This is a genomic window from Pseudomonas sp. NFPP07 (assembly GCF_900115645.1).
Taxonomy (GTDB): Bacteria; Pseudomonadota; Gammaproteobacteria; order Pseudomonadales; family Pseudomonadaceae; genus Aquipseudomonas; species Aquipseudomonas chlororaphis.
Window position 1 is genome coordinate 1 of sequence record NZ_FOXG01000004.1, and the last position, 187,020, is coordinate 187,020.

Below are 187,020 nucleotides of genomic sequence, written 5' to 3' on the forward strand. Positions count from 1 at the left end.
GTAGAGGCTGCTCGCCCTAGCAGCGCGGCCATGGAACGGATCGAGTTACCTGCCACCACTGCACGCGAAATCTCTTCGCGCTCAGCCAACGTCAGAGCCAATCTGGACCTGCGGCGTACAGCGGGTCTGATACCGCCTGTTTCCGCCAAGATGCGCTGTATCGATGAATGGTTTCGATCAAATAGTTGGGCTATGTGCTGGAGAGAGTCGCCTTTCTGCCAGTGATCCCACATCAGTTTTTTCTGGCTTTCGGTGTAATAGATCCGAGGTCTCTGCTTCATCTGCAACACTCCTTCTGCTTACACAGAATTTAGTTGTGTTGCATCGACCGGTTGAATCCACAGCCGTTAGCGGTCATTCACAATCGCCCCCGTTTTTGCCCCGAGGCCAACGCCCTGAAACTCCAGAGAAAACTACCCGCCCGAAGCGCAGGGTTCCAACACCGTCACGGTCTTTCCTACTATTCAAACGTCCCTGTACGCACCTCACCACTGCGAACATAGTGGGCAATCAACACCCCACCAGAAGTACTCATCGAGTTCACCAAAGTGAAGGCTGATGCTTGTGCCTGATCGTCGAACAACCGCTTGCCGCCCCCCAATACGATGGGATGGATCATCAGCCGAAGCTCATCCACCAACCCGGCGGCCAGCAGTTGGCGCACTAGATCGCCGCTGCCTTGGGTCAGCAGGTGGGCGCCGCCCTGCTGTTTGAGGGCCTGTATGGCATCGGCAAGGTTTCCTTGCAGCGCATGGCTGTTGTGCCAATCAAGCGTATTGGGGCGGTGGGTGGCCACATGCTTGGGCACGCGGTTGAACAGGTCGGCGATGGCGCTGTTGCTTGAACCGGCCTGTATGTGCGGCCAATACCCGGCGAATATGTCGTAGGTGCGGCGCCCCAGCAGCAAATCGAACGGTTGCGAGAACAGCTCCTGCATGGCCTGGCCAAAGGCTTCGTCGGCGTAGGGTACGACCCAGCCACCGAAGCGGAATTCGCCGCTGGTATCTTCTTCAGGCCCGCCGGGCGCCTGGATAACGCCATCCAGGCTCATGAAAGCGGCAACGATAAGCTTGCGCATGGTCTTCTCCTGGTTCGTCCGCGTAAAGGTTCTCAGGTTGGGAGCGCCGACGGTCATTGCGACTCATTGGCTTCGTTCCCTGAAAGATAGTCGAACCAGACTCCGGGAAATCGACAGTGCGATGCGGGGTAACCACCATAAAAAACGCCGCTTCCCTGCCACCCAGAAACGGCGCTCTGCAACATCCCTCCACTAAACCTTCAGCTCCTCCCCTTCCCTCAAACCCAGCCCCACATCATCGATCACCGCCTTGCCCATCTCCGCCAGAAAGTGCGCGGCCCAGGCGTAACGTTCGCCCTGCTTTTCCATGGCCGCATCCAGGGCGAGTTTCTTGGCGTAGTACAGCAGGGTCGAAGCGTGTTCCAGGGCTTGGGGCAGAGGCACGTCGGCGTTGACGCGAAACAGGGTTTGCTCGCCGTCGCCGCAAGGGCCGAAGGTGACGAAGCCGAGGGTTTTGACCGGGGTGGAGGTGCTCATAGTGCACCTCCTTTTACCCCGTTGAAGCGACCACGATTGGCGGCGGTTTTGATAGCGCACATGATTGAAACTCCCATATCAAAGTGAGAGCTGCCACGTTCGCGACCAAACGAATGGGTGGCAGCCGTGCGCGGATTGGTCGACCGGAGATACAGGAACCCGGCAGGGCCGAAGCCCTTCCACGCACAGCCGCCATTGCACGGAAATGCGAGCGCAAAAAAAGCGCCTGCAATCGTCAAGGGGGCGCTGTTGCGCCTGTATCAAGTCGGGCGACCAAACCCGATCGCTGAGTTAGCAGCGACGATCAAAGGCTAGTCTCGGGCTCTATACAGGGCAACGACAAAGGCGTGGCAGTTTATGTCTAACCCCATCGTCTTGGAAATATCTGGAGTGCGGTAACTCAGTGCGGGCTGCGCTCTGCGCGGGGTATCGAGGAGGCGGCCTATCCGGCCATGGTCGCAACTGGAAACACAGTCATGCAGCCGCTCACGCGAGACTGTCAGATTCAACTCTGGAAAAACACCAGATCAATGCCTCGCCAGCCCGGTGAACCTCTTCCTTCCACCGGTCATGGCATGGGGACCAGCGCTCTGGCGTGCCTCTCGTGACCGGATGTTGGAGGCAAACAGCACGCTACCTCTGGACGCCTGGCGCCGTTCAACGCTCAAAGCGTGCGCGTGCGCAACGGAAATCCGTACGACTCGAAAAGATCCCAGACGTCCTCGCGATCGAAGAGCCGCCACCCCAGTGTGGTGAAGCGCATCAGGTCATCTTCGCTGGGAAAGGAGTAGTAGGCGCCTGCAGATGGATCCTGAGGCGCCCCCGTCATGGGCTCGCCGCGCTCCAGGCGTCTGATTGCGTCCAGGATGAGGCTCGCGCCTGGTTGATAAAGTGCAAGGATGTGCCACAGCAAGGAGCGCTCCTTTTCGACCGCCACCCGCGCCGTCTCAATGATGCGCCCCACATCAATGCCGGGACTGTCTATCCAATGGAGCGTACAGCCGATCTCCGGGTCACCATTGAGCAGCGCCCGGAACGTCGCGAGAACGCCTCGATAGTGAGGCAAGAGGCCAGAGTGAAGGTTGAGGACGCCGCGTGACGGAATGACCAACGCTTCATTGGAGAGGATTTGACCAAAGCGGATTGAGACAAACAGATCCGCTCCCGCCTCCTGCAGCATTTGCAGGCCCACCGGGTCCCTCAAGCTGGGCAATACCCGCACAGGAACCCCAAAGCGTTGCTGCAGTTCTGCAAAACCGAATCGATGCCCGCTGCCGACCTGGTCGCTCGATCCGCTCAACCCCGGAGCCAAGGCATTGAAGAGGTCCTGCTCGATCAATGCGAGTTGCCCGAGCATGCGGGGTACCTTGCTGCCCGTTCCCACTCTCTCCGAGAGGAAGATCCCCACTGTGCTCTCGTGAATCTCGGGCAACAGGAAGTTGAGCGTGAGGTTGCTCTCCACATCTCGGTTCACCAAAAAAGCGATACGCAACTTCAGACCTCCAACAGACCGACCTTGAGAGGCAGCGACGGTCAATTCAACCCAAGCGGATCGAACCCATTCCCATTGCTTTTCCACGACGCAAGGACGGGAAGCCCGATCTGCTCAATCAATTTCGGCATCAGACCTAGCATAGTTGCTCTTTGTCATCGCTACGTCCCCGGGCAGCTCCCGACCGATTCGGCGCCCCAGCAGCAAATCGAACGGCTGTGAGAACAGCTTCTGGATGGCCTGCCCGAAGGGAACGCCGACGGTCATTGCGATCCATCGGCTTCATTCCCTGAAAGATAGTCGAACCAGACTCCGGGAAATCGAGAGTGCGGTGCCGGGGTGACCGCCCTAAAAAACGCCGTTTCCCTGCCACCCAGAAACGGCGCCCTACCCGACATCTCCCTACCTGTTAAACCTGTAATACCTCCTCTTCCCTCAGCCCCAACCCCACATCATCGATCACCGCCTTGCCCATCTCCGCCAGAAAGTGCGCGGCCCAGGCGTAACGTTCGCCCTGCTCTTCCATGGCGGCATCGAGGGCGAGTTTCTTGGCGTAGTACAGCAGGGTCGAAGCGTGTTCCAAGGCCTGGTGCAGAGGTACGTCGGCGTTGACGCGGAACAGGGTTTGATCGCCGTCGCCGCAAAGACCGAAGGTGACGAAGCCGAGGGTTTTGATCGGGGTGAAGGTGCTCATAGCGCACCTCCGTTTGCTCTTAGGAAGCAGACGTAATTGAGCAGGAAAAGGAGATTAGAAAAGCCGCGATCTGCGGACGACTTGTCGGCGCACATGATTGAACTCCATATCGATGCGCCTGTATCAAAACGGGTTACCAAGCCCGATCACTGCGTTTGCAGCGACGATCAAAGGCTAGCTCTAGGCTCGATACGGGGCAACGACAAAGGCGTGGCAGTTTATGTCCGAACCTCGGGGCCTTAAAGTCCGCCTTTTTTTACATAGATCCAACACATAACCATTACTCCGCCGACCAAAAAACCACCCACGGCCAACGCAATATTCACGATATGCAACAGGATCAGCTTGCGCTTCAGGGGCGATGGAAAAGCGTCCAAGTCCGCCTGGCTGACTCCGCCGTGACGAAGATAGATTCCGGGAAATGTCATGATTCCCGCAATCGACGCCGTAAGCATGACTGTCCCCCACGGCCCGACGTGCATAAGAAACCTTCTTTGCTGTATTGCTTGGCAATTCTCAAGATGGCCCAGCATTTCCTCCATACGTGAATACCCGACATACAGAAAAACACCCATCAGGGCAAAGGCACCAACAAGTATTCCGGCAAATGTGAATGCAAGCACAACTGCCGCCAGGTTAAGCAGGCCCAATTGAAAACCTCATAAATAACGCCACTTATCACGGCCTGATCAACTTCAGAACAATAAACTCAACTATTAGACAGACCAGGAATACTAACTGCATGTTAAACATTGCAATCAGTCTCCGCTTGAGCGGCTCAGGAAAATTATCTACATCACCAGCATCCATCATCCCCTTTCTAATTTGATAGTTAGAGTATGCCAAGGCACCCGAAATCATCCCAACCATTAAAAAGCGCCCCCAAGCCCCCATATAAAGGTAATACCTTTGGTTATTTACTACTTTGCAGTTTTTTACATACCCCAAAATCTCATCCATTCGGGTGAAGCTCAGATAGAAATACACCCCTGCAGTAACTCCCCCACCCAAAAACGTGGCCACACCCAAAAAGGTAAGCACGTACTCCGCCGTACTTAACTTACTCATTGCCCGACCTCATAAATATTTTCTCCGAGGAGTTCTCCGAAGGCGCCTCCACCCTTCCCTGCCAAATAGCTCCCCGCTCCAACCACCACCAAGCCACAGACAACACCGCCCATCCCCCCTGTAGGAACAGCAACTGCAGCACAGATGGAAGTCATAGCCTGGGTTAAAACCGGGCTGGCGATTGCCCCTCCGAACACCCCACCAACAAAACTCCCCACCTCAGTAAACTTCACCTTCTCGCAAACCTCTTTATTCCCCGCAGAACAAACATCCTGAACCTTCACATAAGACGCGCCACCGCCCAAAGCCGTGCCAATCCACCCCCCATACTTGAGCACCTTGGAAGCCTTCGACACGCCCTCGATATGCGTGGCGTAACCCGGTATCTGCCCCACCGCGCCCGCTTTGGTCCAATGATGAACCAAGCTGCGGCTGGAAATTCCCAGGGCGGTTTTCAGGTCGGGGTGGTCGGGAAAGGCGATGCTCATTTTCGTGATGGCGGTGAGGTTTGCGTCCAGCCGGGCGAGTAGCGTCCGCCGTTCGGCGAAGAACTGGACGCTGCGTAGATGCCCATCCCGCAGGAAGTAGGTTTGGTGGAGGGATTCGATGGCCTGCAAGGTTCTTTTAATGCCGTCCAGATGATTGCCGGCGGCAGCGGTCGCGACCCCAAGGTTGGTTGAGCCATAAGACAGAACGGACTCGATCTGCTGCCGGTACTGGACCATAAAGGCCGCCTCCTCGGCCGTGAGGGTGTCCAACGCGGCGCTGACCTTTTGCGCTGCGTCCATCAGCAGTGCTTCTTCACGGCTGCACTGTTGGTTTTCAGAATGGCTGAGGACCACCATCTGGCCGGGTTTGGCGGTGTCCGTCAGTTGGGGGTTGAGCCGACGAAACTTCTCCAGGAGGGCCGCGTCGGGCCGACCGAAAAGCACCACTTCGAGGGCTGCACGGCTTATCGGGGACTGAACGATATAAAAGCCCGGCTCTACGCCTTGTTGCGACAACCGGGCGGGCGCTGACAGCGCCGTTTCGCTGATGGGCGCCAGCCCCTTTACCTGATCGCGCGGCAGCGAATCTGCGAATTGGTTTTGCGAATATCCCCGCCTGATCGCTTCGGCCCATTGCTGGGTGTTCGCCACAACTTGCGGCACCAAGGCGGCGGGAACAGGAACCGGTGGCTGATTATCCGAGAGGACAGAAGATTGAGTGGCGACAAGACGGTTAGAACCTACAGGGCAGCCACACTGAACGGCGCCCCCTTCTACCGCGATAGCCTGTTGGTTATCCAGCCATGTGTTATGGCCCTCCGCGATATACCCCACCGACTGGCACACCGGGCACCACACTGGGTCGGTGATGCGTGCAACTTTGCGGTACTCAACGATGGTCGTTGATGAACCTGCGATAACCTTTCCACCGGTCGTGGTCGGGTCTCCTTCCCTGATGACATAGGCCATGAGTACATCCTGAGTGTCTGAAAAATTCAGGCACCGACCCTATCAATGCAGAAAAGTCGTAAATATCAGAGCTTTCCCAAACCTCCGTACTAAAAGTCCTTATGCACCGCAGGGGGCGAATAAGAACGATCAGAACCTCCTGTTTCGCTCTTCAACGGGTCAGCAAGGGACACGGATGATGGGTGGAGCTACGCCACCACACCAATAAACATATCGAGGTGACCGGGTAAGGACTCTTTAATGGCTGCGGCTATCTGTCTGACCTGCTCCTTGGTGAGCGGCAACTCGCCACCAGCTTCGGCTGCCAAGCTCTGCCAACCCAATATTTCCATTACGGTCTGCTCACATTCAGATGAGACTTTCAGCTTGTACTGCAATGAGTCGTCGTTAGCTTCGTCAGGTAGAAAACCAGTGATGCGCAAGTACATAAAACTCCTCTTCATTTGAGTGTGGTTCTTCCCTGCGCAGAGCGCCCTACTCATAAACGTTCCTGAGCTATCACCTCAACATTGATGCCTCAACACCAATAAACATATCAAGGTCGTCAGGTAAGACTTCGTTGATGGCCGTTGCTATCTGCCTGACCTGCTCCTTGGTGAGCAGTAGCTCACCATCGGCTTCAGTTGCCAAGCTCCGCCAGCCCAATATTCCCATTACAGCCTGTTCAAACTCAGACGAGACGTCCAACTCGTACTGCAATGAACTGTCGTTAGCTTCATCAGGTAGAAAGCCAGTGATGCATAGGCACATAAAAACTCCTTTTCAGCAGGCCGTGTCCGCTTCCACATCGTCCATAAAAAAAGCCCCCATCAAGATGGGGGCAAGTTTGGTTGCAGTTGGCAACGGAACGTTACGCTAAGTGGCTACGGCCGGGGTGTAGGAAGATTCTGAAATTGCTCGGTGCTGCTGCGCTACACGACACGCTCCGGCGGACTCAACCGCCCATCCAGCGCAAAGCGCTCCTGCAACACCAGCTCATACAACCCGGTGGCCAGCAAGGGGTTGATCAGCAGGTTCCAGCTATGGCGCGACACGCTGGAGGGGATCAGCACAAAGGGATGCTGTTCCAGCAGGCTGGCGCCGAAGGCTTGTTGGCTGTGGCTGGGGGTTCCGGGGATCAGCCAGTTGGGGTTGGGGATGTCTTCGGGGCGGACGGTGTGGACCCGCGATGGGTCCAGCACCCGGGCCGCGGTCAGGGTGTGGGGCAGGCAGTCGAGGGCCTTGAAGCCCTTGTGCACCGCCACTTCCAGGATCGCGGTCGAGGCGTCCAGGCTGGCGTACACCACTTGCACCCCCTTGGGGTTCCAGCGCCCGCCGCTGCCTTCGGCGCCAATGCCGCTGTTCCAGGTCGAGGCATGCCGGGCCTGGTCGAGGCGCCAGAAATGCAAGGCCGGGGCCAGGGGGTCGGTGAGCATCAGTAGACCCCGAACTCGAGCCGGTGCAGAAAGTCCGTCACCAGTTCATAGCCCACCGGGTTGGCCAGCAGGTCGATCGGGACTTCGCCATCCAGGCCCAGCGCCGGCTGGGTCATCCAGTCTTCGGCCAGCGCCCGGGAGCCCAGCACCGCCTCGGCCTTTTCCAGCACTTGCGCGTAGTGCAAGGCGCGGGCGCTCTGTTCGGGGGTCAGGGCCTGGTCCTGGTTCTTCAGGCGCCGCGCCAGGGTGCGCTCGGAAAACCCGACGATCTTCGCCAGCACGTTGTAGCGCTTGAAGGCCTCGACCGACTCCACCAGCTCGATCACCGCACCCAGGGAGAATCCCAGCTGGGTGGCCCTGAACACCGCCATCGGGTCATCGGCGTCAGTGCCCGGCAGCAGCCCGCGCACCATGGGCGAAGGCAGCGCATAGACCGCCGCCTCTTCGCGCAGCAGGTTGGCCTTGGGGCCGCGGATGCGGCTGGCGGAGGGCTTGCGCGGTTCGACCTTGGCGATGGCCTTGGGCACACTGCCCTTGGCCTTCTCAGCCTCGGCCGAAGGTTTCACGGTGGCGGTATTCTTGGCGGCGGCGGTCATGATCATCTCCCGGCCTGATGACAGATGGCATTAACTTTAATGCCATTTGGCAAAAGAAAGAACCGCCAGCTTACCAACGGTCGTCAGGCCCCGGTGACGCTTCGCCGGCATGAGCCACGGCGCGGCTCAGCGCTGCGCCCGCTCCAGCGCCCGTTCGATATCCTCGGTAGCAACCGCAGTGCCCTCCAGCCACAGGCTGTTGTCGGCCAGGCGAATGCTCAGGCGGAGCGCCTCATGCTCTCCGGGGTACTTGCGCAACAGCAGCTCCACCGCCGCCGTCGATGGCGAGCAGGACACCAGGTCCCACGGCCCGCCACTCAGGTCCAGCACGACCCGGCCATCGCGAGCATCCACCACCCTGGGTGCGTACACCCAGTGGCTCATGCGCATTTCATGGGGCTCGACGCTGATCGTCAGGTGTTCATAACGCTTGGGGTCCATGACCGCTCCTTGGTAACTGCTCGCCGGTCGATGCTCCATAGCCGTCACGCGCAATGCAGGAATATCGCGTCATCGTTCATCGCGCGCAAGCTGCGCTCCTGCAGAAGCAGAGCCACACGCTCGTACAGGGGGACGATCCGTTGCGTGCTTCTCGTTCCCGCCCCGCGGATTCGCTACTATGTCCGCCAGTTACCTGCCTTCTGCCCAGCCACTGCGGAGCCTCAATGCCCAACCCCAAGGACATCGCCAGCGATAGCGGCGCCCCGATGATTCCCGAGCAGCGTCGCGAGCTGATCCTGCGCCAGTTGCGCAAGCACCAGGTGTTGAGCGTGCATCAGTTGATGGAGATGTTCGACTGCTCGCACATGACCGTGCGCCGCGATATCGCGCTGCTGGAGCAGGAAGGCCGGGCCTATTCGGTGACTGGCGGGGTGCGTATCGCCAGCCAGCTGCACAGCGAGCCGAGCCACCAGACCAAGGCGGTGGTCGAGCTGCCGCAGAAGCAGGCCATGGCCCGGCTGGCAGCGCGTTTGCTGCACGCGGACATGACGGTGTACCTGGACGCCGGCACCAGCACCCTGGAGATCGTGCCGTACATCAAGGCGCTGTCGGGCATGACCGTGGTGACCAATGACTTCGGCATCGTCCAGGCGCTGATGGAGGCGCCGCAGGTGACGGTGATCCACACCGGCGGCCAGCTCGACCACGACAACCACTCCTGCGTCGGCGGGCTGGCGGTGGCGACCCTGCGTCAGGTGGTGACCGACATCGCCTTCATGTCCACCAGTTCCTGGGACCTGCGCCGCGGCATCACCACGCCGTCGGCGTTGAAGGTCGAGGTCAAGCAGGTGGCGATGCAGTCGGCGTCCCAGGTGGTGCTGGTGGCCAGCAGTTCGAAGTACGGCACCTTCAGCATGTACCGCATCGCCGGGCTTGAGCAGTTCGACGTGATCATCAGCGACGACGACCTGGCCCAGGCCGCGGCGGACGGGATTCGCAAGCAAGGGGTGGAATTGCTGCTGCCGTCCGACTCGCAAGCGGTTGCAGCGAAAGACTGACAACCGCTGCGCGGGTGCCGCTCACTGGTGCTGCTTTCTGAACCACAGCACGCAGGCGATATCCCGCAGGTCTTCGCTCAAGCCGTCGAGGGCGACCCGGGTGGTGCGGCGAATGCGCCGCAGCCACTCCACCACCGCGCACAGGCTGGCGAAAAAGAACAGCAGCACGAACAGTTGCCGCAGGCCGAAGCCCTGGTCCAGCCCCTGGGCGCGGAAGTGGTTCCACAGCCAGAGGCCGCAGGCGGCGCTCAGCACCACCAGCAGCACGCTGGCGATATTGATCCACTGACCAAGAATGGTGGTGCGCCGGGCGCGGCGGTATTCGCGCTCGATGCGCTCCAGGGTCACGGTGGGGATCTGTTCCCAATGCAGATCGTGCGGACGACAAGGCGCGTCGTCCAGGCCCGACTGATCGACGAATATCGACTTTTCCATGCTCCCCGCTCCCATTGATGGCACCAGTGATGGCCCTGGCGACAGGGAGCCAATGTACCCGCAGCTGGAGAGCGAAGGCCGACACCTCCAGAAATGTTCAGATTCGCGCAGAATCACGGCTAGCGGGCGGCACGCACTGACCAGCGCCACCGCCCTGCCCGCCCCTCAGAAGGCTTTCCAGTCCCGCAGCCATTGCAACCCGGCCGAGGTATCGCCGCGCGGTCGATACTCGCAACCGACCCAGCCGTCGTAGCCCAGCTGGTCCATCAGCGCAAACAGGTAGGGGTAGTTCAACTCGCCCAGGTCCGGCTCGTGGCGGTCCGGCACGCCGGCGATCTGGATATGGCCGATGCCGGCGAAGTCGCGACGCAGCTTGGTCGCCAGGTCGCCCTCGACGATCTGGCAGTGGTAGCAGTCGAACTGCACCTTGAGGTTGCTCGCGCCGACTTCCTTGCAGATCGCCTGGGCCTGGTCCTGGCGGTTGAGGAAGAAGCCCGGCATGTCGCGGGTGTTGATCGGCTCCAGCAGCACCGTGACCCCGGCCTTGGCCGCCTGGGCGGTGGCGTAGGCCAGGTTCTCCAGGTACACCGCGTGATGGCGTTCGCGCAGGTCTTCCGAGGGCAGCAGGCCGGCCATTACATGAATCCGCGAATTGCCCAGCACCGCGGCGTATTCCAGGGCGCGCTCGAAGCCGGCGCGGAACTCCGCCTCGCGCCCCGGCAGGGTCACGGTGCCCCGCTCGCCCGCCGCCCAGTCGCCGGGCGGCGCGTTGAACAGGGCCTGGACCAGGCCGTTGTCGCTCAGGCGCTGCTTGAGCTCCTGGGGGCTGTAGTCGTAGGGGAACAGGTATTCCACCGCTTCGAAACCGTCGGCCGCCGCGGCGGCGAAACGCTCGAGAAACCCGTGTTGCGGGTAGAGCATGCTTAGGTTGGCAGCAAAACGAGGCATGTTGGCTCCTAAAAACGGCTCAGACAAAAGGCCAGATCAGCAAGGTAATACAGAAACCCAGGGTGCCGAGCAAGGTAGTGATCACGGTCCAGGTGCGCAGGCCGTCGGCGACGTTGAGCCCGGCGAGCTTGGTGAAGATCCAGTAGCCGGCGTCGTTGATATGCGACATCGCCAGCCCGCCACCGCCCATGGCCAGGCACAGCAGCGCCATGTGGTTGGGGGTCAGGTTCAGGGTGGCGATCAGCGGGCTGATGATCCCGGCGGTGGTCACCAGGGCCACGGTGGTCGACCCCTGTACCGCGCGCAGCAGCATGGTCAGCAAGAAGCCCAGGGCCAGCACCGGCAGGCCGGTGGTGCGCAGCAGGTCGGAGACCACCGCGCCGATCCCGGTGTCCACCAACACCTTGCCAAACACCCCGCCGGCCCCGGCGATCAGGATCACCATGGCCACGCCCGGCAAGGCCGAGCCGATCACGTCCGACACCTGGTTGCGGCTCCAGCCACGGCGCGAACCCAGCAGCCAGGCGCACAGCAAGGTATCGATCAGCAGCGCCACCAGCGGCGCGCCGAGCACGGTCATCACTCCACGCAGGGTGGATTCGGCCGGCAGCAGCGAAGTGGCCAGGGTGCCCAGCAGGATCAGCACGATCGGCAGCAGGATCAGGCTGACGATCAGGCCGAAACCCGGCGCGGGCGCCGGTGGCAGCTTGGCGACTATGGCGCTGGTGGATTCTTCCAGGCCCATGTGGGACGCCGCCACCGCCGCCTGTTGCGGGTTCTGCTCATGGCCGTTGCCGTTGGTCCAGGCCTGCAGGTCCTCGTTGGTCACGTGGGGGCCATAGACTTCGGCGCGGATGTCATCGGTCATCGGGTAGAAGCGCCGGGTCATGCGCCCGGCCACGCGGTAGCCGACGTAGCACAGGAAAGCGGTGATCGGCAGGCCGAACATCAGCACCCGGCCCAGGTCGGCGCCCAGCTGGCTGGCCGCGGCCACGGCGCCCGGATGGGGCGGCAGGAACGCATGCACGGTGAGCAGCGCCGCGCACATCGGCAAGGCGAACACCAGCAGCGGCTTGCGCGCCCGGCGAGCGACGCCATAGGCCAGCGGCATAAGGATGATCACCCCCACTTCGAAGAACACCGGCACGCCGATGATGAACCCGGCGATGGTCAGCGCCAGCGGCGTGCGGCGGTTGCCGAAACGCTCGATCAGGGTCTTGGCCAGCGCCTCGGCGCCGCCGGACAGCTCGATGATCCGCCCGATCATGGCGCCGAGGGCGATGATGATCGCGATATGGCCGAGGGTCTTGCCCATGCCGCCTTCGATGGTCGCCACCAGGTCGGCCGGTTTCACCCCGGCCACCAGCGCCACCAGGATGCTCACCAGCATCAGCGCGACAAAGGGTTGGAACTTGTACTTGAGCACCAAAAACAGCAGCAGCGCGATGCCCGCGCCGGCCGTCAACATCAGGATAAGCGGGCTCATTGCGCGGCCCCTCCCTCATAAGAGAAAGAAGCGCCGGTGAAGCCAAAACAGCTGCAGTCAGGGAACGTCATGCGGGGATGTCCTGTTGTTATTGTTTTTTCAGGCAAGCCGGGGCCGTCGAGAGCCTGACGACGGCTCCCGGGCAATGCTTGCAATGTCGGTTTACAGTTTCGAGTTGCAGCGGCGCGCTACCTACCAGTGCGCGCCGAAGGTCTCGCGCAGCTCATCCAGGGCTGCCTGATCCAGCGGCGCCGGCTTGGGATTGCTCATCAGCCAGAGTCGCGCGGTTTCTTCCAGTTCTTCCAGGGCGTAGCTGGCCTTGGCCACCGAGCTTTCCCAGACCACCGGCCCCAGGCGTTCGAGCATCACCCCGCGCACGCTGTTGGCCAGTTGCGCCACCTGCTCGGCGACCTTGGGCGAACCCGGGCGCTGGTAGCCGATCAGCGGGATGTGCCCGACCTTCATCACCTGGTACGGCGTCAGCGGCGGCAGGATGTCGTCCGGCCGCCATACCCCGGCCAGGGTCAGCGCCACCAGGTGGGTGGAATGGGTGTGCACCACGCCGCCGACGCCCGGGTTGCGGTCATAGACCTGGCGATGCAGGGCCAGGGTCTTGGACGGCTTGTCGCCGGACACCCACTCCCCCGCCAGGTTGACCTTGGCGATGGCCGCCGGATCGAGGCGGCCGAGGCAGACGTCGGTCGGGGTAATCAGCCAGCCGTCGTCGAGGCGCGCGCTGATGTTACCGGCGCTGCCCACGGTGTAGCCGCGCTGGTAGAGGCTGCGGCCGACGTCGCAGATCTCTTCGCGCAGGGCCTGTTCCTTATTCGCCGCGGCGCTCATTGGCCACCTCCGGCCAGTTGCCTGAGGGCCTTGGCGAAGAAGTCGCGGCTGCCGAAGTTGCCGGACTTCAAGGCCAGCGCCAACGGCTCGGCGGAAGCGCTGAGCGTGGCCGGCACGCCCGGGTCGATCTGCGCGCCGATCTGCAACAGGTTGACCCCCAGCGCCTTGACCACCGCGCCAGAGGTTTCGCCACCGGCAATCACAAAACGGCGCACGCCGTTCTGGCGCAGGCCCGCGGCGATCTCGCCCAGGGCGTTCTCCACCAGCGCGCCGGCGCGTTCGACGCCAAGCTGCTGTTGCACCGCCTTGACCTCGGCCGGGGTGCTGGTGGCGTAGATCAGTACGGTTTCGTCACTGTCGCGGGCAAAGGCCAGGGCGTTCTCCACCACCGGCTCGCCGGCGGCCAGGGCCATGGGGTCGATGCGCAGGGCCGGACGGTCGGCCTCCAGCCAGGCCGCGACCTGGCCGATGGTGGCCACCGAGGCGCTGCCGGCCAGCACCACTTCGCCACCTTCGACCGTCGGCAGCGACGCCGCGTCGAAGTCGCGCAGTTTGCCGGCGCGGCGGAAGTTGCCCGGCAGGCCCAGGGCCAGGCCGGAACCGCCGGTGAGCAGCGGCAGGTCGGCGCAGGCGCTGCCCAGGGTATAGAGGTCCTGGTCGGACAGCGCATCGGCGATGGCCATGCCGACGCCCTGCGCGCGCAGTTCGGCGATTTTCGCCCGCACCGCCTCGACGCCCCCGGCGATGCTGTCGTAGCGCAGCAGGCCGACTTTCAATTGGGTCTGGGCCTGCAGCACGCGCACCAGGTTGGCATCGGTCATCGGCGTCAGCGGGTGATGCTGCATGCCCGACTCGCTGAGCAACTGGTCCTGGACGAACAGGTGGCCACGGAAAATGGTCCGGCCGTTTTCCGGGAACGCCGGGCACGCCAGGGTGAAATCACTGTTCAGGGCCTTAAGCAGGGCCTCGCTGACCTGGCCGATATTGCCGGCGGCGGTGGAATCGAAGGTCGAGCAGTACTTGAAGAAGATCTGCTCGCAGCCCTGTTCGCGCAGCCAGCCGAGGGCGGCGAGGGATTCCTCGACCGCCTCCTTGACCGGCGTGGTGCGCGACTTGAGGGCGATGACGATGGCGTCGGCATCCAGCCCGGCCGCGACTTCGCGGCTGGGGATACCGATGCTTTGCACCGTGCGCATGCCGCCGCGCACCAGCATGTTGGCAAGGTCAGTGGCGCCGGTGAAATCGTCGGCGATGCAGCCCAGCAACGGGCGTGCGGTGGAATGGGTCATGGAGCGTTCCTCAGACAGGCTCGGGCTTGGCGGTCGGCAGGTCGATGCCCGGGAAAATCTTGATCACCGCCGAGTCGTCCTCACGGCCGAAACCGGCGCTGGAGGCCTGCATGAACATCTGGTGCGCGGTGGCCGACAGCGGCAGCGGGAATTTGCTGGCGCGGGCGGTATCCAGCACCAGGCCCAGGTCCTTGACGAAGATGTCCACCGCCGATAGTGGCGTGTAGTCGGCCTTGAGGATGTGCGGCACGCGGTTCTCGAACATCCAGGAGTTGCCGGCGCTATGGGTGATCACTTCGTACAGGGCGTCGGCGTCCACCCCTTCGCGCAGGCCCAGGGCCATGGCTTCGGCGGACGCGGCAATGTGCACCCCGGCCAGCAGCTGGTTGATGATCTTGACCTTGGAGCCCAGGCCGTGGGCGTCGCCCAGGCGATAGACTTTGCCCGCCATGCCGGCAAGGATCGCTTCGGCCTTGGCGTAGGCCGCAGCCGGGCCGGAGGTCATCATGGTCATCTCGCCGGCGGCGGCCTTGGCCGCGCCGCCGGAGATCGGCGCGTCGAGGTACAGCAGGCCCTGCTCGGCCAGGCGCTCGCCCAGCTCCACGGCGTAGGTCGGCGCCACGGTGGCGCAACCGATCACCAGGCTGCCGGCACCCAACGCCGCCACGGCGCCCTCTCCACCGAACAGCACGGTTTCGGTCTGCTCGGCGTTGACCACCACTGTGATGATCACATCGCAGGCCTCGGCCATCCGCGCCGCCGATGCGCAGGCCACTCCGCCTTCGCTGGCGAACTGTTGGGTGACCGCTTCACGCACGTCACAGGCATGCACCTTGAAACCCGCGCGCAGCAGCGAGCGGGCAATGCCCAGGCCCATCGCGCCCAGGCCGACAACACCGACATTCTTGTTATTCATGGGGTACTCCAGGGAAGACAGCGGCTTGCTCCACGCCGGCAAGGCGCGGGCGGCGGGCCGCGGGGTAAAGGGCAGCACGGGCGGCGGGGGCGACAGGGTCGCCTGGCGGGTGAATCGAGACCGTGTCGGACATCGAGGGGCCGTCCTGTGATTTGTTGTTATCAGGTGTGGCCTGATCATCCATCAATGAACGGATTATGTGAAGTATTTTTTAATACCTAACATTTATTAACATTGCCGAACATGGACGCCGGACAGCTCGTGACAGCCTTGCAGCCCGCGCAGAATCAAACGGACGAGCGGTAGCCCATTGCGACCAGCGAACTGATCTGCGTCAACCAGGCGTCTACACTCGAGACCGATGCTGTTAGGCGCAACATCACCGATCAGTGGTACCGCCCTTCATCGCCCCCTCATTGACGGTGGACACGGGACGGCGCTGTATGGTCAATCCGCAATGCTTGAACAAGGATATTCAACATGGCAAAGATCAATGTATTGGCTGGTGATTTTCTACAAGGGAATGGCGAGTACCGACAGGGCGTCTTCAAGCTGCCGACCGTGACCAACCCCTCCCCGGGCGTCGAGGTCAAAGCTTCCGCATTCAAACACCTGGAAATCGCGACACAGGACAGCATCACCAACAGGGACGCCATTGGCTACGGCATCGCCGGGGCCATGCTGCTGGGTCCGGTGGGTGCGCTTGCGGGCTACCTGATAGCCGGCAAGGAAACCGAGGTGACCTTCATCGGCACCTTCAAGGATGGCCGCAAACTGCTGGCGGCCACGGACAGCGAAACCTACCGGGATATCGAAAAACGACTGACAGCCTAGGGTCCGTCGCCTGCCCATGCCCGCAACTTCGGGCATGGGCTTCTCCCCTTCCCTACACCGATTCCGCTTCGCCCGGCCCAGCCCGGCGTTGCTGGCGCTTGCCTTCCAGCCAGATCACCAGCCCCAGCAGGCTGCCACCAGCAATCAGCAGGCTGACGAACCAGCCCAGGGTGTCCGCCAGTTGGGTGAAGAACAGCGTGTACAGCTGGATGATGAAGAAGGTCGCGCCATAGCCCACCAGCATGGAAAAGCGCAAGCGAATGCCCAGTGCCAGCAAGCCCAGGCTGAACGCTGCCCACAGCCCATTGAACAGCACCAGTTCGCCGGCCTCGGCCAGGTGCCACGGACCGTCGATCAGGTCGTAGCTGCCGAACAGCGACAGCAGCCACAACGACATCTGGGCCATGAACAGCCCGGCAGAAATCCACACCTTGGCAAAGCCGCGATAACGGGCCAGCCTCGAGGCCTCGCCCCACAGATGGACAAAGCCGAACAGCACCATGGCCAGGGCCGCGCCGAGGAAACGCAGCGGGTAGTTCATGCCGAACCAGTAGGCGCCCCACCCCGACTCATAACCGCTGCGCCCGCCGAACCAGATGAAGAACAGCACGCTGCACAGGGTCAGCAGCAAGGCGTTGTTCAGCACATAACTGAGCGCCAGCAACAGCAGCAGGTCCACCAGCAACAGCGCCGGCCAGTTGCCCGAGCCGTCGGAGTAGATCATGCCCAGCACCAGGCTCAGGCCGATCAGGGCAAACCCGCCGAGCAACTCCAGGGTCGCGCCGAGCAGCTTCAGCTGCTTGCCCAGCAGCCAGCGCCCGGCGACGAACAAGCCGACCATCAACAGGCCGAGGCCGCCCGCCAGTTTCGGCAAGGTGAACGTCAGGTGTTCATGCAGCAGGATCAGCAAGCCCGCCGCCAGGCTGATGGCGCCGAAGGTCAGGAACCAGCGCCCCAGGGAACGCCAGTCCCAGCGGGTCTGCGGATACAGCTCGGCGATCCGCGCGTGGGCCTGGGTGTCGATCAGGCCGTCGCGCAGCCATTGGTCCAGGGCGTTGTGCACCTGGCGATTACGGCGATCCGGGTTCATTGGCCAGCCTCCCCGGCGCGCAGCGCGGTGCGTTCGAACAACCAGCCCAGGAGCATGCCGAGGGCGCCGGCCACGGCAAAAAACACCGCGGCGCTCAGCTGTTCCCAGGCGTACTCATAAAAGCGCGTGTACAGGTCGATGCCGAGGAACACCACGCCAAAACCGGTGAAGCTGGGGTGCTTGAAGCGCGCGCCGAGTACCAATTGGACGATGGCGCCCAAGGTGAACAACAGGGTCCAGGTCAGGGTCTGGCGGTAAGCTTCCTCCAGGCTGAGGAACCACAGCGAACAGTTGAAGTACAACAATCCGAAGATCACATACAACCGCCCAAAGCCACTGAACCGGCGCAAGGCGTGATCCTCGGCGCGCTGGTGCCAGAGCCCCAGGAGCGCGGTCAGCGCGGCGATCACGGCCATGGAGCGCGGGTCCTGGATGCCGAAATAGTAAGTGCCGGAACCGCCATACCACTCCCACGAACCCAGGCCGTGGAAGACGCAGAGCAGGCCCAGCAGCAGCGGCCAGCGCAGGCGATAGCCATAGGCGGTGGCGATGCTCAGGGCGGCGGTGACCAGCAGCGCCAGGGGCAGGTTGCCGAAGTCGCCGGTCTCGCTGTCGGAGCTGCCCAGCAACAGGCTCGCGCCCATCAGGATCAGGCCGATGGTCAGGATCGCCACCCCGGTGACCGGCATGCGCCGCGCCGGGTCGCGGGCCAGGCGCGCGCCGATCAGCCATAGCCCGACACCGGCGGCGAAAAACAGCACCGCCCCCACCAGCACCGACTCGGCCAGCAGGCCAATGCCGCCCAGCACCGCCATGCCGATCAGCAACACCGCACCGATGCCCAGCCATTGCAGGACCGTGGACAAGCGGTGTTCGGGACGTTCGTACAGGGCGCCGAGCCGCTGCTGCGCCTCGGCATCGATCAGGCCACGGTGGCGCCAGTCGGCGATTTCGTGGAGCAACATCTGCTGGGTGGTTTTTCTCATGGCGCTCTTGGTTCAAGGTGTGGACATCGGCCGCAAACCGGCCGTCGACTCTGCAGCATAGCCGAGCCTGTGCCTGGCAAGACGCCCCGCGACGCTAACGCGGCACGCCGCGCCCATGAAAAAGGCCGCCCCGAGGGCGGCCTTGTTTTCCTGCCAGCGACATCACCTCGCCCTGGAGTAAGGGGACGCCGAGCCAGGCGCACACATGTCACCGCAAGGCCCTACTCCGCGGTCGTCGGATCGATGATCGAGGTCACCCGCGATACCCGGTCCGCCGGAAAACCGCCTAGCCTGGCGTGCTCCCTGACGAGTTCCTCGTCCGGGGAGATATAGACACAATAGATCTTGTCGCCCGTGACGTAGCTATGCAGCCACTGCACTTGCGACCCCAGCTCACTGATAACCTTGCAGGATTTTTGCGAGATCTGTTGCAGATCCTGCGGCGTAAGCGCCCCGGCTTCCGGCATCTCGCGCTCGATGACGAACTTCGGCATGACAACCTCCACTTCGTGAATGGCCGGGGCACGCCGACAAACAGCGTTACCCCGTATATTGGCCGAGGCAGACAGCCCTCGGCGGATCGCCAACGGTCTGCTTGCCCGTTACCTGCCAAGCGCTGCCGCCAATAGCGGCGCGGCCTGTTCATCGGTCAACGCCGGGTGCACTTCCATGCGCAGCAGGTCGCTCCACTCAAGCACCCATTTCTGCATCAGCGCGAGATCGCTGGTTTCCGCGATCCCAAACCCCGTCATGCCGCCGACGGCATGCCAGCGTCCCAGCATGCTCACCCCTGCGGGTGGCGCCCCACCCGTCTTGAGAAATCGCTCGATCGCACTGTTACGACGTTCGGGGCTGATTGACCAACTGACAATGAATAACATCTGCCACCTCCTGCGAAACGGGCGCCCGTTGTTCGTTGCGTGCGCCAGGCAGGCACCGTGACCACGACCACGCATCGGTATCGCCCCGCCTCTCGGCCGGCCCGAAACCATTGCCCCCTAGGGAAGGCATAGCAGCCTGCCGCTGCCGACGCATGACCGCCGATCCTGTTTCCCGGACACTCCTGCCCCAAGCGCGAACGAGCGAAGCCGCGACCAATGAATAGCTATGCTTGATCTGTTGCTGGAAGCAATCCCGCCGCCGTGCTAACGGGCTGCGCCGGGCATCCCCTCTCCGTCAACGCCCCCCAGCGCCGCGCAACACCGGCAAGGAGCGGTTCGAGATGCAACTGATCAGCGTGAACATCGACAAGCCGGAAGCCACCAACTTCATTTTCGGCCAGACCCACTTCATCAAGTCCGTCGAGGACATCCACGAAGCCCTGGTCGCCAGCGTGCCGAACATCGCCTTTGGCCTGGCCTTTTGCGAAGCCTCCGGCCAATGCCTGGTGCGCTGGTCCGGCAGCGATCCGACGATGATCGCGCTGGCGCAAAAGAACGCCCAGGCGATCGCCGCCGGCCACAGCTTTATCGTGTTTCTCGGCGACGGTTTTTATCCGTTGAACGTGCTCAACACCCTGAAGATGGTGCCTGAGGTGTGCCGCATCTTCTGCGCGACCGCCAACCCGAGCCAGGTGATTCTCGCTGAAACGGCGCAGGGCCGGGCGGTGCTGGGGGTGGTGGATGGCTTCTGCGCCAAGGGCCTGGAAGGCGACGACGACATCCTGTGGCGCAAGAACCTGCTACGGCAGATCGGCTACAAACAGTGAGGGTCGCGCAAGATTGCCCTCCGCGCCGACCGGCTACTCGGACGGCGTGGTCCGGCAACTCTTGCGCTGACGGATCTCCTGCTCCGAAGGGCGCTCCTTGACGAACTCGAAGCGCGGCTCGCCCTCGTTGTAAGTGACCAGCCAGCCCCAGTCCAGCTCGGACTCATCCTGGCCCGGTTTCGGCGGCGCGGCCCACCACGGCTCTTTGCTGACGATCTGGCGCATGCCCTCCTCCTATTGATTCGGCCTCATCAACTATAACGTGCAGGCCCTGAGGCACGCGGATTTCGGCTGACCGGCGGCTGCCCCGAGCGTCACCGCGCCAGCGCCCATTCGGCCAGCGGCCGATAACGGCCCTTATGCGACTCGTACAGGGCGAAGTGCCGGGCACTCAGCTGAAAATCCGCAGGGGTCTGGGACTCGGGAACTGGCGCCCGAAAGTCGCGCATCAAGGTCAAGTGTGGGCGAAACTCCCGCGGCGAATCGACCAACCCAAGGGGTAGCAGCGCTTCCTGCAAGGCATACACCAGCTGACGCAACGCCAGCGGCGCCTGTGCCGGCGCCAGCAACAAGACCCCGGCCCGGCGCCAGACCTCCAGGCGGTCGAGCGGGACGTGCAGCGGCTCACCGGGCGTTCGCACGCTCGCCGCCGCGGCGCAGATCCGCGGAATCTGCGCCACGGCGACCGAGCCCAGGAACATCAGGGTCAAATGAAAGTTTTCCGCCGGCACCGGCCGGCCGCTCCTGAGCCCCAGGGCGCTGCGCCACTGGCCAATGGCCCGGCGTTGGGCGGCGGTGCAGGGCAAGGCGAAGAACAGCCGCTTGAACGGCTCGCCCTGCTCGCGGGACTCATCATGCATGCCCTGTCCTCCCCATTCGGTTCGGGCGAAGTACTGTCTGTCAGGTCGCTTCCCCACCGCCCCTCTACGACTCGCCCACCGGGAATCCCGGGCCGGTTTAGCCCTTTCTTGAGTTCAGCATAAAGAAGGCAACAAGATGCCGCGTCTGTCGGCATTCGGTCATTTTTATCGGTTGTAATGCGCATTGACGTCCGCCCCACGCAAAGGAAGAGCCCGATGAGACTCGCGTCCTACAACGTTGAAAACCTGTTCAACCGCGCCAAGGCCATGAACCTGGAAGGCTGGGCCGAAGGCAAGCCGGTGCTGGAGCGTTTCGCCAAGCTCAACCAGCTGCTGGGCGAGCCCATCTACACCGACCAGGACAAGGCGCAGATGGTCAAGCTGCTGACCGAGCTGGGCCTGAGCAAGTCGGACAAGGGCCCCTTTGTGATCCTGCGGCAGAACAAAGGCAGCCTGGTCAAGCGGCCCAAGGCCGGTGGCCTGGAGATTGTCGCCAACGGCCGCACCGAGTGGGTCGGTTCGCTGGAGCTGATCGAGGCCCCGGTGGACCTGGAAGCCATGCGCAATACCGCGCGGGTGATGATCGACCTGCAAGCCGATGTGCTGGCGGTGGTCGAGGCGGAAAGCCGCCCGGCCCTGCGCGACTTCAATACCGAAATCATCGGCGCCCTGGGCGGCCCGCTGTTCCAGCATGTGATGCTGATCGACGGCAACGATACGCGGGGCATCGATGTCGGCCTGATGACCGCCGCGGGCTACCCCATCGGCCAGCTGCGCAGCCATGTCGACGACACCGCGGCCAACGGCGAGCTGATCTTTTCCCGCGATTGCGCGCAGTTCCATATCCCGCTGCCTTCTGGAAAACAAAAGGACAAGCAGTTGATCGTCCTGGTCAACCACCTCAAGAGCAAAGGCTTCGGCGGCCTTGCGGCCTCGGCGAAAAAACGCCTGGCCCAGGCCGAACGAATCAAGCTCATCTACCAAGAGTTGGTGGCCCAGGGCGAGGCCTATATCGCGGTGGTCGGCGACTTCAACGACACCCCGGACAGCGCGCCGTTGGAGCCCTTGCTCAAGGGCACCGACCTCAAGGATGCCTTTGTCCATCCGGCCTTCGATGACGGTGGTTACCCCGGCACCTTCGACACCTGCAAGGCGGCGAACAAGATTGACTACCTGCTGCTCTCCCCCGCGCTGTTCGCCACCGTCACCGCCGGCGGCGTATGGCGCAAGGGCATGTGGCCGGGCAGCCAGCCCAAGCGCTGGGAGGTCTACCCGCAGCTGGACAAGAAGGAAAACGCCGGCTCGGACCACGCGGCGGTGTGGGTCGACCTGGACCTGTGAGCCGCAGGGCCCCGTTCGGCGATGGGCCCGGAGCGCCTGCGGGTCAACGCCGTCCTTGCAACGCCTCGACCAACGCCGTCGAAGCGTTGTACAGCGGCACCCGGCCCTTGAGCAGGATCTGCGCGCTGCGCCGGTAGGCGGCCGCGTCGATGCGCATTGAGGCACCCTCCTCGCGCGCGGTGATCAAGGTGTCCAGCACCCCCGCCGGGTTTTCGATCGACACCGGGTATTCCGCTGTGGTGGCGCTCAGGGGCTTGGGTGTCTTGAGCAGTTCATGGGCCACGGTGCCTGGCGCCAGGCAGGCGGCGGCCAGGCAGCAGCCACCGGAGACGGCCAATGAAGGATGGGCGTTTTGCGGGGTGAAATAGCGGGTATTGATATCGCCCGCGCCCTGGGCCGGGCTGACGATGCAGATCTTCGGCAGGGTTTCGCTGCGCTGCAACTCATCGGCACTCATCAAGGCGCCGCTGCGATTGCGCAGTTGCATGCGCAGGCCGCCCTCGACCATCAAGCCGATCAAGCGCGCCTTGAAGTCGGCATCGGCGTCCAGCTGCGCCGGGGTTTCCAGGCCGGTCTTGCCCAAGTCCGCGGCCTGGACGATGACCATCGGCACCGCCACGTCGAGGCAGGTGGCGCGCACGCCATGGAGCAGGTCGATGCGTTGCCCGGTGGGAAACAGCTGGCCAGTCTTGGCCCCCACCGGATCGCTGAGAAACAGGTCGACCCCAGGGAACACGCCATTGACCCCGGGAATGCGCGTATCGCTCAGCAGGCGACCGTCGCGGAACGCCAGGCGCGCGAGCATGGTGGTCTGGGTATTGCTGTTGAAGATCTCGATCTGCGCGCTGTCCTCGTCCGCGCTCAGCCAGCCACGTTCCAGGGCGTACAGGGGCAAGGCCGCGGACATGTTGCCGCAGTTGACGCTCCAGTCGATCGCGCTTTTACCCGCCGCCAGCTGTGCCAGGGTACTGACCATCCGCGCCTCGCCGGGCTGGCGCTCGGCGATGAACACCTTGTTGCTGGTGGGCCCGCCACGGCCCAGGCCGGTGATCTGGTTATTGCCCGGCAGCTCGCCGCTCAACGGCACTCCCATCAGGTGACGCAGCAGTTCTTCGACCAGCAACGGGTCCTCGGGCAGGGTTTCGCGAGCCAGGATCAAACCGGTGGAGGTACCACCGCGCGCATGCCAGACAGGGAATTCAACGATGCCGGCGCGGATTTCAGGAAGGTCCAGTTCAAAAGGCATGATCGGGCTCGCAGTGAGGGACGACAGGTAGCGATCATAAACCGCGGCCTGGGTGAGCGCAGCTTTCCAGGTCCAGGGCCGCGCGCCTCCCGGAAGGCAGCCAGGCAGACGATCGAACTTGAACTAGTATGGATTTCGTAAGGCCCGTCCCATCGGACTGTCGGATGGCAGTGGCGGATCAACAGGCTTCATAAGCGCTTGCGTGCAGGCCGATGGCTTCCGGGAGGCGAATCATGCTCGATCAGATTGCGCTGGGCATGCTTATCTTTGCCGGGATAGTGCTGTTCTACGGAATCATTGTCCTGCACGACATTCCCTACGAAATTGCCGTCCATCGGAACCATCCACATCAGGACGCCATTCACGCGGCAGGCTGGGTCAGTCTGTTCACGCTCCATGCCCTGTGGCCGTTCCTGTGGATCTGGGCCATGTTGTACCGCGAGGACCGGGGCTGGGGGTTCGCGACCGACAAGGCGCGGATGCAGGCCGAAAGAGATCTGGCCCAAGAACTGGCCGAGCTGCGACAGCGGGTCGAGCGACTGGAAGGACAATCCCAGGCCGGGCCCCGCCCGGAAGGGAAGCCGTGACCCATGGACCTGTTACTGATCCTGACCTACACCGCCATCTGCGTGGCCATCTTCAAGATCTTCCGTATCCCGCTGAACAAATGGACGGTGCCCACCGCCGTGCTGGGCGGCGTGGTATTGATCGGCGCGCTGATTTTCCTGATGAACTACAACCACCCCTATTCGGAAGTGGCGCGCTCCTACTTCGTCTCGGTGCCCGTGATCCCGGTCGTCACCGGCCGGGTGATCGAGGTGCCGGTGCAGGGCAACACGCCGCTGGAGCCAGGCGATGTGCTGTTTCGCATCGACCCCGAGCCTTTCGAGAACCGCCTCAAGTCGCTCAAGGCCCAGCAGACGGCGGCGCGGGGCGACCTGTTCCGGATCAACGAGTTGATCAGGCGCAACTTCGGCACTCGCCGTGAGCAGGAAGCCGCCATTGCCCGGGTCGACGACCTGCAGGCACAGATCGCCAACGCCCAGTTCGAGCTGAACAGCACCGTGGTCCGGGCCCCGAGCAAAGGCTTCGTCACCCACGTGTCGCTGCGCCCGGGAATGATGGCGAGCAAGCTGCCGCTGCGCCCGTCGATGGTGTTCATTCCGGACGAGGGCCATTACTTCTCTGCCTGGATGCGCCAGAACAGCCTGCTGCGCCTGGTCCCGGGGGACGAGGCGGAAGTGGCGTTCGACGGTATCCCCGGCAAGGTATTCAAGGGCCGGGTGAAGAATGTCATCGCGGTGATCGGCGAAGGACAGGTCCAGCCATCCGGCACCCTGCTGAGCTACACCGGCTCACCGCCGCCGGGACGGGTGCCGGTGGTCATTGAAATCACCGACCCGGACTACCTGCCCTACGCCAAACTCATGCCCGGTGGCGCCTATGGCCAGGCGGCGCTCTATAGCCAGCACTTCCACCATGTGGCGATCATGCGCAAGATCCTCCTGCGCATGTCGGCCTGGATGAACTACATCTTCCCTTTCCATTGATGAGCAGGGATCGGGGCTGATACTGGGTGCGTTGCAAGTCCAGCTTGATTTCACTACCGGTCGGGTGGCTGCTTTCGGCCCAAGGCTGAAAGCGGGTATCGGCTACTGACAAGCAACGGGGCGCTCATGGACTCACTAAACGCAATGAGGCCCGCGTAGCCTCAAGCATTGCCAAGTGCACTCAGGCATCCTGGCTCGATGCATTCAGTAACTGAGCAATTTTTTTACGCAAATCCCCATGCGCTTTCTCTGCGTAGGGAATCGCTGTTTTCCAGTCATAAAACCATACGGGCATCTTGCGATTCTGTTCAGGTTCTGAGGAGTATCGTGGGAAAATGTGGCAATGCAGTTCTGGCTCCGAATTCCCTAGAATTTCATAGTTCATACGAAGCGCCCCGGTTGCCTGTAAAACTGCGTCACCAATACGGGCCATATCGAGCAGGTAGGTGGCTCTGGCCTCAGCATCCAGATCGTTCAGGCTCGGAACGACGGGGTCGGGCAGCAACAGGCAGTAACCCGGTAGAAATTGCACATCGCCCATGACCGCCCAACCTGATGCCATTCGGCAAATCACTTTATCGTTAGCTCCGTTACGTGCTAACTCGACACGTTGCGAGATCAGCGGCATGCATAATCCTTAATGATGTTTTAGGTGGCATCGACTAACGACTTCACATGAGTAGCAAAATCATCTTGTATCGGTTGGAACCCGCAGCGCAGGTAAAATGCGGCGCCCTCGGGTGTATCCGTGGATAGGCGCACGACACGGAATCGCTGAGCCGCATAGGCCAAAAGCTGCTGCACCAGGGCCTTACCCACATTCTGCCCCCTTGCTGCACGCACGACGTATACCCTCCGCAGCCTGCCGATGTCCGGCCCGGCATATGGATCATATGAAAGACCGCCGATGGCAATCAGTTGCCCATCGCGGAAAGCTCCCAAAAGGCATTCACCGGGTTGATCGAACCGATTCGACCCGTTCTGCCACTCTGCAACCAAGCGCGTAAGAAACCTGAAACCCTCCGTAACTGCCTCCGCTTCCAGTACCAGGATTTCCGTAGGAAGTGCTGAGATCTGACGTATCGCCGGCTCGCCCGTTGACCTAACCACTCAATATCCCCGTGCTTGTTTTGGCACCTGCCTGAGGTGGATTAATCTCGTGGCGCCGCGCTAGCGACGATAGTAGCGGTGATTGTCTTCGTAGCGGTGCCGCATGGCGCGATCGTGGTGGCGCTCCCAATCGCGATGGCGTTCAGCTTCTCGGCGGGCTTGCTCTCTACGCCACTGTTCCCTACGCCAGTCTTCTCGACGCCAGTCGTGCCGGCGCCAATCGTCTCGACGATCGTGCCAACGGCCGTCATGCCAGTATCGGTCGTCATGGGCAAGCAATGGCCCGGGCTGCTTGCCAAGCATGCTGGCCAAGGTCGGCCAAGGGTTGCCGGCGGCCTGGGCAGGAGCCTGAACGGCTGGGACTTCAGTTGCTAAAACAGGGGTTGAGGTCTTCATCTGTGTTGCTGATGCCGAGCCCAATGCCGCGAACGCGAACAGGCCGAAGAGCACCATCCGTGGGTCAGGGAATTTCATGAGCGAAGACAACCTCTGCTGGACAATCGGACGTGTGGCCATCCGGTTGCGGTAAGCCTGCGAGGCCGCGCTTACCGAGCGGATGAGCCTATCCACATAGACCGATAAATAGAGAAAAGTTCTAGGGAGCTGCGGCTTAAATAACCGCCAGCCTCAGTGTTCAGCCTCTTTGAGATTGGCTATCGAGATGTTCGCTGGTGGCCGGAAGCGGACGCTCATTTCAGACCACATTCGATTCAGCGCGGACGCGACTTAACGTTTGTAATGAACGGCGGCGACCTGTTTGCGTAGCAGAGTCCGCTTTATGGAAAGGTTAGCTATCAGCTTCAATGTGTGCGGAATGTGTTCCATACATCTGTGTCTAGCTTCATGGCCGCAAGTACTTCGAAGGCGTACAACTCAAGGTCATTGTTGACTTCGATAAAGGCCACCGTTGTTTGTCGGAGGCGCCCCTGAGCTGAAAGAAAGACTTCCTTGAATTGTTCGTCTTTCATCGCTTGATCACGCTTCATTTCGTGCGGATAGTCTTCTGCAGCCATTTTGTAGACGAGGCTTGCAGTGTTGTGCGACTCGAAATTTAAATGCTGGACGAGCCTCTTTACTACCCCTCTCGAGATACCTACATAGACCGGCTTACCTTGATCGCTGAAGACGTAGCACCCTGGGAAATCTGTGGTTCTACCCACCTTGGACAGAGCTTTTTTTGATGCGCTCTTGAAGCCAACAAAGGTTGCAGCAGGCATTGGAGTCTCCAGGGCAGCCTTTAGCCTTGCAAAATGGCTAGGCAACACCGTTGAGGCAAGCTCTTCAAATGTATGAAGACAGTTGTCGATAGGCATAAGTTTTCCTTTGTGATCCCTCACGAAGCATGGGTTCTAACCTCCATTGTTCGTTTCGGCCATGGAGCGGCTCCCGCCCCATAGGAGACGTTCAAACCAGAGGTGACAGATCCGTCTCCGCCGGGTGATTGCCCGTGAATCTAAGCGTCAGATTGTTTTTTGCCTGCCTGATGGCGGTAGTCATATGCGCTCTCGAATTTGTTGCCAATCCGTTTTCATTCGAACTCCTTTTCAATGTTGTCTTTCAGCAGCGCACGGTGAGTGTGTTTCTGTGGACAGCGTGAAAGGCAGCTTCTGGCTGTGTATTCAACCGAGCGCCCGTAGCCCCAACGATGCTTACCAACCGACTCACGCCCGCCGCGCCAACAGCAACACCGAAGCCGCCGCCGACAACAACGCCGCGCAGCAGCGGTTGAAGATTCTCTTGCCCCGTGGCTCGGCGAACCAGCGGCGCAGGTGCAGGCCCATGTAGGCGTAGGCGCTGATGGCGATCCACTCCAGGGCCAGGAACAGTGCGCCGAGCACCAGGAACTGGGCGGGAACCGGGGCTTGCGGGTCGACGAACTGCGGCAGGAAGGCGGTGAAGATCAATATCGCTTTCGGATTGCCGATAGCGATCAGGAATTCCTGCCGGGCCAAGGCCAGCAGGCCCAATGGCGCGGTCTTGTTCTCGGTCTCGACCTGGGTATCCGCCGTCCACAGCTGATACGCCAGGTACAGCAGGTAGCCAGCGCCGAGAATCTTGATCCCGTGGAACAGCAGTTCCGAAGCTTGCAGCACCACCGCCAGCCCGGCCGCCGCCAGGGCGATCATCAGTGCAAAGGCGGCCAGCCGCCCTACTCCCGCCAGGCAGGAGGCGCGAAAGCCGTAGGTGGTGGCATTGCGGATCGACAGCAGGTTGTTCGGCCCGGGCGCCATGTTGAGGGCGAAACAGGCCGGGAGAAACAGCGCCAGGGTGGCAAGGTTCATGGATAAATCCGTCGGCTGATGGCTTGAATTCCACACCCGCCAACCAGGCGGGTGCGAGGCCACAAGCCTGCCCAATCCAGCGCATGCCGTCGAGATTTTTTGTCGATGCAGGCTGCGCCTACTCCTGCAGGGCCGCCAGCCCGGGCAGCAGCTTGTCCAGGGTCAGCGGGAACTCGCGCACGCGGATGCCGGTGGCGTTGTAGACGGCATTGGCTACCGCCGCCCCGGCCCCGCACACGCCCAGCTCGCCAAGGCCCTTGATGCCCAGGGCGTTGGCCCTGGGATCGGGCTCCTCGAGGAACAGCACGTCCATCACCGCGATATCGCCATTGACCGGTATCAGGTACTCGGCCAGGTCGTGGTTGACGAAATGGCCGTGGCGGGTGTCCAGCAGGGTCTGCTCCATCAGCGCCGCGCCGACGCCCCAGGCCATGCCGCCGAGGATCTGCGAGCGCGCGGTCTTGGGGTTGAGGATGCGCCCGGCACCGATCACCGCGAGCATGCGACGCAGGCGGACTTCGCCAGTGTCGATGTCCACCGCGACTTCGACGAAGTGCGCGCCGTTGGAATGCTGGGAAAACTGCTTATAGTCCTCCCCCATAGGCCCGACGCTACCTTCGGCCTGCAACCCGGCGGGAGCCACCCGCAGCATCAGGTCAACGAGGCGCTCCGAGCGCTCGCCCGTGCTGATACGGCCGTCGGCGAAGCGCACCGGCGCTTGGTTGTAAGGCGCGCCGGCGGCCTGGATGATCCGCTGCTTCAGGGCCTGGCAAGCGACCTCCACCGCCGAGCAGGAACTGGCCGCTCCCCAGGAGCCGCCGGAGCCCGAGGTCTGCGGGAAGCGGCTGTCACCCAGTTGCACCTGCACCGCCGACATCGGCACCCCCAGGCTGTGGGCGGCGACCTGGGTCAGGATGGTGTAGGTGCCGGTGCCGATATCGGTCATGTCCAGGCGCACCAGCACCCGCCCGGTCGGGCCCAGGCTCACCTGGGCCCTGGACAGCCCCAGGTAGTTGGGGCGGATCGCCGCGGCCATGCCCATGCCGATCAACTTGCGGCCCTCGCGCATGCTGCCGGGCTTGGGCTTGCGGCGGCTCCAGCCGAAGCGTTCGGCACCGGTCTGCATGCAGGCCAGCAGGTTGCGCGAGGCGAACGGTACGCCGAGTTCGGGGTCCAGCGCCGGCTCGTTGCGCACCCGCAAATCGATGGGGTCCAGGCCCAGGCGTTCGGCCAGCTCGTCCATGGCGCTTTCGAAGGCGAGCATGCCCGGCGCCTCGCCCGGCGAGCGCATCCACTCGCCGCGATTGAGGTCCACCGGCACCAGTCGATGGCGGGTCAGGCGATTCGGCGCGGCATACAGCGAACGGGCAAACACCGCGGTCTGCTCGCAGAACTCTTCGAAGCGCGAAGTGCTCGACCAGACGTCGTGCCCCAGGGCCGTCAGCTTGCCGCTGCTGTCCGCCGCCAGCCGCACCCGGTGCTGCATGGCCGGGCGGTAACCGGCGTTGGCGAACATCTGTTGGCGGGTCAGGGCCACCTTCACCGGGAGCTTGAGCACCCGGGCGGCCAGCGCCGCCAGCACCGCGTCGGGGTGGATGATCAGCTTGGCGCCAAAGCCGCCGCCAATATAAGGACTGACGATACGCACACGCGCCGGCTCGATGCCCAGGGTGTTGGCCAGCCCGCCACGGAAGTTCGCCAGGGTTTGCGCCGAGGTGTAGAGGGTCAGCTCTTCCCCGGACCAGACGGCGATAGAGGCATGGGGCTCCATTGGCACGTGGCTTTGGTACGGGGTGCTGTAGGTGCTGTCGAGCTTGACCGGCGCATTGGCGAACCCCGATTCAAATTCGCCGATGACACTGTCGGTCTGGAAGCCGGCGTTGGTCCGCGGCGGGATGTAGGCCTGGGCCAGGCGGGAAGCAAGGTCGAAGTCGCCCTGCTCCGCCGAGTAGCGCACGCGAATCAGCCGGGCCGCCGCGCGCGCGGCCTCGAAGGTCGAGGCAACCACCAGCGCCACCGGTTCGTCGTGGTAACGCACACGATCACTGGCCAGCACCGGGCGCGCGCGGCTGAACACCTCGCCCGGGGTGGGTGTCAGCGCTGGGCCAAAGGCCGTTTGGGCCGGTGCGTTGCGGTGGGTCATGACATACAGCACACCCGGCGTGCGTTCGGCCTCGCGGCTGTCGATCTCGTCGATGCGGCCGCGGGCGATGCTCGCGCCGAGGATATAGCCATAAAGAGTGTCGCCCATGTCCCGCTGCTCGTAGGCGTAGGTCGCGCGGCCGGTGACTTTCAGCCGGCCGTCGACGCGGTCCAGCGGTTGGCCGATCGGGCCGGTTTGCATGGATGTGCTCATGTTTGCTCCTGGGCGGCCTGGGCCAGCATCTGGTACAGGGTCCGCTTGGCCAGGGGGATCTTGAAATCGTTGCCGCCCTGCCCGCGCGCACCGGCCAGGGCGGCGTCGGCAGCCTGCTCGTAAAGCGCTTGGGCCGGCGGCTGGCCGAGCAACACCTGCTCGCTCGTCGTGGCCCGCCACGGCTTGGGCGCAACGCCGCCCAAGGCCACGCGGACCGTGCGCACCTGCCCCGCGCGGACTTCGAGCACCAGCGCCACGGCGACCAAAGCAAAGGCATAGGAAGCACGATCGCGCACCTTGCGATACAGCTGCCGCCCCGGGGGTGGCGGCGGCAGCGTGATGGCCTCGATCATCTCGCCATGGGCCAGCCGGGTTTCGAGCTCGGGGGTGGTCCCGGGCAAGCGGTACAGCTCATCCAGGGCCAGGGAGCGGCGCTTGCCGTCGGGCAGGAGGGTTTCCACCCGCGCCTCCAGGGCGACCATGGCCACCGCCATGTCCGAGGGATGCACCGCGATGCACGACTCGCTGGCGCCGAGAATCGCATGCATGCGGTTGTGCCCCTGCAGGGCCGAACAGCCGCTGCCGGGCTCGCGCTTGTTGCAGGCCATGCCCGGGTCGTAGAAGTACGGGCAGCGCGTGCGTTGCAACAGGTTGCCCGCGGTCGACGCCTTGTTGCGGATCTGCCCCGAAGCGCCAGCCAGCAACGCCAGGGACAGCAGCGGGTAGCGCTCGCGCACACGGCGGTCGGCGGCCAACTCGCTGTTGCGTACCTGGGCACCGATACGCAGGCCACCCTCGGCGCTGTCCTCGATCATGGCCAGGGGCAAGCGGTTGATATCGATCAGGTGGCTGGGCCGCTCGATGCCCAGCTTCATCAGGTCGATCAGATTGGTACCACCGGCGATAAAGCGCGCCCGTGGCTGCGCGGCCATCAGGCTGACCGCCTGCTGCACATCGCTCGCACGCGCATAGCTGAAAGGCATCATGGGCTCAGACCTCCTCGGCGGCGTCGCGGATGGCGGCGACAATGTTGGGATAGGCGGCGCAGCGGCACAGGTTGCCGCTCATGCGCTCACCGATCTCCCTGTCGCTCAGGCTGACGGAATGGGACGCCACGTCTTCAGTGACATGGCTCGGCCAGCCGGCGCGCACCTCCTGGAGCATGCCGACGGCCGAGCAGATCTGCCCCGGCGTGCAGTACCCGCACTGGAAAGCGTCACGGGCGATAAAGGCGGCCTGCAGGGGGTGCAGCAGGTCGCCATTGGCCAGCCCCTCGATGGTGGTGATCTCGTCGCCGTCATGCATCACCGCCAGGCTCAGGCAGGCGTTGATCCGGCGGCCGTTCACCAGCACCGTGCAGGCGCCGCACTGGCCGTGGTCGCAACCCTTCTTCGAGCCGGTCATGCCCAGTTGATGGCGCAGCGCGTCGAGCAAGGTGGTGCGTGGGTCGAGGTCCAGCAACTGGTCGCTGGCATTGATGCGTAGGGTGATCGCCTGGGACGGCAATGGGCGGGAGGGGCTGGGCGGCGTCGGGGCGGGTTGGGCCAGCGCGCCGCTGCCCCCCACCCAAAGCAGGCTGACGGCGGCCCCGGCTTGCAGCAGCGCACGGCGCGACGGACGCGGAGAATCCAGGTCTTCCATGGTGCTCTCCTGAAATGAACGGCTGGACGCGAGTATCGCCAAGGGCGCGGCGCCGTTCTTTCAGGTATCAGGACGAGCTTGTCAGGATTCTGGACGCCTGCTGGCGGTAGCTGTTCGGGGTGGTCCCGGTGATCCGCCGGAAGGTCGAGGTGAAGTGGCTCTGGCTGGAGAACCCCAGCTCCAGCGCCATGGCGCTGATTGGCATGCTGCCGGCCCGCAGCAGGCTTTCGGCGCGGCGCACCCGGCGCTCGATCACATAGGCATAGGGCGCCATGCCGGTTTCGGCCTTGAAATGCCGGGCGAAGGTGTCCACGGGCATGCCGGCGATCCGCGCCAGTTCGGTCAGCGAGATACTGCCGTCGATTCGTGCCTCGACGTAGTCGCTCAAGCGCTTGAGCAGTTGCGGCCCCAGGCGTCCGCTGCCAGCGCTGGCGGTATCGACCCGGCCCAGGCGCAGCCCCACCAGCGCCACCAGGTGCTCTATGTAGCTGGCCTCCGGGACATGCCCGCCGGCCATCTCGGCGCTGAGGGCGGCGAGCAGCGAATGGATCACCCCATCGCCGCTGTTGATACGCATGGGCAATTCGGCCAGCCGCGGGCAGCCGGGAAAATCCAGGGCCGTGTCGATCCACAGGGCGGTGTAGATCAGGTCGGCGTCGCGAAAATAGCCCTGGCGCTCGACGCCGGCCGGCACGAAGCTGATCGACCCGGGGCGGTCGCAGCCCTCGTAATTGAGCGTTGAACTGCTGCGGATATGAGTCTTTGCCGTTGCCCCGCGCTCCGTGAGAATCACCACGTGCTGCGGCGCCGTCCAGCTGAGCTCGGCCTCGCGGCAGGCCCAGCGGCGATGATCGATGGTCACCAGGCCATCGAACAGCGACGCCGACTGCAGGACCGCGCCCTCGGCGCCGCGCGCGCGGATGCAACCCGCGCCCACCCGAGGTTGCAGCAACCGGTTTGCGGATTCCCGTAACAGGGTCATGAGCCAGGCACCTCCGGAATACAGCGAGCAGCCAGCGTACTCCAACAGCCGCGGCCGGTTCCAGGCGGATGGCGCGCTGCGCACCTTGCCTGCTTGTCGCGCCACCCTGCCCGGCCAAACCGAACTGATTTACAATGCCATTCTTTTTTTCTGGCTCAGAGGCTGGCGATTCGTGGATGCCCTGTCGCTTGTCTACAAGCACCTGACCGAGTGGGTGATCGCCCCTGTCACCGCGCAGTTTCTCGGCATTTTCAATCTGAACGGCCGCCTCGGGGTCTTGTTCCTGTGCGTGTCCTACGGCGTCGCCTATGGCCTGTTCCGTTTCCGAAAGCGCCGCGGCCTGAGCCACGCCCGGTCGTTCTGGCAATTCCTCGGCGGCGGCCGGGTGCACCTGCATTCCTCGGCGCTGCTGGATTACCGCTACTACTTCGTGCGCGCCATCCTCAAGGTCGCGCTGGTGTTGCCCATCGTCCATCTGGTCGACCCTTACATCCTGCGCTCCGGGGACTACCTGGCCTTTTTCAGCAACCTCTGGGGCGAGCGCCCGCGCCTGGGGCAGAACCTGGGGCTGGCGCTGCTCTACGGGCTGGGGGTGTTCCTGCTCAAGGACTTCATCCATTACTGGGCGCACCGGGCGTTTCACTCACGCTGGCTGTGGGCCTTCCACAAGGTCCATCACTCGGCGCCGGTGCTGGTGCCGGCGACGGCGAGCCGGGTGCACTTCGTGGAAAAGATCGTCGAGAAGCTGAGCATCAGCCTCGGCCTGGGCCTCTACGCCGGCTGCTTCTGGTACGCCTGCGGCGGCGAGATCGGCCGCTACACCCTGTTCGGCGTGACCTACCTGGTGTTCATCTTCAACAGCCTGGCGGCCAACCTGCGCCACAGCCATGTCTGGCTGTCGTTCGGCCCGCGGCTGGAGCATGTGTTGAACAGCCCGGCCCAGCACCAGATCCATCACAGTGACGCGCCCCGCCACTTCAACCGCAACTTCGGCACCAACCTGTCGCTCTGGGACTGGATGTTCGGCACGCTCTACGTCACCTCCTCGACACCCGAGCCGCTGCGCTTCGGCACCGGCGAGCAGGACCAGCGGCGTTACCTGACGGTCTACAGCCTGATCGTCACGCCCTTCGTCGACACCGCCCGCAAGCTCCTGGCGAAACGCCCGCGCGGGGTGGCGCCCGAGACGCCCTGGTCATAAGCCTGGGCGCCTGCTATTCCTCGAAGCGACTGCGGGCATCACGGTCGCGCGCGTAGCGCCTGGCGAGTGGAAACGCCGGCAACCAGGACTCGCGACGAATAGTCCAGCTTTCATAGGTGGGCTTGAGTTGGTCGGGGCGTCGAGGGCACCCAGGTTCACTTCGATTTCGTCGGCGCTGCGGGCGAACACCGACGAGCCGCAGTTCGGGCAGAAAAACCGCCCGGCGTAGTCGCGGGTTTCGCCCTCGACGGTCACCGCGTCCTCGGGGAAGATCGCCGAGGCATGGAACAGCGCGCCATGGTGCTTGCGGCAGTCGAGGCAGTGGCACAAACCGACCCGGTATGGCGGCCCCGACGCCACGAGCCGCACCTTGCCGCACAGGCAACCGCCGGTGAATCGTTGCATGCCGTACCTCCTTTTTGAGTCAAGCATTGATGGTGGCCGGCCAAGGCCGCGTCCAGTCATGGCGCCGGCTTGGCGGGCGCTGGCAGGGTGCCGGCCCGAGGCTCCTCTTTCTGCGCCTTGCGCTGCAACTGATTGCGCCAGATCCGATAAGCACGGATGCCGGCGCGTACCGAGGGGAACAACAATCCCTGCTCCAGCTCGCGCGCCAGGCCTGAACGCACCAGCATCCGCAGGAATGTCCCGTGCGGCCGGGCAATGCCCAGGATGATACCTCGGGCCAGCAGGGTGTCGCGCAGCTCCCTGAGGGCCACGATGCCGCTGACGTCGATCGAAGTCACCGCCTCGGCGACCAACAGCACGGCGCGGGGCTCGGGCTCGCGTTCGACCGCCTCCAGCAGGCGCGCCTTGAAGTAGTCGGCGTTGAAAAACAGGATCGCGTCATCGAAGCGATACACCACCAGCCCCGCCAGCGTGCGCGCCTCGGGGTATTGGCTGATATCGACCTGGCCTTCGATCCCGCGCACCCAGCCCAGCACCGCGTCGGTGGGCTGATAGATGCTTTTGAGCAACCGCAGGATCGCCAGCAGCACCGCGACGATAATGCCCGGCAGCACCCCCACGCCAATCACCCCCAGGGTGGTCAGCACACACAGCCAGAACTCGAAACGGCTGAGCTTGCGGATGACCCGCATCGCCTGGATATCGATCAGGCCCCAGCCGGCCATCAACAGCACCGCCCCCAGCGCCGCCTGGGGGATCCAGGCCATGGGCGCGGTGAAGAACAGCAGGATCAGGGCAATCACCAGGGCGGCGATGATCCCCACCAACTGGCTCTTGCCGCCCACCATGCTGTTGACCGCCGTGCGCGAATCGGCGCCGCTGATGGCGAAACCGCTGGAGACCCCGGCGGCGATATTGGACACCCCCAGCGCCAGGAACTCATGGTTGGCGTTGACCGTGTAGCCGTTCCTCGCGGCGAAGCTGCGGGCCGTCAGCATCGCGCTGCAAAAACTCACCGTGGCGATCGCCAGCGCATCGCGCAGCAGCCGTTTCAATTCGCTCAGGTCGGTCTCGGGCCAGCTCAACTGCGGCATGCCCGAAGGGATCGGCCCCAGTACGGAGACCCCGTAGCGGTCCAGGCGCAGCACCCCGACGCATAAGGTAGCGATGGCCACTGTCACCAACGCCGCCGGCAACCTGGCAAAGCGCCGCGGCAGCCAGATCAGCAGCGCCAGGGCGCCCGCCCCGATGGCCAGGGTCGATAGATGGGTTTCGCCAAGCCGCTGCAGCATATTCAGCAGGCTGAGAATGAACCCGTCGCCTTCGATCTTGTAGCCCAGCACCTTGCCCAGTTGCCCGGCCAGCAGGCTCAGGCCGATGCCGTTCAGATAACCGATCAGGATCGGCCGCGAGAAAAAGCTGGCAATAAACCCCGCCCGGGCAATGCCGGCGCCGATCAGCATCAGGCCGACCAGCACCGTGACAATCACCGCCAACTGCGCCAGGCGCTCGGGATCGCCCAGCGCCAGGGGGGCGATCGCGCCGGCGACCATGGCGCAGGTGGCCGCATCCGGCCCGACCATCAACTGCCGCGAACTGCCCACCAGGGCATAGACCATCATCGGCAAGACGCAGGCGTACAAGCCGTACTGGGGTGGCAGCCCGACGATCTGGGCGTAGGCGATGGCAATCGGGATCTGCACGGCGGCCACCGACAAACCGGCCTGCAGGTCGTACCTGAACCATTCGCGGCGGTATTGCAGGAGATTGGCCAAGCCTGGCAGCCAGCGGGCAAGCAGCATGGAGGCACCTTTGATCGAGGGCTTTGACGAAGGGTGATGGCGGGCGCGAAACCTCGGGCCCTGGATGAGAGGTAAGCAGAGTCGGTTTTCTTTTCAATAAAATAGCGGCGTATCGGGCCTCCCCTGGTTTAGCAGGCACCGCGGTTGCCTCCTGGTAAAACGCTTGCGCGGGAGGCGTCCAGCCCTCTGCGGTATCCGATGATCGGGCCTGGCAGCCGGCAGGCTCCTTTACTAGTGTCTACCCAACAGCAGCCGAACCGGTTCTAACTGGCCTGAGTTCACTGTCCATGCCGTACTCCTTCTCGAACAGTAGCGTGTTCGCCTACTCGTTCCTCCCGGTACTCAAGGAGAGAACCATCCAGGAAGTGCACGTGACACTTCTTGCCTGCCAAGGGACATTCTGAAACGTATCAGGCTTTCAGCTAGAGGGTTTTACACCCGAGCGCCGAGGTGAAAAGAGGCGCACTCATCGAAAGGAGATCGAAGATGGCTAGCATATTGAAAGTTTTGGACATTCACCTGTCACTGCTCAAGTCCAACCCACCGCAGTTGCATATATTGGCCCATGGCCTGGTGGGTTCTACCGGCTGGACCAACCCAAGATTGCAACCGCGGTTTTACATTGATTTCCCGAAAGACGGGATTCAAGACTTTGACTTCGTCGCTGACCCACCCCAGGGAATTTCCATATTCCCCATCTGCCCCATCACCGCATCTGAGTATTGGGAAAACCCACCACTGGATAAGCTCAAAGGCGTAAGGGTTCACTCTGCCAACAACTTCGTTGAAGAGTACATCCGGGTGGCCAAATCCGTAGCCTGTTAATCATTAAGAGGGATATGTGTCAGGCCTTGCCTGACACATATCAGATCGAATCCAGCCTTCAGCCATTGCCTATTTTTTGCTGTTCCTGGGGTCGTCCGCCGGATTGAGGTAGGTGATGCCCCAGGGGCCCGTGCCGTGGAGCTGGAGCACGGTTTCCTGTTTTTGCGTGGCGGCGTACATCGGCATGCCGACGGGAATGATCAGGGTGTCGCCCGGGTGATAGGCCTTGGCCTTGGCCGCATCAAAGGTGTCGCCGGTGGCGAAGTAGAAGGTGCCCGAGATCACGGTGACACGTTCGGTCACGGGGTGGGTATGCACGCCGATTTTCGTGTTGGCCGGCAGTTTCAGGCGCAGGGTGAAGGGCTCCGTGGCTTTCAGGTCGCCTTCGATCACCGCAATCATCACGCCGGGCCCGACCGAGGGCGCGGCGGCCCATTTCAGTTCGGCGGGGGTGGCGGCAATCAACCCTTGGCCCTCGGCCAGAGCGGCAGATGCCAGGAAGGTTGCGCCGAGCAGGGCCAGCGAAACAGCAACAGCTTTGTGGACGCCCATCGTGATGTCCTCGCGTTTGAGAGCGCTGTGTGAATCGCAGCAGCGGCCGACATAGCGTCAACGCAAAAGCACAGCAGCTGCGCGATCGAGTCATATAGGGTGACGATAGCCGAACGCCGATGCGCGGATATATCCATTGCGAACAGCCTTGATAGCGCACGGGCATGGACACTGGACTCCCGCTGATCTGCGCTTGCCTGGCAAAAGACAAAATTGCCATGTGTTTCCTTCGTTCTTTCATACGTCGCAGTTCTCACTGCCCGTTGCCCATGCCTGGAGTTCCCCCCGATGCCCTCGCCCCGTCCCCTGCCCGCTGCCTTGCTGGGCCTGGCCCTTGTCTGTCCGGCCCTGGCCGAAGCCCAGGGCCTGGAGCTGGGACAGGTGCTGATCGGCGCCGAGGATCGCAGTGGCGAAGACGCATCGATCGAGGAGGCCAAGGCGCGGCTGGCCCAGGTGCCCGGCGGCAGCAATGTGGTGGACCTGCGCGGCCCGCTGCAGGGCCGCGTGGCCAGCAACCAGGATGTGCTGGCGTATCAGCCGGGGGTCTATGCCCAGTCGGCGGGCAACGAAGGGGTGAAGATTTCGATCCGCGGTTCGGGCATCAACCGCGCGCCGGGCGCCCATGCCTCGGGGCTGTACACGATGCTCGACGGCCTGCCGCTGAGCGGCCCGGGCGGCACGCCCTATGAGTTGCTGGAACCGCTGTGGCTCGAGCGGGTGGAAGTGCTGCGCGGCGCCAACGGTTTCGACCGCGGCGCCCTGGCCCTGGGCGGCGCCATCGACTACATCAGCCACACCGGCTACGACGCGCCGAAGTTGCAGGTGCGCTACGCCACCGGCAGCCACGGTTATCAGCAGCGCCAGGTCAGCTCCGGGCAGGTGCTGGGCGACTTCGACTACTACCTGTCCCTGACCGACGCCCGCTCCGACGGCTACCAGGACCACAGCGCCAGCCAGAGCCAGGGGGTCATCGCCAACTTCGGCTATCGCTTCAACCCGAACCTGGAAACCCGCTTCTACATTCGCCATCGCCAGACCGACAACGACCTCGCCGGGCGGGTCACCAAAGGCTCCATCGAGCACGACCCGCGGGCGGCCAACCCGGCCTACGTGACGCGTAACGACAGCCGCGACCAGCCGGGCAGCACCTTTATCGGCAACAAGACCACCTGGTACATCGACGACGATTCAAGCATCCAGACCGGCCTGGTCTACCACGACTACCCCATGGACCTGCGCGAAGGCCCCAACCGCCTCAAGGTGGCCTACACCGACGTCAGCGGCACCTTCGACTACAAGCGCCGCGACACCCTCTGGGGCCTGGAAAGCCACAGCACCCTGGGCCTGCGGGTGACCAAGCACCTGCCCAACTCAGGGGCCAGCGAGCTGGTGCGCATCCCCGGCGGCAACACCGCCGGCTACGCGCCGGGCACCCACATGCGCAACTTCACCTACCAGGGTTCGGACAGCGTCCTGCATGTCGGCAATGACCTGGAGATCGCCGACGACCTGTGGCTGACCACCGGCCTGGCCGCCCTCTACACCCGCCGCGAAAGCGCCGTGACCTACCCCGACGGCGGTGGCAAGACCAGCCTCGGCGACTGGGACTACGCGCCGCGCCTGGGCCTGCGCTACCAGCTGAGCCCCGACCTGCAACTGTTCGGCAACCTCAGCCGCTCGGTCGAGGCGCCCCACCCCTGGTCGCTGATCTACAGCTCCAACATTCGCTTCCCGGCCGGCAGCGGCGCCGCCACCGGCACCCAGCGCGACCCGATCAAGCTACACAACCAGACCGCCACCACCCTGGAACTCGGCGGCCGGGGCGACAGCGCCATCGGCCAATGGAGCCTGGCCTGGTACTACGCCCAGGTGCGCCATGAACTGCTCTCGGTATTGCCGGACGCCAACGCCACCACCCCCTACGAGCTCAACGCCAGCCCCACCGTGCACCAGGGCGTGGAAGCCAGCCTGGACAGCAAGCTGTGGTCAGGGAAAGACGGCGGCCAGCTGAGCCTGCGCCAGAGCTACACCTTCAGCGACTTCCACTACCGCGACGATGAACGTTTCGGCGACAACCGCCTGCCGGGCCTGCCGATGCACTACTACCAGGGCGAGTTGCGCTACGACTGGCCCCTGGGCTTCTTCGCCGCGCTCAACACGCAACTGGTGTCCAAGGTGGCGGTGGACTACGCCAACAGCTATTACGCCGATCCCTACGCGCTGTTCGGCGCCACCCTGGGCTACAACGCGCCCAAGGGCGACTGGCAGACCTGGCTCGACCTGCGCAACCTGACCGACCAGCACTACGCCGCCACCGTCACCCCGGGCTATGACGACAAAGGCCTGGATGCCGCGCGCTCGACGCCGGGGGAAGGCATGGCGATGTATGTCGGGGTGTCGTGGAGCCTGCGTTAAGGCCAGGGCGGCCAGGCGTGGGCAGGCGATCCGGTTTGGCGGGCAGCCACAAGCCACCCGGAAAAGGCGCGCTATCAGCTCTCGGAGGACACCACGGACTCGGGACTGGATTCGGCAGCCAGCTTCAAGCGGTCGGCCTTGCTGATGTATTTGGGCTTGCTGCGCGGGGCCAGCTTGGCACTGGCCTTTTTCGCGTTAGCTTTTAATAGCTGATTGATTTTTTTACGACGGTTCATGGTCTTTCTACTCGGCCGGTAAGGTTTCGGATGATATCAGCTAACGATATCGGGCCGGATTCACTTCACGGGCCGCGCCCGCCACCCGCATTTCAGGCCCGTGCCGCCGTCGCCCACCTGTCAGCCTTTAACTGGCGACGCAAAACCTGCACAATCGCCGGCTTTTTTTCGACAGGAAGCGCCCATGCAACGGATTGTAATTCTGGGTAACGCCGGGAGCGGCAAGTCCACTCTCGCCCGCGCCCTCGGCAAGCACCGGAACCTGCCCGTGGTCCACCTGGACACGCTGTTCTGGGAGCCCGGCTGGGTCGAACCCGATGCCGAGCAGTTCCGCGAGCGGGTCCGCGCGGCGGTCGCACCGGCAGCCTGGGTGTGTGAGGGCAACTATGCCCGGCGCACCTTCGACCTTCGCCTGCCCCGGGCCGACCTGATCATCTGGCTCGATACGCCGCGGCTCACCTGTTTCACCCGAGTGATCATGCGCAGCGTCATGAACCGTCCCCGGCCTGACCTTCCTGCGGGCTGCACAGAAAAGCTCAACCGAGCGTTCCTGACCTTCCTGCGTTTCGTGTGGACTTTCGATCGCGGCTACCGCCCGGGCATCGAGGCGGTGCGCCTGGCCATAGGCCCGCAGATTCCCACGCTGCACTTGCGCGGCAGCCGGCAGATTGCCGCGTTTCTCGATAGCTTGCCGACGACGCCTGAAGCCTGCCTTGAGTGAATGCAAGGTAGACATCCCGGCACAAGGTCCGCTATCGGCCAGGAGCGGTCAGTCGCTCAAAACACTTAAAAACCACTGATTGCCAAAGTCATCAGGCTCCGAAAATAGCTCACTCGGTCGAAGGGATGGATGCTTTGCTGCCCAAGCGGATGAGTTCATTGGAGAAACACAGGCCGACGATGATCAGTGCCGCTCCCGCGTACAGGCTTTCGCGCGGTACTTCATTGAGCACCACAAACGCTAGCAGCGCGGCGAACAGTGGCTCGGTCAGCTCCAGCGCTTGCACTTGGGATGGCTTGAGATACTCGATGGCCTTGGTGGTGCAGAAGAACCCCAGGATTGTCGGCAGCGTGGCCAGCGCCAGCAGCGCGGCGATCGCCAGAGGCGACAGCTCGCCCATCGCGAAACCATCGGCCGCCGCCGGCATCAGCAGGTACAGGCTGCCAAAGAACAACAATTGTCGGGTGAAATGCAGCCCGCCCGACACCCCCATACGCTTCATGGCAACCGAAAAGGCCCCATAGCCGCAGCCGGCCATGGAGGCGAGCGCAGCACCTTGCAGGGTAAAGCCCTGCTGCAGGTCGCCGCCGAAGATCACCGAGATCCCAGCGATAGCCAATGCGGCGCCAACGGTAGCGTTCGCGGTGATGGCATCCTTGAGGAAAACGCGCCCCAGAATGATCGAGGAAATTGAGGCACTGGCCATCAGCACCACCACCACACCTGCCGCAGCGTAGTGTCGATAGGCGGACGTTTCGAAATGGAACAGCACAAAGATGCCAAGGAATGCGCAGATAGCCGCCTGAGTCCACTTGGTCGACGTCGCCGGGCGCTTGAGGAAAAACAGCAAGATCGACAGAAGCACGCAACCCAGTACGGTCTTGATGACAGCGACACTGCTAGCGGTAAAACCATTACTCATGAGAACTTTGCTGAGTACACCGATCGTTGCGTTCAGTGCCGCAGCGGAGAGTGCAAATATGACGCCTTTGCTGAAAGTAGATTGCATTGATGACGATCCCTGTCGCTGAATGGTCGCTCGATAGAATGCCGCCCTACATCGACGGCGCAAAGTTTGAGGATACGAAGATCCCACCAACACTTACCTTAGGAAAGTCCATTTAATCGGGACTAACGACTTTGTCGCCCCCAAGGAAGAAGTCAGAGGGCCTGGCCCTTGGCTAGGCAATATGAGTTGACGAACGTCGCAGTGTGCTGCAAGGACTGGCGTATATCCGGTTTGGCTATTCCATGCCTGTTGGCAAATTGCTCGGCCGCGACCGTATCAAAACGCGTGGTCTGGATAAAGTCCAAGGCTTCGGGTTTTGTGTTCAAAAACCGCGCGACGGGAGGAATACTCAGTAGCCACTTCAGCAAGCGGAGTGGAATGTAATGCTTGGGAGACTTTAAGCCCAGAGGTTGTGCCGCCTGTACCAGGAGTTCTCGCAAGTTGGGAGTCTGATTATCAAGCGCCAGCAGTTCCTGGCCCACCATGGCAGGATCGAAAGCACACACCGCCACCAGCTCAACCAGGTAATCCACGGTGACCAGTGGCAGCCAGTGCTCGGCGGTGCCGGGCACTGCCGTCAGCTTTCCCTGCACAAGGTTGCGTATCAGCGCCACCAGCGGCTGACCGTCAAGGATATGCCCCGTGCGGCTGTGGCCACAGACTGTCGCAGGGTGGACAACAGTAATCTCCCCGCCCTTGGCGGACATGACCTCCAGGGTCGCAAAATGCGCCTCCAGCTTGCTCCCCTCGTAACCACCGACCTGTCGGTAGACGGCAGGCCAATTCGTCAGCTGCGGATAACGAGGATCAATTCCGATGCGTTGCAGATGTTCATGATTTTTCAGCATGTAGCCGCCGATCATCACTAACCGGCTTTTTTGCTCAGCCGCCAACAGCGCCACGCGCTTTGCCCCTTCCACATTCACCGCACGAGACTGCTCCACTGAAAGCCCCCAGGCGAAGTGGGCGCCCAGGTGGAATATGACTCTGGCGTGCCTTAGCACTTCTCGGTCAGCAAGACTCAGCCCGAGGTTGTCCCGTTCCAGATCTCCAGCTACGGCAAATACCCGGGTTGCGCACCCTCCCAAATTATCGACTTGCTCGCGCAGTGCAGCCAGTCGCTCCGGGCGACGCATCAACACCCGAACTGTGTGACCTTTGGCACTCAGGTACGCCACCAGATGTTGACCGATGAAGCCGGTACCCCCGGTGACAAAACACTCCACGCTCATTTCCCTGTTCCTTGTTTAAGGTGAGAAATCGAGCGTAAACTATCGACCCAACTCTATGGTCAAGCGGTGTTTTCATGAAGATCGGCGAACTCGAAGCCCGCAGCGGCGCCAGCCGCCATACGCTGCGTTACTACGAGCAAATCGGCCTGATCTCACCGCTGCGGCAAACTAACAACTATCGCGTTTACACAATGCAAACTCTGCAGGACCTGGACTTTATCCAGCGCGCGCAAAGCATGGGGTTTTCCCTGGGGGAGATAGGCGAGATTCTGGATGCGCAGCGGAACAAGCTGATCGATTGTGCTGACGGCGCCAAGCTAATTGAAAAGAAGATGGCAGAAATCAAACAGAAAATCGCCAACTTCCAAAGCATCTATCGGTATCTGGATGAAGAGCGTGCAACCCTCGAAGCCAGTGCTGCCAAGCAACTTGAGCTTCAGCAGCTGAACAACGCTTCCAACTGAACGGTCAGCCTCTGGGAAACGGAAGTTGCAGCCTGCTTCCAGTTTCAAGCCCATCGCTTACGCATTTTCTAAAACCTTGTGGCCAGGCCCTAGACAGTAAGCGTGCGCCCAAAAGACCTTGCGTGGTTAAACGGGCGCCCATCTATGCGCCAGCAACTCGATAATCTCACTCGGCCGCTGCATCGACAGTCGCGTGAGCACGCCCTTTAAATACGCATACGGATCATGGCCGTTAAGCCGTGCCGACGGGTTCAAACTCATAATCGCAGCCGCGCGTTTGCCGCTGCGCAAGGAGCCCGCGAATAGCCAGTTCGAACGCCCGAAAGCCCATGGCCGGATTTGACTTCCACATCAGTGAATTGCTCCGGGTTTGCTAGACACATGATGGCTGCTTTGGGTCGATAGCTGCCGTTTGCGATGGGCTGCTCTCGGCCGGAAGCACGGAAGATGACTAAACGCATGAACCGGCTATCGACCCTGCACGCAATGATGGCAAGATGACTCCTCTTGGAGAAAGTAGCATTCGGCGCGAGGCGAAGCCGGATGTCATGCGCATAGGGATAAGGAATATGGCTTCGATTCAGGTGGATGGTGAGGACAAGACCGCAAAGATCAGCGACTGGGCGATTCGCTGGAGCGACAAGTACGAAGCCCTGGAACTGACCTGTCACTTCCCCTCCAAGAAAAAATACACCCGCCCGCTCAGTAACTGCCAAGTTCTACCCACCCGCGAGCTGACCAATGTATTGCTGCACAAGCCCGGCAGCACGATCTTCACGCCCATTGCCAAAGCTACGATTTATGGCGAGCGATATGCCGTCGTGCACTACCAGAGCGCCGAAAAACCCTACGTCTACAAGATGGACGGTATCGGCTTTACCGCCCCGACATCGATGAAGGAAACACCGGTCTTCCGCTATTTCACTAGCGTGGCGAATGCCCGACAGGATCACGCTGAGTCGAAGACTGATCGTGAAATTGCCGACAATGTGGTGCGCCAACTCGGAAAACTGCCCGCCATCGCTGGCACTGCCTTGCAAGCCTATTGTACGGGGCGCAACGGCACGCTGGCGCCGGGTCAGGGGCTCATCTATCCGTTCGGGCTTAACGAGAGTCAGCTTCAGGCGGTCGAGCGGGCGTTCAGCGCGCAAATCAGCGTGATCGAAGGCCCGCCAGGGACCGGCAAGACCCAGACGATCCTCAACATCCTCGCCAATATTCTGTTACGTGGGCAGACGGTAGCGGTGCTGTCCAACAACAATGCTGCCGTGGAAAACGTCTACGAAAAGCTGGAGAAATACGGCCTGGGCCACTTGGTCGCCAAGCTTGGCAACCAGGACAAACGTGAGGCCTTCTTCGCCGACCTGCCTGCGTGGCCATCAAGCGCGCCCGAGCCGGCACCGTCCCTAGATGAGATCCAGGCCTTGCTGACCCGCTTGAAGCAGCACCTGCAAGACCACAACAGGGCGGCACAACTGCAAATCGAGCTGGACGAGCTGGTCATCGAGCGGCGCTACCTGCAGCAGTGGCAGGCAGAAAGCGATGTGCAGGCCACAGGCTCGCTCGACAAGTACGGCCTGACACCGCGCAAGACTGCGGACCTCATGGCCTACCTGGCTTACCTCGGCGAGCAGCGCATTCATCTCAAAGACCGCATCGAGCTACTGTTCAAATTCAGAATCTTTCGCACCAAGCCATTCGCCGAGGGCGAGGCGCGCTTGGCCGTTTTCCATGCACTGCAGATGCATTACTACGACAAGTCGCTACGGGACAAGGAAGCGGAGCTGCGGGCGTGCCGTGAATCGTTGGCACGCGCGAATTTCACGGCCCTGCTGAAAGAACTGACAACAGCATCGATGCACCATCTGAAGCAGCACCTGCAACTTCAGGTACCGCCGTCGGACAGCTTCAATGCCAAAACTTACCGCAATCATTTCGATGCCTTCGTGCAGCGTTTCCCTATCCTGGGAAGCGGCACGCACTCCATCGTCAATTCGATCGCCCCCGGCGCGATCCTCGACTACGTGATCATCGACGAAGCCTCTCTACAGGATATCGTGCCGGGCATCCTGCCTCTGGGCTGCGCGAAGAACCTGATCGTCGTTGGCGACAACCGCCAGTTGGCACACATCCCCGTGAAGCTGGGACTGCAGGCGCCCACCGAGGCCTACGATTGCGAACGCTACAGCCTACTCGATTCGTGCATCAGCGTGTTCCAGGCCGCGCTGCCCAGAACCCTGCTGAAAGAACATTACCGCTGCCACCCCAGGATCATCCAGTTCTGCAACCAGCAGTTCTACGACAACGCACTGGTGCCTATGACCGAGGACAAGGGCGAAGCCCCCCTGCGCCTGGTGGTGACAGCCAAGGGCAACCACGCCAGGAAGAACACCAACCTTCGGGAATTGGACTCCCTGCTGAAGGTGCTTGAGGACGAGGGGCAGCCCGTCGGAATGGACGGCGAAGGCCGCGGTTACATCGCCCCGTTCCGAGCGCAAGTCAACCTTTCCAACACGCACTTGCCGACGGATTTCGTCAAGGACACCGTGCACAAGTTTCAGGGGCGCGAATGCGACGAGATCGTCTTCTCCACCGTGCTGGACAAGAAGCGCTACAACCAGGCGCGAACACGCCTGGATTTCGTCGACGACCCACGCATGATCAACGTGGCAGTTTCGCGGGCCAAACATCGCTTCACCCTGGTGACCGGCGACGAGGTGTTCACTGACAACAATGGTCACATCGCCGCGCTGATCCGCTACATCAGCTATTACGCGCAGGACGAGCAGATCGTACGCGCGCCGGTGGTGTCGGCATTCGACTTGCTGTACCGCGAGTACGACCAGTCTCTGGCACGCTTGGACGCCCGCCTGCGGCCCGAGGATTCACGCTACAAGTCCGAGCAGATCGTGGCACAGTTGCTGCGCGAAGCGCTGTCAGCCCCGGCGTGCCAGGCATTGAAGTACCACACACAGATCCAGCTGGATAAGCTTGCATCGCCGGGTAGCCTCGACTGGACGGAGCCCCAGCGGGCGTTCATGAGGCGCGCCAGTTGTGATTTCGTGATCTATTTCAAAGTGGGCAAGAAACCGATAGGGGTGATCGAGGTCGATGGCGGGTACCACGACCGACCCGTGCAGGCAGCTCGGGACGCCATGAAAAATGAGATTTTGGCTAGAAGTGGCATTCCTATTCTGCGGCTGAGGACAGTTGAGAGTGACATTGAGCGGAGAGTTGGCGACTTTATCGGGCAGTGGGCTAGTCCTACGCATGGCGCATAAGCACTGGGTCAGAGGGCGTCAGTCGCTGATGGTAGCAATCGACTGTGGATTCAACCGGTCGATGCAACAGATTGACTCAAAGCGCCCACCCAGGACCGCGCTCAAGCCAGCAACTCGCTGATCCACCGGGCCTGCCGGGCGATGTCCTGGAGCTTCTCCTCGGGCACGGCCTGCCGCGCCCGGGCGAAGTGGGCCAGGGTCTTGTGTTTCAGGCGCAGCATGCGTTGCCATTTAGCCAGGAAGGCCGGGCTGCGGGCCTGCAGTTGGAGCGGGCCGAAGTACAGTTCCTCGGCGGTGTAGCTCACGGACCCGGCGCGCTCGGCGACGATGATTTCGTAGAAAAAGCGGTTTTCCCGCAGCACTTCCTCGTCGAGGATGCGGTAGCCATGCTCCATCAGCCATTGGCGCAGGGGCTGCTCGCCGCCGTTGGGCTGCAGGATCAGGCGTTCCTGGCCATTCAGGCGCGCCTTGCCGCTGTCGAGGATGTCGCGGATGGTCTCGCCGCCCATGCCGCAAAGGCTGATTGCCGTGATTCCGTCGCCCGGCTCGATCGCCGCCAGGCCGTTGGCCAGGCGCACGCTGATGCCCGACTCTAGGGCGTTTTCGCGCACGCTGCGTTGGGCCGCGTGGAACGGCGTCACCGCCACCTCGCCGGCCACCGCCGCGGCGATAAGGCCCCGGCGCAGCAACGCCACCGGCAGGTAGCCGTGGTCCGAGCCGATATCGGCCAGGCGCGCACCCGCTGGCACATGCGCCGCCACGCGCTCCAGGCGCATGGACAATGTCTGTTGGTTCAACTGCCGCCCCTTTTCACCACGAACCTCCGGCGCCTTTGGCCGGATCGGGGCGCGATTCTGTCGGGCAATGCCGTGCATTTCAAATTTATGCGACCAGGCCCCTGGTTTCGCCCCGCCCCGTCGCTCGCGTATCGACGCCAAGGCAAGCCGGGGCAAAAGCCACTTTTGCCTCGAGCTTTGCGCAGCCCGGGAGGCGGGAATGGAACGCCCCAGCCCTTCTGCCCATCCCCTATGTATCGCAGTGTATCTACATCACCTCCCGCTACATAAGCTTGCATCCGCCCCGGGATTCGGACACAGGCCAGATACGTCGCGGCCGTCAAATGCAACCCAGGTTGAAGGGGATCGGCCAGATCCTCACCCCCGGCTTGCAATCCAATGGAGAGATCAGCATGAAGATGACACTGCGCAATCACACAATCGGCGCGTCGGTCCTGGCCCTCACCCTGTTCGGCATCCTCGGCACGGCCCAGGCGCAGACGAACACGGCGGCGCAAGCCGACGCGGGCAGCGCCGGCACCACTTATGCCGCCCCCTCGCCTTTCGGCCCGTTGAAGCATGTCAACGCCGGGCTGCTGGACGTGGCATACGCCGAAACCGGCCCGACCGATGGCCCGGTGGTGATTCTGCTGCACGGCTGGCCGTACGACATTCACAGCTTTGATGAGGTCGCGCCCTTGCTGGCCGCCAAGGGTTATCGGGTGCTGATGCCCTATGCCCGCGGCTATGGCGATACCCGTTTCCTGTCGGCGAAAACCCTGCGCAATGGCCAACCGGCCGCGCTGGCCAGTGACGTCATCGACTTCATGGATGCGCTGAAGATCAAGCAAGCAGTGCTTGGCGGTTATGACTGGGGCGCGCGTTCGGCGGATATCGTCTCGGCGCTGTGGCCGGAGCGGGTCAAGGCGCTGGTGTCGGTCAGTGGCTACCTGATCGGCAACCAGGCGGCCGGCCAGAATCCGCTGCCGCCCAAGGCGGAATTGCAGTGGTGGTACCAGTTCTATTTCGCCACCGATCGCGGTCGCGCCGGCTATGAGAAAAACACTCACGACTTCGCCAAGCTGATCTGGCAACTGGCCTCGCCGCAATGGACGTTCGACGACGCCACCTTCGAGCGCAGCGCCAAGGCCCTGGACAACCCCGATCACGTCGACATCACGGTGTTCAACTACCGCTGGCGCCTGGGGCTGGTTCAAGGCGAAAGCCGCTACGCCGCCCTGGAGCAGAAACTGGCCACGGCCCCAACCATCAGCGTGCCGACCATCACCCTCGAAGGCGATGCCAACGGCGCGCCGCACCCGAACCCCGCGGATTACGCCAAGCGCTTCACCGGCAAATACCAGTTCCGCCTGATCAGCGGCGGCATCGGCCACAACCTGCCGCAGGAAGACCCGCGGGCGTTCGCCCAGGCGGTGATCGATGCGGATCGTCTTTGACCAGGGTTCTGCTGCCAGCCCCCGCCATGAAGGGGCTGGCGTTTTGCTCTAGGCTACAGAATGCTGGACACCCTCTTGACCCACATGCCACAGCAAGGAGCGCTGCTCATGTCCGCTTTCCAGAACGCACAGACGATCGATGGTTTCACCATGAAACTGTGGCGCGGCGAACGCATGTGCCTGATCGGTTTCGATGTCGAGAGTCCTCCCGCGGACCTCGTGGGCTTTGCCATCGAATGCAGGTTCCCCCGGCACCGACGCGTTCAAGCCCCTGCTCAACCGCATCGCCTTTGCCTACGACGAGCCACCCACAGCGCGGTCGATGGCCAGCTGGTTCTAGACCCGGGGGGAAGAAAAAAACGGCGATCACCTGATCCTGATCGAGGACCAGAGAATCGCCGTGGTCTATGCCATCCAGGCCCTGCTGATATTCGATCACCTGCACTTTCGCAGCGTGATGCAAAAAGCCTTCACCAGCGCCGATGAGACCCAGGGGAGACAGCCACCGCCACTGGTGCTGAAAAAACCCACGACGATCTCGGGCCAACCCGCCTGGTTCGAGGCGTACTACGTCGCAGGCTCGCAGAAACAGGGCGACCGGCAGTTGTTCTCTCACTAAGGGCGCGAACTGTCGAAAGGCGCCAGGAAGGCCTCATGCCCTGCTGGCGCCTGTGCGGGTCAGACCGAGAAGATCATGCAGCCGATCGCGCCAGACTCATGGTAAATAGCCCGCGCATTGTGCTCTGTTGCGAATCCCCGCAAAGAGTGTTTTGCCACGTCGCTATAGGCCAGGGCAACCACCCAGCGTGCCTCGACGGGCCTAGTGTATTTGGCGATTTTCTCGATGTCCTTGCGGGTTTCCGCCAGCAGTTTGTTGCCGGCGTTGGTGGCGCTCTCGACTTTCACTTCGATGGCATATCTCTCGACACCCTGGCTGGCCAGTACATCCAGGTGCAGGGTGTCGTTCGGCGATGGGTAAGGCACTTCGCGAGCGACCCCCAGGTGGGCTGCGCGCAGCAGCATCAGAAACTCGACCTGGAACCAGACTTCCCAGGCCGCGCCGGTACTGATGGCAGCTTCGATGCGCGAGTGGTCACTGAGGATGATGTGGCTGAGTTCGGTGTTTTTCATCGGGCGTTCCCTCTAATGGTTGGTAGAGAGAGGAACGAGCCGACGGCGCCGTTGTGAATGTCGAGGGCGAATCTGGATCGACGGCATAAGCCGCCAGCCGGAAAATCCCGACTGCGCGGGAGATTGGCAGCCCCGCATCAAGCCAGGATCAGCTCGCGGAAAAAAACGCTACAAGGACGGCTCGAATACCCCCGCCTCTTCCAGCATCTCCACCAACGCTTCCGGCCAGACGATGGCCTCGGTGGCTCGCAGATCATCGGCGGACCACCAATGATGATCGGCCATCACCTGGGCCTCGGCCGAGGTCCAGCCTGCACGAGAAAGCGGCTGGTCTGGCGCGTGCACCACAAAATACTGCTCGACAGAGGTCACCCACTCGCCACAGGGCAGTTGCATGGGGAACCGGCGACTGGCCACCGGCTCTCCCACCGCGCAGACCTGAATACCGGTTTCCTCATGCAGTTCACGAATCGCCGCGACCTGGAAGGTTTCGTCCCCTTCAAGCCCGCCACCGGGCGTGGCCCAATAGTCATCCCCCGCCAGCGCCCCTTCCTTGTGCAGGAACCGGAACAGCAGGACCTTTCGCGAAGGGTTGATGACCAGCAATCTTGCCGATTTTCGTTCACGCATCGGTATCTCCCTGAAGTGTTGTTTTGTCGACGTGCCTCACAGCGGCAGCGAGCGGACCTGAATCAGCCGCTTCATCACCGGGGTCGAGGTCAGGCGCTGGACGTTGGGCAGTTTGGACAGGCGGTCATCATAAAGCAGCTGGAAGGCCGGCAGGTCACGGGTGATGAGGTGCAGCCTCGGGCAAAGGCCAGACCCGCGGCCTGGCACCGGGCCGAAGGAGCGGGAAATCCTGATGCGCCTGCTGGCCGAGGGCGACCCGACCAATGGCGCGGCGGGTGCGGGGGAATGATGGGCGTTGGGCGAACCGCACGGCGGGCTCGCCCGTATCGATGTTCGGCCCGGGCTCACTCTTGGCGGATAATATCGACCGAGATCTCCCGCGCCGGAATCGGCCCTTTGTTCTCAAGCCAGTGCGTGGTGTCCCGATCCTCGGGCCAGCCCACTCCCGGACCATAGTCCGTGTCGCCGCCCTCGCGATGGTCAGTGATGGTGCCTTCCAGTATGTAGACGACGCCAGGCCGGTCTTTATGGTTGTGGATCGGCCCGAATACGCCTCCAGGCTCGATGGTCACCAGGCGCATTCTGAGTTGGCGCCCGGCCATGCCCTCGATTTCGGGACCCAGGTCAATGGTTGCCAGTACCTGCACTGCAACCCCTTTGGTTTCCGGTGCCACCTGTTCATTGCTCATGCTGCTCTCCTCCCTGTACCTACAGGGCTTCACTAGCAGTAGACACCCCGAAAAGGCGAGCGCTGCCGACAGGCGACAAAGGGTCGGAAGCAGGCGTTCAGGATCGACATCCTGCTCTCGGCTTCAGGCCCCACACTGGCAACACACATTCCATTCCCGGCGCAGTCGGCCCCGCTATCCGCCTTTAACTGGCGATGCAAAACCTGCACAATCGCCGGCTTTTTTCGCGACAGGAAGCACCCATGCAACGGATTGTAATTCTGGGTAATGCCGGGAGCGGCAAATCCACCCTCGCCCGTGCCCTCGGCAAGCGCCGGAATCTGCCTGTGGTCCACCTGGACACGCTGTTCTGGGAGCCCGGTTGGGTCGAACCCGACGCCGAGCAGTTCCGCGAACGGGTCCGCGCAGCGGTCGCACCGGCAGCCTGGGTGTGTGAAGGCAACTATGCCCGGCGGACCTTCGACCTTCGCCTGCCCCGTGCCGACCTGATCATCTGGCTCGATACGCCACGGCTCACCTGTTTCACCCGGGTGATCATACGCAGCGTCATGAACCGTCCCCGGCCTGACCTTGCCGCAGGCTGCACGGAAAAGCTCGATCGGGCGTTCCTGACCTTCCTGAACTTCGTGTGGACTTTCGATCGCGGCTACCGCCCAGGGATCGAAGCGGTGCGCCTGGCCATAGGCCCGCAGATTCCTACCCTGCACCTGCGCGGTGCCCGGCAGATTGCCGCGTTCCTCGATAGCTTGCCGGCGACGCCTGAAGCCTGCCTTGAATGAATGCAGGGTCGCCTTCCCGGCACAACGTCCGCTTTGGGCTGGGGATTCAACCCAAAGCGAAAGTAGCGGTATCCCGATAGCAGACGTTGAGAAAGGCTGTCGACTCGACAGTGGCAAACGCGTCCGTACCTGTGCCGGACGCTCTGTTTTCGCTAGACATTGAAGGCGGTGATTCCGCCTTTTTCAGGCGAGCCGCCTAGAGGGGCCAGTGTGTTCGTAGCCTGGCTAGCTCTTGCGCTAATGCACACAACTCTTTATTGAACGCGGCCAACTCCGTAAGGCTGTATTCAAAACATTGTTGCGCGCCGGAGGGAAGTCCAATGACATTGACGATCTTGTGACGGTGTGCCTCGACGCCCCACCGACCGTGGACCATATTGTTACGCCGCTCCCGAGCGGCATGCACATGCTTAATCCAGTGTTCATAGTCAGCACGGTGTTTGGAGCCGGCCGGTAACTTCTCCGCGACTCGGGTCGATAGCGTTTTGAGTTTCGTATAGATGCTCTGCCCTTTGATCAAATTCGATAAGGTTTTCAATTTTGTGCCGTTATCCAACGACGCCAAACAGAGCCCTAAATTCAGATCGATGTTCGAGAACGCGAAGAGCATCTGTCCGAGCAACGATGCTGCCTCAGCTTGCATTGCCTCCTGACGTGCCATCAGTTGTCCAGCCGTTTCGAGCGGATCAGGCGTTGAATTAGGTTCCATGGCTTTCTCCTATTCGTAGACTGGGTAATTCAGAGTTCAGCACATCATTCCGTAGGTCTGCTCCTGGCCGACAGCCAACGCTAACAAGCAGCGGTAATCCACCAATAACAGCGGTTCGACATCCCCAGAACTGACTGCTTAAATGGGCGCCCTTTCGTTCAAGGTGCGCCCTTAAATGACCGACACCTCCCAGGGCAGCTGCCTGTGCGGCGCCGTCAAATACCAGCTCTTATCCCGCCCCAAGGCGCTTTCCCACTGCCATTGCAGCCAGTGCCGTAAAAGCCATGGGGCGGCATTCGCCAGCTATGGCAGTGTGTTGCGCAGCGATCTGCGCATCGTTCAGGGGGGCGGGAGCCTCCAGTCCTATCGATCCTCCGAATCGGTGTTGCGCCAGTTTTGCGGCCAGTGCGGTTCGTCACTGTTCTGGTCCAGGGACCAGGGTGAATACGCCGACTGGATCTCGATCGCCCTGGGCACTCTGGATACGCCCTTCACCGCGGATAAACAGAAACACATTCAGGTGGCGTTCAAGGCTTCGTGGTACGAAATCCAGGACAATTGGCCGCAAGAACCATGACTGCAATAAGGCAAACACGAATGGCAACCGACGCAAGGCACACCCAAACGCATCCACTCCGCCAGACGGCTCCAGGACCAGGCGCGATACCCTCTAAGCTGAATAGAGCAGCACTGCGAACACGCCTCTACCGTCTTGATACAGGGGAACCGGAATGACCAGAACAGCCGTACGCCACTACTCGTCATGGATCCTGTTTTCCCTGCTCGCCATCAACCTGGCGCTGATCGCGGGATGTTCAAGCAAAGCCGCCAAGTATCGTTATTCGACCGCCAGCATCGGCTCGAACTGTTACGCCAAAGCGCTGCCCACTTCCGGCGAGGGCGGCCTGGCCTGGGGCTCCACCCTGAGCATGGCGCGCCAGAAATCCCTGAATAACTGCATCCGTTATGCCGGCCGCTCCGGCGGCACGCCCGGCACCTGCAAAGTGGTGTTGGCGGAGTGCAAAAAATAGCCGTGCGAAAGAAATGACAGAGAGCCTGCGAAGCAGGCCGCTCGGTTCTCAGGGCATTCGTTTATCTGGATGCCCTACCCTCATCAGGTCGACAACATGGAGGTTGATATGGGGAACGCGGCAAACAAACGCGTCGTGGTCATTGGCGCGGGCATAGTGGGCGCGTCCCTGGCGTATCACCTGGCGGGCAGAGGCGCGAAGGTCATTCTGGTGGAGGCCGAAGACATAGCGTCTGGAGTAACGGGACGCTCATTCGCGTGGATCAACACCTCCCACGACGGGCCCGACTCCATCGCGTCATTGCGCGGTGCGGCGATCCAGGAGTACCGCCGGCTCGAAACCGAGCTGCCTGGCCTGAAAGTGCGCTGGAGCGGTGCCCTGTCTTACGGCACAAACCCGAGTGAAGCGCTGCACGCCTCGGGTCACCCGCCTTCAGCAACCCAGCTGTCGCGCTCACAGATCCTCGACCTTGAGCCAAACCTCAAGCATCCCCCGCAGCAGGCCATGTACGCCGTCGAAGAAGGCGCGCTGGACGCCGTGCAAGCAACCCAGGCGTTGATCGCCGGTGCCCAGGCTCATGGCGCGCAGGTGCTCACCCAGACGCGGGTGCTCGGCTTTACCACCCAGGGTGCGCGGGTGACGGGCGTCGAAACCGCAAGGGACCGTATCGAGGCCGACGTTGTCGTGCTGGCCGCCGGGACGGGCATCAAGCAGCTGACCGAGCTGCTGAACCTGCCCCTGCCAATAGCGGCCTCCCCAGCCATATTGATCCGCTACGCCTCACCACCCGAGCTCGTGCGCACCCTTATCTCCAGCCCGGAAATGGAAGTGCGGCAAGGCCCGGACGGCACGCTGCTGGCGGCGGAGGACTACCTGGACGACGCGCTGGAAAACCAGCCAGCCGCGATAGCGCTACGCACCGCCCAGGCCATCCGGAACGAACTCCACGGGGTTGCGTCCATCGAGCTGGAATCGGCCTGTGTCGGGCTCAGGCCCATGCCGGTCGATGGCACGCCCATCGTCGGCTATCTGCCCGATATCGGCGGCGTGTATGTGTGTGCGATGCACCCTGGCGTCACGCTGGCGGCGATAGCCGGCCGTCTGGCCAGCGAGGAAATTATCGACGGCCAGGACTTTCCTGCCCTTGCTCCCTGCCGTCCCGAGCGATTCTTCCAGGCGTAGGGACCATGACCGACCGCGAGCAACTCCATCGACAGGGTTACGTGCTGCTGCGCCAAGCGATCCCTGCCGAGTGGCTGGGTGAGCTGCGTGCCGTGTTCGACGCAGGCGTGATGCCGTCGAACCAATGGCCTGTGCCCCGTGGCATGGACTGGCGCCATTCGCTGCTGGACGCGGATTCGACGGTTCAGGCGGTGTGTCGCCTGCCGCAGGTGCTGGCGGTGGTGGGCGAGTTGATCGGGGAGCGCTTCTTCCTCTCCCAGGTGGAAGGTCGCGAGCCCCTTGCCGGGGGTGGTCAGCAACAGCTGCACCGCGACCTGTCGGCCCAGCGGCCAGGCGACATAGCCAACGCCCTGGCTTTTTTCGACGACTATGGCCCCGAGAACGGTGCCACCCGTATCGTCCCCGGCAGCCATCGCCCCGGGCCGGGAGAGCCGCCACTCGACTTCACCGACGAGTCGCGGTCCGTGCAGCTTTCAGGCTCCGCCGGGGACATCCTGGTGTTCGATGTCGATCTGCTGCACGCGGGCAGCCTGAACCCGAGCGGCGCACGCCGCCGCTCGCTCCTGATCAGCTATTTTTCCGAGCCCCTCTATGCCTCGCACCTGGAAACCCTGGGTTTGCGCAATATCCGGATGGACACCACCGAGCGCTTCGATCCGTTGGATTCGGATAGGACTGATACCAGAAACGCATAGGTAGGCTAATTGCCCCGCCCACCGCCAAACGACCATTCCTCTGCCTCAGTGGTGGTAATCACCACCATCACATCCTCGGCATCGATGCCTGGCGCCCGGCCCAGTCGCTCGACTAGAGCCTCTTCCCGCTCGCCAGCTCGAGTCGACATCCCTCCTTCATCGCTGGCGTTTTTTCTGTCATTGGGAAGTGTTTAACAACACTTATCAATGGATCCATTAAAAACGAAGGCAACAGCTATCAGTCCGATAATCGCCCATAAATCAGCCTTAAACATGGACTTTGTCGTTGACACTCAAACACCGCAGCCTCTCTAATGGATCCATTAAATAAAAACAATCACTCCCCAGGAGAGCCTTCCATGTACCCCAAGAACACTTGGTACGTTGCCTGCACCCCCGATGAAATCGCCGACAAGCCCCTGGGCCGGCAGATCTGTGGGGAGAAGATGGTGTTTTACCGTGGCCTGGAGGGCCGGGTCGCGGCGGTCGAGGACTTCTGCCCCCATCGCGGCGCACCGCTGTCGTTGGGGTATGTGGAAAACGGCAACCTGGTGTGCGGTTATCACGGGCTGGTGATGGGCTGCGATGGCAAGACCGTGGCAATGCCCGGGCAACGGGTGCGCGGCTTCCCCTGCAACAAGACCTTTGCCGTGGTCGAGCGCTACGGCTTTATCTGGGTCTGGCCCGGCGACTAGGCGCTGGCCGACCCGGCACAGATCCATCATCTGGAATGGGCGGTCAGCGATGAGTGGGCCTACGGCGGCGGGCTGTTCCATATAGCCTGCGACTACCGGCTGATGATCGACAACCTGATGGACCTGACCCACGAAACCTACGTCCACGCCTCCAGCATCGGCCAGAAGGAAATCGACGAGGCGCCGCCGACTACCACGGTCGAGGGTGATGAAGTGGTCACCGCGCGGCATATGGAAAACATCATGGCCCCGCCGTTCTGGCGCATGGCCCTGCGCGGCAACGGCCTGGCCGACGACGTGCCGGTGGACCGCTGGCAGATCTGCCGCTTCACCCCGCCCAGCCATGTGCTGATCGAAGTCGGCGTGGCCCACGCCGGCCAGGGCGGCTACAACGCGCCGCCGCACTCCAAGGCGTCGAGCATAGTGGTCGACTTCATCACCCCGCAGAGCGACACCTCGATCTGGTACTTCTGGGGCATGGCGCGCAACTTCAACCCACGGGACGAGGCGCTGACCGCGAGCATTCGCGAGGGCCAGGGCAAGATTTTCAGCGAAGACCTGGAGATGCTCGAACGCCAGCAACAGAACCTGCTGGCCCACCCCACGCGCAACCTGCTCAAGCTGAATATCGACGCCGGCGGCGTGCAGTCGCGGCGGGTTCTGGAGCGCTTGATCGCCCAGGAACACGCCGGCGAAGCGCAGCTGATCGCCACGGCCACGGCCTGAGCCCTGCCCTTTACCCAACAAAAGAAACAGAAGTGACCGCCCCGGGCGGCAGCACTCGGAGAACCGACGATGATCGATGTGGTGGTGGTATCCCGTAACGACGAAGCCCAGGACATCTGCAGCTATGAGCTGGCCAGTGCCGATGAGCGCCCGTTGCCGGCCTTCAGCGCCGGTGCGCATATCGATGTGCACCTGCCCGGCGGCTTGATCCGCCAATACTCCCTGTGCAACCACCCCGAAGAACGCCATCGCTACCTGATCGGCGTGCTCAAGGACCCGGCCTCCCGCGGCGGCTCGCTGACCATGCACGAGCAGATCCATCCCGGCACGCGGCTGCACATCAGCGAGCCGCGCAATCTGTTTCCGTTGGCCCACGAAGCTCAACGCAGCCTGCTGTTCGCCGGCGGCATCGGCATCACCCCGATCCTGTGCATGGCCGAGCGCCTGGCTCACAGCGGCGCGGATTTCGAGCTGCATTATTGCGCCCGCTCCAGCGAGCGTGCGGCCTTTGTCCAGCGTCTATGTAACTCGTCTTTTGCCGATCGGGTGTTCCTGCATTTCGACCAGGAACCCGAGACGGCGCTGGACGCGGCCAAGGTCCTGGCCACGCCGCGCAACGATGTTCATGTCTATGTGTGCGGCCCCGGCGGTTTTATGCAGCACGTGCTGGACACGGCCAAGGCCGCGGGCTGGCGGGAGGACTGCCTGCACCGCGAGTACTTCGCCGCCGCCCCCGTCGATACCCGCGCCGACGGCAGTTTCTCGATCAAGGTCGCCAGCAGCGGCCAGGTCTTCGAGGTGCCGGCGGACAAGAGCGTGGTGCAGGTCCTGGAAAGCCATGGCATCGACATTGCCATGTCCTGCGAACAAGGGATTTGCGGCACCTGCCTGACCCGGGTGCTGGAGGGCGTGCCGGAACACCGCGACCTGTTCCTCACCGAGGACGAACAGGCGCGCAACGACCAGTTCACCCCCTGCTGTTCGCGCTCGAAAACACCGCTGCTGGTGCTGGATATCTGAAGGGCGTCAGGCGGGGCGGAGGATGACCTTCATCCGCTCGTCCGCCGCCGCGCTGCTGAAGATCTCGGCATAACGCAGGGTCGCGTTGGCATGCTCGCGCATGATCGCCTCGGCCCGCGCGCCCTGGCGATTGACCAGGGCATCGAACACCGAATGGTGCTGCATATGGGCGTAGTTGAAGCGCCGGTATTCGCGGGCCATGTCCTGGCGATCCACCGCCAGCGCGGTCACCGAGGCGAACGGCAGATGATCGTTGCGCGCCAGGGCATCGGCGATCGCCGGGTTGTGGCTGCCTTCGACAATCACCTGGTGAAAACGCATGTTGAGGTCGTGATAGACCTCCAGATCGTCCTCGGTCACATAGCCCTTAGCGAACAACTGGTCGCCCTGAGCCAGGCACAACTCCAGGGCCGCCCGCGCCGCCTCCGACAAGCCGCGCTCGGCGGTCTGGCGCGCCGCCAGCCCTTCGAGCACACCCCGCACCTCGACCGCGCCGGCGATGTCCTCGGCACTCACCGAACGCACCTGGAACCCCCGCCCGCCAAACCGCACCAGCAGGCCTTCCTGCTCCAGGGTACGGAACGCCATGCGCACCGGCATCCGCGACACCCCGAACAACTCCGCGGTCGGAATCTCCATCAGCCGTTCACCGGCCGCCAGCTCGCCCGAGGCGATCATCTTGCGCAACGCGACCAGCACCAATTGACCGGGCTTACTCATCCAGGCAACTTCCAGAAAACGTGGGCGGCCATAGTACCGCAAGCCTTGCGCCGGCGGCATGCGGATAGCGGCGTGGCGACAATGGCGACCTCACGAACACCATCGCGGACAAGCCTCGCTCCCACGCAAGACACACCTCCCTGTAGCCGCTGCCGCAGGCTGCGATAAGGCCGCAGGCCTTCAGCGATCTCCAGACCTTGCGCCCCCTTCGGGGTCGATCGCAGCCTCGCAGGCTCGGCAGCGGCTACAGGAAGCCCCCCCAGGCCGGCCGGCAGGCCGCCGTCTTGCTTTGCTCTGGCTTTGGCTTTTGATCTGAACGCCCCGTTAACCACGATGGCCGAACGCAGGCATTGAGCCGTGGGTAACCCGGCAGGGATGCCGGGTTAGCCGCCCCAGGCCATGGATGGCCTGTGGCGGCGGCCCACGGATCAATGCCTGCGTTCGGGCATGCCGAGCCTAGGCGAGGCACCGAGTGGTGGGGCAAAGCGTTTTGGTTACTTTGGCGCTCTTCCAAAGTGACCCGCCGTAAGGGCGGAACCCTAAGCAGCCATTACCGCAGAAATGGATATGTACACCGTCCAAAAAAATACAGAGCCAGAGCCGACGCCATCGCAAGCAATCGAGCATCGACCGACCGCTCCCGCCCGCGACAACGCCGCAACACTCAAAACGACAACGGATAACTCACAATCACCCGAGTCTGATCAAAATCACTGTTGAAACTGCGCCGGTTAGTGGCGTTATTCACCCGCACACTAAGGTTCTTCAAACTCCCACTCTGAAAGGTATACCCCACCTCCGTATCCCGCTCCCATTCCTTGCCATTGCTCCCGACCTTGGTCGTCGCATTCTCGCCATGCCCATAGCGCACCATGGCCAACAACCCCGGCACGCCCATGGCGGCAAAGTTGTAGTCATAACGCACCTGCCAGGAACGCTCGTCGGCGTTGCTGAAGTTGCCGTTGAACATATCGTTGCCCAGGGTCCGGCCGCTGCTGCCGTACACCGACATCCACGGGCTGTCGCCACTGACCTTCTGCAAACCCAGGTACAGGGTATGGCCAGCGGTAGAGGCCGAGAGCAAGGCATAGGCGGTGCGGCTCCGGATCTCGCCGATGCGCGCCTGGCCGTCATCCTTGTCGATGAAGTAACCGAGGTTCGCCCCCAGCACCCAGTCGCCCACCGGCTGCTTGTGCAGCAGGTTGAAGTAGCTCTGCTGGTAGATGTCTTCCAGTTGCGCATGCCAGGCGCCGATCAAGGTGCGCTGCTGGTTGAAACGGTACTCGGCGCCGGCATAGGTGAAGCCATCGGAGGTCACCCCGGGCGCGGCCCAGGCCGAGAGGTCCTGCATGTCCGAGGAATTGCGCAGGCTCACCGAACGGTACTGCCCGGCCTGCAACCCCAGCCCAGCGATTTCCCGCGAATCGAGCATCGCCCCACGGAAGGTCTGCGGCAGCAGCCGGCCATCGTCGTAGCGCAGCAGCGGGATGTCCGGCAGCAACTCGCCAACCTTCAGTTCAGTGGCGGAAATGCGCATTTTCGCCGCCACGCCGGCGCGGCCGTAGTTGTCCGCCGCGCGCCCGTCGTCATGCACCGGCAGCAGCTCCGAACCACTGGTGCCGCGCCCGCTGTCGAGCTTGACGCCGAACATGACAATGCCGTCCAGGCCGAACCCGACGACGCCCGGGGTGTAGCCGGAATTGAACTTGAGGACAAAACCCTGGGCCCATTCCTCGACCCTGCTCTTGGCCGCCCCCGGGTCGCGAAAATCCCGATTGAAGTAATAATTGCGCAGCACCAAATCGGTCTTGGCATCTTCGAAAAAGCCACCGTCTTCGGCCCAGGCCGGCAGGCCCGTGCCCAGTGCCAGTGAAGCCGCGGCCAGCGAGCGCGCGAGGATGCAGTGAGGGGTGTTCATTATTATTGTTCTCCGCTTTGCATAGGCGCAGCCGTTCCCCGACAGGCCGCTCCAGGCCCGCCTTCTATCGGCTGCAAAAATGCCCGGCCTTGTTCAGGGGCCGGGCGATATCCTCAGCTCAAGGCATCAGAAGGGATAACGACGCGCCGAGTGCTGCACGCTGATCCAGTGATCGCGGGTGAACTCGTCGATCGCCCAGTCGCCGTTGAAGCGCCCGAGCCCCGAGTTCTTTTCCCCACCGAAGGGCGCGTTGGCCTCGTCGTTCACCGGGATGTCGTTGATATGGGTCATGCCCGCGCGAATCTGTCGGGCGAAGTTCACCCCGCGCTCCAGGTTGCCAGTGAACACCGCGCTGGACAGGCCGAATTCGCTGGCGTTGGCCAGCTCCAGGGCGTGGGCCTCGTCCCGCGCGCGCAGCAGCCCCACCAGCGGGCCGAAGATTTCGTTGCGCGCCAGGTCCATGTCGACTGTGACCTCGCCGTAGACATGGGGCGCCAGCAGATTGCCCTGGGCGCCGCCCTCGTAGAGCGGCTCGGCGCCTTCGCGGCGGGCCAGCTCGATCTTCTCCCGCAGGCCCTGCAATTGCCGCGTATTGATCACCGGACCGATCACCGTCTCGATCGATTGCGGATCGCCGACCTTGAGGCCCTTGACCCGTTCGACGAAGCGCGCGGCGAAGGCGTCGTAGAGACTGTCGTCGACGATGATCCGGTTGACCGCCATGCAGATCTGCCCCTGGTGCAGGAACTTGCCGAACACCGCCGCGTTCACCGCCTGTTCGAGGTCGGCGTCGGCCAGGACCACGAACGGGCTGTTGCCACCTAACTCCAGGGCCACGTGTTTGAGGTGCGCGCCGCCGCTGGCGATCCGGCCGATACCGCGGCCGACCGGGGTGGAGCCGGTGAAGGTGATCAGCGAAGGCACCGGGTGCTCGACAAAGGCATCGCCAATCTCGCTGCCCGCCCCCACCACCACGCTGAGCACGCCCGCCGGCAAGCCGGCCTCCTCGAAGATCTTCGCCAGCAGCAGACCGCCACACACCGGCGTATCGCTGGCCGGCTTGACCACCACCGCGTTGCCCAGGGCCAGCGCCGGGGCTATCGAACGCTGGGTCAGGTGCAGCGGAAAATTCCACGGGCTAATGACCCCGACCACCCCCAGGGCGCTGCGATAGACCCGACTCTCCTTGCCCGGCACATCGGACTCGACGATGCGGCCGTGGACCCGCGCCGGGAATGATGCCGACTCCAGGGCGATGGCCCGCGCCGCGCCCCACTCCAATTGCGCCTTGAGCCGGGTGCTGCCGGACTCGCGAATGATCCAGTCGACGATCTCCTCGCGGCGCCGGTCGAACACCGCCACCACCTGATGCAGCACCGCCGCCCGCGCCGACGGCCCGAGCGCCGCCCAGTGCGGCTGCACCGCGGCGGCCTTGGCATAGGCGGCATCCAGGTCGGCGCGGTTGGCCTGGGCCACTTCCAGCAACAGCGCGCCGTCGAACGGGTTACTCACCGCCAGGGTTTTGCCGGCCGCGCCGGCGCGCCATTCCCCGGCGATGGGTTGCAGGTGCAGATCGCTGTAGACAGCTGTGGACTCACTCATGACAAAACTCCTCGAAGGCAGGATTCACAGGAAAGATGGGCTCGCGACTCAGGGCGCCGAACCGGGTTTACGTGGCTATGCATGACTGCCTCCGGTGGCCGCCCGCGCCTCGATCAGGCGCAGCAGCCCCAGCAGGGTTTCGGTGTGCGGCACGGCGATGCCGGCCTGGCGCGCCCTGGCCAGGACCTCGCCATTGATCGCGCCGATTTCCGTGGGTCGGCCGGCCAGCACGTCTTGCAGCATCGACGGCTTGTGCGCCCGATGGTGGGCGATGGCATAGGCCACGCTGTCCAGGCAGCGCCGCGCATCCGTGGCCACCCCCACCGACTGCGCGACGCTGAGCACCTCCAGCACGATGGCCCGGGCCAGCGCCGGGCCTTGCGGCACGCCATCCAGTTGCCCCACCGTGCAGCCGGTGACGGCGCACAGGCTGTTCAAGGCAGCGTTGAACGCCACCTTCTCCCAGATCGAGGTCCAGACCTGCGGGTCCACCGCGCAGTGCAGCCCCGCGGCCTCCAGCACCGCGGCAACCTGAGTGCTGCCCTGGCGCTCGACCCCATCCAGCGACAGCAGCCGGACCACGCCCTGGCCATGGGAGCGGACATGGGCCGGCCCGACCATGTCGGCGGGCCAGGTGGTCATGCCGATCATCACCTGCTGCGGGGCGACGTGGCGGCACAACGCTTCGGCGTTGCCCAGGCCGTTCTGCAAGGTCAGCACCCGCGTGTGCTCGCCGATATGGCCGGCAATACTGCGCAGCGCGCTGTCGGTGTGCTGGGCCTTGGTGAAGACCAGCAACAGGTCGGGCTGGCCCGTCACCTGCTCCGGCCGGCAGGCGCTCAAGCCGCCGATGCGCCGCTCGCCGCTGTCGGTGTCCAGGCGCAAGCCCTGGCGACGGATCGCCTCCAGGTGCGTGTCGTTGATGTCCAGCAGCGTGACGCTCTGCCCGCTTTCCGCCAGCAGGCCGCCGAACAGCGAGCCCATGGCGCCGGCCCCGAGAATGCTGATGTTCATCGAACCTCCTTATGGCTGTGAGGGTTGATCGGCAAGTTGCTGCTTGTCGGCCCGGGCTGACCCAGGCACCCGCCGGGGAATATGGCGGCGCACCAGCACCAGGGCGATCAGCGCCAGCACCATCACCGTTCCCAGCAGCGTCAGATAACCGTGGGCGCCGCCCTGGGTGATCACCGTGGCGCCGACGAAGGCACTGAGGATCGCGCCCATGCGCCCGAACGCCAGGGCCGATGCGGTGCCGGTGGCGCGCACGGCGGTGGGATAGATAAAGGCGCACAGCGCATAGAGGGTGGACTGCACGGCGTTGACGAACAGACCATGCACGCCAAAGCCGAAGATCAGCAGGCTGGTGTTCTGGTTGACGTCCACGGCCTGCATGGCGAAGGCACTGGCCGCGCCACCCGCGCAGCAGATCAGCAGCGGCCAGAACGAGCCCCAGCGCGTCATCGCGACCGCGCAGAGCAGCGCGCCGATCACCCCGCCCAGGTTGTAGGCGGTGAGGCCGGAACCGGCCACTGCCAGCGACAAGCCTTCGGACAAAAGCATGGTCGGCAGCCAGCTGAAGGCGCTGTAGACCGCGGTCAGGCACATGAAGAACGCCACCCAGACCGCCACGGTGTCGCGCCCGTAGCCGGGGGCGAACAAGGCGCGAAAGCCGCCCTGCTGCTCGCTCTTCTGCTCCAGCGCATCGGTGTAGCGCACGCCCTCGGGCATCGGTCGGCCCATACGTCCCAGCAGCGCAGTCAACTCGGCCCAACGCTGCGGCCGGCGCGCCAGGAAACGCGGCGACTCAGGCAGCGTCGCCAACAGCAACAGGCCCAGCACGATGGGCAGGCTGCCGCCGATAAAGAACAGCGTGCGCCAGCCGTACAGCGGCAGTACATGGGAGGCGAACAACCCCGCCAGCATCCCGCCCAGGGGCACACAGACAATGGTCGCGGTGACCGCCAGGGTGCGGCGGCGCGCCGGAGTGAACTCGGCGGTCATGGTGGTGGCGCTGGGCAGCGCGCCACCGATGCCGAGCCCGGCGATAAAGCGCAGCGCCGCCACGGTCAACGCATCCGGCGCCAGGCCGATGGCGCAGGTCGCGGTGCCGAACAGGATCACGCTGGCGATGACCGCCATGCGCCGGCCGAAACGGTCGGCGAACAGGCCGGCGCAAGCGCTGCCTATGCCCATGCCGATCAGCCCGGCGGCCACCGCCGGGGCGAAGGCCTCGCGGGTGATCCCCCACTCCTTGATCATCAGCGGTATGGCGAAACCGATGAGTTGGCCGTCGAAACCGTCCATCACGATGGACAGCGCAGCCAGCAACACCACGATCTTCTGCATCCCGGTGTAGGGCCCGTCGTCGAGCAAGGTGCCGATGTCGGCACTGCCGGTAACCGGGCTCGACCGCTGGGGCCCAGCCTCCATCACTTCACTGACCGAAGTCGTGTTCATAGCCACCTCTTTTTATTGTTGTGGTGTACGCGCCAGGCGCGCTTGGCATTACCGGGTCTTCTGCCCGGCGCCGGGAGCCCGGACTTTGAGAATCAGGGCTCGATGGTCAGGGTCGGCACCTCGATCAATACCGGGCGATTGCCGGCCAGGGCCGCGCTGAAGGCGGCGGCGAACTCGGCGCGGGTCGCCGCATGCACCGAATGCACGCCATAACCCTGGCCGATGGCGCAAAAATCCAGACCCGGGACGTCCAGCCCCGGCGCATCGCTGACCTGCAGCACATCGGCGAACCAGCGCAGCGCGCCGTAGGTACCGTTCTTGAGGATGATGAACACCACCGGGATGCCGTACTGGGCAGCAGTCCACAGCGCGGTGATGCCGTAGTTGGCCGAGCCGTCGCCGATGATCGCCACCACCCGCCGCCCGGGCGTCGCCAATTGCACGCCGACCGCGGCCGGCAAGCCGAAACCCAGGCCGCCGGCGGCGGGAAAGAAATAACTGCCGGGCTGGCTCATCTCCACCCGCTGCCAGAACGCGCTCACCGTGGAGGTGGATTCCTTGACGTAGATCGCGTCCCGCGGCGCCAGTTGGTTGATCAGGTCGAAGACTGTTTCCGGGCGCAGCAGGCCACCCTCCTCGCGCACCGGCGCCGGCAGCGGCAAGGCGCTCGGCAGTGGCCGTTCGCTCTGTGCCAGCGCGCCGACCAGGGCTTCGAGGGTCAGGGCGATATCGCCCACCAGCGCATCGCCCATGGGCGCCCGCGCCGCCTCGCCCGGGTCGCAGGTCAGGTGCACCAGTTCGCAGTCCGCCGGCAGGTAATCGCCCGGAGCGTATTGGTGGTAACGGAACACCGGAGCGCCCACCACCAGGATCAAATCGTGCTCAGCCAGGCAGCGGCTGATCCCGGCGATGGCCGCCGGCAGCACGCCACGGAAACACGGGTGGCGGGTGGGGAACGGGCAGCGCGAAGCGGAAGGCGCGACCCAGGCCGGCATGCGCAGCTTTTCCGCCAACTGCACCGCCAGGCCGTTGCTGCCGCTGCCGTCGACATCCGGGCCTAGCACCAGCACCGGGCTACGTGCCGCCGCCAGGCGCTCGGCCAACGCTTGCAGTTGCGCCGCCGAAGGCAGGCCGGCGCTGGCCACCTGGCGCCGCGCCAGATGCTCGACCCCGGCCGGCGCCGCGCAGGCCCAGTCGTCATAGGGAATCGACACATACACCGGCCCGCGCGGCGCCAGGCTGGCCATATGGATCGCCTGGCTCAGGGTGCGCGGCAGGTCCTGGGCCGAGGCCGGCTCGTGGCTCCACTTGACCAGGGGCTTGGGCAGCTGCGCCGCATCGACATTGGCCAGCATCGCTTCCACGCCGACCATCGAGCGCACCTGCTGGCCGGCGGTGATCACCAGCGGGCTGTGGGAATACCAGGCATTGGTCAGCGCGCCCATGCCGTTGCCGGTGCCAGCGGCGGCATGCAGGTTGACGAAGGTCGGCTTGCCGGTGGCCAGGGCGTAACCGTCGGCCATGCCGACCACCGCGCCTTCGTGCAGGCCGAGGATGTAGCGGAAGTCCTCGGGAAAACCCTTGAGGAACGGCAGCTCGTTGGAGCCAGGATTGCCGAAGATGGTGGTCAGGCCTTGTTCGCGAAGAATCTCGTAGGACGCAGAGTGAACGGTTTTCATAAGGACCCTTGTTGTTAGGTTTCGGGTTACTCTTGCAGCCGCTACAAAATTGATCAAATCGATACTATCTCTATCAAAAATAAAACCTATCTATGTTCATAACGGCAGCAGAGGCGGTATGAGCCACATCGATCTGAACCTGATCCGCACCTTCGTCACCCTCTACGAAGCCCGCAGCGTGACCCTGGCGGCCGAGCGTCTGTTCGTCACCCAGCCCTCGGTCAGCTATGGCCTGGCGCGCCTGCGCGAGCTGTTCGACGACGCGCTGTTCAGCCGCACCCGCGACGGCATCCAGCCGACCTTTGTCGCCGAGCAGCTGTACGGCCCCTTGCGCGAATCCCTGACCCGCATCGAAAGCACCGTGCAGGGCTGCCGCCAGTTCGACCCGGCGAGCACCGAGCGGCGCTTTCGCATCGCCCTCTCCGACCTCGGCGAAATCGGCTTTTTGCCGCTGATCCTGGCGCGCCTGAACCAGGACGCGCCGCTGGCCGAAGTCGAGGTCCTGCCGCTGCAGGTGGACCAGGTCGGCGAGTGGCTGGCCAGCGGCAAGGTCGATGCCGCGATCTGCCGCCAGCCGGTCCCCGGTATCCGCAGCCGGGTGCTGATGCACGAGCGTTATGTGTGCCTGCTGAGCACCGGCCATCCGCGCATCGACCAGCAGTTGAGCCTCGAACAGTTCCTCGCCGAACGGCACGTCGCCGTGACCCGCACCAGCGGCCACGGCAATGTCGAAGACGTGCTGAAAAACATGAATGTGGAACGGCGTATCAGCCTGCATGTGCCGCACTTCTCGGTGCTGCCGAAAATCATTCCCGGCACCGACCTACTGGCGGTGCTGCCGGCGCAGATCGCCCGGCTGTTCATCCACGAGGGCGAGCTGAAGATGCTCGAACTGCCGTTCCCGGTGGCCGAGTTCGCCGTGTCCCTGAACTGGCACCCCAACAGCGACAGCTCCGCCGCCCTGCGCTGGTTCTGCGACACCATCGCCGACGCCATCATCAGCGGCCAGGGCCATCACTAGTGGCTAGGCCCCGACCATCGCCGGCTGCGCCCGGGTCCGGGCCGGCTTGAGCAGCAACAGGCAGCCGGCGGCGATCACGAACACGCTGGCAAACACCCCGTACAGATGCAGCGGCTGCCAGCCGCCATCCAGCAGGAAGCCGGCCACGGTCGGCGAAAGAATCGCGCCGATGCGGCCAATGCCAATGCCCCAGCCGACACCCGTGGCACGCACCGAGGCGTCGTAGACCACCGGCGACAGCGCGTAGAGGCCGGCCACGCAGCCGTTGGCAAACAGCCCGATCAGCAGGCCCAGGCCAAGCGCCGCGGCGATCGACGAGGCCGAGCCGACAAACAGCACCAGCAGGCCGGCGGTGATCAGCATGAACAGCGCCAGCACTCGGCCCAGGGGCCAGCGCGAGGCCAGGCCGCCGACCAGCGCCGCGCCGAAGATCCCGCCGACGCTGAGCAGCACCCCGCCGGTGATCCCCTGCTGCGCCGACAGCCCGGCGGCCACCAGCAGTTTCGGGGTCCAGCTCATGACGAAGTAGAAGCCGAACATCACCAGGAAAAACAGCAGCCAGATCAGCAAGGTGGTGCGGCGCATGGCCGGCGCCAGCAACTGGCCGAAACCGCTGGGCGCACCGGGCTGCCTGGGCAGCTCTGGCGGTAACTGTTCAAGCTCAGGTTGCTCCAGGCGCCGGGCCAGGCGATTGATCCGCACCAGGGCATTGCCCGGGCGGCGGGCAAGCAGAAAGTCCAGAGACTCTGGCAGCCACAGCAGCACCAGCGGAATCACCAGCCAGGTCACCGCGCCGCCGAACAGGAACACCGAGCGCCAGCCCCAATGGCTCAGCAACCACACCGCCAGCAGCCCGCCCAGGGTGGCGCCCAGGGCATAACCGGTGGATTGCAGGCTGACCGCCAGGCCGCGCCAACGCTTGCTGGAATATTCGCTGGCGATCACGTTGCTGCTGGCCAGGATGCCGCCGATACCCAGACCCGTCAGGCCGCGCAGCAGCGCCAGTTGCAGGGGTGTCTGGCTCAGGGCCGAGAGCAGCATGCCGAGCCCGGACAGCGCCAGGCAGAACAGGATCAATGGGCGCCGGCCAAACCGGTCGGCCCAGGGCGCGATAAACAGCGAACCCGCCGCCATGCCGAACAGCCCGGCGCTGAGCAGCAGGCCGACCTGCGCCCCGTTCAGCCCCCACTCGGCCGAGACCGAGGCCGCGGTGAAGGCCATCACCAGCACGTCGAAGCCATCGATCATGTTCAAGACCATGCAGATGCCGATGGCCAGGCATTGGAAGGAACTCATCGGGCCGCTGTCCACGCGGCTCTTGAGGTCGAGCGTCATGAGCGCACCTCCACACCGCCTACCGGCGACGGCGAGAGGGAAAACAGCGGCGTGCACACAGACAGACGGCGGACGGAACCCAGGCAGTTCCGCGCCCTTGATAAGCCATTCATGACGAGACCCTTCTTGTAGTTTTTATCGGGGGACGGTCGGGAGGGACCCGCCATCGCCAGGTGGCTAATCAACCATCCAATGGATCCATTAACAAGAGGTGAAATCCAGGGAGTCCATGGAAAATTGGCTGAAATACCTGGAGAAATGCTCAGGTACTTTTATTTAAAAGACGAAAATCAATGACTTAACCAAACAGCTATTGACTGATATTTGCGGGCGATTATCGACCAGACTCAAAAGGCGCAGACTGTTGAGGATCCTGTGGCCGTGAATGGCTACAGGACCCAGAAATAATGGATCCAATAAATCAAAACCCTGAAGGCAGATGCTCAGCTTTTCATCAATGGACTGACAATCCGCCTCAAGGGCTGTGACCTTATCTTTCAACGCCCTGCCCCGGGGTCAGCCGCCACATTTTGTAAAGCATCCCCGGCCACGGATTGGCGAAATGATTATTGCGCCGGTGGGACATCTGCTAAAACGCGGTTTTTATCCGTACGCGGTGCCACAGCCCATGTCCTCCTCATTCTTCTCGCGCTGGCGACCTCGCTGGTGGTCGCTGCTTGGCATGACTGCGCTGTTGATAGGCCTGCCGGTGGGCTGCCAGGTGCTGGAGCACAAGGAGCGCGAACTGGTGTTTCGCGTCGAGCCGGGCAATGCCAGTTGGTATCGCGGCCTGCCGGCCGGAGTACGCGAACTGCAGTTCAAGGGCGACAGCCTCAAGCCCGAGCAGAACATTCATGCCTGGTGGTGGCCGGCCCAGCGGGCCGATGCGCCGGCCGTCCTTTATCTGCATGGGGTGCGCTGGAACCTCACCGGGCAGCTGTTCCGCATCGAGCAACTGCACGCCCTGGGGTTCTCGGTGCTGGCCATCGACTATCGCGGCTTCGGCCAGAGCCTGGGCGAGCCACCGTCGGAAACCAGCGTCTATGAGGACGCGCGGATCGCCTGGGAGCAGTTGCAAAGGCTGCAACCCGACGCCGGCAAACGCCTGATCTACGGCCATTCCCTGGGCGGCGCGGTGGCGGTGGAACTGGCCGCGCAACTGGGGCAACAGGCGGCCAGCGACGGCTCGCCGATCCCGGCCAGTGGCTTGATCGTCGAATCCTCGTTCACCTCCCTGGCCGATATCGCCGCCGAGCTGGGCAATACCTCGCTGCCGGTGCGCTGGCTGCTGTCGCAGAAGTTCGACTCCCTGGACAAGATCGCCCATATCGGCATGCCGCTGCTGATCGTCCACGGCCTGGACGACCGCTACGTGCCGGCGCGCTTCAGCCAGCAATTGTTCGACGCCGCGCGACAGCCCAAGCAACTGCTGCTGGTTCCCGGAGCCACCCACAACAACAGCATGCGCCTGGCCGGCGAGCGCTACCGCCAGGCCCTGAACACCTTGTTGCATGCCCGGCCGGCGAAGGTCGCCAGCGCGGAACCGGCCCGCGTGCCGACCAGTTGAACCCCGAGCCGGCACTATTGCCGTTACGCCCTCCTTCATCAGCCGGATGAGCTCGTCCTTAGACAACCTGTAACAACTCCGGCTGGCCCAGGCAGCGCTTAAATGAGATGGTCTCCTGTTGATTGTTTTGGAGGCATGTCATGACTACATTTCAATTCATCGCAGGCATGGTCTTTTGTCTGGCGGGACTGGGCGTGAGGGCCTACCTGACCCTGCAGCATCCCGGGGAAGAAAAGGCCTGGCGCTCGTCCAGTGTGCGAAAGTCCGCCAAGTAAGCCTTGCCCCCGCCCCTGAATACCGCTGGTGGCCTCCCGGCCGGCCCCGCCTGGACCAGGTGGAAGTCCATGGAAAATGCCCGTATCGCGCGATACGGGCATTTTTTTCAGCCCAGGGAATCCGTCATCCCGCCTGATGCCGGCCCGCAACAATGGCAAAATAGCCGCCGCCCATACCCGAGACCGTCCCATGCCAGCCACCCCCACCCTCACCGCCCGCGAAATCTGCCAAGTGCTCAGAGAGCTGGCCCTCGGCACCCGTACCCTGGGCCCATCGAGCCAGCGCGTATTGGCGGCGGACGATAGCTGGCAGGTACGACTCGACATCGAAGGCTGGACCCTGACCCTGGTCAACCATGGCCAGACCCTGAGCCACTGCGAGCAATGCCGCTCGCCGGATGGCCGGGTCGAAACGCTCGACGCCTGGCAGCGCTACGGCACCGACCCGGTCAAACTGCTGAGCATCTGGGAACACCAGCAATTGCAGCGCCTGCTGCAGGCGTTGTGACCCACCTTCATTGCACCCGGGCCAATCCCCCGTCCGTCCGCCCAAGCCCCCGAAACCCGTGTCGTTCATCGGGATAATGGGAATCGGCCATGGCGTTTTTGCCAGGCCTCTATACTCATTTTCGACGAGGCGCGCACCGGCACTGCGGGCCTCCTGAGCGCAGTTCCGCCGTGAACATGAAGTCGCCAGCGGCAAAGGATTGCGAGGGGTGTGGCGCCATACGCGTCACCTGGCCTGATGCTGCAAGGAAGGTGCATTCATGAACACGATCCGACAGGATGTGGCAACACTCGGCTCCGGATGGGACAACAAGGTCTTGCTCAACTACGCGCTGGCCATGCGCGAGCTGGACAAACTACCGATCACCAACCGCAACAGCTGGAAGTTCCTCGGCGCCATCCACGGCTTCGATCGGCAATTGTGGGTCGAGGTGAATGTCCTGGGCGATTCCGATCCGGTTCCCAAGGACCTGACCAACTTTACCTACGGCAGCCAGTGCCAGCACGGCAGTTGGTACTTCCTGTCCTGGCACCGCGGCTACCTGGCGGCCTTCGAGGCGATTGTCGCGGCCAAGGTCAAGGAACTGACGGGCGACGACTGGGCGCTGCCGTACTGGAACTACCTCAATAGCAAAAACCCGGATGCGCGGCGGGCCCCGGAGGCGTTCCTGGCCGACACCCTGCCTGACGGCAGCCCCAACCCGCTGAAGAAATACCCTCGCCGGCAGGGCTTTACCATGCTGCGGCCGAACTCCCTCGATGCCTTCAGCCTGGCGGCGATGCAGGAGAACGATTTCCAGGTCGGCAATGACGGCAGCATCGGCTTCGGCGGCGGGGTCACCGGCAATTTCGCCCAGTTCGCCCGCTGGACCGGCGACCTGGAGAACAACCCGCACAACACCGTGCATCGCCTGATCGGCGGGGGCGAAGGCTTCATGGCCGACCCGTACCTCGCCGCCCTGGACCCGCTCTTCTGGTTGCACCATTGCAACGTCGACCGGCTCTGGGAGGCCTGGATGAACACCCCGGGCAAGACCATGGTCCGCGATCCGCGCTGGCTCGACGGTCCGGCCGACCGCCGTTTCATCATGCCCCAGGTCGGCGGCAATGACCCTGGCATGAAGTTCACCGGCCGCGACACATTGAAGGATGGCAAATTGCACCCGCGCTATGCCGACTTGAGCATCGGCACGGGCGTGAAACCAGGAGTAGAGGCCGTGACACGGGTCAAGATGGGTGCGCCGGAACAACAGAACATCGAACCGATCGGTGCCAACCGTTCGGTGGTCACGGTCGGCGGCGCGCCGGTGCGCACCCAGGTCGACCTCGACCGCCAGGCCACCAGCACCGGTATCGCCGCGATGGGCGCGACGGACCTGGGCCAGCCGGTGACCCGGCTCTACCTGGCGCTGGAATCGGTGCGCGGCTCCGCGCCCTCGCCGCAGCTTGCGGTGTACATCAACCTGCCGAAAGACAGCGATCCGCAGCAGCATCCCGAGTGCCATGCCGGCAGCCTGACGCTGTTCGGGCTGAACGTCGCCTCACGCCCAGACGGCGGCCATGGCGGCCACGGGCTCGGCTATACGATCGACATCACCGACCTGGCCCAGCGGCTGACCGATGCCGGCGATTTCGATCCCGACTATCTGCGGGTGACCCTGGTCCCAGGCGAGCAGGTATCGGCGGATAAACCGGTGACCGTGGAGCGGATCAGCGTGCTCAAGCGCAGTGGTATCGTCAGCTGAGTCACGCCTCATGCAACCCGGACCGGTCTTGCTCAGCTTCACCCGGGCGCCCTGGCCGTTGCTGTTCGCGACGGCCGGGCTGGGCCTCGCCCTGTGCCTCTACACCGCCGGGCACAGCACCCTGCCCGCCTTCTGCGGTTCCGCGCAGTCCATCGTTGCCAGTTGGCCCACCGTGCTGGAGGCCGAGCTGGCCCTGAACCCGGTGCAACAGATGCTGGCGGACTGGGCCCTGATGCTGCTGGCGATGATGCCGCCGCTGCTGGCAATGCCACTCATGCATGTCTGGCGTTCCAGCCTGCCGCGCCGGCGCATTCGCGCGGCGCTCGGTTTCCTGCTCGGCTACAGCGCCTTATGGCTCACCGCCGGACCGCTGCTGATGGTGCTCGCCTTGTTGCTGCAACTGAGCGTCGCCGACGCGGCGCTGGCCACGGCCCTGCTGGTTGCCCTGCTGTGGAGTGCCAGCCCGTGGCAACGCGCGGCTCTCAACCGCGGCCACCGCCTGCGCCGGATCGGCCTCTTCGGCTGGGCCGCCGACCGCGATTGCCTGGTCTTCGGCGCAAGCCACGGCGCCTGGTGCATCGCCTCATGCTGGGCCTGGATGCTGATGCCGCTGCTGGGCGGGGCCTGGCACATTCCGCTGATGCTGGTGGCCGGGGCCATCATGCTGGTCGAACGCCTGGCACCCGGCGATCGGCCGCGCTGGCACTGGCCGGTGATGCTCCCCCGAGTCGATCTCTGGCTCCTGACTACGCGCAAGGTGGCGCACTCCCATGACTAGACGGACCTGCCTGGCGATTGGCGTGAGCACGCTGACGCCGTTGCCAAACCAGACGCTGCGCTTCGCCTACCTGGATGGCGCCGTGCTCGCCGCCCGTTCGATCGGCGACTGGGCGCTGCGCTCGGGCTTCGGCGCCGACAACGTCAGGATCGTCGACGACGGTCCCATAGACGGCCAGGGCAATCCGGTCACCCGCGAACGGGTGCAACAAGCGGTGGATGAGCTGTTTCCCTCGGGCGCCGAAGTGGTCGAGCAATTGATCCTGGCGTTTTGCGGCCACGGCCTGACCGACGCGAATATCGGCTCGATCTCCTGGCTGTTCAGCGACTCGCTGCGCCAGAAGTACCGCGTCCTGGCCGACTCGTTCTACACCGAGCTGCTGCTGCACGGCGTGCAGCGCATCACCCTGATCACCGATGCCTGCCGCGAGGCGCCGAAGAACCTCGACCTGACGCGACTGGATGCAGTGCGCGGAATCGTCGTGCAAGGCACGCAAGTGGAAAACCCCAGGTTCGACCGCCTGGCCGCCTGCCAGGACGGGCAGCTGGGTTACATGGTGTCCGAACCGATGTCCGGCGTTCCGGGCAAATGCGTGTTCTCCGGGGTGATCGCCGATGCGCTGTGGGGCATCGAGCCGACCGCCATCAGCAATGGCCTGATCACCACCGCGACCCTCGGCATGTGCGTGCGCTCGCGCACCACCGAGCGGGCGAAAGAGTATCGCCTCAAGCTCAACCCGCAGTGCCTGGTCGATCCGGAACCGGCCGTGCTCTACAACACCGCCCAGCCGTTGCCGGGCCCCGCCGGGTTGCAACCGTGGCCGGCCGCGGGCAACGCCGCCACCATGGGCCCGTCCCCGGCGGCTGGCCCGGCGGATTCCGCCGAGCGCAACCTTGAGCGGGTACACAGCGACGCGGCCTTTCGCGAGCGCATGCTCGGTGCCGATTTCGGGCTCAAGCAGCATGACCTGGCGGTTCCCGCCGACCAGATGATCAGCATTCCCGACTCGAGCAAGGATCTGCTGCAGGATCTGGTGGTGCTCCGCCAGCAGAGCCCGCGTTTTCCCGAGAAGAAACAGAAGGTCAAGGCGCTGGTCCAGCGCCTGGAAGCGGATGCCGCCGCCGATATGCGCAAGTCCGCGGCCACCGAGGTTCGCCGCCGGATGAAGCAGATCGGCGACCCCGGCGAGGCCAACCTGATCGTCTACGGCAAGGGCGCGAAGCTCCTGTCCCGGGCCCGGATCGAGCGACTGGACAGCTCCTCGCGGTTCGAGACGTTCCGCGCCACCAGCGATCCCCAGGGAATGCCGGTCCTGGTGGAACTGGCCGATGGCACCTCCACCCCGGTGGTGCCTTATGCGGGTCAGTACGCCGTGGTGATGCCCAGCCCCCTCGGCGATATTTTCCAGGCCTATGGAATGCCCAAGGCCCCCGACAGATACCTGGCGATGCTCGGCGCGATCGACGATTTCGCCGCTGGCCGGCTACAGGCCGAAGACATCGACCGGTTCGCCGCTGGCGTGTGCCATAAAAAGCATGCCGACCCCATGCTGGGTGTGATCTGCGCCTACCTGTACCGCGCCGTTGCCGACTACGACAGCATCCGGCGCCTGGCGTATTTTTATGCCGCCCAAAGCCAGCCGGTGCCTTTCGACATCGCCTTGCTCGGGGCCATGCAGGTGACCCAGGAGGCAGACGGCACCCCACGCTTGCAGATACCGGCCGTCAAGGCGCGCGCGCTCCGGCCCAAGGCGGCCAAGGCCCCTGATTATGTCCGGCGTGCGACACCCGCGGTGCAGGCCTGGATCGGTGGGCGTTGCCCCTGGCTGGGGCTGGGTTGGGACTATGTCAACGACCCGCGGCCGGAATGGGCCGTGCTGGTCAAGGGGCTGGCCGAGCATGCCAGATTGGTGCGGCATAGCGGATCCACGGTGCTGCCGGGCAAGGTGGCGCGCAAGCTGGCAAAAGCCTGGCGTTTGCGACCATCGGAGCGCGAAGACCTGACGCGACCCGCGGTAGCCCGCCAGGCACCCGCCAAGGAAACGAACCAACCCTCGCAACGGTCTGAACAGTGATGGCATTGAGAATGGGGCCGCGCCACAACGCCCTGTCATTCACACTGGAGGTCTCGTCATGAGCGCCCTGACAATCGAAGGCTGGTGCAAGGCCGGCGATGGGCAAAAATCCACGCCGCTGGGAGAGATCCATTTCTACGTCGATGGCCCCCTGCACCTGCGCCTGGAAGAAGCCGAGGAACGCCTGCAGAAAACCCATGAACAGGACGCCATGGTCGACGTCGACATGGACACCATGGAGCTGATCATGCCCGAGGGGTACGCCCCTCTGTCCGACTGCCGGATGCGCGTCTATTTGCAGCACGGTCGCGGCCAGTTCCACCTGGTGGGGCACCGAGCCAGCGATGGCAGCCTGATCTACAGCAACGCGGTGCTGATCGACCAGTTGCTGTAGCAAAGCGGCTTTTGCGCCAGCGCCATTTCGTCCGGGCGTAATCGCTCCCGAGGCTCACCAGAGGCCGGGAACCAAGCGCCAGCGCACCCGCTGGCAATAGTCGGCATAACCGGGCAACTCGGCCTGCAACAGCGGGTCCTCCCATGACGTGCGCAGGACCAGCAGCGCAGCAGCCAGCGCGGCGGGAGCCAGCGCCAGCAGTTTTTTGTCCCAGTTTTGGGTGCCCGCCTGGAAGCGGCTGCGCGCGCAGCCCCCCTGCCCAATCCGGAACCGAGACGCGCAACTGCGCTCGGTCGCTCCCCCCTATCGGCAGCTTGGCAACGCTCTTTCACATCCGTATATTCGAATAACCATATATTCAAGCCCGTGACGCCTGTTTAACGTCATGGCTCCCCCTCTGCCCGGAAGCCCCCGATGAAAATCCTCTTCATGTGCACCGCCAACAGCTGCCGCAGCGTTCTTTCCGAAGCCCTGTTCAACCATCTGGCGCCGGCCGCTCATCAGGCGGTGAGTTCGGGCAGCTTCCCCAGCGGCACGCTCAACGCCCGCGCCCTGGCCACCCTGGAACAGGCCCGTATCAGCACCGCAGGCCTGTACAGCAAAGGTTCGGAAGTCTTCGCCGACAGCCCGCCCGATATCGTCATCACCGTCTGCGACAAAGCCAGTGGCGAGCCCTGCCCGGTGTATTTCGGCCCGGCGCTGAAAAGCCACTGGGGGCTGGAGGACCCTTCGGAGGTCCAGGGCGATGAGCAGGCAATCCAGGCCGCCTTCGAGCAGACCGTGCAGAAAATCCGCCAGCGCTGCGCCGCCTTCTTCGCCCTGGACCTCGACCACCTCTCGCCCACCGAGCTGAAAAATGCCCTCGACCGCATCGGAGCGCTGTGATGAGCGACGACCGCAAGCCCAGCGAAGAACCGCTGTCCGCCCTTGACCTTGAACTGCTGCAAGCCTTGGCGCCGGAGCATCTGGAAACCCCGGCAACAGCCGCGCACAAACCGCGCATCCTGCTGCTCTACGGCTCCACCCGCGAGCGCTCGTTCAGCCGCCTGCTGACCCGGGAAGCGGCGCGCATTCTCGAGTTCCTCGGCGCCGAAACCTACATCTTCGACCCTAGCGGCCTGCCCCTGCCGGACGATGCGCCGGTGGACCACCCCAAGGTCCGGGAACTGCGCGAACGGGTGCTGTGGTCCGAGGGCCAGGTCTGGTGCTCGCCGGAACGCCATGGCGCCATGTCGGCGGTGTTCAAGGCGCAGATCGACTGGATCCCCCTGGCCCTCGGCGCGGTACGCCCGACCCAGGGCAAGACCCTGGCGGTGATGCAGGTCTGCGGCGGCTCGCAGTCGTTCAACACGGTCAACCAGCTGCGCGTGCTGGGCCGCTGGATGCGCATGTTCACCATCCCCAACCAGTCCTCGGTGCCCAAGGCCTTTCTCGAATTCGATGACGACGACCGCATGAAGGCCTCGCCCTTCTACGACCGGGTGGTGGATGTGATGGAGGAACTGATGAAGTTCACCCTGCTCCTGCGCGGCCGCGCCGACCTGCTGGTGGACCGCTACTCGGAACGCAAGGAAAGCGCCGCGGCGCTGTCCAGCCGGGTCAATCAGCGTTCGATCTAGGTTCACGGAACTCCAGCGCAAGAGACCGAGTGCAGCGCCAGGCATTGCTGGTTAATCTCTGGCAACGCCCATGGTCCAGGACTCTCCATGCCCGATCCGTTTCTTGAGGCCCGCGCCTTTCTGGCCGGGCTCGACCCCGACTGGGCTCGTCACATCGAGGCGGTCGGTCCGTGCCTGCACCAGGCCAAGCCGGCCCGCGAGCCCTGCGAGGCGCTGGTGCGGGCGATTGCCTATCAGCAACTGCACGCTCGCGCCGGCGATGCGATTCTCGGGCGTTTCCTGGGGTTGTATGGGCAAACCTTCCCCTCCCCCGAGCAGATCCTCGCCACCGCTTTCGAGCCATTGCGCGCCTGTGGCTTTTCCGCCGGCAAGATCGCCACTATCCGCGGCATCGCCGAGGCGACCCTGAGCGGCGTGGTGCCGGATTATCAGGCGGCCCGGGCCATGGACGACGAGGCGCTGATCGAGCGCTTGACCCGCCTGCGCGGCATCGGTCGCTGGACCGTGGAGATGCTGCTGATCTACAGCCTGGAACGCCTGGACATCCTGCCCGCCGACGACTTCGGCGTGCGCGAAGGCTACCGGCGCCTGAAGGGCCTGGAACAGCAGCCGACCCGCAAGCAGATGATCGAGATCGGCCTGTCCTTGCGCCCGCATCGCACGGTGGCGGCCTGGTACCTGTGGCGGGTGCCGGCGCGCTGACGGGTGTGTTCATTGCAGGCACAGCGGATGCCAACACTTGTAGCCGCTGCCGAGCCCGCGAGGCTGCGATCGGGGCGCAGCCCCGTAAACCTGGCGATGCAGTTGGCGCGGTTCTGGCGACCGCTACGCGGTCGATCGCAGCCTCGCAGGCTCGGCAGCGGTACAGGAGGGATGAACACTACCGGCGCCTGAAGGGCCTGGAGCAGCAGCCGACGCGCAAGCAGATGATCGAGATCGGCCTGTCCTGGCGCCCGCATCGCACAGTGGCGGCCTGGTACCTGTGGCGGGTGCCGGCGCGCTGACGGGTGTGTTCATTGCAGGCACAGCGGATGCCAACACTTGTAGCCGCTGCCGAGCCCGCGAGGCTGCGATCGGGGCGCAGCCCCGTAAACCTGGCGATGCAGTTGGCGCGGGTCTGGCGACCGCTACGCGGTCGATCGCAGCCTCGCAGGCTCGGCAGCGGCTACAGGAGGGACGGATGCAGGAGGGACGGATGAACGCCGAAAAAAGCTGGCGGTTGCTCGATGCCCAGGGCAACACCTTTCTCAGCGAACAACCGGGCACCCTCGGCGGCCACCGTGGCAGCCGGATCTACGGGCGGCTGGACTGCCCGGCCGCCCTGCGCGCCATCGCCCGCGGCGGGTATGTCCGCCAGCGGGTGTTCTTTGCCGACGAGGCCAGCGCCCGCAGCGCCGGTTATCGGCCCTGCGCCCGCTGCCTGGCGCAAGCCTACGCCGCCTGGCGCGCGCTCACAGCCCCGACTTGAGGCGGCTGAAGGCGCGGATCAACGCGCGGTTGAAGGCCTTGCCGTTGTCGTTCTTGCTGTACAACGAGGCCCGCACCTCGGGGGGCGGATAGGTGCCGGGGTCGTTGCGGATCGCCGGATCGACCAGGGCATCCGCGGCGTTGATGGCGTTGGCGTAATGGATGGTGTCGGTGATCGGCGCGATCACCTGCGGGGTCATCAGGTAATCCATCAACGCCAGCCCGGCCTCCGGGTGCGGTGCATCCCTGGGAATGACCATGGCGTCGAACCAGATCAGCGTGCCCTCCCTGGGGATGCGATAGCGCAAGGTGAAGGGCTTATGCGCCGCCTCGGCCTGCCCGGCGGCGATCGCCACGTTGCCGTTCCACGACATGGCCACGCAGGTGTTGCCGTTGGCCAGGTCGCTGATGTTCAGGTCGTTGTCGAAGTAGCGGATATAGGGCCGGATCTTCGCCAGTTGCTGCTCGGCGAGTTTCAAGTCGTCGAGGTTCTGCCGGTTGATGTCCAGGCCCAGGTACTTCATTACCGCGGCGAACACCTCGTTGGGATCGTTGAGCAGGCTGACCCCGCAGTCGGCGAATTTCGCCACCACCGCCGGATCGAACAGCATCGCCCAGCTGTCCCGCGGCGCCTGCGCCAGGCGCTGGCTGACCGCCTGCTCCTGATAACCGACACCGGTGGTGCCCCAGGCATAGATCCCGGCATAACGGTTGCCCGGGTCGAACACCGCCATATGCTGGCGGAACTCCTCGCCGACCCCGGCCAGGTGCGGCAGGCGCTACTTGTCCAGGGGCTGAAGCGCGCCGCTGGCGATGGCCCGGGACAGGTGCTGGCCGGCGGTCAGCACCAGGTCGTAGCCGCTGCGCCCGGTCAGCAGCTTGGTCTCCACGGTTTCCAGGGAATCGAAGTGATCGACCACCACGCGGATGCCGGTCTGGCGCTCGAAGTTGTCCAGGGTGTCCGGGGCCAGGTACTCGCCCCAGATATACAGATTGACCGTGGGTTCGGCCTCGTCGGCCGCCTGGGCGCACAACGGCGCCAGCACCAGCAGCAACGCGCCGCCCAGCCTGTGCAGGTTCATGTTCAGCCCTCTTCGCCGGTGCGCCGGGGAGCCGCGTATTGCGGCATGGTGATGCAGGCGACGTTGCCGCCGCCGAGGAGGATTTCCCGTGAATTGTCGATGCCGACGATGCGGTGCCGGGGAAAGAGTTCGGCCAGGGTGGCCAACGCTGTTTTGTCGTTACGGTCGCCGAACAGCGGCACCACGATCGCGCTGTTGCCGGCGTAGTAGTTGATGTACGAGGCACAGATCCGCGTGCCGGCCTGGCGCGCATGGGTGCTGTCCAGCTGGTCCAGGCCTTCGGCTTCGGCGGCGGTCCATTCCAGCACGTCCGGCTGCGGCAGCTTGTGCACCACCAGCTCGCGGCCACGGCTGTCGCGGGTGCTGCGCAGGATGTCGTAGGCCTCCTGGTAGATTTCCCACTGCGGGTCGTCGCGGTTGTCGGTCCATTGCAGCACCACTTCGCCGGGGCGCACGAAGCACGCCAGATCGTCGACATGGCCGTCGGTCTCGTCGAACTTGCAGCCGCGCGGCAGCCAGATCACCTGCTCCGCGCCCAGGTAGTCGGTGAGGCGCCGAGTGACCTCGGCCTTGCCCAGGTGCTGGTTGCGATTACGGTTGAGCAGGCACTGCTCGGTGGTGAGGAGACTGCCCTGGCCATCGCTCTGGATGCCGCCCAGTTCGGCGATCAGTGGCGCGCGGTAGCGGTCGAGGTTTTCGATTTCGAGGATCTTGGCGGCGATCTGGTCGTCCTTGTCCCAGGGGTAATACAGGCCGCCGTCGAGGCCGCCATAGGCGTTGAACTCGAAGTCGACGCCGCGCACTTCGCCGCTCTGCTCGTTGACCACGAAGCACGGCCCGCTGTCGCGGAACCAAGTGTCGTTGCAGGTCATTTCCACCACCCGCACCTGCGGCGGCAACAGCCGGCGGGCATTGGCGAACTGGGCGGCGGAAGCACAGACGGTGACCGGTTCGCTCTGAGCAATCGCGGTAACGATCCGCACCCAGACCTTCTGCGCCGGCTTGGCGCCATTGCGCCAGACGTCGGTGCGCTCCGGCCAGCCGAGCCAGCAACCGGCCTTGGCTTCGAATTCGCCGGGCAGGCGGAAACCATCGTGTTTAGGAGTGGTGTCGAGCAATCGGGCCATGGGGCAAACCTCGTCGGTGCTGGGGAATGGCCATCAAACTAGCGCCGCGCCGGGTCAAGGCACCAACGATGAATATTGCACGACAGTTGAATTCAACTCATCAATCGCTCAACTGATCGCTGAACCAGTCCAGCAACTGCATCAGCGCCGGGCGCTCCAGGCGCACCCGCTCGCACACCAGGGCGTACTGTCCCAGGGCGGTCATGCTGACGGCGTTGAAGGGCCGGACCAGACGGCCATTGAGCAAGTCTTCCTGGGCCGTGAGATTGTCGCCCATGGCCACGCCCTGCCCTTGCGCCGCCGCTTCCAGCGCCAGCCCGGCGTGGGCGAGATACAACTGGCGCGCCGGGCGCAAATCGCCGGCGTGGCTGCTCAGCCAGGCGGTCCAGGTCTTGCCGTCCTGATCGTCGTGCAACAGGCAATGGCGGGCCAGGTCCCGCGGGCTTTTCAGGGTGCCCTGGTTGAACAGCCCGGGGCTGCACACAGGGAAGAACTGCAGGCTCGGCAACGGCCGCACGAAGTAGGCGCTGCTGTCCTGCGGGCCGCTGCCATAGGTGATCGCCAGGTCGATGTCTTCACCCGGCACGCTGGCGTCGATCGGCTGTTCATAGAGATGCAGGGTGATATGCGGGTAACGCGCGGAAAAGTCCGCCAGCCGGCTCATCAGCCATTTCTGCGCCAGCTCGGCGGTCACCGCCAGGCGCAGCACCGCCAGGGAAGACGGATCGCGCAGCTCATCGCAGGCTTCGCCGATCAGCTCGAAAGCCTGCTGCAGGCTCTGCATCAGCCGCCCGGCCGCCGGGGTCGGGCGGATCTGCCGGCCCTCGCGGACGAACAACGACACCCCGAGTTGCTCTTCGAGCTGGCGGATCTGATGGCTCACCGCGCTGTCGGTGACACACAGCTCGGCCGCCGCCCGACCAAAATGCGCATGCCGCGCCGCGCACTCGAAAGTCCGTAATGCCGCCAGGGAAGGCAGACGTCGCATATCCAAGCCCCCAAAATGAAGGCGTCCATGCTGCCGCGATGCTGCGCCAGCGTCCAGCGCCCTGTAGGAGCGAGCTTGCTCGCGATAAAGCCTCAAGAACGCCGCAGTGTTCGAGGGCCTCATCGCCAGCAAGCTGGCTCCTACAAGGACTGTGCAAGCTCGCTCCTACACCTACCCGTAAGGGTGGTGCGTCAGTTCATCCCCAGCCAGTTCGGCAACGCCAGGGAAATGAACGGCACGTAGGTCACCAGGATCAGGAACGCCAGCAGGATCATCAACCACGGCAAGGCCGCGCGGATGGTCTGGCCGAGTGTCAGGCCGGTCACCGCCGAGGTGACGAACAGGTTCAGGCCCACCGGCGGATGCACCAGTCCGATCTCCATGTTGACCACCATGACGATCCCCAGGTGGATCGGATCGATGCCCAGCTTCATGGCGATCGGGAAGAAGATCGGCGCCAGGATCAGCACGATGGCCGAAGGCTCCATGAAGCTGCCCGCCACCAGCAACACCACGTTGACCATCAGCAGGAAGCCGATGGGCGACAGCCCGGCGTCCATGACGAAGGTGGTGATCTGCTGCGGGATTTGCTCGGTGGTCAGTACATGGGCGAAGAGCATGGCGTTGGCGATGATGAACATCAGCATGATCGACAGCCGCCCCGACTCCACCAGCACTTTCGGGCAGTCGCGCAGGCGCATGTCCTTGTAGACGAACAGCGCGACGAAGGCCGAATACACCGCCGCCACCGCCGCCGCTTCGGTCGGGGTGAACAGGCCGCTGTAGATGCCGCCGAGGATGATCACCAGCAACAGCAGGCCCCAGAAGGCCCGGCGCGCGGTGCTCAGCCATTGGCGGAAGGACACCCGCGGTTGCGCCGGCAGCTTCTTGATCCGCGCGACGATGTAGATCACCACCATCAGGATCACGCCCAGCAGCAGCCCCGGCACCACGCCCGCCATAAACAGCTTGCCGACCGAGGTTTCGGTGGCCGCCGAATACACCACCATCACGATCGACGGCGGGATCAGGATGCCCAGGGTCCCGGCGTTGCAGATGATCCCGGCGCCGAACTCCCGTGGGTAACCGGAACGCACCATGCCGGCCACGGCGATCGAACCCACCGCCGCCACGGTCGCCGGCGACGAACCGGACAGCGCGGCGAACAGCATGCACGCCAGCACCGCGGCAATCGCCAGGCCGCCACGGATGTGGCCGACGCAGGCGTTGGCGAAATCGATCAGGCGTTGCGCCACCCCGCCGGTGGTCATGAAGGCCCCGGACAGCAGGAAGAACGGGATCGCCAGCAAGGTATAGGCCTCGGAGGTTTCGAACAGCTTGATCGCCAGGGAGCTCAGGGAGTCCGGGCTGAACAGCAGGATCGACGTGGCGCCGGCCAGCCCCAGGGAAATGGCGATCGGCACGCCGAGGAACATGAACACGAACAGCATCAGAAACAGGCAGAGAATGGCCATCAGTGCTGATCCTCATGGTGACTGGCAAGCTTGCTGGCCTCGGCCGCCTCATCGGCCAGGCCCAGGTTGATCTGCCCGCGCATGAGGATGCGCCACATGATTTCCAGGTAGCGGATCAGCACCAGGGCAAAACCGAAGGGCACGATCATCGCGATGTGCGACAGGTGGATGCCGAACTGGTCCAGGTCCTCGGCTTCGATGCCGGCCTGGATCAGCGCCATCAGCCACTTGAAGCTGGCGACCATGAACAGCCCGGCGTAGACCATGCAGCACAGGCAGGCGATCACCGCCAGCAGGCGCTGGGCCGGGCGCGAGGCCAGCTTGACCAGCGCGTCCACCCCCAGGTGCCCGGCGGTGCGCACGCCGTAGGAAATGCCGAAGAAGATCAGCCAGCCAAACAGCATCTTGGTCAGCGCCACGCTCCAGACCATTTCCTGGGCCAGCTCCATGAGGAAGTCGCCGATCCCCAGGAACAGCGCGCTGCCCCCTTCCCAGGCATCGCCGATGGCGTAGAACAGCGGGTACAGGTTGTTGAGCACCACGTAGACAAAAGTCACCAGCGTCATGGCCGCCAGCAGGAAGGCGATGAACGCCTCTTCAAAATGTTCCCAGAACCGCCTCAGCCTGTGCATTGAGGTTCTCCGCGAAAGTGCCAGTGGAGTGCAGCCCGATAGCGGCTGCCGATGGGCCGCTGCGAGCGCAGCGGCCGGGATGCAGGTGGTTATGGCGCCTGGTTGGCGGCTTCGGCGGCCTGGATCAGGTCGGCGCCGATATCGCCCTCGAACTTCTTCCACACCGGGCGCATGGCTTCGCGCCACTCGTTACGCTGCTCGGGAGTCAGGGCGACGATTTCGCTGGTCTTGGCGTCGATGATCTTCTGCCGGGACGTCTGGTTCAGGGCTTCGGCCTGCTTGTTCACTTCCACCGAGACCTCGGCCATGATTTTTTCCAGCTCGCCGCGCACATCCGCCGGCAGGCCGCTCCAGAACCTGGCGTTGGTGATCACCATGTAGTCGATCAGGCCGTGGTCGGTCTCGGTGAAGTACTTCTGCACCTCGTGGACCTTCTGGCTTTCATAGTTCGACCAGGTGTTCTCGGTGCCATTGACCACGCCGGTCTGCAGGCCCTGGTAGACCTCGGCGAAGCTCATCTTGCGCGGGTTGGCGCGCACCGCCTTGAACTGTTCCTCGAGCACGCTGGAAGCCTGCACGCGGAACTTCAGGCCGCGGGCGTCCTTGGGTTCCACCAGTTTCTTGTTGGCCGACAGCTGCTTGAGGCCGTTGTGCCAATAGGCCAGGCCGAGGATGCCTTTGTCCTGCATGGCGGTCAGCAGCTGCTTGCCCTCGGCCTGCTGGAAGCGGTCGACGGCGGCGAGGTTGTCGAACAGGAATGGCAGGTCGTAGATCTGCACCTTCTTGGTGTACTGCTCGAACTTGGCCAGGGACGGCGCGAGCAACTGCACGTCGCCCAGCAGCAGCGCCTCCATTTCCTTGCCGTCGCCGAACAGCGAGGAGTTCGGATACACCTCGACCTTGACCCGGCCCGGCAGGCGCTCCTCGGCGAGCTTCTTGAACAGCAGGGCGCCCTGGCCTTTGGGGGTGTTTTCCGCCACCACGTGGGCGAACTTGATCACGATAGGGTCGGCGGCCTGCGCAAGACCGGCGCCCAGCAATGCGGCGGCACAGAACAACGCCCGGGAGAGCTTGAACATGGACTTCACCTTCTTATTGTTGTGGTTGATCGCAGAGTGCCTAAGGGCACGCGTATTGAGAATTTTGAATTTTTGATACCTGCGTTCGCCTGGGCCGAACGCCGCGCGCTACCGGCGATAGGCGCCTGAAGTTCCATCCCCCTACGATGGAATCAGCCGCAACCGAGCCTGTTGCAGATTCCTCCTAAATCCCTGCCCCGCCATTCCCGGTACGGTTTTCAGCGACCCTTTCGCTTGAACCAGGACCCGCCATGGCCAGCAACGGACCCGGGCCAATGCCCAACCTTCTACGGCCCGCCAATCCCAACCAAAGCCCCGCTGAACGAGCCGCAGAGACCGAACAACCCAGCTACGGCGAACAGCTCTGGGCGCAGTATGAGAAATACACCAAAGAGCCTGCGCCACCGCCTGAAAAGATTCAGGTGGCGCTGCGCATCGGCGTGTTCTTCGATGGTACCGGCAACAATGCCGGCAACTCGGCGATGGGCGAGATTTGCGGGGCCCAGCATGCCATCGAGCCCAAAGACATCGATGCCAGTTGCAAGCCGTATATGAGTGATCCGCAGAGTAGTTACGGGAATGGGGTGAGCAACATAAAGCTGTTGAGAGAGCTGTACTACTTCCCTCGAAAAGCTGAAAGCGAAGGTCTGCACAAGCAAGCCTTTCGCTCAATTTATATCGAGGGCATCGGCACAAAGACACGCGAGAAAGACAGTGTGATCACCTCAGGAACCGGACGTGGAGAAAGAGGTGTCTTGGGGTGTGTACAAAGGGCATTTCGTGAAATTGAGGAACTTATACGTGAAACCCATAAAGAGAATCTCGAAAGTGAAATCACTTCACTGACCTTCGATGCCTTTGGCTTTAGCCGAGGCGCGGCAGCAGCCCGGCATTTCGCCAATGAAGTGGTGCGCTGGCTCGGACCGCTGCAACTGATTTTGCATAGCCATTGCGAGGCCCTCAGTCCCAACTTCAACCGGCAGTACGGCCACGATGTCGATATGGGGTTTATCGGCCTGTTCGATACCGTGCCGTCGGTTGCCGGATTGAGCAACCTGGGCAATGTGCGCAGCGCCATTGCTCCCGGTATCAAGCTCCACCTCGACCCCCGCTACTTTCGCTCGGTAGTGCAACTGGTCGCCCGCGACGAGTACCGGGCCAACTTCGCCCTGAGCCGGGTCAAGCCCGACCACCTCGAGATTGCCCTGCCCGGCGCGCATTCGGATATCGGCGGCGGCTATCTGGATGAGGTGCAAGAGTGTGTGCTGATCAGCCCTATGCAAGCACTGGAGGTGCCTATCAATACCGACGTGACCCGTACCTCGATTTACCGGGATGCGATCCAGGCAAGAACACGCTGGCTCGCCAAGGGTTGGCCTGCGCAATGGCTGGAAATCGTCACACCAGAGCCGCTGTTGATGCCCCAGGAGCCACAGGACCGCCTCGGACCACGAAGAAAACGGGTGTATGCCGGCCTGCAGCTCAAGAGGCCAATGAGCAACAAACTGTCGAGGGTGTATCTGCGGGTCATGTATGAATTGGCGAAGGAGAATGGCGTGCGCTTTAAGGGGATTGACGAACAGGATCCGGACTACGCCATCCCGCAAGAGCTTCAAGCTCTTTGTGACAGGTTTGTCGCCGGCGACTACAGTACGACGCCTGCTGAAGATACGATGCTCAAACTGCGCTATATCCATCTTTCGGCCCACTGGAACCACCCGCTGGGCAAACAGCATGGCGGCAGCCTTAAAGTCGTCTATATCAACGCTCCCACGGTGGATGCCGTGCGTGTGCAACATCCTCACGTACCTGACTGGACGCTTTGGTAATGAGAGTATTCATCGCCCTGCTGGGCACACTGCTGTTAAGTGGCTGTCACGCTGATCCGCTTTCTGGAAAAAACGACCCAAAAGCCCCTTGGTGGCAGCTTGGCTTTATCGAGCCGTTCTACATGGAGGTCTGGGTCGAAGACAGCGCCGTTGAAGACATCAACGGCAAGCTATTCCTTCGCACGGGTAAAGGCTCCGCTGCAGGTGGCGACCTCGGTTATGACAAAGAATGGGCCAGAGGCTGGGGGGATAAAGTTGGAGCCAGTGGATGGTCAGTGGTGGGGGCCGACCTGCCTAAGCGTATTTATGTGCGCTGGCAATCAGTTGTGGAACCCCAAACTTATCGAGCATGGATAGCTATCCCGGAAGAAGCCCGGAAAATCATGACTACCTCAACGAATCGACGCTGCCCGGAAACTCCGCACCAGACTGCCCGCTACATGGCATCGGTCTATCTGGGCCTCGCTCCTGGCGGCATCGTCCAAGTCTGGGTCAGGGACGAATGCCATCACCCGGTCAAAGTCGCCCGCGCCCAGGGTGAAATCGAGCCACTGGGCCCACACCTGGGCAAATCCAACGGCCACTATTACCCCCTGTCCGAAAACTCCAAACGCTACATAGAGCGATACGGCATTCCCTATGGCAGTTGGTAACGCGCTCCCGCGCGATTGCAGTATTCAGGAACTCAGCGCCAACAAGCGCTGGGCCCGCAGCAGCACTGGCGCGTCGACCATCTGGCCGTCGATCTGGTAGGCGCCGGCGCCGTGGCTGCCGGCGTCCACCACCCGTTGCGCCCAGGCCAGGTCTTCGGCGCTGGGGGCCAGGGCCTGGTGGATCACCGGCACCTGTTTCGGGTGGATGCACAAGGCGCCGGCAAAACCCATTTCATAGGCGTGGCGAATGGACTGGCGCAAACCCTCCGGATCGTCGATCGCCGGGTGCACGCCATCCAGCGGCGGCACCAGGCCGGCGGCGCGCGAATGCAGGATCAGCGCCAGCCGCGCCTGGTCCAGGGCGAACTGCGCCGCCGCCGAACCGCTGTACAGGTTGAGGTCCAGCGCCAGGTCCAGGCCGCCGAAGGACAGGCGCTGCACCGCAGGAGCCCGGGCGATTTCCGCCAAAGCCAAGAGCCCGCGCGCGCTTTCGATGATCGGCCAGATCTGCTTGCCGGTGGCCGCCACGGTCGCCACCTGGGCGGCGCTTTCGACCTTGGGCAGCAGGATGCCGACCACCCCGGCCTGGGCTTTGCAGAACGCCAGGTCGGCGGCATGTTCGGCATGTTCCGGGGCATTGACCCGCACCCACAGCCGCGCCTGGGGCTGGCTGTTGAGGAACTGGCCGAGGTTGTCCCGGGCCTGGCGCTTGAGCGGCTCTTCCACGGCGTCCTCGAAATCGACGATCACCGCGTCGGCGCCGCTGGCCAGGGCCTTGCCGAAACGCTCGGGACGGCTGCCCGGGACGAACAAGGCGGAGCGGACAATTGGGTTGGGCATGTTGAATTCCTTGTATGTGATGTGGGGTCCGTGGACCGTGCTGTCTCCCCCTCCCTTGTAGGAGCGAGCTTGCTCGCGATGAGGCCCTTGAAAACCGCGGCAGTCTTGAGGGTTTATCGCGAGCGAGCTCGCTCCTACAGGGGGGCCATGCAAGCCGGCAGGTCGGTTTCAGATCACGCCATTGCTTCGCAACTGCTCGATGGCATCGCTGGACAGCCCCAGTTCGGCGAGGATCGCGCCGCTGTGCTGGCCCAGCCCGGGGACGCCGTCCATGCGCGGCTCGAACGCGGCGTTGCGCGCCGGCGGCAGCAGCGACGGCAGCTTGCCGGCCGGGCTGTCGACCTCGCGCCAGCCGTCGCGGGCCTTGAGCTGCGGGTGCTGCCACACGCCCTGCATGTCGTTGACCCGGGCGCTGGCGATCTGCGCCTGCTCCAGCCGCTCGATCACCGCCTCCACCGTCAGCCGGGCGAAGCTGTCGACGATGATCTGGCGCAGCGCCTGGCGATTGGCCGAGCGCTTGAAGTTGGCCGAGAAGCGTTCGTCGCCGGCAAGCTCGGGCATCAGCAGCACCTTGTCGCAGAACGCCGCCCACTCGCGCTCGTTCTGCAGGCCGAGCATCACCGTGCCGCCATCCCCCGCCGGGAACGGCCCGTAGGGGTAGATGGTCGAGTGCGCCGCGCCGGCCCGGGGCGGTGGCGGCGCGCCGTCGAAGGCGTAGTACATCGGGTAGCCCATCCACTCCACCAGGCTTTCCAGCATGCTCACGTCGATGCGGCTGCCCTGCCCGGTCCTGCCACGCAGCAACAGCGCCGAGAGGATGCCGCTGTAGGCGTACATGCCGGCGGCGATGTCGGCGATCGAGCAGCCGGCCTTGGCCAGTTGATCGTCACCCGGGCCGCCGGTCACCGACAGGAACCCGCCCTCGCTCTGGATCAGCAGGTCGTAGGCCTTTTTCTTCTCATAGGGGCCGCCCTCGCCATAACCGGAAATGTCACAGACGATCAGCCGCGGAAAACGCTGGTGCAGCGCCTCGAACGACAGGCCCATGCGCGCCGCCGCGCCCGGCGCAAGGTTCTGCACCAGCACATCGGCCTGGGCCAGCAGGCGTTCAAGAATGTCGCCGGCGGCGTCCTGCTTGAGGTCCAGGGTCAGGCTTTCCTTGGAGCGGTTGGTCCAGACGAAATGCGAGGCCAGGCCGCGCACGCGCTCGTCGTAGCCACGGGCAAAATCGCCGCTGCCGGGGCGCTCGACCTTGATCACCCGGGCGCCCAGGTCGGCCAGTTGGCGGGTGCAGAACGGCGCGGCGATGGCGTGTTCCAGGCTGACCACGGTGATGCCGTCCAGCGGTCGGGGTTGTGCGGTATTGGGTGTCATAAGGCGTCCTCGGGGCGGGTTCAGAGCAATTCGTTCAGTCGCGCGGTGTCGCGCAGGCTCCACACCTGGCGGATCAGGGCCGCGCCCTGCTCCGGGGTGCGGGCGCCGGAGAAGCGCAGCAGGCGCTGGAACTTGTCCGCCAGCTCGGCCCGCGACAGGCCGTTGCCCGGATCGCCCTTGGGCTCGTCGATGGCACCGTGCAGGGTGCGGCCATCGTCGATGCCGACCACTACACGGCCCAGCCAACGCTGCGGATAGGCGCGATCCACCTCGGGGTCGAGGGCCATCGACACCTTGTCGCGAAACGCTGCCACCGCCGGGTCGTTCAGCGCCAGCTCCTGGAACTCCGGCAGCCCGGCCTTGCCATGCACGGCGATCAGGCCGAGCACGGTGCCCATGGAGAACTTGGCCTGGTGCACGGTCTGCGGCACCTTCACCCGCCCCAGCACATCGATGGCGCCCTGGTGCACGCGGGTTTCCACGCTGACGATCCGCTCATGGCTGAGGCCTTCGCGCTGCATCAGCGCCAGCAAGGCATCGGCGGCCGGATGGGTGTGGCGGCAGGAGGCGTGGAACTTGAACGAGGTTTCCAGCAAGGCCCAGCGACTGCCCAGACGGTCGGACAGGCGCGTCGGCTCGGCATCCCAGGACATGCCCGCGGCCATGCCCTGCTCGCCTTCGAGAATATTGCGCGCGCCGCTCAGCCCGTCGCGGGTCAGGTAGGCGGCGAGCAGCCCGTCGGCCGCGGCCTTGGCCGTGTGCAGCTGCTTGGAGTCCGCGGCGTCGCGCAAAAACTCCCAGAGCCCGGCGGCCTGGGTCCCGGCGCTGCCCAGCAGGTTGATGAACTGCGTCTGGTCGAAGTCCATCAGCTTGCCCACCGCCACGGCGGCGGCGAGGGTGCCGACGGTGGCCGTGGTGTGGAAGATCCGGTAATGGGAACGGCCCATGAACTCGCCAATGCGGATCCCCGCCTCGTAGCCGGCCACCGCCGCCAGCAGCAGCTCCTGGCCGGACTTGCCGAGGTCCTGGGCCGCCGCCAACGCGGCCGGGAACACCACGGTGGCCGGGTGCAATACCGAGCTGTTGTGCAGGTCGTCCTGCTCCACCAGGTGGGAAGACGCGGCGTTCACCAGGGCGGCGAAATAGGCCGAGCTGCCGCGGCCGTTGACCAGGATCCGCGCCGGACCATCGGCCGGGCCCATCTGCTGGGCGTAACGCTCGAACAACGGGATCGGATGCGCACCCTGGCTGGCCAGGGCCGAGCCGAGCCAGTCGAGGAACAGCTCTTCGGTGCGCGCCAGCACGCTGTCGGGCAACTGCGGGTAACTCAGGCCGGCAAGGAACCCGGCCAAGGCTTGGGTATGGCTCATGCTCGGTTCCTCAGAAGCTGCGCGGCAGTTCGAGCAGATGCTCGGCCACATAGGACAGGATCAGGTTGGTGGAGATCGGCGCCACCTGGTACAGGCGGGTCTCGCGGAACTTGCGCTCGACGTCGTATTCACAGGCGAAGCCGAAACCGCCGTGGGTCTGCAGGCAGGCGTTGGCCGCCTCCCACGAGGCCTTGGCCGCCAGGTACTTGGCCATATTGGCGCTGGCCCCGGCGTTGCCGCCGCTGTCGTACTCCTCGCAGGCGCGCCAGCGCATCAGGTCGGCGGCCTCGATCTCGACATGGGCTTCGGCGATGGGGAACTGCACGCCCTGGTTCTGCCCGATGGGCCGGCCGAACACCACGCGGTCGCGGGCGTACTGGCTGGCCTTTTCGATAAACCAGCGGCCGTCGCCGATGCACTCGGCGGCAATCAGCGTGCGCTCGGCGTTAAGGCCGTCGAGGATGTACTTGAAGCCCTTGCCCTCCTCGCCGATCAGGCTGTCGGCGGGGATTTCCAGGTTGTCGAAGAACAGCTCGTTGGTCTCGTGGTTGACCATGTTGGCGATCGGCTGCACGGTCAGGCCGTGGCCGATGGCCTCGCGCAGGTCGACCAGGAAGATCGACATGCCTTCGGACTTCTTCTTGACCTCGGCCAGCGGCGTGGTGCGCGCCAGCAGGATCATCAGGTCGGAATGCTGGATCCGCGAGATCCACACCTTCTGCCCGTTGATCACGTACTTGTCGCCACGCTTGATCGCGGTGGTCTTGATCTTGGTGGTGTCGGTGCCGGTGGTGGGCTCGGTGACGCCCATCGATTGCAGGCGCAGTTCGCCGCTGGCGAGCTTGGGCAGGTAGAAGCGCTTCTGCGCTTCGCTGCCGTGCCGCAGCAGGGTGAACATGTTGTACATCTGCCCGTGCACGGTGCCGGAGTTGCCGCCGCAGCGGTTCACCTCTTCCAGGATCACCGAGGCTTCGGCCAGGCCCAGGCCCGAGCCGCCGTATTCGGCCGGGATCATCGCCGCCAGCCAGCCGGCGTCGGTCAGGGCCTTGACGAAGCGTTCCGGGAAACCTTTTTCTTCATCGATCTTGCGCCAGTAGGCGGCATCGAATTCGGCGCACAGGGCACGCACGCCTTCACGGATGGCATTCAATTCTTCGTTGCTGTTGGGGTTCATCGAACGGCTCTCCGCCTGTGGTTATTGTGCTGGGATGGGGTCATTCCGGGATGGCGTCGAACAGCACTTCGCCGCGCTGGGCCAGGCCGGCGTCGTTGCCGGCCCAGAGCTCGGCGACGCCGGGGCGGACGATGCGCCCGCCGACCTCGAACGGCTGCGGCGCGATCAAGGGCCGCAGGCCGCGATAAGAGAAACGCCGCAGCCGGGCTCCGGGGTGGGCGCGGCAGAAAGCGCGCAGGCTGAGGGTGGCGATCAATGGGCCGTGCACCACCAGCCCCGGATAACCTTCGGTCGCGGTGACGTAGGGAAAGTCGTAGTGGATGCGATGGCCGTTGAAGGTCACGGCGCTGTAGCGAAACAGCAGGGTCGGGCTGGGCTCGACGGGTTCGCGCCAGTCGCCCTGGATCAGCGGCTCGCCGCTGGCCTGCTTGGGCGGGGTCGGTTCGCGGTAGACGATGTCCTGTTCCTCGCGAATCGCCAGGCGACCGTCCTGGGAATACTCATGGCACACCGTGACGAACAGCAGCGCGCCGGTGCGCCCGGTCTTTTCCTCGACCTGGCTGATGGTCGACACGCATTGCGCCTCGAACCCGGCGCGCAGCGGCTCGAAGAACTCCAGCCGGCCACCGGCCCACATGCGGTTGCGATTGGCCGCCGGCGGCAGGAAGCCGCCACGGGCCGGATGGCCGTCACCGCCCAGGGCGCTTTCGGTCAGGGGTTCCTGGAAAAAGCACCATTGCCACAGCGGCGGCAAGGCCTCGCCAGGGGCCGGCACGGGTTCGCCAAAGGTCGCGGCGATGCGCTTGAGCAGGTTGTCGCTGAGCAGGTCTCGGGCTTGCTGGCTACGGCCAGTCCAGGCGTTGGGGTCGGTCACGCTCATCGGGTCGGGTCCTGTGTTGCAGTGGTAGTGCGCCCGATCATGCAAGCCGCTGTGCGTTCTGAGAATTTGCATTTCAATAAACCGGCGTTCGGTTATGCTGAACGCCGCTTTGCCCCCTCTTCACTCCAGGAGCCCGCCCATGCATTTCGACCTGGCCGACCTGCGCCTGTTTATCCATATCGCCGAATCGCCGAGCCTGACCCAGGGCGCCAAGCGCGCCTTTCTCTCGCCGGCGGCGGCCAGCGCGCGGATCAAGGCCCTGGAAAGCCAGCTCGAGACCCGCCTGCTGTACCGCGACAGCCGCGGTGTCGAAGTCACCCCGGCCGGTGAGCGGCTGTTGCAGCATGCGCGGCTGATCATGCGCCAGGTGGACTACCTGAAAAGCGAGTTCACCCAGTACGGCGGCGATTCCACCGGGCATATGCGCATCTTCGCCAACACCACGGCGGTGACCGAATTCCTCCCGGAAATCCTCGCCGGCTTTCTGTCGAAACGCCCGGGGGTCACGGTGGACCTGCAGGAGCGCCTGTCCCGCGACATCGTGCGTGGCGTGCTCGACGGCACCGCCGACATGGGCATCATCGCCGGCCCGGTGGAGGCCAGCGGCCTGCAGGTCCTGCATTTCAGTACCGACCACCTGGTGCTGATCCTGCCGGTCGACCACCCGCTGGCGACGCAGCCGGCGGTGCCCCTGGAGCAGACCCTGGCCTACCAGCACATCGGCCTGCACGAAGGCAGCACCTTGCTGAGTTTTTTGCGCGAACACGTGGAGCGCACCGGCAAGCAGTTGTCGCTGCGGATCCAGGTGTCGAGCTTCGAAGCGATCTGCCGCATGGTCGAGGCCGGCGTCGGCATCGGCATCATTCCCGAATCGGCCGCGATCCGGCACAGCCACACCATGCAGCTGGTGACGGTGAAACTCGACGAGGCCTGGGCGGTGCGCGAGCGCAGCATCATAGTCCGTGAGCTGGAGGCCCTGCCCGGCACCGTGCGGGCGCTGATCGCCACCCTGATGCCCGAGGCCTGATCGCTCGGGGCCAATCTACCCCCTGGCGCAAAACCCTCTGCGACACCGCCGCCCGTTGACCTGAATCAAGGGCCCGGCGCCTGACAGGTGTGAATGTTCAGGCAATCCTCTGCACCTTCACGGAGACTTGCCCATGACCAGCACCGCCCTCCACACGCCTGCCCTGGCCGCCTTCGCCCAGTACAAAGGCGAACACTGGATAGACGCCCTCAACGACGGCAGCCCGGTGCTGATCCGCCCGTTGCGCGCCGAAGACCGCGAGCGGGAAAAGGCCTTTATCGAGAACCTCTCGCCGACCACCCGGCACCACCGCTTCCTGGGTGAAGTGAAGGAAGTCGGCGAGGCCCTGCTCAGCCAGTTGATGGACGTCGATGGCAGCCAGCGCGTGGCTTACGTGGCCCTGGTCCACGACAACGGCTCGCTGCGGGAAATCGGCATCAGCCGCTACGCCACCATCGGCGCCGACGCGGACACCTGCGAGTTCGCCGTCACCGTAGCCGACGAATGGCAGCACCAGGGCCTGGACGCCTTGCTGATGCGCCATCTGGTCGACCGGGCCAAGGGCCAGGGCTTCAAGCAGATGTACTCCCTGGATTGCCCGGCCAATCACCGCATGCGCGAACTGGCCGCGACCCTGGGTTTCCACCGCGCCATCGACCCGGACGATGCGACCCAGGTCCGTTACCACCTGGCGCTGTAGGCCGGCCTCAGCCCGCCGCCCCGCCACACTGCGCGCAAAACCGCGCGCCGGCGGCCAGCGTGCTGCCGCACTGGCGGCACGCGGCGGGCTGTGGCGAGGTCCCGCACTGCTGGCAAAAACGCGGCTAGGCTGACGGTCATAGCCCATGGATCGCCGGAGGTCGTCATGCAACTCGAAGGTTCCTGCCATTGCGGCGCTGTCCACTTCAGCCTGAACAGCGCCCACCCCTACCCCTATCAACGCTGCTACTGCTCGATCTGCCGCAAGACCCAGGGCGGCGGTGGGTATGCGATCAACCTCGGCGGCGATGCCGCCAGCCTGAAAGTCCGCGGCCGCCAGCACATCTCGATCTACCACGCGCTGCTCAGGGAACCCGGCAAACGCGCCCGGCGCAGCAGCGCCGAACGGCATTTCTGCAGCCGCTGCGGCTCCGGGTTGTGGCTGTTCAGCCCAGAGTGGCCGGAACTGATCCATCCCTTTGCCTCGGCCATCGACACGCCGTTGCCGATACCACCGGAACACACCCACCTGATGCTCGACTCCAGGGCGCCCTGGGTGGAAATCGACTGGCATCCCCACGACCTGCAATTCGCCCACTACCCCGAGGAGTCCATCGCCCAGTGGCATGAGCGCCTGGACCTGGAACGCTAAGCGCCGGGCATTCACAGTCTTTGACAGTTTTGCGACAAAGCTGCCAAAGATTGCCCGCGCCCGCGTCCCTAGCATGAGCGCATCCATTTCCCCACGGGTGCGCCATGTACGGTCGATTCTTCACGCTCTTCATTGGTGTGCTGCTCGGCGGCCTCAGCTGCCAGGGCACGCCGCCCCCGACGCCCAGCGTCGAACCGCCGCCTGAAATCGCCACGCCCCCCGAGACCGCCCTCCGCGCCAAGCCGGCCCCTGTCGCCCCGGCGCGCAAGGTCGCCCAGCGCCCGCGCGATGGCCTGGGCAGTTCCTATTCCAAAACCAACGACCACTCCCACACCCTGCTGAGTTTCTAGCCGCGATGAAGACCTCGATCCGTCCAAAAACCTTATGCCTATCCCTTGCTACGCTGCCTCTGGCTTCGCTGTGCCTGCTGACATCCAGCGGCCCGCTCTACGCCGCGGACTGGCAATACCAACTTCAAGCCGGCGTGGCCAGCCTGCCGCGCTACAGCGGCAGCGACGAACGCACAGTCGCGCCGATCCTGGGCGGCGAAATCGTCAGCCCCTACGGGGTGTTTCTCAACACCGAACAGGGCCTTGGCTGGGGCAACGAATGGGGCGACCTGGCGTTCAGCACCTGGGTCGGCCCCAGCGCGGCACGCAAGGACCGCAAGAGTGGCTACAAGGGTTCGGACCATCTCGCTGGCATGGGCTCGATCAAGTCCCGCGCGCAGTTTGGCGCTCACCTGGGCTACACCCTGGGCACCGTGGAGCTCGGGGCCACGCTGCAGCACGCGCTGAAGAAGAATGATGATCACGACACCGGCTCGGCCTACAACCACCTGCAACTGAGCATCGGCAGCATGCTGTATGAGGGCCGGTACGGGCGCCTCGAGGGCAGTCTCAACAGCCAGTTCGGCGACGGCGACTACCTGCGTACCTGGTATGGCGTCAGCGTGGCCCAGGCCGGCAGGACCCGCTTCGGCGCCTATCGGCCCAAGGGCGGTTTTCTCAGCCGGGGCGGCGACCTGACCTGGACAGTGCCGGTCAGTGAACAGATGAACGTATCGACGGTGCTGGCGCTGCAGTACCTGGGCCGGGAAGCGGCAGACAGCCCGATTGTCGAGCGGCGGCTGCAGACGTCACTGGCCACCACCCTGGAGTACAGCTTTTAAGCGGTGTTGGCCGCTCTGACGTTATCGCGCGCAAGCTGCCTGGGCTATTCGACCTGCGCCCAGGTCATGCGAAACGACGCGCCGCCCCATTGCGAATCCGTCACCTCGACCTGGCCGCCGTGGGACTGCGACACCCGCCGCACCAGCGCCAGGCCAAGGCCGAAGCCGCCGGTGCGGCGGTCGCGGCTGGCGTCGAGCCGGGAGAACGGCTCGAAGATCTTCGCCCGCCCTGCCACCGGCACGCCCGGGCCGTCGTCGTTGACCTGGACCTCATAGCCCTGCCCGAGCTGCACCAGGGACACCTCGACGCGCCGTTCGGCGTAACGAATGGCATTGCGCAACAGGTTGATCACCGCCCGCGCCATGAACCGCGGTTCGATGCTGATGTACTCGACCTCACAGGCCCGGATCGCCATCTGCACCCCCGCCGCCTCCGCCTCCAGGGCGACACTGCCGACCACGCTGTCGAGCCAGTTGCGGGCCTGGATGGTCTCGCGGTTGATCACCGTGGCGCCGTGTTCCAGGCTGGCGTAGGTCAGCAGTTCGGAAACCATTTCCTCCAGCTCGCCAAGGTCGGCGTACATGTCGGCGATCAGCTCGCGGTTCTGCTGCGGGTCGGACTGCTTGAGCTGGTCGAGCTCGAACGACAAGCGGGCGATGGGCGTGCGCAACTCATGGGACACCGCGTTGGTCAGCTCGCGCTGATTGGCGATCAGGCCTTCGATGCGGCTGGCCATCTGGTTGAAGTGCTGCGCCAGGTCGCGCACGCTGGAGCGCCGCGTCAAGCGGATGCGCGAGCCCAGGTCGTTATTGCCGAAACGCTGGGCGGCCAGGCGAATCAGTTCCAGATCGCGCCAATGCGGGCGCACCCAGAAATACAGGACCAATGCCAGGCTGGCCCCGAGGAAGGCGTACGCCCAGATGTACAGCCACTTGGGTTCTTCCGGCAGGCGGATGCTCAGCAACTGCGGGCCGCCGTCGAGGTTGGCGATGAACTCGCTGAAGTCGCCGCGCACCACCAGTTTGTTCTCGGCCAACAGCTGGCGTTCGCGTTCGGACAGGTCCAGCTCATCCGCCTGCAACAGCCTCAGGCGCATGCCGTAGTGTTGTTGCAGCTCGGCCAGCCGCTGCTCGCGCGCCGCTCCCGTGACCGGCGACAGTTGGTTGACCAGGCTGTATCCCGGCCCGCGCATGGCCTCGCGGTTGTAGGTTTCGTTGGCGTCCGGCAACAGCTCGGAAAAGGTGTAGTTGACCGCCCAGATGGCCCCCGCCAGCCCCAGGGCCAGGATGATGTACAGACGCAGAAACAGCCGCAGCATCTAGAGCTCCCACGCGAACGGATTGAACAGATAGCCCTTGCCCCAGATGGTCTTGATGCACACCGGCTCGCGGGGGTTGTCCTGGAGTTTGCCGCGCAGCTTGCTGATGTAGACATCGACGCTGCGATTGAGACCGTCGAAGGCGATGCCGCGCATACGGTTGAGGATGTCGTCGCGGGAGAGGATCTTGCCCGCCGAACTGGCCAGCAGCCACAGCAGCTCGAACTCCATGGTGGTCAGCTCGATCAGCTCGCCGGCCAGGCGCACTTCCCGGCAACTGCGGTCGAGGGTCAGGCTGCCGAATTCCAGCGCGCCGCGCACCGTCGGCTCCGGCACCTGGCGCCGTTGCAGGGCGCGCAGGCGGGCCAGCAGCACCGGCGGCTTGATCGGCTTGATCACGTAGTCGTCGGCGCCGGACTCAAGACCGAGGATATGGTCCAGGTCGTCTTCCTTGGCGGTGAGAATGACGATGGGCGTGTCCGCCACATTGCGGATCTCCCGGCACACGTGCAGGCCGCTCTGGCCCGGCAGCATCAGGTCGAGGACGACGATTTTCGGCTTGAACTCGAGAAAGGCCGCCAGCGCCACATCGCCACGATGTACCGTCAGGACCTCGAAACCGTGTTGGGACAGGAAGTGCGCGATCAGCCCGGCGAGCTTCTCGTCATCTTCCACCAGCAATACTTTGCCAAGACCCGGGTTATCCATAAATACCAGTCTGAGTGCGCACAATTGGGGCGCGCATTATAGGCGGCATCGGATAAATCTGAGACCAGGGCAGACAGCAAAAACCGGCCCAGATGGCCGGTTTTCAATGATGTTTCATGCTTTTAAGAGTTTTTTACAATTTGCCCGTAGTTTTGAACCGACTTGGGCCGTTCTACAGAGTAGGCACGCCGCTGTGGAAGCGGAACTCCACGTCCGGCGACTCGATCAGCTCGCGCTCGGCGGCGCGCACCTTCTCGATCACCTGGGCGATGTCCCTGGCGTCGCCGTACTGATAGGCCAGCTTCAGGTAACCCTGGAAGTGCCGGGCCTCGCTTTTCAGTAGGCCGAAGTAGAACTTGCCCAGCTCTTCGTCCAGGTGCGGCACCAGCGCCTCGAAACGCTCGCAGCTGCGGGCCTCGATAAAGGCGCCGACCACCAGGGTGTCCACCAGCTTCACCGGTTCGTGGCTGCGCACCACCTTGCGCAGGCCCGAGGCATAACGCCCGGCCGACAGCTGGCGCAGTTCGATCTTGCGCCGCTTCATCAGGCGCATGACCTGTTCGTGGTGCACCAGCTCTTCCCGGGCCAGGCGCGACATCATGTTGATCAGGTCGACATGGGAGTGATACTTGGCGATCAGGCTCAGGGCCGTGCTGGCCGCCTTGAACTCGCAGTTCTTGTGGTCGATCAGCAGGGTTTCCTGATCCGCCAGGGCCGCCCGGACCCAGGCATCCGGCGTGCGGCAGCCAAGGAACTCATGAATTTCTGGCAGGTTCATGGTCGTTCGTCCTTCAGGGCAGCCTTCAAGGGAATGAGCGCGCAAGGCAGGACGGTGGCGACTTCAGGGATCGATAACATGGGGCTCACGGCATAAGGGTTCACGGCGAAGGGCGCCGATTATACCGGCCGCGCCACAGACCACCAGCCGCGGCGCTTGATGTGCGTCAACAGCCACGGCGGCGCGCAGCAACTATAGTTGTGCAACATAGCCTTCATCCCTCTCTGGAGATCCCGACCATGCAAGCCATCCGCAGCATCCTGGTGGTCATCGAGCCCGAGCATTCCGAAAGCCTCGCGCTCAAGCGCGCCAAGCTGATCGCCGGGGTGACCCAGGCCCATCTGCACCTGCTGGTGTGCGACAAGAAGCACGAGCATTCGGCGCTGTTGAGCGTGCTCAAGAGCAGCCTGCTGAGCGAGGGCTACAGCGTGACCACCGAGCAAGCCTGGAACGACAGCCTGCACAACACCATCATCGACGTGCAGCAGGCCGAAGGCTGTGGCCTGGTGATCAAGCAGCACTTTGCCGACAACCCGCTGAAAAAGGCCCTGCTCACCCCCGCCGACTGGAAACTGCTGCGCTACTGCCCAAGCCCGGTGCTGCTGGTGAAAACCGTCAAGCCCTGGACCGGCGGCGTGATCCTGGCGGCCATCGATGTCGGCAACACCGACGGCGAGCACCGCACCCTGCATGCCAGCATCATCGACCATGGTTTCGACATCGCCAGCCTGGCCAAGGCGCAGTTGCATGTGATCAGCGCCCATCCGTCGCCGATGCTGTCGGCGTCCGACCCGGTGTTCCAGCTCAAGGAAACCATCGAGGCGCGCTACCGCGAGCAGTGCAAGGCGTTCCAGGCCGAATTCGACATCGACGATACCCACCTGCATATAGAGGAAGGCCCGGCGGACGTGCTGATCCCGCACACCGCCCATGAGCTGCAGGCGGCGCTGACCATCATCGGCACCGTGGCGCGCACCGGGATTTCCGGGGCGCTGATCGGCAACACCGCGGAAGTGGTGCTCGATGCCCTGGAAAGCGACGTGCTGGTGCTCAAGCCGGAGGACATCATGGAGCACCTGGAAGAGCTGGCCGGCAAGCATTGAGGGATGGGTTGACTGATAGAACGCCATCGCGAGCAAGCTCGCTCCTACAGAAACCCACCTTTGTAGGAGCAGCCGGTCGGCGCTCGATTGCTCGCGATGCTTTTTTTAGCGGTCAGGCGCCAAAGGCGTCCTTGAGGAACCCCGGGGCGATATAACGCTGGTAGTGGGCTTCCGACAGGAGGAAAAACTCCCGATCGATGGCATCGCGCAATTCCGGCAGTTCCCAGTCGCGAAACTCCGGCAGCAACACCATCCCATAGGCTTCCAGCTGGTTGATCACCCGCGCCCCGCGAGCGATCAACTGATAGGCCCAGCAATATTCCGACTGGTGCGGCACGAAGCGGATCTTGCGCTGCTCCAGTTGCTCGCGCAGCCGCTGGGGGTCGAAGACTTCCAGCTTGGCCGCCATCACCTGCACCAGCAATTGCTCGAGACGCAGCCACACCGCGTGCTTTTCTTCCTCGTTGTAGCCGTTCCAGTGGATCACTTCATGGTGGAAACGCTTGCAGCCACGGCACACCAGGTCACCGTAGACAGTGGAGCAGAGGCCGACGCAGGGGGTCTTGATCGTCTGATTGGGCATAAGTAGGCAATTGGCGGAAAAAAGCGAAACAGGCCCGCATGTTAGCCCTTTGTCTAACATTGATCACCCCTCAAACTTCGAGGCATCAGGGTCTATTGGACTTTGGTGGCGGCCGCGACGGATGCCCGCTTGGTGCAGGGCAAGGCGCGAGGAACGCAGTTTGGTTGTTCCAAATAAGTTCCGAGCAACGCAGCCCTGCACCAAGCGGGCCCCGTCCCTTCGGGTTGCGTGCCAACGTGCGCGAGGCTGCGTTGCGGGATTTGCCAAGGGAACAACCATTGGCGGCATCCCGCGCCTTGCCTCGCACACGTTGGCCCAGCAACGCGGCTCGCCACCAAAGTCCAATAGACCCTGTCTTACCTTTAAATTTTTTTTGCCGTAGAATCAGCCAGCCTTTTTAGGCGCCAATGTCCGTTAGAAGCTGTTTTCAAAGCGTCACGAGCACAGTCGTTCCTTCAGAGCGGTGTTGGCGATGGGTCTTTCCAGCGGGGAAAGCCCAGCGCCAACCCTCATCAGCTCCCGTTCTGCAGGCGTAAAACTTTGAAAGCAGCTTCTGTAAGGAATTGCCGGTAATTCTGGCTAAGCGACCCATAACGTCACGCAGCGCATGAGTACGGCAATTTCGGGATGAGCGTCCCGGACACCCATTTGGGACCACTGATGAGGGTAATACTGTGCTTGAAGCCTACCGCAAACATATCGAAGAGCGTGCAGCCCTGGGTATCGTTCCCCAGCCGCTAAACGCCGAACAAACTGCAGGCCTGGTCGAGCTGCTGAAGAATCCCCCCGCTGGCGAAGAAGCCTTCCTCGTTGACCTGATCACCAATCGCGTTCCGCCAGGAGTCGACGAAGCCGCCTATGTGAAGGCCGGTTTCCTCTCCGCGCTGGCCAAAGGCGAAGCCAAATCCCCTCTGCTGGACAAGAAGCGCGCCGTTGAACTGCTGGGCACCATGCAGGGCGGCTACAACATCGTGACCCTGGTCGAACTGCTGGACGACGCCGAGCTGGCGCCGGTCGCGGCCGCACAGCTCAAGCACACCCTGCTGATGTTCGATGCCTTCCACGACGTCGCGGAAAAAGCCAAGAACGGCAACGTTCACGCCCAGGGCGTACTGCAATCCTGGGCCGACGGCGAGTGGTTCAAGAACCGCCCGGTACTGGCCGACAAGATCAGCCTGCGCGTGTTCAAGGTGACGGGCGAAACCAACACCGACGACCTGTCCCCTGCCCCGGATGCCTGGTCCCGTCCCGACATCCCGCTGCACGCCCTGGCCATGCTGAAAATGGCCCGTGACGGCATCGTTCCGGACGAGCAAGGCAAGACCGGCCCGATGAAGCAGATCGAGGAAATGCGCGGCCAGGGCTTCCCGATCGCCTACGTCGGCGACGTGGTCGGTACCGGTTCGTCGCGTAAATCGGCGACCAACTCCGTGCTGTGGTTCTTCGGCGACGACGTTCCTTACGTGCCGAACAAGCGCGCAGGCGGCTTCTGCTTCGGCAGCAAGATCGCACCGATCTTCTACAACACCATGGAAGACGCTGGCGCCCTGCCGATCGAATTCGATGTGTCGAAGATGAACATGGGCGACGTGATCGACCTGTATCCTCACGCCGGTAAAGTCACCAAGCACAACAGCGACGAAGTCCTGGCCACCTTCGAAATGAAGACCCCGGTCCTGCTCGACGAAGTCCGTGCCGGCGGTCGTATCCCGCTGATCATCGGCCGTGGCCTGACCGAGAAGGCCCGTACCGAACTGGGCCTGCCACCTTCGGACCTGTTCAAGAAGCCGGAAGCGCCGGCCGAAAGCACCAAGGGCTTCACCCTGGCGCAGAAAATGGTCGGCAAGGCGTGCGGCGTGAAAGGCGTGCGTCCAGGCACCTACTGCGAACCGAAGATGACCACCGTCGGCTCCCAGGACACCACTGGCCCGATGACCCGTGACGAACTGAAGGACCTGGCTTGCCTGGGCTTCTCCACCGACCTGGTGATGCAGTCGTTCTGCCACACCGCGGCCTATCCGAAGCCGATCGACGTCACCACCCACCACACCCTGCCTGACTTCATCATGACCCGTGGCGGCGTGTCCCTGCGTCCGGGCGACGGCATCATCCACAGCTGGCTGAACCGCATGCTGCTGCCGGACACCGTCGGCACCGGTGGCGACTCCCACACCCGTTTCCCGATCGGCATCTCGTTCCCGGCCGGTTCCGGCCTGGTGGCCTTCGCCGCCGCCACTGGCGTCATGCCGCTGGACATGCCGGAATCGATCCTGGTCCGTTTCAAGGGCAAGCTGCAGCCTGGCGTCACCCTGCGTGACCTGGTTCATGCCATCCCTTACTACGCGATCCAGAAAGGCCTGCTGACCGTCGAGAAGAAAGGCAAGAAGAACGCCTTCTCCGGCCGCATCCTGGAGATCGAAGGTCTGGAAACCCTGACCGTCGAGCAAGCCTTCGAACTGTCCGACGCCTCGGCCGAACGTTCGGCTGCCGGTTGCACCATCAAGCTGTCCAAAGAGTCGATCGCCGAATACCTGCAATCGAACATCACCCTGCTGCGCTGGATGATCGGCGAAGGCTACGGCGATGCCCGTACCCTGGAGCGTCGCGCCCAGGCGATGGAAGCCTGGCTGGCCAACCCTGAGCTGCTGGAAGCCGACAAGGACGCCGAGTACGCCGAAGTCATCGAGATCGACCTGGCCGACGTCAAGGAGCCTGTGCTCTGCGCGCCGAACGACCCGGACGACGCTCGCCTGCTCTCCAGCGTCGCTGGCGAGAAGATCGACGAAGTGTTCATCGGTTCCTGCATGACCAACATCGGTCACTTCCGCGCTGCCGGTAAGCTGCTGGATCAGGTCAAGGGCCAGCTGCCAACCCGTCTGTGGCTGTCGCCGCCGACCAAGATGGACGCTCACCAGCTGACCGAAGAAGGCTACTACGGCATCTACGGCAAGGCTGGCGCGCGCATGGAAATGCCGGGCTGCTCGCTGTGCATGGGTAACCAGGCCCGCGTCGAGCCGAACTCCACCGTGGTTTCGACTTCGACCCGTAACTTCCCGAACCGTCTGGGTGACGGCGCGAACGTCTACCTGGCTTCGGCCGAGCTGGCGTCCGTTGCGTCCATCCTGGGTCGCCTGCCGACCGTCGAGGAGTACATGGAATACGCCGGCAAGATCGACAGCATGGCAGCGGACGTGTACCGCTACCTGAGCTTCGACCAGATCGCCGAGTTCCGTGAGGCTGCCGCGAACGCCAAGATTCCGGTGGTTCAAGCCTAAGGCTGCAAGGCAATGAAGAACGCCGCGTATCCCACGACGATACGCGGCGTTTTTTTATCCCGGCGATCCGCTCGCTAGTCGCTCTGGCGGCAGAACGCCAGGCGTCTTTACCTACCAGATCTGGTAGTTGTTAGCCCTCCCCCGCCCTTGCTAAAAATCACGCCACTGCCAACGGCGCCCGACGCTCGCCCGAATGTCGAACGCTGCCTGCTTGCCATGGCCTTGGGATGACAGCTGTCAACCCGCGCCGATCGTTCGAAGCGCTCACACGACTATAAAAACATTCCGCGCACGACAGCTGGATCTCAGCTGCCGCGGATTCTTTCGCCCCGTCAAAAGCAACAAATGGAGGTGTGCTATGTGGCGTAACCATTGTGTGATCGAGAAAGCGTTCAACGACTACCCCGGGCATGTCGAACAACCGGGCAACGACCCGCAGCGCAAGACTCATGTGCGCGATTGCCGCTTCGCGGTGGTCGAGGACTGCGGGCATTTTCTCGACCTGGAATCGAGAACCGCCGCCGATGGCGTGCATCGCGCCCTGCTCGCCCCGTTGCTGCCGAGCGCCCGGGCAGCCCGCGAGCCAACCACCGCTGTGGAACCCATCACCCGCCTGCGCTTTGCCTGAAGCTGCCCCCTGCCCCTTGGCCAGAGACGGCCAGAACACTCAAGGAAAAGAGTTATGCGCATGCTCGCCAGCGGTTTTGCCGGGGACGTCTTTTGCCCTTATCGGCCTGGCCAGTGCCTTTGCGGCACCCCGCCACACAGTGACATAGCGCCGCAGGCCAGCCTTGGCCGTGAGCCCCCTCCACGCCTACCACCGCCCGAATTGCCGGCCCCGCACCCGGGTGGCCTGGTGCAGAGCGCCAGATCAGGGCCGTTGCGGGGTTTCCTATGAATTTCATGAATATTGACAGCGTATTGCCCTGGACTAGATTCCCTGACGTGCAAGGAATCAAGGCGAACGCCATGGAGAAACGACAGGATTTCATGCACTGGTGGAACGACCTGCGCATGGAGATGCTCAAGCAACAGGAGAGCGCACAGGTATTTGCGCTGCTGGAACGGGAAGTCCGGTCCCTGGGGTTTGATTTTTACGCTTACGGAGTCAGGCATTCGATCCCCTTCACCCGCCCGAAAATCGACATCTATGGCTCTTATCCGCAAGCCTGGGTGGAGCGTTACCAGCAACAGAACTACGCCGCGATCGACCCGACGATCCTCAACGGCCTGCGCTCCACGGAAATGGTGGTCTGGAGCGACGCCTTGTTCGGCAAAGGCTCGGTGTTGTGGGGCGAGGCCCGGGAATGGGGCTTGCGGGTGGGCGCCACCTTGCCCATCCACACGCCCGACAGTGCCCTGAGCGTGTTGTCGGTGGCCCGTGAATGCACGGCGATCAGCGCCGTGGAACTGGAAGAAATCCGCCTGCGCCTGCGCTGCATCATCGAACTGGCGACCATGCGCCTCGGTGAACTCGGGCACCCCAGCAGCCAGGCCGAACAGCTGGAACTGAGCGCGCGCGAGCGGGAAATCCTGCAATGGACGGCCGACGGCAAGAGTTCCGGGGAGATTGCCCTGATCCTGGGCATCTCGGTGAATACCGTGAACTTCCACCTCAAGGTCATCCAGAAGAAATTCGGCGCGGCCAACAAGACCCTGGCCGCCGCCTACGCCGCCGTCCTGGGGCTGATCTGACGCTTCACCCGACGATAAGGATATCGCCCCATGATCACTGTGATTTCACGGCATGAAAGCCAGCTTTCACCGGCCCTGCGCGACGACCTCGGCCGCTATCGCCATGCGGTCTTCATCAAGCAATTGGGTTGGCGACTGCCCTCCAGCGCCAGCCAGTGCGGGCAGGAACTCGATCAGTTCGACCACTCAGACACCCGCTACACCCTGGCGCTGGACAGCGAGGAAAAGGTCCACGGCTGCGCCCGTTTGCTGCCGACCACCCAGCCCTATCTGCTGGCGGACGTGTTCGGCTTTCTCTGCGACCGGCCCTTGCCGCGCCAGCACGACACCTGGGAAATCTCGCGTTTCGCCGCCTCGGCGCTGGAAGGCGGCAAGCTGCCGATGCGGGTGTTCTGGCACACCCTGCACACGGCCTGGACCCTGGGCGCGAACTCGGTGGTGGCGGTGACCACGCCGGCGCTGGAGCGTTATTTCCTGCGCCATGGCGTGGCGCTGAGCCGGCTCGGCCAGCCGCAACGGGTCAACCGCGACCACTTGCTGGCCCTGGACTTTGCGGCCTACCAGAAAAACGGCCGCGCCGCGCTTTATACGCAGTCAGCGGCCGTGGCTTCGCTGAATCAGGCATTTCTGCGCGGCAACCCACCGCCAACGTGCGGTGGGCCGCCGGCGGGTCAGGCGCTCAGGGAGTAGACCAGCGCGGTGATCGCCACCAGGCCGACCAGGGTGACGAACACATTGGAGGCCTGGCCACGGTAGCGGGCCATGGCCGGCACCTTGCGGATGGCGTACATCGGCATCAGGAACAGGATGGCCGCGATGACCGGGCCGCCCAGGGTTTCGATCATCCCGAGGATGCTCGGGTTGAGCGTGGCGACTATCCAGCACACCACCAGCATGAAGGCCGCGGTCATGCGATCCAGGGCCTTGGCGCCCGGACGGCGGCCGCTTTTCACGATCAGCCCCTTGAGGCCTTCGCTGGCGCCGATGTAGTGGCCCAGGAACGACTTGGCGATGGCCACGAACGCGATCAACGGCGCGGCGAAGGCGATGGTCGGGTTGCTGAAGTGGTTGGCCAGGTACGACAGGATCGACAGGTTCTGCGCCTTGGCCTCGGCCAGTTGGGCCGGCGACAGGGTCAGCACGCAGCTGAAGACGAAGAACAGCACCATCGCCACCATCAGCAGGTGGGCGCGGGACAGGATCTGCGAGCTGCGCTCTTCGGCGTGGGCGCCATACCGGCGCTTCTGGTCCACGGCAAAGGCCGAGATGATCGGCGAGTGGTTGAACGAGAACACCATGACCGGGATCGCCAGCCACAGGGTGTGCAGGAACGCCGAAGGCTCAGGCAGGGTACTGGCGGTGCTGAGGATGCCGCCGTTCCAGTGCGGAATCAGGAACACCGCGAGGAACAGCAAGGCGACGATGAACGGGTAGACCATCAGGCTCATGGCCTTGACGATCACCTGCTCGCCGCAGCGCACCACGGCCAGCAGGCCGAGGATCAGCACCAGCGACAGCACGGCGCGCGGCGGCGGCATGATGTGCAGCTGGTGCTCCATGAAGCTGCCCACGGTGTTAGTCAGGGCCACGCTGTAGATCAGCAGGATCGGGAAGATGGCGAAGAAGTACAGCAAGGTGATCAGGGCGCCGGCCTTGATCCCGAAATGCTCTTCCACCACTTCGGTGATGTCCGCGCCGTCACGCCCGGAAAGCACGAAGCGGGTCAGGCCGCGGTGGGCGAAGAAGGTCATCGGAAAGGCCAGCAGCGCCAGGACCAGCAGCGGCCAGAAGCCGCCCAGGCCAGCGTTGATCGGCAAAAACAGGGTGCCAGCACCGATGGCGGTGCCGAACAGGCCCAGCATCCAGGTAGTGTCTTGGCGATTCCAGCTAGCTAGGGTCGCTGGGGCTGCCGCTTCAAAGCGTTGATCAACGCTGTTGGCCTGATCATTCATCCGGTGGGATCTCCACATTCCGGTCATTTGCCACTCGGCCAGGGCGCGTCGGAGTACCCGACAGACAGAGCCCTCGCCGAAACAGGGGCGCGATTGTCCGGGATTACTCACCAGAAGCAAAGACTTAGCTGAGGAACGGTTTGCCGGTGCAGATGTCTGGAGCGCGGTTTTGCGGGGTCGGGCACAAGGTTTCATTGATCTGTGGCAAGCGCTGGCCCCGGGTTTCGGCTGGCCTGCGTGCCGGGCGCGCGGATCATCATCCCCATCGGCATGCTCCTGAAGACAGCAGGTGTGCCCATCAAAAGCAGAAGCCAGGGCAAGGCCCTGGCTTCTGGTTGGTTGCAATGAGGCGGTCCGGTTCAAGGTGTGCCCGCCATTGGCAAACGCTAGGTCTGCGCTTCCTCTTCCTTCAACGCCGCCTGCACCAGGGGGTGCAGCGCCGCGCCGGGGTGTGTCACTTCCCAGGCGGTCAGCTCTCTGCGCATGGCCGGCGTCCAGAAGCTCTTCAGATGCTGGCGCACGCTACGCACTGCCTGGGCCTTGTCCGGTTCGCTGGCGAAGAACTGGGCAATCTGGTTGGCCATCTTGATCAGGCTTTCGCTGCTCATCGGCGCACCTCGGCTTTCTCGGCGTGACGACGCTCCCGCAACAGGCGCCCCTGTTCATCGCTGAACGCCTGATAACGCTTCTGCCATTCGGAAGGCTGGTTGACCCGCACCACCTCTACCGCCGTCACCTTGTATTCCGGGCAGTTGGTGGCCCAGTCGGAGTTGTCGGTGGTGATCACGTTGGCGCCCGATTCCGGGAAGTGGAAGGTGGTGTAGACCACCCCCGGCGCCACCCGCTCGCTGACCTTGGCCCGCAGCACTGTCTGCCCGGCGCGACTGCCGATGCCGACCCAATCGCCATCGACGATGCCGCGGTTCTCGGCGTCGGTCGGGTGGATTTCCAGGCGATCCTCCTCGTGCCAGGCCACGTTGTCGGTGCGCCGGGTCTGGGCGCCGACGTTGTACTGGCTGAGGATGCGCCCGGTGGTCAGCAGCAACGGGTAGCGGCTGTTGACCTTCTCCTCGGTGGGCACGTAGCCGGTGAGCATGAAGCGGCCCTTGCCGCGCACGAACTCATCGATGTGCATGGTCGGCGTGCCGTCCGGCGCGGCATCGTTGCACGGCCATTGCAGGCTGCCGTGGCGGTCCAGCTCGGCGTAGCTGACGCGGTGGAAGGTCGGCGTCAGGCGCGCGATCTCATCCATGATCTCCGATGGATGGCTGTACTGCATTTTGTAGCCCAGGGCCTCGGCCAGGGCGATGGTGGCCTCCCAGTCGGCCTTGCCGGCCAGCGGCTCCATCACCTTGCGCACCCGCGAGATACGACGCTCGGCGTTGGTGAAGGTGCCGTCCTTCTCGAGGAAGGAGCTGCCCGGCAGGAACACATGGGCGAACTTGGCCGTCTCGTTGAGGAAGATGTCCTGCACCACCACGCACTCCATGGCCGTCAGGGCGGCGGTCACGTGCTGGGTGTTGGGGTCGCTCTGGGCAATGTCCTCACCCTGGCAGTAGAGCGCCTTGAAGGTGCCGTCCAGGGCCGCCTCGAACATATTGGGAATGCGCAGGCCCGGGTCGGGTTGCAGGGTCACGCTCCAGGCCTGTTCGAACTCGGCGCGCACCGCCTCGTTGGAAATATGCCGATAGCCAGGCAGCTCGTGGGGGAAGGAACCCATGTCGCAGGAGCCCTGGACGTTGTTCTGCCCGCGCAGCGGGTTGACCCCGACACCTTCGCGGCCGATGTTGCCGGTGACCATCGCCAGGTTGGCGATGCCCATCACCGAGGTGCTGCCCTGGCTGTGCTCGGTGACGCCCAGGCCGTAGTAGATAGCCGCGTTGCCGCCGGTGGCGTAAAGCCGCGCGGCGTCGCGGATCTGCCTGGCGGGCACCCCACAAATCGGCCCCAGGACCTCGGGGGAATTCTCCGCCAGGCTGACGAAATCGCGCCAGCGGGCGAAGTCCGCCGCTTCGCAGCGCTGATCGACGAAAGGCTGGTTGACCAGGCCCTCGGTGACGATCACATGGGCCAATGCGTTGAGCATGGCCACGTTGGTGCCCGGACGCAGCTGCAAATGCAAGTCGGCACGGGCATGGGGCGAATCCACCAGGTCGATGCGCCGCGGGTCGATGACGATCAGCCGCGCGCCCTGGCGCAGGCGACGCTTGAGCTGGGAACCAAATACCGGGTGGGCGTCGGTAGGGTTGGCGCCCATCACCAGGATGACGTCGGCCTGCATCACCGAGTCGAAACTCTGGGTGCCGGCGGATTCGCCCAGCGTCTGCTTGAGGCCGTAGCCGGTGGGCGAATGGCAGACCCGGGCGCAGGTGTCGACGTTGTTGTTGCCGAAGGCGGTGCGCACCAGCTTCTGCACCAGGTAGGTCTCTTCGTTGGTGCAACGGCTGGAGGTGATACCGCCGATGGAGTCGCGTCCGTATTTCAGCTGGATGCGGCGCAACTCGCTGGCCGCGTAGGTGACCGCCTCTTCCCAGCTGACTTCTTGCCACGGATCGCTGATGTGCTTGCGGATCATCGGCTTGGTGATGCGGTCCGGGTGGGTGGCGTAGCCCCAGGCGAAGCGACCCTTGACGCAGGAATGGCCGTGGTTGGCCTGGCCGTTCTTGTCCGGGACCATGCGCACCAGTTGCTCGCCTTTCATTTCCGCGCGGAAGGAGCAGCCCACGCCGCAGTAGGCGCAGGTGGTGATGACGCTGCGCTCGGGCTGGCCGATTTCCACCACGCTCTTTTCCATCAGGGTGGCGGTCGGGCAGGCCTGCACGCAGGCGCCGCAGGACACGCACTCGGAGTCGAGGAAATTGTCGCCGCCGGCCGCCGCCACCCGGGAATCGAAGCCGCGCCCGCTGATGGTCAGGGCGAAGGTGCCCTGGGTTTCCTCACAGGCACGCACGCAGCGGTTGCAGACGATGCACTTGCTCGGGTCGTAGTCGAAATAGGGGTTGGAGACGTCCTTCTGTTCGTCCAGGTGGTTGGCGCCTTCGTAGCCGTAGCGCACTTCCCGCAGGCCCACCTGCCCCGCCACCGTCTGCAACTCGCAGTTGCCGTTGGCCGAGCAGGTCAGGCAGTCCAGCGGGTGGTCGGAGATATACAGCTCCATCACGTTGCGCCGCAGGCTGGCGAGCTTGGAAGTCTGGGTGTGGACGACCATGCCCTCGGTCACAGGCGTAGTGCAGGAGGCCGGATAACCGCGCATGCCCTCGATCTCCACCAGGCACATGCGGCAGGAGCCGAAGGCTTCCAGGCTGTCGGTGGCGCAGAGTTTGGGAATGGTGGTGCCGAGCAACGCCGCGGCGCGCATCACTGAGGTACCAGAAGCGACGCTGATTTCCCGGCCGTCGATGGTCAGGCTGACCTGTACCGCGCTTTCGCGGGCCGGGGTGCCGAGGTCGATATCACTGGTAGGGTCGAAGATATTGATCATTGGTCGGCCTCCGTGGTCGCCAGACCGAAGTCGGCGGGAAAGTGCTTGAGGGCGCTGGCGACGGGGTAGGAAGTCATCCCGCCCAGGGCACAGAGCGAGCCGTATTGCAGAGTGTCGCAGAGGTCTTGCAGCAGCAGCGCCTGCTCCTCACGGGCCGCGGCGTCGGTGCTGGCGATCAAGCGGTCCACCACCTCCACCCCACGGGTCGAGCCGATCCGGCACGGCGTGCACTTGCCGCAGGATTCCTCGGCGCAGAACTGCAAGGCGAAACGGGCCATGTGGGCCATGTCCAGGCTGTCGTCGGCGACCACCACGCCACCGTGGCCGAGCATCGCGCCCATGGCGGCGAACGCCTCATAGTCCAGCGGCGTATCGAACTGCGCGGGGGGCACCCAGGCCCCCAGCGGCCCACCCACTTGCGCCGCCTTCAATGGCCGGCCGCTGGCGGTACCGCCGCCATAACCTTCCACCAGCTCGCGCAGGCTCAGGCCGAAAGCGCGTTCCACCAGGCCCGCCTGGCGGACGTTGCCGGCCAGCTGGAACGGCATGGTGCCCAGGGAACGCCCCATACCGAAGTCGCGATAGAACGGCGCGCCCTTCTCCAGGATGATCGGCACCGAAGCCAGGGTCAGCACGTTGTGCACCAGTGTTGGCAAGCCGAACAGGCCCTGCAGCGCCGGCAGCGGCGGCTTGGCGCGAACCGTGCCGCGCTTGCCTTCGAGGGATTCCAGCAGCGCCGTTTCCTCACCGCAGATGTAGGCGCCGGCCCCCACCCGCACGTCCAGCTCGAAGGGACGGCCGCTACCGCCGACGTTCGCCCCCAGGTAACCGGCCTCGCGAGCGATGCGCAGGGCCTCGTTCAGGGTGCCGATGGCGTCCGGGTATTCCGAGCGCACGTAGATATAGCCCTTGCTGGCCCCCACCGCGATGCCGGCGATAATCATGCCTTCGATCAGCAGGAAGGGGTCGCCTTCCATCAGCATGCGGTCGGCGAAGGTGCCGGAGTCGCCTTCATCGGCGTTACAGACCACGTATTTCTGGGCACCCGCGGCTTCGCGCACGGTGCGCCACTTGATCCCCGCCGGAAAGGCCGCGCCACCGCGGCCGCGCAGGCCGGAGTCGAGCACGCTGGCGACCACCTGCGCGCCCTCCATCTGGATGGCCCGGGCCAGGCCCTGGAAACCGCCGTGGGTGCGGTAGTCGTCCAGGGACAGCGGTTGAGTGATGCCGGCCCGAGCGAACAGCAGGCGCTGCTGGCTCTGCAGATAAGGGATCTGCTCCACCGGCCCCAGGGCCAACGGATGGCTGCCGGGGTCGCCCGCCAGGGCGTCGAGCAGGCTCGGCACGTCCTCCGGGGTCAGGGGGCCGAAACCCAGGCGGCCGTCGGCGCTGTCCACTTCCAGCAGCGGCTCCAGCCAATAAAGGCCACGGGAACTGGTGCGGCACAGCTCCAACGACAATTGTCGACGTTCGGCCTCACGCACCAGAGCAACGGCCACCTTGTCCGCGCCCACGGCACGGGCCACCGAGTCGCGGGGGATATAGAGCTTCAGCATGCGCCATCCTCCAGGCAGCCACTCACCAGCTGGCGCAGGCGCTCGGGGGTGATCCGGGCGTGCAGCTCGCCGTCCAGTTCCAGGGCTGGCGAACAGGCGCAGGCCCCCAGGCAGTAGACCGGTCGCAGGTTGATACTGCCGTCGGCGGTGGTGCCATGGTCGTCCAGCAACAGTTGTTCGCGCAGCTGCGCAGCCAGGCGTTCGGCGCCCCGGCTCTGGCAGGACTCGGCCCGGCACAGGCGCAGGGTATGGCGCGCGGGCGGCGTGGTACGGAAATCGTGGTAGAAGCTGATCACGCCGTGCACTTCAGCCAGGCTGAGGTTGAGGGCATGGGCAATCTCGGGGATGGCGGTGTCGGGGATGTACCCGCAACCGTCCTGAATGGCGTGGAGAATGGGCAGCAAGGCACCGGGGGTGTCCTTTTCGCGCTCCAACACGCTGTGAATCAAAGGCAGGTGAAGCGTGTCATCAGACATAAACGTACCTCGGCATCTCGAACGACATCGCTACATAGCGGTAGCCGTCCGGAGTCTTCGGCTGCAGCGCCCGGCCACGTCACGGAGGCGTGGATTGTCGGTCGCCATTCTTGCTCTCCGGCCAAGTGTCTTGGCGCACCGGGTCCGGGGCATCCTGGAAGCTTGCCCATCGCCATGGTCCGGCGATTGCACCCAGGCGACCCATCGTGTCCTGAAAGCGACCTGCTGGTCAGGAGCGCTGACCCGCACCCGTTCAAGACACTCAAGCAAGCTCAGCGTAGTCCACAGGCCCCATCGATTACCCGCCCGGCTCGTTGATGCAGCACTGCAAAAAGCAGCACCAGGCCTTCGGCGCCCTCGCCCGACGGCTGAAAACCGCCAATGCCCGGACACTCAAACCAGCATCCTTCTCGGATTGACAGTGGGCGAACCCAGGCCCCATGATCGGCGCCATGAATCTCTTCCCGCGCCATCTCACCCGCACTACCACCACGACCGCTTCCGGCGGGTCGTGTGGTCGCTGCATGAGCTGACAACAGCGCAGTCGAACCCAAGGCCCCGCCAGCAATGGACGGGGCCTTTTGTTTCTCCGTCCAGCTGGCTCACAAGGAGAAACACCATGCCGTCACCCCAGGCCCAGCGCCCCGCCCTATTGATCGTCGACATGCAGGTCGGCCTGTTTCACGGGCCAGAGCAGCCCTTCGAGGGGCAGCGCGTGCTCGACAACATCAACCAGTTGATCCACCGCGCCCGGCAGGCCGGCGCGCCGGTGATCGCCGTGCGCCATACCGGCCCGCAAGGCTCGCCCATCGCCGCCGGCAGCGCGCCGTGGCAACTGCTGGCGCAATTGCAACTCGAGGCCGGCGACCGGCGGCTGGACAAAACCCGCCCCAATTGTTTTGTCGGCACCGGGCTGGCCGAACACCTGCGGGCGGCGCAGGTCGATGAGCTGGTGATCGTCGGCATGAAAACCCAGTACTGCATCGACGCCACCTGCCGCGCCGCCCTGGACCTGGGGTTCGCCGCCGTGCTGGCGGAGGACGCCCATACCTGCATGGACACGCCGCTGCTCTCGGCCAAAGCCATCATCGACCACCACAACGCAACCCTGGACGGCGCCTTTGTCCGACGAGTGAAAACCGCCGATATCCGTTTCTGAATGCCCTCTCTGCAGAAGCGAGGCAGAGTTGAGATTGCTTCTGCAGAAGCCAAGCTTGCTGGCGATCAGGCCCTCGAGGGCGGCGACGCTCTCCAGGCCGCGGTCGCGGGAAAAACCCGCGACCGTGCCTTGCCAAAGCGCTCTGCAATCCGCAATCTTGAGCGCTTGAGTGGTTTATCACGGTACAGCAGCTCCCTGAGCTGTACGCCGGTTGCCGTCGCTGCGCCATACGCCGTCCGTCCCTCTTCAGTCCTTCAGGAGACACGCATGCCCGCCACCGTTCTGGTCCTCGTCGAAACCATCAATGACTACCTGTGGATCCTGGAAAACCAGGGCTTCCACCTGATCCTCGCGCCAACCCCCAGCGAGCGGGCGGACGCCATCAGGGCCCATGCCGGGCAGATCAACGCGGTGCTCACCCGTGGTCCGCTGGGCCTGAGCGCCGAAGAAATCGCCGCCCTGCCGCACCTGGAAATCATCTGTGTGATCGGCGCCGGCTACGAGCAGGTCGACCTGCAGGCGGCGAGCAACCGTGGCATAGCGGTGAGCAACGGCGCCGGGGTCAACGCCTCGTCGGTGGCCGACCACGCCATGGCCCTGTTGCTGTCCCTGGTGCGTGACATCCCCCGCGCCGATGCCGCCGTGCGGCGCGGCGAATGGCCGAAAGTCATGCGCCCGTCCCTGGCCGGCAAGCGCCTGGGCGTGCTCGGCCTCGGCGCCGTCGGCCTGGCCATCGCCAAACGCTGCGCCAATGGCTTCGACATGAGCGTCAGCTACCACAACCGGCAGATCCGCAGCGACGTGCCCTACAGTTTCTGCCCGACCCCGACCGAACTGGCGCGGCATTCGGACTTCCTGGTGGTCGCCACGCCCGGCGGCATAGGCACTCGCCAGCTGATCGACAAAGCCGTGCTGCAGGCCCTGGGGCCGGAGGGTTTCCTGGTGAACATCGCCCGCGCCAGCGTGGTGAACACCGCCGACCTGCTGCAGGCCCTGGAGCAACGCAGCATCGCCGGCGCGGCCCTGGACGTGTTCGACGACGAACCGCGGGTGCCGGATGCCTTGAAGACCCTGAATAATGTGGTGCTGACGCCCCACGTCGCCGGGCTGTCGCCGGAAGCGACCCAGGCCACCGTGGAACTGGTGGGCAAGAACCTCGTCGCCCACTTCAGCGGCCAGCCGCTGTTGACCCCCATCGCCCTGCCTGCCCCGAACTGAATCAGGCGCCGCCGCCACAGACGCCACGCAGGCCATGCCCCGCGCTGGGCGCCTTCGGCGCTACGCAGAAACAGTGCCGTGCGCCGCTCCGGTCGGAATGCTCATTCAGGCCCGGCGAACTGGACTAGAGTCAAGCCGGGCCCATTCAAACGCTTGTATCAAAAGCAATGATTGCCCGGCAACACGCTCACCTATAAAGGCCTTCGGCGATTGTGGCCCTCAGGTGGGCGCATTAGATTAGCCAATAATCTCTGGCCTCCAGAATAAGCAGAAGGGATAAGCATGGCGCTTACTGACCAGTCCACCCGTACTCGCTCCGGCGAGGAACTCGATGCCAACCTGATCGATCCGTACCTCAAGGCCCATATTCCGGGCCTGACCGGCACCCCGCAGATCAGCCAGTTTCCGGGCGGCGCTTCGAACCTGACCTACCTGCTGGAATACCCGGGACAGGAATTCGTCCTGCGCCGCCCGCCCTTTGGCCACAAGGCCAAGTCGGCCCACGATATGGGCCGCGAATATCGCATCCTCAACCAGCTCAAGGACGGCTTTCCGTATTGCCCGAAAGCCTATGTGCACTGCACCGACGAATCGGTGATCGGCGCCGAGTTCTATGTGATGGAGCGGGTCAAGGGCATCATCCTGCGCTCCGACCTGCCACCGGAGCTGGGTTTCGACGCGGCCAGGACCGAAGCCCTGTGCAAGAGCTTCATCGACAAGTTCGTCGAGCTGCACCGCGTCGACTACAAGGCCTGCGGCCTGAGCGACCTGGGCAAGCCCGAAGGTTACGTGCAACGCCAGATCAAGGGCTGGAGCGACCGCTACGAGAAAGCCCTGACCCCGGATGCGCCCAAGTGGGAAGCGGTCAAGGCCTGGCTCAACGACAAGATGCCGGCCGATCACCCGACCTCCAGCATCGTGCACAACGATTACCGCTTCGACAACGTGATCCTCGACCCGGCCAACCCGATGCAGATCATCGGCGTGCTGGACTGGGAACTGACCACCCTCGGCGATCCGCTGATGGACCTGGGCAACACCCTGGCCTACTGGATCGAAGCCGGCGACCCGGCGCCGGTGCAACTGATGCGCCGCCAGCCGAGCAACGCCCCGGGCATGCTGACTCGCCAGCAGTTCGTCGACTATTACGCCGAACGCGCCGGCATCCAGATCGGCAATTTCGACTTCTACTACACCTACGGCCTGTTCCGCCTGGCCGGCATCGTGCAGCAGATCTACTACCGCTTCTTCCATGGCCAGACCCAGGACAAACGCTTCGCGCAGTTCATTCACATGAACAAGCTGCTGGAGCAGATGAGCCTGCAGGTCATCAAGAAATCCAGCCTCTGATCGTCCCGACGCGCCAGGCACACAATAAGGAAAAACCATGTCCAAGACCCAGTTGTTCGACCTCGACGGCAAGATCGCTTTCGTCTCCGGCGCCAGCCGCGGCATCGGTGAAGCCATCGCCAAGCTGCTGGCCCAGCAAGGCGCCCATGTGATCGTCTCGAGCCGCAAGCTCGAAGGCTGCCAGCATGTGGCCGATGCCATCGTCGCCGCTGGCGGCAAGGCCACCGCCATCGCCTGCCATATCGGCGAGATGGAGCAGATCAGCCAGGTGTTCGCCGGCATCCGCGAACAGTTCGGGCGCCTGGACATCCTGGTCAACAACGCTGCCACCAACCCGCAGTTCTGCAACGTGCTGGACACTGACCTCGGCGCCTTCCAGAAGACCGTCGACGTGAATATCCGCGGCTACTTCTTCATGTCGGTGGAGGCCGGCAAGCTGATGCGCGACAACGGCGGCGGCAGCATCATCAACGTGGCCTCGATCAACGGCGTGTCCCCCGGCATCTTCCAGGGCATCTACTCGGTGACCAAGGCCGCGGTGATCAACATGACCAAGGTCTTCGCCAAGGAATGCGCGCAGTTCGGCATCCGCTGCAACGCCCTGCTGCCGGGCCTGACCGACACCAAGTTCGCCTCGGCGCTGGTGAAGAACGACGCCATCCTCAAGACCGCCCTGGCGCAGATCCCCCTCAAGCGCGTGGCCGACCCGAGCGAAATGGCCGGCGCCGTGCTCTACCTGGCCAGCGACGCCTCAAGCTACACCACGGGCGTGTCGCTGAACGTGGACGGCGGTTTCCTGTCCTGATCGACCTTCGCAATACAACAAAGGCAGCCTGCGGGCTGCCTTTTTAGTGCCCGGCACCAGCACCTCGCCCCAACCTTTCTCAAACAGAAAACCAAACCTGTCACAGTTCTGGTATCAAGTTCGTAGCACTCTATAAATATTTTGTTACAAGCTCATTTGTCATGCTATAACCCTCTCGCAGTTAATTTTCTGCAACACCACTCATGCGAAAAACCATTGTTTGAAAACAGCGGAGGGCGATGTGCGCCTTAAAGAAAAACAACTTGAGGATCAACAACTGACCATTCGTTGTTTGTCGACTTCTTAATATGTACCACCTAGTGAGTATCAAGCGATACAGTAACGATAACCGCGACTGGACTCGCTATTGCTCAGTAAAAACAATAAACACACCACGTGCTTCTAAACAGCACCTTTGTTTCAACCCATCATTTACACCCTGCCTATTACAAGAGATCGAAACATCAGTTTCGACCAAGGACATATCTCAAGGAAAAGGAACATGGACGTAGCAGGTATCGATTCAGGCAAACGCAGCAACCGTTTAAAACCAGCTTCCCTGAGCCCTGTCGCAATGGCCATCGCCTTGTGGCTGGGTCAGGGCCAGATGGCTCTGGCAGATAATCCGCCCACCGGCTCGCCCTATACACCCCAGGTATTGGAGGCTGCGTTCAGGAAAGCCGCTGCGTCATTCGCGCCGGGTACCGCCGTGTATACCAACTTGCGTTTTGGTGTAGGCAATACCCTGGACCTGGCAGCCAAAGAGTTTGCCGCACAATCGACAAAGTTCGACTCGTTGCTCCAGCAGAACTACGAGTTGCAGACGGGAAACCTGTCGATCAGTGCAATGCTCGGCGATACGAGCAAGCCACTTGATTACAACAACAATCTGGATCGCTATAAAAGCCGCCTGTTCAGCAACTCCGGCCGCTATACCCAAAACATATTCGACTTCGCCAAAGCGATTATTGCCAACCTGCCGGCGGCCCAACCTTATACCTATATAGAGCCGGGTGTGGCCACGGACCTGCACAAACAACTCAATGCCGGACAGTCATGGTCCGCCGCGACCGGCAACTGGAGCAATAACGCGCAAACCTGGAAGACTCCGGAAGCCCAGGTCAACTCCGGCCTGGACCGGACCAACGCCTATTACGCCTATGCCCTGGGTATCACCGGGAAAGGGGTAAACGTCGGCGTGCTGGACTCGGGCATCCTCAGTGAACATTCGGAATTCCAGGGCAAGAACGCCGCAGGCGAAAACCGTGTGCAGGCGGTCACCTCTACCGGCGAATACTACGCAACCCATCCGCGCTATCGGCTGGAGGTGCCTGCCGGCGAGTTCCACAAAGGTGAGCACTTCAGTATTGCGGGTGAGTACGACCCGAGCTTCAACGACGGCCACGGCACGGAAATGTCCGGAGTACTGGCGGCCAGTCGCAATGGTACCGGCATGCACGGCATCGCCTTCGACGCCAATCTGTTCGTGGCCAACACCGGCGGCAGCGACAACGACCGTTATCAAGGCTCCAACGACCTCGACTACAACGCCTTCATGGCCAGCTACGACGCGCTGGCGGCGAAAAAAGTGTCGATCGTCAACCAGAGCTGGGGGCAGAACTCGCGTAATGACATAGAGAACCACTTCGGCACTGTCGGCGACAGCCCGGAGGATATCCTCAGGGACATGACCGCCGCCTACCGGCCATTCTGGGACAAGGCCCACGCGGGCCAGAAGACCTGGATGGATGCCATGGCCGACGCCGGCCGGCAGTACTCGTTCATCCAGATCATCTCCGCCGGCAACGACAGCCATGGCGCCAACCCGGACACCAACGCCAACCTCCCCTATTTCAAGCCGGACCTGGAATCCAAGTGGCTGTCCATCACCGGTTATGACGAGAGCGGCGCCCAGGTCTACAACCGCTGCGGCACCTCCAAGTGGTGGTGCGTCATGGGGGTTTCCGGCATTCCGTCCGCAGGACCGGAAGGCGAGATCATCCCCAACGCCAATGGCACCTCGGCGGCCGCCCCCAGCGTTTCCGGCGCCCTGGCCCTGGTGATCCAGCGCTTTCCCTACATGACCGCGAGCCAGGCCCGCGATGTCTTGCTGACCACCTCCACCCTGCAAACCCCGGACGGCCCCGACACCCCCGTCGGCGACCGGACGGGCGGACGCACCTACGACAACCTGCAACCGGTGCACGACGCCGCTCCCGGCACCCCGCAGGTGCCAGGCGTGGTCAACGGCTGGGGCCTGCCCAACCTGAAAAAGGCCATGCAGGGCCCGGGACAGTTCGTCGGAGCACTGGCCGTGGCGCTGCCCGCCGGCACCCGCGATATCTGGGCCAACGACATCTCCGACGAAGCGATCCGTGCCCGACGCAGCGAAGACGCCGCCGAACAGGCCACCTGGAGCGCGATCAAGCAGCACAAAGGTTGGGGCAACGGTCTACCGGCCGGGGCCTCGGCGGACGATCAATTCCAGTACGAGATCGGCATGACCCGCGAGCAGGCGACGCTGACCCGCGGCCTGGACCCGCTGACCGGCCAGACCTATGTCGGCAGCCTGATAAAGTCCGGGGATGGGGAACTGCTACTCGACGGCCAGAGCAGCTATTCGGGCAGTACCTGGGTCCGTGGCGGCAAGCTCTCGGTGGACGGCAGCTTGACCTCCAGCGTGACGGTCGATGGCAGCGCCGTGGGCACCGTCGATGCCAATAACCAGGTGGTCACCCGTATCGGCGGCACCCTGGCGGGTAACGGCAGCATCGGCACCCTGCTGGTGAACAACGGCGGTACCGTGGCCCCCGGCCATTCGGTCGGCACCCTGCACACCGGCGACGTCACGTTCAACCCGGGTTCGGTGTACGCGGTGGAAGTCGCCGCCAACGGGCAGACCGACACCATCCAGAGCACGGGCGTGGCTACTCTCAACGGCGGACAGGTCACCCTCTCCATGGAAAACAGCCCCAACCTGCTGTCTGCGGCCCAGGCCAGCAGCTACCTGGGCCAGCAGTTCAACATCCTCAGCGCCAGCCAGGGGATCAACGGCCAGTTCGCTTCCGTCGCCCCCAGCTTCTTGTTCCTCGACACCCGCCTGAACTACCAGCCGAACCAGCTGAACCTGGGCATCTACCGCAACCAGACCGCGTTCGCCAGCGTAGCCTTGACCCGTAACGAGCGTGCCGTCGCCAGCGCCATCGACACATTGAGCGCAGGTAATCCGGTGTACGAGAGCATCCTGGCCTCCGACTCGGCGGAACTGGCGCGACAAGCCTTCAACCAGCTCGATGGCCAAGTGCACTCCGACATCGCCGCTGCGCAGATCGCTGACAGCCGTTACCTGCGTGACGCAGTCAACGGCCGCCTGCAACAGGCTCAGGTCCTGGATACCGATATGGATATCCAGGCCAGCAGCAATGGTGGTTGGGTGCAATTGCTCGGTGGCCACAGGCAAGTCGACGCCGATCACAACGCCACGCGCTACAGCACTTCCACCACCGGCGTCCTGCTCGGCCTGGACACCGAGGTCGGCGATGGCTGGCGCGTCGGTGCGGCAACCGGCTACACCAGAACCGATCTGAACGGAGCCTCCAGGACTTCCGCCGACAGCGACAACTATCACCTGTCGATCTATGGCGGCAAACGTTTCGACAGCATCGCCCTGCGCCTCGGCGGAGCCAGCACCTGGCACCGCTTCGACACTTCCCGTGACGTGACGTACGGCAACCAGTCGAGCCATGAAAAAGCCAACTACAACGCGCGTACCGATCAGGTGTTCGGCGAAATCGGCTACACCCGGTGGGCGGCTTTCGAGCCCTTCGCCAACCTCAGCTACATCAACTTCCAGAACGACTCGTTCAAGGAACGCGGCGGTGCAGCAGCCTTGCATGCCAGCAAGCAAAGCCAGGACGCCACGCTCTCGACCCTTGGCCTGCGAGGTCATACGCAATTGCCGGTGAGCGCCACCCGCTCGGTGACCTTGCGTGGCGAGCTGGGCTGGGAACACCAGTACGGCGACCTGGATCGTGAAACCTCATTGAAATTTGCCGGCAGTGCGGCGGCCTTTGCGGTGAACGGCGTGCCGGTGTCTCGCGATGGCGCGGTGGTCAAGGCCGCTGCGGAAATGGCCATAAGCAAAGACACCCTGGTGTCGCTGAACTACACCGGGCTGGTGTCCGGCCATGGCGGTGGCAGCACGGTCAACCTGGGGTTCACCTTCCAGTTCTGACCCTGCTCAGGTGATCGGCCCATGGGTGCAATGACTGTTCATTGCACCCTTTTTATTGGCTATGTCTCAGGACAGGAGCGAGGAGCCGGCATAAGCCGGCGCCTCGCCGGAAGGCCGGCGCGCTCACAGCCCGCTGCGGAGCAGTTCCAGGAACCGCGGGCTCGCGTCTATCGAATTGTGCCCCGCGCCCGGGACGACCTCGAGCCTGGCCACGCCGGGGGCGAAATGCGCATAGAGCGTCTCGGTGCTCGAACGCGGGATGACTTCGTCGTGTTCGGCGGCGATCAGCAAAGTCGGCACGGCGATGCGCGGTGCGTATTTCCAGGATTCGAACTTGTCCCGCAGCAGCCACCTCACCGGAAGAAAGGGAAACTGGCTGGCGGCGAACTCCTGCAGGCTATGGAACGGCGTGATCAGCACCAGGCGCGATGCCGGACGCTGGCTGGCCAGGCGCACGGCGACAGCCGCGCCGAGGCTGCGCCCGACCACCACGATACGCGGGTGGGCGGCTTGCACCTTGTCGAACAAGGCCATGGCATCGCGCGCGATGGCCGCCTCGGAGGGCGATCCGGAACTGCCGCCATAGCCTCGGTAGTGCAGCAGGTAGAGTGCATGCTCGGGAAAGGCCCGGGCAAACTCCGGCAGGTTGAGGGACACGTCCTCGGCGTTGCCACCGAAGTAGAGCAACGCCTTCGGGCCGTCGTGGGGCCTCACGGAAACCAGCACCTCGGCGTCGGCGACCGGCAGCCTGAGCAGCGTGGCGGGGCTGTCGATGGCGCGGGGCTGGGGGAAGTAGATGAGCGAACGCTGCAACCCCCACGCCGCGACGCAGAGCGCCAGGTACAAGGCGCCGAGCAATGCCAGGAGCGAAACCATTCGTGACATGTGGCTCACCTCCGTTGGGCTACGAAGCGCTGCAAGCGACCGCCGGCGGTCGCTTGCAGCGCCCAGGATAGGCTCATATGCCGGCATTGCGCAGCGCGAAACGCCAGGACGGCGGCAGACGGCGAGCCGGGAACTATCGGAAAAGTTCCCCGCTCTTATTAATATTAATTAGAGACCCGATCCGACGGGTGACATCCGGCCCGACAGTATCGGCGATACCCCCAATCAGCGGCTGCTCACGGATTCTTTCATGGACGAACGATTACCCGAGATACCCGGCTACAGCGTGCATAGCCGGCTTGGCCAAGGCGGGATGGCCGAAGTCTACCTGGCAACCCAGGAGTCGCTGCACCGCAAGGTGGCGGTGAAGGTACTGCTCAACGCCAATGACGAGGCGTTCAGCAAGCGCTTCATCCGCGAGGGGCATATCGTCGCCTCGTTGCACCACCCCACGATCATCACCATCCACGACATCAACAGACTGGCCGATGGCCGCTACTACCTGGCCATGGAGTTCGTCGGCGGCGGCGACCTGGCCCGGCACAAGGGCGAGGTGTTCGAGCCGACGCGCGCCCTGGATATCGTCCGGCAGATCGCCACCGGCCTCGCCGTGGTGCATGAGCAGGGCCTGATCCATCGCGATATCAAGCCGGCGAACATCCTCTTCCGCAGCGACGGCACGGTGGTGATCACCGATTTCGGCATCGCCAAGGCGCTGGAGATGGACAGCGAGCTCACCGGGCTCGGCATCGCGGTCGGCAGCCCGGCCTACAGCAGCCCGGAACAGACGCAGTGCCAGCCGCTGGATATCCGCACCGACATCTACAGCCTGGGCGTGATCTTCCTGGAGATGCTCATCGGCACCAATCCGTTCCGCGGCGCCAGCTATACCCAGACCGTGATGAACCACGTGCAGATGCCGGCGCCGAGCTTGCCGGCGCACATCAGCCCGTACAAGGCGGTGCTCGAGCGGATGCTGGCGAAGGACCCCAACCAGCGCTTCGCCGACTGCCGGGCGCTGCTGCAGGCACTCGATGAGCTGGACCAGCCAGAGCAACCGGACGAACCGGACGAGCCCAGCGAGGTGGCGCTGGAATCTACCCGCTTCGCGCCGGCCCTGATCGATCCTGCGCCGCTCCAGGCCCAGGCCCAGGCCGAGCCCGAGCCCGCCCGCCGGCGCAGTCCGAACAGGCGCCTGGCTCTGTGGGCACTCGGCAGCCTGCTGCTGCTCGGCGCTGCCAGCGGCACCGGCCTGTACCTGCAGCAGCGGATCGAGATCACCGAGCTGCTGGCGCGTGGCGAACATCGCCTGGCGGCGGGCCAGCTGGTCGAGCCGGCGCAGGACAATGCCGAGTATTTCTTCAACCAGGCCTTGCAGCTCGACGAAACCAGCGCGCAGGCCCGGCAAGGACTGCAACGGGTAGCCGCGGCGCGGATCGCCGGCTACCGGCAACTGGCCGAGCAGCGCATCGCCGAAGAACACCTGCTGGAGCCCGAGGATGACAGCGCGGTGTTCTATTACCGGCAGATACTCGGCCTGGAGCCGAGCAACGCCCAGGCGCTGGCCGGGTTGAACCAGGTGGCGCTGCTCTACGCCGAGATGAGCGAAAGCGCGTATGCCAAGGGCGATCACGACCTGGCGCGGGCCTATATCAAGCATGGCTTGGAAGCCCGTCCGGACAGCCCCGAGCTACTCGCACTCCGGGACCGGCATGAGCAGCGCAAACGCAGTGGCCAAGCGCCGCGCCCGTCCGCTGCGCGGCCTTCCCCGCCGCCCCCGGCACCTCAATCGACCGGCGAGCGGACGGAACAGCCGAATGCGCTCAAGCGCCTGTGGAACAGGCTCTTTTGAGGTGACCAGGGCACGCGGAGCCGAGACCAAGACATAAAAAAGGCTATTGGGACATCGCCTTTTTACTTGCACCCTTCGCTTTTCCCGGCCGGATTGTCGAGCAGCTGCGGCGCGCCACTGAAAATTTATTCTATGGATTGCAATTAACGAATTTTTATTCCATAAATAGCCCTCCTTACAATAAAAATTCTGAAAGGTCCGGCTATGGGTGAACTTGGAATAGGCTTGATCGGCACCGGTTTCATGGGGCGGGCCCATGCGCTGGCGTTTCGTAATGTCAGTGCGGTATTCGAATTACCGGTGCGCCTGCACCTGGCGGCGCTGGCCGATGCCGACCGCCAGCGCGCCGAACATTGCGCGGCGGCCTGGGGGTTCGCCCGGGCCCACGGCGACTGGCAACGGCTGATCGACGACCCCAGGGTCGACCTGGTGGCGATCACCACGCCCAATCACCTGCACTTCCCCATGGCCATGGCCGCGCTGAAGGCCGGCAAGGCGGTGTACTGCGAGAAGCCCCTGGCGGTCAGCGTCGAACAGGCGCAGCAGATGCAGCAAGCGGCCCAGGCCGCCGGGGTGGTCACCCGGGTCGGCTACAACTACCAGCACAACCCGATGATCGTGCAGGCCAAGGCGCTGATCGACAGCGGCGAACTGGGGCAGATCGTCAGCTTCCAGGGCGAGTTCAGCGAAGACTTCATGGCCGACCCGGCCTCGCCCTTCTCCTGGCGCTGCGATCCGCAGCACGCCGGTGGCGCCCTGGCCGACCTGGGCAGCCATCTGCTGGCCATGGCGCGCTATCTGCTGGGCGAGGTCGAGGCAGTCTGCGCCGACAGCCAGACCGTGCACCACCAGCGCCCGGCCAGCGCCGGCAGCCAGGAGCAGCGCCCGATCGCCGTGGACGACCAGGCCCATGCCCTGCTGCGTTTCGCCAGCGGTGCCCGCGGGACCTTCAGCAGCAGTTGGCTCAAGCATGGCTACAAGAACCACCTGAGTTTCGAGATCAGCGGCACCCGCGGCACCCTGGCCTTCGACCAGGAACGCCTCAACGAACTGCGCCTGTACCGGGCCGGCGATAGCGGCTTCCAGCGCCTGCTGGCCGGGCCCGCCCTGCCCGGCTACGCCGCCTTCAGCCCGGCCCCGGGGCATCAACTGGGCTACAACGAGCTGAAGACCCTGGAGGTCCATGAGCTGATCATGGCGCTTAGCGGCCAGGGACAAAGCGGGACGGATTTCGCCGAGGCCTGGCAGGTCGAGCGCCTGGCGGCGGCGATCCGCCTTGCCGCCGCCGAACAGCGCTGGGTGACCCTGTAGCCGCTGCTGAGCCAAGGCGAAGCTGCGAAAAGGTCCGCAGGACCTTGCTTGGCGGCCTCAGGATCGCGGCGTCTGCTGCGCAGCCGTTCGCAGCCTGCGGCAGCGGCTACAAGGGTAATGCCGCCAGGCGTGCGGCCAGAGCCTTGGCTTGCAGGGCCACGTCGGTCACCGCGGTGCTTTCCCACCACATGCCGCGCAACGGCGGGCCCATGGCGAACAGCCGGCGGGCCACCTGCCCTTCGGCATCCACCACCGCGCCAGCGGCGTCGGCCCAAATCCCCAGGGCCAGCGGCCCCGGCGTGATCAGGCCACGGGCCAGCAATTGCTGCGGCAACGGCCGGGCGACCCGGCGCCAGTCGTATTCGATGCCGCTGGAGTTGATCAGCGCATCCCCCGCGACCCAGCGGGTTTGCGCTTCGCCACGGCGACGGATGCAAATCGCCAGGCGTCCATCCGCCGAAGGCTCCAGGCCCTTGAACGAGGCCGCCTGGATGCGCAAGCGCCCTTCCCCGTGCAAACGCGCGACCAGCTCGGCACTCAGCGGCGGCGAACGGTGGTGATGGCTTTCCCACCACGGCCGCACATGGCGCACGAACTGCCGGCGCTGCACGTCCGTGGCCTGGCTCCACAAACGCCCGATATGGGCGCGCACCGTGTCCAGCGGCGCCTGCCAGTCCACGCCATCCGCCAACGCCTGGCGACATTGCCGACGCAGCTCGCGCAGCAACTGGCGCGGGCTGCGCAGGCTGGGATCCTCGGCGAGGAAGTCGACCCAGGCCGGTGGCTGGCGCCGCACATGGGGCAACAGGCCGTGGCGCGAGAACACCTCGATCGGCCCGCGATGTCCGGCCTGCTCCAGGGACACCACGGCGTCGACCATGGTCAGCCCGGAGCCGATGATCAGCACCGTGGCCTGCGGGTCGAGCCGGCTCATGGCCGAAACGTCCCAGGGGTCCAGCGCGGCGGCATTGAGGCCGCTGGACTGGGTCTGCGGCGTGCGTGCCGCCGGGAACATGCCGGTGGCCAGCACGGCAAAGGCACCGCGTAGTTGCTGACCGTCGTCGAGGGTCAGCCAGGCACCCTCGGCGTCGGCCTGCAAGTCCACCACCTCGGCGCGCACATGCGCCACCGTCGAGCCCTGCGAGGCGCCAATCGCCTGGGCCTCTGCCAGCCGCTGCTGGACATACAGGCCGAAGATTCCGCGCGGTGGAAACAGCTCGCTGATGGGCACGGGCTGCTGCTTCGATTCCGGCCAGCCACCGGCGGCGATGTAATCGGTCAGCCATTGAGTCAGGTCGTCGGCGTTGTCCGGGTCGACGCTCATGCGCGCGGCGTTGCCGTTCAGGGTGTGGCCCAGTTCGACGGCGCTGTAGGCCTCGCCGCGCCCCAGTTCGCTGCGCGGCTCGATCACTAGCACCTGGCGCCGGCCCGGCAGGCGCAGCAGTTGGGCGGCGAGCAAGGCGCCACTCAGGCCGCCGCCGACAATCAGCACATCGGCGTCACGGGTGGCGCCGCTCGCCTGTCCGTTGGGTGTTTGGCTCATGGGGTTCTCACGGGTCAGTGCCTGCCTAGGTAGAAGTCCTGCAGATCGCCCCGGGCCAGCAGTTCATCGGTCGTGCCGGACCAGGCCACGCGCCCGGTGTCGAGCACGTAGGCCCTGGAGGCGTACTTGAGCGCCACATTAATGTTTTGTTCGGCGATCAGGAAGCTCACCCGCGCCTCGCGATTGAGTTGCGCGACGATTTCGAAAATCTCCTGGACAATGATCGGCGCCAGGCCCATGGACGGTTCGTCCAGCAGCACCAGGCGCGGCCGGGTCATCAGCGCGCGGCCGAGGGCGACCATCTGCTGCTCGCCGCCCGAGGTCAGGCCGGCGCGGGTGCCGCGCCTGGTCTTCAGGCGCGGGAACCAGGCGTAGATACGCTCCAGGTCGGCGGCCAGTTCCCGGCGGCTCAAGCCACGGACAAAACCGCCGCTGCGCAGGTTGTCCTCCACCGTCAACTGCGGGAACACATGGCGCCCCTCCAGCACATGGACCATGCCCTGGCGCACCCGCTGGCTCGGGTCGACGCCGGCGCTGTCCTGGCCGAGAAAGGCGATCGAGCCACGGCTGACCTCGGCCCGCTCGGCGCGCAGCAGCCCGGAGATCGCCTTGAGGCTGGTGCTCTTGCCGGCGCCGTTGGCCCCCAGCAAGGCGACTATGCCGCCCTCGGGCACGCTCAGGGAGACCCCGGCCACCGCGAGAATCGCACCGTCGTAGATCACCTCGATATCGCGCACCTGCAACAGGTCGTCGGCCGTAGCGGCCGGAGCGGTCTGGCTCATGCTTCATTCATCCCCGGTGCAGCTGCGTGGCGTGAGGTTCTTTTCCTTGGCGAAGGCCGCCGACTTCTCGTCGATCAGCGGCCGCAGCAAGGCGCGGTCGGCGGCGATCCAGTCGCTGATCAGGGTCCAGTGGGCGCCGTCCCACTGCTGCACCCGCGCCGAACCGCCGCCCTCGTGATCGCGGCAGGACAGCTTGAGGTTCTGCATCAACCCCAGGTACCCCATGTCCTTGAGCCGGGCGTCGTCGATGTTCAGGTGCTCCAGGCCCCAGCGGCCTTCTTCGCCATTGAGCGGGCGCTGGCCGAACTTGCCCTGGGCGGTGCGGATCGCTTCGACCGCCACCGCGGCGTTCACCAGCCCGGAGTTGTAGTACACGCTGCCGAAGTTCTTCAGGTCCTTGAGGTCACTCTTGCCCTGGTCGAGGATGTATTGCTTGAGACGCCGGTGGATGTCGAAATCGCTTCCCGCCGGATAAGGCGTCAGCGCCAGGTAGCCTTTGGCCGCCGCGCCGGCCGGCAATACGTCTTCGCTGGAGCTGGCCCAGATGTCGCCGATGATGTGGTCCACCGGGAAGCCGAAGCGCGCGGCGGTCTTCACCGCCACCGGGGTCGAGACGCCCCAGGTGCGCAGGAATACCCAGTCGGGGTTCTGCTGGCGCACCTGGCGCCATTGTGCCGACTGCTCGTTACCCGGATCGGCCACCGGAATCTGGATGTTCTCGAAGCCGTACTTCTGCGCCAGCAGCTTCAGCGGGCCGAGGGTTTCCCGGCCATAGGCCGAATCGTGGTAGACCGTGGCGATCTTCTTGCCCTTGAGCTTGTCGAAGCCGCCCTCGCGCTCGGCGATGTAGTTCACCAGGGTCGACGCCTCGCTGTAGAAGGTCAGCATCACCGGGAAGTTATAGGGAAACACCGTGCCGTCGGTGGCTTCCGTACGGCCGTAACCCAGGGTGATCAGCGGGATCTTGTCGACCTCGGCGCGCTCGCTCAGGGCATAGGCCGCCGGTGCGCCGTTGGGCTGGTAGACCGCCACCGGCGCGCCATCCAGGCCGTTCTTGAAGCGCTCGTAGCACTCGATGCCCTTCTCCGCCGTCCACTCGGTCTCGCACTCCTGCCAGACCAGCTTGACCCCGTTGATCCCGCCTTCCACCTGATTGATGTAGTTCAGGTAGTCGATCATGCCGGCCCACACCTGCACCCCGCTGGAGGCATAGGCGCCGACCCGGTAAGTGGCCAGCGGAAAGAACTGCTGGTCCGCCGCGGCCTGCGCCACGGGCGCCGCGCCGCCGAGGATCGCCAGCGCCACCGCGACGCCGGCCAGGGAACGTTTCAAGGATGCACGCATATCTTCTCTCTACTCAGGAGTGGAATTCAGAAACGCAGCGGCCAGTGCCCCAGCCGTTGACGGAGATTGCCCAACAAGCGGATCAAGCCCTCCGGCTCCTTGATCAGGAACAGGATGATCAGCACGCCGAAGATGATTTTCTGCAGGTTCTGCAACTGCCCGGCATCCACCGCACCGCCCGCCAGGGCTTGCCCGGCGTGGCTCAACAGGATCGGCAGCAGGCTGATGAAGGCCGCGCCGACGAAGTTGCCGGCCACGCTGCCCATGCCGCCGATAATGATGATGAACAGGATCTGGAACGAACGATTGATATCGAAGCTGCTGGCGCTGGCGGTGCCCAGGTAGGCGAAGGCCCACAGGGCGCCGGCGATGCCCAGGTAGAAGGAACTGACGGCGAACGCCAGGCGCTTGTAGCGCGCCACCGGAATGCCGATCACCGCCGCCGCGGTGTCCATGTCGCGAATCGCCATCCAGTTGCGCCCGACCTGACTGCGCACCAGGTTCAGCGCGACCCAGGTCAACAGCAGCACGCAGGCCAGGGTCAGCAGGTAACGCCCGACCGGGGTATTGAGGTCATGGCCGAACAGGCTCAGCCGGGGCGCCGAAATGGTCCCCGAGGAGCCGTAGTTGTAGAACCAGGGAAACTTGACGAACAGCCACTCCAGGAAGAATTGCGCCGCCAGGGTGGTGACCATCAGGTAGAAGCCCTTGATCCGCGAACTGGGCAGGCCGAACAGCCAGCCCACCGCCGCGCTGATCAAGCCGCCGCCAAGCAGCGCCAAGGGCAGGCCCAGCTCCGGCAGGCGCAGCAGCAAGCCATAGGTGGCGAAGGCCCCGACCGCCATGAAGCCGGCGGCGCCGACCGAGGTCTGGCCGGTGTAGCCGGTGAGCAGGTTGAGGCCGAGCCCGGCCAGGGACAGCACCAGGAACGGGATCAGAATGGCGTTGAGCCAATAGTCGTTGCCCACCAGGGGTACGCCGACCAGGGCCAGCAACAGCAGGCCGCCCAGGCCCCAGGGCAGGCGGCGCGGGATCAACAGCACAGGCGCGGTGGCCTGGGTCAGGGGAATGGACATGGGTTCAGACTCGCTCGATGGCGCGCTCGCCGAACAGGCCGGCGGGACGGATATAAAGGAAGGCCAGGGCCAGCACATAGGCGAACCAGGGGGTGATGCCGCCGCCGATCAGCGGGCCGATGTAGACCTCGGCCAGATTCTCCGCGGCGCCGACGATCAGCCCGCCGACTATCGCCCCACCGATCGAGGTGAAGCCGCCGATGATCAGCACCGGCAAAGCCTTGAGCACCACCAGCGACAGCGAGAACTGCACGCCCTGGCGCGCGCCCCAGAGCAGCCCGGCCACCAGCCCGACGATGCCGGCCACGGCCCAGACGATCTGCCAGATGCGGTTGAGGTTGATGCCGATCGACAGCGCGGCCGTGGTGTCGTCGGCCACCGCCCGCAGCGACACGCCGATCCGGGTCTTGTTGAACAGCAGCGCCAGCACCGTCACCAGCACCACGGCCGTGGCCGCGGCGATCAGGTCGAACTGGCTGAGCATCAGCGGCCCGAGGAACAGCGGCACGTCGTCGATGCCCAGGTCCAGCGCCCTGACCTGGGAGCCCATCAGCCCCTGGGCCAGGCCTTCGATGATGAACGACAGGCCCAGGGTGGCCATGAACAGGGTGATCTGCGAACGATTGACCAGCGGCCGCAGCACCAGCCGCTCGATCAGCCAGGCGCCGGCGATCATCACCAGCACCGTCGCCAGCAGCGCCAGGACAAAGGGCACGCCCTGGTCGTGCAGGCTGACGAAGGTCAGCGCGGCGAACAGCAACATCGCGCCCTGGGCGAAATTGAACACGCCGCTGGCCTTGTAGATCAGCACGAAGCCGATGGCCACCAGCGAATACAGGGTGCCGGCCAGCAGGCCGCCCAGCAGGGTTTCGAAAAAAAAGCTCATCAGTGCACCGCCCCCAGGTAGGCGGCGATCACCTCGGGGTCGGCCTGCACTTCGGCCGGGGTGCCGTCGCCGACCTTGCGCCCGTAGTCCAGCACCACCACATGGTCGGACAGGTCCATGACCACATTCATATCGTGCTCGATCAGCACCACCGTGGTGCCGAGGTCGCGGTTGATGTCGGCGATGAAACGCGCCATGTCCTGTTTTTCCTCGGCGTTCATCCCGGCCATGGGCTCGTCCAGCAGCAACAGGCTGGGCCCGGCGATCAGGGCCCGGCCCAGCTCGACGCGCTTTTGCAGGCCGTAGGCCAGGTTGCCCACCGGCACATCGCGCTGCGCCTGCAACTCGAGGAACTCGAGAATGCCCTGGGCCAGTTGCCGATGGGCCTCGGCCTCGCGCCGCGCCCGGGGCAGCCCCAGGGCCTGTTCGATAAAGCTGGCGCGGGTGTGCCGCGACAGGCCGCTGAGCAGGTTGTCGATCACGCTCATCTTCTTGAACAGCGCGTTGTTCTGGAAGGTCCGGCCGATGCCCCGGCGCGCGGCCTGCAAGGGGTCGATGCGCTGGAACGCCTCGCGGTCGAAGACAATCGAACCGGCGTCGAAGCGATAGACGCCATTGAGGATATTGAGCAAGGAGCTCTTGCCGGCGCCATTGGGCCCGATCAGCGCGCAGATCTCGCCGCGCGCGACCGCGAAGGACAGCTGGTTGATCGCCTTCACCCCCTTGAACGACAGGGAGATGGCATTGACTTGCAGGATGGGGTCGGCGGCGCTCATGCGATATTCCGTTTGAGTTCGGCCAGCCACACCGGCGCCGAAGGTGTCGAGGGGTTGCCGGGGGCTTGCCAGATGTAATCCAGGCGCTGGAACCCCAGGAGCCGGCGCACCCGGTTCTTCAGCAGCCGTTGCAGGGGGCGGTGCGGCTGGGCAATGGCCCAGTCGCACAGGCGGCGGCGCCAACTGCCCACGGGCGCCAGGCGGCTTTCGATGTCGTCGGCCAGGCGTTGCAGGCAAGGCCCCGAGAGCAGCAGGCCGCTGGGGACGACATCGCGGCGGTCGCGGCTGGCCGAACCGCGGCTTTCCGGGAAGGCCAGGCTATGGCCGCTGTGCAGCCACTGGTGCAGCAAGACCCTCAGGCCTTCCGGCCAGTGCGTGCCCTCCTCGCTCCACAGCTGCGCGGCATGGGCCGGATGCCGCCAGTGGTTCTGGCGCTGGGGCTTTTCCCGGCTGCCGAGCAGGTCGCTGAAGGCCAGCACCGGCTGGCGCGAACCCTGCGGCAGGCGCGGAACAGCCTGATGGGCAATCAATAATTGCGGGGCCATGCTGCTTTCGCCCGCCGCGACCCAGCGCAGCAACTGCTGGCGCGAATGCACGAAGGCATGGCTGGGGCGCAGGTTCCACAGGGCCTGGCGCAGGGCTTGCGGGTCGAGCTCGTCGCTCAGGGTCAGCACCTGGCCGCCCACCCGTTGCGCGGCCAGGGCCAGGAGCAGCAGGTTGGGCTCGAACAGGCCGCTCAACGCCAGTCGCGAGCCTTCGTCGAAACCCTGTTGGCGCAGGCCGTCGGCCAGGCGCTCGACATCCCGCGCGGCATCGATCCAGCGCCAGTTGTACCAATGGCCGTGGCGCTTGTGACGCAACGCGCTGGCCAGCGGGCTGACCTGCGCCCAGTGCTGCAACAGCTCCAGGGCCGCGGGCAGCAGCACAGTGTGTTCCGCTGTTCGCGCGTCCGCCGGGGGTGAACGCTTGAGTTCATGCACGCTCATGGACTGACCTCGATTCCTTGGGCAAAAGCGTGCGGTGGTCCGCTGGCTGTTTTTGGTTTGCACTGCACCTGTAGCCGCTGCCGCAGGCTGCGATCGACCGACAGGTCGTGACGATCACACTGACGCTGAAGGTCCTTCGGACCTATCGCAGCCTGCGGCAGCGGCTACAGGGACGGTATCCGGATGGAGGCCACCTGCTGCTCCTGGCGATGCAAGGCCGCCAGGTCGCGATAGGCGCTGCCCGGATGGTTCTGCGGCAAGCGCGGCCCGGCGCCGAACAGCTTCTCGCGCAAGGTGCCGGGGGCGTATTCGGTCTTGTACACGCCGCGCTTCTGCAACTCGGGGACCAGCAGTTCGACGGCGTCGACAAAGGTCTCGTGGGTCAACGCATAGGCCAGGTTGAAGCCGTCCACATCGGTGTCCTCGACCCACTCCTGGAGCAGATCGGCCACGGTTTCCGGGCTGCCGACGAACAGCGGGCCAAAGCCGCCGATACCGACCCAGTCCGCCAGCTCATGGGGCGTCCAGACCTTGTTCGGGTCGGCCGTGGAGAAGGCCTCCACCGCCGACTGGATGGCGTTGGTGTGCACATGCTTGAGCGGCTCATCGGGCTTGAACTGGCTGAAGTCGATACCGGTCCAGCCGGAAATCAGCGCCATGGCGCCCTCGTAGCTGACCCAGGACTTGTACTCCTCGAACTTGGCCCTGGCCTTGGCGTCGGTCTCGCCGAGGATCACCGTCTGCAGGTTGAAGATCAGGATCTGCGCCGGATCGCGCCCGGCCTCGGCGGCGCGGCGGCGGATATCGGCCACGGTCTTCTTCAGCAGCACCTTGGACGGCGCGGCGACAAACACGCACTCGGCCTGCTCGGCGGCGAACTGCTTGCCACGGCTCGACGCCCCGGCCTGGTAGAGCACCGGGGTGCGTTGCGGCGAAGGCTCGCAGAGGTGGATACCCGGCACCTGGAAGTGTGGGCCGACGTGGCGGATCTCATGGATCTTGCTCGGGTCGCTGAAGATCCGCCGTTCCCGGTCGCGCAGCACCGCGCCCTCTTCCCAGCTGCCTTCCCAGAGCTTGTAGCAGACCTGCAGGTATTCCTCGGCGTAGTCGTAGCGGGCGTCGTGCTCGGTCTGGGCTTTCTGCCCGAGGTTCTTCGCCCCGCTTTCCAGGTAGGAGGTGACGATGTTCCAGCCGGCGCGGCCGCGGGTCAGGTGGTCGAGTGTGGAAAGACGCCGGGCGAAGGGATAGGGATGCTCGAACGACAGCGACGCAGTCAGGCCGAAGCCCAGGTGCTCGGTGACCAGGGCCATGGGCGGGATCAGTTGCAGCGGGTCGTTGACCGGCACCTGGGCCGCCTGGCGGATCGCCGCCTCGCCGTTGCCCTGGTAGACGTCGTAGATGCCCAGCACATCGGCGATAAACAGGCCGTCGAACTTGCCGCGTTCGAGGATCCGCGCCAGGTCGGTCCAGTATTCGAGGTCCTTGTATTGCCAGGAGCGATCCCGGGGGTGGGCCCACAGGCCCGGCGACTGGTGGCCGACACAGTTCATGTCGAACGCGTTGAGACGGATTTCCCGGGCCATCAAACCGCACTCCTGAAACTGGGCGGCACCACGCCATTGAGGCGGTAGTTGCCGATCAACGGGTATTTCCAGCGCAAGGGTTCACCCTGCGCGGCGGGCAGCGGGCTGCGCTGGCCGGTCAGCTCGAACTCGGCGTTGCTCACCGCGAGCAAGGCCTCGCGGCTGGCGATGGCCGCCTCGGCCTGGGCCACGCCGATTTCGGCGACGTCGGGCTCCCTGGCGAGCAGGGATTGCGCCCGTTCCTGCAAGGCGGCGGCGACTTCGATGCGGATCAGCAGGTCGCCAAAGCGGCTGATCACATAAGGGTCGTCGCTGGCCCGGGCCTGGCCGCTGCCGGGCCAGGGTTTGGCCTGCTCACGGACAAACTTGAGGGTCGATTGCAGCAGTTCGCGGGCGCGGCGCAGGTCGTCCTGGCTGTGCTCGGGCTGTTCATCGGCGGGTGTTTCATGGGCGGTGGCTTGGCTCAATGCGTTCATGGGCGGTTCCTCAGTTCCAGGCGTGGCGGGCCGGCTTGACGCCGTTGAGCAGGAAGTTGCCGATCAGGTGGTATTTCCAGCGCGCCGGGTCATGCAGGGTGTGGGTCCGCGCGTTGCGCCAGTAGCGGTCGAGGTTGTACTTGCCCAGCACCGAGCGAGTGCCGGCCAGTTCGAACAGCTTGCTGCTGGCAAGCAAGGCGCTTTCCGCCGACAGCACCTTGGCTTGCGCCACCACCACCGAGGCCTGGGCCACGGTGTCTTCGTTGGGTTCGCGCAGTGCCTGGTCGATGGCCAGGCCGGCTTTTTCCAGGATCGCCTCGGTGCCGTGCACTCGCCATTCCAGGTCGCCGATGGCGGCGATGGTGAACGGGTCCTGCCAGCCATGATCCTGGCCACTGTCGATCCAGGGGCGCGACTGGCGCGCGTGGCGCTTGGCTTCTTCCAGGGCGCCGACTGCCAGGCCGGTGTCCACCGCCGCCTGGATGATCTGCGAGATCGGCCCGTCGGCGGTGGGCTCGTCGAATGCACGATGGGCCGGGATCACCGCGCTCAGCGGCACCTGCACCGCGTCGAGGGTGACCCCGCCGCTGGCGGTGGTGCGCTGGCCGAAACCGTCCCAGCTGTCGATCACGGTCAGGCCGGGGTTATCCCGTTCGATAAAGGCGATGAACGCCTTGTTCTCTTCGTCGACCGCCACCGCCGGCACGATATGGGCGAACAAGGCGCCGGTGCAGTAGAACTTCTCGCCGTCGATCCGCGCGCCGTCGGCGTTGAAACGAATGCGGGTCTCGAAGGCGCCGGCATGCTTGCTGCCGGCTTCGGAGAACGCATTGCCGAAGCGATAGCCCTGCAGCACCTTGGCGAAGTAGTAGCGCTTCTGCTCTTCGCTGGCGGTCTGCAGCAGGATGTCGAGCACACCCAGGTGGTTCTGCGGCAGCTGGCCGAGGGACGAGTCGGCGGCGGAAATGATCTTGATCACCTGCGCCACCGTCACATAGGACACCCCGGCGCCCCCGTAAGCCTTGGGAATGGTGATGCCCCACAGGCCGCTGGCGGAGAACTCATCCAGCTCGGCGAACGGCAGGCGCCGCTCGCGATCGCGCACGCTGGCCTCGACGGCGAAACGTTCGGCCAGGGTCCGGGCGACGGCAATCGCCTCGGCGTCGGAGTGGATGATGTGGGCGGTTCGGGTGGGTTGAGCAGTGGCTGTCATGGCCGACTCCAGGTCCTGTCGAATGCGGAAGATCCGTTCTGATCTGGAGATTGCAGAAGTCGTGCCGAAGACTATAAGTCTTATAAATCAGTAAGTTGATTGATATTCATAAGAAATAGCATCAATTGAAAACAGGCAAAATGTTCAAGCACTGTTGCCCAGGCAACAGTGCTCAGATCACCACGTTGCGCACGAAACGCACCGCCACCGCCCCATCGTTGCGATAGGCATGCGGCAGGTTGCTGGCGAACATGAAGAACTCGCCGCTGTCCAGGCGCCGCTCCTGCTCGCCCAGGACCAGGGTCAGGCAACCCTCGAAGACATACAGCTGCTCGCTCCAGCCTTCGGCATCCGGTTCCGACAGGTATTGCTCGCCCGGCTCCAGGCGCCATTCCCAGAGCTCCACTTCGCGGCAGGCGTTGGCCTTGGCCAGCAGCACCGCCTTGCTCCCGGGAATCAGCCCGGCCCAGGCCAGCTCGTTGATCCGACTCGGGTCGCGGGCATCGGGGGCCTGGATCAGGTCGCTGAAGGCCACGTCCAGGGCTTCGGCCACACGGTCCAGGGTGCTGAGGCTGACATTCTTCTCACCGGCCTCGATGGCCACCAGCATGCGCCGGCTGACCCCGGACTTTTCCGCCAGGGCGCTCTGGCTCAGCTCGGCGGCGTGGCGCAGGCGCCGGACGTTGTGACTGACATGCTGCAGCACGGAAGCGCGCTGCCCAGGATCTTTGTGCACTATATTGCTCACTGTATGGGTTTGCGCAGTATACTGCCCAACTTCGCGGCGCATTGTGCGGCCGCCCCGGGTAGCACGCAAGGGCATGACGTCGGTGAACTCCTGCAAATCTTCTTCCTTCTTCCTCAAACTGAGCAAAGCCGAGTGTGTGCTGGTGCTGATCACCATGGTCTGGGGCGGCACCTTTCTCACGGTGCAGCACGCCATGACCGTCAGCGGCCCGATGTTCTTCGTCGGCCTGCGGTTCGCCGCGGCGGCCTGCATCGTCGGGCTGTTCTCCCTGCGCAGCCTGCGCGGGCTGACCCTGTTCGAACTCAAGGCCGGGGTCTTCATCGGCACCGCCATCATGCTCGGCTACGGCCTGCAGACCGTGGGCCTGCAAAGCATTCCCAGCAGCCAGTCGGCCTTTATCACCGCGCTGTACGTGCCCTTCGTGCCGCTGCTGCAATGGCTGTTCATGGGCAAGCGCCCGGGGCTGATGCCGAGCATCGGCATCATGCTGGCCTTCACCGGCCTGATGCTGCTCTCCGGGCCCAGCGGCGCCGCGCTGGACTTCAGCCCGGGAGAAATCGCCACCTTGATCAGCACCGTGGCCATCGCCGCGGAAATCATCCTGATCAGCACCTATGCCGGCCAGGTCGATGTGCGCCGGGTCACCGTAGTACAACTGGCCGCGACCTCGGTGCTGTCGTTCCTGATGGTGGTACCGACCCAGGAAGCCATCCCGGACTTTTCCTGGCTGCTGCTGGCCAGCGCCCTGGGCCTGGGCGCCGCCAGCGCAGCGATCCAGGTGGCGATGAACTGGGCGCAGAAAAGCGTCTCGCCGACCCGCGCCACCCTGATCTACGCCGGCGAACCGGTGTGGGCCGGGCTGGTCGGGCGCATCGCCGGCGAACGCCTGCCGGCCCTGGCCCTGCTGGGCGGCGCGCTGATCGTCGCGGCGGTGATCGTCAGCGAGTTGAAGACCAAGGGTAAGAGCGGCGAAGTGGTCGAGGCGGATCGGCTGGATGAAACGGCGGACTCGCAACGCTGAGCTAGCGCGGCAACGATTGGAGGATGGCCGCCAGCTCCTGCCGGGACAGCTGGCCGGCCTGTACGGCGGCGACAATGTCCTCTCGCGTCATGGTCTTCTCCGGGACCTGCCCGGGATCGATATTCCACAACCACAAGGGGCTGATCCGCTCCTGCCCCGGCCAGAAGGCCTTGGGCAAGGCTTCCTGGGCGATCACGCCCTTGTGATAGAAGTACGCCAGGTAACGGCCATGGCCCTCGGCAAAGCCGGTGTCGTAATAGAGCACGGAGCCGGCGGGCAAGGCCGCCGCTGCTTGCCCCTCGATCGACAAGGGCTCCAGGGTCTTGAAGCGGCTCATGCCGGCAGTGGGCCCGGCCAGGGTCAGCCACAGCCAGACGATCCAGCCGCCGAGGGCCATCAACAGCAGGCTGGCGAGGGTTTTGCGGGTAAAGGGTCCGAGGGTCATAAAGGGACTGTCTGCTTCCTTTCAAGCGGGTCCGTTGCCGAGGGGCGCGACCATAACACCGCGCGCAGCGCTTTGTTGTCATTCACCCCGGGCAAACTGCCAGGGCTTTCGGCCAAGCCGGTTCTTATCCCCTGCCTTGACGGCTGGCCGAAGGGGTTTTGTAGGATCCTGCCACAGCTTCAAGGTTGGTGATCACAGAGTCGGCACGTATGATGCATCACAATTTCCCGCAGATTAGAAGCCTATGTCCCTGATAGTTCTACTGCTTCTGCCTTTTATCGGCAGCTGTCTGGCGGCCTTGCTGCCGCACAACGCGCGTAACACCGAGTCCCTGCTGGCAGGCCTGGTCGCCTTGGCCGGTAGCGTGGCGGTGGCCTCGATGTACCCGCAGATCGCCCATGGCGGCGTGATCCGTGAAGAGTTCAACTGGCTGCCCAGCCTCGGCCTGAACTTCGTCCTGCGCATGGACGGCTTCGCCTGGCTGTTCTCCATGCTGGTGCTGGCCATCGGTACCCTGGTGTCGCTGTACGCGCGCTACTACATGTCGCCGGAAGACCCGGTGCCGCGCTTCTTCGCGTTTTTCCTGGCCTTCATGGGCGCCATGCTCGGCCTGGTGATTTCCGGCAACCTGATCCAGATCGTGTTCTTCTGGGAACTGACCAGCCTGTTCTCCTTCCTGCTGATCGGCTACTGGCACCACCGCTCCGATGCCCGGCGCGGGGCCTACATGGCGCTGATGGTCACCGGCGCAGGGGGCTTGTGCCTGCTGGCGGGGGTCATGCTGCTCGGCCATGTGGTCGGCAGCTACGACCTGGACCAGGTCCTGGCTGCCGGAGATCTCATCCGAGCCCATGCCCTCTACCCCATTCTCCTGCCGCTGATCCTGATCGGCGCCCTCAGCAAAAGCGCGCAATTCCCCTTCCACTTCTGGCTACCCCACGCCATGGCCGCGCCGACACCGGTCTCGGCCTACCTGCACTCGGCGACCATGGTCAAGGCCGGGGTCTTCCTTCTCGCCCGCCTCTGGCCGTCGCTGTCCGGCAGCGAAGAATGGTTCTGGATCGTCGGCGGCGCCGGGGCCGCGACCCTGGTGCTGGGCGCCTACTGCGCGATGTTCCAGAACGACCTCAAGGGCCTGCTGGCGTACTCGACCATCAGCCACCTGGGCCTGATCACCCTGCTGCTGGGCCTGAACAGCCCGCTGGCCGCGGTGGCCGCGGTGTTCCACATCCTCAACCACGCCACCTTCAAGGCCTCGCTGTTCATGGCCGCCGGCATCATCGACCACGAAAGCGGCACCCGCGACATCCGCAAGCTCAACGGCCTGATCAAGCTGATGCCGTTCACCGCGACCCTGGCCATGGTCGCCAGCGCCTCCATGGCCGGCGTGCCGCTGCTCAACGGCTTCCTGTCGAAAGAGATGTTCTTCGCCGAGACGGTGTTCATCAATTCCACCGCCTGGGTCGAGACTGCCCTGCCGGTGATCGCCACCATCGCCGGGACCTTCAGCGTCGCCTATTCCCTGCGCTTCACCGTGGACGTGTTCTTCGGCAAACCGGCCGAAGACCTGCCGCACACGCCCCACGAGCCGCCGCGCTGGATGCGCGCGCCGGTGGAACTGCTGGTGTTCACCTGCCTGCTGGTGGGGATCTTCCCGGCGCAGATGGTCGGCCCGCTGCTGGCCGCGGCCGCCCAGCCGGTGGTTGGCGGCACGTTGCCGGAGTACAGCCTGGCGATCTGGCACGGCCTGAATGCGCCGATGATCATGAGCCTGATCGCCATGTCCTGCGGCATCGTGCTCTACCTGCTGTTGCGTGCCCCGCTGGTGCGCGGTGATTTCGCCTATCCGCCGCTGATCGGCCGCTTCAACGGCAAGCGCCTGTTCGAGCGCAGCCTGGTGAGCATGATGCGCCTGGCCCGGCGCCTGGAGCGGCGGATCAGCACCCAGCGCCTGCAGACCCAGCTGTTCCTGCTGGTGCTGGTGGCGGTGCTGGCCGGCCTGATCCCGATGCTCTACAGCAGCCTGAGCTGGGGCGACCGGCCGAAGATCCCGGGCTCCATCGTCTTCGTCACCCTCTGGCTGCTGGCCATCGCCTGCGCCCTGGGCGCCGCCTGGCAAGCCAAGTACCACCGCCTGGCGGCCCTGACCATGGTCAGCGTCTGCGGGCTGATGACCTGCGTGACCTTCGTCTGGTTCTCCGCGCCGGACCTGGCCCTGACCCAGCTGGTGGTGGAAGTGGTGACCACGGTGCTGATCCTGCTCGGCCTGCGCTGGCTGCCCCGGCGGATCGAGGATGTTTCGCCGCTGCCCAGCAGCCTGCCCAAGGCCCGTGCCCGCCGCCTGCGCGACCTGCTGCTGTCGATCGCCGTCGGCCTGGGCATGGCCGTGCTGTCCTACGCCATGCTGACCCGCCAGACCCCCAACGACATTTCCTCGTTCTACCTCAGCCGCGCCCTGCCGGAAGGCGGCGGCAGCAATGTGGTGAATGTGATGCTGGTGGACTTCCGCGGCTTCGATACCCTGGGCGAGATCACCGTGCTGGTGGCCGTGGCCCTGACCGTGTTCGCCCTGCTGCGACGCTTCCGCCCGCCGAAGGAAAGCATGCAGTTGCCGGCCCAGCAGCGCCTGCTGGCGCCCGACGTGGTCACCGACCTGGTCAACCCGCGCCACGCCAGCGACACCGCCCTGGGCTTCATGATGGTGCCGGCGGTGTTGGTGCGCCTGCTGCTGCCGATCGCCCTGGTGGTGTCGTTCTACCTGTTCATGCGCGGCCACAACCTGCCGGGCGGCGGTTTCGTCGCCGGCCTGGTGATGTCGGTGGCGTTCATCCTGCAATACATGGTCGCCGGCACCCAGTGGGTCGAGGCCCAGATGAGCCTGCGGCCGCTGCGCTGGATGGGCACCGGCCTGCTGTTCGCCACCCTGACCGGGCTCGGCGCCCTGGCGTTCGGCTACCCGTTCCTGACCACCCATACCCTGCACCTGGACCTGCCGCTGCTGGGCGATATCCATATCGCCAGCGCGCTGTTCTTCGACATCGGCGTGTATGCCGTGGTGGTCGGCTCGACCCTGCTGATCCTCACCGCGCTGGCGCACCAGTCGGTGCGTGCCCAAGTCAAACCCCAAGCCAAGCCAGGAGCCGCCTGATGGAAGAAGTCATTGCAATCGCCATTGGTGTGCTGGCGGCCTCCGGCGTCTGGCTGGTGCTGCGGCCACGGACCTTCCAGGTGGTGATGGGCCTGTGCCTGCTGTCCTACGGGGTCAACCTGTTCATCTTCAGCATGGGCAGCCTGTTCATCGGCAAGGAGCCGATCATCAAGGACGGCGTGCCCCAGGACCTGCTGCACTACACCGACCCGCTGCCCCAGGCGCTGGTGCTCACGGCGATCGTCATCAGCTTCGCCATGACCGCGCTGTTCCTGGTGGTGCTGCTGGCGTCCAGGGGCCTGACCGGCACCGACCATGTGGACGGCCGGGAGCCCAAGGAATGAACCTGATGCCGCACCTGATCGTCGCGCCCATCCTGCTGCCGCTGCTGACCGCCGCGGTGATGCTGATGCTCGGCGAGAAACATCGCCCGCTCAAAGCCAGGATCAACCTGTTCTCCAGCATGCTCGGCCTGGGCATTTCCGTGCTGTTGCTGTGCTGGACCCAGCAGACCGGCGTGCCCGGCTCCGTCGGCGTGTACCTGCCGGGCAACTGGCAGGTGCCGTTCGGCATCGTGCTGGTGGTCGATCGCCTGTCGGCGCTGATGCTGGTGCTCACCGGGATCATCGGCGTCAGCGCCCTGCTGTTCGCCATGGCCCGCTGGGACCGCGCCGGGGCCAGCTTCCACGCGCTGTTCCAGATCCAGCTGATGGGCCTGTACGGTGCCTTCCTGACCGCCGACCTGTTCAACCTGTTCGTGTTCTTCGAAGTGCTGCTGGCCGCCTCCTACGGCCTGATGCTGCACGGCTCGGGGCGGGCGCGGGTGTCCGCCGGCCTGCACTACGTGGCGATCAACCTGCTGGCCTCGTCGCTGTTCCTGATCGGCGCGGCGCTGATCTACGGCGTCACCGGGACCCTGAACATGGCCGACCTGGCGCTGAAGATCCCGCTGGTGCCGGAAGCCGACCGTGGCCTGCTGCACGCCGGCGCGGCGATCCTGGCCACCGCGTTCCTGGCCAAGGCCGGCATCTGGCCGCTGAACTTCTGGCTGGTGCCGGCCTACTCCGCGGCCAGCGCGCCGGTGGCGGCGATGTTCGCGATCATGACCAAGGTCGGGGTCTACACCCTGCTGCGCCTGTGGACCCTGCTGTTCTCCGGCCAGGCCGGGGCCTCGGCCTACTTCGGCGGCGACTGGCTGATCTACGGCGGCATGGCGACCATCGTCGGCGCGGCCCTGGCGATCCTCGCCGCGCAACGCCTGGAGCGCATGGCCAGCCTGAGCATCCTGGTCTCGGCCGGGATCCTCCTGGCGGCGATCGGTTTCGCCCAGCCCAGGCTGATTGCCGGCGCGCTGTTCTACCTGGTCAGCTCGACCCTGGCCCTGAGCGCGCTGTTCCTCCTGGCGGAGCTGATCGAACGCTCGCGCTCGGCCAACGAGATCCCCCTGGAGGATGAAGTCGAAACCCTGCCCCGGCCCCAGGAGTCGCTGCAACCGCCACCGGGCACCAACCTCGACGACGAGCAGAAGGCCGTGGTCGGCCAGGTGATTCCCTGGACCATGGCCTTCCTCGGCCTGAGCTTCATCGCCTGCGCGCTGCTGATCATCGGCATGCCGCCGCTGTCGGGTTTCATCGGCAAGCTGAGCCTGATCGGCGCCCTGCTCAACCCTGCCGGGCTGGGCCAGGCCACGGATGCGCCGTTGTCCGGCGCCGCCTGGGGCCTGCTGGCCTTGCTGATCCTTTCCGGCCTGGCGTCGCTGATCGCCTTTTCGCGCCTGGGCATCCAGCGCTTCTGGACCCCGGAAGAACGGCCGTCGCCGCTGCTGCGGCGCTTCGAGTGCGTGCCGATCATTGCCCTGCTCGGGCTGTGCATGCTGCTGACCGTCAAGGCCGAGCCGCTGCTGCGCTTTACCCAGGCCGCCGCCGACAGCCTCAACGATCCGCAGCAGTATGTGATGGCCGTGCTCGGCACCCGGGCGGTCCCCAGCCCCGAGGCCCAGGCGGCGTTGCAGGAGGTGCAGCCATGAAGCGCCTGTTCCCCGCTCCCTGGTTGTCGCTGGCGCTATGGCTGCTGTGGCTGGTGCTGAACCTGTCCGTCAGCCCCGGCAACCTGCTGCTCGGCGCCCTGCTGGGGTTCTGCGCGCCGCTGATGATGCGGCCGTTGCGCCCGCTGCCGATCCGCATCCGCCGCCCCGCGACCATCCTGCGCCTGCTCCTGGTGGTCGGCCGCGATGTGCTGCTGTCGAACCTGGCCGTGGCCTGGGGCGTACTCAACGCCAGGCGCCGCCCGCCGCGCTCGCGCTTCGTCAAGATCCCCCTGGAGCTGCGCGACGCCAACGGCCTGGCCGCGCTCTCGACCATCACTACGGTGGTGCCGGGCACGGTGTGGTCCGAGCTGTCCCTGGACCGCAGCATCCTGCTGCTGCATGTGTTCGACCTGGACGACGAAGCGGCTTTCATCCACCACTTCAAGACGACCTACGAGCGTCCGTTGATGGAGATCTTCGAATGAGCGCCCTGCTCGCGAATGCGATCCTGTTCAGCCTGTTCCTGTTTTCCGTGGCCATGGTCCTGACCCTGGTCCGGCTGTTCAAGGGCCCCTCGGCCCAGGACCGGGTCCTGGCTCTGGACTACCTGTACATCCTGGCGATGCTGATGATGCTGGTGCTGGGCATCCGCTACGCCAGCGACACCTACTTCGAGGCGGCGCTGCTGATCGCCCTGTTCGGCTTCGTCGGCTCCTTCGCCCTGGCCAAATTCCTCCTGCGTGGCGAGGTGATCGAATGAATGCCGTCAGTGAACTGTCGTGGTGGATCGAGATACCGGTGGCAATCCTGCTGGTGCTCAGCAGCAGCTTCGCGCTGATCGGCGCCCTGGGCATGCTGCGCATGAAGGATTACTTCCAGCGCATGCACCCGCCGGCCCTGGCCTCGACCCTGGGCGCCTGGTGCGTGGCCCTGGCGTCGATCCTGTATTTCTCGGGGATGAAGTCGGGGCCGGTGCTGCACGCCTGGCTGATCCCGATCCTGCTGTCGATCACCGTGCCGGTGACCACCCTGCTGCTGGCGCGGGCCGCGCTGTTCCGCAAGCGCATGGCCGGCGACGACGTACCGGCGGAGGTCAGCAGCCGGCGCAGCGAAAGCGGCAGCTGATCCACTGCCAGATCGCAATACATCTGTAGGAGCCAGCTTGCTGGCGATGCAGGCCCCGCGGAGTGTCAGGGGCGCCGCTATCGCGAGCAATCGAGCGTCGACCGGCTGCTCCTACAGGGTACTCAATTCCAGGCCACCACCAGCAGCCCCGCCCCCAGCACCACGCACAGCGGCGAATAGAACAGGGTGTCGAGCCGGGCGAACCGGGAGCCGCTGACCTCCTTGAAGAACCCCACCAGGTTCGAATCGCCGATGGCCCGGGCGAACATCAGCAAGGCCATCGCGCTGATCACCCATTGCAGCGCCGGGTGGCTCACCGTCGGCAGGTACAGGCCCACCCGCAGGCACACCAGCATCGCGATCAGCAGCAGGCCCACCGCCACCAGCAAGGTGGCGAACCCCGAGGGCTTGAACGCCGGCTCCAGCTCGCCCGGCCTCCTGCCCGGCACCTGGGGAATCGCCGCGTCGCTGCCGCGCTTGCCGCCGGCGGCCCAGTACAGGTGGATCAGGCTGATCAGCAGGAAGGCTCCGGCCATCCCTTGCGCGATCAAAACATTCATATGCAAACGTCCATGGCAAAAAAATGTCGCTGAAGAATGGACCCACCTGCACGTTTTTGTAAGTACGTTCGTCGCCTGCGATGGTAAAGTGCCGCCTCATGAAATTAACCCGAACCGATCGCTCGCTCGTTGCCTGGATGCTCTATTGTTGCGTCCTGTTCAACGTGTTCGCCTGCAGCATCGGCCACGGGCAAATGGTCGGCCAGCAGCTCAACGGGATCGGCGGCCAGTTCTGTACGGTGGACCCGCGCACCCAGGCGCCGGCCTCCTCCAACCCGGTCGATGAATCGCTGCCGACCCTGTCCAAGGCCTTCGGTTGCCCGCTGTGCTCCACCGGCGGCATGGGCCCGGCGTTCAACTCCAGCCTGACCCTGGCGATCCTGCCGCAGCACCACAGCCCACCGCTGGCGCCGCGCGCCACCGCCGACGTCCCCACCCGCTTCACCTGGCCCGCGGCCCACCCGCGCGCGCCGCCCGCCTTCGCCTGAGTCTTTCGCCCTTGTCATCAGCCCGCCCCGTGCCTTAACCCACGGTGGTTGTTCGTGGGCTGCTTCCTAGCCAAGCATTCAGGATCTACCGATGAAACACATTCCCCTGCTGGCCAGCCTGTGCGGCTGCCTGTCCGTCAGCGCCTGGGCGCAATCCAGCGTCGACCTGGCGCCGATCACCATCGACGGCGAGCAACCCGCCGAACCCGGCCTGGCCCTCGACCAGTCCAGCGGCATGGCCTCGCGCCTGGGCCTGAGCGTCCGCGAAACCCCGGCCTCGGTGGCGGTGGCCAACCGCAACGATATCGAGCGGCGCGGCGCGCAGAACTTCCAGGACGCCGCCAACACCCTGCCCGGGGTCAATGCCAGCGCCCCGCCGGGGTTCGGCGGCTTTGTCTCGTACCGTGGTTTCACCAACAGCCAGATCACCCAGATGTTCAACGGCATCAACGTGTCCAGCGGTCTGGCGCGACCGGTGGACGCCTGGATCTATGATCGGGTCGAACTGCTCGGCGGCCCCTCTTCGCTGGTCAACGGTGCAGGCTCCGTGGGTGGTTCGCTGAACTACGTGACCAAGCTGGCCGACCGCCAGGAGCGGGCCATCGAGGGCCGGGTCAGCTACGGCAGCTACGACACCACGCAAACCGCCTTCGGCCTCAACCACGCCCTCAGTGAGGCCGGCGACAATATGCAGCACTACGCCCGCCTCGACGTCAGCCACAACACCAGCAACGGCTACATCGACCGCCAGGAACGGGATGCCTGGAGCCTGGCGTTTTCCCTGCTCAGCGACCTGACGCCGAACCTGTCCCACACCCTGGCCGTGGAATACCAGGACGAACACGAGGACAGCCCGTACTGGGGCACCCCGGTGCTCAACCCCAAGGCCGGCGAGTTGAAGATCGACAAGCACAACCGCTTCAACAACTACAACGTCGAGGACGGCCGCTACGAGCAGCGCACGATCTGGGTGCGCTCGATCGTCGACTACCGGATCAACGACAGCACCAGCCTGCGCAACACCCTCTATCACCTGGACAGCCAGCGCGATTACCGCAACCTGGAAACCTACCAGTACAACGCCGACAACAGCGCGGTGAACCGCTCCACGGCCTATCAGGTGCGGCACCAGGGCGAGCAGAACGGCAACCAGTTCGAACTGCGCCACGACAGCTCGCTCTTCGGCCTGGACAGCGCCTGGTCCGGCGGTTTCGAATACAAGGTCAACCGCACCACCAACTCGCCACTGAACGTCAAGGCGGCCAACAGCGTCGACCCGAACAACTACCAGCCGGGGCATTTCTACGACCTGCCGGGCACCCGCCAGGGCTTTGTTGCCGACAAGACCAACGAGGTCACCACCCAGGCGCTGTTCGTCGAGAATCGCCTGGCCCTGACCGACCGGCTGACCCTGCTCAGCGGCCTGCGCTACGACCACATCGACCTGGACGTGACCAACCACCGCCAGGTGACGGCGAGCAACCCGCGGCACCTCAAGCGCAGTTGGGAGCCGGTCACCGGCCGGGTCGGCCTGACCTACCAGTTCCTGCCCGGCGCCAACGTCTACGTGCAATACAGCACTGCCGCCGAACAGCCCAACAGCGCTACCCAGGACTTCGATGTCTCCACGGGCAAGCAATGGGAAGTGGGCAGCAAGTTCGATTACCTGGACGGCCGCGGCTCGGCGACCCTGGCGGCCTACCGTATCGAGCGCAAGGACTTTGCGGTGACCGACCCGCTGGACCCGACCCTGAGCATCCCGGTGGGCCAGCAGACCTCCAGGGGTATCGAGGTGGCCAGCTCGCTGCGGGTCACCCCGAAGCTGCTGCTCGAGGGCAACTTCGCCTGGGTCGATGCGCAGTACGACGCGTTCACCGAGAAGAACGCCGCGGGCGTGGTGGTGTCTCGCAAGGGCAATACCCCGACCAACGTGCCGGACCGGGTCGGCAACCTGTGGCTGACCTATGACCTGGCGCCGCAGTGGCAGACCGGGGTGGATGCGCGTTATGTGGCCTCGGTGTACGCCGATACGGCCAACACCCTGACCGTGCCCTCCTACACCCTGTACGGCACCTTCCTGACCTACCAGCTCGACAGCCACACCTCGATCACCGGGCGGGTGCGCAACCTGACCAACGAGGTCTACGCCGAGTTCGCCCATGTGTCGCCGGCTTACTACCTGGGTACGCCGCGGGCCTTCGAGCTGGCGGTGCAGAGCCGCTTCTAAAGGCATCGCGAGCCAGCTTGCTCCTACAGTTCGCGTAACCCTGTAGGAGCGAGCTGGCTCGCGATAGCGATCTCCCCAGCCCCTCAATCCAGGCTGGCACTCACCTTGTCCGCCACATCCCCGGGCAGCCACGCCCGCCACACGTCCGGATGCGCCTTGAGGAATGCCCGCGCCGCCTCCCGGGGTGGCGTGTGCTTCTCGCTCATCTCGGCCAGGGCCTTGTTCAGCGCTTCGATCGGCAAATCGACCTTGCTAAAGAACTCGGCGATCTGCGGGTACTGCTTCTGGAACGGCGTGGACACGCCAATCGACAGCTTCGAGGCCAGCGAGCGCGTGGGGCGTGGGTTGGGGTGCTCGGCGTCGGTCAGGGTCTTCCAGGCCTCGGCATCGAACGGCGGCTCTTCCAGCTGGATCAGCTTGAAGCGGCCGAGCAGCGGGGTTGGCGACCAGTAGTAGAACAGGACCGGCTGGCCGCGACGGATCGATGAAGTGATCTCGGCGTCCAGCGCCGCGCCGGAACCGCTGCGGAAATTCACATAGCTGTCGGTCAGGCCATAAGCCTTGAGCTTCTGCTTGTTCACCACTTCCGAGGTCCAGCCGATGGGGCTGTTGAGAAAACGCCCCTTGCCCGGGCTTTCCGGGTCCTTGAACACGTCCTTGTAGCGTTTGAGGTCCGTGACGCTGCGCAGGCCCGGCGCCAGCGGCTTGATGCCCTTGGCCGGGTCGCCCTTGACCACGTATTCCGGCACCCACCAGCCTTCGGTCGCGCCCTTCACCGTGTCGCCCAGGGCCGCCACCTTGCCCTCGGCCTCGGCCTTGACCCACACCGGGCTGCGTCCGGCCCACTCTTCGCCGATGACCTGGATATCGTTATTGGCCAGCGCGGTTTCCAAGGTGATGGTGGTGCCCGGCAAGGTGTCGGTCGGCAGGCCGTAACCCTTCTCGACGATGGTGCGCAGGATATCGGTGATCAGGCTGCCGCTTTCCCAGTTCAGGTCGGCGAAGTGGATCGGCGCCTGTGCCGGCTGTACCGACGGTGCCGCCGAGGCGCCGGCGGGCGCCAGCAAAATACCCAAGCCAAGCAGCGTGCCGCCCAGCAGTGTTCGCAGTCCTTTCATGCCTGTGCCCCTTTAGCTGTTCACAGCGTTGCAGGATGGTCTCGCGATCGGGGACCGCAAGCCTCTGACTAATTGAGTCATCTGACTGTAGTAGAGGTTCCTGCTTTCGAGGGGACTTCAGTTTTCGCCCTGCTCCTGCAGGCGCTGCAACTCGCGGCGCACCATGCTGGCGTATGCCGCCGGCTGCAGGACATACAGCTGCGAGGCCACCCAGGCCAGCCAGGCGCCTTGCAGCACGGCCTTGCGTTCGAACAGGCGCTGGGCCTCGGCGCGGGCGCGCGCAAGATGCTGCTGGTGGAATTCGGCGCGGCTCACTCGCTGGCCTTGAAGCTCACCAGTTCACCCTTGCGCCATTTGGCGGCCTTGCCGGTCACGGCTTTCAGGGTCTTGGTCAGGCCTTCCTGCAACTGCTGGTTGGCGGCGAATACCGTCACCACGCTGTGGCCTTCCTTGAACAGGATGGCGTGGCCGTCGGCGGTGCTGACAAAGGCGTACTCGCCCAGGCCGTAGACGGCCAGCTTGATCTCGCGAAACCGGATTTCGAACTTGCCGCCCTCACGGCTGGGCAGGACCGCGGCGCGGAAATGGTCGCCGACCTTGAGTTCCAGGCGCGGCTTGTCGTCCACGACCAGCGCCGTCTCGGTATCGATTTCGGCGACGTAAATGCCTTCCGGCGTCTGTTCGGTGATGTAGACGAAACGGGACTGGAACTGTTTGACCAACTTTGCGCGCAAGTCGCCCAGGACGAACAACGCGTGCATATCAAGATTACTTACTGCCAAGGAAAGATCCCCGAAACTGAAAATGACTCTGCCCGCGTAAACGACGGACAGCAGAAAAAGGCGGCCGAACCGGCGCCGTGACTCCACATGAAAACAATCCGAAAAAGCACCACCCGCCAACGCGTAGGCGCAAACACCGGAGCGCCCCTCCCCAGAAAGACCGGAAGGACTACCGGACCGTTTGGCCCGCATCAAGCGCAGAAGAAGTGATTCCAGCTCGCCGAGAAAGCTGCGCACTCACTGTCGATCGGAAAACCTCACGATCCTTTCGTCACCCTTAATGGGACGGGAGTGCTGCAGGTAAACATCAATCTCTGACTGCCGGGGCAATTCTAGAGCAACTTTATGTATTCAGAGCAACCCATGCGTTAGCAAATCGCTGAAAAAACCTCTTTCACCCTGCCGGTCAGCCACTTGCGTGACTTAACTCAGCCATCGACCGGCAACAACTGCCATACTGCCGCGACCTTGAAGCCGGCCACCGGCCAGGCTTCACCAGCATAATTTCCAGGGGAAAGTCGGACGTGACGGAATTCGATATAGGCGAGTTTTTCATCCATGGCGAGGCCCGGGATGTCGAGGGCGAGTTCCAGGCCGTGATCGTGATGCGCGCCAAGCCACCGCTGCGCACCGTGCGCTGCCACCAGGTGGAAAAGGACCGCTGGTTCAAGACCGCGGAACTGGCCGAAGCCGCCGCCAAGGACGCCGCCCGCGCCCTCAAGCAGGCCGTCGACCAGGGCGCCCTGAACCTCTGAACGGCAATAAAGGATTGCCGCGCCCGACCGACATATTGGTGAGCCTTCATTTCAAGAGCACCATGATGATCGACCTCAACCCACCTGCCCGCCTGCCGTCCCTGGCCGAGTTCGCCCTGCCCGGCGCGGCGGCCAGCGAAAGCCCGGCGAGCGATCCGTTTGACCTGCGCACCGCGATCACTCGGGCGACCAACGCTGCTCCCGACGGCGTGCTCGAAGCGAAAAAGAAACGCATCAAGCTGCTGCGCAAGCAGATCGAACAACTGCAGCAAAGGCTGCGCAAGGCCAACGAGCGCCTGGCGATGGTACAAAGCGCCGCCCGGCATCGCACAACCGACGCGCACATGCAGGCATTGTCCGCCGCCCAGGCCCAGGCGCAGGCCGCCAGCAGCGCCTTGTCGATGGCCCAGGTGGCGCTGTTCCAGGCCGAAAGCGCGGTGATCGGCAGCGAGGTCTGAGCCCCCGGCAAGCCAATCGAACTCCTGGTTGCCCGGCGCCTCAGATGCAAGACAATGCCCGGATAATCCCTCAGCAAGGAGATCAACATGGACTCGCCGACCCACGACCTCAAAGGGCTGTTCGATCAACTCGGCCTGGACTCCAGCCCCAACGCCATCGACGCGTTCATCGAGCAACATTCGCCACTGCCCGCGGACGTGCGGATGATCGACGCCGACTTCTGGACGCCCCGGCAGGCGGCCTTTCTCAAGGAAGAACTGCGCGAAGACGCCGATTGGGCGCGGGTGGTCGACGAGCTCAACCTGCGCCTGCATCAGCGCCGTTAAGCCGAACGGCTGAATACTGGGTGTCCGGCCTTGTCCCGCGCCAGCTGGGCCAGCCAGGACGCCTGGCACTCCAGGGCCTCTTCCCGGCTGACGAACGGCGCGCCGCGGCGCTCGCCATTGACCAGCACGACCCAGCACACATTCAGCCCGACCGCGCGAAAGGTGGCCGGTACACCGCTACCAATCATCACTGCGACATCGACTTTGCTTTGCATGAGGACTTCTCCTGGTAACTAGTTAGCTAGCTAACAATGTCGCTCATACTAATGAGTTCCAATGCTGGGAAAAAGCCATCTCTGGCACAGCTTCGTTGCAGGGCCGGTAACAATGACCGGCCCTTTTCCAGGCTCAACCGCGCGCGGCCGCGGCGGTCTGCTCCGGTTTGTAGCCCAGGCGCAGGCCGCCCCAATGCCGGCCCTTGACCCTGATCGGCACCGACAAATCGTGCATCAGTTCGCCGGTATCGCGGGTGTAGGTTTGCAGCAACAACGGCTGCTGGTGGCTGCCGCAGCGCAGGCCGGTGCGGTCCTCGAACTTGCGCTTGGTGCGGTTGTGCAGGGTATCCACCTGCGGGTCGCCGGTCAGCGGCTGCGAGAACACCTTGTTGTGGGTCGGCACGTAGCCCTGGGGCGTGCAGGCGATGGCGAACACCAGGCCTTCGTGACGCGCCAGCAACGGCTCCTGGATCGCCGGCAGCACCTGATCGGCGTAACGGTCGAAGCGGGTCTGGTATTTCACCGGCTGGGTATTGGCGATCGGCTGGTAGCTGCGGTCGAACAGGTCGTCGAGGCTGATGCGGTTGGCCGCAAGATCCGCCTCGAACTGCTCGGCGATGCGCCGGGCGCCTTCCTGGGCCAGGTCGTAGATGCGCTGGTGGTAGTCGTCCAGGCCGACCTCGGCCAGGCGTTCGCTGATGATCTCCGCCTGCCCTTCCATCTGCGCCGCCGCCTCGGCCAGGCGGCGGGTCTGCTGGTCGCTCACCGCCAGATCGCCGCGCACCTGCTCCACGGCATGGAACAGGCTGTCCAGTTGCTGGCGGTTGGTCTCGGCGCCGCGGGCGATCTCGCCGACCTGGCTTTCCACCCCGGCCGCCAGCCGGGCGATGTTCTGCAGGTGCTGGCCGGTGGACTCGACCTGCTCGACCCCGGTGCTCAGGTCGCTGGACAGCTGGCGGATCTGTTCCACCACCTGGGCCGTGCGCTGCTGGATATCGCCGACCATCACCCCGACTTCGTCGGTGGCGGTGGCCGTGCGCCCGGCCAGGCCGCGCACTTCATCGGCCACCACGGCGAACCCGCGGCCATGCTCGCCGGCCCGCGCCGCCTCGATGGCGGCATTCAGCGCCAGCAGGTTGGTCTGGCTGGCGATCGACTGGATCACCAGCGCCACCCGCTGGATGTCTTCGCTGCGCTGACTCAGGGCTTCGATCAGTTGCCGGCTGTCGTTGGCGCTTTGGCTGAGGCGGTGCATGCGGGCGATCGACTCGCCCAGCACCGCGCTGCCTTCGGCGCTGCTGCGATGGGCTTCGCTGGCGGCGCTCAGGGCCTGCTGGCTGAGCTGCGCGGCCAGTTGCTCGGTGTGGATCATCGCCTCGGCGCTGCTGACGATGCGCGCCGCCGAGTCCAGTTGCGACTGCACCCGCCCGGCCAGTTGCCGGACCGAATAGGCCACGCCGGCGGCCGACAGCGCGTTATGGCTGGTGCTGCAGGACAGGTCGCGCGTCAGCGCGGCGATCTCGCGGTTATCGACGCTGCTCGCCGGCGCTGCGGCCTTGGCCCTGCGCAAGAGCGGCAGCCAGACGATCAGCAGCATCAGCGGCACGGCGAGATAGAAAGCAAGCAGCCCCTGGGACAGGACGTACAGCACTAGCAGCAAGGCGCCGCTTTGCAGGGCTGGAACCTGCCAGCGCCAGGTGCTTTGGACTACTGACAGCGGTTGCGCCATGGCAGCCGGCGAAGATCCGTCTTGCGTCATCTGGATTACCCCACGCTTTTCTAATTATTTGGCCTGCATTGAACGCCACTAAAAAGCCATTATCCATGGTCCATTAGTCGCAGCTTTGCAGCAGATCAATAGAAAGGCGCGGGCTTTAAAGACGCCCACAAACGACTCGCGGGCAAGCCGCCGATCCCAGGCGTCTCGACGACCTTGGGATGGGGCTTGCCCGCGAGGGGGAGAAGTCTTGGCGATCAGGCCTGACGCTGGTGCTTGTCGATCTGCTCGTGACGTTCCTGAGCTTCGATGCAGTACTTGGTGGTCGGGCTGATCAGCAGGCGTTTCAGGCCGATCGGCTCGCCGCTGTCGTCGCACCAGCCGAAGCTGTCGTCGCCGATACGGCCCAGGGCCTGCTCCAGCTGCGGCAGCATGCGCTGGTCGCGGTCGATAGCGTTGACCAGCCAGGTCCGCTCTTCCTCTACGGAAGCCGCGTCGGCAGGGTCGGCCGGGGTGTCCAGGCTCTCAATGGCGATTCGGTTCTGTTCGATGCGCTCGTGGGTTTCGACCTTCATGGCCTGCAACAGCTCAGTGAAAAAAGCCAGCTGCTCGGCGTTCATGTAGTCATCCGCCGGCATGGCCAGCAACTTTTCCTTTGTCATTGATTTCTCTATAAAAAATACGTGCATTAAGGCGAATTAAAGCTGTTTTCCGTGCCCCCTTTCGGGGCATCGGAAAGGCGCCATACATTCCAAGCGCCACCCGGCACTCAATTTACGAGGGGCGGCAGTCTAAGGCCGGTTCGAGGCGTCAGCAACTGAAATGACATCAGATTTGTCTGATAAGCCCTGAAAGCCCGCCAGGGCTGGCTTTGGCGGCGGTTATCGGAGTGCGTTTATAACAAGAAATTCCATCGGCCGGGGTCTTTTAGAAGACAAACGGCAGCGGCAGGCCCGAAAAAAGGCCTGCCGCTGCCGGGATTCTGCACGCTTCCCTGTAGGAGCGAGCTTGCTCGCGATGGGCATCAATGTACCGCGTTTCCATCAGACCCTACGCGTTATCGTTGACCGCCATCGCGAGCAAGCTCGCTCCTACAGTAAAACAGAGAGATCAGCGCTTGAGCTTGCGCTTGTTGCGGTACTGGTCGATGACCACCGCCACCACGATGATCAGGCCCTTGATGATGTCCTGGATGTAGGCATCGACGCCAACGAAGGTGAAACCGCTGGCCATCACCCCGAGGATCAGCGCGCCGATCACGGTGCCGGTGATGCGCCCCACGCCGCCGGCCAGGCTGGTGCCGCCGATCACCGCCGCGGCGATGGCGTCCAGTTCATAGGACATGCCCATGCCCGCCTGCCCGGTCGCCGCCCGCGCCGAGGCCACCACCCCGGCGAGCCCCGCCAGCAGCCCGGCGATGCTGTAGACGATCACCAGGTGGCGCTTGACGTTGATCCCCGAGGTCCGCGCCGCCTGCATGTTGCCGCCGATGGCGTAGGTGTACTTGCCGTACTTGGTGTAGCGCAGGGCGATATGGAAGATCACCGCCACCACCAGGAAGATGATCACCGGCATGGCGCCGTGGCCGATGGCCGTGTAGGAATCCGAGAGCATGCTGATCGGCTGGCCTTCGGTGTAATAACGTGCCAGGCCACGCGCCGAGACCATCATGCCGAGGGTGGCGATAAAGGGCGGAATACCGGTGATGGCGATGATGCTGCCGTTGATCGCCCCCGCCAGCAGCCCTACCCCCAGCCCGGCCACCACCGGGATCCACACCGGCAGGTCGGTCAGCGACGGAAACACCGCGCGGGTGAAGTCCGAGGTCTGCGCCAGGCTGGCGGCGATCATCGCCGACAGCGCCAACACCGAGCCAGACGACAGGTCGATGCCGGTGGTGATGATCACCTGGGTCACGCCGATGGCCAGCAGGCCGATGATCGACACCTGCAGGATCATCAGCACCAGGCGCTGGGAGTTCATCAGGAAGCTCTGGTCGCGCACGATCCAGCCGAACAGCTCGAACACCAGGCCGATGCCGATCAGCACCAGGAAGATGCTCAGCTCGGTGGGCAGGCGCCGGCGCGTTCTGGCTGGCGCCGCCGCGGGTTTGTTTTCCAGTATCGCGTTCATAAGCCTTCACCTTCTTCTTGTATGGCCGGCGGCGAACACACCTCGCCGATGGCCTTGATACGTTTGCCGGCTAGTGGACCAGGGACATCCCCGAAGCCAGTTGCATGACCTTCTCCTGGGTCGCTTCGCCGCGGTCGAGGGTGCCCATCAGCTCGCCCTCGTGCATGACCATCACCCGGTCGCTCATGCCCAGCACTTCCGGCAGCTCCGAGGAAATCATGATCACCGCCATGCCTTCGCCCGCGAGGTAGGCGATCAACCGGTAGATCTCGGCCTTGGCGCCGACGTCGATGCCGCGGGTCGGTTCGTCGAGGATCAGCACCCGCGGGTTGGTCATCAGCCAACGGGCGAGCAAGGCCTTCTGCTGGTTGCCGCCGGACAAGGTGTCGATGCACTGCTCCAGGGACGGGGTCTTGACCCGCAGCTTCTTGCACATGTCCTCGCACAGGGCGCGCAGGGCCTTCTGCTGGATGAAACCGTTGCCGGCATAGTGCGGCAGCACCGCCATCTCCATGTTTTCCAGGACCGACAGGCAGGGAAACAGGCCGCTGAGCTTGCGGTCCTCGGTCAACAGGGCAAACCCCTTCTCGATGGCCATGTGCGGATCGCTGATGCGCACCGGCTGGCCGTCGAGGCGGATCTCGCCGCCGTCGCTGGGGGTGATGCCGAAAATCGTCTCGGCCACATTGGTGCGGCCCGAGCCCATCAGCCCGGCGATGCCGAGGATCTCCCCGGCGTGCAGGTCGAAGGACACGCCCTCGAACACCCCGTCCAGGCGCAGGTCGCGCACCGACATCAGCAGCTCGCCTATGGGCTTCTCGCGCACCGGGAACAGCTGGCTCAGTTCGCGGCCGACCATCATCGAGATCAGGCTGTCGCCGTCCATGCTGTCGGCCCGTTGCAGGCCGATGTAGGCGCCGTCGCGGAACACCGCCACTTCATCGGCGATGGCGAACACTTCGTTCATCTTGTGGGTGATATAGATGATGCCCTTACCCTGGGCCTTGAGGTCGGCGATGATCGAGAACAGGTGCGCCACCTCTTTCTCGGTAATGGCCGAGGTCGGCTCGTCCATGATCAGGATGTCGGAGTCGTAGGACACCGCCTTGGCGATCTCCACCATCTGCCGCTCGGCGATGCTCAGGTTGCCCACCTGTTCCTCGGGGTCGAGGTTGATCCGCAGGCGCTCCAGCAGCAGCGCGGTGCAGCGGTGCATCTCGCGGTGATCGACCATGTGCAGGCCGTTGAGCTGCTCGCGGCCGATCCAGATGTTCTCGGCGATGCTCATGTGCGGCATCAGGTTGAGTTCCTGGTGGATCATCGCGATCCCCGCCTGCAAGGCCGCCAGCGGCGTCTCGAAATTCACCCGCTGGCCTTTGAGGCGCAGCTCGCCGGCGTCCGGCTGGTAGATCCCGGCGATGATTTTCATCAGGGTCGACTTGCCTGCGCCGTTCTCCCCCATCAGCGCCAGCACCGTGCCGGGACGCACCCGCAGCTGCACATCGGACAGGGCGACAACCCCGGGAAAACCCTTGCTGACGTTGATGACTTCCAGCAGGTAAGGCTGCTGCTCGGACACAGACTGGGCAGACTGAGCGGCGGGCTGCGCAGCCGCCGTCGGGATGCTCGAAGCAGTCGCTGAAGCGAACATGATCAGGTACTCCATCCGCGGGGCAGCTGGGCCACCCCGCCGGCTTATGGTTGTTGTGGAACGGGCGGGCTCTTTTGAACCAGGCTTATTTGAACTGGGCGACGTTTTCCGGGGTGATCAGGCGATACGGCACCCATACCGCCTGCTCCACCGGCTCGTGCCTGGCCATTTTCACCGCGGTGTCGATCGAGCCGTCGGCCTGGCCCTTGGCATCCTGGAACACCGAGACCGCCAGGTCGCCCTTCTGCACCGCGCGCAGGCCATCGGGCGTGCCGTCGACCCCGGCGATCAGCACACTGCCCTTCTCCACCCCGGCCTGTTTCAGCGCCATGGCGGCGCCGATGGCCATTTCATCGTTGTTGGCCACCACCGCATCGAACTGGCGGCCCTGGGTCAGCCAATCGTTGACCAGGGTCATGGCCTTGTCCCGCAGCCAGATCCCGGTCTGTTCCTGCTCGACCTTGATCCCCGGGTACTTGGCCAGCACTTCCTTGACGCCCTTGGTGCGGTTGGTGGTGGAGTTGTTGGCCAGGTCGCCCAGCAGGATCACCACCTCGCCCTTGCCGCCCATCTTGTCGGCCAGGTACTGCATCTGCATCTGCCCGGCTTCCAGGTCGTTGGAGGCCACGGTGACCACGCCCTTGGGCAGGTTCAGGTCGTCCGGCCGACGGTTGACGTAGACCAGCGGAATCCCGGCCTTGACCGCCGCTTCGGTGATCTTGCGGGTCGCCGCGGTGTCCACCGGGTTGACCACGATGGCGTCGACCTTCTGGCTGATAAAGCTTTCCACCTGGCTCAGTTGCTTGACCACATCGGCCCGGGCGTCCTCGAACTGCAGCGTGACGCCGTCCGGCAGCGACTTGGCTTTCTGGTCCATGGATTCACGCAGGTAGGTCAGCCAGGTGTCGTCGAACTGCGACATGCTCACGCCGATCTTCAGGTCGGCGAACGCCGTGCCGCTGCCCAGCAGCAGGGACAGGGCAAGCGTGGCGAAACGGGTCTTGGTCTTCATGAAAGGTCTTTCTCCACATTCTTGTAGGTTTTATGGATAAGGCGCAGAAACCACTCAGTGAGGCAGACGCACGATCGGCGCGCCGGGCATGCAGCACACCAGCGCGCCCTTGCGTTCGACGCAAAGCAGGCGGACCAGGGACTGGACGACAAAGGCATGCCGGGGTGTTTGGCGGGGTGTCCGACTGGACAATGGATGGCGGCGCGGCAGTGCGCGGCGAAGCAGGTGCACAACGGAACTGAAGGTTTTCATCGACGGTACCTGTTTTGTTTTTGTTGGCGGGTTTCACTCGGTTCAAGGCGGATCTGAAATCGGCCTGTGACGCTGGCGAAACCCTGCTAGTCGGCAACCTGGAAATGACTTTATTGGAAAATAATTTCTATATCAACTCATTTTAGAATTTTATTCCAAATTCATTCTGCAGCCGGAAATCCGCCATTTCCACCACCTGGCGCTGGCGCCAGCTCAGGCGCGCGGCGTCCAGCACGCGGGTGGTGGCCAGGGCCTCGGCCGCTGTCACCGGCAGCGGCCCCTGCCCTTGCAGCGCCGCCTGCCACTGTTTATAGAACTGCAACCAATCGCCCCGCTCGGAAGCCACTCGCTCGCGGATCTCGCCCTGCTCGAACCAGCCCCAGCGCCGGTGTTCCTCGACGCCCCAGCGCTCGCCCTCGGTCTGCGGCGACAGGCCGGCGACCAGCGCCTGCTCCTGGCCGTCCAGGCCCTCGACCGTATAACTGCCGGCCGAACCGCTGACCCGGAACCGTGGCCCCTGGCAGTTCTGCAGACAACTACCGGATAAATGTGAAACCACGCCGTTGGCATGGCTCAGGGCGAGAAAAAAACCGTGGTCGCAAGTCGGCGCCTGGGGGCTGTACTGCAACTCGGCGTAGACCCGGGTCACCGGGCCGAACAGCTGCAAGGCCTGGTCCACCAGATGGCTGCCGAGGTCGCGCAGAAACCCGCCGCCGCTGGTATTGCCCACGGCCTGCGGCACATAACGCTCGACCCGCGACTCGAAGCGGCTGACGCTGCCCAGGGCGCCGCTGGCGATCAGCTTGCGCAGGGTGAGGAAGTCCGAGTCCCAGCGCCGGTTCATGTACACGCTCAGCGGCACCCGACGGGTTTGCGCGGCGTCGATCAGCGCCTTGGCCTGTTCGAGGTCGCTGGCGAAGGGTTTGTCGCTGACCACCGAGACACCGCGCTCGATGGCTTCCAGCACCAGCGCCGCACGGCCCTCCAGCGGGGTGGAAATCACCAGCCCGTCGATCCCGGCCGCGACCAGTTGCTCGATGCTGTCGAAGGCCCGCACCCCGGGGTGCTCCGCCGCCAGCAGTTGTCGGCGCTCGGCCGACAGGGTGACCACGCCGACGAAGGTCGCGCCGGGCAGGCTGGCAATCAGCGGCGCGTGAAAATGTCGGCCACCATGGCCGTAACCCACCAAACCAATGCGCATCGCAAAGCCCTCCTTATATAGAACCCGTTGTACTGCTGTAGCCGCTGGCGCAGCCTGCGATCGACCACGCAGTGGTCGCAACCACGGCGCATGCGGTCTTTCAGTTCCCTGCACGTCGCCAGGTTTTGCGAGGACGTTGTCCTCGATCGCAGGCTGCGCCAGCGGCTACAGGCGGCTGCGTGTGTGTCAGCGGCACAGTTCGCTGCTGACCCGCTCCAGCATCATCCGGTTGGATTCGTCCGGGCGGTCTTCCCAGGCGAACACCGAGACCGTGGCGATGCCGTCGAACTGGATCTCGCGCAGGGTACCGAAGAACGCCGTCCAGTCCACCTCGCCCTGGCCGATGTCCAGATGCTGGTGCACGGTGGCGGTGACGCCCGGCGGGTTGACGATATAACGCAGGCTCGAAGACGCCTTGTGGTTGTAGGTGTCGGCGATGATCAGGTGGCTGAGCTTGCTGCCCGCGTACTTGAGCATCGAGGCGATGTCGCCCTTGCCGTCGTCGTAGAAAAAGGTGTGCGGCGCCGCGTACAGGTAGTTGATCCAGTCCCGGTCGAAGCCGCGGATGATGTCCACCGACTCGTTGTTGCGCTCGCAGAAATCATAGGGGTGGGCCTGGATATCGAGCTTGATGCCCTCGCGCTCGAACTCCGGGATCAACTCGTCCATGGAGCGCATGAACTGGTTCTCGCACACCAGCGGGTTGTCCGACTGGCCGGTGAATTCGCTGTTGACCAGCTCGCAGTCCATTTCCACGGCGATCTGGATCGCCCGCTTCCAGTTGCGCACCGCCGCCACGCGCAAGCCTTCGTCGGCGGCGGCCCAGTGGTACATCGGCAACAGCGAAGAGAGCTGCACGCCGCTGTCGCTGAGGGCCTTGCGAAACGCCTTGATCCGCGCCCGGTCGACCCGGGGCGCCTTGTAGAACGGCAGGAAATCCTCGCGCGGCGACAGTTCGATGTACTCATAGCCCAGTTCGGCGGCCTTGTCGGTCATCTGGCCCAGCGGCAGGTGGCGGTACATGTAGGGGTCCAGTGCGATACGCATTTTTATGTTCTCCCCGAATCTGAAGTGGTGACCTGTAGCCGCTGCCGCAGGCTGCGATAAGGCCGAAGGCCTTCAGCGATCTTGAGGCCTTGCGCGCCCTTCGGTCGCGATCGCAGCCTTCGGCAGCGGCTACAAAGTTGCTGTGTCCCCTGTAGGAGCGAAGCTTGCTCGCGATGGAGTCGGATGCGCCGCGTTGTTCCAGACAGACCGCGTCATCGTTAACGTCCATCGCGGGCAACCGGCCGCTCCTACAGAATCAGCCATAGAACGCCGGGCGCGGCGGTTGCTCGACCTTGACGATCTGCCCGCTGTTCTGCGCCTCGATGCAGGCATCGGCGGCCACCGCCGCGGCATAACCGTCCCAGGCCGAAGGGCCACCGACCTGCCCGGCCCGTACGCCGTCGATAAAGGCCTGCAGCTCGACGTCATAGGCGGCGATAAAGCGGTCTTTCCAGTCCATCAGGATCGTGTTGGACAGCTTGGCCTCGCTGCGCAGCTGCACCTGGGACGGCTCCGGCAACCGGGCGATACCGGTCTCGCCCACCACTTCGCACTGGATGTCGTAGCCATACTGGCAGTTGACGAACACCTCGACGTCGATGCGTGTGCCCTTGGCGGTTTCCAGCAGTACCACCTGCGGGTCGCGCAGGTGCGCCAACGCCTTGCTCGACTTGCGCGGGAACACCACCTGCACCGACACATAGTCGTCGGCCAGCAGCCAGCGCAGCACGTCCAGCTCATGGATCAGGGTGTCGGTGATCGCCATGTCGGTCTTGTAGTTCTCGCCGACCCGCGGGTTGCGGTGGGCGCAGTGCAGCATCAGCGGCTCGCCGATCCGACCACTGTCGATCACCGCCTTCAGCGCGCGGTAGCCGGCATCGTAGGGGCGCATAAAGCCGACCTGGACCAGGCGCTTGCCATGGGCCATCTCGGCCTCGACGATCTTGCGGCAGCCAGCGGCGGTCACCGCCAGCGGCTTCTCGCAGAACACCGGCTTGCCGGCGGCGATGGCGGCCAACACGAACTCTTCATGGCTCGGCCCCCAGGAGGTGACCAGCACCGCCTCGACTTCCGGCGCCTTGATCAACGCATGGCCGTCGGGATAAACCTCGGCGGCGATCTTCAGCTCGGCCACCACCTTCGCCGCCTGCGCAAGATTGATGTCGGTGACCGCCACCACCTGGCTGCCCAGCAGGGTCTGGCTGCAACGACGGATATGGTCCTGGCCGATGGCCCCGGTCCCGATGACACCCAGTTTCAAAGACATGGTGCTACTCCTGTTGTTGTTCGTTTGAGAGCAATCAGTACTGCCGGGCCTTGGCCAGGCGTTCATTGAGTTTTTTGGCCACTGCGTCGGTACGGGCGCTGGTGGACACCTGCGCCACCCCGACCCGCCACCAGGACAGGTACTTGTGGATCATGGTCTTGGGCAGGACCTTGATATCGATCAGGGTCGACACGCTCTGGGTCCGCGCATCGGCCAGGGCCGCCTGCAACTCTGCCACGGTCTTGACCTTGTAGGTCTTGCAGCCATAGGCCGCCGCGCTCATGGCGAAATCCACCGGCACGAAGCCGCCGTCGAGCTTGCCGGTCTCGGGGTTGCGGAAACGGAACTCGGTGCCGAAGCTGTCCATGCCGTGTTCCATCTGCAGGTTGTTGATGCAGCCGAAGGTCATGTTGTCGAGCAGCACCACATTGATCTTGCGTCGCTCCTGGATCGAGGTGGCCAGCTCCGAATGCAGCATCAGGTAGGAGCCGTCGCCCACCAGGGCATAGACCTCGCGCTGGGGCTCGGCGAGCTTGACCCCCAGGGCCGCGTTGACCTCGTAGCCCATGCAGGAATAGCCGTACTCGACGTGATAGGTGTTGACCCCTTTGCTGCGCCAGCTGCGTTGCAGGTCGCCGGGCAGGCTGCCGGCGGCAGCGACTATCACCGCGTCGTCGGCCAGGGTCTGGTTGAGCACCCCCAGCACCTGGCTCTGGGTCAGGCAGGAACCGGTCAGCTCGATAAATTCGCGCAGCACCGCCGGGTCCATATGGTCGTTAATCTCCGGAACAAAACCGTCGGCGTGGTATTCGACCTGATAGACCCGGTCCACCTCCGCGTCCAGCTGCGCCCGCGCCTGGCCGATCTGTTCGCCCCAGGCGGCCTGGTAATCGCTGCGCGCCAGGGCTTCGGCCAACCCGCTCAGGCCTTCCCGGGCATCCGCCAGCAGCTGCACGCCATCGAGCTTCAGCGCATCGCAGGGGCTGATATTGAGGTTGAGAAACTGCGCATCGGCGCGGAACAACGACTTCGAGGCGGTGGTGAAATCGCTGTAGCGGGTGCCGATGCCGATGATCAGGTCCGCCTCTTTCGCCAGCAGGTTGGCCGCCAGGCAACCGGTCTCGCCGATACCGCCGACATTCAGCGGGTGGCTGGAGACCACCGCGCTCTTGCCGGCCTGGGTCTCGGCGAAGGGAATGCCGAAGCTTTCGGCGAAGGCCAGCAGCGCCTCGTTGGCCCCGGAGTACTTGACCCCGCCGCCACAGACGATCAGCGGCTTGCGCTTGCCGGCAAAGGCCGCCACGGAATCCTCGAGCATGGCCGCGGTGGCCGGCCGGCGCTCGATGCGGTGCACGCGTTTCTGCAGGAAGTAATCCGGGTAATCGTAGGCCTCGGCCTGCACGTCCTGAGGCAAGGCCAGGGTCACCGCGCCGGTTTGCGCCGGGTCGGTAAGTACGCGCATGGCGTGGATCGCCGCGGTCATCAACTGCTCGGGGCGGTTGATGCGGTCCCAATATTTGCTCACCGCCTTGAAGGCATCGTTGGTGCTGATGCTCAGGTCGTGGAACTGCTCGATCTGTTGCAGCACCGGGTCGGGCTGGCGGCTGGCGTAGACATCGCCGGGCAGCAGCAACAAGGGAATGCGGTTGGCGGTGGCGGTCGCCGCGGCAGTCAGCATGTTCGCCGCCCCCGGGCCCACCGACGAGGTGCAGGCGTAGATCTTGCGCCGCAGGTGCTGCTTGGCGAAACCGATGGCAGCGTGGGCCATGCCCTGCTCGTTGCGGCCCTGATGCACCAGCAGCTCGCCGCTGTCCTGCTCCAGGGCCTGGCCCAGGCCGAGCACGTTGCCGTGACCGAAAATGGTGAAGATCCCGGCGACGAACTTGCTCTGCACCCCATCGATCTCGACGTACTGGTTGTCGAGGAATTTCACCAGGGCCTGGGCCATGGTCAGTCGTGTCGTAGTCATGCTTGCACCTTGATCAATACGGTGAAGGTTGATGCGCTTACCGCCCTTGCTGCTATTGCCCTTGCCGCTTTTACTGCTTTGCGCCCTTCCTGCTTTTGTAGCCGCTGCCGCAGGCTGCGATAAGGCCGGAGGCCTTCAGCGAACCCGAGGCCTTGCGCGCCCTTCGGTCGCGATCGCAGCCTTCGGCAGCGGCTACAGGAAGCGGTGTCGGGCCAGGGCCTGCTTGAGGCGACCGCCCTTGCTGTTCTTACTGCTCTTGCCTCCTGCTTGTGTAGCCGCTGCCGCAGGCTGCGATAAGGTCCGCAGGACCTTCGGCGATCTTGGAGAGCGCGCCCGCTACGCGGTCGATCGCAGCCTGCGGCAGCGGCTACAGGGAACGGTGTTATGCCAGGGCCTGCTTGAGGTGGTCGATGCTCGCGCCGATCGCCCGCTGGATATCCGCCAGCCCATGCACGCTGTCGGCGAACGGCTCGAACGACAGGTGGCCGCTGTAGCCGCGCTCGAGCAGGGCCTCGATCTGCGCCGCGTTGCCGAGGATGTCGCCCTCGCCCACCAGCACCCGGTGGCCGTCGCGGATGCTCGCCAGGGGCGCCTCGCGGTCCTCGACCCCGGAGATATGCACCAGCCCGGTCAGCTCGGGGAAGAACTCCTGCTCACCGGCCAGGTGATGGTGAAAGGTGTCGTGCACCAGGCGGAACACATCCAGCCCGCCGATGGCGCGGATCGCCTCCACCGCCGTGCGCTTACGGCGCAAGGAACATTCCTCGAAACCCAGAGGCTCGATAAAACCGAGAATCCCGTGCTCGCGCAGGATCGGCGCCAGTTCAGTCAAGGCGGTGCGCAAACCAGCGCCGCGCTCGGCGTCGCTACGCGCATCGGCGCGGTCGTTCAGCGGGCACATCACCAGGCCGCGGGCGCCGCAGTCGCGGGCATAGGCGGCAAGCTTCAGGGCCTGGGCGCGACGCTCGGCGTTCCAGACATCGAAGGGGTACAGCGCATTGATCGACAGCACCTGGATGCCGTGGGCCGCGCACAGCTGGCGCACCTGTTGCGGCGACGTGCCGTCTTCGATTTCCACGCCCGCAAGGTCATTGCGGATCTCGATGGCATCGGCTTTCAGGGTCACCGCCAGCTCGATGAACGCCGGCAGGCTCAAACGCGGGGCAACCATACGATTCAGGGCGAAACGCAGGGGCTGGCTCATTATTCTTGTTCTCCAGGGCAACGGGTTGAAGGGGGTTACTTGGCGGTCGGCATGCTGAACTCGGGGCCCTTGGCGATGCTGTCCGGCCAGCGCTGCATCACGCTCTTGTAGCGGCTGTAGAAGCGCAGGCCTTCCTCACCGTAGGCATGGTGGTCGCCGAACAGCGAACGCTTCCAGCCACCGAAGGAGTGCCAGGCCATGGGCACCGGGATCGGCACGTTGATGCCGACCATGCCGACCTTGATGCTGCGGGCGAAGGCCCGGGCCACGCCGCCGTCGCGGGTGAAGCAGGACACGCCGTTGCCGAATTCATGGGCGTTGATCAGCGCCACCGCGCTGGCGAAATCCGGCACCCGGACGATGCCCAGCACCGGGCCGAAGATTTCCTCCCGGTAGATACTCATCTCGGTCGTCACGCCATCGAACAGGGTGGCTCCGACAAAAAAGCCCTGCTCCGCCCCCGGCACCTTGAAGCCGCGGCCGTCCACCAGCAGTTGTGCGCCCTGGGCCACGCCCTGGTCGATGAAGCCTTCGACCTTGGCCTTGTGCTCGGCGGTCACCAGCGGCCCCATGTCGCTGTCGCCCTGCATGCCGTTGCCGATTTTCAGCTGGTCGATGCGCGGCCGCAGTTTCTCGATCAATCGGTCGCCCACCTCGCCCACCGCCACGGCGATGGAGATCGCCATGCAGCGTTCGCCGGCCGAGCCGTAGGCCGCGCCGATCAGCGCATCGGCGGCCTGGTCCAGATCGGCATCGGGCATCACGATCATATGGTTCTTCGCCCCGCCCAGGGCCTGCACGCGCTTGCCGCGGGACGTCGCCTGGCGGTGGATGTACTCGGCGATCGGCGTCGAGCCGACAAAGGAAATCGCTTCGATGTCCGGGTGCTGCAACAGCCCGTCCACCGCCGCCTTGTCGCCCTGGACCACGTTGAACACGCCATCGGGCAGCCCGGCCTCGCTCAGCAGGCGCGCCATCAGCAGGCTGGCGGACGGGTCACGCTCGGACGGCTTGAGGATGAAGCAGTTACCGCTGACCAGGGCCAGCGGGATCATCCACAGCGGCACCATCACCGGGAAGTTGAACGGGGTGACCCCGGCGCACACGCCCAGGGGCTGGCGCAGGTTCCAGTTGTCGATGCCGCCGCCGATGTTGTCGCTGAAGTCGGTTTTCAGCAGGCTCGGCGCGCCACAGGCGAACTCGACGATCTCGATGCCGCGGGTCACTTCGCCATGGGCGTCGGACAGCACCTTGCCATGCTCGCGGGTGATGATCTGCGCCAGCTCGCTGTGGTGCTGGTCCAGCAGTTCCTTGAACTTGAACATCACCCGCGAACGGCGCAGCGCCGACTGCTCGGACCAGGCCGGGAAGGCCTTCATCGCCGAAGCGACGGCCTCGCCCACGGTCTTCTGGCTGGCCAGGGCGACCCGGGCCTGCACGCGGCCGGTGGCCGGGTTGAACACGTTGGCGAAGCGCTCGCCGCTGTCTTGCACCTGACCGTCGATGTAATGGCCGATTACCGGGGCGTCACTCATTGTTCTTGTTCTCCGTTCGAATGTTGGAATTCAGAGGCTGGAAATCACAGATCCAGCAGCCAGCTGTGCCGCGGATCGTTATGGAACTGCCAGACCCGCTTGGGGCCGGCCATGACGTTCAGGTAATAGGACTCGTAGCCATAGGGCACGCTGACCGGGTGGTAACCCTTGGGCACCACCACCAGGTCGCCGTGCTCCACGGCCATGGCCTCGTCGAGGCTGCGATCGTCGGTGTAGACCCGCTGGAACACGAAGCCCTGGGGCGGGTTGACCTGGTGGTAATAGGTCTCTTCGAGAAAGCTCTGGTGCGGCAGGTCGTCGGTGTCGTGCTTGTGCGGCGGGTAGCTGGAGGAGTGCCCGGACGGCGTGCGCACCTCCACCACCAGCAGCGAATGGGCCGGCTCGCTGTCCGGCAGGATGTCGCAGACATAGCGGGTGTTGGCGCCCTTGCCACGCACGCTGCGCTTCATGCTCTCGGGAAGGATCAGCCGGGGGCCGAGGCCGTTGGTGGCGGAGCTTTTTGCAGTAGCGCCGGGCGCGGCGCAGACGGCGATCTGCACATCGCTCAGGGCCGTGACCTGGGCCTGGCTGCCGGGCGGCAGGTAGACGGCGAAGGGCGACTTGTCCTCGAACACCGATTGCCGGTCGCCGAGGTTGTCCCAGCCGAACGCGCCCTGCCCCGGCGCCTCGCCCTGGATGCCGATGCGCCCGCTGAGCAGCACCAGGCACAGCTCCCGGTCGCCGGCATTGACCGGCAGGCTTTCGCCGAGGCTCAGGCGGTAGGCGGCAAAGCCGACGTACTGCAATCGGCCCTCAGCCAACTGGACCATGGTCCGGCCCTTGGCCGCGCTTTTTACCAGCAGGCTCATTGTCCAGTCCTCTCATCAAGCAGCGCGCGCAAGGTGTCATAACCCTTCTTCGCGTAGACATAACTCGGTGCCACCGCCGGGTCCTGCTCGGCCTCCACCACCAGCCAGCCCTGGTAATCGGCGGCCAGCAGCTCGTCCAGCAGCGCGGCGAAATCGATGTCGCCATCCCCCGGCACGGTGAAGGTGCCGTTGATGATGCAGTCGGGGAAACTCCACAGGTGGTTGCGCGCCAGCTGCACCACCGGCTTGCGCACATCCTTGAAGTGCACGTGGCAGATGCGCCCGATGTGCTTGCGCAGCACTTGCAGCGGTTCGCCGCCGCCCATGTAGCAATGGCCCGAATCGAACAGCAGGCCGACTTCGCTGCCGGTCAGGCTCATCAGCTGGTCGATGTCCGCCGGCGATTCGACGTAGGCGCCCATATGGTGGTGGTACGCCAGGCGCACGCCCTGGGACAGGGTGAAACGCGCAAGCTCAGTGAGCTTGTCGGCGTATTCCTGCCAGGCCTGCTGGCTGTGAAAACGCGGGCGCTCCACCAGCGGAATGCGCTGGCCCTGGATCGAGTCGGCGACCTCGCCGTAGACCAGCACGCTGGCGCCGTTCTGCGCCAGCAACTGCACATGGCTGGCGATGGCGTCGATCTCCTCGGCCACCGAGCGCCGGGCCAGGCGGCTGGAATACCAGCCCGAGACCAGCGCCAGGTCATAAGGCCGCAGTACATCGCCGACGCCCTTGGCATCCTTGGGGAACTTGCCGTTGAGCTCGAAACCTTCGTAGCCGATTTCCTTGCCCTCGCTCAGCGCGGTGCTCAAAGGCGTTTCGCCGCCGAGGGACGGCAGGTCGTCGTTGCTCCAGGAAATCGGGTTGATGCCAATTCGGATTGCGGGCATGGCTGCACCTTTTATTGTTTTCTAAAGCAGTTCTGAAAAATTCCCGGCCTCGTACCTACTGCTGTAGCCGCTGTAGCCGCTGCCGAGCCTGCGAGGCTGCGATCGGTGGCGCAGCCACCGCAAGCGTTGTACCTGACACTACGCGTTGTCAGGTTTTGCGAACGCTACGCGCTCGATCGCAGCCTCGCTACGCTCGGCAGCGGCTACAGGGATTTGGTTTGCGTTTGGGGTCGGGCGGCGCGCCAGGCGTCGATCAGCTCGACGAAGGTCGCCTGCACCCGGCGGATCAGGGTTTCGTCGTCGATCTCGCTGGCCAGCCAGGCCCGGCTCGGTTCGTGGAAGATCGTGCGGCCCACGGCAAAGCCGCGGCAGGTGCGGCTGTTGCCGGCCTGGCGGAACCCCTCGGCCAGGGTCGCCGCCGGGGCGTTGAGGCCCAGCAGCACCACGCCACGGCAATAGGGGTCGCGCTCCTCGATCAGCTCGTCGAGCCGGGTCCAGTCTTCGGCGCTTTGCGCCTCGATCTTCCACCAGGCCGGGAAGATGCCCAGGTTGTACAGGCGCTTGAGGGCGCGGTAGAGCACGTCCGGGTGAGTCGAGGGATGGTCCTTGGGCGGAATGATTTCCAGCAGCAGCTCATGGCCGCTGGCCTGGGACGCCTGGTACAGGCCCTTGATCTGCGCTTCCTGCTCCAGACGCAGCAGCGGCTCGTCGTCCGGGTGGTATTGCACCAGGCACTTGATGATCTGCTCCTGGGGCCAGGCGATCAGGTTGCTGCCGATCGAACGCCCGTGTTCGAAGGCCAGCGGCCGCGAGCCCTGGACTTCCACCGGCCGTGCCACCCACCAGCCACGGCCGGTGGCGGCGTTCAGCGAGTCCTGGCCGAAACGCTGGTCGGCCAGCAGGCCGACATCGGCTTCGATGCCCTGCTTGCGCAAATCAGCCTCGACCCGCTCCACCGCCTGGATAAACAGCTGCTTGAGCTGGCCGATGGCCCTGAGCTCGCGCCCGCCCTTCTGCGCCAGTTCCACCAACTGCCCGCGATGGTCGAAGGCGAAGATGAACAGCTGCTTCCAGGCCTTGCGCGGCACGCTGACCTGATGCAGGCGCTGCAGGGTGCTGTCCTGGTCCGGCCGGGTGATGGGCACCGGGCTGTTGAACAGGTAATCCAGCTCGGCGCGGGTCGGCATCGCCGGCGCGCAGGCATGGCGCGACACCACCAGGCCGCCGCAGGCATTGGCCAGCTGGCAGCAGCGCTCATCGCTGGCGTCCTCCAGCCAGCCACTGAGGAAGCCGGACATAAAGGCATCGCCCGCCCCCAGCACATTGAGCACTTCGACCCGCACCCCGGGGTAGATCGCGCCGTCTTCCAGGCGCGCCGGGATCGCCCCGTGGATCACCGTGCAGCCCTGGGGACCGAGCTTGACCACCAGGGTCGCGGCGGTCAGCGAACGCACGGTGCGCAAGGCGCTGAGTAGATCGTCGCTGCCGCCGGCGATAAGGAACTCTTCTTCGGTGCCGACGATCAGGTCGAAGCGCGGCAGGATCTTCTGCACATGGGCGCTGACGTTCTGGTCGGCGACAAACCGGGTCTCGCCATCGGCCTTGCCCGCCAGGCCCCAGAGCACCGGGCGGTAGTCGATGTCGAGCACACGCTTGACGTCGTGCCGCTCGGCGTACTCCAGGGCCTGCAGGCTGGCCTGGTACACGCCGTCGGTGGAGAAATGGGTGCCGGTGATCAGCAAGGCCTTGCTGGAGGCGATAAAGGCTTCATTGATGTCCTCGGCGCGCAGGGCCATGTCGGCGCAGTTCTCGCGGTAGAACACCAGGGGGAAGGTTTCGCGGTCCTTGAGCCCGAGCAGGACCAGGGCGGTCAGGCGCTGCGGGTCGACCTTGATCGCGCTGACGTCGCAGCCTTCGCGGGCCAGGGACTCCACCAAAAAACGCCCCATGTGATCGTCGCCGACCCGGCTCAGCATCGCCGAGCGCAAGCCCAGGCGCGCGGTGCCGAAGGCGATGTTGGCAGAGGAGCCGCCGAGGTATTTGGCGAAGCTTACGACATCCTCCAGCCGGGCCCCGACCTGCTGTGCGTAAAGGTCGACGCCCAGGCGTCCGAGGCAAATCAGATCCAATTGACGCCCACTGGCAAAACGAGTCTGGCCCATGCTGGCTCCTGTTATTTTTATCAGCCTGCGCGTGGCACCGAGGAAGGCGCCGAACGCTCTTGGTGGATGCAGACTAAAACGTTCACCGGCACCAATCAATATTTTTTCTATAAAATTTTTACGTGGAATATTTTTTCCAATAAACTTTTTCAAGGCCGCTCCAGGCAGCCTGCATCGTTTCAGCAAGCGCCCCGTGGCCGCGCGCCTCAAGATTTTCCCCGCGCCGACCCTGTAGACTGCGCACAGCCCACCTATTGTCAGGGAGTGGATCAACCCGCCCGCTCCCATTAAGTACAAGCCAGTAAGCACAGAAGGATTGCCTATGTCCCGCACCGATCAGCCGGCCACGACCGAGAGCCCGCAAGACAGCGACCTCGCCAGCCCCCCGATCAATGCCGAGCGCCTGCTGCAGCTGATCACCCAGGAATACGAAAGCCTGCCGCGCCAGCTCAAGCGCATCGCCAGCTACATGAGCCAGCAGAGCGACCGGATCATGGTCGACCGCATCAGCGATATCGCCGGCGAATGCGAGGTGCACCCCTCGGCCATCGTGCGCTTCTCCCAGCGCTTCGGCTTCAGCGGCTTCAGCGAAATGCAGGCGCTGTTTCGCGAGGCCTACACCCACAAGACCACCCCGGTACAGAACTACCAGCAGCGCATCCGCAGCATGATCGCCAACAAGTCGCAGAAGGCCAGCGGCGGCGACCTGGCGCGCGAGTGCATCAACGCCACCCTGTCGGGCATCGAGCGCCTGGGCCTGGAGCTGGACGACGCGGCCTTCGACAAGGCCGTGGACCTGGTGGTCAACGCCGACAACATCTACGTGGTCGGGGTACGCCGCTCCTTCGCCGTGGCCGATTACCTGGTGTACAACCTGCAGCACACCAACAAGCGCATTCACCTGGTGTCGGGCCTGGGCGGCAGCTACCGCGAGCAGATGCGCAGCATCCGCCCCAACGACCTGGTGATCGCCATCAGCTTCACCCCCTATGCCAAGGAAACCCAGCACTGCCTGCGCATCGCCCAGCACAATCAGGCCAAGACCCTGATCATCACCGACAGCAACCTGTCGCCCCTGGCCAAGCGCGCCAATACCGTGCTGCTGGTCAACGAAGGCAGCTCCTTCGCCTTCCGCTCCCTGAGCGCGACCTTGTGCCTGTGCCAGGCGCTGTTCATCGCCGTGGCCTACCGCCTGGAACTGAAGGTCGACGAGATTCACGAACAGGCGGGGTTCGAGGACTGACCCTCACCCCGCCGCGTGTGTATGCGCCCGCAACGCCCCCGGCACGCCGGTACGGATCAAGCCGCCCTCCTCGACCCAGGCCAGGGTCTGCTGGTGGGCCCGTTGCAGCAGTTGCTCGGTCTGGCTGAAGTCGAACACCGAAATACCCAGCGGACACAAGGGCGCGACCACATGGATCGCCGCCTGTGGCGAATGGAGCTCAATATCCCGCACCAGCTGGCGCATGCTCATCAGGTTCAGGGTGTGCAAGGCCAGGGCGATCAAGCCGCTCGGCGGTCGCGGGCAGGCGCAGCCGAATCCCGTCGGCACCACGATGACCCGGGTCGCGCCCAGCGACACCGCCGCGGCGATCGGGGTATTACTGGCGACGCCACCGTCGACCAGCAGCTTGTCGCCGATCTGCACCCAGGGAAACACCAGCGGAATCGCGGCACTGGCCAGCAGGGCCTGCTCGACGCTGCCGCTGGATAACAGCTCCTCGGCCCCGGTGAGCAGGTTGGTGGTGACGATATGCAGGGGCAGTTCGGTGTCCTCGATGCGGGTCACCGGCAGCACCCGGCGCACCAGGCTCGCCAGCGCCGACGAGGGCAACAGGCAGCCGCGACGCTTGAGCACGGACGACAGCGCGTCAATCAAGGAAAACGGAAACACATCGGCCTTGCGCAAGCCACGCCAGAAATCGGCCAGTTCGGCGACGCCACGGGCATTGGGCCTGGCGGCAAAGTAGGCACCATTGAGGGCGCCGACCGACGCGCCGACCACCAGGTCGAACACCACATGCTTTTCGAGCAGCGCCCGCAGCATCCCCACCTGGACAGCCCCGAGGCTACCGCCACCGGCAAGGACAAGGGCAGTTCGGGTGGGATGCATAGCGCTTCTCCTGCCGATGTTCGGCCATTGCTTTCTAAACAATAGCCCTGCCGCACTCCGCTACCAGGGTCTGTACGAAAAGTCGGCGAGCGAAGGTCAGGCAAGGCAAAAACAGGCGAGGAAGCGGAGTTTAGGGGCCTAAATGAGCATTCCGAGCCTGTTTTTAACGCAGCATGGCCGAGCGCAGCCACTTTTCGTACAGAGCCTAGGCCGTCTGGCGGCTCCCTCGCCATGACATGCTTTTCATCCGAAAGACCGGCACCAGGTACGTCGCTCACCTACGCTGGGTAACGGATGCTCCACAGCACAATCGTGCTTGCGCCGTTCAATCAAGTGCTGGTCATGGGCATCAGGACAAGTCCCTCGCAGTGCCAGGGAAGTTTGAGGTTCAAACTCACGCAAGGAGCGCATCATGACCGACAAAGCATACGCAATTCTTCTCCATTCCGAAGATGAGGATAATGGCTACCTCTACTTCCCCATTAAACGAAACAATCTCGTTTATGGCGGCATGCCGCAGTTTTTCGGCGGCACCAAGAATGCGGGAGAAACGGATCACGACACTATCGCCCGGGAGATGAAAGAGGAAAGCGACGGTAAAATCACCTTGGGCGCCGGCGGCTTGACGTCGATATACAAGTCCAGGGTCGGCAACAATAACTACAGCTTTTATATAGCCGAGAACTACCAGGGAAAGAACTTCCTGGGCAGCCTGACCAACAGCGAGATGAGCAGTATTCAGCAGTTCTTCGTTCAAGTCGGGCAGCAGGACGATGTCGAGGACCTGCTCAAATCCCTCAAGATCGTTCCGACCGTGGAGTTTACCGAGTCGGAAACCTATGAGGCGTTCAATAAGGCAATCGCCTGGAGTGAGAAATAAACAAGCGCAGTGAGATGCACGGCGTTTTATCGAGCCTGTCACACCGCAACGGTAGAACTCAGCCGATATCGCTTCGCACGCTTAAACCCGCAGTGCAACACCCGGCTGCGGGTTTCCAATCGTTATCGCCGATACACAGGTAGCAGTGCCTGGCGGTCCTCTTACAACTTCGCACTCATATAACCGCTCGCCTGTTTCAGCCCCCTGCGACAGGCTGCCCGAGAACGTTCACCCTCGCCTCATGACACCTGGAACACAGGTCATCGATGATTGACAGCAATAACCAGGCCCCCGATAGCCAACACCGGACATTTGTCGCTAAATTAGCCGCGGCCCTCCCCCTGTCTCGTTGTTCCGCACAAGGAAATGCTCAATGAAACTCATCGGTATGCTCGACTCCCCTTACGTACGCCGCGTGGCCATTACCCTCAAGCGCCTGGATATCCCGTTCGAGCATGAGGCGTTGTCGGTGTTTCGCACCTTCGAGCAGTTCCAGCGCATCAACCCGGTGGTCAAGGCGCCGACCCTGATCTGCGACGACGGCACGGTGCTGATGGATTCGTGCCTGATCATCGACTACCTGGAAGCCCTGGCCGGCCGTAGCCTGTTGCCGGCGGCGCCCCAGGCGCGGGCCCATGACCTGCGGCTGATCGGCCTGGCGCTGGCGGCGTGCGAGAAGTCGGTGCAGATCTACTACGAGTACCAGCTGCGCCCCGCCGAGAAGCGGCACGAACCGTGGCTGGAGCGGGTTCGCGGGCAGCTGGCGGCGGCCTATGGCGAGCTGGAACAAGAACTGGAGAAACGCCCGCTGGCCACCGATGGCGATATCGATCAGGCCGGTATCAGCCTGGCCGTGGCCTGGAGCTTTACCCAACTGCTGGTGGCCGAGCATCTGGATGCCGCGCGGTTTCCAAGGGTCAAGGCGTTTGCGGAATACGCCGAAGGGTTGGCGTTGTTTGTCAGTACGCCGATGGTTTGAGGCCACCAGGCGACGCGGTGTTACTGCAGCACCGCGTCACCGTTCACGCTCATCGCGAGCAAGCTCGCTCCTACAGAGGACTGCGTCGTTCTCGACGTCATGTACAACGCGACCTTTGTAGGAGCGAGCTTGCTCGCGAAAAACTTCAGGGAGGCGCGATGCCTCAGGCCAGCGCCACCTGCAACGGCGCCACCGCCTGCAAGCCGAAACGCTCGGCGAGGAACGGCGTGATATCCAGCGGCAACGGCTCCTCATTCACCAACCGATCCAGCAGCACCCCGGTGATCGCCGAGGTCAGGATGCCGGTGCGGAAGTGCCCGCAGGCATTGAGGTAACCCTCTACCCCGCACATCGGCCCAAGGATCGGCAGTTCATCCGGCGAGCCCGGGCGCAGGCCGGCCCAGCAGCGCTTGAGGTTGACCTGTTCGAGCTGCGGCACGCAGCGCACCGCGCCCTGCACCAGGCCCTGGATTTCCCGGTAGGTGGTGCTGATGTCGAAGCCCTTGTCCTCGGTGGTGCTGCCGATCAGGATCTCGCCGTTGTCCTTCTGCGCCATGTAGCAGTCGCTGGTGGTCAGGCAACCGTTGAGCAGTTGCGGCATGCGCTCGGTGAGCAGGATCTGGCCCTTGACCGGCTTCACCGGAATGCTCGCGCCAGTGGCTTGCAGGCTCAGCTCCGCGGCCCAGGCACCGGCGGCGTTGATCAGGGTGTCGCAATGGAACAGCCCCGCCTCCGCCGTCTGCACCCCGCTGATCCGGCTGCCCTGGTGCAGCACCCCGGTGACGTTGGTGTTGAAGTACATGTCCACGCCGTTCTGCCGCGCGCCTTCGGTGTAGGCGTCGGCCAGGCGGAACGGGTTGACCTGGTGGTCGCAGAGGAATTCCAGGGCACCCTGGGCGGCATGGCTGACGTTCGGCTCCGCCTCGCGCAGCGCCGCCTGGTCGAGCCAGCGCACCTGATGGGCCAGGTGCGGGATGCAGGCCACGATGTGCTCGGCGTAGAGCCGGTCCTCGTCGTCGTAGATCACGAACTTCAGCCCGGTGCGCTCGAACTTGAAGTCCATGCCGTGGCGTTCGCGCAGTTCTTCATGCAACTGCGGGTACAGGCCGTTGGATTGCAGGGCGAAGTCGAAGAACGACTGCGGCAGGATATGCGGCGTGCTGGAGTCCACCAACACCGCCGAACCCTGGGCCTGGCGCTTGTTGCGCGCCGACATCATGCGAAAGAAGATCACCCCGCAGCCCAGCCCCACCGACTCGCCGATGGCCCACAGGCCGCCGGCCGAGGCACGGGTGGCATTGCCCGGACGCTTGGCGTCGATCAACGCCACCCGCAGGTTCTTGCGCTTGGACAACTGGTACGCGCAGGAAGCGCCGATCACACCGCCGCCGGCGATGACTACGTCGTAGAACTTACTCATGATTCACAGCATCCTTGCTCGGTTGAGGGAAGGCGGAAAAAGGAATCGGGTCCAGGGGGAAACGCGGGCGCAGCCAGCCCACGTCCTGGCGCCCGGTGGCCTGGCGCAGGCGGTCGCTGCAATAGCCCACGCACATGCGGCCCTGGCAGTCGCCCATGCTCACCCGGGTGCGCATCTTCAGGCTGGCCATGTCCTGCACGCCCTGCTCCAGGGCGCGGTCGATATCGCCACGGGTGGCGTGTTCGCAACGGCAGATCAGGGTGTCGGCGGCCGGCAGATCGATCTGCCCGGTGCCGCGTTCGGTATAGCGGTCCACCGCGGCGCGGAAACGGGTGATGGAGGCCAGTTTGTTCTGGTACTTCTGGCGCCGCGCCAGGGCCTCCTCGTTGCTCAGCACATCGCGCTGCATCAGGATCGACAACGCGGCGATGCGCCCGGTGAGCATCGCCGCCTCGCCGCCGCGAATCCCGCCCATGTCGCCCGCCAGGTGAATGTGCGACTCGCTGCTTTGCTGCCAGACGTTGGCCGTGGCCCGCAGGTAGCCGTCATGGCTGAAGCCGTGGTTGAGGCCCATCTGCTGGCTGAGCTGGGTGCGCGGGATAAAGCCGTAGCCCACCGCCAGGGTCTGCGCGGCGACCTGTTGCAGGCGGCTCAGGTCCGGCTCCCAGCGCGCCGAGTACGGCGCCACGCTGACGCTTTCCAGGCCGTCGCTGCCCTGGGCCTCGACCACGCCCCAGCCGTAATGCATCGGGATGCGGTGCAGCTTGAGGTAGGCCAGCATGCTCAGGCCGTCGAGGAACAGCTGCGGCTTGTTCAGCAGCGCCAGGCTTTCCTTGGCGATCCGGCCAAAGGTGCAGGCCTCGTAGACCGCCGCTACATTCGCGCCACTGGCGTGCAGCTGGCAGGCCACCAGCGGCAGCAGCGGCCCGCTGCCGGCGATCACCACCGGCCCGCGCGGCTTGACCACGCCGCTCTTGATCTGCAACTGCAAGCCGCCCAGCAGCATCACCCCGGGCAAGGTCCAGCCGGGAAACGGCACGCTGCGTTCATGGCAACCGGCGGCCAGCAGCAACTGCGGATAGGCCACTTCCTGCAAGTGCTCGTCGGCATCCAGCAGGACCAGGCTGCCCTTGCCTTCGGCCCCCACCACCCGGTGGTTGAGGCGCACATCGATCATCTGCTCGCAGTCGGAAAAGGCGCCGTGCAGTTTCGCCAGGGCCTCGCAATAACGCGGCCCCAGATAGTCCAGCTGCACGCCGTCGCGCAGCGGTCCGCGATAGACCACGCCGCCCAGGCGCGAGGCCTCGTCGATCAGGGTACTGCGCACCCCGTGCTCGGCCAGTTCGATGGCCGCGGCCATGCCCGCGGGGCCGCCGCCGACGATCAGTGGATTGAGGCTCATAGCACCTCCTCCGCGGCAATGATGCGGTTGACCTCGGTCTGTACCTGCATGCCTGGCCGCACCTGGGTCTGGCAGGCCCGGCGCTTGTGCCGGCCGTCGATCTGCACCAGGCAGCAATGGCACACGCCCATGCCGCAATAGGCGCCGGCCAGCTGGCCGTGGTCGTTGCGCGCCACCTGACGCAGCCCGAGGGACTGGATGACGCTGAGTACGGTTTCACCAATCGCCGCCGTCACCGGCTGGCCATTGAGGCTGATGGTCATATCCGCCTGTTGCAGTGGCTGGATATCGAAGGTTCGTTCGGTATGGCGCATCAGTAAATTCGTCCTTGAACGGAGTGAAGAGGAATGCCAGCGTCCTGCTGTGCATTGCCGTGAACCTGGACTTCGACCCGGATCACGGTTGCGCGACGCCAGCTCCTCGGAGCTGAACACCGGGCCAATCTAGTAGGTTTGTCAAACAACAACATTGATCTGGGCCAAGCAAAGCGCAAGGCTCTGGAATGCGCCTTGCGCCGCCCTGCCCTAACTGGAGAACACGTAGCGGCCCTTGACCTTGCGCGGCCCGATGAAAGCGAAATCCGGAAAGATCAGGCTGCGCACGTACATCGCGAAAAACACCACCCCCAAGGTAATGGCCGCGCCGATCAGGGTCCCCAACGGGTCCTCGGCATAACCTTCGAACAACCGCGGAAATTGCGACAGGGTCAGAAGGGCATAGAAGGTGTAGGCGTTCGCCGAAGGTTTATGGAAGCCCCAGGCAAACAGCAGCGGCACCACCCCACCCAAGAGCGCGAATACCCAGGCAGCCTTGGGGCCGATGACCGAGCCGAGGAAGAACCCGGCCACCGCGCCGACCACCGCCTGCAGCAGCATCACCGCCAGCAGGAGCTGGATTTTGCGCCGGTGCCGGGCATAGAGCGCGGGGTCGGAATAGGCCGCGATCCAGAACGCCAGCAGCCGCTCCTTGATCCCGCTGCCGGCGAACGCGGCAAAGGTTTCGCCCTTGGAGCGCCCGGCCTCGAGGCTGGCGATGACTTGGCGCTTGGCTTGCTGTTTGTCCATCCGTCTTGTCCCCGATAGTGGCCCCCGGCGGCGCCGTGCCGGCAACGCTAGTAGAGGCACCCGGGCCTGTCCAATCGGTGTCTGCGCGGGTTATTTGCGCTTGTAGCTTTTGCTGCCGCTCGGGGTCAGACAATAGACCCCGCCCCGTGGTCCGGTGCAGAAACTGCCACTGCCACAGGAGCAGCCGTCGCTGCTGCGCAACAGGGTTTGCGGGCGCGCGGCCTGGCCCGGGTCGCCGTAGCGCGCGGCACAGTTTTGCCTGGAGCCGCTGATGGAGCCGTCGTTACACAGGAACAGCTCGCCGTCGCAACCGGCGATTCCACCCTTCTTGCCGGAGCAGGGTTGATTGGCGGCGAACGCCGGGGCCGCCGCCAGCAGCAACAGACAGGCGCCCAGGGCTTTCCAGTCGAGGTCATGAGGTCGGTGCATTGCGTAGCGTCCCTGCCAGCCAGTAATAGCTGGATGATATCAACGATCGCTCGACCCAGCGCGCCTGCTACCCTGCGTTGGCCAGGGCACTGGCGCGAAGATGAAAGATTTTTTAGAAAGCCCGCGGCCATTTCTTGGCAAAATGCCGGCCTGTGTCATGAAATCCCAATCAGGTAAGCCCCTATGACCCGCATTCTGACCATCGAAGACGATGCCGTAACAGCCCGCGAAATCGTGGCCGAACTGAGCAGCCACGGGCTGGACGTGGATTGGGTCGATAACGGTCGCGAAGGCCTGGTACGTGCCGTCAGCGGCGACTACGACCTGATCACCCTGGACCGCATGCTGCCCGAGCTGGATGGCCTGGCCATCGTCACCACCCTGCGCACCATCGGCGTGTCGACGCCGATCCTGATGATCAGCGCCCTGTCCGACGTCGACGAACGCGTGCGCGGCCTGCGCGCCGGCGGCGACGACTACCTGACCAAACCCTTCGCCTCCGATGAAATGGCGGCCCGGGTCGAGGTGCTGTTGCGGCGCAAGAGCACGGTGCAGGAATTCGAGACCTGCCTGCGGGTCGCCGACCTGGAGCTGAACCTGATCAGCCGCGAAGCAACCCGCGCCGACCAGTTGCTGAGCCTGTTGCCCACCGAATACAAGCTGCTGGAATTCTTGATGCGCAACACCGGCCAGATCCTCTCGCGGATGATGATTTTCGAGGAGGTCTGGGGCTATCACTTCGACCCGGGCACCAACCTGATCGACGTGCATATCGGCCGCCTGCGCAAGAAGATCGATCCGCCCGGCATGACCCCGCTGATCCGCACCGTGCGAGGCTCGGGTTATGTCATTGCTGAACCCCTCTAAGGGCTGGCGCTCCTCCAGCAGCCGCCTGCTGGCGCTCTACAGTTCGCTGTTCGTGGCCTGGAGCTGCATCCTCATGGGCGTCATGTACTACGAGGTGTCCGGCTACCTGGAAAGCCTCGCCAAGCACTCGCTGATGCAGCGCCAGCACCTGTTCGCGCGCTTCCAGGGCGAACAGCTGGAAGAGGCCCTGACCACCAGCATGACCTTCGACATGCGCGCCATCGACGCCTACGGCCTGTTCGACGAGCGCCGCCGCTACCTCAGCGGGCCGATCCGCGAGATTCCCGACGACCTGCCGCTGGACGGGCAGATCCACGAGCTCAAGAGCTGCATCGACTCCGACGACCCCAACCTGCCCCGCGACAGTTGCGACGCGGTGGCCACCTACACCCGCGATGGCCGCTGGCTGATCCTGGTGCGCGACAACGGCTCGCTGTTCGCGGTGACGCGGATCATCCTCCACGCGCTGCTGTGGGGCGTGTCGCTGACCATCATTCCCGGGGCCGCCGGCTGGCACCTGCTCCGGCGCCGGCCGCTGCGACGGATCCGCGCCCTGCAGGCCAGCGCCGAGGCGATAGTCGCCGGCGACATGACCCACCGCCTGCCGCTGTCCAACCGCCGCGACGAGCTGGACATGCTGGCGGCCATCGTCAACGCCATGCTCGACCGCATCGAGCGGCTGATGAACGAGGTCAAGGGCGTGTGCGACAACATCGCCCACGACCTGCGCACCCCGCTCACCCGCCTTCGCGCCCAGCTGTACCGCATGCAGCAACAGGCGGTCGAGGGCACGCCGGAAGCCTTGCAACTGGACCAGGTGCTGGCCGAGGCCGACCGGTTGATGGCGCGTTTTCGCGGCTTGCTGCGGATTTCCGAGATCGAAGACCACCAGCGTCGCTCGGGCTTTGTCGAGCTCGACCCGCTGCCGTTGCTGCGCGAGCTGTATGACTTTTATTTGCCCCTGGCCGAGGAAGGCCAGCTGACCCTGACCCTGGATGTGCCCGCCACGCTGCCGAGCCTGACCGGCGACCGCGCCCTGCTGTTCGAGGCCCTGGCCAACCTGTTGAGCAACTCGATCAAGTTCACCCCGCCGGGCGGCGAAGTGATTCTGCGCGGGGTCGAGGATGGCGGCTGTACGCGCCTGGAAGTCCTCGACTCCGGCCCCGGCATTCCCGAGGCCGAGCGCAAGGCGGTGTTCCAGCGCTTCTACCGGGTCGACGACAGCAACTCCCACGGCGGCTTTGGCCTGGGCCTGTCCATCGTCGCCGCCATCGTCAGCCTGCACGGCTTCAAGCTCGACGTCGGCAGCAGCGACCGCGGCGGCGCGCGCCTGAGCCTCGATTGCCGGCCGAGCCTGATCGCCAAGACCTGAAACGCGGGCCCTGCTCCGTTGAACGCAACCTCCTGTAGGAGCGAGCTTGCTCGCGATGGAGGCCAACGATAACGCAGCATGTCTGAAGCACCGCAGTGTCTTGAGTTTTTTCGCGAGCAAGCTCGCTCCTACAGGGGGCCGGGTAAGGTTCCGGACAGATGCACCAGGCTGATGGAGTTGCTGCGCAACTCGTACCGCAGCTCCTCGATCATCGCCAGCACGTCCGCTTCAGTCTCAAGCAGCCGCGGGTCGATGCCGGTGACCACCAGGTCGACCCGGCCGCTTTGCGGTTCGTAGATCCGCAGGGTGAAGGTGGAGTCGGAGCCGGTGCTGAAGGCACAGGCCAGGGGCGCGAAGCCCTGTTCGATGTAGCGGCGCAACTGCGCCCGGGAAATCACCCAGGCCTTCCTCAGCGGCGACGCCACAACAGGCCGGCCAGCAGGCCGATCCCGGCGAGGATGGCGACGCTGGCCATGGGTTTGTCACGGACAAAGCGGGAGACGCTGTCCAGCGCATCGCCATAGGTTTCCTGCAATTGCCCGGCAGCCTGGCGAGCGGCGCCTTCCAGGCGCATCTGCTGATCGTCCAGCAGCTCGCCTGCCACGCCCTGGGCCTTGCCGGCCGCGGTGCCCACCGCACCTTTGATCTGTTCGCTACGCATCGTGCATTCCTTCAGCTGATGATTTTCGGTGCACGGCCCGTGTCAGCCACGGCACCGCACATCACCCAGCCTAAAAAACCCCGTCACGCCGCAAAAGCGCCATTTGTACTGATGGCACTGGTGCATTTGCACCGGTCAGCGCTGCACCTGTCAGCGCTGAGCCTTGCCACGGCGCTCGCCGCTGAACAGCCCACGTTCGCGGGCCCAGACAATGGCCTCAGCGCGGCTGTGCACCGCCAGCTTGGAATACACCGTGGCCACGTGATTGCGCACCGTGCTGGGCGCCAGTTGCAGGCGCGCGGCGATCTCCTTGTCGGCCAGGCCCTCGCAGATCAGCCCCAGCACATCGCGCTCGCGGGCGGTCAGGTCGGTAAAGGACGCACTGGGCTGCTCGGCCTGGTTGGCGCTGCGCACATTGGCCAGCTTTTCGATCAGGGTCTGGCTGAACCACGAGGCATCGCGCATCACCTCTTCGATCGCCGACACCAGCTCCAGCTCGGAGCGCTTGCGCTCGGTGATGTCCATCAGCACCAGCAGGTAGCTGGGCTTGCCCTGGATATCCACGGTGTCGGCCGAGACCACGCAGTCGAGCAGTTCGCCGCCCTTCTTCGCCACCCGAAGGTCGACGTTGCGCACATCGGCGCTTTTCTCCAGGGCACCGAACAGGCTGGCACAGGCCTGCTGGCTGGCGATAAAACCGACCTCCTCCACTGTCTTGCCCAGCAGCTCTTCGGCGGTATAACCGGTGCTGTCGAGAAAGGCCTCGTTGACGTCGACGATCTGCTGGCTGTCGGCGCCGCAGACCAGGGTCGGCACCGGCGTCAGGCGAAACGCCTTGGCAAAGCGCTCCTCGCTCTGGCGCAGGGCGGTCTCGGCCTTGCGCCGCGGCTCCAGGTCCATGAAGGAAAACAGCATGCAGTCTTCTTCGTTGATATCCAGCGGCTGGCCAGCGACTATCACCAGCTTGCTGCCGCCTTCGGGCAGGCGCAGCTCGGCCTGCATCTGCGGGATGGTCGCGCCCTGGTTCAGGCGTTCGATGGCCAGGTCCTTGCGCTCGGCGCCCTCCAGCACATCCACTTCGTACACCGAGCGGCCGATCACCTGGTCGCGGGCATAACCAGTCATTTCCAGGAAGCCCTGGTTGACCTTGATGTAGCGCAGGTCGCTGAGGCGGCAGATCACCGCCGGTGCCGGGTTGGAATTGAAGGTCTTCTCGAAACGCTGTTCGGCGCTGGCCCACTCGGTGGCATCGCTGAGGATCAGCACCAGGGATTCCACCTCGCCGGCGCGGTCGGTAAGGATCATGCTGCGCACCCGATGCACCCAGGTGCGTTCTTCCTCGCCCTCGCCGCTGCGCACCTCCACCACCACATCGCTGAAAGTCTCCCCAGCGGCGACCCTATTGATGGGGTAGCTGTCCAGGGCCAGCGGGTGGTTGTTGCGATAACGCAGGGCGAAACGCTCGGCGTATTGCTGGTCGTCGGCGCCCAGCTCGGCGATCTCCTCGACCCCGTGCATGGCCAGCGCCGCCTCGTTGGCCCAGACGATGCGCCGGTCCGCCTCGAGCAGGATGACCCCGTCGGACAGTCCGGAAATGATCTGCTGCAACTGCCGGCGATTGGTTTCGGTGGCGAGTAGATCCTGGCTCATGGCAACTCCTCAAAGGCCCGGCGCCACTGGCGTGACGTCGAAAAAAGGCGGGCAGAAACTACGACCACGGCGCATCGCCATCGTGCCCTGGAGCCGATGCGCCAATGACAGCGGAGTACTGGAGCCTCGCCTGCGCAAAGGCTAAGCTGCCGCACCCGGCCCAATCCGCCAATGCCATCAAGGAGTGAAGCATGATCACCATCCGTGAAGCTGACAGCCGCGATATCGATGCCCTCCAAGCCATCGGATGCGCCACCTACCGCGAGCATTTCTCCTCGATCTGGACCGCTGAAGGCATACAGCAGTTTCTCGACCAGGACTTCTCCCTCCATACCCTGCGAGACTCTCTTGCCGCCAAGAGCGAGCATCTGTGGCTGCTGGCCCTGGACGAGCAACAACACCCCATAGGTTTCGCCAAACTCAACTGGGCGCGGCCCACTCCGGGCAGCGGCATTCCCGGTGCCGAGTTGCAGAAGATCTATCTGCTCAAATCCCAGGCCGGCAAGGGGCACGGTCGCCGCTTGCTTGAGCATGTGCTGCAGCGCGCCACCGATGCCGGTGAACCCTGCCTGTGGCTGGACGTGCTCAAGAGCAACATTGGCGCCCAGCGTTTTTATGCCAGCGCCGGCCTGCGTCAGGTAGGCGAGGTGCCCTTCAACACCGACCTGGAGCAGATAGGGATGTGGGTGATGGCTTGCGACCTGCCCGGCCGCAGCAACCGCTTGTCACCCCGCTCGCCCCTGTAGCCGCTGGCGCAGCCTGCGATAGACCCGCAGGGTCTCCGGCGCCAGCAGGATCGCCGCGAGCGTGCCGCTCGATCGCAGCCTGCGGCAGCGGCTACACAGGCCTTGAGCAGGGCCGGAATACCGAGAGG

180 protein-coding genes and 10 pseudogenes are annotated in these 187,020 nt (G+C 64.3%); 72 read left to right on the plus strand and 118 right to left on the minus strand.

All coding sequences use genetic code 11. The annotated features are described in order from the left end of the window. The 13 genes from BM019_RS11070 to BM019_RS11135 form a co-directional block, all read right to left on the minus strand. Positions 1–281: helix-turn-helix domain-containing protein (locus tag BM019_RS11070; protein ID WP_139217367.1), on the minus strand; the 281-nt coding region annotated here is incomplete at its 3' end. Positions 282–460: 179 nt separating this feature from the next. After that, on the minus strand, positions 461–1,078 hold the full coding sequence (locus BM019_RS11075) for a dihydrofolate reductase family protein (protein WP_092418255.1): 618 nt from the start codon (positions 1,076–1,078) through the stop codon (positions 461–463). A gap of 192 nt (positions 1,079–1,270) precedes the next feature. After that, positions 1,271–1,555 carry a DUF3077 domain-containing protein gene (locus BM019_RS11080; protein WP_092418256.1) on the minus strand — a complete coding sequence of 95 codons (285 nt, stop codon included), beginning with the start codon at positions 1,553–1,555 and terminating at the stop codon, positions 1,271–1,273. 664 nt (positions 1,556–2,219) lie between these two features. Further along, positions 2,220–3,047, minus strand: a complete 828-nt coding sequence (locus tag BM019_RS11090) for a formyl transferase (protein ID WP_092418257.1) — start codon at positions 3,045–3,047, stop codon at positions 2,220–2,222. Positions 3,048–3,456: 409 nt separating this feature from the next. Then, on the minus strand, positions 3,457–3,741 hold the full coding sequence (locus BM019_RS11095) for a DUF3077 domain-containing protein (RefSeq protein WP_092418258.1): 285 nt from the start codon (positions 3,739–3,741) through the stop codon (positions 3,457–3,459). 239 nt (positions 3,742–3,980) lie between these two features. Next, the gene (locus BM019_RS11100) at positions 3,981–4,391 is read right to left on the minus strand and encodes a hypothetical protein (protein WP_092418259.1); all 411 of its coding nucleotides are present in this window, start codon (positions 4,389–4,391) and stop codon (positions 3,981–3,983) included. Between the two features lie 28 nt (positions 4,392–4,419). After that, positions 4,420–4,809, minus strand: a complete 390-nt coding sequence (locus tag BM019_RS11105; protein ID WP_092418260.1) for a hypothetical protein — start codon at positions 4,807–4,809, stop codon at positions 4,420–4,422. After that, positions 4,806–6,266: a PAAR domain-containing protein gene (locus BM019_RS11110; protein WP_092418261.1), complete on the minus strand. Its 1,461-nt coding sequence runs from the start codon at positions 6,264–6,266 to the stop codon at positions 4,806–4,808. The genes BM019_RS11105 and BM019_RS11110 overlap by 4 nt, the downstream gene beginning before the upstream one ends. Before the next feature lie 188 nt (positions 6,267–6,454). Further along, complete coding sequence (locus BM019_RS11115; protein ID WP_092418574.1) at positions 6,455–6,694, minus strand: pyocin S6 family toxin immunity protein; 240 nt, start codon at positions 6,692–6,694, stop codon at positions 6,455–6,457. A gap of 70 nt (positions 6,695–6,764) precedes the next feature. Then, a complete protein-coding gene (locus BM019_RS11120; protein ID WP_092418262.1) occupies positions 6,765–7,016 on the minus strand; it encodes a pyocin S6 family toxin immunity protein in 252 nt (83 codons plus the stop codon). A gap of 161 nt (positions 7,017–7,177) precedes the next feature. Further along, positions 7,178–7,681, minus strand: coding sequence for an RES family NAD+ phosphorylase (locus BM019_RS11125; protein ID WP_009043530.1), 504 nt, complete (start codon positions 7,679–7,681; stop codon positions 7,178–7,180). After that, the gene (locus tag BM019_RS11130; protein WP_092418263.1) at positions 7,681–8,277 is read right to left on the minus strand and encodes a type II RES/Xre toxin-antitoxin system antitoxin; all 597 of its coding nucleotides are present in this window, start codon (positions 8,275–8,277) and stop codon (positions 7,681–7,683) included. Before BM019_RS11130 ends, BM019_RS11125 begins: the two co-directional genes overlap by 1 nt. A gap of 126 nt (positions 8,278–8,403) precedes the next feature. Next, entirely contained in the window at positions 8,404–8,718 is a 315-nt protein-coding gene (locus BM019_RS11135) for a hypothetical protein (RefSeq protein ID WP_092418264.1), read from the minus strand. Between the two features lie 224 nt (positions 8,719–8,942). On the opposite strand from BM019_RS11135, the gene BM019_RS11140 reads away from it, so the two are divergent. Continuing rightward, complete coding sequence (locus BM019_RS11140) at positions 8,943–9,776, plus strand: DeoR/GlpR family DNA-binding transcription regulator (protein WP_037004675.1); 834 nt, start codon at positions 8,943–8,945, stop codon at positions 9,774–9,776. Positions 9,777–9,797: 21 nt separating this feature from the next. Here the strand turns inward: BM019_RS11140 and BM019_RS11145 are convergent, their stop codons facing one another. From BM019_RS11145 to ltnD, 6 genes are all read right to left on the minus strand, one after another. Further along, a complete protein-coding gene (locus BM019_RS11145) occupies positions 9,798–10,211 on the minus strand; it encodes a hypothetical protein (RefSeq protein WP_009043526.1) in 414 nt (137 codons plus the stop codon). Positions 10,212–10,376: 165 nt separating this feature from the next. Further along, positions 10,377–11,159 (minus strand): 2-oxo-tetronate isomerase, encoded by a 783-nt coding sequence (gene otnI / locus BM019_RS11150; RefSeq protein ID WP_092418265.1) that lies wholly within the window; start codon positions 11,157–11,159, stop codon positions 10,377–10,379. A gap of 19 nt (positions 11,160–11,178) precedes the next feature. Continuing rightward, positions 11,179–12,645: a GntT/GntP/DsdX family permease gene (locus BM019_RS11155; protein WP_092418266.1), complete on the minus strand. Its 1,467-nt coding sequence runs from the start codon at positions 12,643–12,645 to the stop codon at positions 11,179–11,181. Positions 12,646–12,837: 192 nt separating this feature from the next. Next, positions 12,838–13,488: a 3-oxo-tetronate 4-phosphate decarboxylase gene (locus BM019_RS11160; protein WP_085531187.1), complete on the minus strand. Its 651-nt coding sequence runs from the start codon at positions 13,486–13,488 to the stop codon at positions 12,838–12,840. After that, on the minus strand, positions 13,485–14,777 hold the full coding sequence (otnK, locus tag BM019_RS11165; RefSeq protein WP_092418267.1) for a 3-oxo-tetronate kinase: 1,293 nt from the start codon (positions 14,775–14,777) through the stop codon (positions 13,485–13,487). Before otnK ends, BM019_RS11160 begins: the two co-directional genes overlap by 4 nt. Before the next feature lie 10 nt (positions 14,778–14,787). Continuing rightward, positions 14,788–15,873, minus strand: a complete 1,086-nt coding sequence (ltnD, locus tag BM019_RS11170; RefSeq protein ID WP_275668615.1) for an L-threonate dehydrogenase — start codon at positions 15,871–15,873, stop codon at positions 14,788–14,790. A 300-nt stretch (positions 15,874–16,173) separates the two neighbouring features. On the opposite strand from ltnD, the gene BM019_RS11175 reads away from it, so the two are divergent. Then, a complete protein-coding gene (locus BM019_RS11175) occupies positions 16,174–16,527 on the plus strand; it encodes a hypothetical protein (RefSeq protein WP_007931870.1) in 354 nt (117 codons plus the stop codon). Positions 16,528–16,579: 52 nt separating this feature from the next. Here the strand turns inward: BM019_RS11175 and BM019_RS11180 are convergent, their stop codons facing one another. The 4 genes from BM019_RS11180 to BM019_RS11195 form a co-directional block, all read right to left on the minus strand. Then, positions 16,580–17,617, minus strand: a complete 1,038-nt coding sequence (locus BM019_RS11180) for a DUF2157 domain-containing protein (RefSeq protein ID WP_092418269.1) — start codon at positions 17,615–17,617, stop codon at positions 16,580–16,582. After that, a complete protein-coding gene (locus BM019_RS11185) occupies positions 17,614–18,603 on the minus strand; it encodes a DUF2157 domain-containing protein (RefSeq protein ID WP_007931873.1) in 990 nt (329 codons plus the stop codon). Before BM019_RS11185 ends, BM019_RS11180 begins: the two co-directional genes overlap by 4 nt. A gap of 221 nt (positions 18,604–18,824) precedes the next feature. Then, on the minus strand, positions 18,825–19,097 hold the full coding sequence (locus tag BM019_RS11190; protein ID WP_007931876.1) for a DUF4242 domain-containing protein: 273 nt from the start codon (positions 19,095–19,097) through the stop codon (positions 18,825–18,827). A 108-nt stretch (positions 19,098–19,205) separates the two neighbouring features. Then, positions 19,206–19,484 carry a DUF3303 domain-containing protein gene (locus BM019_RS11195; RefSeq protein ID WP_007931878.1) on the minus strand — a complete coding sequence of 93 codons (279 nt, stop codon included), beginning with the start codon at positions 19,482–19,484 and terminating at the stop codon, positions 19,206–19,208. Positions 19,485–19,825: 341 nt separating this feature from the next. Here BM019_RS11195 and BM019_RS11200 point away from each other — a divergent pair, with 341 nt between their 5' ends. Beyond that, positions 19,826–20,311: an adenosine-specific kinase gene (locus BM019_RS11200; RefSeq protein ID WP_007931881.1), complete on the plus strand. Its 486-nt coding sequence runs from the start codon at positions 19,826–19,828 to the stop codon at positions 20,309–20,311. Positions 20,312–20,344: 33 nt separating this feature from the next. On the opposite strand, the gene BM019_RS11205 is transcribed toward BM019_RS11200, so the two are convergent. Together BM019_RS11205 and thpR are read right to left on the minus strand one after the other, a co-directional pair. Next, a complete protein-coding gene (locus BM019_RS11205; RefSeq protein WP_007931882.1) occupies positions 20,345–20,536 on the minus strand; it encodes a hypothetical protein in 192 nt (63 codons plus the stop codon). 89 nt (positions 20,537–20,625) lie between these two features. Further along, positions 20,626–21,171, minus strand: a complete 546-nt coding sequence (gene thpR / locus BM019_RS11210) for an RNA 2',3'-cyclic phosphodiesterase (RefSeq protein WP_092418270.1) — start codon at positions 21,169–21,171, stop codon at positions 20,626–20,628. 216 nt (positions 21,172–21,387) lie between these two features. On the opposite strand from thpR, the gene BM019_RS11215 reads away from it, so the two are divergent. Beyond that, on the plus strand, positions 21,388–22,512 hold the full coding sequence (locus BM019_RS11215) for an endonuclease/exonuclease/phosphatase family protein (protein WP_092418271.1): 1,125 nt from the start codon (positions 21,388–21,390) through the stop codon (positions 22,510–22,512). Positions 22,513–22,555: 43 nt separating this feature from the next. On the opposite strand, the gene BM019_RS11220 is transcribed toward BM019_RS11215, so the two are convergent. Then, complete coding sequence (locus tag BM019_RS11220; RefSeq protein WP_092418272.1) at positions 22,556–23,758, minus strand: PrpF domain-containing protein; 1,203 nt, start codon at positions 23,756–23,758, stop codon at positions 22,556–22,558. Between the two features lie 233 nt (positions 23,759–23,991). On the opposite strand from BM019_RS11220, the gene BM019_RS11225 reads away from it, so the two are divergent. Then, complete coding sequence (locus BM019_RS11225; protein WP_009043513.1) at positions 23,992–24,345, plus strand: DUF3302 domain-containing protein; 354 nt, start codon at positions 23,992–23,994, stop codon at positions 24,343–24,345. Between the two features lie 3 nt (positions 24,346–24,348). Beyond that, on the plus strand, positions 24,349–25,308 hold the full coding sequence (locus BM019_RS11230) for an HlyD family secretion protein (protein ID WP_085531201.1): 960 nt from the start codon (positions 24,349–24,351) through the stop codon (positions 25,306–25,308). 181 nt (positions 25,309–25,489) lie between these two features. Here the strand turns inward: BM019_RS11230 and BM019_RS11235 are convergent, their stop codons facing one another. The 9 genes from BM019_RS11235 to BM019_RS11275 all read right to left on the minus strand — a co-directional run bounded on the left by BM019_RS11235 (position 25,490) and on the right by BM019_RS11275 (position 33,679). After that, entirely contained in the window at positions 25,490–25,936 is a 447-nt protein-coding gene (locus tag BM019_RS11235; RefSeq protein WP_092418273.1) for an HIT family protein, read from the minus strand. A gap of 20 nt (positions 25,937–25,956) precedes the next feature. Then, a complete protein-coding gene (locus BM019_RS11240; RefSeq protein WP_085531203.1) occupies positions 25,957–26,418 on the minus strand; it encodes a GNAT family N-acetyltransferase in 462 nt (153 codons plus the stop codon). A gap of 60 nt (positions 26,419–26,478) precedes the next feature. After that, the gene (locus BM019_RS31005; RefSeq protein ID WP_239691064.1) at positions 26,479–26,892 is read right to left on the minus strand and encodes a hypothetical protein; all 414 of its coding nucleotides are present in this window, start codon (positions 26,890–26,892) and stop codon (positions 26,479–26,481) included. A 326-nt stretch (positions 26,893–27,218) separates the two neighbouring features. Continuing rightward, positions 27,219–27,731, minus strand: coding sequence for a GIY-YIG nuclease family protein (locus tag BM019_RS11250; protein WP_239691065.1), 513 nt, complete (start codon positions 27,729–27,731; stop codon positions 27,219–27,221). Positions 27,732–28,079: 348 nt separating this feature from the next. After that, positions 28,080–28,700, minus strand: a complete 621-nt coding sequence (locus tag BM019_RS11255; RefSeq protein WP_092418274.1) for a LysE family translocator — start codon at positions 28,698–28,700, stop codon at positions 28,080–28,082. Between the two features lie 118 nt (positions 28,701–28,818). After that, a complete protein-coding gene (locus tag BM019_RS11260) occupies positions 28,819–31,056 on the minus strand; it encodes a xanthine dehydrogenase family protein molybdopterin-binding subunit (RefSeq protein ID WP_092418275.1) in 2,238 nt (745 codons plus the stop codon). After that, a complete protein-coding gene (locus BM019_RS11265) occupies positions 31,053–32,042 on the minus strand; it encodes an FAD binding domain-containing protein (protein WP_092418276.1) in 990 nt (329 codons plus the stop codon). The genes BM019_RS11260 and BM019_RS11265 overlap by 4 nt, the downstream gene beginning before the upstream one ends. A gap of 4 nt (positions 32,043–32,046) precedes the next feature. Continuing rightward, positions 32,047–32,697, minus strand: coding sequence for a 2Fe-2S iron-sulfur cluster-binding protein (locus BM019_RS11270; RefSeq protein ID WP_092418277.1), 651 nt, complete (start codon positions 32,695–32,697; stop codon positions 32,047–32,049). Between the two features lie 67 nt (positions 32,698–32,764). Next, the gene (locus BM019_RS11275; protein WP_092418278.1) at positions 32,765–33,679 is read right to left on the minus strand and encodes a helix-turn-helix domain-containing protein; all 915 of its coding nucleotides are present in this window, start codon (positions 33,677–33,679) and stop codon (positions 32,765–32,767) included. Positions 33,680–33,851: 172 nt separating this feature from the next. Between BM019_RS11275 and BM019_RS11280 the strand changes: the two genes are divergently transcribed. After that, the gene (locus BM019_RS11280) at positions 33,852–34,880 is read left to right on the plus strand and encodes a sterol desaturase family protein (RefSeq protein ID WP_092418576.1); all 1,029 of its coding nucleotides are present in this window, start codon (positions 33,852–33,854) and stop codon (positions 34,878–34,880) included. 13 nt (positions 34,881–34,893) lie between these two features. Here the strand turns inward: BM019_RS11280 and BM019_RS11285 are convergent. Next, positions 34,894–35,285: pseudogene (locus BM019_RS11285) on the minus strand (GFA family protein). 56 nt (positions 35,286–35,341) lie between these two features. Beyond that, complete coding sequence (locus BM019_RS11290) at positions 35,342–37,087, minus strand: SulP family inorganic anion transporter (protein ID WP_092418279.1); 1,746 nt, start codon at positions 37,085–37,087, stop codon at positions 35,342–35,344. 486 nt (positions 37,088–37,573) lie between these two features. On the opposite strand from BM019_RS11290, the gene BM019_RS11295 reads away from it, so the two are divergent. Continuing rightward, positions 37,574–37,912 (plus strand): hypothetical protein, encoded by a 339-nt coding sequence (locus BM019_RS11295; RefSeq protein WP_037004673.1) that lies wholly within the window; start codon positions 37,574–37,576, stop codon positions 37,910–37,912. Positions 37,913–37,981: 69 nt separating this feature from the next. On the opposite strand, the gene BM019_RS11300 is transcribed toward BM019_RS11295, so the two are convergent. Further along, entirely contained in the window at positions 37,982–38,464 is a 483-nt protein-coding gene (locus BM019_RS11300; RefSeq protein WP_092418280.1) for a cupin domain-containing protein, read from the minus strand. A gap of 288 nt (positions 38,465–38,752) precedes the next feature. On the opposite strand from BM019_RS11300, the gene BM019_RS11305 reads away from it, so the two are divergent. After that, positions 38,753–40,879, plus strand: coding sequence for a TonB-dependent receptor family protein (locus tag BM019_RS11305; protein ID WP_092418281.1), 2,127 nt, complete (start codon positions 38,753–38,755; stop codon positions 40,877–40,879). 74 nt (positions 40,880–40,953) lie between these two features. On the opposite strand, the gene BM019_RS11310 is transcribed toward BM019_RS11305, so the two are convergent. Continuing rightward, complete coding sequence (locus BM019_RS11310; RefSeq protein ID WP_081002268.1) at positions 40,954–41,115, minus strand: DUF2986 domain-containing protein; 162 nt, start codon at positions 41,113–41,115, stop codon at positions 40,954–40,956. Positions 41,116–41,299: 184 nt separating this feature from the next. Between BM019_RS11310 and BM019_RS11315 the strand changes: the two genes are divergently transcribed. Continuing rightward, a complete protein-coding gene (locus tag BM019_RS11315) occupies positions 41,300–41,836 on the plus strand; it encodes a P-loop NTPase family protein (RefSeq protein ID WP_092418282.1) in 537 nt (178 codons plus the stop codon). Between the two features lie 109 nt (positions 41,837–41,945). Here BM019_RS11315 and BM019_RS11320 read toward each other — a convergent pair whose 3' ends face one another. Then, complete coding sequence (locus tag BM019_RS11320; protein ID WP_092418283.1) at positions 41,946–42,845, minus strand: DMT family transporter; 900 nt, start codon at positions 42,843–42,845, stop codon at positions 41,946–41,948. Between the two features lie 152 nt (positions 42,846–42,997). Further along, positions 42,998–44,077 carry an SDR family oxidoreductase gene (locus tag BM019_RS11325; protein WP_092418284.1) on the minus strand — a complete coding sequence of 360 codons (1,080 nt, stop codon included), beginning with the start codon at positions 44,075–44,077 and terminating at the stop codon, positions 42,998–43,000. A 74-nt stretch (positions 44,078–44,151) separates the two neighbouring features. On the opposite strand from BM019_RS11325, the gene BM019_RS11330 reads away from it, so the two are divergent. Beyond that, positions 44,152–44,541, plus strand: a complete 390-nt coding sequence (locus BM019_RS11330; RefSeq protein WP_062825576.1) for a MerR family transcriptional regulator — start codon at positions 44,152–44,154, stop codon at positions 44,539–44,541. 126 nt (positions 44,542–44,667) lie between these two features. Here the strand turns inward: BM019_RS11330 and BM019_RS11335 are convergent. Then, positions 44,668–44,886, minus strand: a pseudogene (locus tag BM019_RS11335) (transposase domain-containing protein); the annotation flags it as partial. Between the two features lie 224 nt (positions 44,887–45,110). On the opposite strand from BM019_RS11335, the gene BM019_RS11340 reads away from it, so the two are divergent. Next, the gene (locus tag BM019_RS11340; protein ID WP_092418285.1) at positions 45,111–47,822 is read left to right on the plus strand and encodes an AAA domain-containing protein; all 2,712 of its coding nucleotides are present in this window, start codon (positions 45,111–45,113) and stop codon (positions 47,820–47,822) included. A gap of 101 nt (positions 47,823–47,923) precedes the next feature. Here BM019_RS11340 and BM019_RS11345 read toward each other — a convergent pair whose 3' ends face one another. Then, positions 47,924–48,619 carry a tRNA (adenine(22)-N(1))-methyltransferase TrmK gene (locus BM019_RS11345; RefSeq protein ID WP_092418577.1) on the minus strand — a complete coding sequence of 232 codons (696 nt, stop codon included), beginning with the start codon at positions 48,617–48,619 and terminating at the stop codon, positions 47,924–47,926. A gap of 392 nt (positions 48,620–49,011) precedes the next feature. Between BM019_RS11345 and BM019_RS11350 the strand changes: the two genes are divergently transcribed. Beyond that, positions 49,012–50,055 carry an alpha/beta fold hydrolase gene (locus tag BM019_RS11350; RefSeq protein WP_092418286.1) on the plus strand — a complete coding sequence of 348 codons (1,044 nt, stop codon included), beginning with the start codon at positions 49,012–49,014 and terminating at the stop codon, positions 50,053–50,055. Positions 50,056–50,455: 400 nt separating this feature from the next. After that, positions 50,456–50,674 (plus strand): hypothetical protein, encoded by a 219-nt coding sequence (locus BM019_RS11360; protein ID WP_092418288.1) that lies wholly within the window; start codon positions 50,456–50,458, stop codon positions 50,672–50,674. Positions 50,675–50,733: 59 nt separating this feature from the next. Here BM019_RS11360 and BM019_RS11365 read toward each other — a convergent pair whose 3' ends face one another. The 4 genes and pseudogenes from BM019_RS11365 to BM019_RS11380 all read right to left on the minus strand — a co-directional run bounded on the left by BM019_RS11365 (position 50,734) and on the right by BM019_RS11380 (position 52,505). Further along, the gene (locus tag BM019_RS11365) at positions 50,734–51,186 is read right to left on the minus strand and encodes a hypothetical protein (protein WP_009043488.1); all 453 of its coding nucleotides are present in this window, start codon (positions 51,184–51,186) and stop codon (positions 50,734–50,736) included. A 168-nt stretch (positions 51,187–51,354) separates the two neighbouring features. After that, positions 51,355–51,816, minus strand: a complete 462-nt coding sequence (locus BM019_RS11370) for an NUDIX hydrolase (protein ID WP_092418289.1) — start codon at positions 51,814–51,816, stop codon at positions 51,355–51,357. A 36-nt stretch (positions 51,817–51,852) separates the two neighbouring features. Beyond that, positions 51,853–51,990, minus strand: a pseudogene (locus tag BM019_RS11375) (AsnC family transcriptional regulator); the annotation flags it as partial. A gap of 170 nt (positions 51,991–52,160) precedes the next feature. Then, entirely contained in the window at positions 52,161–52,505 is a 345-nt protein-coding gene (locus BM019_RS11380) for a cupin domain-containing protein (protein WP_037004663.1), read from the minus strand. Between the two features lie 242 nt (positions 52,506–52,747). On the opposite strand from BM019_RS11380, the gene BM019_RS11385 reads away from it, so the two are divergent. Then, the gene (locus BM019_RS11385; protein WP_092418290.1) at positions 52,748–53,284 is read left to right on the plus strand and encodes a P-loop NTPase family protein; all 537 of its coding nucleotides are present in this window, start codon (positions 52,748–52,750) and stop codon (positions 53,282–53,284) included. 196 nt (positions 53,285–53,480) lie between these two features. Here BM019_RS11385 and BM019_RS11390 read toward each other — a convergent pair whose 3' ends face one another. Continuing rightward, complete coding sequence (locus BM019_RS11390; RefSeq protein WP_139217368.1) at positions 53,481–53,993, minus strand: hypothetical protein; 513 nt, start codon at positions 53,991–53,993, stop codon at positions 53,481–53,483. Positions 53,994–54,168: 175 nt separating this feature from the next. Between BM019_RS11390 and BM019_RS11395 the strand changes: the two genes are divergently transcribed. The 4 genes from BM019_RS11395 to BM019_RS11410 all read left to right on the plus strand — a co-directional run bounded on the left by BM019_RS11395 (position 54,169) and on the right by BM019_RS11410 (position 56,901). Next, complete coding sequence (locus BM019_RS11395; RefSeq protein ID WP_092418292.1) at positions 54,169–54,570, plus strand: GFA family protein; 402 nt, start codon at positions 54,169–54,171, stop codon at positions 54,568–54,570. Positions 54,571–54,724: 154 nt separating this feature from the next. After that, the gene (locus BM019_RS11400) at positions 54,725–55,024 is read left to right on the plus strand and encodes a DUF4189 domain-containing protein (protein ID WP_092418293.1); all 300 of its coding nucleotides are present in this window, start codon (positions 54,725–54,727) and stop codon (positions 55,022–55,024) included. Between the two features lie 108 nt (positions 55,025–55,132). Then, the gene (locus tag BM019_RS11405; protein ID WP_092418294.1) at positions 55,133–56,206 is read left to right on the plus strand and encodes an NAD(P)/FAD-dependent oxidoreductase; all 1,074 of its coding nucleotides are present in this window, start codon (positions 55,133–55,135) and stop codon (positions 56,204–56,206) included. A 5-nt stretch (positions 56,207–56,211) separates the two neighbouring features. After that, positions 56,212–56,901: a phytanoyl-CoA dioxygenase family protein gene (locus BM019_RS11410; RefSeq protein ID WP_092418295.1), complete on the plus strand. Its 690-nt coding sequence runs from the start codon at positions 56,212–56,214 to the stop codon at positions 56,899–56,901. Between the two features lie 5 nt (positions 56,902–56,906). Here the strand turns inward: BM019_RS11410 and BM019_RS11415 are convergent. Beyond that, positions 56,907–57,017: pseudogene (locus BM019_RS11415) on the minus strand (tautomerase family protein); the annotation flags it as partial. Positions 57,018–57,260: 243 nt separating this feature from the next. On the opposite strand from BM019_RS11415, the pseudogene BM019_RS11420 reads away from it, so the two are divergent. Both BM019_RS11420 and BM019_RS11425 read left to right on the plus strand, forming a co-directional pair. Continuing rightward, positions 57,261–58,322: pseudogene (locus BM019_RS11420) on the plus strand (aromatic ring-hydroxylating dioxygenase subunit alpha). Between the two features lie 69 nt (positions 58,323–58,391). Continuing rightward, entirely contained in the window at positions 58,392–59,342 is a 951-nt protein-coding gene (locus tag BM019_RS11425; protein WP_092418296.1) for a PDR/VanB family oxidoreductase, read from the plus strand. A gap of 6 nt (positions 59,343–59,348) precedes the next feature. Here the strand turns inward: BM019_RS11425 and BM019_RS11430 are convergent, their stop codons facing one another. From BM019_RS11430 to mdlC, 6 genes are all read right to left on the minus strand, one after another. Then, positions 59,349–60,062: a GntR family transcriptional regulator gene (locus BM019_RS11430; protein WP_007932043.1), complete on the minus strand. Its 714-nt coding sequence runs from the start codon at positions 60,060–60,062 to the stop codon at positions 59,349–59,351. 664 nt (positions 60,063–60,726) lie between these two features. Then, positions 60,727–61,980, minus strand: a complete 1,254-nt coding sequence (locus BM019_RS11440) for an OprD family porin (RefSeq protein WP_092418298.1) — start codon at positions 61,978–61,980, stop codon at positions 60,727–60,729. Positions 61,981–62,106: 126 nt separating this feature from the next. After that, a complete protein-coding gene (locus BM019_RS11445) occupies positions 62,107–63,582 on the minus strand; it encodes an aldehyde dehydrogenase family protein (RefSeq protein ID WP_092418299.1) in 1,476 nt (491 codons plus the stop codon). Between the two features lie 75 nt (positions 63,583–63,657). Next, the gene (locus tag BM019_RS11450) at positions 63,658–64,596 is read right to left on the minus strand and encodes a ketopantoate reductase family protein (protein ID WP_092418300.1); all 939 of its coding nucleotides are present in this window, start codon (positions 64,594–64,596) and stop codon (positions 63,658–63,660) included. Between the two features lie 9 nt (positions 64,597–64,605). Continuing rightward, positions 64,606–66,039, minus strand: a complete 1,434-nt coding sequence (locus BM019_RS11455) for an MFS transporter (RefSeq protein WP_092418301.1) — start codon at positions 66,037–66,039, stop codon at positions 64,606–64,608. 92 nt (positions 66,040–66,131) lie between these two features. Further along, complete coding sequence (gene mdlC / locus BM019_RS11460) at positions 66,132–67,718, minus strand: benzoylformate decarboxylase (protein WP_092418302.1); 1,587 nt, start codon at positions 67,716–67,718, stop codon at positions 66,132–66,134. 118 nt (positions 67,719–67,836) lie between these two features. Between mdlC and BM019_RS11465 the strand changes: the two genes are divergently transcribed. Continuing rightward, entirely contained in the window at positions 67,837–68,739 is a 903-nt protein-coding gene (locus BM019_RS11465; protein ID WP_092418303.1) for a LysR family transcriptional regulator, read from the plus strand. Positions 68,740–68,742: 3 nt separating this feature from the next. Here the strand turns inward: BM019_RS11465 and BM019_RS11470 are convergent, their stop codons facing one another. Continuing rightward, on the minus strand, positions 68,743–70,074 hold the full coding sequence (locus BM019_RS11470) for an MFS transporter (RefSeq protein ID WP_092418304.1): 1,332 nt from the start codon (positions 70,072–70,074) through the stop codon (positions 68,743–68,745). A gap of 628 nt (positions 70,075–70,702) precedes the next feature. Here BM019_RS11470 and BM019_RS11475 point away from each other — a divergent pair. The 12 genes and pseudogenes from BM019_RS11475 (at position 70,703) to BM019_RS11530 (ending at position 80,501) form a co-directional block, all read left to right on the plus strand. Then, positions 70,703–71,641 carry an alpha/beta hydrolase gene (locus BM019_RS11475; RefSeq protein WP_092418578.1) on the plus strand — a complete coding sequence of 313 codons (939 nt, stop codon included), beginning with the start codon at positions 70,703–70,705 and terminating at the stop codon, positions 71,639–71,641. Positions 71,642–71,781: 140 nt separating this feature from the next. Beyond that, positions 71,782–71,916 carry a hypothetical protein gene (locus tag BM019_RS31170; protein ID WP_007931277.1) on the plus strand — a complete coding sequence of 45 codons (135 nt, stop codon included), beginning with the start codon at positions 71,782–71,784 and terminating at the stop codon, positions 71,914–71,916. 190 nt (positions 71,917–72,106) lie between these two features. Continuing rightward, a complete protein-coding gene (locus BM019_RS11480) occupies positions 72,107–72,424 on the plus strand; it encodes a DUF7693 family protein (protein ID WP_053260972.1) in 318 nt (105 codons plus the stop codon). 259 nt (positions 72,425–72,683) lie between these two features. After that, positions 72,684–74,168 carry a tyrosinase family protein gene (locus BM019_RS11485; RefSeq protein WP_092418305.1) on the plus strand — a complete coding sequence of 495 codons (1,485 nt, stop codon included), beginning with the start codon at positions 72,684–72,686 and terminating at the stop codon, positions 74,166–74,168. Positions 74,169–74,178: 10 nt separating this feature from the next. Next, positions 74,179–74,946, plus strand: a complete 768-nt coding sequence (locus BM019_RS11490) for a copper chaperone (protein ID WP_092418306.1) — start codon at positions 74,179–74,181, stop codon at positions 74,944–74,946. Further along, positions 74,939–77,020 carry a hypothetical protein gene (locus BM019_RS11495; protein ID WP_092418307.1) on the plus strand — a complete coding sequence of 694 codons (2,082 nt, stop codon included), beginning with the start codon at positions 74,939–74,941 and terminating at the stop codon, positions 77,018–77,020. The genes BM019_RS11490 and BM019_RS11495 overlap by 8 nt, the downstream gene beginning before the upstream one ends. A 58-nt stretch (positions 77,021–77,078) precedes the next feature. Next, entirely contained in the window at positions 77,079–77,414 is a 336-nt protein-coding gene (locus BM019_RS11500) for a hypothetical protein (protein ID WP_085531274.1), read from the plus strand. A 414-nt stretch (positions 77,415–77,828) separates the two neighbouring features. Then, positions 77,829–78,299: an arsenate reductase ArsC gene (locus tag BM019_RS11510; protein ID WP_092418308.1), complete on the plus strand. Its 471-nt coding sequence runs from the start codon at positions 77,829–77,831 to the stop codon at positions 78,297–78,299. Next, the gene (gene arsH / locus BM019_RS11515; RefSeq protein WP_092418309.1) at positions 78,299–79,033 is read left to right on the plus strand and encodes an arsenical resistance protein ArsH; all 735 of its coding nucleotides are present in this window, start codon (positions 78,299–78,301) and stop codon (positions 79,031–79,033) included. Before BM019_RS11510 ends, arsH begins: the two co-directional genes overlap by 1 nt. Positions 79,034–79,120: 87 nt before the next feature. Then, positions 79,121–79,735 (plus strand): DNA-3-methyladenine glycosylase family protein, encoded by a 615-nt coding sequence (locus BM019_RS11520; protein WP_092418310.1) that lies wholly within the window; start codon positions 79,121–79,123, stop codon positions 79,733–79,735. Positions 79,736–79,908: 173 nt separating this feature from the next. After that, positions 79,909–80,037: pseudogene (locus tag BM019_RS31010) on the plus strand (DNA-3-methyladenine glycosylase 2 family protein); the annotation flags it as partial. Between the two features lie 191 nt (positions 80,038–80,228). Further along, the gene (locus BM019_RS11530) at positions 80,229–80,501 is read left to right on the plus strand and encodes an Ada metal-binding domain-containing protein (RefSeq protein ID WP_092418311.1); all 273 of its coding nucleotides are present in this window, start codon (positions 80,229–80,231) and stop codon (positions 80,499–80,501) included. Here the strand turns inward: BM019_RS11530 and BM019_RS11535 are convergent. The 6 genes and pseudogenes from BM019_RS11535 to dctP form a co-directional block, all read right to left on the minus strand. Beyond that, positions 80,485–81,582: pseudogene (locus BM019_RS11535) on the minus strand (extracellular solute-binding protein). The gene BM019_RS11530 and the pseudogene BM019_RS11535 overlap by 17 nt on opposite strands. Positions 81,583–81,584: 2 nt before the next feature. After that, positions 81,585–82,709 (minus strand): agmatine deiminase, encoded by a 1,125-nt coding sequence (gene aguA / locus BM019_RS11540; protein ID WP_092418312.1) that lies wholly within the window; start codon positions 82,707–82,709, stop codon positions 81,585–81,587. Positions 82,710–82,809: 100 nt separating this feature from the next. After that, complete coding sequence (locus tag BM019_RS11545) at positions 82,810–83,697, minus strand: LysR substrate-binding domain-containing protein (protein WP_092418313.1); 888 nt, start codon at positions 83,695–83,697, stop codon at positions 82,810–82,812. A 191-nt stretch (positions 83,698–83,888) separates the two neighbouring features. Beyond that, positions 83,889–85,172: a C4-dicarboxylate TRAP transporter large permease protein DctM gene (gene dctM, locus BM019_RS11550; RefSeq protein WP_007931262.1), complete on the minus strand. Its 1,284-nt coding sequence runs from the start codon at positions 85,170–85,172 to the stop codon at positions 83,889–83,891. Then, complete coding sequence (locus tag BM019_RS11555; RefSeq protein ID WP_092418314.1) at positions 85,172–85,804, minus strand: TRAP transporter small permease; 633 nt, start codon at positions 85,802–85,804, stop codon at positions 85,172–85,174. Before BM019_RS11555 ends, dctM begins: the two co-directional genes overlap by 1 nt. Before the next feature lie 89 nt (positions 85,805–85,893). Further along, entirely contained in the window at positions 85,894–86,883 is a 990-nt protein-coding gene (gene dctP, locus BM019_RS11560; RefSeq protein ID WP_092418315.1) for a C4-dicarboxylate TRAP substrate-binding protein DctP, read from the minus strand. Between the two features lie 251 nt (positions 86,884–87,134). Between dctP and BM019_RS11565 the strand changes: the two genes are divergently transcribed. Together BM019_RS11565 and BM019_RS11570 are read left to right on the plus strand one after the other, a co-directional pair. After that, the gene (locus tag BM019_RS11565) at positions 87,135–88,712 is read left to right on the plus strand and encodes a phospholipase effector Tle1 domain-containing protein (protein ID WP_092418316.1); all 1,578 of its coding nucleotides are present in this window, start codon (positions 87,135–87,137) and stop codon (positions 88,710–88,712) included. Further along, on the plus strand, positions 88,712–89,365 hold the full coding sequence (locus tag BM019_RS11570) for a DUF2931 family protein (RefSeq protein ID WP_092418317.1): 654 nt from the start codon (positions 88,712–88,714) through the stop codon (positions 89,363–89,365). Before BM019_RS11565 ends, BM019_RS11570 begins: the two co-directional genes overlap by 1 nt. A gap of 24 nt (positions 89,366–89,389) precedes the next feature. On the opposite strand, the gene BM019_RS11575 is transcribed toward BM019_RS11570, so the two are convergent. The 5 genes from BM019_RS11575 to BM019_RS11595 form a co-directional block, all read right to left on the minus strand. Beyond that, positions 89,390–90,205, minus strand: a complete 816-nt coding sequence (locus tag BM019_RS11575; RefSeq protein ID WP_092418318.1) for an HpcH/HpaI aldolase/citrate lyase family protein — start codon at positions 90,203–90,205, stop codon at positions 89,390–89,392. A 168-nt stretch (positions 90,206–90,373) separates the two neighbouring features. Further along, positions 90,374–91,579, minus strand: coding sequence for a CaiB/BaiF CoA transferase family protein (locus BM019_RS11580; RefSeq protein ID WP_092418319.1), 1,206 nt, complete (start codon positions 91,577–91,579; stop codon positions 90,374–90,376). A gap of 20 nt (positions 91,580–91,599) precedes the next feature. After that, a complete protein-coding gene (locus tag BM019_RS11585) occupies positions 91,600–92,949 on the minus strand; it encodes an MmgE/PrpD family protein (protein ID WP_092418320.1) in 1,350 nt (449 codons plus the stop codon). Positions 92,950–92,959: 10 nt separating this feature from the next. Further along, positions 92,960–94,123, minus strand: a complete 1,164-nt coding sequence (locus tag BM019_RS11590; protein WP_092418321.1) for an acyl-CoA dehydrogenase family protein — start codon at positions 94,121–94,123, stop codon at positions 92,960–92,962. Between the two features lie 40 nt (positions 94,124–94,163). After that, a complete protein-coding gene (locus BM019_RS11595) occupies positions 94,164–95,003 on the minus strand; it encodes an HTD2 family dehydratase (RefSeq protein ID WP_092418322.1) in 840 nt (279 codons plus the stop codon). 139 nt (positions 95,004–95,142) lie between these two features. Between BM019_RS11595 and BM019_RS11600 the strand changes: the two genes are divergently transcribed. After that, the gene (locus BM019_RS11600; RefSeq protein ID WP_092418323.1) at positions 95,143–96,030 is read left to right on the plus strand and encodes a LysR family transcriptional regulator; all 888 of its coding nucleotides are present in this window, start codon (positions 95,143–95,145) and stop codon (positions 96,028–96,030) included. A gap of 133 nt (positions 96,031–96,163) precedes the next feature. Next, positions 96,164–96,730: a GNAT family N-acetyltransferase gene (locus tag BM019_RS11605; protein ID WP_085531304.1), complete on the plus strand. Its 567-nt coding sequence runs from the start codon at positions 96,164–96,166 to the stop codon at positions 96,728–96,730. Positions 96,731–96,737: 7 nt separating this feature from the next. Here the strand turns inward: BM019_RS11605 and BM019_RS31015 are convergent. After that, positions 96,738–96,839 (minus strand): annotated as a pseudogene (locus BM019_RS31015) (zinc ribbon domain-containing protein); the annotation flags it as partial. Between the two features lie 56 nt (positions 96,840–96,895). Here BM019_RS31015 and BM019_RS11615 point away from each other — a divergent pair. The 3 genes from BM019_RS11615 (at position 96,896) to BM019_RS11625 (ending at position 98,552) form a co-directional block, all read left to right on the plus strand. Continuing rightward, on the plus strand, positions 96,896–97,381 hold the full coding sequence (locus BM019_RS11615) for a GFA family protein (protein WP_092418324.1): 486 nt from the start codon (positions 96,896–96,898) through the stop codon (positions 97,379–97,381). A gap of 104 nt (positions 97,382–97,485) precedes the next feature. After that, complete coding sequence (locus BM019_RS11620) at positions 97,486–97,731, plus strand: hypothetical protein (protein WP_009043441.1); 246 nt, start codon at positions 97,486–97,488, stop codon at positions 97,729–97,731. A 5-nt stretch (positions 97,732–97,736) separates the two neighbouring features. Beyond that, a complete protein-coding gene (locus BM019_RS11625) occupies positions 97,737–98,552 on the plus strand; it encodes a MipA/OmpV family protein (protein WP_092418325.1) in 816 nt (271 codons plus the stop codon). A 44-nt stretch (positions 98,553–98,596) separates the two neighbouring features. Here the strand turns inward: BM019_RS11625 and BM019_RS11630 are convergent, their stop codons facing one another. The 3 genes from BM019_RS11630 to miaE all read right to left on the minus strand — a co-directional run bounded on the left by BM019_RS11630 (position 98,597) and on the right by miaE (position 101,357). Continuing rightward, positions 98,597–99,871 carry an ATP-binding protein gene (locus tag BM019_RS11630; protein ID WP_092418326.1) on the minus strand — a complete coding sequence of 425 codons (1,275 nt, stop codon included), beginning with the start codon at positions 99,869–99,871 and terminating at the stop codon, positions 98,597–98,599. Next, positions 99,872–100,579 (minus strand): winged helix-turn-helix domain-containing protein, encoded by a 708-nt coding sequence (locus BM019_RS11635; RefSeq protein ID WP_007923858.1) that lies wholly within the window; start codon positions 100,577–100,579, stop codon positions 99,872–99,874. It abuts the gene before it with no gap. Positions 100,580–100,751: 172 nt separating this feature from the next. Further along, the gene (gene miaE, locus BM019_RS11640; RefSeq protein ID WP_085531311.1) at positions 100,752–101,357 is read right to left on the minus strand and encodes a MiaE family protein; all 606 of its coding nucleotides are present in this window, start codon (positions 101,355–101,357) and stop codon (positions 100,752–100,754) included. Between the two features lie 239 nt (positions 101,358–101,596). Between miaE and BM019_RS11645 the strand changes: the two genes are divergently transcribed. Then, on the plus strand, positions 101,597–102,460 hold the full coding sequence (locus tag BM019_RS11645; protein WP_092418327.1) for a universal stress protein: 864 nt from the start codon (positions 101,597–101,599) through the stop codon (positions 102,458–102,460). A 112-nt stretch (positions 102,461–102,572) separates the two neighbouring features. Here the strand turns inward: BM019_RS11645 and BM019_RS11650 are convergent, their stop codons facing one another. Then, positions 102,573–103,043, minus strand: a complete 471-nt coding sequence (locus BM019_RS11650; protein ID WP_009043436.1) for a DUF1289 domain-containing protein — start codon at positions 103,041–103,043, stop codon at positions 102,573–102,575. 674 nt (positions 103,044–103,717) lie between these two features. Here BM019_RS11650 and acnB point away from each other — a divergent pair. From acnB to BM019_RS11670, 4 genes and pseudogenes are all read left to right on the plus strand, one after another. Continuing rightward, positions 103,718–106,318: a bifunctional aconitate hydratase 2/2-methylisocitrate dehydratase gene (gene acnB, locus BM019_RS11655; RefSeq protein WP_009043435.1), complete on the plus strand. Its 2,601-nt coding sequence runs from the start codon at positions 103,718–103,720 to the stop codon at positions 106,316–106,318. 460 nt (positions 106,319–106,778) lie between these two features. Then, positions 106,779–106,946, plus strand: a pseudogene (locus BM019_RS31220) (hypothetical protein); the annotation flags it as partial. A gap of 341 nt (positions 106,947–107,287) precedes the next feature. Then, positions 107,288–108,013, plus strand: coding sequence for an autoinducer binding domain-containing protein (locus tag BM019_RS11665; protein WP_085531315.1), 726 nt, complete (start codon positions 107,288–107,290; stop codon positions 108,011–108,013). 30 nt (positions 108,014–108,043) lie between these two features. Beyond that, on the plus strand, positions 108,044–108,703 hold the full coding sequence (locus BM019_RS11670) for an acyl-homoserine-lactone synthase (protein ID WP_092418329.1): 660 nt from the start codon (positions 108,044–108,046) through the stop codon (positions 108,701–108,703). Here the strand turns inward: BM019_RS11670 and BM019_RS11675 are convergent. The 5 genes from BM019_RS11675 to BM019_RS11695 all read right to left on the minus strand — a co-directional run bounded on the left by BM019_RS11675 (position 108,685) and on the right by BM019_RS11695 (position 115,478). Next, on the minus strand, positions 108,685–109,965 hold the full coding sequence (locus BM019_RS11675; RefSeq protein ID WP_009043431.1) for a serine/threonine transporter: 1,281 nt from the start codon (positions 109,963–109,965) through the stop codon (positions 108,685–108,687). The genes BM019_RS11670 and BM019_RS11675 overlap by 19 nt on opposite strands. Positions 109,966–110,351: 386 nt before the next feature. Beyond that, entirely contained in the window at positions 110,352–110,573 is a 222-nt protein-coding gene (locus BM019_RS11680) for a formate dehydrogenase subunit delta (protein WP_085531319.1), read from the minus strand. Beyond that, the gene (gene fdhF, locus BM019_RS11685; protein ID WP_092418330.1) at positions 110,570–113,446 is read right to left on the minus strand and encodes a formate dehydrogenase subunit alpha; all 2,877 of its coding nucleotides are present in this window, start codon (positions 113,444–113,446) and stop codon (positions 110,570–110,572) included. The genes BM019_RS11680 and fdhF overlap by 4 nt, the downstream gene beginning before the upstream one ends. Next, entirely contained in the window at positions 113,443–115,002 is a 1,560-nt protein-coding gene (locus tag BM019_RS11690; RefSeq protein WP_092418331.1) for a formate dehydrogenase beta subunit, read from the minus strand. Before BM019_RS11690 ends, fdhF begins: the two co-directional genes overlap by 4 nt. Continuing rightward, positions 114,996–115,478: a formate dehydrogenase subunit gamma gene (locus BM019_RS11695; protein ID WP_007923877.1), complete on the minus strand. Its 483-nt coding sequence runs from the start codon at positions 115,476–115,478 to the stop codon at positions 114,996–114,998. The genes BM019_RS11690 and BM019_RS11695 overlap by 7 nt, the downstream gene beginning before the upstream one ends. Positions 115,479–116,097: 619 nt before the next feature. Here BM019_RS11695 and BM019_RS11700 point away from each other — a divergent pair. From BM019_RS11700 to BM019_RS11720, 5 genes are all read left to right on the plus strand, one after another. Beyond that, complete coding sequence (locus BM019_RS11700) at positions 116,098–116,637, plus strand: cysteine hydrolase family protein (RefSeq protein ID WP_009043419.1); 540 nt, start codon at positions 116,098–116,100, stop codon at positions 116,635–116,637. A gap of 267 nt (positions 116,638–116,904) precedes the next feature. After that, positions 116,905–117,855, plus strand: coding sequence for a 2-hydroxyacid dehydrogenase (locus BM019_RS11705; protein ID WP_009043418.1), 951 nt, complete (start codon positions 116,905–116,907; stop codon positions 117,853–117,855). A gap of 282 nt (positions 117,856–118,137) precedes the next feature. Next, the gene (locus BM019_RS11710) at positions 118,138–119,205 is read left to right on the plus strand and encodes a phosphotransferase family protein (RefSeq protein WP_009043417.1); all 1,068 of its coding nucleotides are present in this window, start codon (positions 118,138–118,140) and stop codon (positions 119,203–119,205) included. A gap of 37 nt (positions 119,206–119,242) precedes the next feature. Then, positions 119,243–120,010: an SDR family oxidoreductase gene (locus BM019_RS11715; protein ID WP_007923881.1), complete on the plus strand. Its 768-nt coding sequence runs from the start codon at positions 119,243–119,245 to the stop codon at positions 120,008–120,010. Positions 120,011–120,512: 502 nt separating this feature from the next. Beyond that, positions 120,513–124,244, plus strand: a complete 3,732-nt coding sequence (locus BM019_RS11720) for an autotransporter domain-containing protein (RefSeq protein WP_092418332.1) — start codon at positions 120,513–120,515, stop codon at positions 124,242–124,244. A gap of 123 nt (positions 124,245–124,367) precedes the next feature. Here BM019_RS11720 and BM019_RS11725 read toward each other — a convergent pair whose 3' ends face one another. Further along, positions 124,368–125,129: an alpha/beta hydrolase gene (locus BM019_RS11725; RefSeq protein WP_062825522.1), complete on the minus strand. Its 762-nt coding sequence runs from the start codon at positions 125,127–125,129 to the stop codon at positions 124,368–124,370. 250 nt (positions 125,130–125,379) lie between these two features. Here BM019_RS11725 and BM019_RS11730 point away from each other — a divergent pair, with 250 nt between their 5' ends. Further along, a complete protein-coding gene (locus tag BM019_RS11730) occupies positions 125,380–126,981 on the plus strand; it encodes a serine/threonine-protein kinase (RefSeq protein WP_092418333.1) in 1,602 nt (533 codons plus the stop codon). Between the two features lie 204 nt (positions 126,982–127,185). Then, on the plus strand, positions 127,186–128,292 hold the full coding sequence (locus BM019_RS11735) for a Gfo/Idh/MocA family protein (RefSeq protein WP_092418334.1): 1,107 nt from the start codon (positions 127,186–127,188) through the stop codon (positions 128,290–128,292). A 106-nt stretch (positions 128,293–128,398) separates the two neighbouring features. Here BM019_RS11735 and BM019_RS11740 read toward each other — a convergent pair whose 3' ends face one another. From BM019_RS11740 to BM019_RS11790, 11 genes are all read right to left on the minus strand, one after another. Then, complete coding sequence (locus BM019_RS11740) at positions 128,399–129,835, minus strand: FAD/NAD(P)-binding protein (RefSeq protein WP_092418335.1); 1,437 nt, start codon at positions 129,833–129,835, stop codon at positions 128,399–128,401. Between the two features lie 14 nt (positions 129,836–129,849). Then, on the minus strand, positions 129,850–130,617 hold the full coding sequence (locus BM019_RS11745; protein ID WP_007923885.1) for an ABC transporter ATP-binding protein: 768 nt from the start codon (positions 130,615–130,617) through the stop codon (positions 129,850–129,852). Positions 130,618–130,620: 3 nt separating this feature from the next. Further along, complete coding sequence (locus BM019_RS11750; protein ID WP_092418336.1) at positions 130,621–131,961, minus strand: ABC transporter substrate-binding protein; 1,341 nt, start codon at positions 131,959–131,961, stop codon at positions 130,621–130,623. 26 nt (positions 131,962–131,987) lie between these two features. After that, on the minus strand, positions 131,988–133,037 hold the full coding sequence (locus BM019_RS11755; protein ID WP_062825517.1) for a branched-chain amino acid ABC transporter permease: 1,050 nt from the start codon (positions 133,035–133,037) through the stop codon (positions 131,988–131,990). 4 nt (positions 133,038–133,041) lie between these two features. Beyond that, complete coding sequence (locus BM019_RS11760; RefSeq protein WP_092418337.1) at positions 133,042–133,923, minus strand: branched-chain amino acid ABC transporter permease; 882 nt, start codon at positions 133,921–133,923, stop codon at positions 133,042–133,044. Further along, a complete protein-coding gene (locus BM019_RS11765; RefSeq protein ID WP_085531344.1) occupies positions 133,923–134,699 on the minus strand; it encodes an ABC transporter ATP-binding protein in 777 nt (258 codons plus the stop codon). Before BM019_RS11765 ends, BM019_RS11760 begins: the two co-directional genes overlap by 1 nt. Beyond that, entirely contained in the window at positions 134,696–135,685 is a 990-nt protein-coding gene (locus BM019_RS11770; RefSeq protein ID WP_092418338.1) for an AMP-binding protein, read from the minus strand. The genes BM019_RS11765 and BM019_RS11770 overlap by 4 nt, the downstream gene beginning before the upstream one ends. 164 nt (positions 135,686–135,849) lie before the next feature. Next, positions 135,850–137,268: an LLM class flavin-dependent oxidoreductase gene (locus BM019_RS11775; protein WP_092418339.1), complete on the minus strand. Its 1,419-nt coding sequence runs from the start codon at positions 137,266–137,268 to the stop codon at positions 135,850–135,852. Further along, positions 137,268–137,744, minus strand: a complete 477-nt coding sequence (locus BM019_RS11780; RefSeq protein ID WP_092418340.1) for an acyl-CoA dehydrogenase — start codon at positions 137,742–137,744, stop codon at positions 137,268–137,270. The genes BM019_RS11775 and BM019_RS11780 overlap by 1 nt, the downstream gene beginning before the upstream one ends. A gap of 10 nt (positions 137,745–137,754) precedes the next feature. Then, positions 137,755–138,957: an SfnB family sulfur acquisition oxidoreductase gene (locus BM019_RS11785; RefSeq protein ID WP_009043404.1), complete on the minus strand. Its 1,203-nt coding sequence runs from the start codon at positions 138,955–138,957 to the stop codon at positions 137,755–137,757. A gap of 172 nt (positions 138,958–139,129) precedes the next feature. Continuing rightward, on the minus strand, positions 139,130–139,693 hold the full coding sequence (locus BM019_RS11790; protein WP_009043403.1) for a helix-turn-helix domain-containing protein: 564 nt from the start codon (positions 139,691–139,693) through the stop codon (positions 139,130–139,132). Positions 139,694–139,708: 15 nt separating this feature from the next. On the opposite strand from BM019_RS11790, the pseudogene BM019_RS11795 reads away from it, so the two are divergent. Then, positions 139,709–140,726: pseudogene (locus tag BM019_RS11795) on the plus strand (DMT family transporter). Position 140,727: 1 nt separating this feature from the next. Here BM019_RS11795 and BM019_RS11800 read toward each other — a convergent pair. Further along, positions 140,728–141,171 carry a hypothetical protein gene (locus tag BM019_RS11800; protein WP_092418341.1) on the minus strand — a complete coding sequence of 148 codons (444 nt, stop codon included), beginning with the start codon at positions 141,169–141,171 and terminating at the stop codon, positions 140,728–140,730. A gap of 244 nt (positions 141,172–141,415) precedes the next feature. Here BM019_RS11800 and BM019_RS11805 point away from each other — a divergent pair, with 244 nt between their 5' ends. Genes BM019_RS11805 through BM019_RS11830 form a run of 6 tightly spaced genes read left to right on the plus strand, consistent with a single transcriptional unit; the run spans position 141,416 to position 147,470 of the window. Continuing rightward, complete coding sequence (locus tag BM019_RS11805) at positions 141,416–144,319, plus strand: monovalent cation/H+ antiporter subunit A (protein WP_092418342.1); 2,904 nt, start codon at positions 141,416–141,418, stop codon at positions 144,317–144,319. Further along, positions 144,319–144,663, plus strand: coding sequence for a Na+/H+ antiporter subunit C (locus tag BM019_RS11810; protein ID WP_003202835.1), 345 nt, complete (start codon positions 144,319–144,321; stop codon positions 144,661–144,663). Before BM019_RS11805 ends, BM019_RS11810 begins: the two co-directional genes overlap by 1 nt. Further along, positions 144,660–146,345 carry a monovalent cation/H+ antiporter subunit D gene (locus tag BM019_RS11815; RefSeq protein WP_092418343.1) on the plus strand — a complete coding sequence of 562 codons (1,686 nt, stop codon included), beginning with the start codon at positions 144,660–144,662 and terminating at the stop codon, positions 146,343–146,345. Before BM019_RS11810 ends, BM019_RS11815 begins: the two co-directional genes overlap by 4 nt. Further along, positions 146,342–146,830 (plus strand): Na+/H+ antiporter subunit E, encoded by a 489-nt coding sequence (locus BM019_RS11820; RefSeq protein ID WP_092418344.1) that lies wholly within the window; start codon positions 146,342–146,344, stop codon positions 146,828–146,830. The genes BM019_RS11815 and BM019_RS11820 overlap by 4 nt, the downstream gene beginning before the upstream one ends. Then, positions 146,827–147,105 (plus strand): K+/H+ antiporter subunit F, encoded by a 279-nt coding sequence (locus BM019_RS11825; protein WP_009043397.1) that lies wholly within the window; start codon positions 146,827–146,829, stop codon positions 147,103–147,105. Before BM019_RS11820 ends, BM019_RS11825 begins: the two co-directional genes overlap by 4 nt. Beyond that, positions 147,102–147,470 carry a Na+/H+ antiporter subunit G gene (locus BM019_RS11830; RefSeq protein ID WP_007932797.1) on the plus strand — a complete coding sequence of 123 codons (369 nt, stop codon included), beginning with the start codon at positions 147,102–147,104 and terminating at the stop codon, positions 147,468–147,470. Before BM019_RS11825 ends, BM019_RS11830 begins: the two co-directional genes overlap by 4 nt. Positions 147,471–147,592: 122 nt before the next feature. Here BM019_RS11830 and BM019_RS11835 read toward each other — a convergent pair whose 3' ends face one another. Beyond that, positions 147,593–148,030: a DUF3995 domain-containing protein gene (locus BM019_RS11835; protein ID WP_062825509.1), complete on the minus strand. Its 438-nt coding sequence runs from the start codon at positions 148,028–148,030 to the stop codon at positions 147,593–147,595. A 98-nt stretch (positions 148,031–148,128) separates the two neighbouring features. Here BM019_RS11835 and BM019_RS11840 point away from each other — a divergent pair, with 98 nt between their 5' ends. Further along, a complete protein-coding gene (locus BM019_RS11840; RefSeq protein WP_053260741.1) occupies positions 148,129–148,518 on the plus strand; it encodes a DUF2946 domain-containing protein in 390 nt (129 codons plus the stop codon). Between the two features lie 91 nt (positions 148,519–148,609). Next, complete coding sequence (locus tag BM019_RS11845) at positions 148,610–150,745, plus strand: TonB-dependent receptor (RefSeq protein WP_092418345.1); 2,136 nt, start codon at positions 148,610–148,612, stop codon at positions 150,743–150,745. An 83-nt stretch (positions 150,746–150,828) separates the two neighbouring features. On the opposite strand, the gene BM019_RS11850 is transcribed toward BM019_RS11845, so the two are convergent. From BM019_RS11850 to BM019_RS11860, 3 genes are all read right to left on the minus strand, one after another. Continuing rightward, on the minus strand, positions 150,829–151,863 hold the full coding sequence (locus BM019_RS11850; protein ID WP_092418346.1) for an ABC transporter substrate-binding protein: 1,035 nt from the start codon (positions 151,861–151,863) through the stop codon (positions 150,829–150,831). 117 nt (positions 151,864–151,980) lie between these two features. Beyond that, positions 151,981–152,178, minus strand: coding sequence for a hypothetical protein (locus tag BM019_RS11855; RefSeq protein WP_007923649.1), 198 nt, complete (start codon positions 152,176–152,178; stop codon positions 151,981–151,983). Further along, a complete protein-coding gene (locus tag BM019_RS11860; RefSeq protein WP_007923648.1) occupies positions 152,175–152,624 on the minus strand; it encodes a hypothetical protein in 450 nt (149 codons plus the stop codon). The genes BM019_RS11855 and BM019_RS11860 overlap by 4 nt, the downstream gene beginning before the upstream one ends. Positions 152,625–153,169: 545 nt before the next feature. Here BM019_RS11860 and BM019_RS11865 point away from each other — a divergent pair. From BM019_RS11865 to BM019_RS11875, 3 genes are all read left to right on the plus strand, one after another. Next, positions 153,170–153,400, plus strand: coding sequence for a hypothetical protein (locus BM019_RS11865; RefSeq protein WP_007923647.1), 231 nt, complete (start codon positions 153,170–153,172; stop codon positions 153,398–153,400). Positions 153,401–153,465: 65 nt separating this feature from the next. Continuing rightward, positions 153,466–153,858 carry a hypothetical protein gene (locus BM019_RS11870; protein WP_175510634.1) on the plus strand — a complete coding sequence of 131 codons (393 nt, stop codon included), beginning with the start codon at positions 153,466–153,468 and terminating at the stop codon, positions 153,856–153,858. A gap of 87 nt (positions 153,859–153,945) precedes the next feature. Continuing rightward, complete coding sequence (locus BM019_RS11875) at positions 153,946–154,185, plus strand: DUF2789 domain-containing protein (RefSeq protein ID WP_009043390.1); 240 nt, start codon at positions 153,946–153,948, stop codon at positions 154,183–154,185. Here BM019_RS11875 and BM019_RS11880 read toward each other — a convergent pair. The 15 genes from BM019_RS11880 to iolC all read right to left on the minus strand — a co-directional run bounded on the left by BM019_RS11880 (position 154,182) and on the right by iolC (position 173,309). Next, positions 154,182–154,400 (minus strand): hypothetical protein, encoded by a 219-nt coding sequence (locus BM019_RS11880; RefSeq protein WP_092418347.1) that lies wholly within the window; start codon positions 154,398–154,400, stop codon positions 154,182–154,184. The genes BM019_RS11875 and BM019_RS11880 overlap by 4 nt on opposite strands. Positions 154,401–154,533: 133 nt before the next feature. Beyond that, complete coding sequence (locus BM019_RS11885) at positions 154,534–156,159, minus strand: methyl-accepting chemotaxis protein (protein ID WP_092418348.1); 1,626 nt, start codon at positions 156,157–156,159, stop codon at positions 154,534–154,536. A gap of 215 nt (positions 156,160–156,374) precedes the next feature. Further along, entirely contained in the window at positions 156,375–156,779 is a 405-nt protein-coding gene (locus BM019_RS11890; protein WP_007923643.1) for a TraR/DksA family transcriptional regulator, read from the minus strand. 448 nt (positions 156,780–157,227) lie between these two features. Then, entirely contained in the window at positions 157,228–158,250 is a 1,023-nt protein-coding gene (locus BM019_RS11895) for an ABC transporter permease (RefSeq protein ID WP_007923642.1), read from the minus strand. A 70-nt stretch (positions 158,251–158,320) separates the two neighbouring features. Further along, complete coding sequence (locus BM019_RS11900; RefSeq protein ID WP_092418580.1) at positions 158,321–159,901, minus strand: sugar ABC transporter ATP-binding protein; 1,581 nt, start codon at positions 159,899–159,901, stop codon at positions 158,321–158,323. An 85-nt stretch (positions 159,902–159,986) separates the two neighbouring features. Further along, a complete protein-coding gene (locus BM019_RS11905) occupies positions 159,987–160,913 on the minus strand; it encodes a sugar ABC transporter substrate-binding protein (RefSeq protein ID WP_009043386.1) in 927 nt (308 codons plus the stop codon). 394 nt (positions 160,914–161,307) lie between these two features. Continuing rightward, positions 161,308–162,366, minus strand: coding sequence for a Gfo/Idh/MocA family protein (locus BM019_RS11915; RefSeq protein WP_092418349.1), 1,059 nt, complete (start codon positions 162,364–162,366; stop codon positions 161,308–161,310). Between the two features lie 186 nt (positions 162,367–162,552). Further along, complete coding sequence (locus BM019_RS11920) at positions 162,553–163,413, minus strand: sugar phosphate isomerase/epimerase family protein (protein WP_009043383.1); 861 nt, start codon at positions 163,411–163,413, stop codon at positions 162,553–162,555. 256 nt (positions 163,414–163,669) lie between these two features. Continuing rightward, the gene (locus BM019_RS11925) at positions 163,670–164,680 is read right to left on the minus strand and encodes a bifunctional inositol 2-dehydrogenase/D-chiro-inositol 1-dehydrogenase (RefSeq protein WP_007931018.1); all 1,011 of its coding nucleotides are present in this window, start codon (positions 164,678–164,680) and stop codon (positions 163,670–163,672) included. Between the two features lie 34 nt (positions 164,681–164,714). Continuing rightward, entirely contained in the window at positions 164,715–166,649 is a 1,935-nt protein-coding gene (iolD, locus tag BM019_RS11930) for a 3D-(3,5/4)-trihydroxycyclohexane-1,2-dione acylhydrolase (decyclizing) (RefSeq protein ID WP_092418350.1), read from the minus strand. A 382-nt stretch (positions 166,650–167,031) separates the two neighbouring features. After that, on the minus strand, positions 167,032–167,853 hold the full coding sequence (locus BM019_RS11935; protein ID WP_092418351.1) for a TIM barrel protein: 822 nt from the start codon (positions 167,851–167,853) through the stop codon (positions 167,032–167,034). 35 nt (positions 167,854–167,888) lie between these two features. After that, entirely contained in the window at positions 167,889–169,388 is a 1,500-nt protein-coding gene (locus tag BM019_RS11940; protein ID WP_092418352.1) for a CoA-acylating methylmalonate-semialdehyde dehydrogenase, read from the minus strand. A gap of 44 nt (positions 169,389–169,432) precedes the next feature. Next, on the minus strand, positions 169,433–170,257 hold the full coding sequence (gene iolB / locus BM019_RS11945) for a 5-deoxy-glucuronate isomerase (RefSeq protein WP_092418353.1): 825 nt from the start codon (positions 170,255–170,257) through the stop codon (positions 169,433–169,435). Further along, a complete protein-coding gene (gene iolE / locus BM019_RS11950; protein WP_092418354.1) occupies positions 170,254–171,147 on the minus strand; it encodes a myo-inosose-2 dehydratase in 894 nt (297 codons plus the stop codon). The genes iolB and iolE overlap by 4 nt, the downstream gene beginning before the upstream one ends. Positions 171,148–171,350: 203 nt before the next feature. Then, a complete protein-coding gene (gene iolC, locus BM019_RS11955) occupies positions 171,351–173,309 on the minus strand; it encodes a bifunctional 5-dehydro-2-deoxygluconokinase/5-dehydro-2-deoxyphosphogluconate aldolase (protein WP_092418355.1) in 1,959 nt (652 codons plus the stop codon). Between iolC and BM019_RS30470 the strand changes: the two genes are divergently transcribed. Beyond that, the gene (locus tag BM019_RS30470; protein WP_139217370.1) at positions 173,308–173,544 is read left to right on the plus strand and encodes a hypothetical protein; all 237 of its coding nucleotides are present in this window, start codon (positions 173,308–173,310) and stop codon (positions 173,542–173,544) included. The genes iolC and BM019_RS30470 overlap by 2 nt on opposite strands. 87 nt (positions 173,545–173,631) lie before the next feature. After that, positions 173,632–174,552 carry a MurR/RpiR family transcriptional regulator gene (locus BM019_RS11960; RefSeq protein WP_009043375.1) on the plus strand — a complete coding sequence of 307 codons (921 nt, stop codon included), beginning with the start codon at positions 173,632–173,634 and terminating at the stop codon, positions 174,550–174,552. A gap of 3 nt (positions 174,553–174,555) precedes the next feature. Here the strand turns inward: BM019_RS11960 and BM019_RS11965 are convergent, their stop codons facing one another. Continuing rightward, on the minus strand, positions 174,556–175,422 hold the full coding sequence (locus BM019_RS11965) for a patatin-like phospholipase family protein (protein ID WP_092418356.1): 867 nt from the start codon (positions 175,420–175,422) through the stop codon (positions 174,556–174,558). A 412-nt stretch (positions 175,423–175,834) separates the two neighbouring features. Here BM019_RS11965 and BM019_RS11970 point away from each other — a divergent pair, with 412 nt between their 5' ends. Next, entirely contained in the window at positions 175,835–176,302 is a 468-nt protein-coding gene (locus BM019_RS11970) for an NUDIX hydrolase (RefSeq protein WP_092418357.1), read from the plus strand. A gap of 373 nt (positions 176,303–176,675) precedes the next feature. Beyond that, complete coding sequence (locus tag BM019_RS11975; protein ID WP_092418358.1) at positions 176,676–177,281, plus strand: glutathione S-transferase; 606 nt, start codon at positions 176,676–176,678, stop codon at positions 177,279–177,281. A gap of 163 nt (positions 177,282–177,444) precedes the next feature. Here BM019_RS11975 and hcnC read toward each other — a convergent pair whose 3' ends face one another. The 5 genes from hcnC to BM019_RS12000 all read right to left on the minus strand — a co-directional run bounded on the left by hcnC (position 177,445) and on the right by BM019_RS12000 (position 181,596). Next, positions 177,445–178,701 (minus strand): cyanide-forming glycine dehydrogenase subunit HcnC, encoded by a 1,257-nt coding sequence (gene hcnC / locus BM019_RS11980; RefSeq protein ID WP_092418359.1) that lies wholly within the window; start codon positions 178,699–178,701, stop codon positions 177,445–177,447. Further along, positions 178,694–180,103, minus strand: a complete 1,410-nt coding sequence (gene hcnB / locus BM019_RS11985) for a cyanide-forming glycine dehydrogenase subunit HcnB (RefSeq protein ID WP_009043370.1) — start codon at positions 180,101–180,103, stop codon at positions 178,694–178,696. Before hcnB ends, hcnC begins: the two co-directional genes overlap by 8 nt. Next, the gene (gene hcnA / locus BM019_RS11990; protein ID WP_041986661.1) at positions 180,100–180,417 is read right to left on the minus strand and encodes a cyanide-forming glycine dehydrogenase subunit HcnA; all 318 of its coding nucleotides are present in this window, start codon (positions 180,415–180,417) and stop codon (positions 180,100–180,102) included. Before hcnA ends, hcnB begins: the two co-directional genes overlap by 4 nt. 210 nt (positions 180,418–180,627) lie before the next feature. Then, positions 180,628–181,167 carry a hypothetical protein gene (locus BM019_RS11995; RefSeq protein ID WP_009043368.1) on the minus strand — a complete coding sequence of 180 codons (540 nt, stop codon included), beginning with the start codon at positions 181,165–181,167 and terminating at the stop codon, positions 180,628–180,630. Between the two features lie 90 nt (positions 181,168–181,257). After that, positions 181,258–181,596: a YdcA family protein gene (locus BM019_RS12000; protein WP_092418360.1), complete on the minus strand. Its 339-nt coding sequence runs from the start codon at positions 181,594–181,596 to the stop codon at positions 181,258–181,260. A gap of 183 nt (positions 181,597–181,779) precedes the next feature. Between BM019_RS12000 and BM019_RS12005 the strand changes: the two genes are divergently transcribed. Together BM019_RS12005 and BM019_RS12010 are read left to right on the plus strand one after the other, a co-directional pair. Beyond that, a complete protein-coding gene (locus BM019_RS12005; RefSeq protein ID WP_009043366.1) occupies positions 181,780–182,463 on the plus strand; it encodes a response regulator transcription factor in 684 nt (227 codons plus the stop codon). Then, a complete protein-coding gene (locus BM019_RS12010) occupies positions 182,441–183,835 on the plus strand; it encodes a sensor histidine kinase (RefSeq protein WP_092418361.1) in 1,395 nt (464 codons plus the stop codon). The genes BM019_RS12005 and BM019_RS12010 overlap by 23 nt, the downstream gene beginning before the upstream one ends. A gap of 128 nt (positions 183,836–183,963) precedes the next feature. Here the strand turns inward: BM019_RS12010 and BM019_RS12015 are convergent, their stop codons facing one another. From BM019_RS12015 to BM019_RS12025, 3 genes are all read right to left on the minus strand, one after another. After that, positions 183,964–184,233 carry a DUF1652 domain-containing protein gene (locus tag BM019_RS12015; RefSeq protein ID WP_062825487.1) on the minus strand — a complete coding sequence of 90 codons (270 nt, stop codon included), beginning with the start codon at positions 184,231–184,233 and terminating at the stop codon, positions 183,964–183,966. A gap of 11 nt (positions 184,234–184,244) precedes the next feature. Then, entirely contained in the window at positions 184,245–184,496 is a 252-nt protein-coding gene (locus tag BM019_RS12020; protein WP_062825486.1) for a CsbD family protein, read from the minus strand. A 150-nt stretch (positions 184,497–184,646) separates the two neighbouring features. Then, entirely contained in the window at positions 184,647–186,146 is a 1,500-nt protein-coding gene (locus tag BM019_RS12025) for a helix-turn-helix transcriptional regulator (RefSeq protein WP_092418362.1), read from the minus strand. 191 nt (positions 186,147–186,337) lie between these two features. Between BM019_RS12025 and BM019_RS12030 the strand changes: the two genes are divergently transcribed. Continuing rightward, positions 186,338–186,892, plus strand: coding sequence for a GNAT family N-acetyltransferase (locus tag BM019_RS12030; RefSeq protein WP_009043361.1), 555 nt, complete (start codon positions 186,338–186,340; stop codon positions 186,890–186,892). Positions 186,893–187,020 lie beyond the last annotated feature (128 nt).

What these genes read in the sequence shown, in the direction of transcription:
- BM019_RS11075 (WP_092418255.1), bottom strand. Translation starts at nt 1,078, where the DNA reads ATGCGCAAGCTTATCGTTGCCGCTTTCATGAGCCTGGATGGCGTTATC.
- BM019_RS11080 (WP_092418256.1), bottom strand. Translation starts at nt 1,555, where the DNA reads ATGAGCACCTCCACCCCGGTCAAAACCCTCGGCTTCGTCACCTTCGGC.
- BM019_RS11095 (WP_092418258.1), bottom strand. Translation starts at nt 3,741, where the DNA reads ATGAGCACCTTCACCCCGATCAAAACCCTCGGCTTCGTCACCTTCGGT.
- BM019_RS11105 (WP_092418260.1), bottom strand. Translation starts at nt 4,809, where the DNA reads ATGAGTAAGTTAAGTACGGCGGAGTACGTGCTTACCTTTTTGGGTGTG.
- BM019_RS11110 (WP_092418261.1), bottom strand. Translation starts at nt 6,266, where the DNA reads ATGGCCTATGTCATCAGGGAAGGAGACCCGACCACGACCGGTGGAAAG.
- BM019_RS11115 (WP_092418574.1), bottom strand. Translation starts at nt 6,694, where the DNA reads ATGTACTTGCGCATCACTGGTTTTCTACCTGACGAAGCTAACGACGAC.
- BM019_RS11120 (WP_092418262.1), bottom strand. Translation starts at nt 7,016, where the DNA reads ATGTGCCTATGCATCACTGGCTTTCTACCTGATGAAGCTAACGACAGT.
- BM019_RS11125 (WP_009043530.1), bottom strand. Translation starts at nt 7,681, where the DNA reads ATGCTCACCGACCCCCTGGCCCCGGCCTTGCATTTCTGGCGCCTCGAC.
- BM019_RS11130 (WP_092418263.1), bottom strand. Translation starts at nt 8,277, where the DNA reads ATGACCGCCGCCGCCAAGAATACCGCCACCGTGAAACCTTCGGCCGAG.
- BM019_RS11135 (WP_092418264.1), bottom strand. Translation starts at nt 8,718, where the DNA reads ATGGACCCCAAGCGTTATGAACACCTGACGATCAGCGTCGAGCCCCAT.
- BM019_RS11140 (WP_037004675.1), top strand. Translation starts at nt 8,943, where the DNA reads ATGCCCAACCCCAAGGACATCGCCAGCGATAGCGGCGCCCCGATGATT.
- BM019_RS11145 (WP_009043526.1), bottom strand. Translation starts at nt 10,211, where the DNA reads ATGGAAAAGTCGATATTCGTCGATCAGTCGGGCCTGGACGACGCGCCT.
- otnI (WP_092418265.1), bottom strand. Translation starts at nt 11,159, where the DNA reads ATGCCTCGTTTTGCTGCCAACCTAAGCATGCTCTACCCGCAACACGGG.
- BM019_RS11155 (WP_092418266.1), bottom strand. Translation starts at nt 12,645, where the DNA reads ATGAGCCCGCTTATCCTGATGTTGACGGCCGGCGCGGGCATCGCGCTG.
- BM019_RS11160 (WP_085531187.1), bottom strand. Translation starts at nt 13,488, where the DNA reads ATGAGCGCCGCGGCGAATAAGGAACAGGCCCTGCGCGAAGAGATCTGC.
- otnK (WP_092418267.1), bottom strand. Translation starts at nt 14,777, where the DNA reads ATGACCCATTCCACCGCACGCCCGTTGCTGGGCTGCATCGCCGACGAT.
- ltnD (WP_275668615.1), bottom strand. Translation starts at nt 15,873, where the DNA reads ATGATCAGGCCACACCTGATAACAACAAATCACAGGACGGCCCCTCGA.
- BM019_RS11175 (WP_007931870.1), top strand. Translation starts at nt 16,174, where the DNA reads ATGGCAAAGATCAATGTATTGGCTGGTGATTTTCTACAAGGGAATGGC.
- BM019_RS11180 (WP_092418269.1), bottom strand. Translation starts at nt 17,617, where the DNA reads ATGAACCCGGATCGCCGTAATCGCCAGGTGCACAACGCCCTGGACCAA.
- BM019_RS11185 (WP_007931873.1), bottom strand. Translation starts at nt 18,603, where the DNA reads ATGAGAAAAACCACCCAGCAGATGTTGCTCCACGAAATCGCCGACTGG.
- BM019_RS11190 (WP_007931876.1), bottom strand. Translation starts at nt 19,097, where the DNA reads ATGCCGAAGTTCGTCATCGAGCGCGAGATGCCGGAAGCCGGGGCGCTT.
- BM019_RS11195 (WP_007931878.1), bottom strand. Translation starts at nt 19,484, where the DNA reads ATGTTATTCATTGTCAGTTGGTCAATCAGCCCCGAACGTCGTAACAGT.
- BM019_RS11200 (WP_007931881.1), top strand. Translation starts at nt 19,826, where the DNA reads ATGCAACTGATCAGCGTGAACATCGACAAGCCGGAAGCCACCAACTTC.
- BM019_RS11205 (WP_007931882.1), bottom strand. Translation starts at nt 20,536, where the DNA reads ATGCGCCAGATCGTCAGCAAAGAGCCGTGGTGGGCCGCGCCGCCGAAA.
- thpR (WP_092418270.1), bottom strand. Translation starts at nt 21,171, where the DNA reads ATGCATGATGAGTCCCGCGAGCAGGGCGAGCCGTTCAAGCGGCTGTTC.
- BM019_RS11215 (WP_092418271.1), top strand. Translation starts at nt 21,388, where the DNA reads ATGAGACTCGCGTCCTACAACGTTGAAAACCTGTTCAACCGCGCCAAG.
- BM019_RS11220 (WP_092418272.1), bottom strand. Translation starts at nt 23,758, where the DNA reads ATGCCTTTTGAACTGGACCTTCCTGAAATCCGCGCCGGCATCGTTGAA.
- BM019_RS11225 (WP_009043513.1), top strand. Translation starts at nt 23,992, where the DNA reads ATGCTCGATCAGATTGCGCTGGGCATGCTTATCTTTGCCGGGATAGTG.
- BM019_RS11230 (WP_085531201.1), top strand. Translation starts at nt 24,349, where the DNA reads ATGGACCTGTTACTGATCCTGACCTACACCGCCATCTGCGTGGCCATC.
- BM019_RS11235 (WP_092418273.1), bottom strand. Translation starts at nt 25,936, where the DNA reads ATGCCGCTGATCTCGCAACGTGTCGAGTTAGCACGTAACGGAGCTAAC.
- BM019_RS31005 (WP_239691064.1), bottom strand. Translation starts at nt 26,892, where the DNA reads ATGAAATTCCCTGACCCACGGATGGTGCTCTTCGGCCTGTTCGCGTTC.
- BM019_RS11250 (WP_239691065.1), bottom strand. Translation starts at nt 27,731, where the DNA reads ATGCCTATCGACAACTGTCTTCATACATTTGAAGAGCTTGCCTCAACG.
- BM019_RS11255 (WP_092418274.1), bottom strand. Translation starts at nt 28,700, where the DNA reads ATGAACCTTGCCACCCTGGCGCTGTTTCTCCCGGCCTGTTTCGCCCTC.
- BM019_RS11260 (WP_092418275.1), bottom strand. Translation starts at nt 31,056, where the DNA reads ATGAGCACATCCATGCAAACCGGCCCGATCGGCCAACCGCTGGACCGC.
- BM019_RS11265 (WP_092418276.1), bottom strand. Translation starts at nt 32,042, where the DNA reads ATGATGCCTTTCAGCTATGCGCGTGCGAGCGATGTGCAGCAGGCGGTC.
- BM019_RS11270 (WP_092418277.1), bottom strand. Translation starts at nt 32,697, where the DNA reads ATGGAAGACCTGGATTCTCCGCGTCCGTCGCGCCGTGCGCTGCTGCAA.
- BM019_RS11275 (WP_092418278.1), bottom strand. Translation starts at nt 33,679, where the DNA reads ATGACCCTGTTACGGGAATCCGCAAACCGGTTGCTGCAACCTCGGGTG.
- BM019_RS11290 (WP_092418279.1), bottom strand. Translation starts at nt 37,087, where the DNA reads ATGCTGCTTGCCCGCTGGCTGCCAGGCTTGGCCAATCTCCTGCAATAC.
- BM019_RS11295 (WP_037004673.1), top strand. Translation starts at nt 37,574, where the DNA reads ATGGCTAGCATATTGAAAGTTTTGGACATTCACCTGTCACTGCTCAAG.
- BM019_RS11300 (WP_092418280.1), bottom strand. Translation starts at nt 38,464, where the DNA reads ATGGGCGTCCACAAAGCTGTTGCTGTTTCGCTGGCCCTGCTCGGCGCA.
- BM019_RS11305 (WP_092418281.1), top strand. Translation starts at nt 38,753, where the DNA reads ATGCCCTCGCCCCGTCCCCTGCCCGCTGCCTTGCTGGGCCTGGCCCTT.
- BM019_RS11310 (WP_081002268.1), bottom strand. Translation starts at nt 41,115, where the DNA reads ATGAACCGTCGTAAAAAAATCAATCAGCTATTAAAAGCTAACGCGAAA.
- BM019_RS11315 (WP_092418282.1), top strand. Translation starts at nt 41,300, where the DNA reads ATGCAACGGATTGTAATTCTGGGTAACGCCGGGAGCGGCAAGTCCACT.
- BM019_RS11320 (WP_092418283.1), bottom strand. Translation starts at nt 42,845, where the DNA reads ATGCAATCTACTTTCAGCAAAGGCGTCATATTTGCACTCTCCGCTGCG.
- BM019_RS11325 (WP_092418284.1), bottom strand. Translation starts at nt 44,077, where the DNA reads ATGAGCGTGGAGTGTTTTGTCACCGGGGGTACCGGCTTCATCGGTCAA.
- BM019_RS11330 (WP_062825576.1), top strand. Translation starts at nt 44,152, where the DNA reads ATGAAGATCGGCGAACTCGAAGCCCGCAGCGGCGCCAGCCGCCATACG.
- BM019_RS11340 (WP_092418285.1), top strand. Translation starts at nt 45,111, where the DNA reads ATGGCTTCGATTCAGGTGGATGGTGAGGACAAGACCGCAAAGATCAGC.
- BM019_RS11350 (WP_092418286.1), top strand. Translation starts at nt 49,012, where the DNA reads ATGAAGATGACACTGCGCAATCACACAATCGGCGCGTCGGTCCTGGCC.
- BM019_RS11365 (WP_009043488.1), bottom strand. Translation starts at nt 51,186, where the DNA reads ATGAAAAACACCGAACTCAGCCACATCATCCTCAGTGACCACTCGCGC.
- BM019_RS11370 (WP_092418289.1), bottom strand. Translation starts at nt 51,816, where the DNA reads ATGCGTGAACGAAAATCGGCAAGATTGCTGGTCATCAACCCTTCGCGA.
- BM019_RS11380 (WP_037004663.1), bottom strand. Translation starts at nt 52,505, where the DNA reads ATGAGCAATGAACAGGTGGCACCGGAAACCAAAGGGGTTGCAGTGCAG.
- BM019_RS11385 (WP_092418290.1), top strand. Translation starts at nt 52,748, where the DNA reads ATGCAACGGATTGTAATTCTGGGTAATGCCGGGAGCGGCAAATCCACC.
- BM019_RS11390 (WP_139217368.1), bottom strand. Translation starts at nt 53,993, where the DNA reads ATGGAACCTAATTCAACGCCTGATCCGCTCGAAACGGCTGGACAACTG.
- BM019_RS11395 (WP_092418292.1), top strand. Translation starts at nt 54,169, where the DNA reads ATGACCGACACCTCCCAGGGCAGCTGCCTGTGCGGCGCCGTCAAATAC.
- BM019_RS11400 (WP_092418293.1), top strand. Translation starts at nt 54,725, where the DNA reads ATGACCAGAACAGCCGTACGCCACTACTCGTCATGGATCCTGTTTTCC.
- BM019_RS11405 (WP_092418294.1), top strand. Translation starts at nt 55,133, where the DNA reads ATGGGGAACGCGGCAAACAAACGCGTCGTGGTCATTGGCGCGGGCATA.
- BM019_RS11410 (WP_092418295.1), top strand. Translation starts at nt 56,212, where the DNA reads ATGACCGACCGCGAGCAACTCCATCGACAGGGTTACGTGCTGCTGCGC.
- BM019_RS11425 (WP_092418296.1), top strand. Translation starts at nt 58,392, where the DNA reads ATGATCGATGTGGTGGTGGTATCCCGTAACGACGAAGCCCAGGACATC.
- BM019_RS11430 (WP_007932043.1), bottom strand. Translation starts at nt 60,062, where the DNA reads ATGAGTAAGCCCGGTCAATTGGTGCTGGTCGCGTTGCGCAAGATGATC.
- BM019_RS11440 (WP_092418298.1), bottom strand. Translation starts at nt 61,980, where the DNA reads ATGAACACCCCTCACTGCATCCTCGCGCGCTCGCTGGCCGCGGCTTCA.
- BM019_RS11445 (WP_092418299.1), bottom strand. Translation starts at nt 63,582, where the DNA reads ATGAGTGAGTCCACAGCTGTCTACAGCGATCTGCACCTGCAACCCATC.
- BM019_RS11450 (WP_092418300.1), bottom strand. Translation starts at nt 64,596, where the DNA reads ATGAACATCAGCATTCTCGGGGCCGGCGCCATGGGCTCGCTGTTCGGC.
- BM019_RS11455 (WP_092418301.1), bottom strand. Translation starts at nt 66,039, where the DNA reads ATGAACACGACTTCGGTCAGTGAAGTGATGGAGGCTGGGCCCCAGCGG.
- mdlC (WP_092418302.1), bottom strand. Translation starts at nt 67,718, where the DNA reads ATGAAAACCGTTCACTCTGCGTCCTACGAGATTCTTCGCGAACAAGGC.
- BM019_RS11465 (WP_092418303.1), top strand. Translation starts at nt 67,837, where the DNA reads ATGAGCCACATCGATCTGAACCTGATCCGCACCTTCGTCACCCTCTAC.
- BM019_RS11470 (WP_092418304.1), bottom strand. Translation starts at nt 70,074, where the DNA reads ATGACGCTCGACCTCAAGAGCCGCGTGGACAGCGGCCCGATGAGTTCC.
- BM019_RS11475 (WP_092418578.1), top strand. Translation starts at nt 70,703, where the DNA reads ATGTCCTCCTCATTCTTCTCGCGCTGGCGACCTCGCTGGTGGTCGCTG.
- BM019_RS31170 (WP_007931277.1), top strand. Translation starts at nt 71,782, where the DNA reads ATGACTACATTTCAATTCATCGCAGGCATGGTCTTTTGTCTGGCGGGA.
- BM019_RS11480 (WP_053260972.1), top strand. Translation starts at nt 72,107, where the DNA reads ATGCCAGCCACCCCCACCCTCACCGCCCGCGAAATCTGCCAAGTGCTC.
- BM019_RS11485 (WP_092418305.1), top strand. Translation starts at nt 72,684, where the DNA reads ATGAACACGATCCGACAGGATGTGGCAACACTCGGCTCCGGATGGGAC.
- BM019_RS11490 (WP_092418306.1), top strand. Translation starts at nt 74,179, where the DNA reads ATGCAACCCGGACCGGTCTTGCTCAGCTTCACCCGGGCGCCCTGGCCG.
- BM019_RS11495 (WP_092418307.1), top strand. Translation starts at nt 74,939, where the DNA reads ATGACTAGACGGACCTGCCTGGCGATTGGCGTGAGCACGCTGACGCCG.
- BM019_RS11500 (WP_085531274.1), top strand. Translation starts at nt 77,079, where the DNA reads ATGAGCGCCCTGACAATCGAAGGCTGGTGCAAGGCCGGCGATGGGCAA.
- BM019_RS11510 (WP_092418308.1), top strand. Translation starts at nt 77,829, where the DNA reads ATGAAAATCCTCTTCATGTGCACCGCCAACAGCTGCCGCAGCGTTCTT.
- arsH (WP_092418309.1), top strand. Translation starts at nt 78,299, where the DNA reads ATGAGCGACGACCGCAAGCCCAGCGAAGAACCGCTGTCCGCCCTTGAC.
- BM019_RS11520 (WP_092418310.1), top strand. Translation starts at nt 79,121, where the DNA reads ATGCCCGATCCGTTTCTTGAGGCCCGCGCCTTTCTGGCCGGGCTCGAC.
- BM019_RS11530 (WP_092418311.1), top strand. Translation starts at nt 80,229, where the DNA reads ATGAACGCCGAAAAAAGCTGGCGGTTGCTCGATGCCCAGGGCAACACC.
- aguA (WP_092418312.1), bottom strand. Translation starts at nt 82,709, where the DNA reads ATGGCCCGATTGCTCGACACCACTCCTAAACACGATGGTTTCCGCCTG.
- BM019_RS11545 (WP_092418313.1), bottom strand. Translation starts at nt 83,697, where the DNA reads ATGCGACGTCTGCCTTCCCTGGCGGCATTACGGACTTTCGAGTGCGCG.
- dctM (WP_007931262.1), bottom strand. Translation starts at nt 85,172, where the DNA reads ATGGCCATTCTCTGCCTGTTTCTGATGCTGTTCGTGTTCATGTTCCTC.
- BM019_RS11555 (WP_092418314.1), bottom strand. Translation starts at nt 85,804, where the DNA reads ATGCACAGGCTGAGGCGGTTCTGGGAACATTTTGAAGAGGCGTTCATC.
- dctP (WP_092418315.1), bottom strand. Translation starts at nt 86,883, where the DNA reads ATGTTCAAGCTCTCCCGGGCGTTGTTCTGTGCCGCCGCATTGCTGGGC.
- BM019_RS11565 (WP_092418316.1), top strand. Translation starts at nt 87,135, where the DNA reads ATGGCCAGCAACGGACCCGGGCCAATGCCCAACCTTCTACGGCCCGCC.
- BM019_RS11570 (WP_092418317.1), top strand. Translation starts at nt 88,712, where the DNA reads ATGAGAGTATTCATCGCCCTGCTGGGCACACTGCTGTTAAGTGGCTGT.
- BM019_RS11575 (WP_092418318.1), bottom strand. Translation starts at nt 90,205, where the DNA reads ATGCCCAACCCAATTGTCCGCTCCGCCTTGTTCGTCCCGGGCAGCCGT.
- BM019_RS11580 (WP_092418319.1), bottom strand. Translation starts at nt 91,579, where the DNA reads ATGACACCCAATACCGCACAACCCCGACCGCTGGACGGCATCACCGTG.
- BM019_RS11585 (WP_092418320.1), bottom strand. Translation starts at nt 92,949, where the DNA reads ATGAGCCATACCCAAGCCTTGGCCGGGTTCCTTGCCGGCCTGAGTTAC.
- BM019_RS11590 (WP_092418321.1), bottom strand. Translation starts at nt 94,123, where the DNA reads ATGAACCCCAACAGCAACGAAGAATTGAATGCCATCCGTGAAGGCGTG.
- BM019_RS11595 (WP_092418322.1), bottom strand. Translation starts at nt 95,003, where the DNA reads ATGAGCGTGACCGACCCCAACGCCTGGACTGGCCGTAGCCAGCAAGCC.
- BM019_RS11600 (WP_092418323.1), top strand. Translation starts at nt 95,143, where the DNA reads ATGCATTTCGACCTGGCCGACCTGCGCCTGTTTATCCATATCGCCGAA.
- BM019_RS11605 (WP_085531304.1), top strand. Translation starts at nt 96,164, where the DNA reads ATGACCAGCACCGCCCTCCACACGCCTGCCCTGGCCGCCTTCGCCCAG.
- BM019_RS11615 (WP_092418324.1), top strand. Translation starts at nt 96,896, where the DNA reads ATGCAACTCGAAGGTTCCTGCCATTGCGGCGCTGTCCACTTCAGCCTG.
- BM019_RS11620 (WP_009043441.1), top strand. Translation starts at nt 97,486, where the DNA reads ATGTACGGTCGATTCTTCACGCTCTTCATTGGTGTGCTGCTCGGCGGC.
- BM019_RS11625 (WP_092418325.1), top strand. Translation starts at nt 97,737, where the DNA reads ATGAAGACCTCGATCCGTCCAAAAACCTTATGCCTATCCCTTGCTACG.
- BM019_RS11630 (WP_092418326.1), bottom strand. Translation starts at nt 99,871, where the DNA reads ATGCTGCGGCTGTTTCTGCGTCTGTACATCATCCTGGCCCTGGGGCTG.
- BM019_RS11635 (WP_007923858.1), bottom strand. Translation starts at nt 100,579, where the DNA reads ATGGATAACCCGGGTCTTGGCAAAGTATTGCTGGTGGAAGATGACGAG.
- miaE (WP_085531311.1), bottom strand. Translation starts at nt 101,357, where the DNA reads ATGAACCTGCCAGAAATTCATGAGTTCCTTGGCTGCCGCACGCCGGAT.
- BM019_RS11645 (WP_092418327.1), top strand. Translation starts at nt 101,597, where the DNA reads ATGCAAGCCATCCGCAGCATCCTGGTGGTCATCGAGCCCGAGCATTCC.
- BM019_RS11650 (WP_009043436.1), bottom strand. Translation starts at nt 103,043, where the DNA reads ATGCCCAATCAGACGATCAAGACCCCCTGCGTCGGCCTCTGCTCCACT.
- BM019_RS11665 (WP_085531315.1), top strand. Translation starts at nt 107,288, where the DNA reads ATGGAGAAACGACAGGATTTCATGCACTGGTGGAACGACCTGCGCATG.
- BM019_RS11670 (WP_092418329.1), top strand. Translation starts at nt 108,044, where the DNA reads ATGATCACTGTGATTTCACGGCATGAAAGCCAGCTTTCACCGGCCCTG.
- BM019_RS11675 (WP_009043431.1), bottom strand. Translation starts at nt 109,965, where the DNA reads ATGAATGATCAGGCCAACAGCGTTGATCAACGCTTTGAAGCGGCAGCC.
- BM019_RS11680 (WP_085531319.1), bottom strand. Translation starts at nt 110,573, where the DNA reads ATGAGCAGCGAAAGCCTGATCAAGATGGCCAACCAGATTGCCCAGTTC.
- fdhF (WP_092418330.1), bottom strand. Translation starts at nt 113,446, where the DNA reads ATGATCAATATCTTCGACCCTACCAGTGATATCGACCTCGGCACCCCG.
- BM019_RS11690 (WP_092418331.1), bottom strand. Translation starts at nt 115,002, where the DNA reads ATGCTGAAGCTCTATATCCCCCGCGACTCGGTGGCCCGTGCCGTGGGC.
- BM019_RS11695 (WP_007923877.1), bottom strand. Translation starts at nt 115,478, where the DNA reads ATGTCTGATGACACGCTTCACCTGCCTTTGATTCACAGCGTGTTGGAG.
- BM019_RS11700 (WP_009043419.1), top strand. Translation starts at nt 116,098, where the DNA reads ATGCCGTCACCCCAGGCCCAGCGCCCCGCCCTATTGATCGTCGACATG.
- BM019_RS11705 (WP_009043418.1), top strand. Translation starts at nt 116,905, where the DNA reads ATGCCCGCCACCGTTCTGGTCCTCGTCGAAACCATCAATGACTACCTG.
- BM019_RS11710 (WP_009043417.1), top strand. Translation starts at nt 118,138, where the DNA reads ATGGCGCTTACTGACCAGTCCACCCGTACTCGCTCCGGCGAGGAACTC.
- BM019_RS11715 (WP_007923881.1), top strand. Translation starts at nt 119,243, where the DNA reads ATGTCCAAGACCCAGTTGTTCGACCTCGACGGCAAGATCGCTTTCGTC.
- BM019_RS11720 (WP_092418332.1), top strand. Translation starts at nt 120,513, where the DNA reads ATGGACGTAGCAGGTATCGATTCAGGCAAACGCAGCAACCGTTTAAAA.
- BM019_RS11725 (WP_062825522.1), bottom strand. Translation starts at nt 125,129, where the DNA reads ATGTCACGAATGGTTTCGCTCCTGGCATTGCTCGGCGCCTTGTACCTG.
- BM019_RS11730 (WP_092418333.1), top strand. Translation starts at nt 125,380, where the DNA reads ATGGACGAACGATTACCCGAGATACCCGGCTACAGCGTGCATAGCCGG.
- BM019_RS11735 (WP_092418334.1), top strand. Translation starts at nt 127,186, where the DNA reads ATGGGTGAACTTGGAATAGGCTTGATCGGCACCGGTTTCATGGGGCGG.
- BM019_RS11740 (WP_092418335.1), bottom strand. Translation starts at nt 129,835, where the DNA reads ATGAGCCAAACACCCAACGGACAGGCGAGCGGCGCCACCCGTGACGCC.
- BM019_RS11745 (WP_007923885.1), bottom strand. Translation starts at nt 130,617, where the DNA reads ATGAGCCAGACCGCTCCGGCCGCTACGGCCGACGACCTGTTGCAGGTG.
- BM019_RS11750 (WP_092418336.1), bottom strand. Translation starts at nt 131,961, where the DNA reads ATGCGTGCATCCTTGAAACGTTCCCTGGCCGGCGTCGCGGTGGCGCTG.
- BM019_RS11755 (WP_062825517.1), bottom strand. Translation starts at nt 133,037, where the DNA reads ATGTCCATTCCCCTGACCCAGGCCACCGCGCCTGTGCTGTTGATCCCG.
- BM019_RS11760 (WP_092418337.1), bottom strand. Translation starts at nt 133,923, where the DNA reads ATGAGCTTTTTTTTCGAAACCCTGCTGGGCGGCCTGCTGGCCGGCACC.
- BM019_RS11765 (WP_085531344.1), bottom strand. Translation starts at nt 134,699, where the DNA reads ATGAGCGCCGCCGACCCCATCCTGCAAGTCAATGCCATCTCCCTGTCG.
- BM019_RS11770 (WP_092418338.1), bottom strand. Translation starts at nt 135,685, where the DNA reads ATGAGCGTGCATGAACTCAAGCGTTCACCCCCGGCGGACGCGCGAACA.
- BM019_RS11775 (WP_092418339.1), bottom strand. Translation starts at nt 137,268, where the DNA reads ATGGCCCGGGAAATCCGTCTCAACGCGTTCGACATGAACTGTGTCGGC.
- BM019_RS11780 (WP_092418340.1), bottom strand. Translation starts at nt 137,744, where the DNA reads ATGAACGCATTGAGCCAAGCCACCGCCCATGAAACACCCGCCGATGAA.
- BM019_RS11785 (WP_009043404.1), bottom strand. Translation starts at nt 138,957, where the DNA reads ATGACAGCCACTGCTCAACCCACCCGAACCGCCCACATCATCCACTCC.
- BM019_RS11800 (WP_092418341.1), bottom strand. Translation starts at nt 141,171, where the DNA reads ATGACCCTCGGACCCTTTACCCGCAAAACCCTCGCCAGCCTGCTGTTG.
- BM019_RS11805 (WP_092418342.1), top strand. Translation starts at nt 141,416, where the DNA reads ATGTCCCTGATAGTTCTACTGCTTCTGCCTTTTATCGGCAGCTGTCTG.
- BM019_RS11810 (WP_003202835.1), top strand. Translation starts at nt 144,319, where the DNA reads ATGGAAGAAGTCATTGCAATCGCCATTGGTGTGCTGGCGGCCTCCGGC.
- BM019_RS11815 (WP_092418343.1), top strand. Translation starts at nt 144,660, where the DNA reads ATGAACCTGATGCCGCACCTGATCGTCGCGCCCATCCTGCTGCCGCTG.
- BM019_RS11820 (WP_092418344.1), top strand. Translation starts at nt 146,342, where the DNA reads ATGAAGCGCCTGTTCCCCGCTCCCTGGTTGTCGCTGGCGCTATGGCTG.
- BM019_RS11825 (WP_009043397.1), top strand. Translation starts at nt 146,827, where the DNA reads ATGAGCGCCCTGCTCGCGAATGCGATCCTGTTCAGCCTGTTCCTGTTT.
- BM019_RS11830 (WP_007932797.1), top strand. Translation starts at nt 147,102, where the DNA reads ATGAATGCCGTCAGTGAACTGTCGTGGTGGATCGAGATACCGGTGGCA.
- BM019_RS11835 (WP_062825509.1), bottom strand. Translation starts at nt 148,030, where the DNA reads ATGAATGTTTTGATCGCGCAAGGGATGGCCGGAGCCTTCCTGCTGATC.
- BM019_RS11840 (WP_053260741.1), top strand. Translation starts at nt 148,129, where the DNA reads ATGAAATTAACCCGAACCGATCGCTCGCTCGTTGCCTGGATGCTCTAT.
- BM019_RS11845 (WP_092418345.1), top strand. Translation starts at nt 148,610, where the DNA reads ATGAAACACATTCCCCTGCTGGCCAGCCTGTGCGGCTGCCTGTCCGTC.
- BM019_RS11850 (WP_092418346.1), bottom strand. Translation starts at nt 151,863, where the DNA reads ATGAAAGGACTGCGAACACTGCTGGGCGGCACGCTGCTTGGCTTGGGT.
- BM019_RS11860 (WP_007923648.1), bottom strand. Translation starts at nt 152,624, where the DNA reads ATGCACGCGTTGTTCGTCCTGGGCGACTTGCGCGCAAAGTTGGTCAAA.
- BM019_RS11870 (WP_175510634.1), top strand. Translation starts at nt 153,466, where the DNA reads ATGATCGACCTCAACCCACCTGCCCGCCTGCCGTCCCTGGCCGAGTTC.
- BM019_RS11875 (WP_009043390.1), top strand. Translation starts at nt 153,946, where the DNA reads ATGGACTCGCCGACCCACGACCTCAAAGGGCTGTTCGATCAACTCGGC.
- BM019_RS11880 (WP_092418347.1), bottom strand. Translation starts at nt 154,400, where the DNA reads ATGCAAAGCAAAGTCGATGTCGCAGTGATGATTGGTAGCGGTGTACCG.
- BM019_RS11885 (WP_092418348.1), bottom strand. Translation starts at nt 156,159, where the DNA reads ATGACGCAAGACGGATCTTCGCCGGCTGCCATGGCGCAACCGCTGTCA.
- BM019_RS11890 (WP_007923643.1), bottom strand. Translation starts at nt 156,779, where the DNA reads ATGACAAAGGAAAAGTTGCTGGCCATGCCGGCGGATGACTACATGAAC.
- BM019_RS11895 (WP_007923642.1), bottom strand. Translation starts at nt 158,250, where the DNA reads ATGAACGCGATACTGGAAAACAAACCCGCGGCGGCGCCAGCCAGAACG.
- BM019_RS11900 (WP_092418580.1), bottom strand. Translation starts at nt 159,901, where the DNA reads ATGTTCGCTTCAGCGACTGCTTCGAGCATCCCGACGGCGGCTGCGCAG.
- BM019_RS11905 (WP_009043386.1), bottom strand. Translation starts at nt 160,913, where the DNA reads ATGAAGACCAAGACCCGTTTCGCCACGCTTGCCCTGTCCCTGCTGCTG.
- BM019_RS11915 (WP_092418349.1), bottom strand. Translation starts at nt 162,366, where the DNA reads ATGCGCATTGGTTTGGTGGGTTACGGCCATGGTGGCCGACATTTTCAC.
- BM019_RS11920 (WP_009043383.1), bottom strand. Translation starts at nt 163,413, where the DNA reads ATGCGTATCGCACTGGACCCCTACATGTACCGCCACCTGCCGCTGGGC.
- BM019_RS11925 (WP_007931018.1), bottom strand. Translation starts at nt 164,680, where the DNA reads ATGTCTTTGAAACTGGGTGTCATCGGGACCGGGGCCATCGGCCAGGAC.
- iolD (WP_092418350.1), bottom strand. Translation starts at nt 166,649, where the DNA reads ATGACTACGACACGACTGACCATGGCCCAGGCCCTGGTGAAATTCCTC.
- BM019_RS11935 (WP_092418351.1), bottom strand. Translation starts at nt 167,853, where the DNA reads ATGAGCCAGCCCCTGCGTTTCGCCCTGAATCGTATGGTTGCCCCGCGT.
- BM019_RS11940 (WP_092418352.1), bottom strand. Translation starts at nt 169,388, where the DNA reads ATGAGTGACGCCCCGGTAATCGGCCATTACATCGACGGTCAGGTGCAA.
- iolB (WP_092418353.1), bottom strand. Translation starts at nt 170,257, where the DNA reads ATGAGCCTGCTGGTAAAAAGCGCGGCCAAGGGCCGGACCATGGTCCAG.
- iolE (WP_092418354.1), bottom strand. Translation starts at nt 171,147, where the DNA reads ATGCCCGCAATCCGAATTGGCATCAACCCGATTTCCTGGAGCAACGAC.
- BM019_RS30470 (WP_139217370.1), top strand. Translation starts at nt 173,308, where the DNA reads ATGCTGGCTCCTGTTATTTTTATCAGCCTGCGCGTGGCACCGAGGAAG.
- iolC (WP_092418355.1), bottom strand. Translation starts at nt 173,309, where the DNA reads ATGGGCCAGACTCGTTTTGCCAGTGGGCGTCAATTGGATCTGATTTGC.
- BM019_RS11960 (WP_009043375.1), top strand. Translation starts at nt 173,632, where the DNA reads ATGTCCCGCACCGATCAGCCGGCCACGACCGAGAGCCCGCAAGACAGC.
- BM019_RS11965 (WP_092418356.1), bottom strand. Translation starts at nt 175,422, where the DNA reads ATGCATCCCACCCGAACTGCCCTTGTCCTTGCCGGTGGCGGTAGCCTC.
- BM019_RS11970 (WP_092418357.1), top strand. Translation starts at nt 175,835, where the DNA reads ATGACCGACAAAGCATACGCAATTCTTCTCCATTCCGAAGATGAGGAT.
- BM019_RS11975 (WP_092418358.1), top strand. Translation starts at nt 176,676, where the DNA reads ATGAAACTCATCGGTATGCTCGACTCCCCTTACGTACGCCGCGTGGCC.
- hcnC (WP_092418359.1), bottom strand. Translation starts at nt 178,701, where the DNA reads ATGAGTAAGTTCTACGACGTAGTCATCGCCGGCGGCGGTGTGATCGGC.
- hcnB (WP_009043370.1), bottom strand. Translation starts at nt 180,103, where the DNA reads ATGAGCCTCAATCCACTGATCGTCGGCGGCGGCCCCGCGGGCATGGCC.
- hcnA (WP_041986661.1), bottom strand. Translation starts at nt 180,417, where the DNA reads ATGCGCCATACCGAACGAACCTTCGATATCCAGCCACTGCAACAGGCG.
- BM019_RS11995 (WP_009043368.1), bottom strand. Translation starts at nt 181,167, where the DNA reads ATGGACAAACAGCAAGCCAAGCGCCAAGTCATCGCCAGCCTCGAGGCC.
- BM019_RS12000 (WP_092418360.1), bottom strand. Translation starts at nt 181,596, where the DNA reads ATGCACCGACCTCATGACCTCGACTGGAAAGCCCTGGGCGCCTGTCTG.
- BM019_RS12005 (WP_009043366.1), top strand. Translation starts at nt 181,780, where the DNA reads ATGACCCGCATTCTGACCATCGAAGACGATGCCGTAACAGCCCGCGAA.
- BM019_RS12010 (WP_092418361.1), top strand. Translation starts at nt 182,441, where the DNA reads ATGTCATTGCTGAACCCCTCTAAGGGCTGGCGCTCCTCCAGCAGCCGC.
- BM019_RS12020 (WP_062825486.1), bottom strand. Translation starts at nt 184,496, where the DNA reads ATGCGTAGCGAACAGATCAAAGGTGCGGTGGGCACCGCGGCCGGCAAG.
- BM019_RS12025 (WP_092418362.1), bottom strand. Translation starts at nt 186,146, where the DNA reads ATGAGCCAGGATCTACTCGCCACCGAAACCAATCGCCGGCAGTTGCAG.
- BM019_RS12030 (WP_009043361.1), top strand. Translation starts at nt 186,338, where the DNA reads ATGATCACCATCCGTGAAGCTGACAGCCGCGATATCGATGCCCTCCAA.